Here is a 230686-nt window from a genome sequence, read left to right on the forward strand (position 1 = left end):
TGAAAAAAAACACTCGTGTTCATGTCATCTTATCTTTTAATTCTAAGCTACGCTAATACAAACAGGTTGGATTGCCAAACTAAACTTTTTTCCTCGATACAAGCTAACCGGGAAAAAAGAAGACCGTGATCGACACCTCTTACATCATCCGTTTTACCCATTCTTGAAGCCATGGAAGCGTCAGGCTTCGGCATAACAACAAGCGTCACTATTAATTTTGTATCAAAAGCAACAGTAGACGACCAATGGCCAAATTCATACACTCCGCTCTCTTCTAAAGTTACTCCAACGTAACAATACATTCCTATATCTGTACCGATATCCCAAGTCTCGTAAACATCCTCAAAAATATGATGTCTAATATAAATCATTTCATTTGATTTAAACTGAATACCTGTAAAACTGACAACCCAATTTTCTCCCTCGTAACAAAATTGAGTTCGCTCAACAGGATAAACCTGTGCCATACCCGTTGATATTCCCCCAACCAGGAGAACCAATGTTAATACTACTAGTTGAATCGTTTTTTTCATAATTCTTAATTTTAAAAGTTTAGTACGATAGTTATTTAAATGAATATTATCATAAAAGATAATATTTGTGTAAAATTAAGATAATTATTTTTCATATCAACATACTATGCACGTATAATGTTTATTATTATAATATAATTTATATTAATATAACAACAAAACACGAGTAATTCACAAAAAAAAACGTTTCGTATTCATACTCTTTTAATAGCATCTGTACTTGTTTATTTTACCCTTTCATCCGGGACGACGAGTGTACATTTCGTGATCTTTTTGTATATTCGCAAAAACGAATTCACGGGACATGCAAAAACTTTTCAAATTCACCAAACTGAAACTGATTGCCGGATATCTTATCCTGCTCTTTCTGGCAACTGTAGCCATTATCTTTATCTACAAAGAGACGCTGCAATTGACAGAAAAAGATCCCAAAGAAACCATCACGCAAACAAAACTATTCATCATCAGCAATACATTGGCCAAACTTTATGAAGCGGAGGGCATCGGTATCGCTTTCTCACAGACCAATTCCAAAACGAAATTCAATCGTTATATAAACTTGATGAAAGAGGTTCGGAGAAATATGGATACGCTAAAAAACCTGACTACCATAAAACTTCAGAAAAAAAGAATAGATACGATCAATTATCTTCTCAACCAAAAAATCGATAACCTCAAGGCTTTAATGGAGGTAAAGCAAATTTCCCTTCCGGAAGATTTCTACAATATCGCCATCGAACGGGTCGAAGCCATAAAAGACAGTACCGCCGTGGAACCGGAAGAGACAACACCCCAAACGATCACCACATATGATAGCGTGTACACCGTGAAGAAAAGAAAAGGCTTTATGGGACTTTTCTCCCGCCGGGACACCACGCTTCAAGTTACGATCAAGCATATCCCAGTCGATACGATCACACAGGAAAAACCCGTGGCAAAGACAGATTCATTAGTCACGGTAATCAAATCGGCCTGGGACGAATTTCAGCAACAGAACCAGGAGATGGCCAAAGAGGTCTACCGGAAAGAGATTGCCGTTATTCAAAGCGGACAAAATATCACGGAAAGAATAAAACGCATCCTCAGCGATCTGGAAAATGAGGAATTCGATCATACCATCACGAAGATGGAACAGCAACAACAGTTGACTCACAGTATTACACGCACGATAGCATGGATTGCCATCATATCCTGCGTATTGGTCATCGTATTTATTTCACTGATCATAAGCGACATATCCCAAAGCCAACGGTACCGAAAAGCTTTAGAGGAAGCCAAATCATTTACCGAAAAACTTTTACAAAGCAGGGAACAACTCATGCTGACGGTTACCCACGACATCAAAGCACCTCTTAGCTCCATCATGGGATATATTGAACTTCTGAACAACACATCTTTAGAAGAGCGTCAACGTTATTTTCTCCAAAACATGAAAAGTTCCTCCGAACACATTCTTCATTTAGCCAATAATCTGTTGGACTTCTCTAAACTGGAGTCCAACAAAATGGATATAGACCACGTTCCGTATAATCCGGCCCGTCTGCTACAGGAGACAAGCGACAGTTTACAACCTTTAGCAGCGAAAAAAGAGTTAATATTACAAAGCAACATAAGCTCGGCCTTGGATACTTCATATTCGGGAGATCCGATGAAAATCCGGCAAATAATCATTAATCTGTTATCGAATGCCATTAAATACACCCGGGAAGGAAGAATCGAGTTATCCGCCTTCGTGAGCCCCACGCAGGCAGAGACCTTAATTATCGTCATTAAAGACTCCGGACCGGGAATGACCCGGGAAGAGCAGGAGTTGATTTTCAAAGCATTCACGCGCTTAGATGCACAACACAATAACGGAGCCGAAGGAACGGGTCTCGGACTAACGATCACTCAACAGTTGGTTCAACTTTTGGGCGGAGAAATCAGCCTTGAAAGCGAGAAAGAGATCGGCAGTAGCTTTACGGTCAAACTTCCCCTACTGAAAGCTGTATCCCCGGTAGAAGTGCTGCCCGAAAAAGAGGAGACCAATCTTCCGGAGGTTCAACAATTGAAAGCCTTGTTAGTAGATGACGACCCATTACAACTCCACATGAGCACCGAACTGCTCAGACAAAAAGGGATTGTTTGTACATCTTGCAATGATCCGACAAAAGTATTGGAATATTTAGAGAAGGAAAGGTTCGATATTATTCTTTCCGATATTCAAATGCCCGGAATGGACGGATTCGAATTGATCGAGCAAATCCGGAGATTTCCGGACCCGGACATTCAAAAAATCCCGGCAATAGCCCTTTCCGCCAGAGGAGATATGAAAGAAAACCATTATAAAAAATCGGGTTTCTCGGCCTATCTGAATAAACCGTTTACACCGCAACAACTTTTCGAATGCATCGCCAAACTAACCGGATTTTCAGTAAAAATAAAAAACACGGAAGGAGAGTCCGTGACAAATAACCTTCCTTACGATTTAAACAGCATAAAAATATTTGCCGACCACGATCCTCAGGCTATAAAGGAAATCATCCGCTCCTTCATTAGGGACTGCGAAACCAATTTCTCGACATTAGCTCAACTTCTCGATAAGAAAGAGTTCCAACAAATCGGCAGGCTGTCCCATAAGATGCTGCCCATGTTCAGACAATTTGCCATAAAAGAGATTATACCGCTCCTGGCTTTTTTGGAGCAAACAGATTCTGCCCGGACCCCGGAAACCCGAATAAAAGAGCAAGTTGAAAAAATCATCCGGCAAGGAAAAACGATCTTGGAAGAATTGAAAAAAGAGTTATAAATCCTCCAACCCGAAATGTTTTAGTTTACTGTAAAGAGTCTTTCTATCGATTTGAAGGATGCGGGCCGCCTCGCTTTTGTTATTTTTACACCGAATCATTACGTCCCGAATCAACTCTTTTTCCATATCCTTACGACTTCCGACACTCTTCTCGGGAGAAGGGGCTTGTTGCTGCCATAATTCAGGCTGCAAACACTCTTTAACAATAAGTTTTCCGGGACACAAAAGGGTCGCTCTTTTCACCACGTTTCGCATCTCGCGAAGATTCCCCGGCCATCTGTAATTCCGGAAAATATCGGCAACACTCTCGTCAAAACCGACAACCTCTTTTCCTAAATCCTCATTGGCATTATCTAAAAAATGATTGGCAAAAACCATAATATCTTCCTTCCGCTCTCTTAAAGGTATCGCCTGAATAGAAAATTCATTCAACCGGTGAAACAGATCTTCCCGGAACTTTCCGGAAGCTACGGCTTCCTTTAAATTCTCGTTCGTGGCGGTAATGATACGGACATCGAAAGATATATCTTTCTGCCCCCCGATCGGATGAACCTTTCGTTCTTCCAACGCCCGTAGCAGTTGCACTTGTACATCATAGGAGAGATTTCCGATCTCATCCAGGAAAATAGTACCCCCCGACGCTAATACAAAGTAACCTTCCTTATCGGAAACAGCTCCTGTAAACGAACCTTTTATATGACCAAAAAACTCACTCGCGGCTAAATCTCTCGGAACCGCACCGCAATCCACAGCCACGAAAGGAGCATCCTTCCGGCTACTCATCGAATGAATCAAACGGGCGATATACTCCTTTCCCGTTCCGCTCTCTCCATTGATCAGTACACTCATGTTCGTGGGTCCTACCAAACGGATGTAGTCGTACAGTTGATCGGCCTTCTCGCTTATTCCTTTAATATAAGTGATTTCCGATGTTTTCGCGGTAGCGGTTTTTCCCTTTTCCTTGGGTTTTGTTTCCAATTTCAGGGCTTCCTGCAATTTTTTCAGAATCTCATCGGGGATAACCGGCTTGGATACATAATCGAAGGCTCCCAATTTAATAGCCGTTACGGCTGTCTGAATGTCGGCATAACCGGTCATTAAAATAACCTGTGCCTGAGGAGTTTTCTCTTTAATGATACGAAGCAGATCTATCCCATCTTTATCCGGCAAGCGCAAATCCGTGAGAACCACATCAAAAGCGGTTCCCTCCAATTTTTTTACAGCCTCTTTGCAGGTAAAAGCATTCTCTACTTCAAATTTACGCTTCCCCAACCAATTTTTCAACATGATACAGAAAGTCGTATCATCATCGACTACTAAAATTTTTGCCATAGATCGATTATTTATCTTACGAAAATAACCTTAAACGACTAAACAAAAAAAGATTTAACGCTATTTAATAAATAAAGAATCTTGAGGCGTTACGCCTCGGATCACCTCCACACATTCGGTGATACAGATCAGAAATTGATTATTATCTACATATACAATGAAAAGGAGGCTATCCCGGAATAGATCCGAACAGCCTCCTACAAATGCACGATTATGTACCTCACTTATTTCTCCCCTTCACTAATGAATTTCCCGTCTTTATCATATATGACCGTGATTGTTTGTTCATCTTTTTTCAAAATCAGTTTATATTGGTCGTTATCACCTTTATAAGCCTCTTCAATCGTATAGCCCTCGTATTTTTTCGCAACGGCATCCTTTACTGCTTGCGGCACATCGGCTACGTCAATTTTCGTCCAAACCACATCTGCCCGAGTGACCAGACTCAACATAACTTCCTGCTTGGTTGTATCCGGAATAACCGTATCTCTGGCAATAGTCTGGTGGGACGCTGCCACAACATAATTTGAAAAACCAAACACAACAACTGCTACGACTACGATACTTTTCAATACATTTTTCATAATTTCCCGTTTTAAAATTAAACTCATATATATTCAGTTCACTTATTAGATTCCAGCTTATGATCAGGTTCCGTTAAAAAGTGCGGCAATAACAACCCCGATACGGCTACAACGATAAAAAATCCAAAAACTACCATACTTTCAATTTTTAATTTTAACCTCTTTGCCTTTTCTATAAGAAATAGTATGCCAAAACATACAATTTCCGCCGCTTCCAAGATTTCATACTAATAATCAATACTATACAATATCGTTTATCGCCATACACCGTTTCCCGGATTGTAGAAAAACGGGGAACAACTGTGGCGATTTTCCACACCCATTCCGTGATTCCACACTTTACGAATTAATCCGTCGAAAAAACTTTTATTATTCTTCAAAAAATCGTAGTATTGTTGTTTATTTAAATATATGAAAACATTACTATATGGGTTCCTGTTCGCAGGACTACTCGTCGGCTGTCAGGACGACAAGATAGGGGATAAGAAGGATCTTTCGGAAAACTACAACATCAATCAATTTGTAGAGTCCCACATGAAAGAAGAGTATTTTTGGGCCAAAGAGGTCCAAACGAAAAACGTGGATAAAGAAACAGCTCCGTCCAGCTTTTTCAATGCCCTAAAATACGAAGGAGACAGGTGGTCTCGTTTAACCGACGAATCGGCTGACGGGACTCTCTCTGCCATTGAAGACGGAGATGATTACGGTTTCGGCATACGCGTAACCATTTGGAGCGATCAATCCGGCAATACCCTTTTTTCCAAAATCAATATGGTTTTTCCGGATTCCCCCGCGGGGAAAGCCGGACTGCGTAAAGGGGATATTATTACACGGGTAAACGGATTAACCCCGAATCTCTCTAATATACAAACGGCATTAAACGCCCGAGAGATAACGATTCAAGTGACCCATAAAAACGGTTCTTCCGAAAGTATCAGTCTGAATGCCCAAAAATATGAAGTCAATCCGATCCTAAAAAATACGGTAATCGAAGAGGGAGACAAAAAAATCGGTTACCTCGCCTATGCCAGCTTCGTTTATAAAAATCAAAGCTCTTTAGATGAACTAACCCGGATTTTCAACGAATTCAAAACACAGGAAATAGACGAATTAATATTAGACCTTCGTTACAACGGGGGAGGTTACAATCATGCGGCCGTTCATTTGGCCTCTCTTATCGCCCCGACATCCGCAGTTATGTCAAACAAGTTGTTGATTTATAAACAATGGAATGAAAAATACCAGGCGATATACCAAAATTCTTCTCTTATGACAGAAGAACATTTGAATGCCAAAGTTCCAGAGAATGCCCGGTTAGGTTTGGAAAAGGTATGGATTCTTACCAACAACTCCACCGCTTCGGCTTCCGAAGTTGTCATATCGGGCCTAAAACCTTATATGGATGTTATTACCGTAGGAGAAACCACTACCGGTAAAAATGCCGGAGGAATCGTTTATACTCCTTCCGATGCAAGCATCGACCAATGGAATGTCTATTTGATCGCATTCGAATATACCAACAGTAACCGTGAATCCGTAAGAAACGGGATTGTCCCCGATTACTACATAAAAGAAAGCGATAACGCTTATTTCCGGGATCAGAACGACTGGGGTGATAAAAACGAATATTTAATCGCTTACACGCTTGACCAAATAACCGGCCGAAGCTCATTCCGTTCGGCCCGCACGATATCGGGACAAGCAGTTCCCGAAACCTTGGAGCCAGAAGGACGTTATATTATCTCCTTTTAACTAAAGACCCTCCACTACTCAAATTACGAGTAATAACAGGGCTCCCGCCATACAAAAGCAAACCGGAAGAAGATATCTCCGCGTTTAATTTCTGACGCACGAAGATCTCTCCTTTAGCAGCATTGCTTATGTCAGCATTACACGTATCCGCTGATAATTCCCATGCCTTCAGGTAGGATGCCGTTGAAAGATTCAAATCCAATTGCTTTACTTCCCCTTTCAATTCCAAACGGGAGGCACCGGAAGCTTCCACCTGTAACTCGTTTCCCTTCACCTCCAATTTCATATTGGATGCACCGGAAGCGACCACCTCCAATTGATCGACCCGCAACAGCGCCGAGCCCTCAATCCGTGCCGCAGAAGCAGCCTCCAAACGAACAAGTCGCGGTAAGGTCACCAATACGTTCATTACCGTGTAGCGGCGAATGCTAATACCCGGTTCTATATATACATTCAACTGATTATTTTTTATCTCCGTCTTGATATATGGCAGAATATTATCATCCGACTCCACGGATATCGTTGCCGTCTTATCCAATGTCACATAGAGTGTAATCCCCTGTTGAACGGATATTTTTTCAAAATGGACCTCCGAAGGTCGTTGCGACATCAACACATAACCCGTTCCCGTTACTTTTTTGTCTTTTGCCCATCCGCTTACCGCAAAAAGCAAAAAACACAATCCCCATAATAGACCTTTCATCATTCGAATTATTTATATTCATATTCATTTTTTCCCTCCAACAAACCGATAGACTGCAGATACTCGGTTTCACTCAGTTTCAACTGCGTCTTGGCTTCGACCCAGTCGCTCCATGCTTGTTGCCATTGAGCTTGAGCCTCTAACAAATTGGTCAGATTTTCCATTCCTACCTCGTATTGGTTTGTCGTAATCTTTAAATTTTCTTCCGCCTGAACCAATGCCGTACGGGTTAATTGAATACGGGTTTGAGCATCTTTCAGTTTAAATCGGTTTCCGGCAATTTCCAATCTCATCAATTCCCCCATTTTCTCTTTGTTTAAACGGCTTATCTCCTCGTCTACCTTTGCAGAACGGACCTTGTTCCGACCTTCCCCCCAATTGAATACGGGAATCTGTACCGAAGCCAATGCATTAAACGAATGATCGTCGGCACCATCCCCGTTTAATTCCAAGCCCCCGCTAAAACCATACCCTACAGAGACTCCGACCTGAGGCAAGAAACCGGAACGAGCGATACGGATCTCTTTCTGTTTCATCTCGATCTCCTTTTCTAACATATTATAATCGGGACGTTGCTCCAGATGATCGGGTAAAGCCCATATTTGCGGACTTAATGTTGAAGATAACGAATCTGTCAATTCTATCCTCGTCTCCAAATCCAATCCGACCAAACGACAAAGATTCATCCGGGAAAGTTCCTGCCCGTGTTGGGCCTTCTGTAATTGCAAAACAGCCTCATTGAATTTCACCTGTGCTTTCAACACATTATTTAAAGAAGTCATTCCGGTTTGTTGAGCATCTTCCAGATTTTTCACCAACTCCCCCACGACCTCCTTGTATTTCCGGGCCACGAGAACCAACTCCCGAACCCGTATACATTGCCAATAAGCCTGTTCCAACTCAACAAGAACTTGCGAACGATTTAAGCGCACATTCTCCTTTGCCAATATTTCTCCCGCTTTGGCTGCCTGATGAGCGGCCCGGATCTTCCCTCCCAAAAAAAGGGGCTGTTGCAACTGCACGCCGGCCATATATACTCCTCTCATCGAAAGAGAAATCGGAATATCCGGTAAAAAAGCATACTCTTTAAACACGGGTTTTCCATCGGGACCGAAGATAGGTTTCCCGTCCGGACCGACAACTAAATTCGGTTCTAACTTTTGATTCTCTCCGGGCACGTAAGTCGGCAAATATCCCCCGTCCAAACTATACTTCTGTTTTTTCTGGTTATAAAAATAAATACCGGTAATCGAAAGTTTCGGATAGTAATTGGCTCTATACTCTTTTTTGGTCCAAACGGCCTTTTGTTCCTGTTGGCGGGCAATAGCCAATTGTTGGCTATACTCAAGTGCCATTTCCCGACAGCGCTCTAAGTTCAGCACGACCTGCGCCTTCACCGGACTCAGTCCTAACACCAGTAGGGTAATAAATAAAAATCGCATCTTCTTCTATTATTTAAATTCTATCGTTCAAAACTCATTCATTAACTTAATCCCATGTGAAAATCTTTCTTCTCCCGTTTCGGATGTTTGATTTTTAAAAAGAGAGAATAAAGAACCGGAAGAATAACCAACGTGATCACGGTCCCAATAAACAACCCACCCATTATGGTCACGGCCAAAGCCCCGAACATATCGTCGTTAACCAAAGGAATCATTCCCAATATGGTTGTCATCGCGGCTAAAAATACAGGACGCAACCGGGAAGAAGAGGCATCCAACAAAGCCTGGAAAGGATCTTTCCCCGATCGGATCTGGATATCGACCTCATCCACCAACACCACACCATTTTTAATCATCATCCCGACAAGCCCGAGTGCTCCCACGATAGCAACAAAACCGAACTCTTTTCCGGCCAACAACATTCCGAAAACGACTCCGGTAATCGCTAACGGCAAACACAATAAAATCATCGCCGGACGTTTGAAATCTTTAAAAAGTGCAATCAAAATAGCCAACACGAGAACAATAGCAACCGGCACATTCTTAAACAGGTATTGTTTGGACTGCGTACTGGCCAAATACTCCCCTTGCCACTCGGTCGTATACCCCGGAGGAAATTGAATCGTGTCGATTTTAGTAAGAAGGCTGTTCCGTACTTCATTGCTGGTGTATCCCGGAGCATTGTTACATTGGGCGGATATAGAACGCTGGCCGTTATAACGACGCACCACGGGAACCTCCCAAACGGCATTTATTCCATTGGTCGCTTGATTTAAAGGCGTTGACCCGATTGCAGCCGTCAATAACTCGTCTGCCGAAATCATTCCGCTTATCAGCTCTTTTATGGTCTCCATGTTCAACAGATTCGTGGAAGGAACCAAACTCCAAACCGGAACGTTTCCTAATTTACCCAAACGTTGATTATCCTGCCCCACACTTTTTACATAAATCGGCAAATCGTGTTGTCCCTCGTAATAGGATCCTACCGGCAAACCGTCTGTCGTCGCCAACAAGGCCATTCCGACATCCTCGCGGGAAAGATTGGCCACCCGTGCTATCGGTTGATAATACTCCACGTTCAAAGCCGGCGTCATGGGTCCCCAGTCATTGGTCACCAGCATCGTGGTCGAATCATCCCTCATGATCTCCTCCACTTGGGCACATAACCGCTTTAAGACGGCAGGGTCAGGCCCTGAAATCATAAACTGCACGGGATAGTCCATGTACATCAGATTGTATTGTTTCATGCGTACGTAAGCAGAGGGGTAATGTTCCGATAAATATTTCTGTAACTCGTTCAGATTCGCTTTCAATGTCTCCGGAGAAGTAAAATCCACGATCAACTCGCCGTAACTCAAAGCCGGCTCGGCCACGGTCCGGACCAAATTATACCGGGAAGGTGTTCCTCCCAAGCTCGTCGTTACCATCGTGATCTCGGGACGGGAAGAGAGATACCGTTCGATGGAAGCCAGATCTTCTTTTACCGTCTGCGGATTCGTCCCGTAAGGCATCTTATATTCTATATACAATTGATTGTAACTCAAATCGGGGAAGAACCCTTGTTTTATATACCGAAACATGTACACACTGACTAATAACAGAACGACTGTCGCAGCCAAAACACCGATCCGGTTATACACGGAAAATTGCAACACCCCCCTAAACATCCGGTATACCTTCGTGTCATACATCTCTTTTTCGCTAACCTGCTTGGCCGGGTTTACCTTCAATCCCCTATCCGCCTGAATCGGGACATAAGCCAACGCTAACACCCAACTCAACCACAAGGAGACCGCCAGTACGATAAAAAGATCCCGGACATACTCACCCGTCGTATCGGGAGAGAGATAAATCGGTAAAAAGGTTAAGATCCCGATCGTCGTTGCTCCCAACAAAGGCCATGCTGTTTTTTTGGTAATATTGACCAAAGCATCGGGTTTCTTCAGTCCCCGTTTCAAATCTACCAATATCCCATCCGTGATTACAATAGCATTATCCACCAGCATTCCCATGGCCACGATAAACGAAGCCAACGAAACCCGTTGTAACGTTCCATGCATCATATGAAGTATCACGAAAGACCCTAAAACCACGACAACCAAACCGATACCAATAATATAACCGCTTCTGAAACCCATGAATAACATCACGACCAAAATAACGATCAGGACGGATTCTATCAGATTCACCATAAATACGTTAATAGCACTCTGCACCCGGGTAGGTTGAAAAAATACTTTTTGAAAATCAATTCCAGCCGGAATAATTTCCCGTTTCAATTCTGCTAATTTCTCGTCCACCTTCTTACCCAATTGAATGATATTCCCTCCTTTTTCCATGGCAATAGAGATGGCGATAGCAGGAATCGTATCATAGATTAATCCCTCCCGCTGGGGTTCCACGTATCCTTTCGTGATAGTTGCCACATCCGAAAGCCGGATCTGATCTTGCTCATGCCCTTTTATCAGAAGGTTACGAATATCCTCTATGGCTTTATAAGCTCCGTCTACATTCACCCTTATCCGCTTTTCTCCGCTATCGAAATAGCCGGAATAAACCGTTTTATTTTGTCCGTTCAGCGTCATGATAATCTCCGCGGGGTGAACGCCGAGATTGGCCATCTTATCCTCCCGTATATCGATATTGATACAAGCCTGCCGCTCCCCGTATATATCCACACTGCTTACCCCGTCTATATCCAATACCGTACGACGGACCAATTCGGCATAATCGGACATCTCCTGATATCCGAATCCGTCCGAGGTCATGGCATAAAACATTCCGTATACGTCCCCGAAATCATCCATCACCAAAGAGGCATTGGCCCCTTCCGGTAATTGAGCTTGAACATTTGCCACCTTCCGTCGCAAAATGTCCCAGTTTTGTTGTAACTCCGCCAGCGGTACCGTACTGCTCAGTTCCACCGTAATCATCGACACATCGTCCATCGAAAGAGAAGAGACATGATCCAAATCTCCCATGGAACGTATGGATTTCTCCAGAACATCCGTTACCTCCAATTCGACTTGATAAGCCGAGGCTCCCGGAAAAGTGGTTATCACCAAAGCCTGCTTCACCGTAATAGCCGGATCCTCCAGTTTACTCATGGTAAAAAAAGAATAAACTCCTCCGACCACCAACACGAAGACGAAAAAATAAACTAAGGCTTTATTTTTTAATGCATATTCCGTAAAGTTCATATTATCAAAATTACAAGTTGCCTACCCGCCGGTTACCATCGTCTATAAATCGTAACCGACAAAGCATTATAAAAGTTTTCCGACATTAGAGGTTGATACGGGGGGAAGTTGACGAACTTTTTGTCCCTCTTTCAAATGATTGACCCCGGCTGTAACGATCCAAGATCCGGGTAGCAGTTCGGATTGAACCAAAACCATCCCGTCTTTCTGAATTTCAACGATCTCTACTAAAGATTTACTTATCTTCCCCTCCTTCTTTTCGTAAGACCACACATACGATTTCCCGTCTTTTTGAAAAAGAGCGGAAATAGGAATCAAGGCCAAATCGTCTTTCCCCGGCATAAAGTCGATGGTGACAGTAGCGCTCATCCCTGCAGCGATATCCAATTTTTGTTCCGGTTTCAGACGAAACCGGACTTTAAAGAGTTGATTGTAATTAGCCTGTTGTGCGATTTCCAATAGTTCCAACGGAATTTTCATTCCCGGATACACATCGGCAACGCAATAAGAACTCACGAAGTTCTCCCGGCGAATATAATCACTCGAGGGAATATCTATGTCTATCTCGAAGTAATTATCATTGATCATCGACAATACGGGTAATCCCTGATTAACGATTTCATGAGCATCAAAAAACTTTTTTTGGATATACCCGTCAAAAGGAGCCCTTAATTTCGTATCGTTCAAAGCATTTCGATGCGCCTCATAAAGAGCCTTAATCCGTTTCAATGCAGCAACCGCCTTATCATAATCATTTACCGGAACACTCTTCCGGCGATAAAGCTCCATCACTCGCTCCGACTCACCTTTGATCTGTTTATACTCGGCCGCCGTAGCATCAAATTGCAACTTATAATCCCGGGGATCGATTTCGGCTAATACTTGTCCCTTCTTCACGTATTCCCCCTCTTTTGCTCTAAACCTTATGATCGGACCCGCCACCCGAAAGGCCAATTTCACATCCGAAGCCGCTTTTATCTTCCCCGGATAACTCGTACTACTCTCTCCTTCATATTTTTGAATCTCTGCCGTTTTAACCAACTGCGGGATCTCTAATCCAGGCGCCGCTCTGCGACAGGATTCGACTACAAATAAAGCTCCTATCACCGGAGCCCATTTCAATACAGAAAAAAACATCATCTTCATAATATACAGTTAAAGATCATAACCATATACTCAAAAGACTAAACAAATGTTTCACTTTCTTTTCCGAAACTCGATAAAAACATCCAAACAAAAAACGAAAACAGCGAAAACAGGTATATTATTTCAATCGATCGTATCTGGACGAATCTTTACAATTGCCCTGTCGCTTTCAAATAACGGGTTTCACTTAAACGTAATTCAGCCTTGGCATCAATCCAGTCACTCCATGCTTTTTGCCACTGAGCCTGTGCTTCCATATAGTCGGTCAATGTTTCCATCCCGACTTCGTATTGATTTTTACTAACAATCAAATTTTCCTCCGCCTGAGATAACGATTGACGGGTCAATGTTACCCGGGTTACCGCATCTTCCACGTTAAAACGAGCCCGGGCAATCTCTAACTGCATCATTTGTGCCATGTCTTCCTGTCTCAAACGGCTCATCTCTTTTTCCGCCTTCACTGAACGAACCTTATTTCTGCCTTCTCCCCAATTGTAAATCGGAATTTTTAAGGAAGCCATTGCCGTAAAAGAAGATATACCAGAACCCTGTCCGTTCACGGTTATTCCATCGGAATACCCGTAAGAAGCCGAAACTCCCAGTTGAGGTAAAAAATCGGAACGGGTCAGTTCCACCTCTTTTATTTTTAACTCGACCTCCTTTTCTAACAAATTATATTCGGGCCGTCCCGTGATTCCCGCCTTCACCTCGAATAACCCCGGAGTAATCCCTTCTTGAAGAGTGTCACTAATCTGTACTTCCGAATAAAAATCGATCCCGACAATCCGACATAAATTCATACGGGCCAAAGACTTACCATTCATAGCCTTTTGCAACATAAGCTCTGCCTCATTCAGCTTTACCTGTGCTTTCAATAAATCATTACGGGAACTCATTCCGATTTCATAAGCATTTACCAGGTTAAGTACCAACTCTTTCACAACCGACTTATATTTCTCGGCAGAAGTTACCAATTCACACACTTTCAAATATTGCCAATACGCCTCGTCGGCCTCTAAAATTACCTCCTTTCGATTGTATTCCTGATTCAGATCCGCCATCTCTTTCCCTATCTTTGCCATCCTGAAAGCAGAACGCACCTTTCCACCCATAAAAAGAGGCTGCTCCAACAAAATCCCCGCCGTATAAATACCCCTCAAGCCCAAAGCCAAATTGATATCAGGCATAAAAGCATATTCATTAAAAAGAAACATACCGTCTTTTCCCATCACCGGCAAATGCGTTGTCGGATCAAGATATAAATTGGGAACTAAATTCCCTTGTCCGTCCTGAATATACGTGGGCAAATAACCGCCGTTAATCTTAAACTTCCACCTCTTTTGCATATAAGCATACACGCCAGTGGCCGAAAACTTCGGAAAGAAATTAGCCCTGTAACTTTTCACGTCATAAGCGGACTTCTCAACTTGTTGAGCCGCAATAGCTATTTTCTTGCTGTTCTCCAAGGCCATTTCCCGACATTTTTTTAAATCCAATGATACCTGAGCCTGTACCGGTATAAAACCCACCAACAATATAACTACAAATAAAAAGCGCATTTTTCCTTGATTTAAATTTATCATTCGCTAAACGTTATTCCTCTTTTTATCTTCAAAGAAGATTGCATATAAAACCGGAATAAATACCAACGTGATCACTGTTCCGACTAATAATCCTCCCATAATCGTTACTGCCATAGAGCCGAACATATCGTCCCCTAAAAGCGGAATCATTCCTAATATAGTCGTTAAAGAGGCCATCATTACCGGACGGAAACGGGAAGAAGAGGAATCTAACAACGCTTGCAATTGACTCTTTCCCGAGGCTATCTGCAAACCGATCTCATCTAACAATACCACTCCATTCTTAATCATCATCCCGATCAATCCGAGAGCTCCGACGATAGCCACGAACCCGAACTCTTTACCGCTTAATAACATTCCCGCCACAATACCGATCGTCGCCAAAGGTAAACACAAGAAAATGATTATCGGTTTTCTAAAATCTTTAAACAACATAATCAATATGGCAACCATCAAGATAATAGCCAACGGAATATTGGCGAAAAGATACTTCATCGATTCCCCGCTCGCTTTATGCTCCCCTAACCATTGCATCGTATAGCCTTCCGGTAGAGCAATCGTATCTATTCTCTCGGCCAAAAGAACCCTTGCACTTTCGGCAGTATAGCCCAAAGCGTTATTACATTGCGCCCGCATCGCCCGTTGCCCGTTATAGCGCCGTACGACCGGATCTTCCCACTTCATACTCACACCACGGGTAACCTGATTCAAAGGGGTCGAACCTATGGTTCGAGCCAACAACTCCTCTCCCGAGGTCGTTCCCATCAATAATCCTTTCAAAGATTCCTCGTTTAAAGCAGAAGCAGAAGGCATCACGCTCCACACGGGAATATTATCCAACGCTTCGACCTTTTCTCCCCGGCTATTCCGGCTCTTCATGTATAAAGGCAGAGAACGGGTTCCCTCGTAGTAAGCCCCTACCGGCAGTCCATCCGTTGCCGACAACATAGACAATCCCACGTCGGAACGGGAAAGTCCCGCAGAGCGGGCTATCGGTTGATAATAGTTCACCATCAACACGGGAACCATCGGGTCCCAATCCCTCGTGACAAGCATAACTGCCGGTTCATCGCGCATAATACGTTCGGCTTTAGCCGTCAACTCTTTTAAAACGGCAGGATCGGGACCGGAAAACATCAATTCGATCGGAAATTTTTTGTACATGAGATTATAACGCTTCATCCTCACGTAAGCATCCGGATAATGAGCCTCCAGATAATCCTGGATTTCCGATAATGAACTTTTTAATGCATCGGGGCTGGTATAATCCACAATTAATTCCCCATAACTCATGGAAGGTTCTGCTATGGAACGTACCAAATTATAGCGGGCAGGAGTTCCTCCCAAACTCGTTGTCACGTGGGTAATATCCGGACGATTCAATAAATAACGCTCGATTTCGGCCAAATCGGATTTTACTCGTTCTATCCTGGTTCCTTCAGGCATTTTAAATTCTACATATAACTGGGAATAACTCAGATCAGGGAAAAAACCCTGGGGGATATAACGGTAACAATAAGCCGTGATCGCCAATAAAACGACAACGACAGCAACAGCTAACTTCTTATGCCATAAAATATAAGTTAAAAAAGTCCGAAACAAACGGTAAATCCTACTATCAAAAAGTTTTTCACCACCCTCCTTCGGTTGTATTTTCAACGATCTATCCGCGTGGATAGGAATTTGAGTCAAGGCTAATATCCAACTCAGCAACAAAGAAACGGCCAACACGATAAATAGATCCCGAACATATTCGCCCGTCGTATCCGGAGAAATAAAAATCGGGAAGAATGCCAATATGGCTATCAAGGTGGCCCCCAATAAAGGCATAGCGGTCTTCTTCGTAATATTTGTCAAAGCCGCCGGACGTTTTATTCCCCGTTCCAGGTCGACCAAAATCCCGTCCACAATAACGATGGCATTATCCACCAACATTCCCATGGCTACAATTAACGATCCCAATGAAACTCGCTGCAATGTTCCGTCAAAAAGATAGAGCACCACAAAAGAACCCAACACAATAATCACCAAACCGGTTCCTATGATAACACCGCTCCGGAAGCCCATCGTCAACATCAGAATCAATATGACAATAACAACGGATTCCACTAAATTCACCATAAATACGCCGATAGCCTCACTTACCCGTTCCGGTTGAAAAAAGACCTTATGGAAATCAATACCTACCGGAATCCGGGAAGTTTTGAGATCTGTCAGTTTTTTATCGACAATACGCCCCAATGAAACAATATTTCCCCCTTTTTCCATAGAAACGGCTAATCCAAAAGCACGTTTTCCATCATAGCGCATCTCGTTACGAGAAGGGTCCTCGTATCCCTTGGTCACGGTAGCAATATCCCGTAATCGCAATTGATCTCCCTCGTGCCCCTGAATAATTAAATCTTGAATATCTTCAATAGAGCGATAGCTATCATTCACGGCCACCCGGATACGTTGGTCACCGCTATTAAAATAACCGGGATAAACCGTCTTATTCTGATTATTCAATGTAGCCAGAACCTCCATGGGATGTACACCCAGGTTCACCATTTGATCCTGAAGGATCTCGATATTGATACAAGGTTTCCGATCCCCGTACAGTTCGACCCGACGTACCCCCGCAACATCCTGTAACTCCCGTTTCACCAGTTGGGCATAATCCATCAACTCCTCATCTGATACGCCGTCGGTCGTTATCGCATAAAACATACCATACACGTCCCCAAAATCATCCATGACAACGGAAGGACGGGTCCCCGATGGTAAACTGGCCTGTGCATTTATCACCTTCCGTCGTAAAATATCCCATTTCTGTTCTAATTCATCTCCGCTGACCGTACTCTCCAACTCCACGGTTATCAAAGACATATCCGCTACCGATTTGGATTCGATAGTAGATATAGCTCCCATGGAACGAATCGATTTTTCCAATACATCGGTCACTTCCAACTCCACTTGATGAGCAGAAGCCCCGGGATAAACAGTAAGAATCATCGCCTGTTTTACCTTTATCTCCGGATCCTCCAATTTACTCATAGAGATAAAAGCAAAAACACCGCCAATCACGAGCACGGCAATAAAAAATTTCACCAACGCTCTATTATTCAAAGCGTATTCCGTCAAGTTCATAGCAATCCTCCCACGTTAGTCGATGACACTCCTTTCAAAAGTTCAACTTCCATACCTTCGTTCAACCCGTGGACTCCGGCTGAAATAACGATCTCTCCCACCTTCAACCCTTGTGCGACAATAACGGTCCCGTCTTTCAATATTTTACCAAGTTTTATCTCTCTCGTAGAAACGGTTCGAGTCGAAGGATTATACACCCAAACGGCAGCATCCCCCCTATTTTCAAAAACAGCGGATAACGGAATAATCGTTAACTCGCTAATTTGAGGATTATATTCGATGTTTACGTTTACACTCATCCCGGCAGCTATATCAAATCCTTTTTCCGGTCTCAGACGAAGACGCATCTTGTAGAGCTGGTTTAAATTAGCCTTTCGGGTAACTTCTATCAATTCCAAAGGGAATACCTTATCCGGAAAAACATCGATAGTACAAGAAAAAGATTTGAACAAAGCCTGACGAACATAGTCGCTCGAGGGGATATCGATCTCCACATCGAAATAAGCACTATTGATCATAGAAATTACCGGTATACCGGCATTTACCGTTTCATGAGGATTAAAAATCTTTTTTTGAATATACCCGTCGAACGGAGCCAGTAAACGGGTATCTTCCAACGCATTTCTATGAGCGTTGTATTTAGCTGTTATTTGTCTTAAACCGTATACGGCTTTTTCATAATCGTTCACGGGAACGCTTTTCCGATTATACAACTCAATCACTCGCTCGGCCTCTCCTTTTACCTGTCGGAATTCAGCCTCCGTGGCAGAAAACTGAATTTCATAATCCCGGGGATCTATTTCGGCAATTACAGTGCCTTTCTTTACGAAGGCTCCTACCTCCAACGGCATTCTCAAAATAGGACCGGCCACCCGAAAAGCCAGATTCACATCGGAAGCCGCCTTTATTTTTCCCGGATACACAATAGATAATTCCCCTTGATGGTCTTTTACCGTATCCGCTTTTACCACCATTTTTCCCTGAGTACGGCCCGTCTTTGACGTACGGCACGCCCCGAGCAATAACACCATACTCAATACCAGAAGAATAAACTTATTCGTCATACACGCTGTTTTTATATTCGTTTATTAACCACCACGCTAAAAAGTCGTTCTCTCTATCTTAGGGCTATCCCATTCATCCCCAGATTTTTTCCACCTCTTTTTTATACAAAAAATAAGCCAATCCGAAATAAATAAATGTCAAAATCCACAAGCTGTAAAACTCACAAGAGACTTGGGATAGAGTTGCTCCCATATTATTGATAGAGATAAAACCGTTTATTCCATGTGTAGAAGGGAATACATTGCTTATCCAAAGCCAATATTCCGGAATCGCCGTTTTAGGCCAAGAGATTCCGGAAATAAACATCAAAGGAACAGAGGTGAAAACAAATAAAAGATAAGGCATTTCCCGCTCCTTGGACAAAAAAGAGAGTATCATGGCAAAAAAGATACACGAGAGTAAAAAAGGCAAGAGAAACCACATCAGTTCCAACTTCGCCCCGATTTGAGTCATCCCGAATATACGGGGGACGATGAATAAAATCCAATAACCCATCACAAAATAGATCGGGAGATAAATCATGCCCTTTCCCAACACGACCCGCAAAGGGTAACGGTAATGCATATTCCGGGGGATCATTCGCTTTTTAATATTACGATCCCTCTCTGTTCCCGCAATAGTTCCCATTCCCAATAATAAAGACTGTTGTATTACTAAAATCAGAACAGCCGGGATTAGGAAAGAGGTAAATCCGCTCTGAGGATTATACATCTTCACCTCACGTACTTTAACAGGAGAAGCTGTTAGTTGTTGTTGGATTTTCGAGGCATATTCCATCCCGTCTACTTGTATCTTTTTCCCCATAGCCAAAGAGACGTCCGTAGCTGCCGTCAATAAAGTCTTATAATTCAACAAGGCACTCATATCACAAAAAAGCGAAACATGAGCCTGTTCTCCCCTGGCTATCCATCTGCTAAAATCAGAAGGGACCTCCAATATACCATAGATCTTTTTCCGGTACATTAACTTCTTCGCCTCCTCCATATTACTGCAATAAGCTACCACATCCACCCCTGCCGTGGCATTCCAATTCCGGATAAACTCCCGACTCTCCGACGATTTATCCTGATCCACTACGGCAACCGGGATCTCCCGAGCCACTTCGTTGCTATAAATATAAGCATAAGTTATCGGGTAAGCCAGGGTCAGAGCCACGAAAAAAGTTAACACGGCATGATCCCGGAAGATCATGTAAAATTCCCGTCTCAGCACATAATATATATCTTTCCAGAAATCAATCATCCATTTCACAAATTAATCATTCTACCGATCACGGCATATATTTAAATTTCAACAAATCCAATTTCAATTTTTTCAGGACCAACAACGGTAACAACATAAATACCAACAAGGCGGAATAAGACTGCCAGGAATAAATCATATCCAAGCCATTAAGAGCCTGATCGATATAAATCAAAAGATAATGCCTCATTTGAAAAAGATTACTCATCGCTTGAACTAAAAAAGGCATGGAACGGACAGGATAAGTAAAACCGCAAATGGAGAAAGCAAGCACTCCCCACAAAGCACAAGCACTCAAAGCAATTCGATTACGCCGAACCAGTCCCGTTAAAAACAAGGCCACTCCCTGAGATGCAAGCACCATCATTACCATTCCTAAAAACATCGGGAAAAAACCGCTGTTCAATGGGAAACGAGCGTAAACATAAAGTAGTGACAAATAAAACATCCCCATACAGATAAAGACAACAGCTTGTGGGATAAGCTTACCCATCAACGACAACACGATCGAGTTACGCCCCATTTCCAACCATTTCCGGGAAGTTCCCCGCTTTACCTCTTCCCCGATACTGTATGCAGTCATGAACATCACGAACATGCAAAGAAAAGCCGGTAAAAGAAAATTAGCCAAATATACGGAGTAACTCAGCCACGGATTATTCAACGGATGAGAGTCCAAAGCGACAGGCATCAACCGGGCCGACAACAAAGGACCTCCCTCTCCTTTTGCCAATAATAATGTTTGCTGAACTGCACCGTTGGCCAAAGAGGTTTGGGTTCTCATATCTTTATATACCAAAGAGGCCGGAAGAAAGTAGGTATCATTCGTGTAAAAAGAGATAACCGGCTCTTTTCCCGTGGAAATATCCCGCCGGAAATCTGCAGGAATATGGAAAATACCGTACACTTCGCTCTTTTGCATGGCCTCCCTTGCCTCCTTAAAAGAGGTAGTCTGCATCGCCACTTCCGATTGTGCAAAAGAATTCAGCGTGCGGACCAATTGACGGGACATAGCCGTATTGTCTTCATCGACAACGGCTATCGGTAAATTCGTCGGCAAGCCGTCTTTCAGTAAATCCATAAAAAAAAGGAAACAGAACATCGGGGCGACCACCATCACAAACCAATACAGCCAACGCCCCGAGAGAATCCTAAACTCTCTCTTCATCAAAACCCACAAAGCCCGTATATCCTTTTGCATCTCTATTTAAGATTTAAGATTTTTCCGACTAAGAACTCCGTTTTCCGGTAGCTTAACCCTTCACTTTTTTCAACACGCTCATCCCCGGACGCAAACCCTCTACCGGTTCTGTCGGAACAGCCTTTACTTCAAAAGTTTTAGCATCATACTGTCCGGTCGTCTTGGTCGCTCTCCAGGCCGCATAACTTCCCATGTCTTTCATCCGGGTCACTTTTAAAGTAATCTCCTTATTATCCAGAGCCGGAACGTAGGCTTTGAAAGTAACCCCCACCTGTAAATCTTTCAGTAAATCTTCCCGGACATTAAAAACGACCCACGTATCGGATAAATCCAATACATCCATGACCGGAGAACCCGTTCCGACCAACTCTCCCACGTGAGGATAGCGTTCGGATATCTCACCGTCTATCGGAGAAATTAAAAATGTCTCGTTCACGTACGAACTAACCTCGGCCACGGCTCCCTTAGCCCGGTTCACCTGAGCCTCCGCGGCCAATTTATCCTCTTTTTCAGCCCCGTTCATAGCCATTTCATATTGGGCTTGGGCGGCTTGCTCCGTAGCTGACATCGCTTTATAATTCGCTTCGGCCTCATCTCTTTTCTGAGCTGACATAACCCCGTTCTCGAACAATTTCTGCACGCGTTCATAAGATTTTTTGGCAACATCCGAGGCTGCCTGAGCCTTTTTCCAGGTTTGATACGCCATAGTGATTTTTTCTTCCCGAGCCCCTTTCTGAGCTTTATCACTCAATGCTTGCGCCGCCTCTTCCGCCGCACGGGCCTGAGAATATTTTGCTATCACCTCCGGACTATCCAGAATAGCGACAGTATCGCCTTTCCGAACCCGATCCCCTTCGTCCACTAAGAAAAGGGCAATTCTTCCGGGTACTTTCCCGGAAATCCTGACCTCATTCGCCTCCGCTTCTCCCTGTATGATCTCCGGAAGCGGTTTCCTAAAAATAAAACCGAAAACTCCTACCAAAAGGACGATCAAAACAATTCCGGCAAAAATTTTTACCTTACCGTTTTCCTTTTTTTCATTTTTCATCACCATATCGTAATTATAGTTATACCTTATTTATCAATCTCCAACAAGGTTCCGTATGCTTTTTGCAGATAAACTTCGCTCAATTTCGCCTCTATCCGCGTATCGATTAGCTCGGCGTTGGCCGACAACCAAGCCGTCTGTGCCTCCAATACGTTTAACACCGGAATTGTTCCTTCCTGAAATCCCAGGTTGGCAAATCGAAGATTCTCTTCCGCTTTTTCCATGTTTTTACGTGCCATCTCCAACTTTTTGGCTACTTCCTTAACCTTAAACTCGGATTGATTCACTTGCAACTCGATTTTTTCTTTCGCTTCCTGCAACTTATAATTCATAATGTTAGTCTGGGTCTTCGCGTGCCTCAGGCTTTTCCGGGAAGCTCCCCAATGAAAAATCGGAGCTTTTATCCCGATCCCGACGCTCCACATTCCATCGAACTTAGCACTTATCCCATCATAAAAAGAGGGAGTACTTGCAAACCAATTAACCATCAAAGCGATCGTCGGTAAATACTCCGACAACGCTATTTTTTCCTTTTTTTTATACATATCGGTTGCCAAGGTCAAACTGGCCACCTCGGGACGACGGTTAAAAACCTGCCGGATATCCACACCCGAGACCTCCTTTAACTTCATATCCATATGCTCCTCCCTTAAAGGGATCACCGTATCGATCGGTAACCCGCAAATCTGGTTCAACACCATACGCGACAAACTTAACCCGTCTTCCACCTTCGTTAACATCATCTCTCCCTGATTCAGTTTTACCTTTACGGAAAGGACATCCGCCTTTGTTGCCACTCCGGTCTCCTCCATCAACAATACATCGTGCTCAAATTTTTTCAAGGTCTCCACGTATTTTTCCGCCATCTGTTTCCGGTTCACCAAAGAGACGATCTGCCAATACGCCTCATCCGTGGCAACGATAATATTCTGTAACTCCTGAGACCGGTTACTTTCCGCCAATTTCTCGGACAATCCCGCCAACTGATTATAAGCCCGGATCTTTCCCCCCATATACAACGGCTGTGTCAAACCGATCTGCAATACGGCTAAATTACGTTCGTCTACCGTCATGGCACTCTTTGGCAATAAAGCATAATCTTTCGGAACATACTGACCATTCACTACGACCGGTTTTCCATCCGGCCCCGACATCAATTGATCCGGCCGAAAAGTAAACTTTCCATTCTCTATCGTACCTACAGGCAAATGAGCGTCTTCAGCTAAAAGATTGATCTCTTTTTGATTCCGCATATACGTACCCATCGCATCGATTCCGGGTAAATATTTCGTGAAAGCCTCTTTTTTCTGCTCCCGGCTTGCACGAATCTCTTCATCGGCTATCTTCAGGTTTTTATTATTCTCTATCGCCAAACGACGGAAATCTTCTAAGCTCATTTCCCGCTGGGCGCATAAATTCATAAATAGGAACATACAAACAATACTAAAAATAACCCTTCTCATATCTTTAAACATTAGTTATGCAAACATTAACAAAAACCGATTTCAATATTCAACGTAATCTCGTCTCTTTTTATTATACTTTTCGGTATGTGGTTTACCAAAAAAATTACCCTGCTTTTACCAAGGAATACAATTGTTCGTATTGCGATCGAACAGCCGATAACGCATAAGAAATATCCTGATGCATGATCAGATAATTGATCACCCCGACTCCTATATTCAGCAAATTCTTTGCCAAAATAGACGTATCCACGTCATCTCTCACTTCTCCCTCCCTCTTCGCCTGCAATATCAATTGTTCCAATTTAGATAACCAGGAAACTTTCGTATTCAACACGACTTCCCGAAACTCGGGATAAATGGAAATCACTTCTACCAATAACGAAAGACATAAAATTTCCGGAATATCGCTATCAAAACTTTTGGCGCTATAATTATCGATCTCCAGCAAATGGCGTATCGTCACATCTATAAACTCCCGTAACGAATGTATCTGTTCAAATTCCTCCGTCCTTTTCCGGTTCAATAAACGATAGTACTCGCTGATACCCTCTTTCAAAACCTCTTCCTTATTTGTAAAATGGTAGTAAAACGTACCCTTCGTCATCCCCACGGCCCGTTCCAAGTCCGATAAAGTCACCGCCTTATAGCCCCGCTTCAGAAAAAGCAAAAAGGCCGTTTCAATGATTGTTTCCCTGGTACCGCTCATCTTTTTATCAACAGATAATATTGTTCAAACTGCATCCGCATATCCGAAAAAACAAATTTCATATCGGCCTCTTCGAACTTCAAATTCAGCATACTGATCGACACGGACATTAAATTCTTCGCCAATACGGAAGTATCTAACGTTTCACGGATTTCACCTTTTTCCTTTGCCTTCAAAATAATATACTCCCAACAGGCTAATCGATTTTTGGAAATACCGTATATCCGCTCTCTAAATTCGGGAAACAGCGAAGACACTTCCAATACCAATTGAAAAAATAAAACCTCTATCACGTAGGTATTGAATAATTTTTTCGAAAGATCGGCACTCTCTTCCTTATATTGTAATACCAACCCGAAAAATTCCCGCAATGAAGAAATCTGAACCAATTCCTTATCCCCGATTTCACGCATAACGGTAAAATATTTCTCAATTCCTGCCTTCAGTATCTCTTTTTTATCCTTAAAGTAGTAATAAAAAGCCCCTTTGGTCAAACCGGTAGCCTGTTCCAAATCTTTTAGAGAACACGCTTTATACCCCCTCGTCAGGAATTGCACAAACGATTTGCTGATAATCTCCTCCCGTAATTCGGCCATTTTATACTTTTTGGTATGCTAAATAGTTCTGCAAATATAAAAAAAAATGGAATCTAACGGTTATAAACGATAAAAACTAAAAAATCAAACTCATCCGCCCGACCAATAGTTTACCTAATAAAAATCAAAAAGGTCGTTTCGTCCGAATGGTGAAGCGACCTTTTTCTCTAACATTAAAACACCTATTATGAAAACGAATCAAAATACGCTCTCAATTCTTTTATCTTACCCTTTTTTGATTTTATTGTCACCGTCACATCTTTCGAATACCAATCATAAATAAAAGAGGTCCCCGTGTAACGATTTACCTCTTGTTGAGGAACATCTATTTTCCATTCATTTTCTCCTTTACTAAAAATCAATTCGAGATCTCCTTCCACCTCTCCCTTCAATTTGACTGACATATTGAATACAAGCTCTCTATTTAGAGAAAACTGCTGACTCCATGCTTCCTGATTTTCTATCAAAAACTCTTTCTCGTAAGATCTAAAAAATTGAATTCCGCTATAACTATAAAGCATTAACAAGGCAAAACAAACAGTGCAATTAAAAAAATGGTTCTCTTTTTCATATTATAGTTTATTCAATTAATAATAATCAAAATATACTCTTAATTCTTTCATTTTACCCTTCTTAGATGCGATGGTCACGATTACCTCTTTCGAATACCAGTCCCTGGAAATAAATTCACCCTTGTAACGATTCACATCTTGCTGAGCGATATCTGTTTTCCATTCACGTTTCCCATCGCTAAGGGTCAATTTAAGATCTCCTTCCACCTCTCCTTTCAATTTGATAGAAATACTGGACATAGGCTCCTTTTTAAAAGAAAACTGTTGATGCCATGTTTCCTGATTTTCTATCAAAAACTCCTTTTCATAAGATCTAAATAATTCTATACCGCTATAATTGTAGATGATCAATAAAATGACACAAACAAACAATACAATAAAAAAAATTCTTTTCTTTTTCATCTTACTTATTTTTATTGATTCGTTGGAATAAGTTCTCCATTTTTCTCATATAATAAATCGCCATTATTTAAGGCATCCATTGCTTTATCACTGGCAGATCTTTTATCCAGACCCGAATATTTTTTAAATATATCATATCCGACTTTATTATTATGCAAATCCATTCTCTTTTCCAAAGCATTTTGGTCTGAACGCTCTTCATGCGCATTCCCAAAACGTCTTGCCAATACGACACCACAACTGATAGAATTTAAAATATTAAAATAACAATGCCGAAAAGCATCACTTTTATCATTCCATCCATTTTTCCCGAATAATGCTTCTGTCTCTCTTTCCGCAATTTCAGCATTTTTCCTAATTTCCAAAGCTTGCAAGGGAAACCTCGTAACTAAAATTATTTCTTCAAGCGTTAATTCAGGAATTTTATCATAAGGGTCTAACTGAAATGTCTCCAAATCTATCCCTAATTCCGCCAGCTCCGCTTCCGTGTGTTCATATTCACCTGAAGTACCGCCCGAACCACCACTTCCTCCCGAGCCACCACTACTCCCTCCCGAAGAAGATCCAGAACCAGAACCGTTCAACAATCGAATAGTAAAATAAACATCCACCACCCCTGCCTTGGTTTTGAAAGCATCTTTACAACGATACATATACGCTTTTAGTACATCACCATACTTTTTTTCTGTTAATGGGCCGTGAGTATTTAAAATTATCTTAACCCATTCCATTTCAACAACAATTTCCGGATTTTTTGTTGTTTGTACTCTCTGTTCAAGCAAGCGACCATTTCTCCAAAATATTTCGTTTCTCGTTTCATAGCTCACCCCATATATAACAGACTCTCCATCTATTATTCCATTTTCAATTTCTATATAATAATCAATATGGCTGAGATACGCAGGACCTAACGGATCAACAGCACGGGCCACGCTATTTTCAATAATCACATCCCCATTATTCACGGTTTTACTCTTCGCAAAACCTTGTTTCGGCATACATAAAGATGATTCAACAGTTAAACCTTCGTTCTGCCATTTTTGAAAAAAGACAGAACGCATAGCCTGAAATTCATAAGGTAAAGCATCATACCCTTTTTGATCTATTAAATGTAATTCTCCCGATGTTTTTATCGACTCTAAAGATCCTCTCTTATCATCTGTTATTTTATAAATCAAACACCCGTTAATTACACCTGTCTCTCGACTTTGTACGGGAACAAGATAATGTAATCCCTCCCGAAACCCCATACCAAAACAAGTGTTGTCCAATACCAAACGAATACACTTAAGATCAAGGACCTTTTCTAATTCTTCCTTTTGATTTTGTTCATCAAGTTTTTTAACAAGATTTAATCCGGCTTTATTATCACCATCATAATAAATACTTTCAACTTTACTTGTCTCTCCTAACTCGTGAACACATCCATACCATAAAATAGAGAGAATAAAAAAATAAATCACTCTTTTCATAATGCTTACTATTAAGTAGCAATATATCATCTAAACTCATTGCAATATTGTAAATTATTTTATCTATTGCAAATATTATAAAACATACATCAACAATAAACACTACTCTATTACGCCACAAGGCGCATATTTAATTGTTTAATAGAAAATTATCTGCAAAAAGAATCGAGAATCAAATCGAATCCAGAATCATCCTATATTACACGAAATACATAACAAAACATGCCGCTTAATAATTAGGCGGCATGTTTATCTATATCTGAAAAATAACCTACTCTACCGAAACAATCTCTTCCAGCTCTTCCCGGGTTCCCGGATGAGCTTTTAATTCGTATTTGCTGATGCGATTCATAATTACGGCGATTGCTCCGTCACCGGTCACGTTACAAGCCGTTCCGAAACTATCCATCGCAATATACAAGGCGATCATCAATCCCTGGGCCGTTTCGTCAAAACCCAACATGGATTGCAACAACCCCAAGGCCGCCATAATCGCCCCGCCGGGAACTCCCGGAGCCGCCACCATAGCAATACCCAACATCAAGATAAATCCGGCAAATTGCCCGAAGGAGATATCCATGCCGGACATCAGCATGATAGCCATCGCACAGGCAACAATCTTCATCGTACTGCCGGAAAGATGAATGGTCGCACAAAGCGGTATGACAAAGCTGGCAACTTCTCGATTGACCCCGTTCTTAATGGTCTGCTCCAACGTAACCGGAATAGTGGCTGCAGAAGATTGTGTCCCCAAGGCTGTCATATAGGCCGGAAGCATATTTTTGAAAAGCCGGAAAGGATTCGATTTGGAAACAAAACCGGCGATAAAGAATTGCATGAACAATAGAATGATCGTCATTATAAAAATTACGACAATAATTTTCACGAACACACCCATTACCCCGGATACCTGACCGGAACCGGTAATATTTAAAAAAATACCGAAAATATAAAGAGGCAATAAAGGAATAATAACCCCCGTGATTACCCTATTGATGATATCTTTAAAATCTTCCATGGCCCCTTTCAGCGTGCCCCCGTTAATAACAGACATTCCCAAACCCAAAGTAAAAGCCAGAAGCAAGGAGGTCATCACATCCATTAACGGCGGCATTGCCACGGTAAAGTAGGGAGTCAAAGTCTCCCCTTTTGCCGTTTCCAATGGATGCAATTGCTCCGCAGTATCGAGCAACCACGGGTAAGTCAAATCACAGGTAAAATAAGTAAAGAAGCCCGAAAAAATAGTAAACCCATAGGCTAAAAGAGCGGTAAACATTAACAGACGTCCCGCTCCTTTACCGACATCTGCAATACCGGGAGCCACTAATCCCAAAATCAATAAAGGAATAATAAAGCCCAAGAAGTTTCCGAATAATCCGTTTATCGTCAAAAAGATCCGAACCAACCAATCCGGAAAAAAGAAGCCACAAACTACCCCGAGTATTATAGCTATTGCCACCTTCGGTAACAAACCCAATCTCTTTTTTTTCATATTTTTTTATCATTTATTTTCCACGAATCAGCTACACCCTCATCCTTGTTTACTCGCAAAAATTCTACCACCCCAAATACGTTACCGCCAATTCGCATCACATTAATTTTTAACTCGCCCAAATTAATACCTCTTCACCTATTACGCAACCTCCTTGTTCATAAAAAGAAATAAGAAAAAATAAAGCCCTGCTTGTTAGGCCTTTTTCCTCCTATTTTTTTACCATTCATAAACAATCTGTTTAAAAAAGAGTACTTTCGCAATAAATTAAGAACGTAATCCATGACAAAAGATAAATGGCACGGGCATATCGCCATCTTCTCCGCAAACATTCTTTTCGGACTGAACATTCCGATCGCCAAAACACTGATGCCGGAATGGATTAGCCCCATGGGACTTACCTTCGCGCGTATGGCGTTCGGAGCCATCGCTTTCTGGTTCGCCTCCATCTTCTTTATAAACGAAAAAGTTACAAAAAAAGATTTATTAATCCTGTTTTTTTGTGCCGTACTCGGGACGACGGTCAACCAACTCTTTTTTATTATCGGATTAGGTATGACCTCCCCTATCGACGCCGGACTTATCGTCACGATGAATCCCGTGGTAGTCATGATCATTTCGGCCCTTATACTAAAAGAACCCATCACCTCTAAAAAAGCGGGAGGAGTATTTATCGGGGCCTGTGGGGCCTTATTGATTATCTGGCAATCGGCATCCGCATCCGCAGGACAAGGCAGTTCGCTTCTCGGTAACCTCTATTGCTTTCTGAGCGCTGTCAGCTACGCCACCTATCTGGTGATCTCCCGCCCCATCGCCCAACGCTACACTCCTGTCACCCTGATGAAATGGATGTTTCTCTTTTCTACTCTACTCACGATTCCATTTGGTATCACGGACATGCAGGAAGCCAAAATCTTTACTTACGAAACGAACTGGAACGCCATTCTAAGCCTATTTTATGTCGTATTCGGAGCTACCTTCCTCGCTTATTTCCTCATTCCGGTCGCATTGAAACGAATCCGGCCGACCACGATCAGCATGTATAATTACGCCCAACCCTTAATCGCTTCCGTCGTGGCAATCCTGATCGGACAAGACAACCTGTCCTGGGACAAGCCGATTGCGGCTATCTTGGTCTTTACGGGTGTTTATTTCGTTACCCAAAGCAAGTCTCGTGCAGACATCGAACAGGAAGAAAAACAATAAACCGTCATATCCCTTCTTTCCATAAAAAATACCGCATCCCATTTATCGGCATGCGGTATAAGGCATTTTATTGCACTTAATATCAATCTTCCGAATACTCCACTTCCCCGGAACGAAGTACCCGAAGTTCTTGTTTTAACCGATCCATCTCGTTCTGCATGTCTTTCATTCGTTCCAGCAGATGACGAATGGCATCTATTCCTTCGATATTAATAGATAAATCATAATACATCCGGGTATATCTTTCCAACTCTTGCAATTGAGAAAGCAACAAATAGTGTTCACCTCCAATGATCCGGACATCAATAAGCCCTCCGTCTTCCAGCAACACGATGAACGAGGGATCTATATGGCATTTCTGACAGTATTCACTAACAATTATCAAATCTGTTTCCATAACAATGTCTTTTAATTTAATCCCTGAATTTCTTTAAACAACTCTTTCTGCTTCTCCGTCAAATTCGTGGGAACCTCCACGGAATAGGTCACAATCAAATCTCCGTATTTTCCATCTTGCTTATAAACCGGAAAGCCCTTTCCCCGTAACCTGACCTTAGCGTTATTCTGTGTTCCGGGTTTTACTTTCAACTTTACTTTTCCGTCCAACGTTTCTACCGTTTGCTCTCCACCCAATACAGCCGTGTACAGGTTCAAGGGTGCCGTGACGTACAAATCGTCACCCAAACGTTTGAATACCGAATCTTCCGCAATCACGAAAGTAATATACAAATCTCCATCAGGCCCCCCGTTTACACCCGGACCTCCCTGTCCTTTCAACTTGATGATTTGTCCGTTTGCAACGCCTGCAGGAACGGTAATTCGGATATTTTTCCCGTTTACACTCAATACCTGTTTGTGGGTTTTAGCCGCATCTCGCAGTCTCAAATGCAACTCGGCATTGTAATCCTGCCCGCGGAAACCGGCATTTCCACCCCCTCTTCCCCGGCGAGAACCGAACAAAGATTCAAAGAAATCAGAAAACTCTCCGTCTCCTCCCATACCGGAAAAACCTCCCTCCGAAGACCACTGATAAGAACCTCCCCCGAAACCTCCCTGCTGTCCGTAGCGCTGTTTTTGCGCCTCAAACTCATCGGCATGCTTCCAATTCTCCCCGTATTGATCGTATTTTTTTCTCTTTTCAGGATCGCTCAACACCTCGTTTGCCTCGTTGATCTCTTGAAATCGTTGCTGCGCATTCGGATCATTCGGATTTAAATCGGGGTGATGCTTTCGCGCTAATTTTTTAAATGCTTTTTTAATATCTTCCTGAGAAGCCTTTTTATCTACCCCCAGAATTTTGTAATAATCTATATAGGCCATGCTTTGATTAATTTAGACTTTATATAAATAACAAATATCGTACCTAATAGTAATTATACGTACAAAATTCATTTTCTGTTCGGATAAAAACAGGCTGAAAACTTTTACACGTAAAAATTGACATATAAAAAAAGGGGCTCCGACAAAAAGTCAGTAGTCCCTCCGTTTTTTAATACATTGAACCTATCATTTCAAAATAATCTGTTCGAAATAGATTTTGAATTTATCTTTCAATAAAGATTGTATCTCCAATATTTTATTCAATTCCAACTTCCTCATCCCAGACTCACCCGCCACGTATTTACTAATAAATCCATCTTTTCCGAAATCATGAATTAAAGCTACTTTTCCGTCAATCTCTTTTTGATAAATTTGAGCCAATAGTTTAGCATCGGCTTTTTTCAACTTTAATATTTTAGCTTCCTCTTTTACCCGGCCATCGATCTCTCCCTTAATTTCGTTGCATCTGTTCAGCATCAGATCATAGACGGTAGCATCATCTCCTAACTCTTTTTTTAATCCTTCAACCCGCTTAGCTTGCTCTTCAGCCGATAAAGCCTTCTCCACAGCCAATGCTTCCTTCTCTTTAATTAAATTCTCTATGTATTGCTCATAGGTCAATTGCGGAACCTCTTCGGCTTGCAATTTAAACGTAATCGGATAAGTTATCATATAGCGTACCGGCTTCCCCTCCAACAACGCCGGAGACCATTTGGGCATCATGGACATTACCCGAATACCCTCTTTGTCCAATAGCGGATGTACCGAACGAGCAACCGTTACATTTGTAATCGACCCGTCCTTTTCCACGACGAAAGAGATATAAACCCGTCCTTCGATACCCTCTTTCTGGGCATCCTCCGGATAAACCACATTCTCCCCGATCCATTGATTTATATTTCCCTTAAACACCGGATTCTGGTCGACAACCACACATATCGTCGTATCCTCATCGACTAATCGTACCTCGGAAGCCCGCACTTCCGATACATGGCCGACAAACAGCATCATTCCTAAAACTATTCCCGTCTTAGCTAAATTGTAATACATTTTCAAATGATTCATAGTTGTTCGTTTATTTGAAATTCTTTTTATAAAAATCAGGTAAACTTACAATTTATATCACAAAATTGCTAATTGTCCCCTATAAATTTAGGTCTTTTATACATTTTTCCTCCCCTACAAAAAATAACCGCCCTATTTACATCGGGCGGTCATTACTCAAATTCAAAACTTAACTATTCATTTAAATATGCACGAAGCATCCATAAAGTCTTTTCTTGCTCGGAAATATAAGGATTGATCATATCCTGAGTCCCATCGTCTCCCGCCTCGGCAGCCAAAGCCATAATCTGGTGTTCTTTCTTCAGAAGAATCAACAAATTTTTAACGATATCCTCTATACAAACATTCGGATCACTCACCCCGACAACCTCCTTTATATCCGATTTTTTCATATAATCGGAATAAGCATGAAGCGGAGTTTCTCCCAAGGCAAGAATACGTTCTGCTATTTCATCCGCTTTATCCATCGCATCTCGATAATACTCTTCAAATTTCGCGTGTAAACCGAAAAACAACTTACCTTTGATATTCCAATGGAAACCTCTTAAATTTTGATAGAATATTTGGTAATTAGCCAAAAGGTCATTCAACTGATTTACGATTTCTTTTGATTTTTGTGCGTCCAATCCGATAAAATTCGTCTTCATATTCATTTATTTTTAATTTGTTTATACTCTTGTTATTTTTTCTGTTACAAATGTAAGTCGCTTATTAATATAAATCAAATCGATTATATTTACAATTATATATACATCATTTATAACAACTGTTGTTCAAATATTTATATTTACATTTTATAATAAATCGATCTGAATTTTTACCTTTCAATAGAAAATTAGTTATATATACATCCTATTAAACTTTATTTTTGACATCTTTTTTTCCATTTACCCGCAAATAATAAAAATCACATGTAAATGCACTTTCACTCGAAGCACTCTCTTCATTAAAAAAAAATCTCCAATCTTTTGGATTATTCGGAATTTGCTGTACATTTGTACCCGCAATCGCATAGATAGCACGGGCGCTTAGCTCAGTTGGTTCAGAGCATCTGGTTTACACCCAGAGGGTCGGGGGTTCGACTCCCTCAGCGCCCACAGAAAGAGGTTCAAAAGAGCCTCTTTTTTATTTCCACAAAAATTTCTCATAACATAAAAGGTTCGAACGAAGGGAAAGCGGGTTCGTAACGCGTTGACGACGAGCAAAGCGAGTCGTCATCCTTCAGCGCCGATAGTGTCCCAAAAGCGTGTATTTCTTTATAATCAACCAACCATAAATCATTTTAATCACAGAATCCCTTTATCTCCCCAATCACTAAATCTCCGCAATCATCCCATCTTTTAATCTAAAATCCGCAATTAAAAATAATCAACTTCACCCGTTCCTTCTGTGCTATTTCATACATATCACATAGCTATATTACTAAAGTTTTTTCCATTTCGCGGTATCTCCCGCTTCAGTTTTATTCACGACAGAATAGTGATTTAATTTGTTTCTAACAATTACTTTATCGCCTTTTTCCAGTAATTTATTCCAGTAATCCCATTTAGAAACAAAATGATTAAACAAGTTCTCGGAAACATTTAGTTCCCTTCCGTTCTTCATAGATGATTCAAAACGATTATTATTTATCAACACATTTTGTTCCATACGTTTTAATGCACGTGTATACACATCCTTATTTCCCCATAAAATTTTGGCATCATTCAAATTTCCTTCAATTTCGAGATAGGCTGAATCCGCATACCTTATAGCATACGATGATTCTTCCATTTGCTCGAAATTTTCATTTTGTTGGCAGGCCCTCATAAACACGGTTATACAACAAGAATATAGTATAGCTATAATTAGTAATGCTCTTGGAATCATAATTTTAAAAATTAGCACAATAATATTTTCGTCAAAAAGAATCATATTATATTGTAAATATATAAAAATATTTTTATATATACTTTGTATTAATTAATATTTTTAGAATTGTGACAAAAATAAAAGATACCAATGTTTAATCATCGACTATTATCATTCAATTCCAACTACATACATCAATAACACATTCATTCACTTGGAGACTTTAATCAGTCACCATTCATGCCATTCCACTAACTTTCTAAGAAAACTATAAAATATTTTTGACAAACATCTAAAATTAATACATAATTTGAATACCATGTCTCCGAAAACGTACTACCACTATACTTACATGAAAATGCGCATAAACCTCAACATGTCCATTATCATCAGTAAAAAAGAGATCCTCTCGAGAATATTAAAACAGAAAGAATAAAAACGGCATACTGAAAATCGAGAAGTCAATCACCCAATCGCAAGTTATTCTTTTTAAAAGGGAATCCATTTTTATCATTATTTAAATTTGCGATAAAATTTCCATTCGGATCTCATATTCTATTCATGAACCCTACAATCCGCACACAAACCTTTTAAAACATAATTCACGCTTCGCACGGAAAATCCGTCGGGAATTTCCACAACGGGCACATGGACGTTCTTAAAACAAAATGTGCGGTGGCATTTCTCACAATAAAAATGGGTATGCAGATCGTCCACTTCACAGGAACAATCGTTACTGCATACCGCGTATTTCAAAGAACCCGAACCATCGTCCACCGCGTGAATAAGATGATGAGCAAGAAACAAGGTAATCGCCCTGAATATTGTCGATTTATCGACCGTATCCAAAGCATTTTCGATATCGAGTAAAGAGACGGCCCGTTGAAACCGCATCATTGTTTTCAGTATCAATATCCGTATGGCAGTGGGCTTTATCCCCCTTTGAGCGAACTTATCCAAATAAATCTTGTCATCCATAACTCTTATTTTATTAATCTCTGTAGCCTTATGGCATTCAATATGGCTAACAAAGCGACTCCGACATCCGCAAATACGGCCTCCCATAAAGTAGCCAAGCCTCCGGCTCCCAGCAACAACACGATCATTTTCACGCTGAATGCCAAGGTCACGTTTTGCCAGATCACCCGATGCGTCTGTTTTCCTACTTGTATGGCCGTTACGATCTTACTCGGTTGATCCGTTTGAATAACCACGTCTGCCGTCTCTATTGCGGCATCACTACCTAACCCTCCCATGGCGATACCGACATCGCTTAAAGCTAAAACCGGCGCATCATTCAATCCGTCTCCCACGAAAGCAATCCGATTTTCCTTATCTTTCTTCAACTCCTCCATATGTTCTACCTTACCCTCGGGTAATAAATCCCCGTACGCTCTACCGATACCCAAACGTTTTGCTAATTTAGAAACAATTGCCTGTTTATCGCCGGACAGGATCTGAATATTATGAATTTTTAATTCTTCAAGTCCTTTAACGGCAATCAACGCATCTTCTTTTTCGGCATCAGCCAAAAGAAGATAACCGATATATCGCTTATCCGCCGCACAAATCACGATGGTTTCCGGAATCTGCCTAATGGCTGACGGAAAAGCGATCCCTTCTTTCACCAGCAAACGAGCGTTACCGACCAAAATCTCCTTCCCGGCTATCGACGCCTTTAACCCGTAACCGGCCATCTCCGTCACGTCTTTTACCGGAGAAAACTCCACCTTGCAGTTCCGTGCGTATTTCACAATAGCCTTGGCTATCGGATGATTGCTGCCTTCCTCCACAGAGGCGATCAAACGAAGCAACTCTCTATCCGAAACGATTCCGGCATTATCGATAGCTTGCACGTCGAAAACCCCTTGAGTCAACGTTCCCGTTTTATCGAATACTACCGTGTTGATCTTCGTAATGGCATCCAGATAATTACCCCCCTTAAAAAGTACTCCTAAACGGGAAGCTGCCCCGATTCCTCCGAAATATCCCAAAGGTATACTGACCACCAAAGCACAAGGACATGAAATCACCAAAAAGACCAATCCCCGGTATAACCAATCGTTAAACACATATTCGAATCCGGGACGCATCAAAGAGTAGAAAAACGGGATCAAGACAATCGACAATGCCAAGCCGGTCACGACAGGAGTATAAACACGGGCAAGCCGACGGATCAACAGCTCAGCCGGAGCTTTTCTTTCGGATGCCTCCTGCACCAAAGTCAATATTCGGGCCAACGCACTCTGGTCATACGCTCGGGTAACCCGTATTTCCACCGTTCTATCGGTGGATATCATTCCGGCCAATACGGTCTCCTCCCTGCGAAAAACCCGGGGAACGCTTTCTCCGGTTAAAGCCGCCGTGTTGAAAGTGCCTTTTTCGCTCAATAATTCGCCATCCAGGGGAACTCTCTCCCCCGCTCTGATCTCTACGATTTCTCCGACCTCCACCTCTTCGGGAGATACTTTCAACCGTTCACCTTCTCTTATTACGGATGCCGTATCGGGCCGGACATCCAATAATGCCTTTATATTATCCTGCGCTCTACCCACGGCATGATCCTGAAACCGTTCGCCAACAGCATAAAACAACATCACCGCTACTCCTTCCGGGTATTCTCCGATATAAAAGGCTCCGATCGCAGCCAATCCCATTAACATAAACTCGTTGAAAAAGTCTTTTTCACAAATACTCTTCCACGCTTCTCTTAAAACGGGAAACGTAACCGGAAGAGCCGCAACAAAGAACCATATAAACCGCACATAGGGTTGCCGAAACCACTCTCCACCGAATTCGTCCATTAAAATTCCACCTATCAAAAACAGGAAGGAAAACAATTCTGCTCTATATTTTTTCATCATCTTATTGTTTTTATGACAAAAATAAGATCAAACCCTTGCAACTAAGTTGCAAAATTGCAGAAAGCCATCGAAACAGGTATTTTTTATCTCAAAGAGAACGTTTCAACTTTCAATACTATATTTAATAATAATAAGGAGGAATTTTGGAAACCTGTTCTCAGGCCGACTCGTTTCTTTGGTACAAACGCTAACATCAAAATAAACTATCATGGAAAAAGAGAAAAAACAAACCAAAGGAAAAAAGGATCACGAAGAAGACAAACACGCTGTCAAGAACATTTCGTCAAAACAAGACAAACCTTGGGTAGGAACCTCGCAAATGGAACAAACCCAGTTCGATGAAGAGGAATTCAAGAAAAAGAAAAAAAAGCAATGAGATTTAAATCCATAACGATGGACCGAGAAGAACATGTAAAATACCCTGAAATAAATCTTTTCGGCCCATCTCATTAAAATTTTCTCGATTTTACAAATAACTATCATTTGTCGTTTTCGGTGTAACTTTTTTACACTGGAAAACGAATAATTCAACATAATATGAATTTTTATGAAAATATTCCGTCTAATTCTCCCGTTAATGATCACTTTATGGTATTCGACGTCCAAAGCCGAACCGACTCAAGATCAAATTATTATCATCACCAATGTAAATGTTTGGGATGGGATAGGCAACTCTTTAAAAAACAATTATCAGGTTTTAATTGTAGGAAACCATATCAAACAAGTAGCCCCGCGTGTTACCATACCTGCCGGCGCTAAAATCATTGACGGTAAAGGCAATACGCTAATTCCCGGATTATCGGATGCCCATCTTCACCTGATGTTTACCATGCCCATGGATAAAGCCTACAATAACGCCAATTGGGCCTATTTGGCTATCAGAGCGACCAAAATGGCAGAACAATTTCTAATGCAGGGATTCACGACGATCAGGGATATGGGTGGTCCCGTACAAGGTCTTAAACAAGCCATTGACGAAGGGTTAATTCCCGGACCTCGTATTTATCCGTCAGGAGCGATCATCAGCCAAACCGCCGGACACGGGGATATGCGAAACCCTAACGATATGAACCCGCATTGGACAGGAAACAACGCAAACTTTTTCCAACTACAGGGTTGGTCCTATATCGTAGACGGACGCAGTGAAATTCTAAATGCTGTTAGAGAAAACTTCCGGCACGGAGCCACTCAAGTCAAAATGATGGCAGGAGGAGGAATTACAAGTAAATCGGACCCCATACATACGATTCAATTCACGCAAGAAGAATTAGAAGCCGGAGTACAAGCGGCTTCCGATTGGGGTACTTATGTCGGAGTCCACGTCTATACCCCTGCCGCTATCATCCGGGCACTTAATGCCGGGGTAAAAAGTATCGAACACGGGCAGTTGATCAATGAAGAGGCTATGAAAATGATCAAAGAAAAGGATGCTTTTTTAGTTCCTCAAAGCTATTGGACAATGAGAGATCCGGCAACTTCTTCGAATCCACAAAAATTTCTCGAAGTACGAAAAGGAGCGGAAAACGAAATGAATCTGGCCAAAAAATACGGTGTTAAAGTTGCTTTCGGAAGCGATGTATTCGGGAATCTCGGTATCGCACCTCAAAGTATGGCAGAATTCACCAGTAGAGTAAGATGGTATACTCCGGTAGAAGTGTTGAAACAAGCTACCTCTCTGAATGCCGAACTATTCGCCTTGTCAGGAAAACTCAATCCTTACCCCGACGGAGAATTGGGAGTTATCAAAGAAGGTGCCTATGCCGATCTGTTGATATACGAAGGTAACCCCTTGCAAGATATTCAGGTGGTCGTCGATTTTCAAAAGAATCTGAAATTCATTATGAAAGACGGTAAAATCTACAAAAACGAATTATAATATTTTTTTCATACAACAAACATAATTTATCGGCCGGGCGGATAAAAATGAGAATAGCAACAGCAAATGACGCAACTACCTGCTGTATTTTCGATATTTGTTCATTCATCTCCTCTCGGCCGACTTTTTATTTGCACACTTTAAATAAGGGCCTCTCCCGGGGTAAACTAAAAACAAATTCATTACTTTTGTCTCGTTCACGAACCGATTACCCGCTTTATGAAGAAAGACAAACTCTTTTTTATTTTGATTTCATGCATGCTGATGGTTTATGCTTGCCGAACGTCAAACCCGAAACTACCGGCTCCTCCGAATTATGCCGACACCATCAGTTGGTTTCAACCCGGGAAAATGACTTTCGATAAAAAAACGGATGTTTTTTATATCGCTCCGACCTGTATATGGGATTGGAAAAACGATCAGGGAGATACCCTTCACCATATGGATATCAAAAATAAAAAGCAACGCCTCATGTTAACTCCCGCCATTTTGTTGGGGAAACGGGTTTTTGCCGACAGTTGTAACTTTTTCTCCCCCTATTATCGACAGATTACCATGGAATCGTGGATGAACGGAGAGAGAATTACGAGCCAACGTTATCCGATAGCTTTACAAGATATCGAACATGCTTTTGATTACTACCTCAAACACTATAATCAGGGACGTCCTTTTATTCTGGCCGGTCATAGTCAAGGGGCGAAATCGGTTATCGAGTTACTCAAACACAAATTAAACGCCGCCAATTACCGGCAACTTGTGGCCGCTTATCCGATCGGTTTTTTCATTACAAAAGAGGAACTGGACCACTATCCCCATCTACGCCCGGCCAAAGACTCCACGGATACGGGTGTAATCGTCTGTTTCAATAGTGTTACGGACACCAATGCTATCGCTCCATTATTCAAAGATAACAAGGTGTGTATTAATCCTCTCAACTGGAAAACCGATACGACCTATGCTAACCGGTCATTGAACCGGGGAACCGTATTTTTTGACAGAAAGGGAAATATCAAATCAGATTCAGCCTGCTTTACCGGAGCGCGTATAGACCCGGTTTATCATGTACTTATTGTTCCGGACATCGATCCCGATCCCTATTTCATTCCTTCCATTGCCCGCATTTTTCCCAAAGGAAATTTACATGTACAGGAATTAAATCTCTATTTCAAAAATCTTCGAAAAAACGTGATCGACAGAATCCACGCTTATCAAAAAACACCTATTCTATAATATGTCTCGCAATATTACCATTTATACAGACGGAGCAGCAAGCGGCAATCCCGGCCCCGGAGGCTATGGGGTAGTCCTGATCTCCGGTCCCCACCGGAAGGAGCTATCGGAAGGCTTTCGCCTTACCACCAATAACCGCATGGAATTACTTGCCGTTATCATCGGGCTGAATGCGCTAAGGTTCGATCATTGTAACGTGACTGTTTATTCGGATTCGAAATACGTAGTCGATGCGGTAGAAAAAGGATGGGTTTTCGGATGGGAAAAAAAAGGGTTTAAAAACAAGAAAAATCCGGATTTATGGAAAAAATTTTTATCTCTCTACCGAAAACACCAGGTGAAATTTATTTGGATAAAAGGTCATGCCAATGTCCCGGAAAACGAGAGATGCGACCAACTCGCCGTTGAAGCTTATAAAAGTACACACCTACAAATAGATGACTATTACGAAGCTATCGGTCGATCCGACGAAAATATTTTTAGTTGAAAGACAAAAAAAATTTCGTTTTGTTAATCCAACGATCACATTAAATAATTACTTTCGCGAGAACAAACAAAAGTAAATCGTTCATCAAAAAACAATTGGGATGAAAAAAATATTAATCGTCGGAGCAGGGGGACAAATCGGTTCAGAACTTGTTCCTCATTTAAGATCCATTTATGGAAACAACAATGTAGTGGCAGCCGATATCAGCGCTGATAAATGTAAAGCATTGGCAGAAGCCGGACCATTCGAAGCATTAAACGCTTTGGATGGAGAAGCTTACACCGCTATCGTTAAAAAATACGGTATCGATACCATTTTCAATCTGGTGGCCCTATTATCCGCTACCGGAGAAAAAAACCCGAAATTAGCCTGGGATATCAATATCGGAGCATTAACCAACTCCTTGTATATCGCTAAAGATAACAATTGCGCCGTGTTCACGCCGAGTTCTATCGGTGCCTTCGGTAACGATACCCCTAAAGATAAAACACCTCAAGACACCTTACAACGGTCCAACACGACCATTTACGGTGTTTGCAAGGTAACGGGAGAACTTTTAAGCGATTATTATTTCCATCGTTTCGGAGTCGACACGAGAAGCGTACGTTTCCCGGGGTTGATCTCTTACGTAACCCTACCCGGCGGAGGCACCACCGATTATGCCGTTGAAATTTATTACGATGCCATTCGCAAAGGTTCCTTTACCTGTAACGTTCAAGCAGGTACATACATGGATATGATGTATATGCCGGATGCATTGAATGCCGTGGTTCAATTGATGGAAGCCGATCCGACCAAGTTAAAACACCGGAACAGCTTCAATATCGCTTCCATGAGTTTCGAACCGGAGCAAATAGCCGCAGAAATCCGCAAACACATACCGGAATTTAAGATGGACTACCAAATCGACCCGGTAAAACAAGCCATCGCCAACAGCTGGCCTAATAGCATGGACGATACCTGTGCCCGCCAAGAGTGGGGTTGGGCTCCGAAATACGATTTAACCAGCATGACAAACGATATGCTCGTTAAGGTAAAAGAAAAATTCGATAAGGGATTGATCAAATAAGAACTTCCCTATTTACTCATAAATGGCTTTCGGGTGTAATAATCCGAAAGCCATTTTTTATTCTTCCGAATTTTATTTCGAATACCTCCGTCAGCCGTCTGAACGAGCAATTATAATAGCACTTTGGGACGGGGTCAAAGTGCTATTTAAAATAGACTGCCTCATCATAAAACAGATATCAAAAAATAATATTACTTTAGTGACATTAAACTTTAAAGGATTATATATCCTTCATAAATCAGTAGTGTATGTCAAAAAAAGAGAAAAAACCACATAAAAGTATCGGGAAAAAAGAACTTTACCAATCCTTATTCGATATCTTTACTCATAAGCCCAACGAATATTTCAATTACAAGCAATTAGCCTTGCAGCTGGGTATCAAAAACATGGAATTAAAGCGCCTGATCAACGAGGTACTTTACGAGATGAAGATCGACGGACTGCTATCCGAAGAATCGACAGGAAAATTCAAATTAAAAGCCGTCAGCACATATATTACCGGAATTATCGATTTAACTGCAAAAGGAACCGCTTACCTGGTTTCGGATGAAACCAAAGAGGATGTTTTCATTCCTCAGGTAAACCTAAATCACGCGTTAAACGGGGACAAGGTAAAAGTCATCGTCTATGCCCGAAGTAAAAGCAGGAGACCGGAAGGAGAGGTTGTCGAAATCCTTGAAAGAAAAAAAGAGACCTTCGTGGGAATCATACAATGTTCCCGGCAATATGCTTTTTTAGTTCCTTCCGGCAAACAACTTCCTTATGATATCTTCATTCCCCTCAACGAGTTAAACGGGGCAAAAGACGGGGATAAAGCCATAGTAAAAATCACAGAATGGCCTGAGAACCAAAAAAATCCGGTAGGAACCGTGTTGGAGGTCCTCGGAAGACCGGGAGACAACGATACGGAGATGAATGCCATCATGGCGGAATTCGAACTTCCCGTTAAATTTCCGGCAAACGTGGAAAAAGCGGCAGAAAAAATCCCGGATACGATCCCCGATGAGGAGTATAAAACACGAAAAGACTTCAGGGAAATAACAACGTTCACGATCGATCCCAAAGACGCCAAGGATTTTGACGACGCCCTTTCCATCCGAAAATTAAAAAACGGTCATTATGAAGTTGGCGTACACATCGCCGACGTGAGCTATTACGTCGAAGAGAACTCCGTATTGGATAAAGAAGCTGACGCAAGGGCCACTTCCGTATACTTGGTAGACCGTACGATTCCTATGTTGCCCGAACGGCTCTCCAATGGGGTCTGTTCCTTACGTCCGAATGAAGAAAAACTATGTTTCTCCGCCGTTTTCGAGTTAAATGATAATGCGGAAATAGCGGACCAATGGTTCGGCCGCACGGTTATAAAATCCAATCGCCGTTTCACTTACGAAGAAGCACAAGCAATGATCGAAGGAGGCGAAGGCGATTACAAGACGGAGATCCTGGAATTAAACGACCTGGCCCAAAAATTAAGAGCGGAAAGATTTAAAAGCGGAGCCATCGACTTCGACCGGGTGGAAGTAAGATTCGATATAGATGAAAAGGGAAAGCCTACCGGGGTTTACTTCAAACAATCCAAAGAAGCCAATAAATTGATAGAGGAATTTATGTTGCTTGCCAATAAAAAAGTAGCCGAACGAATCGGAAAGCTTAAGCCCGGACAAAAACCCAAAACTTTCGTCTACCGTGTACACGAACAGCCGAACCCGGATAAATTAGAAGAATTCGGACGATTCATCGCGAAATTCGGCTATCATCTACGTTCAAGCAACCCCAAAACCCTCTCCTCCTCCATGAACAAATTGATGAGCGATGTGAAGGATCGGCCGGAACAAAATATGATCGAGACACTTGCCGTACGTACCATGGCCAAAGCCGCCTACTCCACAGAGAATGTAGGACATTACGGTTTAGCTTTCGACTATTATTCCCATTTTACCTCTCCAATCCGGCGTTATCCGGATGTAATGACCCATCGTCTGCTGGCACGTTATATAGCAGGAGGACGTTCGGTCAATCAGGAAAAATACGAGGAAGAATGTAAACATTGTTCCGAAATGGAACAAGTGGCAGCCAACGCGGAGAGAGCTTCCATCAAATACAAACAAGTGGAATTTATGTCCGACAAACTGGATCAACCCTTTATGGGAACCATCTCCGGAGTGACCCAATGGGGTTTTTATGTCGAATTGAACGATACCAAATGCGAAGGATTGGTCTCTATGACCGAGTTAGAGGATGATTATTACGAATTCGACGAAGAGAACTACTGCATTGTCGGTCGTCGCCACCGAAAGGTATACCAATTGGGAGATCAGGTAATGGTCAAAGTGGCGAAAGCTAATTTAGTTGCCCGTCAATTGGACTTCACTTTGGTAGGTAACGAAAAAACGGAGACCTCTCCATCCGTTATTCGCTCCAAGGCTATAACGCCGCCCCGTTCTGTACGAAAATCACGTCGAGGAAGACGAGGAGATGAAAGCAATAAAAACAAAGGGAGGAATAAATCGAAAAAAAGGAATTAACTTTTTAAGTTCTTTCTTGAATGAAGAACAATAAAAAAACATTTTTTCTATCTTTGGGAGGTGTGAAAAACGACTAAACCAATGATTACTTTTATTATCTCCATCGCGTTGCTTATCGTCGCTTATTTTACTTACGGGAAATTTGTCGAACGATTTTTCGGTGCATCATCTGAAATAAAAACTCCGGTTAAACGACTGGCTGACGGTGTTGACTACCACGAACTAAAACCCTGGCGGATTTTCGTCATTCAATTTCTGAATATCGCGGGGTTAGGTCCCATTTTCGGGGCTATATTAGGAGCAGCCTACGGTCCCATGGCATATCTATGGATCGTAATCGGTTGTATCTTCATGGGTGCTGTACACGATTACTTTTCCGGAATGCTCTCCGTACGGAACGATGGTATGAGCCTTCCGGATATCGTGGGTAAATACATGGGCAACGGTATCCGGAAATTCATGACATTCTTTACCGGATTTCTTTTATTAGCGGTGGGAGTTTCCTTCGTGAACGGTCCCGCGGGACTCTTAGGCAATTTAACCGGAACAAGTATGGCCCCATGGCTGTACATTATTTTTGCCTATTACATACTGGCAACTTTATTGCCGATAGATAAAATCATCGGGCGTATTTACCCTTTTATGGGAGCAGCCTTGATTTTTATGGCACTCAGTGTAGGCGGCTATCTCCTGTACGGAGGATTCAGCGGGGAACTCCAATTAGAGGAACTCACTTTCGACACCATGCGTAACCTGCACGTTAATCCACAGGAAAACATTCTTTTCCCGATGCTGTTTATCGTCATCTCCTGTGGGGCTATATCCGGGTTCCATGCTACCCAATCCCCCATGATGGCCCGTTGTATGACCGATGAAAAATACGGAAGACCTATTTTCTACGGAGCCATGATATCCGAAGGTATTGTTGCCATGATCTGGGCCACAGCCGCCATGGCCTACTTCGGGGGAGCGGAAGGATTAAATGCGGCAGCAGGTTCCGGTAGCGATCCGGCTATAATCGTCAATGAGGTATGTCGTTCCTGGTTAGGACGTTTGGGAGCCGTTATTGCCATCATAGGAGTAGTCGCATGCCCTATTACTTCGGGAGACACAGCTTTCCGCAGCATGCGATTGATCATTGCCGATGCTCTTAAATTCACTCAAAAGCCTGTAAAGAATCGACTGATCGTTTCGATTCCTATCTTCATTCTGGCTTATTTCTTTTGCAGTTTTGATTTTTCCACCATATGGAAATATGTCGGCATAGGGAATCAGGTTTTAGCCACGGTAACCCTATGGACTGCTGCCACCTACTTGGCAAAAACAGGGAAACCCCATTGGATGCTCTCTATTCCGGCCACCTTTTTAAGTATCGTATGCGTTACCTACATCCTTGTAGCTCCATACAAGGCCGGGGGAATATTCATTCAACCGTCTGTCGGTTACCCGATCGGAATAGCTGCGGGCATCGGCTTATTGATTCTTTTCTTTCTGAGAACCAGCAAACTAAAAAAAGGGAAAAAGATTTAGTTTAAAATAATAAAAAACGGGTTGCAGTTTATAAGAGTTTACTCTAAATTGCAAACGGAAAAATCAACATACAAAACAAACAAAAAGGGACACATCTTATCCCGAAGGTAAGGTGTTATCTATGAATATATGAATATTTTGTAGAATGAAAAAAACAAAATGGATCTGGATTTGGGCAGCCGTAGGCGTTGTATTGGCTATCGTTATTTTTTGGCCTAAAGAGTACAAAGAAGCTGTATTGGAAGCCGAAGCAGTGGAAGAGGTAGTCGACACGACGGAGTTAAAACAAGAACATTACAAATACGGTATTCCTTCCGATAATTTCGAAGTAGAGGAAGGAGTCGTGGGACGCAACCAAAGCCTTTCGGCCATCTTGGCCAAATACGGAGTTTCTCCTAAAAAAATACACGAAATCTCTCAACGTTGTAAAGATATTTTCGATGTCCGGAAAATAAAAGCGGGACGAAAATACACTTTATTTCTCGCCAAAGACAGTTTGAAATCTCCGGAATTTTTCATTTATGAAAACAATGCATTAGAATTTGTTGTCATTGACTTCAAAGAGACCTCGCCTGTTTATATCGGGAAAAAAGAGGTCGAAGTAAGGGAGCTATCCGCAAAAGTCGGCATTCAATCCTCTTTATGGAATGCGATGGTAGAGGCACAAACAGACCCTACATTAGCCATTAGTTTAGCGGATATATACGCTTGGTCTATCGATTTCTACGGCATTGCCAAAGGAGATTCCATTCGGGTGATCTACGAGGAATCCTATGTCGAAGAACAACCTTTACGGGACTTCAAAATAAAGGGTGCTATCTTCACCCATGCCGGTAGGGATTTTTACGCTATCCCTTTCGTTCAAAACGAAAAATTCTCCTATTTCGATGAAGACGGGAATAGTTTGCAAAAAACTTTCTTAAAAGCTCCTCTTAAATATTCGCGGATTTCATCCGGATTTTCAAACAACCGTTTCCATCCGGTATTGAAGAAATATCGTTCCCATCACGGAATAGACTATGCCGCTCCCACGGGAACCCCTGTCTATACAATCGGAGACGGAGTCATTACCAAAAAGGCTTTCCAAAAAGGAGGAGGGGGAAATTATGTCACCGTCAAACACAACAGCGTCTACTCCACCACCTATATGCATCTCTCCCGGTTCGCCCAGGGAATTGCCCCGGGAAAACGGGTTAAACAGGGAGAAGTCATCGGTTACGTAGGCAGTACCGGATTAGCGACAGGTCCTCACCTGGATTTCAGGGTATATAAAAACGGAACTCCCATCAATCCCCTGAAAATGGTATCTCCTCCGAAAGAACCGATTTCAAAAGAGAACATGCCTCAATTCATTGTCGTGCGGGACTCTCTAACTCGACGATTAAAACAGTTATAACCGACCGGAATCAATAATCGGTTCTTTTTTCCCCGGTAATTCGGTAGTAATGCCATTTACCAACAGGATGACCTTTTTTATAACGTCCCTCACACAATAAATGACCGGTTTTGTAATAAAATCTTACCACACCGTGACGCATTCCTTTACGGTAAGGCATCTCTAATTTCAATGTCCCATCGGGAAAATATTCTTTATAGAATTGAATCTCTCCTTTACGGTAAACGACCTTCCCTTGTAACTTGCCATCCTTATAAAAAAAACGAGCTTCTCCGTTTATTTTACCCTCCTCATACGGGAAGAGTCCTATCATTTTTCCAAGCGGATCGTAAATACTCCAACACCCGTCCGGATCTCCATCTTTCAAAGCTCCTTTCACCGTGAAAAGAGAAGTTTTGTATACATAAAAATCTTTCACTCCTACAGCGATACTATCCGGAATGTTCGGATAATAAAAACCGGACTCGATCCGGTCTATTTGTTTTTCCAATTCCCGGTTAAGTTCCCGTATCTTATACTCTTCCGGAGCATTTTTATTAAAATTTGCAATTACATTGGTTTTAAAATCCTCACCTTGTGCCGACAACGCCAGTCCGATAACTTCAAAACTCAAAAATGCATCTTTATTATTTTCTAACTCCTGCCGGGCATCCGATTTTAAATCATGATACAAAAAGTCGTACGCGTTGGAAGTATTGATATAACCATAAATATTACTTCCGTTACCTAAATCTTGCATTAAACCGATGTATTCTTCATCATGAGCTAATGTCTTGCCTAACAAGTAATCCCTGATCATCTCCGCCAAAGAAAGAGGCGAATTACTAAATACGACATAATCCCCTATAAAAGTATAATAGGGACGATCCAATCGGTTGAACTTAGATTTCAGAAACAGTTTAAAAAATCCCTTCAAACTAAAATAATGAATCTTATACCCGTTAAATTCCATAGCTTTCTCACGGACCGGAGTCTTACGATCTATTTGTTCCATCAAATAGTTCAACTGATCTCGCGCATAAATAATATCGTTCGCCTGAATAGCCAAAATAATATTGTCCTGCCGATTCTCTTCATCGAGAGCCGGTTTGATCAGGGCAATTTCATGCCCGACCCAGGAAGTAAACAGATCTAAAATATCAAGATTCAAAAATCTATTTATTTTCCCGACCGAACGCTCTATCGCTTTATAGTCTTCTTCCCGTTCCGACCTATAATTCTCAATCAAGATTTTTTGTAACTCGGAAAAAGAAGAAAAACACCAAGAAACATAGGCCGCCGTGTGTTCTCCTGCAATCCGGTCAATTCCGGAAGCCTTCCCTTTGGTCCGGTTCAACAAATTAAGTATCGAAAATACATCGCGATTCGATTTGGTAATACCGGAGAAACGAAGATTTCGATCATTCAACTGCAATACTAAACGAGTAAAATCAAGCAAAGGCTCTTCTTCCGTTATAGACGCCGTTTCCAAAAAAGCATCGATTGCATTCCCTATCCGTTTATGGTCAACGTCGATTACGGCATCTCCACCAGGTAGGTCTTTTTTTATTTTTACCAGACCTTCGCATGCGGATAGAGAACGCTCAACTAATTCCCGGGAACAGGAGGTAATTAAAAGATTCCCTTTTATGGCGAAATACAATTTAAACCCTTTGCCCGTCAGTTCATGAAATTTTTCTCCCTCGCCTTTTAATTTCGTTATTTTCAAATCACCGTTATTCAACAATACCGAAACCATGCCTTCAAAAGTCCTGATCACGTTCAACTTACCCAAATCGCATACATATAAGAAATCATAATTAAAAGAAGTAACTTCATAACAGGAAATAGAAACAGGTCTATCCGTCAACATTCGCTTCAACGTCGGATAGACTTTACACAAAGAATCGGCCCGTTCAAAATAGTCGTGATACGCTTCAAAATAAGGATAAGTTTTAAGCGATTGCCATATTCTATTCCGACTTAGACTCTCGTGTATATGATTGAAAGAAGGTATTTCCACCGTAAAAACTGCATTCTCCGGTAAAGCTTGTGTTATTTTATAACGCCCGGCATCTTTATAAAAAGCCAACCAGATCAAAACGATCAAGGTCACTAATGGAATCGTTACAAGAATAAGTTTGCTTCTCATGATAAAGTCATCAACTTAAAACACCGTACAAAATACAAGTATACAATATTATACAACCATTCACGCCATATCACGTATTATTTTTTACAAAAAGCAAGAAAACGAGAAAACAAAGAATAAATATATATTTTAATTTTACGCCCCGAAAAAATAAATATGAAAAAAAGTTTCATCGCATTAGCTTTCGGAACATTAGGATTAGGTATTGCCGAGTTTGTGATCATGGGAATCTTACCGGACATTGCACGTGCTTTACACATCGACATCGCTACCGCCGGCCATCTGATCTCGGCCTATGCCTTAGGAGTCTGCTTCGGAGCTCCGGTACTGATTCTTGCCCGTAAATTTCCATTAAAGCACATCCTTTTGGGATTGGTTTCTGTAATAATGATCGGCAATATTTGTGCTTCCCTTGCCCCCAATTATTGGACCCTGGTGATTTCCCGTTTTATCTCGGGACTCCCGCATGGAGCCTATTTCGGAGTAGGTTCCATCGTTGCCGAAAAATTAGCTATCAAAGGGAAGGGTTCGGAAGCTGTTTCCATCATGGTTGCCGGCATGACAATCGCGAACCTCTTCGGAGTACCTTTAGGAACTTTCTTGAGTACGTTCCTTTCCTGGAGAGTCACATTCCTACTCGTCGGTCTATGGGGGATCGTCATTCTCTATTACATCTGGAAATGGATCCCTCCGGTAGAAAACCTACCCGATACCGGCTTTACAGGTCAATTCCGTTTTTTAAAATCCCCGGCTCCGTGGTTACTAATTTTTGCCACCCTATTGGGAAACGGAGGCATCTTTTGTTGGTATAGTTACATCAACCCGTTACTGACACAAATTTCCGGATTTCCAGTCGACAGTATTTCATTACTTATGATTTTAGCCGGAGCGGGAATGGTTGCCGGAAATTTGATCAGCGGTCGTTTATCAGATCGATACACTCCGGGACGGGTAGCCTTTTTCACCCAAGGTTGTGCATTCACGATTCTGTTGCTTATATTCTTTTTAGCGCGGGTATCCTGGATTTCGGCAACACTCATGTGCCTATGTACGGCTTGCCTTTTCGCCTTGTCCACGCCGCAACAAGTTTTACTCATTCGTTATTCCAAAGGAGGAGAAATGTTAGGAGCAGCAAGCGTTCAGATCGCCTTCAATTTAGGAAATGCTATCGGGGCATATTGCGGGGGGCTACCCTTACAAGCCGGATTAAGCTATCAATACTCGGCTCTCGCGGGAACTCCATTCGCGCTGACCGGTTTTATGTTACTGTTCGTTTTCACCCGGAAATACGAAACGATAAAAGCATAGATAAGCCCGGATTTTTACCTGTTTTTTTCACCTGTTTCTAATAAAAAGTAAATCTTATCATGTACATTTGTTCGATATAGAAAAACAACTATTATGGCATCTTATTGGCAAATTTTTTGGTCTTTCTTCAAAATCGGAACATTCACGTTAGGAGGTGGTTACGCCATGATTCCCCTCATACAGAAAGAGGTGGTTGATAAAAAAGGATGGCTTCAAGAGAAAGAGTTTATCGAAATGTTAGCGGTTGCCCAATCTGCCCCCGGCCCCATAGCCCTGAACACGGCCATATTCGTGGGTTATAAAGCCAGAAAAGGTAAAGGGGTGGTTTTTTCCAGCCTCGGCACCATCTTACCTTCTTTCATCATCATTCTGCTGATCGCCATTTTATTTACCGATTTTAAAGATAACCCGGTCGTCGAACGGGTATTTAAAGGCATACGTCCCGCCGTAGTAGCCCTGATTGCAGCCCCGTTGTGGCAAATGGGCAAAGCAGCCGGGGTGACACCGAAGACGGTGATCATACCTATCTTAGCTGCCCTATTGATATGGCAAGTTGGAATATCTCCCATTTACATCATCATTTTAGCCATACTGGGAGGTGTCGGTTACGGTTTATTCAGAAGCGGAAAAAACAAAATAACGCCTAAGGATAAAAATAAATAAGCAAATTCGAAACAACGTTCATGGAAGAATTCGATTTATATCTCAGTCTTTTCATTACTTTTTTTAAAATCGGCCTTTTCGGTTTCGGGGGCGGATATGCCATGCTCTCTTTGATACAACATGATGTGGTCGAGGTTCACCAATGGATCAGTGTTTCCGATTTCACGGATATCGTGGCTATTTCTCAAACAACCCCGGGACCTATTGCTTTTAACACGGCAACCTACATCGGCTACACGGCCACCAACAGCATATGGGGCTCTATCATATGTACCATTGCCGTCAGTCTTCCCTCCCTGATAATCATGATTACCATCTCCAAATTCTTTTTTGCCTTCCGGGAAAATCGTTACGTGGATATGGCCATGAATGGCTTGAAAGTTACCGTTACCGGGTTAATCGGGGCTGCAGCACTGCTTTTAATCAATAAAAACAACTTCATCGATTACAAAAGCTGGCTTATCTTTATCGGGGCTTTTTTACTAACCTTCAAATTCAAAATGGATCCGATACTCATGATCGTTATCGCGGGAATCGTCGGCTATATCCTCTATTAATCGTTTTTATTCAACAACCTCTTTCTGATCTCCGAGGGTGTTCCTCCTAAATTTTTAAGACAAAAATTATAAAAAGAGGTATGCCCCGAAAAATGATATTTATCTATAATGATCTGAATATCCTGAGTCAAATTAGCTAAATCGCTTTCAATTGCTTTCGCTTTTTTTATCTGTAACCACTTATAGGCGGAAGTATTGAACTCTTTTTTAAACCTCCGCTTAAAAGTAGACAAACTACACCCCGTTTTTTCGGCAAAATCTTTTAACGACGTAACGGATTGATAATGTTTAAACACAAGCAATTTAAAGGAATAATCATCACCCAATACCGGATAAAACAGTTTATATATCTCTTCTTTCGTGTAATATTGAGAAAAAATGGCCGCCATATTCAATTTATAGACATTCAAATAATAACGGCAAGGCATGACATTATGAATGGAATACAATAAGTAATTTAAATACAGCCGTAAAGGCTCATTCACTTTTAAAGAGCTATACTCCCACCGAAAATATTTCAACCCCGAAAGAATTTCCTGATGATCTTTCAGGCAGATCTGCTCTTCCATATTAGATCGGATACACAATAATTTACATGGATTATCCGACGTATTTATCTCCACTTCACAATTTTTGGGAACAAGAAACATCTCCTCCTTTCCACAAACAATCTGTCGTCCTTTAAAAGTTACAGAAATGTCTCCCTCCAATACGACCATCAGTTCATGACAGAACTTGCTTCCCTGGTAAACTTTTTGAGTATTTCTTTCTACCTCCTGTAAAACGAAGCCGTATTTATTTTTCGGATCATATTTTTCACACGTAGATTGCTCGCATATTCTCGTATTCATTTGCCCCTTTTCCTTTATAGTACAAACAAATATAAGCATTCCGTTTTTTTATTGCCTACAAATTACATTTTATAAGTTCTTTTATAAACTAAACAGGCTCTTTAAGATCATCTCCCCGGAGGAAAAAAATATTCCAACCATAAAATATTTCAACAAATACGATCTCTGTTTTATAAAAAAACTAATTTTGTAAATTATTTAAACCGTCGACACCATGATTTCACTTATTATTCTTATCGTTATTTTCGGTTACAGCATCATTGCGTACAATAATTTGACACGTAAACGCAACAACACCGAAAATGCATTCGGTTCGATCGATGCCATGTTGAAAAAAAGATTCGATTTGATTCCGAATTTGGTTGCAACCGTACAACAATACGCCAAACACGAAGAAAATACCTTTACCAGGATCACGGAATTACGTTCACGGAATTACGATTCACTGACCACGGAAGAAAAAAGCGAGTTCGACCGGACATTCAATACGGCCAAACGAAGTTTTTTTCTGGTCGCCGAAAATTATCCCCAATTACGGGCTTCGGAGAATTTTATGCAATTACAAAAAGCCCTAAATGAAACAGAAGAACAATTAGCGGCAGCCAGAAGAACTTACAATGCCTGTGTCACTGATTACAATAATGCTGTCACGACCGTTCCTTCGAATATCATTGCCAACCTTTTCAATTTTTACAAGAAAGAAGTACTGAGTATTCCGGAAGAGGAAAAAGCGGTACCCGATGTAAAAGATCTGTTCCAATCCTAAAGCGGTTGTATGGATAATAATTTCGACAGATTGTACGGACAATTGACCCCGGCCCTTAAACAACTGGAAGATAAAAGACTGGAATTAAAAAAGAAAGGGACTCAGAACGGTCTGATAGCCGGAGGTATATGTTTTATGGTCGGAACAGGCATAACCTTTGGGATCGAAGCCGGCTATACGGGAATCATAATTGCTACCCTCATCGGAATAATCGTCTTGTTCCTCTGTATCAATAGCCAATCTGCCGTACTATCCGGATATTATAAAAAGGATATCATTACCACGTTGTTAACGAGCCTATGCAAGGATTCCTCGTTCCAACCCGAGAAAGGCATCTCGAAAACCGCTTTTATGAGTAGCGGATTATTTTCCACCACGCCCGACCGCTATCATTCCGAAGACATGATAACCGGACAGCTCGAAAAAACAGCTTTCGTATGTTCGGAAGTCCACGCTGAAGAAAAGCACGTGACAGTAGATTCCAAAGGACACAGACATGAAAGTTGGGTGGATATTTTCCGGGGTTTTTTCTTTATTGCCGATTTCCACAAAGATTTCAAAGGACAAACCATCATTTATCGAAATGCTTGGATTAAGCTGAATTTCAACAACCGACGGGTTAAATTGGAAAATCCGGACTTCGAGAAAAGTTTCGACGTTTATTCTACCGATCAGGTAGAAGCCCGTTATCTATTGACTCCGGGAATGATGGAAAAACTTCTGATGCTCGACCGAAAATTCCCGGGAAAAATTACAGTCAGTTTCTATAACTCCAATATTATCATCGCTATTCCCGACCGAACCGATCATTTCGAAACCAGTATTTGGCGTTCTCAACTCCATAACAACAGTTTAAAACAGGAGTACGATACCCTCTCGGCCTTGACAGGTATTGTCAACGACCTGAATCTAAACCTACGGATTTGGAGCAAAGAATAACTTCTTCCTCCACCTCCCGAAAACAATATTAAACAAAAAATCCGCCTAACCTGAAGTTAGACGGATTATATATCATATTTCAACAATTTTAAAGCAGTGCATTGATTTTTGCAACCAAAGCCGTTTTAGGCACAGCACCGACCTGTTTGTCAACCACTTCTCCGTTTTTGAAGAAAAGAATCGTCGGGATATTACGGATTCCGAATTTTCCGGATGTCCCAGCACAATTGTCCACGTCTACTTTAGCAACAACAATCTTACCTTCGTATTCCTTAGACAATTCTTCTACAATCGGCAGCATCATTTTACATGGTCCACACCATTCCGCCCAGAAATCTACCAATACGGGAAGCTTTGAGTTCAAAACCACTTCCTCAAAACTTGAATCATTAACTGCAATAGCCATACTTTTTTATCTTTTAAGTTTACATTCTCTTATCTATATGAAAATCACTACAATTAAGAATAAAAATACCCTTATTTACCGTGCAATATTAATCAATTTTCATCTTAATCACATCATTATTTTCAAAATATTCATATAATTCTCTCGAACGTTTTATTTTACAGCTTCTTGAAAACATCTTAACTCTATGCCCTTCCCGGTCGTAAAGGATAAAATTCAACGGGATGTCTCCCGCTTCGTTTACCAATTGATTATGAATCTCCGTTACGATTTCGTGTGTCAGATTCTCTATATCGACCTGCAACGTGATGGAACGAATCAGGTTTTCTCCGATAACGCTGAGCAGATCCATACTGATTACGTTAAAGGCCAGTTCATTGTTCCACTTTTTCGTTTGTACCTTTCCCTTAATATATATTGCCGTTTCCAAAATAAAATAGTTCCTGAATTTTATATAATCCTCACCAAAGAAAGGCAACTCGTAGGTTCCGCTAAAATCCTCTATCGTCAAAATACCAAAATCATTTCCTTTTTTGGTCTTTCCCTGCCTCATGGCGATGATAATCCCGGCAATAGTAACATCCCGATTTTTAAAAGAGGCGAAATTACTATTCAACTCTTCCAAAGGAGTGCAAAGCGTTTTTATCTCCAATTTATAGGGATCCAAAGGATGAGAAGTGAGGTAAATACCGATTAATTCTTTCTCTTTTCGGGCCTTTTCCATATCCGTCCAAGGTTCACACAAAGGAATAGAGGGCTTTGTCACCTCGTATCCGTCCATCCCCCCAAATAAGGTCGCTTGCATTTTCAGCCCGTCGGCCTGTTTCTTCTGTCCGTAATTTACTAAATTCTCGAGCAAAGAAGTATGCCCGTCAACTTGGTAAAAAAACTGTCCCCTGTGCAAACCGAAACTATCCAATCCTCCGGCCGTAATTAAATTTTCCAACGTTTTTTTGTTTACGGTACGATAGTCGATACGTTCAAAAAAGTCAAACACATCTTTATAAGGGCCATTTTCCGTACGCTCTTTAATGATCGAATCTACTGCCGCCAACCCTACTCCTTTTATTGCCGCCATTCCGAAACGAATGTCACCTTTATGATTTACCGTAAAGTCATTATCCGACTCGTTCACGTCAGGAGCCAGCACCTTCAATCCCATTCGTTTACACTCATCCATAAAAGTGGTCACCTTCTCTATTTGGGATAAGTTACAACTCAAGTTGGCCGCCATAAATTCAGCCGGGTAATGAGCCTTCAAAAAACCGGTTTGGTAAGCGATATAAGCATAACAAACGGAATGAGATTTATTAAAAGCATACGAGGCAAAGGCTTCCCAATCTCCCCATATTTTTTCTACCAAAGGTTTGACCTCTTTCCCCATCTCTTTACATCCCTTTACGAACTCCGGATTTTTATTACACCCCTCTATAAATTGCGTCTTCAGGGCATTCATCGTATCGATCTGTTTTTTACCCATAGCTTTTCGAAGCGTATCGGACATACCACGGGTGAAACTCCCCAAAGCCCGTGATTGTAACATCACCTGCTCCTGATAGACAGTGATCCCGTAAGTATCCTTTAAAAAGGGTTCCATCATAGGATGATCGTACACGATGGGTTCCTCCCCGTGCTTACGTTTGATGAAATCAGGAATATACTCCATAGGTCCCGGACGATAAAGAGCATTCATCGCCACCAAATCCTCGAAGCGGTTAGGCTGTAAGGCCCGCAGGTGTTTTTTCATCCCCGGCGACTCGAACTGGAACAGGCCCGTCGTCTCTCCCCGGGAAAAAAGAGCAAAAGTCTCCTGGTCCTCCAGGGAAATCGCATCCACATCCAAAACCTCGTGGCGGGATTTTTTAATATTATCCAAACAAGTTTTTATAATAGAGAGAGTCCGCAACCCCAAGAAGTCCATTTTAATCAATCCGATAGGCTCTACAAAATGACCGTCATACTGCGTCGTCATCAAGCTCTCCCCCTCGGTCGGCATAATCGGAATATGTTCCGTGAGCGGATCCCGGCTAATCAATATTCCACAGGCATGGACACCCGTCTGTCGCACGGAACCCTCCAAAATCTCCGCCAACCGAATCGTTTTGCCCACTACCGGATTGGGTGATTCTTTCTCTTTCTTTAAATCGGGATTCTCTTCATATGCCCTTTTCAGTGTCATTTTCGGAGCCTCCGGAACCATTTTAGCCAATCGATTGGCTTCCGATAATTCCAACTTCAACACCCGGGCCACATCCTTAATAGCCATTTTAGCGGCCATACTTCCGAAAGTAACGATATGAGCCACTTTATCTGCTCCATACTTTTGAGTTACCCATTCCAATACGCGTTGCCGTCCGTCGTCATCAAAATCCACATCGATATCGGGTAAAGAGATACGGTCGGGATTTAAAAAACGCTCGAACAGCAAATCATATTTTATCGGGTCTATATTTGTAATACCTAAGCAATAAGCTACCGCACTCCCCGCCGCCGAACCCCGTCCGGGACCGACAATCACCCCCATATCGCGGGCTGCCCGAATAAAATCCTGTACAATAAGGAAATAGCCCGGGAAACCCATCGTCTTCATGATATGAAGTTCAAAAATCAAACGCTCCATGATATCGGGAGGGATATGCTCTCCGTAACGCTTCACCGCCCCCTTCATCGCTAACTCCTTTAAATAATCGGCCTCCAATTTAATACGATAAAGCCGATCATAACCTCCTAATTTCTTCACCTTCTTTTGAGCATCCTCTTCACTCATCACCACCTCACCCTTTTCATTTTGAGTAAATTCATCGAAAAGATCTCTTTCCGTGTATTTTTTTCGATACTCTTCTTCCGTTCCCAACTCAGGAGGAATCGGGAATACAGGCATCAACGGATCGGAATCCAATTTATAATCCTCTACCTTATCCACAATCTCTTGCGTATTCGCAATGACTTCCGGAACGTCACTGAACAAGGCTTCCATTTCCGCCGTTGTCTTAAACCACTCCTGTTGAGTATACCGCATCCGCTTGGGATCATCCAAATCCTTATTCGTCTGCAAACAGATTAGGATATCGTGAGCTTCGGCATCCTCTTCATTCAAAAAATGCACATCATTGGTGGCAATAACCTTTATACCCAATTTTTTCCCGATTCTCAGTATCTCGGCATTACACCTCACTTGCCTGTCGTATACATCCGCTCTCAAAAGAGGATTGGTCGTCGGATGTTTCATCACTTCCAAATAATAATCCTCCCCTACCAAATCCTTATACCATAGGGCAGCAGCCTCCGCTCCTTCTATATCCCCGGCCATGATTTTCTGACAGATTTCCCCTCCCAAGCAAGCGGAGGAAATAATCAATCCCTCTTTGTGTCTCTCCAAAAGGGCCTTATCGATACGAGGCCGATAATAAAATCCTTCCACCTGGGCTACAGAACACAATTTCACAAGATTTCTGTATCCCTGCAGATTCTTTGCCAAAAGAATCAAATGTTCTCCGGAACGATCCTGCGGATTTTTTTTATTATGCAATGACACCCGGGCGACATAAGCTTCAACACCCAAAATCGGTTTGATACCTTTCTTTCGACAAAGATCATAGAAAAGTTTGATACCAAACATACTTCCATGGTCCGTCAAGGAAATCGCCGGCATCCCGTCAGCGATGGCTTTATCAATCAAACCGGGAATACTCGCCGCTCCATCCAAAATAGAATACTGAGAATGTACATGAAAATGGGTAAAAGACATATATTATACGCTAAGAATTAAAACAAACACCTAATTGTCAATAGAATAGAAAAACGATTCCATTGATTTATACCTAAACAAAGGTAAGGAATAATCTCTTGAGAACGATCATCAACAACTGAAAAACAGTTCTAAAATTTTCCACATTCCTTATCCGGATCTATCCCTTTTTTCTCTTTCCCAAAGCTCCGGGCTCAGGTAAAGACATTCTGGAAAAACTCACGATAGCGGCAAGCGCTGCAAAAGCACCCCCCAAATAAAGCGCGGCATGCGTCCCGTTATGCGGAAACAAGGCAAACATCAAAGCGACCAAAGAGGCTCCGGAGGTCTGTCCCAAAAGACGCGAAGTCCCTAACATTCCGCTCGCTCCTCCGCTACGTTGCCGGGGGGCAGATAAAATCAAAATACTGTTATTCGGCGTTTGAAACAAGCCGAAACCGGCACCACACAAAGCCATTCGCCAAACAATACTCGCGTTTGTCGGCATTTCGGGTAAAGTAGCCAACAGAAATAAACCGCCAGCAAACAAGGTCAGCCCTATTCCACCCAACAAACCCGCATGAACGCGTTCGATCAACCGACCGGCAAGAGGAGCCGCCAACATGGTAGCCAAAGGCCAGGGAGTTAACAACAAACCCGTCACTACCTCATCCCTCCCCAACGCGTTTTGTAAGAAAAAAGGCAAAGAAACCATAGCCAACATCTGAGCGGTAAAAGAACATATCGATGTGCCGACGGAGAGAGCGAAAATAGGAATTCGCAACAAATCCACGGGCAACAGCGGATAAGTCTGATTCAGCTGACGACGAATAAAAAAGAAACCGACAACGAACATGACCGCTAAGCCCGAAACGATATATATGGAATCGATACCGTGGGCATAGCCTTCAATTGCCGATATCAACAATCCGAACGTCAAAGCGTTCATCCACCCGCTCATCCAGTCAAAACGCCGTCCCTCTACCCGCACCGTATTGGAAGGCAGAAATTTAAAACTCAACATCAAGGCCGCAATCCCTATCGGAACATTGATCGCAAACAACCAAGGCCAGGAAGCAACGGAAAGGATCCCGGCAGCGATAGTAGGTCCGGCGGCAGCAGATACCGCAACCACCAAAGCGTTTATTCCCATTCCCCGGCCTATGATACGCTGAGGATAAATAATACGAATGAGCGAAGTATTCACACTCGTAATCGCGGCAGCCCCGAATCCCTGAAGAACACGGGCAACCGTTAACGTCCACAAAGAATTGGAAAGCGCGCACGCCAACGAGGTAAAACTAAATAAGAACAATCCGCTTATATAAACTTTACGGTAGCCCCAAATATCCCCCAAAGAGGAAAGGGAGAGCAACGAGACAACGATAGCCAACTGATAAGCATTCACGATCCATATCGACATGGAGGGTGTCGCCTGCAGATCCTGCGCGATAGTAGGAAGAGCGACATTCGCTATCGTCCCGTCCAGAACGGAGACGGTTATACCCAATGCAATGGACAAAATGGCCCAATAACGTCTCGGCAATGGAAGCCCGTCCATCTTGACTTCTTCAGTTCCCATAAAAATCTTTTCCTTTTATCCTTACCTATCGAAACATTTGGAAAAAAGTTTCAACCTATCTCAGTTCTTTCCCGATTTATCCGGGAAAACAGGAATAGGCGGAACCGATCTCTTCGCCGTTTTTAATTGCTCTAAAATAATTTCTATCGCCTTCTCCAACTGTTGATCCCGCCCCGTATATTCTAAATAAGGATCGTTTTCCAAATCTATATGAGGAGTAACACCGGTCCCTTCGACGATAAATCCGCTTCCGTCAACAGCAAAAGGAGCGTAAGAAGGAGTCACGATCGCCCCTCCGTCCACAACAGGAATGGTTCCGCTATAACCGACCACTCCGCCCCAGGTACGTCTTCCGATAACCGTACCCAATTTATTGTATTTAAAACGATAAGGAAACAAATCTCCGTCAGAAGCCGAGTACTCGTTCACCAACAACACCTTGGGACCAATAAACGTACCGACCGGATTTACCGATCCCTCCTTTTGATTCGTATGCATCGTAAAATAAGTCGGCGTACGCATCAAACGTTCAATAATCATGGGTGAAACATTGCCACCCCCGTTTCCCCGGTCATCGATAATCAAAGCCTTTTTTTGCAATTGGGGATAATAGTGTTTCACAAATTCATTCAATCCTTCCGTTCCCATATCCGGTATATGGACATAACCCACCTCTCCGTTCGTCGCCTCCTCCACTTTCTTTATATTGTTCTGTACCCAATGATAATAATACAGTTTCGATTCATCTGCCAACGGTATTACTAAAACCCGGCGAGATCCGGTAACGGAAGGTTTTGAATTGACCTCCAATTCAACCGTCTTTCCGGCCATATCTATTAATTCGGTAAATAAATTATCGGTCTCTTGCAAAGATTTTCCATTGATAGCGATCAAATAATCTCCCTCCCGGACATCCACTCCCGGCATGGTCAAAGGCGAGCGGGTCGAAGTTTTCCAATTAGCCCCCTCGATGATTCTTTCTACCTGAAAATAACCGGATTTATCCCTTTTGAAAGTTGCTCCCAATAAGCCCATCTTAATTCGTTCCGGTTCAGGATGTTTACCGTTTATAGAATAGGCATGCCCCACGTTCAGCTCCCCGATCATCTCTCCTATCAGGTAAGTCAGATCCGTCCGATGGTTAACATAAGGCACGAGCACCTTATACTTTTCGTATACTTTATTCCAATCCACCCCATGCATATTTTCAGCATAAAAGAAATCCCTCATCTGACGCCAGGTCTCGTTATAAATTTGCATCCATTCTTCATGGTAATTAATCCGTTTCTTCACGCCATTTGTCGAAATTCCACTCCCCACGGAAAGAGAGGTCGTCGGCAAATCAATAATTTGAAAAACCTGCCCGACAACTCCTAACGCCTTATCATACCCCGGACTGAAAACAATTTGCCCGCCAAGGGAAGATTCGCTTTTACCCGCCAGGTCATACACCATTGTATGGCCTCCCCGATCGTAATAAACATAGTTACCTATCATATGCAAATTACCGTAATTATCGGCCGGTAAAATCGGTAATTCGATCAAACGACGGTTTACATCCGCAAAATCATAGCCACCTTCTTTTCCTTCGCCATCCGGCGTTTTCACCTTCGGCATTCCGTCGTTTTCAGGAGAAAAAGGAATCCAAGCTCCTTTCACCAAAGGCAAAATATAAACTTTATTCATCTCCCGATAGACATGGTTCCATTCCGTTCTGCCGTAAGAGGGGGAGAAAGAGCGGGCAGAAACGAACAAAAGATATTTTCCATCGCGACTGAAATTCGGAGAAGCCACCCCGTACCAATCGTCAGTTATCTGATGTTTCCGCTTATCGGACAACTCGTATATTATAATATGATCGACCGCTTTTCCCGGACGTACATAAGTAATGTATCTGCTGTCAGGAGACCAATTGAAATCCGTCATCGGGCGCACGGGAGAAGTTTCGATAATTTCCCTCTTTCCGGTAGCAACATCCGAAATATTTAAGGTATTTCCCTTATCGCTCCATAAAATAGACCGGGAATCAGGTGACCATTTGTAATTAAAGATGTATCCTTTAAAACCCTTTATCAACCTTTTTTCCCTGCCGGTCGCAACCTCCCGGATATAAATCGAAAACTCACCCTCCTTATCGGATATATAGCTTATGTAATTGCCGTCAGGAGACCAAGCCCCCATCCGATCATTGGCATGGGAAGAGTTGGTCAAATTATAAGTAATGCCCTCTTTCACCGGAAGTGAAAAAATATCTCCTCTTGCCGAAACCAAAACCCGTCGTCCGTCAGGAGAAGGAGCCCGGAAGTCGATCTGATCGCTTACCCGTCTCCATTCCGGACGCGAATAAACCTGATCATTATCGATATCAATTTTAATCCGTTCGTTTTTACCGTTCTTCAAATCGTAACGATAAATATATCCTCCATGCTCGTAAACAATCGACTTATCGCCTATGGCCGGAAATTTTATATCGTAATCTTTATAAAAAGTCAATTGGCGAGTCTCTTTTGTCTTTATATGATAAACGTAAAGATTCATGATGTCGTCCCGATCCGAAATATAATAGATATCCTCTCCGTCGGGAGACCACATGGGAATAATATCCTGCCTCACATCATGCGTTATTTTTTCGGATTTTTTGGTGGAGAAATCGAAAACCCGGATATCGTCGGCCATCCCGCCTTCGTATCTTTTCCATGTTCGAAATTCCCGGAAAATATAGTTATAAGCTAATCTTTTCCCATCGGGAGAAAAAGACGCAAACCCTCCATTCGCCAGCGGAATCTCCGTTGGCATTCCTCCCGATACGGGAACCGTGAACAATTGTCCGGTAAAATCATTAAAGGTATATTGCCTGGAACGATATAAAATAGATTTACTATCCGGAGTCCATCCGATCACGATGTTATTAGGCCCCATCCGATCCCCCAAATCGTCCCGCTTCAAGGTGGCGGAATAAGTCAGCCGTTTCGGTTCTCCCCCCTCGACGGGAATAACGAACACTTCCGTATTTCCGTCGTATTGTCCCGTGAAAGCGATATATTTACCATCCGGAGAAATTCGAGGAAACATCTCATACCCCACGTGAGAAGTCAGGCGACGGGCAACTCCTCCCGATACAGGTACCGTATAAAGATCGCCGGCATACGAAAAAACGACCTTCTCCCCAACACTATGAGGGAAACGCAATAAACGAGCCTCTTCTGCCTTCAAGCACAGACAGCCTAAAAAAAATCCCAATAATAAAACTATATTTTTTTTCATCATTCCCAATCAATAAGCCGTATAAATTCTTTTTATTCTTGCAGGAATAACCCTCATTTCTCCAATACCTGTTTTACCACTTTCGGGAAATACTCGTATTCCAAATCATGTATCTTGGCAGCTAACGAATCCGGCGTATCCTCGGGCGTAACCTCACATCTTGCCTGAAAAATTGCAGCCCCTTCATCGTAATGACGATTTACATAATGGATGGTGATTCCGCTCTCCTTTTCCCCGGCAGCGATTACAGCCTCATGGACATGCATACCGTACATGCCCTTTCCCCCGTAACGAGGCAAAAGAGCCGGATGTATATTGATGATCCGGTACTCATAGGCATCGATGATAGGCTCGGGTACCTTCCACAAGAAACCGGCCAGCACGATCAAGTCCACTCCCAACTCACTCATTTGTGACAAGATACGATCAGACCGATAAAAGTCTTCTTTATTAAAAACAAAGGCGGGTATATTCAAACGTCTTGCTCTCTCCAAAACAAAAGCATCCGGCTTATTACAAAACACGCCGATCACGCTATTTTGCGGATCATTTTTAAAAAATTTAATGATATTTTCAGCGTTAGACCCTGAACCAGAGGCAAATATTGCTATTTTCTTCATGATGTAATTAATTAAAAATCAAAGTCATAAAGATAATAAAACTTTATTCAAGCAAAAAAATTTTCTATGAAAAATAAATTCTCTAACTTTGCCCCCGAACTTTGAGAGTTATGTACACCCCAAGGGTGATTAAGTGTGAAATTAAAAAATGTCTAATTAAAATTTAAAGTTATGTCTGACATTACAAACAGAGTGAAAGCTATTATCGTTGATAAATTAGGAGTTGATGAATCAGAAGTTACACCGAGTGCAACATTTACAAATGATCTTGGAGCTGACTCTTTGGATACGGTAGAATTGATTATGGAATTGGAAAAAGAATTCAACATCACTATTCCGGACGATCAAGCAGAGAAAATTGCTACCGTAGGCGATGCTATTGCTTATGTTGAAGCTAACGCTCAGTAATTTAATATTGATTTTATGAACCTCAAACGAGTAGTAATTACAGGTCTTGGAACGATCAATCCTCTCGGTCACACGGTGTCCGAGTTTTGGGACAACTTGAAAAAAGGCGTTAGCGGCGCCGGTCCTATTACTCGTTTTGATGCATCTAAATTTCGCACGCAATTCGCGTGTGAAATAAAAAATTACGAGCCGACGGAACATTTCGACAAGAAAGAAGTCCGTAAAATGGATCTTTACACGCAATTCGGTCTCATTGCAGCCCGGGAAGCCATTAAGGATTCAGGACTCGATTTATCCGCAGAGGATAAGAGAAGAGTAGGTGTAATCTGGGGCGCAGGTATCGGAGGATTGGAAACATTCTACGAAGAGTGTAAAACATTTGCCATCGGAGATGGTACTCCCAGATTCAACCCTTTCTTTATCCCCAAGATGATTGCCAATATGGCAGGAGGAATGATCGCTATCGAACACGGCCTAAAGGGGCCTAACTATACGACGGTTTCTGCTTGTGCATCATCGGCTCATTCTTTAGTAGATGCATTAAACCTCATTCGATTAGGAAAAGCAAACGTGATTATTGCCGGCGGATCTGAAGCCGCGATAACCGTTCCCGGTGTTGGAGGTTTCAACGCCATGAAAGCCATATCCACCCGCAATGACGATCCGAAAAGCGCTTCTCGTCCGTTTGACGCAAACCGTGACGGATTCGTGTTGGGAGAAGGCGGAGCCGCACTAATCGTTGAAGAATACGAGCACGCCATGAAGAGAGGAGCTAAAATCTATGCAGAACTTGCAGGAGCAGGAATGAATTGTGATGCTTATCACATGACGGCTCCCGACCCGGAAGGAGAAGGTGCCGGAGACGTAATGAAATCTGCCCTCGAAGATGCAGGCCTGACTCCTAAAGATGTCGATTACATCAATGTACACGGGACATCTACGGGATTAGGAGATATAGCAGAACCTAAGGCTATTCTTAAAGCATTTGGAGAACACGCTTATCAGCTGAACATCAGTTCTACCAAATCAATGACCGGACATTTATTAGGCGCCGCCGGTGCCATCGAAGCAATCGCTTGTGTCTTGGCCGTGAAAAACGACATTGTTCCCCCGACTATTAATTTCCAGAGCTTGGATCCGGAACTGGATCCGAAATTAAATTTTACATTTAATAAGGCTCAAGAAAGAAAAATAAATGTTGCCATTAGTAACACCTTCGGGTTCGGTGGTCACAATGCCTGTGTTGTATTTAAAAAATAATCACTAACTAAAACGTTGGAAAGTGATTAGGCAAATAATTCAATCCATAAAACTATATCTGCATCGCAAAGATAAGTTTTATGGATTGTCTATTTACGAGTGGGGATTTATCCCTCAAAATAAAGGGTTATATAACCTTGCTTTACTGCACAAGTCTGCTTCCAGGTATACGAAAAGCGGAACGATCCTTAATTATGAACGCCTCGAGTTCCTGGGCGATGCCGTATTGGGTGCCATCGTGGCTGAAATTCTTTACAAATTTTTTCCGAACAAAGACGAAGGATTTTTAACCCGCCTACGTTCCAAGATCGTAAGCCGGGAGTCCTTGAACGAAATAGCCATAAAGATGGGGTTAAGTAAAGAGGTCATCGCCAAATCGGACATTTCAAAAAACAAACACATATACGGTGATGTGTTCGAAGCTTTTACCGGTGCTATCTATCTTGATCAGGGATACGCCAAGACAAAGGATTTTATCGAACAATACATCTTTCCTCACTACGTAAACTTAGAAGACCTGGTATACATCGATAAAAATTTCAAAAGTCGACTTATCGAGTGGGGACAAAAAAATAAAATAGAACTGAGCATACACACGGAAGAGCTCTTTAAAAATCGTCGCTCCAAATTCGTTTGTACGATTTCAGTCGGAGAAGAAGTCATCGGTAAAGGCGTGGGGTCTTCCAAAAAAGAAGCTGAACAACATTCCGCGGAAAAAGCCATTCAAAAACTTCAAAATGAGGGGCAAGGCAATATTATCATATAGCCCGAGCTTATCCGACCAAAAGCCAGTTCTCGCAATTTAGCAATTTTTTGATGGAATAACCTCATACAGATTGTCGAATCCGCCCTGTTTGCTCTTCGAGATGAACATAAAAGAGACTACCCTCAAAGCGGATAGTCTCTCCATAAATATCTTTTCTTCTTTTTACTCCCTCACGCGTTCCACGTAAGAACCGTCTTGCGTACTTATACGTATTTTTTCCCCGGTATTTACAAAAAGAGGTACCATCACTTTGGCTCCGGTCTCCACCTCGGCTGCCTTCAAAGCCGTTGAAGAAGCCGTATCTCCCTTCAAACCCGGTTCCGTATAAGTCACTTCCAATACGACGTTCGGCAATAACTCAACATACAACGGTGTTTCCGTATCGGCGTGCACAACCATCTCAACGGCATCTCCTTCTTTTAAAAATTGAGGGGCATTGATCAACTCTTTTGCAATATTCAATTGCTCGTAAGTCTCCGTATGCATCATAACATAATCCTCTCCCTCTTTATATAAAAACTGATAAGGACGTCTCTCGATACGAGCTACATCTATCTTTATTCCAGAGGTAAAAGTATTTTCCAAAATCCGCCCTGTTTTTACATTTCTTAATTTCGTTCTCACGAAAGCGGGACCTTTACCCGGTTTCACATGTTGGAATTGTACAATGGTATATAAATCGTCCTTAAAAACGATGCATAATCCATTCCTAAAATCAGCTGTCGTTGCCATTTATCTAATAAGTTTTAGTTTTAATAATTGAAATTAGGGTGCAAATATAAGAAAATCAGCCCAACTGACCAAAAGTCGAATCATTTTTCCACAGCCATGACCATTTTAGCATCATGACAAGTTTACTCTCTATAAAAAATCCGAGAAATGGAAAAAACATTCAAAGCACTTTTTTCTTGGGAACGGTAGCGATAAAATCTTTTAAGTAAAACGGTTCGAAATAAGCCAGATCTTCAAAAGTTTTCTCTTCCCACTTTTGTTCGGCCAAAGTTATCATATTGACAGCAGAAGTAACCACCCGGTCCACAAATCGCGCATGGGGATGAACTATGACCTCTTTTACTTTTCCACTACCGTTTCCAAAGAAATAGATTTTATGATCAACCAACCAATCGCTAAATGAAGACGGGTCTATGATTTCCGCCCGTACATCACGTATCATCTCCCCGTTCCGATTAAAAATAGCCGAATAAACCTCCATGCGACGAGCGTCTATCATCGGACAAAAAAGAGCCTCTTCGTCAACATTCCGGGCAACGGAAATAGCTAAAGCTTTCAACGTGCTTATAGCTATTAAAGGTTTCCCCGTTCCGAAACATATCCCTTTGGCCAACGAAACGCCAATACGTAACCCGGTATAGGAACCGGGCCCCATGCTAACGGCAACAGCATCCAACTCTTTGGCCCGTATTCCATTCTCTTTCAACAGTTCGTCTACATAAACACCCAATAAAACAGAGTGATTCAATCCCTCGTCATTCTCTTTCAAAGCCAATAACTTTCCATCCCGAGCTATAGCCACCGAACAAATCTCTGTTGACGTATCTATATTTAAAATCAATGCCATAAATTAAAATTTTATATCCTTTATTGACGAATAATCTGTATCTCTCCTCCCAAGCCTAATTTAACAATACTGGAAGGGGCCGGATTAGTCGTTTCCTCCTGTCGAAAATCGACCACGTAATCGACGGATTTTTTTACCTCATCGCTGATATCGGCAAAACATTTGGGCGAAGGATCTCCACTAATATTGGCAGATGTAGAAACAATCGGCTTGCGAAAGCGAGCAACCAACATTCGCGAAAAAATCTCTTTCGTGATACGGATTCCTATCGTGCCGTCCGCACTAACCAGTCCTTTGGCCAAATTCTTAGCACGCGGATAAATGACCGTCATCGGACGATCGGCAGCTTCCAACAAATCATAAGTAATATCCGGCACATCCACATAGGATGCCAACTTACCCAAATCATCCAAAAGAACCAACATCGCCTTACTGTCTTCCCGCTTTTTCAACTCATATACCCGTTTTACAGCCTCATCATTAGTCGCATCACATCCGATTCCCCAAATCGTATCCGTGGGGTAAAGGATTACCCCCCCGTTTTTCAATACCTCACAAGCCTTCTTTACTTCTTCTCTGCATTTTTCTACATTCATATCAGTATCATTGAAATTGATGATACAAAATTGTCAATTATTTTCCAGATTCAATTTTATTCATATAAATAATTTTTCTCTTGTGCCATTACGCATCCTATTTCCTTCGAATCCATATCCCAACGGTTCTAGTCGGATCATTTCGTATCAATTACGGCCTAATACAACACTACCTCCTGAAAAACGTTTCACAAGACATTATTTTACTATATTTGAACATGTAAATATGTACATTATAGTACCAAAAGGGATCATGATCAGTGAATTGTTTTCTTCCATTTCCTGGATGTATTTTTCGTACGTCCTCTCGTTTATCATACCTCTATTTTGTGGTTTAACGTTGTTATTAATTAAAGAACAAAGGACAAAAACTACACAGGAAAATTTAAATAACGCGAAAATTTCGATAAGTACGAACGGAACAAAATTCGACTTCGAGCCGGGCAATGAAGATTTTTGGCCCGTGGGTTCCCTCGATTTTACGCCTATTATCCTCAGGTTACCGGAGCCGATCTGAGCGAATCCGGCGAAACATTCGTCACCGATTACCTGGTATGGCCCGGTTCTGCCCCGGAATTTACCCTGACCCTAAATAATACAGATAAAACCGTAACGCCGAAAGACGGAGAAAACGAGCTGACGTTTATAGCTAATCAGAAACATACATTGACGTTTACGATAACAGCTACCGGAATTCAAGTTACAGCCAGTGTTACGGATTGGTCTACAGGAAGCAATGGAACAGGAAGCATTTAATCGAGTCTTCGCTTTTTTGAAAAGACCGGACGATGATAATGGTCCGGTCTTTTCCAGTAAAATATTCTCTATACCAAATGCTTTATCAGCTCCTTCCGGTCTCCGTACAGTAGATCGATAACCGGAATCTCTATCAAAGTATAACATCCCGGCCGCTGCAGCACGGAAGCCCTGGCCGTAGCCACCAAAATCTGACCCGTCAGGGCAGGATTATTGATCTTCATACCGAATTCGAACAATTGATTCTGTGTTTTTCCGGAAACTCCTTTCCGGATCAGGTTGACTCCGTGTCCCATATCTTTCAAAGCATCTACACTGTCCACCTGCATTACATGGGTTTCATCATGTTCGAAATAAGGATCCGTCTTAATAGCTTCCGCCACCCGTTTGAAATCATACCCCTCCTTTAATTCGATATAAACCATCCGGCGGTGAATGCCCGTACCAACAGGAATCGTCATAGATAATGCCGCTTTTACCCCTTCGATAGCTTTTACGGCTACCGTATGTCCCATACTCATGCCGGGGCCGAAATTCGTATAAGTAATTCCTTTCGGGGCACAAGCTTCCAACAGGGCCCGAACCATAGAATCACTCCCCGGATCCCAACCGGCAGAAATAATAGAAACACTATTGTATTTTTTAGCTATCTCTCCCAAACGCTCATGTAATCCGGAAATCTCCGTATGAATATCGAAACTGTCGACGGTATTTATCCCCATCTTCAAAATCTTAGAAGCATAAGTTTCCACACTTCGGGTCGGCGTACACAGGATAGCAACATCCACCTCTTTCAGACAGGCGATATCCGAAACAACCGGAAAACTTTTCAACTCATCAGGTATATCCGCGGCATCTCGGCGTACGATTCCCGCTACTTCAAAATCAGGTGCGACCTGAAGCGCATCAAGCACATAGCGTCCGATATTTCCATAGCCGACAATGGCAGCTCTTATCTTTTTCATCTGTTTCTTACTTTAAATTTAACGCTGCAAATTACAAAATAATCCTCTCCCGTAAAAAGGTATCTCTATTTTTCATCTCCCCAAATATCAAATTATTTCAACGAACTATTAAAAAACCATGATAATATGCCGAATAGCCGAAAATAAAAGGGATTTTCTTTTTTAAATTGTCGAAAAGGGTTAATTTTGCTTTTCGTTTTTAATAACAAACAGTTACAGAACAATTACATAAAAACTTATTATGGCAGAGAATGTACACACAAAGCTTTTCAGTGAATTTGCACCAAACACGACTCAAGAGTGGATGGACAAAGTAACTGCAGACCTAAAAGGGGCTGATTTCAATAAAAAGCTGGTTTGGAGAACAAACGAGGGCTTCAATGTCCAACCGATGTATCGTTTGGAGAATATGAAGGACCTCAAGTACTTGGATTGCTTCCCCGGAGAATTTCCTTACGTGAGAGGTAACAAAAAAGACAACAACTGGTTTATTCGTCAAGACATTAAGGTAGAGAATGTTGCAGAGGCGAATAAGAAAGCGTTGGACATTTTGAACAGAGGTGTTGATTCCTTAGGCTTCGTTATTTCTGATGGCAAGAACTTCACGAAAGCCGACATGGAGGCTCTTTTAAAAGATATTTGCCTCGACTGCATCGAAATCAACTTCGTTTTATGTTGCAATAAAGTTGCCATCCTTAATATGTTTAAAGAAGTGGTTGCGGAAAAAGGAGTGAATCCGGAATCCATCCACGGAGGTATCAATATAGATCCGATCACGAAATTGGTTCTGGAAGGCAAGTTCTGTGATCCTCATCCTTTCAATGTTGTAAAAACGACCACGGAAGGAACGGCCCAGATGAAAAATTTCAAAAGCATCGAAGTCGGAGGATTTGTTTTCAACAATTCCGGTGCTTCCATTGTACAGGAATTGGGATTTAGTCTGGCTGCCGGTGTTGAATACTTGGATAAACTGACAGATGCCGGCATGGATATCAAAGATATCGCCCCCAGAATGCGCTTCCGCTTTGCCACAGGCTCCAAATATTTCATGGAAATAGCCAAATTGAGAGCCGCTCGTTTCTTGTGGGCTCAAATCGTGAAAGCTTACAACCCGTGCTGCGACTCCATCTGTAAAATGAATATACATGCTGAAACTTCAGAATGGAACAAAACGGTTTATGACCCGAATGTAAACATGCTTCGTACTCAAACGGAAGCCATGTCCGCTATTTTAGGCGGTGTTGATTCTTTCACCGTACACCCGTACGACTATATCTACGAATGCCATCCCTCTGAATTGGGTGAACGGGTGGCTCGCAACCAACAATTACTGTTAAAAGAAGAGTCTCATTTCGGCAAGATTGCAGACGTAGCCGGAGGATCTTATTATATCGAAGAGCTGACCCAGTTCATTGCTGAAGCTGCCTGGAAGCTATTCCTCGAAGTTCAGGAACAAGGCGGCATGCAGAAAGCTTTAGAGTCAGGCTTCGTTCAAGCCGCAATAAAGGCTACCGCCCAAAAGAGAGACCAGGACATCGCAAACCGCAAAGAAAACTTCTTGGGAACAAACCAATTCCCGAATTTCAACGAAAAGATCGACAAAGCTCTTTGTTCTTGCATCTTGGAACCGGAAGACTTCACCGCCCCCGATGCTGTTGTAGAAACATTGAAACCTTACCGCGGAACCCAGGCTTTTGAGGCTATGCGTTTAAGAACCGACATGTTCGCCAAAGAAAACGGACACCGTCCGGTCGTTTACATGTTCCCCATGGGCAATCTGGCCATGCGTAAAGCAAGAGCCCAATTCGCATGCAATTTCTTTGCTTGTGCCGGATTCCAGGTAATGGATAATAACGGATTCAAAACCGTGGAAGAAGGAGCAAAAGCCTGCTTGGACAACAAAGCCGATATCGTGGTAATCTGTAGTTCGGACGACGAATACGCGACGATTGCTCCGGAGATTTACGCTGCATTAAAAGACAAAGCCATTGTCGTTGTTGCCGGAAACCCGGAATCCAGACCGGAATTGGAAGCAATCGGTATCACCAACTATGTTCATGTAAAATGTAACGTACTGGAAGACCTGAAGGGTTACCAACAAAAATTGGGAATTAAATAGTTGACGATTTTAGATTTCAGATTGAGAGCACAGCCTTAATCATAATTACAAATTACAAAGATGAAACCGAATTTTAAAGATATAAATATCAAGTCATCACAAAAGCCTGCTACGACCGCTTCCGAGTGGGAGAAAGCCAATCAGATTGAAAAATCGTGGATGACCCCTGAACTTATACCGGTAAAACCCGTGTATACCGAAGAAGATTTGAAAGGTATGGAACACCTGGACTATGTAGCCGGTATTCCTCCCTACCTCCGCGGACCCTATTCCGGAATGTATCCGATGCGCCCCTGGACGATCCGTCAATACGCCGGATTCTCCACGGCAGAAGAGTCTAACGCCTTTTATCGCCGTAACTTGGCCGCCGGACAAAAAGGTTTGTCAGTGGCATTCGACTTGGCCACTCACCGCGGGTACGACTCCGATCACCCGCGCGTAATCGGAGACGTGGGTAAGGCCGGTGTTGCCGTGGACTCTATTTTGGATATGAAGATCCTGTTCGACCAGATTCCGTTGGATAAAATGTCCGTCTCCATGACGATGAACGGTGCGGTTCTTCCGATCTTGGCTTTCTATATCGTTGCCGGATTAGAGCAAGGAGCCACCCTGGATCAATTGTCGGGAACCATTCAGAATGATATCCTGAAAGAGTTTATGGTGCGTAATACCTATATTTACCCGCCTAAATTCTCTATGAAGATTATCGCCGATATCTTCGAATATACTTCCAAAAATATGCCGAAGTTCAACTCCATCTCTATCTCCGGGTACCACATGCAGGAAGCAGGTGCCACCGCCGATATCGAGCTGGCTTATACATTGGCCGACGGTTTGGAATATTTGCGCGCAGGAGTGAACGCCGGAATGGATATCGATGCCTTCGCCCCGCGTTTATCATTCTTCTGGGCCATCGGTATGAACCACTTCATGGAGATCGCCAAAATGAGAGCCGGTCGTCTGTTGTGGGCAAAGATCGTAAAACAATTCAACCCGAAAAACCCGAAATCTTTGGCATTACGTACACACAGCCAGACTTCCGGTTGGTCCTTGACCGAACAAGATCCGTTCAACAACGTGGGACGCACCTGTATAGAAGCCATGGGCGCCGCTCTTGGACACACCCAGAGTTTGCATACCAACGCACTGGATGAAGCCATCGCTCTTCCGACCGACTTCTCCGCACGTATAGCCCGTAATACACAGATCTATATCCAGGATGAAACCACCGTTTGCAAATCCATCGACCCGTGGGGAGGTTCCTACTACGTGGAGAGCCTGACGCAAGAATTGGTAGACAAAGCATGGGCTCATATCGAGGAAATCGAAAAATTGGGCGGTATGGCCAAAGCCATCGAATCCGGCATACCTAAACTTCGGATCGAAGAGGCAGCCGCACGTACGCAAGCCCGCATCGATAGCGGAGTTCAAACTATCGTAGGAACAAATAAATACCGTTTGGAAAAAGAAGATCCGATCGATATTCTCGAAGTGGATAACACCGCCGTACGGGAAGCACAAATCCGCCGTTTGCAAGAATTAAAAGCAAACCGTAATCAAGCTGAAGTGGATGCAGCCTTGGAGGCCATCACCAAATGTGCGGAAACCGGAGAAGGCAATTTACTGGAATTGGCCGTAGATGCCGCCAAGAAAAGAGCCTCTTTGGGCGAAATATCATACGCGTGTGAAAAAGTTGTAGGACGTTATAAAGCAGTTATCAGAACCGTGAGCGGAGTATATTCAAGCGTAGCAAAAGAAGACGAAGATTTCCGGAAAGCAAAAGAGTTAGCAGACAAATTTGCAGAAATGACCGGACGTCGTCCTCGTATCATGATTGCCAAAATGGGTCAGGACGGACATGACCGCGGTGCTAAAGTAGTTGCCACGGGTTATGCAGATCTCGGTTTCGACGTGGACATGGGACCTTTGTTCCAAACCCCGGAAGAGACCGCCAAACAGGCCGTGGAAAACGACGTACACGTAGTCGGAGTTTCCTCTTTGGCTGCCGGACATAAAACATTGGTACCCGCCGTTATCAACGAATTGAAAAAATTAGGCCGCGAGGATATCCTCGTTTATGTAGGAGGAGTTATCCCTCATCAGGATTATCAATTCTTGTTCGATGCCGGTGCTATCGCCGTATTCGGTCCCGGGACCAAAGTATCCAAGAGCGCTATTCAGGTTCTCGAAATCCTGATCGATTTAGCTAAGAAATAATTTTCGAATGCTCTATAAAATAAAAAGAACTGTCTAAATTTATTAGACAGTTCTTTTTTGCCTTAAGAAAATGATAATAAATATATCCAAACCCAATCTCATTTTGTTTAATAAACAATTGTAAAAAACACGTATTTTCGATTAGGTTTAATTTGAAAGAAAAATCCCAAATAACTCTATATTATGATTATTCAGGATTTCTTTCTTGGTATCTTAATTAATATCGGATCAATCTTTAAATATGATAAATTCAGAAGCTTCCGACGGTTCACTCATTCCAAATTTATTTACGGCTCTAACACGAAATTGTGCCATCTTTCCTTCCCTCATATTAACAGCCGCAAAGGTAAACGTTGTCGTTGTTCCCGAGGTGTACCATATGAAATCATCTTTGTACATATGCTGAATAACATAGTATTGTATTGGCGCCCCTCCATTATCAATAGGCGTATAGAAACTTAATTGACATCCATTACCCCATACATTAACAAACCAAGGCTTGCTCGGAGAACTGGGAACATCACCATTTATCCTCGCACTGGCATACACTATCGTCGTAAGGGTTAAACCCAAGCAGACGAATAAAAATAATTTCAAAGCGTTTTTTCTAATTTTTTTCATAGTTTTATTAGTTATAAGATTAATATCTTAAATATATCACTTACAAAATTAATATTATTTTCAAATATAAAAATAAATATATTTATTTTATTAAATAAATTATATTATAACGAACGAAATCTACTTTTATTGCTTTACACCGGTATCTCTTTTTTAGCCGCAACCATGCAGTTAAAGATCCGATTATCCCTATCTCAAAAATAGATACGGATTTTCCCGTTTCCCGAATAATTGAAATTAAAACCTCTTCAATCCACTCTATACTGAGGCTTTCCTAAAGGTTGCGGATGCCGTTATAGCTTAAACACGATAGAAAATTATCGAAAAGAAGAACAGCCAATAAATTAAGAGATAAAAAATTTTCCAAGACAACCGCCCCGTATCGTATTTCAATGTTTGACCGGAATTTAAACCCGATCAAAAAATATAATCATTTGAATCAAATGATTATAAAACGGAGACAAAATCGTAAATGAAATGTCTCCATTTTTGTCAAATTACTTTTTACAAGATGCTATCCACAAACTTATGCACCGTATCTTGCATATTTTTGAATTACCTCATTGTTTGCACCACTCTTCCACGTGGTCTTTCGCGTACAAGAAATAGATAATCAAACCGATCCAGCTGGTCAATAAAAGAACAATGATAATCAGCAACTTGCAAGGCGTCGAAATGTTTTTCTTTACAAGATCAAGAATGGCATAAATCGTAGCCACGATCCCGATAATATAGATAATCAATCCCATAACATTTATTTATTTAAAATTAATACTGCAAAATAACCTGTTTTAGTCGAATTCATCAACTGAAAACAGAAATAAATACGACAAATTTTAAAATTTAACTTAAATAAAACCATAATTCCCATTTCTCATAAAATATACGCGTATCCTTTAGATCGCGTTCAGAAAAAATTCCCGTATATATACCCCTATTCTCGCTGCCCGACAGGAGTATCGACGGTGGATTAGCGCAACAGCATTCGGCCATAATAACATCGATACACGAATTCTTTCCCTTAAAAGTTTGCTTCAATATTGGAGTTCATTATATTTGTATACATAAATAATAGAAATGAATTCATCGGCAACCATACTACATTTGATCAAGAAAGACGAAAGCAATGCTTTCCAACTTCTTTTTGAACAGTATTATGACAATTTACTGTTGTATTCTTATCACATACTGGATGATCTGGAAGCCGCGGAAGACATCGTACAAGATTGTTTTATCGGCTTGTGGAACAGCAAAAAGCTCCACACGTTCACCGGAGATCTGGACCGGTATATTTATAAGATCGTCAAAAACCGCTCTCTACTTTTCCTGAAAGAACATAAAAAAAGATACGAAACCCAGCTCTCTTTTTCAAAAGAAAATGACATACATCACTACGACACGACGGAAGAGTACCAGGGAACAGCCGAAATTCTATATGAAACCGTAAACCTACTTCCCGAAAAATGCCGGAAAATATTTCTAATGGCCTGCTTGAACGACAAAGGGTATCAAGAGATCGCAGAGGAGATGAAAATCAGCATCAACACGGTAAAGACTCAAATGAAAACAGCTCTTAAATTCCTGCGTGAGAACCTTCAGGAAAAGATCTTCTTAACACTTTTATATTTATTAACAAAAAAAGATTGATTCTCTATCACCCTTTTTTCTTATTTTATAAATATATAAGAAAAGCGTGGTAAATGATGGAAAACAAGATCGATGAAATATTAGCAGACATACTGAACAACAATGCGTTGACAGACGATCAAAAACGATTGTTTAAAGAATGGGAATGTACTTCCGTTCAAAACGCAAAAATTGCAAGAATCATCCAGGAATTAACATTTCAGAAGAGGATACTGGATAAACACCAAAAAAGAGATACGGTTTTCGTTCAGATCAAACGAGAAATTTTCCGGAGAAAAAAACAGAGACGTATTTTCTGGTCATCCTGTGCCGCCGTATCCGTTTTGTTGGCAGGTCTTTACTTTGCCTTTAAATGGGAAAAACCAGCAGAAAAGAAATTTCACATGGATCAAATATACCTATCCGGCCTCTCTGTCACCAAACCTGCGGCGGAATTGATTTTACCGAACGGGAAAAAACAACTGCTCAGCCAAAACAAATCGACCGTCATCTTATCCGACGACAAGAAAAAGATTCGTACAGACAAACAAACCCTGATCTTCGAGTCCTACACAACCGAAGAACGGGTTCCCGAATTTTACACGATAAACGTCCCGTTCGGAGCGGAATACAACGTGATCCTCCCGGACGGGACCAAGACCTATCTTAACGCGGGGAGTTCCTTACGTTACCCCGATCAGTTTGCCGAAAAAAAACGAGAGGTTTTTCTAACCGGAGAAGGCTATTTTGAAGTTATCGCCGATTCTTTACACCCGTTTATCGTACACACGGCAAATGTTTCGGTTCGGGCATTAGGAACCTCCTTTAACGTAAAGGCCTATCCCGACGAAACATGGACAAAAACGACATTGGAACAAGGTCGCGTGGAAACCCGATGCGGAGATCATCACGTTATCATGGTCTCCGGAACGCAAGTCGTATATAATAAACAAACCAAGGAAACAGACTACTTTCCCGTAAACACGCGGCAATTTACCTCCTGGAAAGACGGCTATTACGATTTTGAAGACATGTCTTTAGAGGAACTAATGCAAATCTTCTCCCGGTGGTATAATATCAAAATCGAATTCTCCGATTCGGAATTGAAAAACATAAAATTCAGCGGACGTTTAAAAAGATACGATGACCTCGAACCTCTATTCGATAGGTTGGAATATACCAGAGATGTAAAATTTGTCGTGGAAAAAGACCACATAACGATACAAGGGAAATAAAACACAGCAGGTTGAAAACCTGATCAATCTTCAACCTGCTTCTCTTCATAAATACATCCGACATCCCTGCAAGAAACGGATGTATCAATGTCAAATTATAATACTACAAATTTATGAAAAAAAAACGAGACCATGCATTACCAAGAAGTTGGAATACACGACGAAGAATGTTAATCTTTAAGAATTTCTTTGTGTTTTTGTTTTTGGGCGTATCTCTTTCCGTACCCATAACCCTGCAGGCACAACAGAAAAACAAGGTTACACTGGACTTAAAAGAGGTCACTTTAAACGAAGTGATTGCGGAACTGAAAAAACAAACCGATTACGATTTTTTTTACAACAGCGAATTGGCAAAATCGAAAGGAAAAATTTCCGTAAAGGCCGAAAACAAGGAAGTCAAACTGATTCTTGATGAAATTCTTCCCGGCTTGGGGTTGGAATACTCCATTCAAGGAAATTTAATCACGATCCGTGAAAAAACAACGGTATCCCTGCTTAAAATAAGCGGTAAGATTACGGATGAAAAAGGGAATCCCATTCCCGGGGCTACAGTAATTATCCACGGAACAACCCGGGGTGTTGCCTCCGATACCAACGGACGGTACGTAATTCCTGCAAAACCGGATGATGTACTAAAAGTCTCTTTTATCGGATATAAAACAGAGATCGTACCGATTAAGGGAAAAACCAAAATCAATATACGACTAAATCCTACCGCTGAAAATATCGAGGAGGTAACCGTGGTGGCTTTCGGGGAACAAAAGAAAGAGAGCGTGGTAGCGGCCATCACTACCGTTAACCCGGGAAGCCTGAAATCATCGAGCAGCGACCTGACCACCCAATTCGCGGGAAAGATTGCCGGTATCATCGGGTGGCAAACGGGAGGGCTTCCGGGGGCTTTGACGGAAAGCGAAATGAACACCAAATTCTATATCCGGGGAATCACGTCATTTCAAACCCACGCCAATATAGACCCGTTGATTTTGATCGATGGCGTGGAATCCTCAAAACTGGACCTGGCACGCATGCCCGTGGAAGACATCGAGAGTTTCAGCGTGATGAAGGACGCCTCGGCGACGGCCATGTACGGGGCCCGCGGGGCCAACGGGGTAATCCTCGTCACGACCAAAAAAGGCGTAGAGGGTAGCGTGTATACCTCCGTGCGTTACGAGGCCATCACCTCCATGCCGACACGAAAGATCGAGGTGGTCGATCCCGTGACTTACATGAAAATGTATAATCAAGCCTTGTTAGCCCGAAACCCGATGGCCATGCCGCAATACAGCGTGGAACGTATCGAGCGTACCGGTTCCGGCAAGTACCCCTCCTGGGTATATCCCGCCAACGACTGGTACAAGATCCTGTTTCACGACTACTCCATCAACCACCACATGGGATTGAATCTACGCGGCGGCTCGCGGGTCGTACAGTATTACGCCTCCGTCAACTACAACCGGGACGAGGGCATGCTGAAAACCGACCGGTTAAACCAGTTCGATTGCAACATCAGTAATAACACCTTCACTTTTCGTACCAATTTAAACATCGACTTGAGCGCAGGGATTAAATTATTAATCAACTCGACGGCTTCACTCGACAAGTATCACGGCCCGTATAGCGACGTGACTCAGGCCTACGCCATGGCTTTTGCTGCCTCGCCCGTGGATTTCGCACCCATGTATCCCGCCGACGAAACTTACGCCTGGCCACATCTGAGATTCGGAGCCGTGAGCAAAGAGAGTATCAACCCCTACATGGCCATTCAAAGAGGATATAAAGAACGAAGCCGCTACTCGGCCACGACCCGGGCGGAATACATCCACAACCTCTCGTCCCTCGTCAAAGGATTGGAAGTGAGGGCCAGTATCTCGTTAAATAAAATGGGCTATTACGTTAACGCTTACACCACGGAACCGTTTATATACGCCTTGGACGATTACGATTTCGAAACGGGAAAACACACGTTATCTGCCCTGAATCCTGCCCAAGCTCGTAGAACTTTGGCAAAAGATGGACGTGGTAGCGGTAGTAGCCAAAGCACACAACTCGGCTATGAAGCGCATGCCTTGCACGTGGCAGCCTGGGGAGAGCATCAAACCAGCCTGACGGCGGTACTTAACGCCCAAGAAACCACTATATCGGAAACAAAATCCGTTTTAGACGGTATCCCCCGGCGTAACCTGGGATTATCCATGCGCGGGACATACGGGTACAAGGACCGTTATTTCGCAGAAGCCAGTTTCGGGTATAACGGTTCCGAGCGTTTCGCCAGAAATCACCAGTGGGGATTCTTCCCGGCAGTCGGGGCGGCGTGGATTGCCTCCAAAGAGAATTTTCTGGCTAACCATACCGCTCACTGGTTGTCTTTCCTGAAGTTCAGGTTTTCATGGGGAAAGGTCGGTAATGACGGGATTATCTCCTCTCCCCGTTTCACTCACCTTCCGTTGCTTGTAGGAAGATGGGAGACTGATCCTAGGCCTGGGGGAAAAACGATGAATTTTTATAAAATTGTTTCCTATCCTAACAATAAAATCAAATGGGAGATCGCCGAGCAGGTCAACCTCGGAGTCGAGACCAAATTGTTTAAAGGTTTTTTAGAGGTGACGGCCGATTTTTACCAGGAGATTCGTCACAATATCCTTGATTACCGCATCACGGTTCCGGCAAGTGTCGGTATCGAGGAATATCAATTAGCCAACGTCGGTAAAGCCCGTTCCCGGGGAGTCGACCTCTCGGGAAAAATCCAACACGCTTTCAGCGAAGACTTCTGGGTCATCCTCAACGGCACGTTTACTTACAACAAGGCCGTTTACCTCAACATAGAGGAAACCTCCGATAAACCCTCCTGGCAATTAAAAGAGGGACACGAGCTATCGCAATCTATCGGGTATATTGCCGAGGGACTATTTAGTGATCAGGCTGAAATCGATAACTCTCCCGTACAAGGAGGCGACATCATGCCAGGGGATATTCGCTACCGGGACCTGAACGGAGACGGGAAAATTGACGTTAACGACGCCACGCGTATCGGTTTCCCGACCACGCCACGAATCATCTACGGCTTCAGCGGGTTTATCAACTATAAAAACTGGGAGTTTAGTTTCGCTTTTCAGGGATCGGGTAAACGGACTTTCTTCATGGACCCCATGCAAATTAATCCTTTCGCGGGAAACCGGGCCATGTTAAAAGCCATACACGACGACCACTGGAGCGAGAGTAACATGAAAGAACGTCCTTTCTGGCCCCGTCTCTCCACCCAGCCGATCAGCGTCCACAACCCGCAGGAAGACTGGAAATCGGGGATAGAGGTTCGCAAGAGCACTTACTTCATGCGCGAATGTCGTTTTTTACGCTGCACGTCGATGGAATTGGCTTACAATTTACCCGCGAACCTGATGACTAAGTTAAAAATGCAAAACGTCAAGTTCTACGCTCGCGTAAATAACCCTTTCCTGATCAGTAACTTCAAAATATGGGATGTCGAACTTGGCGACAACGGCTTCAATTACCCGATACAGCGGACCTTCTCGCTCGGGCTGAACGTTAGTTTCTAATTTAAAAAAATTGAACGATGAAACATTTATTATACACTATTTTATCTTCTGCGCTCCTGTTATTCGCCTGTAGCGATTATTTAGATATGACTCCCGAGAAAGACATCGATACAATAGAGACCATTTTCGAGCAACGCACAAGTGCGAGTGATTGGTTAGTCGGGATATATGGATTAACGACCGGTTTAGTGGCAAGTATAGGTGAAAATGTTGCCTATTTGGGTACTGACGAATTCGTTACCTGTGACAGATTTCGAAATTTCTCCAATCTTCAAGGTAAATACTATTATCCGGGATTCAAAATTTCCGACGGGTTGCAAATGTCTCAAGATCCCTATGATAATTTATGGGAACAAGGTGGTATTGAAGATCGTTTTAACTCTTTTTATGAGCTGATCCGCTCTTGCAATATTTTTATCGGAAACATCGATAACGTCTACAACATGTTAGCAAGCGAGAAACGGCAATGGAAGGCGGAAGTTAAAGCCATAAAGGCCTTTATCTATTTCGAGCTGGTTCGCCGCTATGGCCCGATCGTTCTCGTGCCCAAGAATATAGGCGTAGACGAGAACATATCCAAGATGCAACAACCCCGAGTCCACGTGGATACCTGCTTTAACACGATCGTGCGTCTACTCGACGAGGCTGTCCCATTTTTGCCGACAAGTATAACGAGAGATTCTGATCGTGCAGCTTTCTTCTGTAAAGAATCGGCGCTTGCCCTTAAAGCCCGGGTATTACTTTACGCTGCCTCTCCCCTTTTTAACGGCAACGAGTATTACTCGGATTTTAAAAGTAAAAACGGCGAACCTCTTTTCAGCATCCAAAAAGATCCAGAGAAATGGAAACGGGCGGCAGAAGCGGCCGACGAGGCTGTTCGGGAGTGCGAGTATGGACATCGTTTATATAACGGGACAAGCAATAGAAGTTCCAATCTATTAAACACGATGGGAGATATAGAACTTTCCATGTATTCAACGTTTTCCAATCCCGAGTTTCTTTTAGAGTGGAAATACACGAGTGAAGGATTTTACAAGTTTTGCTTACCTCGATTTAAGTCCTCGGATTTGAAATATTTTAATGAGGCTCTATACGGCTGTCTCTCTCCGTCCATGAAAATGGTGGAAATGTATTACACGGAGCACGGTCTACCCATCGATGCCGACAACACCTGGAACTACAACAGTCGTTACCAGATGAGTAAAGAGGCCAGTTCGCTGTACAAGGACGTGGTGCCGCTTAACACGGACGTGCTTCAACTGCACTTGCGCCGGGAACCCCGTTTCTATGCCTGCATCGCGGCCGATCGCCTTTACTGGCAACTCGGCACGAATACTCCTTATGTTAATTATAACTTGCTCGTGAAAGCCTATAAAGGAGAGCAATTCGGTTCCCAGTACGATATCGTGACCAGCAATTCCTGGCAAAACATCAACGGCTACTGGCTGAAAAAACACTCGTATTCCAACTGGGCCATCAAAACATATCATGAAAATATTAAGCGGAACGAAACTTTACCGATCATTCGTCTGGCAGAGCTTTACCTGATTCAGGCCGAGGCCTGGAATGAATACCTGGAGAAACCGGACGACCGGGTATACACCCCGCTTAACAAGGTACGCAAACGGGCCGGTATCCCGGACGTGGTAACAGCCTGGAAATCCACCTATTCCAAAAACCCAGAGAAAGTAGACTCCCAGGAAGGAATGCGCGAGATTATCCGCCAGGAGATCAACATCGAGCTGGCTTTCGAGGGACATCGTTACTGGAATCTCCGTCGTTGGAAGATCGCACACGAGAAGTTAAACGAGAAACAATACGGGTGGAATATCCTCGGTGAGACGGAACGGGTATTCTATAACAACTTCGAGGGCCCCGTGGTGATTTGGAATAAATGCAAGTTTACGGCGCCACGGGATTACCTCAACCCGATCAGGGCGGAACAAGTACTGATCTCTGGTGTCGTTCAGAATCCGGGATGGTAACATGATTTACAAGAATAGATATTTAAAAATAGCTGATTATGAAACATATATTATTTTTACTGGCTATACTGTTGACTGTCTTCGCTTGCAAAGAAGATAGCCCTATTGCATTCGACGTGACCATGCCCAAGGAGGATATCCGGTTTAAAACTTTACCGGGTGGAGCGATGATGTATTATCGTTTACCCCCCGATCCCGAAATTTTCGCTATTAATATACGTTACGTCGATTGTAGAGGCTATGAAGTTTTGAAAGTTGGTGGTTACGGAAGCGATTCGCTTCTTATAGACGGTTTTAACGAGGCTCGTCAAAAGGTTTCTGCCCGTGTCTCCCTCGTGAATAACCGGAACGAGGAATCGGTTCCTTTCGAGGTAACTTTCGACACGAAAGATTCCGCTCCTTACGCTTTTTTTGAAACGGCCGAAGTCTCCTCTTACTGGGGTGGTTTCGAGGTCATATACGATGCTCCCGAACGGGTATCCGGGATGGCACATGTCTTTTACGTGGGAACCAATCCCCTGACTCAACAGGAAGATACTCTCCTGTTAAAAAGCTTCCCCATCAACAAGGGTGGAGATACTCTCAGGTTTCAATTGCAACAGGATCGAGCAATGAATACGGTAGTTATTCGTACCGAAGACTACCGGGGCTATCGCGTAAAACAAAAAGTATGGGAAGACGTGGAATCCTTCTATTTGGAGAAATGGACTCTTTCTATAGAGAATTTTTTTGCCGGAGACCTTTCCATTGAAAATGAAGAGGCTCAGGCGGGAATAACGTATTTGTTTAACGGCGATACGAAAGGAGAGCAACGCTTGAAAAACAAAAAAAATGAAAAAGTCTACACTTTTGTAGCAGGTCCGAATGCATTGGATAAACCTTTTGTCATCGATCTGAAAGAAGAAAAAATTCCGGCCAGTATTCGGATGTACGGGATATTGAACCTATCGGTCCGTTTTGTCGGTGTAGGATATGGACCTTTAGGGACAGTGTGGGAAGGATTATATACCAATAAATTGCCTTGTGAAGTAAGTGTTTATGCTGGAAATGAAAAAGAGGGAAACCTCTCTTCATGGACCAAAATCGGGTATTTCTATCAACATCCCGCAACAAAAGACGAAGATAGATGGACTTGGCCTTGTTCAGAATGGAATTGGGACGGAAGAATGGATAATCTGGAAAAACTAAAAGCGGCCAATCCAGCTTATTTAGAAGTATTATTTCCTGCCACTCCGGAAAGATATCGTTATTTGAAATTTATTGTTCACGATACATTCGATTATAGATACCCGGGAGTAAGTGAAAATATTGATAATTATTTCACGATGCAGGAATTGGAAGTTTACGTAAAAAAAGATTAAGTTATGAAAAGAATAAAATATTTGGTAAACTTACTGATAGTGACGGTGGTATCAGTAAGCTGCGGAGAAAGTCTGGAAGACACGTATAGCGACTATGCCGGTAACGGTAAGATCCGTTATCCGGCGAAATGTTCCGGCCTGGAGGTGACCGTCGGGTGGAAAAGGTTAGAATTAAAGTGGAATAACGGTATAGATGCCGTGACCGACAAAATAAAAGTATCCTGGTCTGCCTCGGACGTGCAACACGACTCGTTGTTAGATAGATCTGCGACATCGTGCGATCTTCGTAACCTGGAAGACGGAACTTATCGCCTGGACGTCCGTGCCGTGGATAAAAACGGTAACGAATCGCTAGTCATAACCGATTACGCCCGCCCTTACACGGAGGACCACGAGGCCGTGCGGACCTTCACGCGAGCGATCACGAAATTTTATAAAGTCAAAAATAACCTGATCTTTTTTATGGATCAATGGAACGACAATATTGTAGAAATAAAGCTCAATTACACCGACACGCAAGGCAAAAGTCAAATCTACCCGCTGACCGAAGAGAAGTTCAACGAAGAGTTTACGGTCTTGGAAGATGTGGATCATGACAAGCCTATCACGATCGATCGTTTGGGAAAATTAGAAGGATGTCCGGATATTATTCGTTTTGCCCCCGTGCTATTGGGTAACGAGCGGACTTTTTCCTCGGATTTCAAATCGGCCATACGGCAACGTTACGGTTATAACGATCAAAGCACGGCTGAAGAAGCGGCATTCAGACACTTTGTCGATACGGTCAGAATACTCGAATTCGATTATGACGCAACCACTTTCGAAGATGTTCTCTATTGCCCGAAGCTCGAAAAGTTGCTACTCGGTAAAAATCGTTACCTCTACCCCGATCCCGCCTACTCAACCCCGGAAGACAACAGCCTCCTTTATGAAAAAGAACGCAGTCTCTGCGTATTGGATGCGGCAAACGGATTAACGGGATTAAACGTCGAACGTTACCACAACCACTATTTCGGTAATATCCACCGGGACTACATCCGGGAGATGGGCTATCCCGACCGGAAAGAATTGGACAAACTCCATTATATCCCCCAAACAGAAGTAGAGGCCATTAAATGTTCTGTCCCCGATAGCGACAGCGATACCTATCTAACCGATCTATTGGACAACGACCCGAATACCTGGTGGGAATCTTCCGTATCTCCGATATCCCGTACTTACGAGCTAACCATCGTATTGAAAAAGCCCCAAAGAGTACGCGGGATCAAGATAACACAAATGCTGTTCGATCCCACCAAGGACAGGGATTCGCCACATTATTTGCCCCCTTCCGTTATCATCAAAACCTCGACCGACCAGATCGACTGGAAAAACGTCACTTACATGGAAGAGAACATTCTCGGCAAAGGTTCCGGCGAGGTTACCTTACTACCAATCGCCGAAGGTTCCAGAGAGATCCGATACATCAAAATCATTCTACACGACGAAGTAAACAAAGGCATATTCAGAATCAAATTAGCAGACATCGTAGCTTATCAGTAGTATCAGTCAAACCCGTCTAACAATAACACCCGTTAGACGGGTTATTTAACACTCCACACTATATCGTTCTTGTTGTTTTAACAGTTGTGTTTATGAGGTAAAAAGATCGAAAACGAATAATCCTTCAAAATAAAAACCGACCACTTACATCCACCTAATCCGGAAATGATTTGGCAGCTCCTCTTTTATTTCGGCAACGAGAATATATCGGTTTTTATTGTTTTAAAGTATATTTATTCCCTTTTGTACAGCCATTTAAAAATCTTATATCTGTCGGTGCATTTTAAATGACTGATAAAAAATAGATGAGAGAACAGATTGAAAAAATTGCAGAAGTTTATCTTGCGTTCCGAGAAAGATGCCAAATCTCAATTGCTCAATGGGAATAAAGCTGTCGGTACACGTGCCGGAAAAGCCTCTTTGGAATAAAGTATTGAAAGAGTTTCGAAAAGTCTCACTCAAGGCTTCTAAAGGATAAAGAAACGAGCCTGACACAAGAAGGAGATCTTTTGAGATCTTCTTCTTGTATTTTGCAATGTATTCATCTGAACGTCAATATATAATGGTGAGATTATAATCCAAATTTAAAAATAAATCAATAAATTTACAAGGTGAAGTATCTCATATTGTTTTATCGGTTTAGTTTTTACTTACTAAAAGCAAAAAAACTTCCTGCGGCAAACATAGACAAGACTTCTTGTTGGCAGTGTACGTATACCATAAAATACACGTATACGTCCTGATAATATTCATTGTCGTCTGCCGCAGGGATGAATAGAGGTGAGACGTGGTACGTATTCTTTTTAATATCAGGTTGGTAGTCGGTGGTTAATTCTCTCGATACGTGGCCTTGTTTATAAACACGGCCTTTAAAATCGTCTAAAAAAGAAAAGAGATCGGGTAATTATCTCCTTTCTCGTGGTTATCTTGAATGTTTCATTTATTTTTTTCCCTTTTCATGAATTCCTCGATTGGAATTAGAGAATCACCCTTGATCACGTGGCCTCCTGTCTTGTCAAAAAATTCCTTTAACCCTTTCGCATTCTCGTGAGCACTGACAATATAGTCAAACAATTCACTCTCGTAAGCCTCCGGTTGGCCTGTGAACCGGTAATAGGTAGTTTTATTGTCGTTGGTATAGGCAAAGTGCGGTAAACCATATATTGTTATTAATTTTAGATGAGAAGAATCCGGGTACTCTATCTTTTTAGGAATCCAAGATAAAGTTTCCTTGATAAAATTAGCATCGTCATAAAAGATTCCGATATACCATTTGTCCTTTTTCTTCGAGGCTTCAAATATAGAAACAATCTCCCCGCTCATTTTACCTATAAACATCATTTTATCCTCCGGGGGATAACAGCAAGTTATAATCCTTTCCGGCGTGGGATCTTTAAAAAAATCTTCCTCGTTAAACTCGTAATAAGGAATCCGGTACACCTCCATTCTTTCAACTACTTGAGGGGAAAGCAGAGATCCACTACTTTTGGATCTGGCGGTGTTGTCTTTTGCCCTATCCAGTATATCCCATTTAACGGCATTATAAACCTTTGTTTCGTTGGAAGCAAGAACCTGATTTGGGTTGAGTAAAGAATTATTCGTGGCCGAGGTTATCTTTTTCTCGGAACAACTCGTGAACAGGAAGAAGCATGACAAGAATAACGTGATCTGTTTCATAATCGTTCGGTTTATATTATACAAATTAGTTGAATACTGGTATCGTTTTCGTATACTCTCAGGTATTTAGAACTTCCGTCATAAGGGTCGATGTAATACACCTTCCATAATTTTTGAAGTCCTTCTATAGTAGCTTCAATTCCATATACTAAAACACAATGATGTAATGAATTAATAAATCCATAACAAGGGAGTGGATAGAAAAGTTGATGTTCCCCGTATTTAAAAGTAGAACTTATATTGGTAATAGATAAGGGCATAGCTTTATGATATATTCCTAAAAAGTGAGGACATTTGAGAAGATCCACGCCATGAAGACAGAATTTATTATACTCTTCGCTCGCATGATCATCTGGAAATTTCTCGCAGCAATCTATACTTGTTGAATGAAACTCGTGAACGTACATTGTTGCGGCATTGCATTGTTCATGACTCTTTTGTGTTTTCATCTCTATACAAGCGAACACGCACCATGTACTGTATTCTTGAACTGATTTTTGGCCAAAATAAAAATTTGCTCCCCAGCGTTGCCCGAAGCTGAAGTTTATTATTGTAACGAATAAAAAAGAAAATACAATCTTTTTCATACATGAGTGATTTTTAGATACCGTAACAATGAAATACATTATATTAACAAATATATAAAAAATATTTTAGAACAAGTTTATTCCCAAAATTAAAATTATTCTTTTGTGATAGTGTAAAGGCTTAGTTCTCCACGAGGGCAAGTCGTTTGTTGACCGTGTACATATTCTTTTTAATATCAGGTTGGTAGTTGATGGTTAATTCTCTCGAGATGTGGCCTTGTTTATAAACACAGCCTTCAAAATCGTCTAAAAAAGAAAGGAGATCGGGTATATCAAATTCATGAACGGGCCTTTAACAAGGATAAGGGAAATAAAATTTGAATAGTTAGGACAATTTGGAAACCGACCAAAAGTAAAACTCTCGGTCGGTTTCGTTTTTTATAACGCTATTTAATAATCCCTCGTTAAACCTGTTTCGCTATGTAATCAATCTATTCTCACGACCGCCACTTTAACGGTTTTACTTTGATTGAAATTTTTAATTCCATTGTTGTTATATTTCCCGGAAATTGTTATCGTGATCGTGTAATTTCCCGCTTTCTTACCTTCCCCCGTAACTTGATATTTAATCATATTATAGTCATTATCTGTGACTTTCTCGGAAACAGGAAAATTTTCTGGATCGCTACTAACCGACTTAACGTCTAATTCTCTAAACTCCCCGTAAGTTTTATAAATTGTTACTTCAAAGTCAGCTTTATCACCTTCAACAATAGCTTTTGTCATCGGGCTAACAATCCACGCCACGTCTCCCTCCGTCGCGGCAGGAGAAAACGAGGTCAAAAAACAAAAGATCCCGCTCAATACAAGTAAAATTCTTTTCATAATGTTTGTAATTTAAAGGTTTATAATAAGTTTAACGAGGGGCACGACCTGTAACTTGTTCATCTTTAGCGCCAAGATATTTCCACCTGACGGCATCCGCCCAAATGAGCTGACCGGGTATTCCTTTATCCAGGAGAGACACGCACATCGTTCCGGGCACGCAATAAAATTTCCCTATCGACGTCCAGCCCGGTTGACCGGAAATCTCGATACTGGTTTCTTTCAATTCACCGTTACACTCGATCGTGTAATATTGCGAGAACGACGGTTTAGTCGTGTTATCGCTCTTCACGTGAGAACCCGTGTATTTTATCAAGCCCGGCGGGATATAGACCGAGATCTCGTAATATCCTTCCCTGTCGATCCCTGCGCTCCAGCTCACCCCGTCACCGGAATTCGACACTGAACAGGCCATAGTCGTGCACGTGGGATACCCGTGAGCCGTTTGATCTATCCTTGTTTGCCAGTCCGGGTTTAATCTATCAAAATAAATTATATCCTTCTCGTGAACAGCTTCTTCCTGTCGCCCTCTTTTCCATCGTTTGATAAGCGATAACCCGCGGGTACCGCGAGAGAACCCGGCATCCATGTCATCAACGATAATCTCCCCGGGCGGGAATAAATCCCCTTTACCGATTTTTTCCTCTCGATTTAGCGTGTCCACTGAAGCGACGGATGAAAGGAACTCCTCGAGAGGGATATCGGGAGGGTAATTTCGGGAGAGGTTCAATTTCAAAACAGGCTCGGAACACTTGCCACGAGCCACGTGACTTATCCTTCTTCCCTCCCCCGCCGGGATCCGATAATGATAATTGGAAGGAAGCCTGGCATAAAGTTCCGAGAAGTAAGACAGGGTAACAAAACCGTCTGTCTGGCTGTCGTTGTAAACGGTGAAAACAAATCGCGTCACGTCGTTACCGCTATAATAGGGTCCATCCGCGCTAACCCGTCTCGCGTCAATATCCTTCACGATAAACGAGGGCAAGCGATTTTGTTGATACCAACCGGGTAAAATATCCAGCAAATTTATTCCCAGATCACGTCTCATGTCCCGGTCGAGGTCCTTTAAATCGACACGATTAAAATGCCTCCGGGAAACATACTCCCGTAGATAGCCGGCAAGCTTGCCCGTGGGGACACCGTGCAAGTCCAGGAGAGACAATAATTCATCCGTTTTAATATTCACGAGCCTACGCGTCAATTCCGGGCTCAAGCCGGGGTACCGGGACACGTCTTTCAACCCGCGGGTACTTAAAAAACGAATCCCCTCGCGATAATTTTCCAGGCTAATAAAGGAAAAAGCGGCCGCAGCCGGGTTAAAAGAGTTTTTTACCATCGTGTTGAACACGGTCTCGATGACCGGGTAATCGAGCGAGTGAAAAGAATAGACATGGTTATAAAAGAGAGGACCGGTAAAGAACAAGTTATTCACTCTCGCCGGTTTTGACGGTCGAAACGTCAATCGATCAATCGCACGTTTTAAACGAGGGTAATACACGGGCCTGATTTCTCTCTCCAAGTAATTGGTATAGATCGACTGAATCATATCGAGTTTCACCCCCTTCTCCCCTCCCGTGAAATACTCTGCAAATTGCTTGCTATGCCTGTTCAACGCCCACCTGTCCATCCAGGGCGTGGGCATGCGCTCCGGGAAAAAAATAATCTCAGGTTGCACGTACTCGCTTCCCCCTCTTTGATCCCGGTAATACGTGACAAAGGTACGGGGAGTCTCGATAAACAGCAATCGCTTGAACGGGTACTCTTTATTAAAATCACGTTCAATCGAAGGCTTCAAATTGCCGGAAAAATACCCCGGCAAATCGTTCAAAACATCTTCATACGCCTCCACGAAGATCCCGTGTCCTTTAAACAGGAAAAGCTCGTAATCGACAGAATCCAACCGGAGGTAACGCCTTTCATAATCCCCGACGCACAGGCTAATCCCGGTAAGAGGGTAATTATTCTCGAATACGACACCTTCCCCGGTATCCCGCCGCTCTCCTTGCGAGATGACTGTTTGGCCTTTCACGCCGTGAACGGTCAACCTGTAACCGGTAAAATTTTTTTCAATGACATACGGCGAAGCGGGGTTTACCGGGGGGACCGTGACGGGATACCACAAACCCTCCGGGTTTAACAACACCTGATGCTCGTCCAGGTAAGCGTACCGTTTGCCACGGGGGCACAAATCCCGCGGATGGCCCTCTACCCACGAGTCCTTTAGCTCTTCTTCCGGCACGTCGAGATAAAAAATGTTTTCATCGATACCTCCCTCGTACACCATCTCCACCCGGAGCGTGTCACCCGGCAAAACGGATTTCCCGACGACAATGACCTGATCCTTGCGACGGAACGAGACGGTATCATCCCCCACCGTCAACGATTTCACGCGTAACCCCGGGTTCAAGTAAAGTAAAAAATCGGGCAAGACCTTCCCCGTTTCGTTCAAGAGTTTCATCCGGCTAAGGCCCTTTAGCCGGCGGCCGGCGGGCGTGACATACAACTCCTGAGTCAGGAGGTATAACCTGTCATGATTCACGTGGCGATCATACACTTCGGCGTAACGAGCCCGGCGGGCGTACTTGCGAGAGTATATTCCCTGAACGGCTAACAAGCAGGCAAGTCCCAGCAACAATATTCCGCCGGCCTTTTTCCCTGTCGCCACCCGTTCCCCGGGACGGTTCTCCAGGCGTCGACAAAAAAGTATCGAGAAAAAAAACAACCCGACACCCGCCAACAACCACCCCAGGCGTTGTAAAAGATAAGGATAAACATCAGCGAAACCGGTTATCTCGGAATACTCGTTCGGTAACGTCAGCCCGGAGAAATTAAGAATACCGGAAAAAGATTCTCCAGACAAGGAGACGGTTCCCCAAACGCAAGCGAACAAGATTATCATGGAAACAAACGATTGACGTAAAAGACTTAAAATAAAAAAGGAGAGACCGAGCATGAAGACCGTGGCCGGGAACACCAGCGTCACCAGGTAATAGGGGTAAAGCCACGGGTTAAAAGGAGCCTTGCTGGCAAAGACATGAACAAGCATGCCCAGGGAAAAGAGGACGATCGCCCACGCCACGAATACCCGGACAAACCCGATACCGACTCCCGTGTAATACTCTGCGTTACTTGCGGGACGGGCTTTGATGGAATCGAGCGTATCAATTTTTTTCCGGGAAAAAAACGATGCGGAAAGAAAAATCAAAACCGGGTATTGCGACAAGGTGAATAAAAAAGCGATCGTATAGGGGAAAAGGGAAGCCATGTGGACTTCTCCCGATCCTTTGGCGGGATTAAGCGCGCTCAAGTTAAACCCGACGTGAAAAAGGATACAGGCCGAGATCAAGATAAAAAAGAACCTTCCCAGGCCGGATCGAAAAAGCAGTTTGGCCTGCACGCGAGCTATTAATCCACAACTTTTCATGTCAATCGAGAACTTTAGTGTAAAAAATACGCTTGTAAGTTATAAAAAATTATTTAAAAATAAAATAAGAAAATGATTTTCATGCTATTGTATTATTATGAACTACCGTCAGATTAAAAATTTATAAATCAAATTCTTGCAATGAAAATTTTCCTTCTGTCTTTTGATTCGTTTACCTCCATCTTGCTCGCGAGCGGTCAGTCGGGCCAATCTTTCCGCTTTCCGAGTACAATAAAAATAGGTTTAATAAAATTTACGATGATTGAAGGAAAGGCTATTTTTGATGCCTATTATGTATATTTCCTATCGTACGTAAGAAAGTCTGAACGCACACGCTATTATCTTTTAAAATTGTACGTTAGATCTCTTCCGTAACCATCTTCATTTATAACTTTCAGAGTGATATCCAACCCGCTTTTTAAAAGTTTACCCTGTTTTTATTGCCGTGAAAATTATTGCGTGATAACCATTTTGCAGATCTTCTATTCGTGCGGCTATCACAACATGGTTAATATCTGTTGTTTCTTGTTTTATAACGTCTACCTGAATATCGGCATCTTCGTAAACATTTATTTTATAAGGATGTATCCAATTGTTATATCTAACATAGCCTTCATACGTATCCCATACGCCTGTGTTCGTGTTGAATATTCATCAGTTTGATACAATCGATTGGTGAATAAACTTTTAGAGAAATACTTGAAATACAGAGGTACCGATTTGCCAACCATACGATTTTCAGTGATTTGCGACGCCGTGCTATCAAATACCTCTTTCGATTATAACGGAAGTCATAATCCCTGAGCATAAAGGTCCCTTTATCAAATATTTGGTTTCATTCTTGTACACGGTTCATTGAAAAGGATATAATCTCATAGATTATAGCTACTTTTATAGTTAAAATTCAACGGGTCAATAATAAATGGCAAAGATTACAATAAAGGACACAGGCGACACAATTATATCAGTCAATGAAAATGACTATATCAGTCTGCCAGACATAGCAAAATACAAAATGTGATGCCCCGACTGCAGTTATTGGGAGCTGGCCCATTTAATCGAAATACAATTGAATATCTTGGAATCTGGGAGAGTTTATATCGCACGAATATTAAAGGACTGTCTAACACGTTTCAGACCATCCCAATTATGAAAATTGGTTATGCTCGTTTCTCGACCGTTTCGGCATTACACTTGCCGCAGACATGGATATACCGAAGAACGCAGAGGGCATACTTACGACAATCGCCGTAAGCGGACTATTCGGAGCGGTGAAAGAACAATCGTCCGGCACTTACGCCCAGATGCTCGCCGAACGAGGTTTTATCACCCTTGCTTTCGACCCGTCTTTTACAGGCGAAAGTGGAGGAGAACGTCTCAGCATTGCCTCTCCCGACATCAATACGGAGGATTTCAGTGCGACAATGTACTTTCTTACCACATTCGACCGTCTAAATCCGGTGCGCATCGGCATACTCGGTATCTGTGGTTGGAAAGAAACACAAAAGAAACCCCTTCCTGTTTTATTCGCCTATTCGATAGATTTATCGTAACTTTGCCACCGCTAATAACAATAATATGTTCCATTTTTCAGATATCAATTTTACGACAATTATCGACTACATCGGAACCTTTGCTTTTGCAATCAGTGGTATCCGATTAGCATCAGCAAAGAATTTCGATTGGTTCGGGGCATACGTGGTCGGGGCAGCCACGGCTATCGGTGGCGGAACCACCCGGGATCTTTTGCTCGGAGTGACGCCTTTCTGGATGCACCAGCCCTCTTATTTAATCGTTACGGCACTTGCCTTAGGCTTTGTTATCCTTTTCGGAAAACACGTGATCAGATTGAATAACACCTTCTTTATCTTCGATGCCATCGGATTGGGACTATTCACCGTGGTCGGCATTGAAAAAAGTCTGTTAAGCGGATTTCCTGCCTGGGTGGCGATTATCATGGGAATGACGACCGGAGCCGTCGGGGGAGTTATCCGGGATATCTGTATCAACGAGGTTCCTCTGATTTTCCGAAAAGACATTTACGCGATAGCCTGCATCATAGGAGGATTCATCTATTTTTTCTGCGATTTTATACAAATCGGCCCGGTATCTACTCAAATCGTCACGGCAATTAGTGTCATCATCATTCGTGTCTTAGCCGTAAAATATCATATCAGTTTGCCCGTGTTAAAAGGAGAGCATCACAATAATCCATAAACTTATACACGATCCCGATCGGATCATAGAGAGGAACCACTCCGATCGCAGGAGATACGATAATCTAAAGTTTAAATCGTAAATTTCTCCTTAATCTCTAAAATCCCCCAATTATTTAATCGAACAATTTCAAAATCCCTTAATCTCAAGATCATTCAATAACTTAAATCTTTGAATCTAAAAGTTCTCCTCTGAGTTCTCTATGCCGACAGCAATTTCAGGGATAATGCCTTTTTCCACGTAAACAGGCCGGGTCAGGCGGCGGATCAACGGGCGATAATGCTCGAAAAGGCAAGCAGCCAATACGCAACCGATACCCGAACACATAATGATAGCGGGTAACCCGATATACTTTTCAATAGCTCCCAAAACCATGCTCCCGATCGGAGCCATCCCCGTAAAAGTCATGGCCATATATCCCATAACCCGCCCCCGCTTGTCCTCATCGGACAAAGTCTGCAACAACGTATTGACGGAAGCTACTGCCGCTATTATGAAAAAACCGATCGGTATGCATAAGATCGTTGCCACCCAGGGAACGGAGACAAAAGATATCAGAATAATCCCGATTCCAAGTAAGAGTGTGGATAACATCACCACCTTTCCCAACCCCAACACGCTTTTCCGGGCCGCCAGATAGAGGGCCGCCCCGAAAGAACCGATCCCGATACTGGAGAGCAATACGCCCAACATCTCGCTCTCTCCCCCGAGGATCGTCTTCACGTATGCCGGAATAAAAGTCATCAACGGGATACCGAAAAAGCTAACGCTACTCATTAATAACAATAAAGTCCGTATAGGAATATTTTCCCATACATACCGAAATCCGTCTTCTATATCCACCCATACCCGCTGAACAACCGGTTTCGGCCGGAAAGGGGTCAAACGCATCATCAATAAAGCAACAATAACACCCAAATAACTGATTCCATTCAATAAGAAACAATATCCCTCCCCGAATAATCCGATCAATACACCTCCTACAGCCGGACCTATTAACCGGGAACCGTTAATTACCGCTGAATTTAAAGCTATGGCATTCCCCAAATTCTCTTTCGGAACCAAACTCGGATAAAACGATTGCCGGGTAGGGTTATCCAGGGCATTGATCAAACCGATAAATACACTTAAAACTAAAATATGCCACACTTCGATCCAACCCGATAAGGTCAACCAAGCCATAATCAACGCTTGCAACATAGATAAACTTTGGGTAAAGATCAAAATATGACGACGGTTAAAACGATCGACAAAAACACTCATGAAAGGTGTCACGAGCAAGATCGGAATCTGAGCCATAAAAGTCACCGTGGCTAACAAAAAAACGGAACCCGTCAAACGGAATACCAACCAGCTCATGGCGATTTGCTGCATCCACGTTCCGATCAGAGAAACACATTGTCCGCCAAAATAAAGACGGAAATTATAATTTTTCAAAGAAGAAAAAATATAAAAAAAAGCACTCGAGTTATTGGGTAATAACTCTCGCCATCCTTTTCTTCCTCCCCAAAATTTCTTTCTATTTTTATCCTCATGCATTCCGATCAGAAATCTAACTTAGGCAAAAGTAGTCAGATTTTAAACAATGTAGACATCAACAGCAGAATTTTGGCTATTTTTGTAAGACAAATTCGTTTAATAAAGAATTTAGTACTATGTCGGAAACAAAAAGCAAACTTTCTATCGCGGAAGTGCAAGGAATCTGTCTGAGAAATAATATTCCTTTTTACACGTATCGTCTACCCGGTTCTCAGGAGATGGTTTTCGGAGCACAGCTTTCAAACGATATCAATATATTCAATGGTTTCGATAAACACCAGAAAGGCAAAGGATTTATCATTGCACCTTTTAGCCGGGCCTCCTGGAGTTTTCCTTTTTTTATCAAAGAAGACCTCGCTTTTACCGATTACCTGTGCGACCAGGAAGCGATCATAAATCTTCAAAACACGGTATTCAATACCCCCGAACGCAATTTTACCAAAAACGATTGCGATCATCTCGAATACCTGGATGAACTCCGGACTTTAATCGCGACTTTAAAAAGAGAATCCATGAAGAAGGTGGTCTTTTCACGAACAATTACCCTCCCTTGCGATTCACTCAAAATGGCTCCCATTCTTTTCGAGCAGATGAAACAATATCATCACGCTTTTCTCTTTTTCGTGGTCATTCCCGGCAAATGTGCCTGGATGGGAGCTACCCCGGAAACTTTTTTGAAATACGACAGGAACGGTTTCTTTACGATGTCTCTTGCCGGAACACAACCGGCCACAACACCTAAAGAAAAAATCGTGTGGAGTGAAAAGGATAGAATAGAACAACAGATCGTAACGGACTATATTACTCAGATTTTACAACCTATTTTTACTCGCAATTTAGAAATAACAGGACCGGAAACCGTACAAGCCGGAAACGTATACCACCTTTGTACCTTGTTTAAAAGCGACGAACAACTGCCTGCCGAAGAGATAGATCAATTGATTTCCCTATTGCATCCGACACCGGCGGTTTGCGGCATTCCTAAAAAGAGGGCCATGCAACTGATTTCAGAAATAGAAAAACAGGAACGGCGGTATTACGCAGGCTACTTAGGCCCCATACAACAAAACGGCGCCTTCAATCTTTTTGTAAACCTACGGAGCATGGAGCTTTTTAACGATGCATTAAAACTATACGTGGGCGGCGGAATTACTCCGGCCTCCGACCCGGAAAACGAATGGGAAGAAACTTGTACAAAAGCCGATACCCTGTTAAATTTAATACGACAGATCAATTATGGAAAAACTACATTCTGATATAGAGAGCGTACGTATACTCACGGAACTGTTGGTTCAAAAGGAGATTCACGATATCGTCCTCTCCCCGGGCTCCAGAAATGCCCCCCTACTGGTCTCCGTGGCCAAAGAAAAAAAGTTACGGCATTTCGTCATTCCCGATGAACGATCCGCCGCCTTTTTCGCTTTAGGCATAGCGCAACAAAGTCAACGAACAGTCGCCCTCATTTGCACATCCGGAACCGCACTCCTGAATTATGCTCCCGCGATAGCCGAAGCTTATTATCAAGGGATTCCCTTGCTTGTCATTTCGGCCGACCGTCCGCCGGAATGGATCGATCAGGACGATAGCCAAACCATCCGGCAAAACAACATCCTGACCCCTTTCGTCAAATACTCTTGCCAGTTACCGGTAAATATCGTTACGCCGGAAGACCGGTGGTATGCCAATCGTTTGATCAACGAGGCGATCAATGCCTCCCAGACAGCATATAAAGGTCCTGTACACGTAAACATACCCCTGCGGGAACCCCTGTACGGATTTCACTCACACGGGATATCGCCCCAGCGAATCATCCGGGTAAGTCCTACTCGAACCGAACTGCTGCCGGATGAAAAAGCAAAATTACAAGGATTATTCTTCCGGTATAACAGAATTTTACTGATCGTAGGTTTCCATACACCCGACAAAATTATTACCCAACAAATAGAACAACTCATCCTGCAACATAAAGTTGTCGTCTTAACCGAAAATATAGCAAATAAAAACACCCCGCAGGCCATTCCGACCATCGACCGGGTTTTGGCCACGATCCAAAACGAAGAGGAATCCCTCTTCGCTCCCGATTTATTGATTACTTTCGGAGGAGCCGTCGTTTCGCGAATGATCAAAACTTTTATTCGCCATCATCCGCCGCGGGAACACTGGCATATCGATTTAAGAGAAATTGCCCCGGATACTTATCAATCCCTGACTCTACCGATAAAAATGGAGGCCCGGGCTTTTTTTACTCAACTGACAAGCGGATTAGCGGAAAAATCGGAACCTTCGGATTATTTCCGGCTCTGGAAAGAAAAAGAGAACTTAGCGGAAAAACGGCATCATGAATACCTTAGCCGGATTCCATGGTGCGATTTGAAGGCTTTCTCGCTTCTTCTCCCCGCCTTGCCCGCGAATACGCGTTTACAATTGGGGAATAGCACCCCCGTAAGATATGCCCAACTTTTCCATTGTAACACGATAGCAAGAGCAGACGGAAACAGGGGGACAAGCGGAATCGACGGATGCTCCTCCACCGCTGTTGGGGCCTCCGTGACAACTCGCGATCCAACGATACTGATTACCGGAGACATCGGATTTCTATATGATTCGAACGCTTTATGGATAAAATACAAGTCTTCCAATTTAAAAATCGTTGTTATCCAAAACGGAGGAGGGGGCATCTTCAGATTTCTTCCCGGTCCCTCCGTATTGGATGAGGTAGAAGAGTTCTTTGAAACGCCGCATCAAGTCGATATCGTTCGATTAGGAGAGCTCCACGGATTTAAGGTATTTGAAGCAGACAACGAAATAACCCTGAAAGAATGCATCTCCTCTTTTTTTCAACCGGCAGAAAAACCTTATCTGTTAGTTGTAAAAACACCCCGGACTGTAAACGGCAATATATTGAAAGAATATTTTAAACACCTAAGTAAAAGAAACTGAATAATAATATGACAACAAGAAACTGGACCACAATTAAAGCATACGAAGATATCAAATTCGATTTCTTCGAAGGAATTGCAAAAATAACGATCGACCGGCAACAGGTGTACAATGCTTTCCGGCCGCAAACCAACGCGGAGATGCTGGATGCCATGGCCATATGCCGGGAACGAAACGATATTTATGTCGTCATCCTCACGGGTGCCGGGGATAAAGCATTTTGTTCAGGAGGCGATCAAAACGTAAAGGGGAGTGGTGGATATATAGACGAAAACGGAGTTCCCCGGTTAAATGTTTTAGACCTGCACAAAGCCATCCGTTCCATTCCTAAGCCCGTCATCGCCATGGTAAACGGCTATGCTATCGGGGGCGGCCATGTTCTGCATGTCGTATGCGACTTAACGATCGCTTCCGAAAATGCCCGTTTCGGTCAAACCGGTCCTAAAGTAGGAAGTTTCGACGGGGGATTCGGTTCTTCCTATTTGGCAAGACATGTCGGCCAGAAAAAAGCAAGGGAAATTTGGTTCTTATGCCGACAGTACACGGCCAGGGAAGCAGAAGAGATGGGAATGGTGAATAAAGTGGTGCCCTTCGAACGACTGGAGGACGAAACGGTAGAGTGGTGCAAAACCATCATGCAACGGAGCCCTATGGCCGTTCGGATGATCAAACGGGCGCTTAATGCCGAATTGGACGGACAGCACGGTTTAATGGAATTCGCCGGAGATGCCACTTTGATGTATTATCTTATGGAGGAAGCCCAAGAGGGCAAAAACGCCTTTTTGGAAAAAAGAGATCCGGATTTTAAAAAGTTCCCTAAATTCCCCTGATTCTATGCTAAAGGCATCCTATATCCCTTATCGTCTCGTCTTTAAACAACCGGCGGGAACTTCCAGAGGAATCCTGACGACAAAAGAGAGCTGGTTTATAAAAGTATGGGACACCGAGCGCCCCGAGGTCTTCGGGATAGGGGAATGCGCACTATTCCGGGGGTTAAGTGCCGACGATCGGCCCGACTACGAAAAACAACTGGAACAGGTATGCCTAAACATAGACCGATTACCGTTGGAGACATTGAATGATTGGAGTTCGATCCGTTTCGGCGTAGAAACCGCTTTGGCTGATTTGGGAAACGGGGGTAAACGTTGGATTTACCCTACCCCTTTCCTTGAAAATAGCCGGCCGATAGAGATTAACGGCCTTATTTGGATGGGAGACCGGAAAACGATGGAAGAGCGTCTGGTTGAAAAATTGAACGCCGGATTCCATTGCATAAAATTAAAAATAGGAGCAATCGATTTTCAATCGGAACTGGAACTATTGAAACTGATCCGTTCCCGTTTTAACCGTCACGATATAGAGTTACGGGTAGACGCGAACGGAGCCTTTACTCCCGATGAAGCCTTAGCAAAATTAGAACAATTAGCTCGTTACGATATCCACTCCATCGAACAACCCATTCGCCAGGGCCAATGGAAAGAGATGGCCCGGCTTTGTCGATTATCTCCCGTACCTATCGCCCTCGACGAGGAGTTAATCGGGATATCGGAAACAGAAAGAAAGAGAGAGTTGCTGATGACGATACAACCCCGGTACATCATATTAAAACCCGCCCTGACAGGAGGATTCTCCGGCGCGGAAGAGTGGATCGAAATAGCCGGTCGACTCCGTATCGGCTGGTGGGTTACTTCCGCCTTGGAATCGAACATAGGGCTAAACGCCATTGCCCAATGGACGGCAACACTACCTACCGCCATGCCCCAAGGGTTAGGAACCGGGCAATTATACATCAACAATATACCGTCTCCCTTAGAACAAAAAGGTTGTTTTATCAGTTATAATCCGACTAAAAAATGGGAATTGAATCCACTCTCTTTTTAATACCAACCGCATGAAACAAATTCGACTGAACGGCAAATCTTACACAAAACTTTCGGAAATCGATCCATCCGAAAATAAAGAAGTCGTCTCTTTTTTAAAAGAATGGTTCGACCCGAACGAATACGTTATTGGTCGTACATCCGGTTCAACAGGGAAGCCGAAAGAGATCCGACTTTTAAAAAAAGATATGCTGGCTTCCGCCCGGATCACCAATGCTTTTTTTGAAATAGGCCAGGAAACCAATATGCTGTTATGCCTCTCCCCCTCTTACATCGCCGGAAAGATGATGATCGTAAGAGCTTTGACGGCACAGGCAAATTTATGGGTTACTCCTCCTTCTTCCTCCCCTTTATCCCATTTCTCCGGAGCAATCGATTTTGCCGCAATGGTTCCCATGCAAGTAGATACAACATTATCAACCCCGGAGACAGCCAAACGACTTAACCGGATCCGGCACGTCATTATCGGAGGGGCAGCTACCTCTCCTTTACTCCATAAAAAGCTGCAATATATTTCTTCCCGTTGCTTCGGAACTTACGGAATGACGGAAACCGTCTCACACGTAGCTCTCCGTTATCTCAACGGTCCGCAGGCTTCCGATCCGTATTTTGCCATAGGCCAAGTCCGGTTTGCTACCGACGACAGGGATTGTTTGGTTATCCATACTCCGCATTTGCATACCGGAACATTCACAACCAACGATATCGTCCGGCTTATAGACGAGCGACACTTCGAATGGTTAGGGCGCCACGATAACGTTATCAATTCGGGGGGCATAAAGCTCTTCCCCGAAACATTGGAGCAAAAATTAGCCCCTTACATCGCTCAACGTTTTTTTATTACTTCCCAACCGGACGACTACTTGGGAGAAAAAGCCGTTTTAGTTATAGAAGACGCTCCTTGGGACAAGAAACGGTGTACAGCCCTGAAAAAACAAATAAAACAGTTACTTCCTCCCTACGAGGTACCTAAAAATATTCTATTCCAAAATCCGTTCCGGGAAACTTATTCCGGAAAAGTCATTCGAAAACTTTAAATCATGTCACGTACTTAACCCAAATAAAATCTTTCGTATATTTGGACCGATAAATTACGAACGAGATGGATTACAAAGAGGTCATCGAGAACATATACCAGGAAGTCAAACCCTTTTTCGGAAGAGGAAAAGTAGCTAACTATATTCCGGCTTTAGCCCACGTGGATCCGCACCAGTACGGTATTGCCATCGCTACTTTAGACGGTGAAATAATCGGTACCGGAGATTACCTCACCAAGTTTTCCATACAAAGCATATCCAAAGTTTTTACTCTGTCCATGGTTGTCCGTCACCTCGGAAGCGACTTATGGCAATACGTGGGACGAGAGCCCTCGGGTACTCCTTTTAACTCGTTAGTACAATTGGAACATGAGCAAGGTATTCCCAGAAATCCTTTTATCAACGCGGGAGCCCTTGTCGTTACCGATAAGTTAATGGACCTTTATCCGCGCCCCAAAGAAGCAATTTTACAATTTATTCGGGAGGTGGCAGGAAATGATGATATCTATTACGATAAAAACGTAGCCTCCTCCGAATTCGAACACGCCAGCAGAAACAAAGCTTTGGGGCATTTTATGAAAAGCTTCGGAAATATCCGGAATGACGTGGATTCACTGGTAGACGTTTACTGTCATCAATGCAGTATTGCCATGAATTGTGTCGATTTAGCCAAATCTTTTCTTTTTTTGGCAAATCACGGAACGAATCCTTATAATCAGGAAGAAATTCTTACCGTCAGTCGTTCCAAACGGCTTAGTGCCTTGATGCTGACCTGCGGATTTTACGACGAATCCGGAGATTTTGCATTCCGGGTAGGTATGCCCGGAAAAAGCGGCGTCGGAGGAGGAGTAGTAGCCATTATTCCCGGTAAACTCAGTATTGCCGTGTGGAGTCCCGAATTAAATCGCCATGGGAATTCATACATGGGCATAGAGACCTTGGAACGTTTTACCACCAATATTGGCATCTCTATTTTCTAACATTCCATTGGTTTCTCGTTTTTTTGTCATAATTTTGAAACACGGAGGCGTGTATTAAATCTCTTACCAAAATTATTTATCCGATGCTCCCTCCTTCTACTCGGGAAAAGAAGGAGTATATCCTCGTCTTATTACGTGATTTTATCACGGTACGTTAACATGCTGAAAAATAATAAATGTAGACCCCATGAAAAAATTAATTTTTCTACTCGTAATCGTATGCTTTTGCATAAGCTGCTTCATGGATGAAATCATTACAGGTCAGGAAACTCACGTTAGTTTTAGTACGACGCTTGCAGGTTCGCAGACGAAAGACGTAAACGCCGCGTTTTCCCGTTTACGCATTATTGCGTTCGATGAAACCAATCATGTCGCACGCCTATTTTCCTATTCGGAAGAAGATCTCGACGGAACCGACCTATCGATCAACCTCCCGATAGGCAATTATGACATTGCTTTTATTGCCAACGGAACGGATGAAAACGAAGTTAGTGCCAAAATAGGTGACCCGAAAGAGAAGATACTGTTGAAACTTTTAAAAACAGGTGAAAACTACCGGGAATCTTCTGAATTCCTCTCGGTCATACAACGCGTGAATATTACCGAAAACTCACCTCCGGCCCCCATTGCCGTTCACCTCCAACGACGGGTCGGAAAAGTAATTGTCGAACTCAACGACATCGATCCGGATATCGATTCGATCAAAGTGGAACTGAAAGGAGTTCCATACACCTCTACCGTCGACGGAAGCAAACTCGGAACAGCCAATACTATCCTTAAAAAGTTAGCCCACGTGAAAGGTATGCGAACGTGTACGGCTGAACTCTTAACCTTTCCCGTTGCGGCCAATAAAGCGGAAATCGGAATTCTGTATACAAAAAATCAGGTCACCTACCGGGGTGTCATGCCCATGGCTCCTGCCATCCGAGCAAATCAGATCGTAAGAATATCCGGAAGATTCATCCCGACGACAAGACAAACTTTCAACTTTATTATTCAAGATTGGGACGAGAACATCATCGACGCGGGTAGCCAATTCACGTTTGACGACAATAACCCCATTGTCGCCGACGACCGACCGATTACAGGCAATCCGACCGGCCCGAATCTCCTGACAAACGGAGATTTTGAAACCTGGGAAACAGCTCCGGTAACCCCTGTCGGTTGGCTGGTAACCGGAGGAGCTCATAACGTTGTTCATAAAAACACGGATGCGACTTTCTCTCTCTCGGGTAACTCCGCTCGACTGGAACATCAAACCTATATTTATCAAGATATTCCGGTCATGGAAGGAGAATGTTTTCAAATCAAATTAAACGTAAACTCGACAGCGACCTCTTACGCTTGGAAAATAACCAGTACATGGCGTAAAGCATCAACCGCCCTATCCGGTTTCAACGAAAAACTTCAGACCCAAGAAACAAAAGCGACCGATGGCTGGATCGAACCTTTAGGAGCCAATAATAAATTCAGGGCTCCGATGGGAGCTAAATTCCTGAGAATAGAGATCAGAACCTACTCTCCGGGATCAAAAATACCAGACCCCGCAGAGGCTGTCTACGTGGATAATTTCGAAGTCCGCAAATTAGAATAACGATTTCATACGGGTCATCCCAATAAATTCTTTTTATTTCCTTTTTAGTTTTAAGTTTTACCATTAAATTTGCAACCCTAATTCAGAGATAGAATAATAATCAAATAGATACAACTATGGGAAGAGCGTTTGAATATCGTAAAGCACGTAAACTGAAGAGGTGGGGTAACATGGCCCGTACTTTTACTCGGATAGGTAAAGAAATTGATATCGCCGTGAAGGCCGGAGGACCCGACCCCGCAAACAATACACGCCTCCGTATCTTAATCCAAAACGCTAAGGCTGAAAACATGCCGAAAGAAAACGTGGAACGAGCCATCAAAAGAGCCGTTTCAAAGGATACCTCGGATTACAAAGAAGTGGTATACGAAGGTTATGCTCCTTACGGAATAGCAATTGTCGTTGAAGCCGCCACGGACAATAATACGCGTACGGTAGCCAATGTACGCCATGCTTTCACCAAATACGGCGGCTCTCTCGGAACCACCGGTTCTTTGGATTTTCTCTTCGACCGGAAATGCGTGTTCAAAATACATAAACCGGAAAATTTCGATATGGAAGGATTCGAGCTGGAAATGATCGATTACGGAGCTGACGAAATCTTCGAAGACGAGAACGGCATTATCGTAATTTACGGCCCGTTCGAGGCTTATGGAAACATCCAAAAATTCTTGGAAGACAACAAATACGACATCGTTAGCGGAGAATTCGAACGGATACCGTTAGATACGAAAGAATTGACTGAAGAACAACGTGCCGAAGTCGACAAAATCCTGGATAAACTGGACGAAGACGACGATGTCACCAATGTTTATCACAACATTAAAGAATAAATTTCTTGCAGATTAAAAAATATAGTTGCATATTTGCACCCGCAAATCAGTCAACACTGTAAGCAAAGGATGACTTCGTAGCTCAGCTGGTAGAGCAATTGACTCTTAATCAATGGGCCGAGGGTTCGAGCCCCTCCGAGGTCACCAAAATGAACCACCTGCGCAAGTAGGTGGTTTTATTTTGAGAAAAACTTCAGTCCCCGAGTGCTACTAAAGAGAATACCCGGTTCCGTATGTTTTAGCAAGCCAAAGACCAAAAAAGCGGTCATAAATCTGGTAGCTATTCTCCTCTTTAGTTATAAACTCTTTTTCCAATAACTGTTTCACCGACGATTGTACCGAACTGGGAGAGTATAGGCCATGCTTCCTTATAAATTCAGCCGAAGTGATCCCTGAAGCTTTTCCTTCCTTAGCAATAGCAAACAAGATCTCTTTTTGCCGTTCGGACAACATCGAAACCATACTCTGGTAAACTGTCCGGTTCGACTCTACCGTCATATGCAAGACAAAATCAGCGATAGTAACAGACATCTCTTCCCCGCTATCCAACTGTTCGTACAGTCGGTTAAAAACCGCCTGTATATACCACGTATGCCCGTCCAACAGATTATAGACTCGTGTTATACATTCGTCGGAAATTTTCTTTCCCGCTTTATTGAAATGATTCTGCACGAATTTTCGATAAGGTTCAAGTCCGATCGGTTCGAGATTCATATACGATGCACTCTGGTAGAAGGGCCTCGATGCCGAGAAAAAGATATTCTGCATCATATGGTGTTGACTCCCGCAAAATACAAAAGTCGTGTTCTTGCATTGCTGTATGTATGTACGCAAAACAGCCTCCACATTCTTTTCCGGGTATTTGGCTATTTGCTGAAACTCGTCTATCGCCACAATACAACGTTTATCCGCCGACTCGAGGTATTTGAATATCTCTTCCAATGACAACAGAGGTTGCCGGATCTCACCTATTCCGATATCAAAAACAGGTTGACCGCTAACCGGGTCGAGTTTGAAGGCAGGACGTAAAGAACTGATCGCCGAGAAAAAATGTTCCGCAAATTTTCTCCCCTTGGATTTCAAGGTCGTAAAAATATGTTTGCCGAGAATAAAAACGAACTCTTTTAAACTACCGGTAGCATAAATATCGATAAAAAAAGTATAGTACCCCCTTTCAATTTCCTTTTGATGGAAACAATGCTCTATCAGGCCGGTCTTTCCCATACGCCGAGGCGATACAACTACCATATTACGCTCGTTACGTAAGGCTCCGGTCAACTCTGCCGTTTCACTCTCCCGGTCGCAGAAATACACCTCCGAAACATACCCGTTTACAACAAACGGATTTTTGATTTTAGCAATCATTCTTCTCTTAATATTTGATATACAATTATTGCAAATATAATAATTATAAATTAAATAACAATATCTTATACAGCGTTATCGTCGATACTCAATCATGATTCCTATCACAATACAAGCGTATCGAGACCGGATATATCTCCTATCGTCTCTAATAACAAGGCAAAAACACTGATAAAATTCAATGCATTCGCTTTTTTTTGACCGGAAGTTTGGGAAAAAGTTTTCTAAAACGAACCAAATAGACGGTAACATTACTTCCTGCAATAATAAGGGTTACGGCAGAAACAATCATGAGTATCCCGCAAGCCAATCTCATCGTAAAAGATTCTCCGAAGACGGTTACACCAAAAAAAACGGCAGTCAGGGGTTCCAAAGCCCCCAAAATGGCCGTCGGCGTCGAACCGATGTATTGGATGGCTTGAGTAGTACAAAGAAACGAAACAGCTGTCGGAAAAATAGCCAAGGCGATCAAATTACCCCACAAATACCAGGTATCGACAACCCGCAAACTCATCCCGAAATCAACCCGCACTAAAAATAAAGTCATTCCGAAAAGCAACACGTAGAACGTCAATTTTAGCGTCGCGATATCTTTTAGCAGGGGACGGTTTACAGCGACAATATAAATGGCATAGGAAAGAGCTGAAATAACGACTAAAATAACTCCTGTCAAATTAAGCGTCGTACCGTCATCACCTTTATAAAGCAACCCTATTCCACCCAAGGCCAATAAAATACATACGATGGTTTGCAATGTCAGTCTCTCTTTAAATACAAAAGCCATAATCAATGCCACCATAATCGGATAGACAAACAATAAGGTAGACGCAATACCGGCTTCCATGTAATTATAGCTTTGGAAAAGAGTAAGGGAAGAAAGAGAAATCAACAATCCCATGATAATCAGCGGGACGATCTCTTTCCGTTTTAACTTGAAATCACGTCCCCTCGCCTTAATCATGATTCCCAACACGGGGATAGCGAACAAATACCTTAGAAACAGAACCGAATCAGGATTCATTCCCGCCTTGTATAGAGGAAGTGCAAATAAGGGATTCATACCGTAAGTCGCCGCCGCAATAACCCCTAAAATATATCCTTTAGCCTTTAAATTCATCATTGGTAAGACATTTTTATATCCACTATAAGCCAGCAAATTAAAATGGTTGCAAAGATACCATTTTGTTTTCACAAAGAAGAAAGAATTCTGCGATTCCGTAATACTCATGCTGGACGGATCAGGGAAGCCGTCCTGTCCCGCTTTACTATTATTGAATCCTATTCAATATTATTTCACTTTAAAATAGCACTTTTGCCCCGTCCCCAAGTGCTACCCAAGTGCTATTACGTCACATAGAGATAAAAGTGACAAAAAAATGTTTGGCCGTTATCCAAAAATGAATACTTTTGCAGCACCTAACGAGAAACCTCCCTTACTTACTTTAGATTGTTAAGATAAAGTCAAAAAGAAAACCGGATTAATCCTTTTTGATCCGGAGAGTGTAATAATAGTAAAACCTTAATTTTTTAAAAACAAAAACATGAAAAACTTAATTTACTTTGGTTTAATTTTAATTTTTTGTGCCTGTAGCAGTAATCCTCAAAAAGAGATGGAAAAAAAACTCATCGGGGAGTGGTGTAACCCTTATACCTATCAGTCTACAGGAGAATTAAAAGGATTCAATTTCAAAAAAGACGGAGTATGCGAAGCCATCAACATTCCTTCATTGGATTTGAAAACCTGGGAAATCAAAGACGGTTACCTGATCATTAAGGGAACCAGCATTGAAGAAGACGGTTCAAAAGAGGCTTACGAAACAAAAGAAAAAATCGAACAGCTGACAGCCGATTCATTATCCTTAGTCGTACAAGAAGCCAATCCTCGCCTTGCTTTTTTGTATTTGAATACCAAAATCATTAAGGAAAAAGTTACTCCTCAGGCAAATACGACCGTAGAGCAAGATTCTACCGTAAATACCGATGTTCAATAATAACATTCTCCGGAGATACCTCAAGATTCTTTTTTAAAAGGATAAGACTTAAAAATTTTGAGGTATCTCCGCTCAAATTTTTATAATATATGCATTATCTACACTCACTCTTTCTTTTTCTGTTTCTCTCTCTCTCTTTTCATCTCTCCGGTATAGCCCCAAAAAAAGCATTGGACGAAGAAGCTTACAAGCAATGGAGATATGTTAATTCCTACGAATTATCCATGAACGGGAAATGGGTTAAATACCGTTACCTGTATCACGATAACGAGGATAAAAATAAAGATGCGCGCCAAACCTACTACCTATACGAAGTAAAAACCGGAAAAACCATTACACTGAATCAAATCGACTTCTATCAATTTTTCGCCTCGGGAGAATGGATTACTTACAGTCGAGCCACTTCCGAAAATAATTCAGAATCTCCCGTAATAGCCAGATCTTTAAAAAACCAAAAGGAGACCGTATGTCCCGAGGGGGCCGAATTTAGTCTTTATGCCCCTCAATTCTCCTATTTTCGGGAAAACGACCAAGCCTTAATAATAAAAAATATAGAAACCAACGACAGCATCATTTTGGAACACATCGGGAACTATCAATTGTACGACCGGGACTCCAAAATAATATACATCGAGCAAACTCCCTCCTGCAATATCATTCGTTACGGTAATGTATTTCATACACAACAACATAAAACATTATATCGAGATTCGACAAAATCCCTCTCTTTTTTCAGATTCGATGAACGGGAAAAGAAAGGAAGTTTTATCGTTATCGCCGATACCAATTATAAAACGGCAAAAAATCTCTATATTTTTTCCTTGCAAAATAATTCGGCAATTAAATTAGTAGATTACAGCGAGATCGACACCCTATCAATGGATATCGAGTCCGCAGAAATTTTAGGAGATAATAAATTTCTTCTATACGATCTGCCTACTCCCCGAAAACCACGTCCCTCCCGGGGAGAAAAAGACGAAAGTTTCCAATTGGAACTTTGGAGTTGGAATGACGAGATGATCCCGTCTCAACAGGCAAAAGGAGGTATCTTAAACCCTATGCCCTCTCCCTCGAAAGGGATCTTCGATCTGCAACGAAAGAAACATTACAAAATTTGTGATTCCGACTATTCCGCTTTATACATCCAAAACGGCAAAGATCCTAAATTCGCTTTTAAGACAGACAATATTCCTTACCGAAAGTTCAGAGATTGGCAACACGATACCAGATATGACCTTTATCTGGTAAATTTAGCTGACGGGGAGAGTAAAATGATCGCCCAGGCGTTAACCCGACCCGTTCAATGGACACCGAACGGAGATCACATCCTCTTTTTCGACAACACGAATTCATCCTGGATACTATTGAACCCGGAGACCTTTACCCGAAGAAAACTAACGGATGAAATTCCCTATCCTTTACAAAACGAATTGTATGACAGGCCGAACCCCGCACCCCCGTACGGTATTGCAGGGTGGAGTAATGACGGGAAAAAATTACTCGTTTACGACCGATACGATATCTGGGTGGTCGATTTGGAAGGCGAGGAAAAAACCCATTGCTGGACAAAGGGAGCCGGTCGCAAACACCATACTGTCTTCAGGTTTGTCAATCCCGAAAGAAACGAGTTGTTCATTGACCTGAACAAAACCCAGGAAATCTATTCCATGAATTGGGAAAACAAAGATCATGGAATATACCAACTTTCTCCCCATGGAAAATTAACACCCAAAATAGAGGGAGCATTCGATATCGAAATTCTTCAAGAGAGTGAAGACCGAAAAACAGTCGTATGTTTCAAACAAAGCTACGAAGAGGAACGGGATTTATGGATCTGTGACCGTTCTTTCAAACGAATGAAAAAGATAACCTCAGCGAACCCGCAACAAAAAGAGTATGCTTGGGGATCCGTTCAACAAGTTGAATGGACCAATTACGACGGAAAACGGAATCAAGGATTGCTCTATCTTCCGGACAACTACGATCCGAACAAAAGTTATCCTTCCATCGTCACGTTTTACGAGACACATACTCCGGAAATGCATATTCATCCTGTTCCGGGACTAAGCCATGCCATGATCGATATTCCGACTTACGTCAGCAAAGGCTACATCGTGTTCCAGCCGGATGTCTATTTTAAAATCGGTGAACCCGGCAAAAGCTCTTACAATGCCGTTGTCAGCGGTACAAAAGCTTTAATGGACCGGCAGATCCTGGATTCAAACCGTATCGGACTGCAAGGACACAGTTGGTCGGGCTTTCAAGTAGCTTATATCGTTACTCGAACCGATCTATTCAAATGCGTCAATATCGGGGCCGCGTTGATCAACATCACATCCGTATACACCGGGATAAGAGACGAGGGAGGAATAGCTTGCATGCTTATGTATGAAGATTGGCAATGTCGTATGGGTAAAACATTATGGGAGGATCTACCGGGATATATTGAAAATTCGCCTCTTTTATTTGCCGACAAAATTCATACTCCGGCCCTGATTTTTCATTGCGATAAAGACGAAGCCGTGGCATTTTACGACGGACGCAACCTGTTCCTGGCCCTGCGAAGACTACAACGGCCGGCATGGTTATTAAATTACATGGGAGAGGGACATTTCCTGAGATCCCGTCCCGCACAGGTCGATTGGACCATAAGGATGGAACAGTTTTTCGATCATTATTTAAAAGATACTCCTCTACCCCGGTGGATGAAAGAGGGAATCAATATCAAAGAGAGAGGTTATGATCAAAAATACGATTTAACAAAATAGCTTCTACAAAAAGGCAAAAGGCTGGTCATACGATCAGCCTTTTATCATTTAAAAAGTTCCCGACATATATCAGCAATTTTTGAAAAGGAACGGACATCAATTTTTTCGTTTTTTTTGGTCAAGGCCTTCTTGTTTCCGGTAGGAATAAAAATCCGCTTAAATCCTAATTTCTCCGCTTCGGCTATCCGCTGTTCGATACGACTAACGGCTCTGATCTCTCCGGATAAACCGACTTCTCCGGCAAACACCGTATCTTTGGGAAGAGCCGCATCCATATTAGAAGATAACACGGCCATAACGACCCCTAAATCAAGAGCGGGATCGCTCACCCGAATACCTCCGGCAATATTTAGAAAGACATCTTTCGCCGCCAAACGGAAACCGACTCGTTTTTCCAAAACCGCCAATAACATATTCAAACGTCTCGTATCAAAACCGGTAGCCGAACGCTGAGGCGTTCCATAAGCAGCCGTGCTTACCAACGCCTGTACTTCCAATAAGATAGGCCTTACACCCTCTACCGTAGCCGAAACGGCTATACCGCTCAACTCTTCCCCGTGATTCGACAACAACAACTCGGAAGGATTCGTCACCTGACGTAATCCCGATTGCAACATTTCATAAATTCCGATTTCGGAAGTCGATCCGAAGCGATTTTTCATGGAACGCAAAATCCGATACATGTATTGCTGGTCTCCTTCAAACTGCAAAACGGTATCCACCATATGTTCGAGTATCTTGGGACCGGCCAATTGGCCATCCTTGGTAATATGCCCGATCAATATGGTTGTAATCGTATTCTCCTTTGAAAATCGTAACAGCACGTTCGTACACTCTCGAATCTGAGAAAGGCTACCGGGAATAGCATCGACGCTTTCTGTTGCCAAAGTCTGGATAGAATCAATAATCAACAACTTAGGCTCTAAAACCTTGGCATGCTCCATCACCGCCTCCAAAGAATTACCGGAAAGAAACAGGCAATCGTCATTTTCCGCCCCTAAACGTTGTGCCCGCATCTTAATCTGGGAAACACTCTCCTCCCCCGAGACGTAAAGTACCTTACCGCAACGATTATGAAGGGCAAATTGAAGGACTAAAGTAGATTTACCGATCCCCGGTTCTCCTCCCAATAAAATCATGGAACCGGGGACTAAACCTCCCCCGAGAACCCGGTTCAACTCATCGTCCTTCGTGTCCATCCGTTCGTCAGCATTGGTCTTCACTTCCGACAATCTTAAAGGTCTTAATGAACTCCCTCCGAGTCCGGAGGCTGTCCGATTACCTTTCGTGATGACTTCAACCTCCTCGACAAAACTATTCCACTCCCCGCAAGTAGAACATTTTCCAACCCACTTGGACTCTTTGGCTCCACAGTTCTGACAAACAAAAACGCTCTTTGATTTTACCATACCCTCCGTATATTTAGTAATGTATCATACTGTAATAGAAAGTTTTCCGGACGCAAAGACCAAACAAGGAACCCTTTTTACAATCGTTAAATTCGGAATACAAATCCCAACTAAAAAAATTCCTCCTCCTCCGGCTGGACCGCTCTCCCGTCTTTTTCCTCATCACCACAATCCAACACGTTATTCATGCCCACAGGAGCTTCAAAATCCCGTTGAGGCATGGCAATAGATTTATCCGCATATACTTTTTGCATAAATAAAGCCCAAATCGGCAAAGCCATACTGGCTCCTTGTCCGTTCGCCAAATTTTGGAAATGGATCGAACGATCTTCAGCTCCTACCCAGACTCCTCCTGCCAAATCAGGAGTGATACCGATAAACCAACCGTCGGAATGATTTTGCGTCGTACCCGTCTTGCCTCCAATCGGATTCGTAAAATGATACCGGAAGCGGATACGCCTTCCCGTTCCTTCATCGACAACCGCTTTCAAAAGACTTGCCATCAGATAAGCCGTGTTTTCAGTAATAACCTCTCTCGATTCCGGTTCAAGACGGGCCAACACATTCCCGTATTTGTCTTCAATCTTCGTTACCATCATCGGAGAGTTATAGACTCCCTTATTAGAGTATATAGAAAAAGCGGACACCATCTCTTTTACGGAAATTTCGGAAGATCCTAAAAACAGGGCGGGCACGGGATCGATAAAACTGGTAATTCCCATTTTATGGGCCATTTGAGCCACCGCTTCTGGAGTAAACTGTTTCATTACCCATCCAGAAATATTATTTACGGAATTGGCTAATCCCCATTTCAACGTTACCCACTCGTTTTCCCTTTTATCCGTGGAGTTCCGCGGAGTCCAGGTTGTCCCGTCAGGCAACACAAACGTTTGGGCGACATTCAATACTTTCTGACAAGGAGCCAATCCTTCCTGCATGGCCAATGTATATAGAATCGGCTTAATCGTTGATCCTACCTGACGCTTTCCCACACTTACCATATCGTACATAAAATAACGGTAGTCCGGTCCTCCCACATAGGCTTTTATATTACCTGTCTTCGGATCCAGCGCCATAAAACCAGCACGGAAAAACGACTTATAATGTTTTATCGAATCCATCGGAGATAAAAGCGTATCCCGAACACCTTTCCAAGTAAAAACAGACATTTGGACCGGTTTCAAGAACTCTTTTTTTATCTCTCTATAAGTTTTACCTTCCGCCAGCATAGATTTATAACGATCGGACCGTTTGATAGCCTGATTCATAATATCTTCTATTTCCTCTTTTGTCATATCGTTCGAGAAAGGAGGATTTCTTTTTTGTACTCTTTCATTATGAAAGGTAGGCTGCAAAGTCTGTCCCAAATGTTCGGCAACGGCCTCTTCCGCGTATTTCTGCATACGCGAATCCAAGGTCGTATAAATCTTTAAACCGTCGGAATAGATATCGTAATGTGAGCCGTCAGATTTAATATTCTTATTACACCAACCATAAAGCGGATTCGTTTCCCAGGCGATGGAATCTAAAGCATATTGAGACTTATTCCATTTGTAATCCTCCCGTTTCGGTTTATTGGCCGTCATAAACTGCCTTAAATATTCTCTAAAATAAGTAGCAATTCCCTCTTTATGATCCTCTTTTCTAAAATCGATACCCAAAGGCAAAAGGACCAAAGAATCGTATTCCGCCTGAGTGATTTTACCGTATTTATACATTTGTCCCAATACCACGTTCCTGCGTCCCAAGGTCTTATCCGGACGACGGATAGGATTAAACAACGAAGGATTTTTAGCCATACCGATCAACATAGCAGCCTGTTCTACCCGTAAAGAATCAGGAGTTGTCGCAAAATAAATATTAGCTGCCGAGTTTATACCGACCGCCAGATTTAAAAAATCAAATTTATTAAGATACATGGTAATGATCTCCTCTTTCGTGTAACTCTTTTCCAACTTCACCGCGATGACCCATTCCCGAAATTTACGCAAAGCCAATTCCATAAAATTCTGATTGGCCGAGCGCGGAAATAACATCTTGGCCAATTGTTGTGTGATCGTACTTCCTCCCCCGGAAGAACTATTTCCCGTAACCATTCCTTTCGCCACCCGGAACAGACCCCGTATATCAATACCGCTATGCTCATAAAAACGTACATCCTCGGTGGCAATCAACGCATCTATCACACTCTGGGGAATATCGTGATAATCCGTGTAACGCCGGTTTTCACTTCCCCGAAAATATTTTCCGATAATTTTCCCATCTGCCGAATAAATCTCGCTGGCAAAACGATTATTCGGATTCTCCAGTTCTTCGAAAGTAGGCATAAAACCTAACTTCCCGTCAGATATCAAATAAAAAAAGAAAAAAATACCTGCCACGAAAAGAATAAACAGACTCCAAAAAATTGTAAAGCTTTTCCAATACCTTTTTAACATCCTAATCCGTATTAATTTTGAGACGCAAAGTTAGAAAATAAATCCGAATCTTTCCCTCATCATATATTCTTAACTCCCTGACCTTCCTCCATAAAACTCACGTATACAAACTATTCCAAAACCTCAAGAATAATTTTTAAATCATTTATCTCGCATTCGTTAGATCGGATCTGAAGCAATACACCGGGAGAAGTCCACGGACAATCCAAAACCTTCTCTTTTAAATCGCCTTTTTTAATCGGAAATGTTATTCTGGATTTTACCGATTGTCCCGTATTTTTTACTACAAGCAAAGCATCGCAATCCACTTTTCCCTCGAAACGGATTTTTAATCGTTCCGGCTTCTTGAATTTGGACTTAAAATCAAAAGAAGCCTCTTTTTGATGAATAACGGTAAAAACCTTCATCTCCGAACTTCCTACTTGCTGATACCATAAAATCACACCTATTACAAACAATACCAACAAAGCCCCTGTATAAACCAATCGATTTATTTTTCTCCTATCCATAATTTCAGATTATTATTCCGTAAAAATAAATGATTTTCTCCTATTTCCGGCACAGGTTTATTTTGTTTTTGAATAAAAAGCAAACAAACCACAGATTGGGCTATAACTCTGTCATGACATAGAAGCATTTACGCTATAACATTTTCAATTGATGAATGCCAGGCGATCAATATTCGTCCCAACTTTTAATCACGATCTCACCCGCCCCTACTTTACAAACCGCATAAATAAAAGCACTCGCCAAGCGGGCATTCGTTATCAACGGAATATTATAATCCACCGCCGCCCGGCGAATTTTATAACCATTATCAAGTTCTCTTTTCGTATGGTTTTTAGGTATATTGATCACCAAATCCACTTTTCTCTCTCTCAAAAATTCCATGACATTCGGCTTTTTGTCCTCATCCGGCCAATATAGAACAGTAACCTCTATTCCATTCTCTTCAAAGAATTTTGCCGTACCTTCCGTAGCATAGATGGCATATCCTTTTTCCCGTAACATCCGGGCAGAAGTTAGCAGCTCCACTTTCGAACGGGAAGGGCCTGAAGAGATTAAAATATTCTTACAAGGAATCCGGTGTCCGACAGAAAGCATACTTTTCAATACCGCTTCATAATAATTCTCCCCTATGCAACCGACCTCTCCGGTAGATGCCATATCAACCCCCAATACCGGATCTGCCTTTAATAACCGGGCAAAAGAAAATTGGGAAGCTTTGACTCCCACGTAATCCAAGTCAAAGACCGATTTATTCAAAAACTCCACTTTTTCTCCCAACATGATCCGGGTAGCCATATCTATAAAATTATATTTCAATACTTTTGAAACAAACGGAAAACTTCGCGATGCTCTTAAATTACATTCTATCACTTTAATATCATTATCTTTCGCCAAAAACTGCATATTGAAAGGACCGGAAATATTCAACTCCTTCGCAATCGACCGAGCTATTTTTTTTATCCTCCGTATAGTTTCTATATAAAGTTTTTGAGCCGGAAATACAATGGTCGCATCCCCCGAATGGACCCCTGCAAATTCGATATGTTCACTGATAGCGTAAGCTTTGATCTCACCGTCCTGAGCAACTGCATCGATCTCGATCTCTTTCGCCTGTTCTATAAATTCGGAAACCACCACCGGATGATCCTTAGAAACTTCAGCTGCCAGTTCAAGAAAATATATCAACTCCTCCTTATTCGATACCACGTTCATAGCAGCTCCGGAGAGCACGTAAGAGGGACGTATTAAAACAGGAAAACCGACCTTATCCACAAACTGATAGATATCCTCGATACTTGTCAATTCACTCCACCGCGGCTGGTCTATACCCAGTTCATCACACATAAAAGAAAATTTTTGCCGATCTTCCGCCCGGTCGATAGACTCCGGAGAAGTTCCCAGAATAGGTACCAGTTGCCCGTGCAAACGCATAGCAAGATTATTGGGAATCTGTCCTCCCGTAGAAACGATCACTCCTTTAGGCCTTTCGAATTCTACGATATCCATTACCCGCTCAAAAGAAAGTTCGTCAAAATAGAGTCGATCGCAAATATCGTAATCCGTACTCACCGTCTCCGGATTGTAATTAATCATTACCGAACGATAACCCGCTTTACGAATCGAATTCAAAGCACTAACCCCACACCAGTCAAATTCGACACTACTCCCGATACGATAAGCTCCAGACCCTAACACGATAACAGAACGGTGATCGTGCTCATATTCAATATCATTAGCTTCTCCGCCATAGGTTAGATAAAGATAATTGGTCAATGCCGGATACTCGCCGGCCAACGTGTCTATCTGTTTTACACAGGGCAAAACACCTAATTTCTTACGATAACTTCTGATTTTTAACATCTTCTCATGAGGTGAAAGAGAGGAGTCCCGAATCACCAAACGACCGATCTGGAAATCCGAAAAACCGTATCGTTTGACTTTTCTTAAAAATGATTTATCTATACTTGTCTCTTTCTCCAAAGATCCCAACTCTTCTTTCAGCAAATGGATATTTTCCAAACGCTGAAGGAACCATCTGTCAATACGCGTTTTTTCATGGATTTGTTCCACGCTATATCCTTTATCAAAAGCAGCCGCAATAGCAAAAATACGAGTATCCGTAGGATGAATGAGCTCTTCATCGATATCCTTTACCCTTACCCTATTACCGACAAAACCGTGCATCCCTTGACCGATCATTCGAATTCCTTTCTGAATCGCCTCCTCAAAAGACCTCCCTATGGCCATAATCTCCCCCACACTTTTCATAGAAGAGCCTATCAGCTTGGAAACACCTCCAAACTTATTTAAATCCCAACGCGGAATTTTACAAACCACATAATCTAAAGCAGGTTCAAAACAAGCCGTCGTTATTTTAGTCACCGAATTTTTTATTTCGTGTAATCCGTAACCCAATCCCAATTTTGCCGCAACAAAAGCCAAGGGATAACCGGTAGCTTTTGAAGCCAAGGCACTCGATCTGGACAATCTGGCATTTACCTCTATCACCCGGTAATTTTCCGAATTCGGATCCAATGCATATTGTACATTACACTCCCCGACGATACCTATATGCCGGATTATTTTGATAGCAATGGCTCTCAGTTTATGGTACTCACTATTACTCAGCGTTTGGGAAGGAGCGACTACGATACTTTCGCCGGTATGAATGCCTAACGGATCAAAATTCTCCATATTACAAACAGTAATGCAATTATCGTATCGGTCTCTGACAACCTCGTATTCGACCTCTTTCCATCCCTTCAACGACTCCTCCACCAGAACCTGAGGAGAATAAGAAAAAGCACTATCTAACAGCCGTTTAAACTCGTCCATAGAGGAACAAAAACCGGACCCTAATCCTCCCAACGTATAAGCAGCTCTGACAATCACCGGGAAACCTACCTTTTGAACCGCAGCGATAGCTTCTTCCATTGTACCTGCCGCAATACTTTTAGGAGTACACACCTGAATTTCAGATAATTTACGCGCAAAAATCTCTCGGTCTTCCGTATCAATAATCGCTTGCACGGGAGTTCCCAATACCTCTACATCATATTTTTTTAAAATTCCCATCCGATGTAAAGTAATCCCGCAATTTAAAGCCGTTTGTCCGCCGAAAGAGAGAAAAATACCATCAGGACGCTCCTTCTCTATTACTTTTTCTACAAATTCGGGAGTCACCGGCAAATAATAAATTTTATCCGCTACTCCTTCCGAGGTCTGTACCGTAGCAATATTAGGATTAATCAACACGGAATAGATTCCTTCTTCCCGTAAAGCTTTCAAAGCCTGTGAACCTGAATAATCAAATTCTCCCGCTTCCCCGATCTTTAAAGCTCCCGAACCTAAAAGTAATATTTTCTTTATCTCTCTCATCATCATCTATTTTACAATGTTCAAATTCTAATTATCTATCCGTTCTCTCCATGGCTCTTATAAAATCGTCAAATAAAAATTCCGTGTCTACAGGTCCACTCGAAGCCTCGGGATGAAATTGCGTCGAAAAAAAGGGTTTCGTTTTATGCCGGATTCCTTCATTCGATCCATCATTTACATTCACGAAAAGAGGTTCCCACTCTTTCGGCAAAGTTCTTTCATCTATAGCAAAACCGTGATTTTGCGATGTAATATAGCAACGTTGGCTACCCGGTTGCACGACCGGTTGATTATGGCCTCTATGCCCGTATTTCATCTTGTAGGTTTGTGCTCCCGCAGCCCGAGCCATCAATTGGTTTCCCAAACAAACACCCATTATAGGAATACTCTTTTCCAACATAATCTTTATGTTTTCTATGGTTTTACCACACATGGCCGGATCTCCCGGACCATTGGATAAAAACAAGCCATCGTATGTTTCCCGTGTAAAATCGTGATCCCAAGGAACTCGTTTTATCGCAACATCCCGTTTCAGCAAACAACGCAATATGTTATTTTTCACACCACAGTCCACAAGCAATACTTTATACTTTCCATCTCCATACTCCATAATTCCCTCCGTAGAAACCTGCGCGACAATATTATCCTTATTCGGATCATAGAAAGGAACCTCTTTCCCATCAAATACGATCTTCCCTAACATGGCTCCATTTTCCCGCAATTTTTGTGTTAATGAACGGGTATCTACACCGAAAATTCCGGGAACTTTTTGTTCTTTTAACCAATCTCCCAGATTTTTTCGCGAGTTCCAATGACTGTATTGAAAAGAGTAATCGGAAATCACCAAAGCGCTACAATGAATTCGGTCCGATTCAAAAAATTTGGAAATACCATCGCGTTCATCATCCACCGGAACCCCGTAATTCCCAATCATCGGATAAGTAGGTACTAAAATCTGACCCTTATAAGAAGGATCCGTCAAACTTTCGGGATAACCCGTCATTGCCGTATAAAAAACAACTTCCCCGGAAACCGATTTCTCGTAACCAAAGGAAGTTCCTTCATAAACAGTCCCGTCTTCCAAAACCAGACGAGCATTTTTTAAATCATGCATATTTATTCTATTTCAATACAGATTATGATTAATTTTCGGCAAAAATAGGGGTTATTTTTGAAGATTCAAAGCATATTTATGTATTATAACAAATAAATATGCAATTTATATTCTCTCTATTGAAAATCAAACTATTTTATTTACTTTTGTATAGTGCAATACACAGAATAATATGGGAAACAAAACAAAACGTTTGTTGATCATCCGTAAATTAATTGATAACGAACAGATCAGCTCGCAAGAAGAACTTCTATACAGATTAAAGCAGGAAGGAGTGGAAGCTACTCAAAGTACATTATCGCGCGATTTGAAATTTATGAGAGTAGCCAAGATACCGCATAAAGACAAAGGTTACATTTATATCATTCCTGATAATATGCAAAGCGAACCATCCGATGAAAAAGCATCTACCATCGTTACCGACGCTATTCTCAGCATTGATTTTTCCCAAAATATCGCCGTTATTAAAACTTTACCCGGATATGCCAAAGCCGTCACCGTCCTTATCGATAGCGGAAATTATTTTGAGGTGTTAGGCACCATTGGAGGAGACGACACGATCCTCGTCGTTATGCGGGAAGGAGTAAATCGAAACGAATTGCTGGATACTCTATCTTCCATTCATCCCAATATCCATTCATTGTATAAATAACATTAACAAACTAATAATATCTGTAAATATATCTATAATATTACCTTTATACAAAGCTATTTTCAATTTTCAATCGGCAATTTTGAATTATATCGAAAATAGTTTGTAAACTTGCATCCCGAATTTTCAAAAAAATAAGATGGAAACGATATATAAAAAATCACAATTGACCGCCTTAATTGAAAAATTGAAGAATGAGGGAAAAAAGGTGGGATTTGTACCTACGATGGGTGCGTTACACGAAGGACATATATCACTCGTCAAAACCTGTAAACGAGATAATGATATAACGGTCGTCAGTATATTTGTAAATCCGACACAGTTCAACGATAAAGAAGACTTGAAAAGATATCCGAGAACCGTTGAAAAAGATACCGTTCTTTTGGAAAAGAACGGTTGTGATTATGCATTCGTACCTGACGTAGAAGAAATTTATCCTGAAGAAGATACGCGTTTATTCGATTTCGGGTATGTTGAAACTGTTATGGAAGGAGCAAAGCGTCCGGGGCATTTTAACGGAGTAGGACAAGTTGTCAGTAAATTATTCGATATCGTTAAACCCCACCGGGCTTATTTCGGAATGAAGGATTTCCAACAAATCGCCGTTATAAAAAATATGGTAAAACAATTACATTATAACTTGGAAATCATACCATGCCCTATTGTCCGTGAAGCGGACGGCTTAGCCATGAGTTCAAGAAATACGCTTCTTAAACCTTTGTACAGGCAAAACGCACCTCACATTCATAAGGTACTTCAAAAAGCAACCGAATTAACCGGCAAGATGAATGTGGAGGAGTTGAAACAATGGGTGATAGACGAAATCAACAAAAATCCCTATTTGGAAGTGGAATATTTCGAAATCGTAGACGATACGGATCTGCGTCCTATCAAAGATTGGAACGAAAACAAAAACAAAGTCGGTTGTATTGCCGTGTATGCCGACAAAATCAGATTAATTGATAACATCGTATTTTAACCATTCATCACAAATACCACGAATATGTTCATAGAGGTCGTTAAATCCAAACTTCACAAGGTGACCGTAACCGAAGCAAATCTCCAGTACGTGGGAAGCATCACCATTGACGAAACTCTGATGGAAGCAGCCAATCTGATCGAAAACGAGAAAGTACAAATCGTAAATGTGAATAACGGAGAAAGATTGGATACTTATATTATAAAAGGAGAACGTAATTCAGGCATTGTCTGCTTGAACGGACCCGCCGCGCGAAAATGTGCAGTCGGAGATATAATCATAATTATATCTTACGCCATGATGGATTTCGAAGAAGCTAAAAAGCATAAACCTACTCTGGTCTTTCCTGAAACAACAACGAATAAATTGATATAGCATTATGGATTATTTGCCGTATATAAAAAATAAAATAGCAAGAACGCAGGAAGAAGCGTCACGTACTTTAAGTTTATGGAGATTCAAAGACGAAAAAATCGTCTTCACGAACGGTTGTTTCGACATTCTCCACAGAGGACATATCGAATACTTGGCACAAGCAGCCAACCTCGGCACCAAGTTAATTATCGGACTGAATTCGGACGCTTCCGTTAAACGCCTGAAAGGTGAAAACAGACCCGTAAACGATGAAAATGCCAGAGCTTTGGCTCTCGCTTCTCTCATCTTTGTCGATGAGGTTATTCTTTTCGACAGCGATACTCCCTATGATCTCATCGACTATGTTCAACCCGATGTGTTGGTAAAAGGCGGCGATTATAATCCGGAAGAGATAGTAGGTTATGACATAGTTAAAGCAAAAAACGGGAAAATCATCACCATTGACTTCGTTGAAGGTTATTCCACCACTTCCATTTTAAACAAGATATAACAAATACGATATTATTTCAAAGAGTTGACCAAAAGTAATTGGTCAACTCTTTTTTTATCCCCATACCTTGTGAAAAAAAAGTGTATTAAAATCGAAATAAAAAGAATAAAATCATTTTGATTTTTCATTCCGATACTCTTGTAATAATAAAACCCGAAAATACAACAATGTTTTCCATTTTTAATTTGATTTGTTTATACAAATTATTAACACGAACGTCTTACTCATTTACAAAAGATTTATTCAACGTAAACACAATTAACAACTGTGAATAACTAAGTAATTTCACTATAAATCAATATATTATTTATAAAAATCTTGTGAGTAAATTCACGACCTTTTTTTAATAACGAATAAAACAAGTGATACATATATATTTTACTACAAATACTCACACGCTATTATCATAATCAATTTACTTTTTAAATAAAGAGAAAATATAATAAGAATAAGAGAAGAGTAACTTCCTTTCCAAAGGTATTTTTCGCATAAATACTTTTGTAAATAAGATTTTTATTTGCAAAAGGATTTTTATCAGATTCTTTCGTAAAAATTCCCTATCTTAGCACGATTTATTATGATAGGGTAATACTGTATTATTTAAAGAGAAAAATGAGAGTAAATATAATCAACAAATCGAAACACGCTCTTCCGGAATATAAAACGAATTTTTCCGCCGGAATGGACATTCGTGCTAATTTAGAGCAATCCATCATGTTAAAACCTTTGGAGAGAAAGCTGATACCGACAGGACTTTTTATAGAGTTGCCAGAGGGATATGAAGCTCAAATCAGACCGAGAAGTGGTTTGGCTCTAAACGAAGGAATAACTGTTTTGAATGCGCCGGGAACTATCGATCCTGATTACAGAGGAGAAATAGGTGTTATTCTTGTTAATCTTTCTCACGAAATGGTTCAAATCAACGATGGAGACAGAATTTGTCAAATGGTCATACAAAAGTTCGAACAAGTGGAACTTGTTAAGGTAAAGGCTTTAAATGAAACGGAGAGAGGCGAAGGGGGTTTTGGTCATACAGGTAAATATTAAAACGACATAAAAATACAATGATCAAATCATTACTTACATTTCTATTTATTGGATGTACTGTTTTATCTTTTGCTGATAAAAAAAATAGTGTAAGTGTTACTTTGGACGACGATAAAAAAGTAGCGTTTGACTACGCTTTTATGGAGGGGATAAGGTACAAAGTATTAGGAGATTTTAAATCTGCCTTATCTTATTTTGATCAATGTATGAAAATTGATAATAAAAGTGCGGCAGTACGTTATGAATTGGCTTCCATTTTAGTATTGACGGATAATTTGGATATTCCTTTGAAATTGATGCGGGAAGCCGTAGAGTTAGAATCTTCTAATATTTGGTATAAAATTTTGTTGGCCAATATATTGGAAAAGAAATCGATGATAGATCAGGCTTGTGTCGTTTATGACGAGTTAATAAAGCAATATCCGGAACGGGAAGATTTTTACCTGATTGAAACTAATTTGTTAACCTCTGTGGAAAAATGGGAGGAAGCTATAGCTGTATTGGATCGGTACGAAAAACAGTTCGGTCCTTCGGAAATTTCTTCCGTGGAAAAGGTAAAGCTGTATGCCAAAGCTAAGAATATAAAAAAAGCTTCTTCAGAGATTTTGAAGTTGATCAAGAAATATCCCGGCAAGAGCGATTATTTAGGATTATTGGCAGAACTTTATTTGTCAAATGATCAAGAGAAGAAGGGATTACAGGTACTGAACAAATTAATGGAAAGAGATCCTTCCAATGGTTTTGTTCTTTTTTATCTGACGGATTATTATTTGCAAAAGAAGGATACGTTGCATGCTGATATTTATTTGAGAAAGGCCTTATTGAACGATAATAACGATAATAATTTTAAGGTACAGTATCTTTTGAAATTGCTCGTTAACTCTTCCGATTCGTTTATGTCGGATAGAAGGATACACGAATACATGGGGTTATTATTGGAGAAATACGATAACGATTTAACCGTTAGAACGCTTTATGCGGATTTATTGAGGAAAGACAACAAACTGAAGGAGAGTGCAAACGAGTTGGAATTTGTATTGTCTAAGGATAAAAATAACTATTTGATTTGGGAAGAGTTATTACTGTTGTATAGTCAGTTGGGCGATACTGTTTTGATGTATGACAGAGGAAAAGAGTGTATGGAGTATTTTCCGAATCAACCTTTGCCTTATGCAATGGTCAGTTTGCCTTTGATGATTCAAAAGAAATATGAAGATGCTTTGGTTTACTTGAATAAAGGTCTTGAATTATCTCCTGAGAATTCTCCTATGAAAGCTCAATTTTATGCTTATTTAGGCGAAAGTTTTTACGTTTTGGATAGTGTCGAACGCGCTTTCAAAATGTTCGACGAGGTCTTGAAGATCAATCCGAACGACATTATGACTTTAAATAATTACAGTTATTATCTCTCTATCCGGAACGAACGATTGAACGATGCCGAACGTATGAGTGCAAAAACGGTTTCTGCCGATCCGAATAACCCTACTTTTTTGGATACTTATGCCTGGGTGTTGTTTAAGCAGAAAAGTTATTCGTTGGCCAAATATTATATGAATATAGCGATTGAAAAAAGTCAATCGCCTTCAGCTGTTTTATATGAACATTATGGTGACATTTTATACATGAACGGGGAGAAGGAAGAGGCTGTGAAAATGTGGAAAAAAGCGTTAGAGTTGGGTGGTGAAGAGTTAAGTAGTGAATTAGAAAATAAAATTGAGCATGGATTATTGATTGAAAATGAGAAGTAAGTTATTTATTTTATCGTTGGTTGTTCTTTTTATTTCTTGTCATTCGACAAAAAAATTGCCAAAGCAAAGGGAACTTGAAAACATTTCAGAGGGAAGATTATTTAAAAATATTGTTGAAAATGAATTGGATTTCCAGTCTTTGTATTCGAAGAAAATGGATATTTCTTTGAGCACGAAGAAAAAATCGAATAGTCTGAAAGCCACGATGCAGATGAAAAAAGACAGTTTTATTTGTATCTCGATGTCGGCATCGCCTCTTGGTATTAATGTGGCTCGTTTACTGTTGACTCCCGACAGCATAAAGTTCGTTAACTTTCATGATAAAGAATATTTTATATCGGATTATAGTTATTTTTCCAATAGGTTCGATTTAAATTTAAGTTTCGATTGTTTTCAACGGATTCTTTCGAATTACTTTTTTAATTTTGAATCCTGTACATCTTTGAACGATAGAACTAAACGATATAAGTTCGATAAGTCGGGAAATAATTATTTACTTTATACCTTGGAAGAGAAAGCGTTGGGTAGAAAGTTGAAGAAATTATATAAAAAAAGGAGGAAAAACAAGGAATACTCTTTGATTTTGCAGGAGATTCAGATAGATCCGGATTATTTTAGACCTTGTTTCGTCTCCATCAAAGATATAGAAGAGCAGATAGGGTTGAATGTAAAGTATGATGATTTTAAAGACTTCGGCGGATATCTGTATCCTGGAAAGATTCTTTTCAATCTCTATATGGAATCGGATCCGGTTGAAGTTAAAATTGTTTTTGACAGATTGGAGTTTGATGTAAAAGTAGAATCGAATTTTAAGATATCCAGTAAGTATAAACGAATTTATTGATGGTGGTTGTGCGCTATATATTGATTTTTTTGTTTCTGCATGTTTCCGCTTTTTCCTTTTCTCAATCTATCGATGAGGTAAAGAAAAAGAAAGAACAGGCAGAAAAGGAAATCTCGTATTTGAATAAATTGTTGAATTCTACTCGGAATAATCGTTCGACTACTTTACAAAAGCTGACTATAATCAATCAAAAGATAGTGAAGGGAAAGGAGATCATTCAATCGCTGAATGATGAAGTCTCCTATCTTGAAAAACTGATTGCGGATAACGAAAGGATAAAGACTCATTTGGAATCGAACAGACAAAAAATGATGGATTTTTACGCGAAGATGGTTTACGAAACCTGGAAGAAAAAAAATCAGTCGGATAAATTGGTTTTTATTTTTTCTTCGACGACTCTTATGCAAGCCTATGCGCGTTATAAATACTTCGATCAGGTACAAGATTATTCCAAACGGCAAATAGAGCTTATAAAGGCAGCTAACGATTCCTTGACGACTGTCAATAATAAGCTGAATCTTTTGGTTTCGGAAAAGAACGGGAAACAAAATCTTATTGTTGCAAAGAATGCAGAATTAATACGAGAGCAGAATCAGGCTAACAGTTATGTAAACGAATTAAAGAAAAAGGAGAGGGAATTAGATAAAAAGTTGAAAGCCGAAATTAAAAAAAGGGAAGTTTTGGCCAATAAACTGAAGTCTTTGATAGCCGTACAGGCTAAAAAGTCCGGTAGTAAGAATTCTAACTATAAATTAACACCGGAAGAGAAACTTATTTCGGATGATTTCGCTAAAAATAAGGGAAAATTGCCTTGGCCCGTTGAGGAGGGATTCGTATCGGAAAAATTTGGAGTGAACGTTCATCCTCTTTTTAAACAGGTTAAGTTGACAAATGACGGAATAACCGTTACGACGTCAGCCGGTGCGGATGTCAGATCGGTTTTTACGGGAACGGTTGTCGAAATCATGTTTATACCGGGGTATAATAACGTAGTCATGATTAGGCACGGTAATTACTTGACACTTTATTCGAATATAATAAAAGTTTATATCAGAAAGGGAGATGTAATTAAACTGAAGCAAAAAATAGGTAAATTGGCCTCTGATAATGAAAGTAGTAGTACTTTGAATTTTCAGATATGGAGGGATAAGGAAAAACTGGATCCTCAGTTATGGTTGTCACCCTGGTAGCTTTGCAGAGACGGTTTTTAAAATTTTTATCTATTTGATGAATTGATATTTAAATTTTTTTTGTTTAAATTCGCTATACGTTAAGCTGTGTATATGCGGTTTTAATTGTGATTGAGATTTGAGTGGATATTGTTATTGTGTTGGTAAATTTAATATGAACTATTTCATTTTAGTTGGTGATGGACAAATTAGAATTTTCAATTACTTCAGAGATTGGAAACATCGTTAAAGTAGAAAATTTCATTGATTACTTTGTCGATGTGTATCATGTTGAACCTGAGGTATTCGGTAAAATCAGTCTGTGTGTTATTGAAGCGGTCAACAATGCTATTTTATATGGAAATAAGCTCGATCCTTCAAAGTATGTAAAGTTTTTTGTACGTGAAGACGACGGTAAGCTTTGCGTAACGGTAAAAGATGAAGGAGACGGATTCGATTACAATTATATTCCGGATCCGACCTTGCCGGATAATATCGAGAAAGATGCCGGACGCGGACTTTATTTAATGAAAACCTTGTCAGATGATTTGATTTTTGAAGATAACGGTTCTAAGGTGACATTGGTTTTCAATTTATAAATTGTAATGAGTGAAATTTTCTTTTTTAATGAGGGGTGTGAATTGCCGTTTTTTCTATTGCCGGAAAAGATAAGAAAATGGTTGGATTTAGTCGCTTCCGATTACTCTTGCCGTATAGGAACCATTTCTTTTGTTTTTTGTGATGATTCTTATATTTTGGATGTGAATAGAAAGTATCTGAATCATGACTATTATACGGACGTAATCACCTTTGATTATAGAGAAAATGATATCCTTTCAGGAGACGTTTTTATCAGTTTGGATACCGTACAATCCAATGCTTTGGAATTTAGTACGACTTTTGAAAACGAATTGAATCGTGTTATGGTACATTCGGTTCTTCATTTAATAGGTTTTAAGGATAAAACGGATGAAGATGCTAAATTGATGAGAAAGAACGAAGATCATTGTTTAGGATTGCTTAAAACGCTATAATATGTCGTCTTTATTTCCTCTATATGATGTCATAGTTGTTGGGGCAGGTCATGCCGGATGCGAGGCAGCTTGTGCTGCGGCTAATTTGGGTTCTAAGACGCTACTTATTACATTGGATATGAATAAGATAGCTCAGATGTCATGTAATCCTGCCATCGGAGGTATAGCCAAAGGACAGATTGTTAGGGAGATAGATGCGTTAGGAGGATATACGGGTATAGTAACGGACAGAAGTTCGATTCAATTCAGGATGCTTAATCTTTCGAAAGGTCCTGCCATGTGGAGTCCTCGTGCTCAATGCGATCGAATGTCTTTTTCTCAAAATTGGAGAAGTATAATTGAAAACACGGTTAATTTGGATATTTGGCAAGATCACGTAGAGGAGTTATTGCTGGATTCTAAAGGAAATGTAAATGGTGTAAAGACGGTTTTAGGAGTTTCCTTCTCCGCTGAAAAAGTTATTTTGACCAATGGAACTTTCCTTAACGGCTTGATGCACGTGGGAAGAGTGAATTTTCCCGGTGGAAGAATTTCGGAACAAGCCTCTTTCGGGTTATCCGAGCAATTGAAAAGTTTAGGTTTTACCGTGGGGAGGATGAAAACAGGAACTCCTGTAAGAATAGATGGCCGAAGTGTTGATTTCTCAAAGTTGACACGTCAGGATGGAGATAATGATTTTCATCGATTTTCTTTTCTTCATTTCGATTATGAAAACGAATTGAACAAGCGTCCTTGTTATATCGCTTACACGAATAAGGAAGTACATGATATTTTGCGTACGGGTTTTGACGATAGTCCCTTGTTTAACGGTACGATTAAGAGTATAGGTCCTCGTTATTGCCCTAGTATCGAAACGAAATTGGATACTTTTTTCGATAAAGAGAGTCATCATCTTTTTTTGGAGCCGGAAGGAGAAACGACTACTGAATACTATTTGAATGGTTTCTCTTCTTCTTTGCCTTTGGAGGTACAATTAAAAGCTTTGCGTTCCGTGAAAGGTTTTGAGCATGTGAAAATATTTCGTCCGGGATATGCCATAGAATATGATTATTTTCCGCCGACTCAACTCTTTTCTACCTTGGAGACGAAATTGGTTTCGGGACTCTATTTCGCGGGACAAATTAACGGAACTACCGGTTATGAGGAGGCTGCGGCCCAAGGTTTGATGGCCGGCATAAATGCTCATTTGTCACTTCATGAGAATAGAACTTTCGTGTTGAATCGCGATCAGGCTTATATTGGTGTTTTAATCGATGATTTAGTGACGAAGGGAGTGGATGAACCTTATCGTATGTTTACTTCCAGGGCTGAATATCGTATTCTATTGCGTCAGGACGATGCCGATGTAAGATTGACTCCTTTAGGGTACGACATAGGTTTGGTATCGGAAAAACGAAATCTTGTATTTCGGGACAAAGTAGTAAAAAGAGATCTCTTGTTAGATTTTATTCGAAATTATAGTGTTTCGCCTGATGAAATTAATGGAGTTCTCGATAGTTTGAACTCTTCTCCGATTAAACAAAAAATGAAGTTGATTGACTTGATTTCTCGACCTCAAATCAACTTAATGAAAATTATTGATTTTATACCTTCTTTAAAATCATTAATTTCCGAACAATTTATTAGAGAGGAGATTATTGAGGCTGCTGAAGTTTTAGTGAAGTATTCAGGTTATATAGAGAGAGAAAAATTGATGGCAGACAAATTGAATCGTTTGGAAAATTTGGTTATTGCCGATAAATTTAATTATATGGAGATTGCTGCACTTTCCATTGAAGCCCGTGAAAAGCTTACAAAAATTAAACCCAAAACAATTGGACAGGCTTCTCGTATTACTGGAGTATCTCCTTCCGATATTAATGTTTTACTCATTTTGATGGGAAGATAAAAGGATGTTTCACGTGGAACGTTCAAAATGATGCGAAGGGTTGATAAGGGCTAATCGTTTAAAAATGCATTATGAAAACAATAGAGGGGAATTTAGTAGATGTTGTCAATAGAGAAATTTATCCTTCTACTATAAAAATTTCGGAGCGAAAAATTGTATCCATTGAAAGAAATTCTAATTCCTATGATAGGTATATAATGCCTGGTTTTGTCGATGCCCATGTACATGTTGAAAGTTCTATGCTTTTACCTGTCGAGTTTTCAAATATAGTTACCAGACTCGGTACGGTTGCTATTGTCAATGATCCGCATGAAATAGCAAATGTGTTAGGGATGGAAGGAGTGAAAAAAATGATGGAGAATAGTGAAAAAGCTGCATTGAAATTTTATTACGGAATTCCTTCTTGTGTACCTGCTACACCCTTTGACCGGACTGCAGGAAAAATAGATGCTGAAGATGTTGAGGAGATGGCTGCTACCGGAAAATTTGTGGCATTATCGGAAATGATGAATATACCTGGTGTTTTGAATAATGAACCTGAAGTAATGGCTAAATTGGCTGTTGCGAAAAAATATAATTTAAGAATAGACGGTCATGCACCTGCATTGAGAGGGGACAAACTAAGTTTATATATAGGGCATGGGATAGAGACGGACCATGAGTGTGTGACTTTGGATGAAGCGGAGGAAAAAATCATGAAAGGGATGAAGGTTATTATTCGCGAAGGAAGTGCTGCAAAAAATTATGAAGCACTGAAATCTTTGATCGGAACACGTACGGATGATGTTATGTTTTGTACGGATGATGCCCATCCCGATGATCTTCTTCAGTTCGGGCATATCAATTATATGGTAAAAAAGGCTTTATCGGATGGATTTGGTATTTTTGATGTTTTGCAGGTCGCTTGTTTGAATCCGGTTCGTTTCTACCGTTTGGATGTGGGTACTTTGAATGTAGGAGATAAAGCAGATTTTATTATTACGGATGATTTAGAGAGAATGAATATTATTTCTACTTTTATCGATGGGGAAAATGTTTTTGAAAAGAGATCTTTTTACGGCTTAAAAGAGGAGTGGAATTCATGTAATCTTTTCCATCACGATAGATTAACTATTGCGGATATAGAAACGACATTATCGAATCAAGTGGCGTGTATTAAAATTATGCCGGATGAACTTGTGACTGGTAAAATGATTTTTTCACTTGATAAAATGAATGATAAATTTGAATCTGATCTATCGGCAGATGTTTTGAAGATTGTTTATTTGAATCGTTATTTGAACGGAAAGCCCCAGGTCGGATTCGTTTCAGGATTTGGTATAAAACGAGGTGCTTTTGCTTCTTGTATTTCTCATGATTCGCATAATATAATTGCAATCGGTTGTACGGATGAAGATTTAGTCGCTTCTATTAATGCCGTGATTGAACAAAAAGGAGGTTTATCGATTAAAAACGGCGATAAACTTTTACTTTTACCTTTACCCATAGGGGGAATTATCAGTAATTTATCCTGTGAAGAAGTCGCCGGGCAATACCTGAAATTGAATGACGAGATAAAAACGATGGGGTCTGTTTTGAAATCTCCGTTTATGACCCTTTCCTTTATGTCGTTGATCGTGATTCCTTATTTTAAGATAGGAGAAAAAGGAATGTTTGATTATAATAAGTTCGATTTTGTATAGGAATGATGGAAAACAATCCTCTGAAAGAAAAAGTGAGTAAGTTGCCTACTAACCCTGGGGTTTATCAATTTTTAGATGCCAATGGAATTATTATATATATTGGTAAAGCTAAAAATTTGAAGAACAGGGTTTCATCTTACTTTATCAAAACGAATCAATCATCTAAAACCATGGTTTTAGTGAGAAAGATCCGCGATCTGAGGTATGTAGTCGTTGATAGTGAACAAGATGCACTTCTATTAGAAAATAATTTGATCAAAAAATACAAACCCCGTTATAATATTTTATTGAAGGACGATAAAACTTATCCGTGGATTTGTATAACTAATGAGCCTTTTCCCCGGGTTTTTATTACTCGAAAATTCGTAAGGAACGGTTCGGAATATTTTGGTCCTTATACATCAGCGAAATTCGCTCATACCTTGATTACGCTTATCAAATCACTTTATAAATTGCGTACGTGCAATTTATCTATAAATAAATCAAATATTTACGATGGAAAATATAAAGTTTGTTTGGAGTATCATATAGGAAATTGTTTAGCTCCTTGCGTGGGAAAAGTGTCGGAGGAGGAGTATTTGGATTTCATAGCACAAATTCGTTCCATTCTGAAAGGAAATATCTCTACTGTTTTGGAGGCTATGAATGATAAAATGAAAGAATTTTCTATTTCCATGCAATTTGAAAAAGCCCAGGAGTTGAAAGAGGCAATAGAAGCGCTGAAGACTCATCAGGCGAAATCCACGATTGTGCGCACTTCTATCCATGACATGGATGTTTTTTCTTATATAGAGGAAGATAAATATGCCTATGTAAATTATTTGCGTATCGTACATGGAGCTGTTAATCAGGTTCATACTATTGAATTAGAACGTAAATTGGATGAATCGAAAGAATCTCTTCTTTCTTTTGCCATTCTGGAAATCAGACAGTTGGTCAATAGCCATTCAAAGGAAGTTTTAGTTCCTTTTTATCCTGATGTTTTGATGGATGGAATTACTTATTTTATTCCGCAACGGGGAGAGAAAAAGCAATTATTGGAACTATCGGAACGGAATGCCAAATTCTTTAAGACGGACAGGGAGAGGCAACGGGGGGTTTTTCGAAAGGAGGAGAGTAAATTTACCATACTGAACACGATTAAAACGGAATTGAGATTACCTCGTATTCCGCATCGGATGGAATGTTTCGATAATTCGAACATACAGGGAACCAATCCTGTGGCTTCCTGTGTCGTTTTTATAGACGGTAAACCCGCTAAAAGAGAGTATCGGCATTTTCACGTGAAAACGGTAGAAGGACCGGATGACTTTGCTTCTATGGAGGAGATTATTTATCGGCGATATCACAGGATTTTAGACGAAGGGAAGGAGCTACCGGATTTAATTGTGATCGATGGAGGTAAAGGACAATTGCACGCTGCTTTGAATAGTTTGGAAAAATTAGGTCTTCGGGGACAAATTCCTATTGTAGGGTTGGCAAAACGGATGGAAGAGATATATTATCCCGGGGATACGGACCCCTATCTGCTGGCTAAAAATTCACTTGCCTTAAAAACCTTAATGCATATTCGTGACGAGGCTCATCGTTTTGGTATCACGTTTCATCGAAGGTTAAGGGAAAAAGGGCAGATTAATAGTGTTCTAAGTGAAATTCAAGGTATTGGGGAAAAAACTGAAATTACTTTGTTTCAACATTTCAAAACGATAGATGCAATAGCGAAAGCTCCTTTGGAAAAACTCTCTGAAGTTATTGGGAAAGCAAAGGCTAAAATCGTACGAGATTATTTTAATTCTGTGGTATAAGATAGTGCTTTCATCTGTTTATCAATGATCTAAATAGAATCTATTTTTCGAGAAACTTTTTTGCGGTTAAAAACGAATACCATGAACAGGGTATGAAAATACCTTGTTTATGTGATTTTTATTTGTAAAATAAACATTTAGTTTTGATACGACTTAATTAGACAGGTAATATGGGAAAAATAGCAAAACAATTAACGGATTTGGTAGGACATACTCCTTTGTTGGAATTATCTAATTTCAATCGGGATAAAAAATTGAAAGCTATAATTATAGCTAAGTTGGAGTACTTTAATCCTGCCGGGAGCGTGAAAGATCGTATAGCTTTGGCAATGATCGAGGATGCGGAACGGTCAGGCCTATTGAAACCGGGTTCGGAAATTATTGAGCCTACGAGCGGAAATACCGGAGTCGGATTGGCCATGGTTGCCGCCTCCAGAGGTTATAGGCTTACTTTGACGATGCCGGAGACGATGAGTATGGAGCGGAGAAATTTACTGAAGGCTTTAGGGGCGAATTTGGTGTTGACTCCGGGTTCTGAAGGTATGCGGGGGGCTATTGCCAAGGCGGAGGAGTTACAGCAGGCAAATCCGAATTCTACCATATTGCAGCAGTTTGAAAATCCTGCAAATCCTGCCATTCATGAACGGACTACGGCAGAAGAGATTTGGGAAGATACGGATGGTAGCGTGGATATTTTTATTGCCGGAGTGGGAACCGGAGGTACTATCACGGGGGTCGGTCGTCGCTTGAAGCAATTGAAGCCCGGAATAAAAATTATTGCCGTGGAGCCGAGTGATTCCCCTGTGTTATCCGGAGGAGTAGCCGGTCCTCATCAAATCCAGGGAATCGGTGCCGGATTTATTCCCGGAGTTTTTTCAAATGAGATAGTGGATAGTATCGTACAGGTTGAAACGGAAAAGGCTTTTGAAACGGCTCGGGAATTGGCTAAAACGGAAGGCGTATTGACCGGAATCTCTTCCGGGGCGGCTTTGCATGCGGCTGTTATGGTTGCGAGACATCCCGATAATCAAGGAAAACATATAGTGGTATTATTACCGGATACCGGAGAAAGATATCTTTCGACGCCTTTGTATAATTATCAATAAATATGAAACGAGCCGATACTTTCGATATCTTGCAAAAAAGCGTGGAAAAACTTTCTCTTCCATCGGGAGAAGACGAATATATATTGCAACACGAGATGCCGCTTCCTTCTATCGAAAAATTGAAAGAGGTGGTCGATTTGCTGCGTTCTGTCATTTTCTACGGTTACTACGGTGAACCCTGTGTACATCCGGAGACTATTCGATATCATATAGGAGTGAAAATGGAGCGTTTATACCATTTGTTGTCCGAGCAAATTTTATATGGGAGTTGTTTTAATATTCAGGGGCATTGCAGTGCTTCGTCCGAGTGTGCCGAGGATTTGGCCTTGCTGTTCATTAATCGGATACCGGAGATAAAACGTGTATTGCACACGGATGTCCGGGCGATTTTAGAAGGAGATCCGGCAGCTAAAAGTTACGGAGAGGTTATCTTTTGTTATCCGGCTGTACGAGCCTTGCTAAATCATCGGGTGGCTCACGAATTATTACTGTTGGGAGTTCCGATATTGCCGCGTATTATTTCTGAGATGGCTCATTCCGAGACAGGTATAGATATACATCCCGGTGCGAAAATCGGAGAATCCTTTAGCATCGATCACGGAACCGGAGTTGTCATCGGAGAAACTTGTATTATCGGTGACCGGGTTCGTTTGTATCAGGGAGTTACTCTCGGTGCCAAACGTTTTGTATTGGACGAAAAAGGAAGTCCCATGAATGTTCCCCGTCATCCGATTCTGGAAGATAACGTGGTGGTTTATGCCAACACGAGTATTTTAGGGAGAGTGACGATTGGTAAAGATTCCGTTATAGGTGGTAACGTTTGGTTAACGGTTAGCGTTCCGCCCGGTTCTCATGTTTTACAGCAGAAAGCATTGTCCAATACTTTTTCCGATGGTCTCGGTATTTAACTTAAGTAGTCGTCGGGGTTAACAAGGCGAGTACGTATCGCGTATTTTGTAGCTTCATAGGCATTGCGTACTCCTATTTTTCTGAAGATATTTTTCCGATGAGTCAGGATCGTGTGAAAACTCAGTTTCCGTCCATGTGCAATCTCTTTCGTTGTCTTACCGGAAGCAATTTCTTTAAGAATGTCCTTTTCCGTGGGAGTAAGTTTATTTTGTATTTGGAGACCGGAGCTCTTTATCGTAAGTAATTTGTTGCATATACGATTGCATATGAAACGTTCTCCGCATGTTGAACATTTTAAAGCACAGGTAATCTCTTCATTGGAACAGCTTTTCAAAATAGCGCTGAAAGAGTGGGTGCTGAAAAGCAATTTATTCAAAATATCGTCGCTTAAATTTTCTGAAAATAGGATCCATTTGGCTTGTTGAAAACGTTCTTTTATTTTCAGCAGTTCATTTATATCGACGAAATCGAATAACATATAGTCTATAATTACGACGGCCTCTGGATCAGAGGTAAGCCGTTGAATCAATTCTTCTTTGTTTTTTACTTCTGAAATGGTTTTAAATCCTTTCAGCTTTTGTGATAAAAAGAGAAGTCCTGCTTTGGTAATATCTTGTAAGTCTGCTATGATTAATTCGCTCATGGAAAAAATTCAATCCGTTTATTCATTCATGATCTCAGTCTGTCTGTCTATGGATGCCTGATGGATGGCTTTAAATACTTTTTCAACCAACTCCCTGTTTAATCCGAGCTGTTTAGCTTCTGCCGTGACTCGGTTCAATATCTTTTCCCATCGGTCGGGTTGTAAGATCGTGATATTATTCTGTTTTTTGTACTGTCCGATATCTTCTATTATTTTCATTCGGTTGGCTAATGTCTCCAATACCATGTTATCTAAATTATCTATCTTTTCTCGAAGTTCTTCGATCATAAGTTGACAGTTGGAATCCAGGGATTGTTCCGTCCTGATAATTAGATTCGATAAAATGTGTTTAAGCGTTTGCGGTGTAACTTGTTGTTCTGAATCACTTAATGCTGAGGCGGGACAAATATGAGATTCGATAATTAAGCCGTCAAATCCGAGATCCATGGATTTTTGGGCTATTTCCTGGAGGTATTCGGAATGTCCGCCGATATGACTGGGATCACAAAATAGGGGTAGATTTTTAATTCTTCGTTTTAATTCGATCGGGATCTGCCATTGCGGAGGATTCCGGTAGATTAAATTATTATACGAGGAAAATCCCCGGTGGATAGCTCCCAATCGAGTTAAACCACATAGGTTCAGACGTTCGAAAGCCCCGATCCATAACTCGATATCCGGATTTATCGGATTTTTTATTAATACGGGAATATCCACTCCTTTTAATGCTTCTGCAATCTCCTGGACGGCAAAAGGGTTAGCCGTCGTCCGCGCTCCTATCCATAACAAATCGATACCGGCAGAGAGAGCCATCTCCACGTGGTGGCCATTGGCAACCTCCGTCGAGACCTTCATGTTCAACTCTTCCTGAACGCGTTTTAACCAGGAGAGCCCTTTGCTTCCGACTCCTTCGAAGGAATTGGGACGCGTACGCGGTTTCCAAAGGCCGGCCCGTAAAGTGTCGATGCCGTTATTTTTTAATTCTTGTGCCGTTTGGAATAGTTGAAATTCGCTTTCCGCGCTGCAAGGACCTGCGATAATCAATGGCCGACGGGTATCGGAGAAAAAATTCCATTCCGTGTATGGATATATATCCGGTTTGGACAACATACTATAATTATTTTGTAATCAATGTTTTGTATATCAGATGTATTTGATTTTATTCGTTAGAAAGAAATCTTTCAAAGATATTCTTTTCTTTTTTAATAGACGCCTAATTGCATATTATTTCTAACTTTGTGAAAACTAATTTGAAAAGGGAAAACGATGATAAATGAGGAAAAAAGGTTGTATTTGTTGGATGCTTACGCGTTGATTTACCGCTCGTATTATGCGTTTATCAATAATCCGAGGATTACAACGACGGGGATAAATACTTCGGCAACTTTTGGTTTTTTTAATTTTCTGCTGGAACTTTTGGAAGAAGAAAAACCGACTCATTTGGCTGTTGTTTTTGATCCGGAAGGACCCACATTTCGGCATGAAATGTATCCTCAATATAAGGCCCAGCGTCCTCCCATGCCGGAAGATTTGAAGAAATCCGTTCCCTATATAAAGAGAATAATTCAAGGATTAGGGATCAATTTGATTGCCGTGGACGGTTTTGAGGCGGATGATGTTATCGGAACCTTGGCTAAAATCGGAGAGAAAGAAAACTTTCAAGTCTACATGATCACTCCGGATAAAGATTATGCCCAGTTGGTGAGCGAGCGGGTGTTTATGTATAAGCCGGGACGGGCTGGAAATAAGTCGGAAGTGTGGGGGATTGCGGAAGTTCTGGATCATTTTGGAATAGAGCGGGTGGAACAAGTCATTGATATTTTGGGATTGATGGGTGATTCTGCCGATAACGTTCCGGGATGTTCCGGGGTAGGACCGAAAAGCGCTTCTTCTTTGATTTATAAATACGGGAGTATCGAAGGTATATACCAGCATATAGATGAGCTGAAAGGGAAACAAAAAGAAAATTTATTGGCTTGTCAGCCCACGGTATTTTTATCGAAAGAGTTGGTAACGATCAATAGCGAGGTTCCGGTAAATATCTCTATACAAGATTTAATTCGGACGGAGATAAAAGAAGAAGTGTTGGAACCGATATTTAAAGAGCTGGAGCTTTTTTCCTTGTCTAAACGGATATTTTCGATCGAGCACACTAAAGTTGCGGTTGAATCTTTGCACGAGGAAGAGGTTTCTTATCAGGAAATTCAAAGCGAAAGAGAGTTGAATGAAATGATCGGGATATTGGAAGAGTCCTCGGAATATGTTTTGCATTCAGTATTCGGGGATGGAACCCTCTATAACTCTTATCCGACTTATCTCGCTTTTTCTGTTCGGGCTAATCGGATGCGTTATCTGCGATTGCCCTTAGAAAAAGAAGCTGCCGAGAAAATGGTCGGAAGGTTGAGATCCGTCTTTGAAAATCCGGATAAGATGTTGATTTCTAATGATGTGAAAAATGATATCATCTGGTTACGTCGGGCAGGAATTGAAATTAAGAATCGGATTTTTGATATAAAGATCGCGCATTACGTGTTGCAGCCGGATAGCTCGCACGAGTTGGAACGCATCGCCCTGGAGTTACTGAATTATCGGTTGGTTAAGGGAGATGGCGGCGATAGTCAGCAGCTTACGTTGTCTTTTGAAGATGATTCCATTAAGAATAAGGATTTTGAAGAGAGGACCGATATTCTTTTCCGGTTGAAAGGGAGACTCAAAGAGGCCTTGGAACAGGTCGGCTTATATACTCTTTTCGAGCAGTTGGAGATGCCATTGGTTTTTGTTTTGGCGGACATGGAGTATGAAGGTGTTGCTATCGACAAGGAGGCATTGAAAGAGTTGTCCGAGGAGTTGAAATTAAAGATTGCAGAGTCCGAAAAGGTTATTTATAAAATGGCGGGAAAAGAGTTTAACATCAGTTCGCCTAAACAATTGGGTGAGGTGTTGTTCGACGATATGAATATCGGGGGGACGAATAAAAAGACCAAGACGGGTCAGTATAGCACTTCCGAACAGGTTTTATCCAAGTTGGAGGGTGAACATCCGATCATTGAACATATATTGATCTACCGTGGATTGAAGAAATTATTAACCACTTATGCAGAGGCTTTGCCTACCTATGTTGATCCGGGTACCGGTAAAATTCATACGCGTTTTAATCAGGCAGAAGCGGCTACCGGTCGCTTAAGTAGTTTGAATCCCAATTTGCAGAATATTCCCGTTCGGACAGAAGAGGGGAGGAATATCCGGAAAGCTTTTATTACCGGGGATCCTGATTATTGCTTCTTTTCTGCCGATTATTCACAGGTGGAGCTTCGATTAATGGCTCATTTGAGCGGAACGAAAGAGTTGATAGATGCTTTTTTGAACGGGGAAGATGTGCATGCAGAAACGGCCGCAAAGATTTATCATGTACCTTTGAACGAGGTTACGCCGGAAATGAGGCGTCGGGCTAAGACGGCGAATTTCGGAATTATTTACGGAATTTCGGCTTGGGGATTGGCCGAGCGATTGAAGATCCCGCGAAAAGAAGGGAAAGAGTTGATAGACGGTTATTTTAATCTTTATCCCGGAGTGAAACAGTATATGGAGAAATCCGTCGAAAAGGCCAGGAAACAAGGATATGTGGAAACCATCATGGGAAGGCGGCGTTATTTAAGGGATATCAATTCCAGGAATGCTGTCGTTCGCGGGGTAGCGGAACGGAACGCCGTAAATGCTCCGATTCAAGGATCTGCTGCCGATATCATTAAAAAAGCGATGATCTGTATCCATCAGGAGATCGCAAGGAGAGGGTTAAAGTCCAAAATGATATTGCAGGTACATGACGAATTGAATTTTAAATGTCATAGGGAAGAGTTGGAAGAGTTAAAAGGATTGGTCGTGGATTGTATGGAAAATGTGATTAAACTTGCCGTACCCTTGACCGTAAGTACCGGATACGGGAAAAACTGGTATGAAGCCCATTAATATTGTGTATAAATAATGTTATTCATGCGTGGAGAACAAGTTGATACGTTGCATTTGCCATTAACAGGAACATCGGCAGATTCTGTTATTCGGCCTGTTTCTCTTTTTGAAAAAAAGGTATCTGTAAGGGAAGAATTTCTGTTTGACACCATTGCATCCTCAACAGCTCCTATCGGTTCATGGAAGGATGTTCCCTTGAAAGGACAACAAGATGTGGATTTTATGTCCGGGGTATTGTTGTATACGATTATCTTTTTAGGACTGTTGGCGTTTATCCGATTGAGAGGGAAAGGGCTGTTCTCCGGTTTATTCGGTTTCTTTTTTAAACAGAAAAACCAGGAGAAAGTATACACGGAAGGACTTCGTCCCAATTATTTTTTTCTGTTTATAACGTTTTGTCTTTCTGCTTCCGTTCTTTCTATATTTTTGGTTTACCTGATCAATGGCGATTTTATTTTTGACGACTCTGTTCTTGTTTTTGCTTTCCTTGCGGGATATCATTTGCTCTTGATCGGTTTTATTCGTCTTTTGGGGTGGACGTTTAATGCTCGTTATTGTGCCAAAGAGATGGTTACAAACTTGTGGGTTTACAATACGGTGATTGGATTAATGATTTCTCCTTTTGTTATCGCGTTGTTTTATGTCCGTCCGACTTCCGTTCAGCCGTTGATTTATTTTATTTTTACCATATTTTCTATCTATTTGATTTTTAGATTTATAAGATTGATTAAAATATTATTTGAATATAGAGTTTCAATTTTATATATGATTTTGTACCTTTGTGCGCTCGAAATACTGCCATTTCTTGTAATATACAAGATGTTGGAAGAGATAATTGAAGCAAGTGTTAATTAAAAACATACAGCATTGAGGATCAAGAAAATATTAGTTTCGCAGCCTAAGCCAACAACAGAAAAATCTCCCTATTTTGATTTGGCTGAGGAGTATGGTTTGAAATTAGAGTTCAAATCTTTTATTAAAGTGGAGGGTGTCTCCGGGAAAGAATTTCGGCAACAACGAATCAATATACTTGACTATACGGCCATTGTTTTTACAAGTCGAACGGCTATTGATCATTTTTTTAGGATTTGTAACGAGTTGAGAGTTGTCGTACCGGACACGATGAAATATTTTTGTATTTCCGAGTCAGTGGCTTTCTACTTGCAGAAGTATATCGTATATCGGAAAAGAAAGATTTTCTATGGCGATAAAAAAGTAGAGGATATGACCAAGGTTTTGTTGAAGCATAAGACAGAGCATTTTTTTGTTCCTCTCTCCGATGTGCATAAAGAAAACGTGCCGGGATTGTTAGACGAATTGCATTTAAAATACACGAAGGCTGTTTTATATAAAACGGTAGCGAATGATCTCGTGGATGAAATTCCTGATTTGAAGGAGTTCGATATTATTGTATTTTACACTCCGGCGGGAATAAAATCTTTATTTCAAAACTACCCGAATTTCGAACAGGGTACGACAGTGATTGCCGCTTTCGGCCCGGCGACAGCAGAAGCAGTGGAAGAAGCGGGTTTGAGGTTGGATATTAAGGCGCCCACGGAAAAGGCGCCATCCATGACGATGGCTTTGGAACAGTTCATTAAGGCTTATAATAAAGAGAATAAGAAGTGATAAAATGGACATCGTCCGATGTCCATTTTTATTCTGTTTGTGATCATGAATCGAGAGACAATAGGATATACGTTTTGTAAGGCCGAGCGTTTGTGTAGTAGAAGTCGTTTTGAGCGTCTCCTATCGTCGGGTTTTAGCTTTATCTCTTATCCTTTGCGGGTGATTGTATACGTGTCGGAACGAGAGGAAGAGGAATTTCCTGCCCGGATGGCTATCAGTGTTTCTAAAAAACGTTTTAAGAGAGCGGTAAAGCGTAACCGGGTAAAACGTTTGGTACGGGAAGCCTATCGATTGAACAAGTTTCGTCTGTATGAAAATATTCCGGAAAACGAGACATGGAATATGCTGTTTATTTATCTGAATGATTCGATTGTAAAATACGATAAAATTGAAAAAGCAATAACAGGTGCCTTTAAGAAAATGGAAACTCATATTAAAAAGGATCGTGATAGGAATGTTGTTGATACCCCTTAGGTTTTATCAGCATTGTTTATCGCCTTTAAAGCCTCCCACTTGTCGTTACACGCCCACGTGTTCCCAATACGCGATAGAGGCCATACGAAAGCATGGCCCTGTAAAAGGACTGTGGTTGGCCGTCAAACGGATAGGTTCCTGCCATCCTTGGGGTGGTTCGGGATACGATCCTGTCCCGTGAATTTGTAATATTCCGGAATATGTATTATTTTCGTTCTTATGTAATAAACTAAGGTTATGAATAGAAGTACGCGTATCGTCCTGAGCATTCTCGGTGTTTTCATCTTGACATTGGGGATTTTAAGTTTAAAGGAAGATGAAAAACGTTTTGAAGTCAGTAAGGGTTTGAATATTTTTGCGACCCTTTTTCGGGATGTGAATCTTTTCTATGTCGATGAAATAGAACCGGAAAAATTAGTGCAGACGGGAATTGATGCTATGTTGAAGTCTCTGGATCCTTATACGGTCTATTATCCGGAATCGAAAATGGATGAGTTTAAGATGATGACGACAGGAGCTTATGCGGGTATCGGTTCGGTTATCAGTATGAAAGACGACTATGTGGTGATTCGGGAGCCTTATCGGAATTCCCCGGCCGATAGGGCCGGGTTATTACCGGGAGATTTGATTCTTTCCATAGACGGGATGGATATGAAGGGAAAGAATACGGAATTTGTCAGTCAGCACTTGAAAGGACAGCCGGGGAAAGAGGTTACGATAAAGATCAAACGTTTGGGAGTAGAAAAGCCCATGGAGTTAAAGGTGGTCCGGGAGAATGTTCAGTTACCGAGTGTTCCTTATTACGGTATGTTTAACGATAAGATCGGTTATATCTATTTTACCGGCTTTACGGACAAGTCGGCAGAAGATGTACGCCGGGCTATTATGGATTTGAAGCAAAAGGGAGCCGAATCTTTGGTCTTGGATCTCCGCGGAAATGGAGGAGGTTTATTGGATCAGGCCGTTGAAATTGCTAACTATTTCTTGCCTCGCAACACGTTGGTAGTAAACACGAAAGGGAAGATCAAACAATGGGATAAGGAGTATTTTACTTCCAATAATCCGATCGTTCCCGATATGAAACTGGCCGTTTTGATCGACCGTTCTTCTGCTTCTGCCTCCGAGATCCTTTCGGGTTCTTTACAGGATTACGACCGGGCCGTGATTATTGGAGAACGTTCTTTCGGTAAAGGATTGGTTCAGACGACGCGAGATCTGGTGTATAATACGAAATTAAAGGTAACCACGGCGAAATATTATATCCCGAGCGGCCGTTGCATACAGGCCGTGGATTACGCTCACCGGAATCCGGACGGGAGCGTGGGAACCATACCCGATTCTTTGATTACGGCTTTTAAAACGAAGGCGGGACGAACCGTATATGACGGGGGAGGAATTACTCCGGATGTAAAAATAGAACCGGAAAAATACGCTAAAATTACGCAGGAGCTGGTCATTAAGGATATGATTTTCGATTTTGTCAATGAGTATGCGTTGACACATCCCTCTATTCCTGCTCCGGCTACCTTTGAGTTGACGGATGATATCTATAATGACTTTAAAAAGTACCTGAAGGAACATCAATTCGAGTATGAGACCGCTTCTCAAGCCGTTTTGGAGAAGTTAGCGGAGACGGCCAAAGCCGAGAAATATTATGACCAGGTAAAAGATCAGATCGATCGCTTAAAATTGGAATTGGGTCATTCGGTAGACCGGGATCTGGATTTGTTCCGGAAAGAGATCGGCGAAATCCTTTCCGACCAGTTGATGAGCCGTTATTACATGCAGGATGGAGTGGTTGAATACCGGATGAGACATGACCGGGATGTGGCCAAAGCGGTCGAAGTGCTTTCCAATGAGGAGGAGTACCGGAAAATTTTAAAATAAAAGTAGGCAGTAGTTTTTGATTTTTCAAAAAACTACTATATTTGCAGCGCAATTGCCCTATGGTGTAATGGTAGCACTCCAGATTCTGGTTCTGTCTGTCTGGGTTCGAGTCCTAGTGGGGCAACAAGCTGAAAAATATCCCTTGTAACGTTTAAGTTAGAAGGGATATTTTTTTAATCGGATGGGGGAGCGTTTTTATAAATAGTTTAATCGATACGTCTCTTTTGAATAACATCGAACCCTTCACTCGCTTGTCCGTAACCGAATATAAGTCTGATCCTTCTATTTTTGATCGTACTGTTTTTTTCTGTGTTAATATGAATATTGTTATCTTTTATAAAGACGCTAAACCAATCTCCCGTTATTGTATCATTATTATGCCTAACTTCATAGATTGTAATAGAATCAGCTATAGGATAATCACAAAGACGATGAAAAATACAGCTTCATTGTGTTGTATCGATTCGGCGGTGATAAAACAAAAAAGAGGGTATAAAAATAAAAGCGCTATCCCGACGGACAGCGCTTTATAAGTTAAGTAGCCTTAGAGCGACTGTTATTCCAACCCCAAAACGGTTTTACCTTGTTTGAAGAAGATATCTTTCGGTATTCCGGCTCCGGCGATTTTATCCAAATCTTTTTGGAGGGATGGAGGGATAACTCCTTTGGCTGCAATCAAGGCTTGTGCTCCGGCGATGTCTCCGTTACCTTGCAAGGTAATGTATTCCCCGGCGATAACGCCGATGTCTTTTTTCATTTTTTCAAAATCGATGGTATAGTATCCGGTCGTTTCGTCTTTCGTGATGGCTCCGCTTTCCATGAAATGGTTAAATTGAAGCATGTTGGCTTTCCCGTGTGCGCTGGCTGCACCGAACCGCACGGATCTGAAAATGCCGGCCACAAAAGTAACGTAGTTGTCCATCAAATCTTTGTCTTTCAGAATGCCCCAATCGGCTAACTGAGTGAGGCAATACAACCCGAGGATATCGGCTTTGGCCTCTTCGATTGAAGTATAAGTGTTTTGTAAAGCGGAGCGAACCTCCTGCTTGTCCTTGATCGTGTAATTGACGCCGAGACCGTGTGCCACTTCATGGAACATGGTGTTTTCAAAGAAGGCATCTCCTTTCACGTGTTTTTGTTGCTCCGGAGTGATCACTAATTTGGAAATAGGAACCACCATCGTCTGGAATTTGGCATCCATCGAGTTCTTGAGCTGCAATTTGCGACTTCCTTTGGCAGCGTGTACTCTTGGATCGTTCGGAAGGTTGATGGCTATATTTTTACTGCCGGCATTGCAATCTCCGGCATAATAGATTACGTCGTAAGCGTTTAAATCGGCGTTGGCATTGGCCTTCTCCTGTTTATAAGCGGACGGTACCGGAAGATTTTCTTGTAATTTGGGTAAATATTGGGCGTATAAGGAGAGCTTTTTACTCCACTCTTTGTCTTTGACTAAAATCTGACCGGAATGTGAAGCCTTGTAACCGAAAAGTTGGTCTTCATAGGTTTCGATCGGACCTGCTACAAAATCTAAGGTGTTGTTTTGCATATCCATCCACGCTAAATCGCTGGCGAGATAATCGTCTGTCAAAAGGGCCTGGGAGCGTAGTTCCAAATACTTTTTCAATCCCGGATCTTCTGCTAATTCCGCAGCTTGTTTTAGTAATTTTGCGGCTTTAGCCGTCTCTTCGGGATAAGCCTTGTGGAACGGCACGACAATCAGCTGGCCGGAAGTATCCCGTCTGATAACGCTGTACCAATCGGTTTTCCGTGGATCTTTCAATGCCTGGAACTCCTCTTTGGTCATGTCGGCCGGGTAGAAATTGGCTCCTAAAGGTTTAGGGCCTACACCTTCGATAAAAGGTTTATTGTCGTTTAATCGATCCCATGGTCCGTAGTTGATTTTGATATATTTCTGTGCATAGGGATCCGGGTTTTGAGCGAGTAATTCTTCTTTATCTCCATAAGCATTTTGCCAGAAAATCTCTTCCATGATGTCCGCGACCTCGATAAGGATGGGGAGCATTTTTTTCTCGTTTTCGGTTAGCTTACTCATGTCTGTCGTGAGTGTAAACTCGGCGTATTGGTCGGCAAGCGGCTTATAAGGGCTTTCTTTGGTCTCCTTTTTGGCCTCTTTACAAGAGAACGCAAAAGAACCTAAAAGTAAAAATAGGAATAGTTTTCTCATTTTGGGTAGTGTTTTTAAGTTATGCCGGCGAATTTATAAAAAGGAGGGGATTATTTGTTATAAAACGAGAAAAAATTGCTGTTTGCAAAAGAACAATAAAGGATTATCGAAAAGGCTCCTTTTCAATTTGTCCTCTTTTTCATCCGCATTCGGGCTTGAATAGAATCTCACGCGGGAGTTCTACCGAACTGAGTGGGAAAACAGAGTTGTTTCCAGTCGTTGCCGATTACCGGATAGAATAACAGGTCAGAATGTGATGCCTATCCCTATGCTATATGGATGTAGTTCCGGTCCTTTATTGGTTTTAAACATCCGGTTCAGGGAATAATTTCCCCATACGGCCAGATGTCCGTATCCGGCACGAAGAGTGGCATCGACCTTGACCGGGGTCATACTGAAATTCCCGGAATCTTTTAGACGGCGTTTTTTTCCGTCCTCTTTTTTATAGACGACCTTTGTTTTCGTGTGTAACCTCAGACCTCCCGTAAATCCTCCCGATACAAAGGCTTTGATTCTACTCTTACCGGGAAATTGGACTTCGACCAGCAAAGGAATGGTAAGATATAGGTTTTTGAAAGAGCTTTTTTTCACATGCAAATCGGTTAACGGATCGTCATGAATTACTCCGTGTTCATCCTTTACGATCGTATTTTTATGTTTGAAACGAAAACGTTGATACTCCAGGCCGAGTCCGGTTACCAACCCGATGGTGTTGGACGGATTCAGGCGTATGCCTTTCTGGATTAAATTGAATTGCATGACCCATGAATTCCCCTTGTCCAATTCCATGTAAGCGGTTCCTCCGAGTTGGATGTAGTTTGTATTGTCGAAATTGATGAAGCCGAAGAAGAAACCGCTCCAATGACCTTTAAAATAAAGGAAATTGTTGTTTTGATAAGAGTGACGGTGTAACGGATCGCTTAATATTTCCGTCGGGTTGGCTCTTCTTTTTTCTCTTTTTTCCTGTAAATAGATTTGTTTGAATTCCCCTTTCGTCGTATCTGATTTTGTTTTTTGAGCCCATACGGGACAAGCGATTAGGAGAATCGTAAAAAGAAGTATTGTTTTCATGGTGATGAAGATAGTTTATATTGCTGTATTTTTCGTTTTATCTTATATAAAGGTTACGGTTTCGGATTGAAGGAGACAGAATGGAAAAATTTTTCTTTTTGTATGAGAATTTCATTCAAAAGTTTCGATTTTCCCCCGATGACGATTTGGTACATGCAATTATTTCTGAATATAAACCGTTTATAATAGATCATGTTATCTTTGTCTTTCGTTATAGTATAACAGATTTCTTTTATCTCCATATCTTTATGCGGAATGTTTTTTTCTTCTTTGAGGACGGCCGATTCCACTGTCAGGGTCTCTTTTTTCATTTGTTGGTACAATTGCGCTACGGTAAGGTCTTTGAATGTCCCTTTTTCCGTATTCAATTTCGTACATACGACGCCGAATACACAGGTTAGATTTTTGGTTTGGAAAATCCATGATTGAGCACCTTCGATCTCTTTTTTTAAACGTTGGGCATGATTGGGAAATAGAAACGAGAGGTGATCCGGACCTTTGACCCGTATCCATTCGTCACTTGGTGAACTAAAAGTGAGCAGGCCTGCCAAAACAAGGTGAAGTATATGCATATGAATCATTTTATTTTGAAAGTTAAAGATATTAATTATTATTTTTGTGGCCAAACTTATAAATAAGAGATCTCTAAAATTACCTATATCTTATGATTATTGGAGGAAAAAACGTGGGAGAAAGGCCATTGATATTGGCACCGATGGAGGAGGTTACTAATCCTCCCTTCCGTAAATTTTGTAAGCGTTATGGTGCAGACTGGCTGTATTCCGAGTTCGTTTCTGCGGATGCTTTAGTACGTTCCGTGAATAAGACCGTGAAAAAGTTGACGATAGAGGATAGTGAACGACCGGTAACCATACAGATTTACGGACGCTTTATCGAATCGATGGTAGAAGCGGCTAAGATCGTAGAGACCGTGCGACCGGATTTCATCGATATTAATTTTGGGTGTCCGGTGAAACGGGTAGCTGCAAAGGGTGCGGGAGCAGGTATGCTCAGGGATATCCCCTTAATGGTTGAAATGACGCGGCAGATCGTTCGGGCTGTAAATATTCCGGTGACGGTAAAAACCCGTTTGGGATGGGATTGCGATCATATTATGATCGATGAGGTGGCAGAGCGGTTGCAGGATGTCGGAATCAGTGCTTTGGCCATTCACGGAAGAACCCGTTCCCAGATGTACAAGGGAGAGGCTGACTGGGAACCTATCGCCCGGGTTAAAAGTAATCCCCGGATAAGAATTCCCGTTATTGGAAATGGGGATATAGATTCTCCTCGGAAGGTAAAGGAGGCCTTTGAGCGATATGGTGTCGATGGCGTGATGATTGGTCGGGCTGCGATCGGAAAACCTTGGATCTTCAAACAGATAAAACATTATCTCTCCACTGGTGAAGTGCTGCCCGAACTGACGGTAGCAGAACAGATCGATATCATTAAAGAGCAGATACTCTTATCTATGGAGTGGCTGGATGAGGTTCGCGGATTGTTTCACATGCGCCGTCACATGGCTTGTATGTTTAAGGGCTTGTCTCATTTCAGAGATTTAAGGATAGAGATGCTACAAGCCCCTAATATAAAAGTTTTGTGGGAGGTTTTTGACCGGATCAAGGAGAGATATGGCTCCGGAGTATTAAATGGAGAGAATTCCGTAAACGAGGGCGGCGATTCCACACCCGATTAAAGGTCCGAAAACGGGAATCCACGCGTAGTCCCAATGGCTGCTGCCTTTTCCGGAAATGGGCAGGACGGCATGCATGATTCTGGGAGCGAGATCCCGTGCCGGATTGATTGCATACCCGGTGACTCCTCCTAACGAAAGGCCGATAGCCCATACGATGAAAGCCACGGGGATGGCACCGATAGAGCCTAAGCCGATGGGTGCGGTCGTATCCACGTCGGCAATGAGTTCTGCCCCGGTGATATAAAAGACGGAAAACATCAGGACGAAAGTTCCGATTATTTCACAAGAAAGATTGATGATGTTATGCCGTATTTCCGGAGCCGTACAGAATACGCCTAATTTTGTACCCGGGTTATCCGTCGCATTAAAGTGATCGTAATAGATAATCCAGACAAGCAGGGCTCCCAGGGCGGCTCCGATCATTTGGGCGATGATGTAGAACGGTACGTCGCTCCAGGGAAATTTTTCCGTGATGGCGAAACCGATTGTGATGGCCGGATTCAGATGAGCCCCGCTATACGGCCCTGCAATTACTACTCCGGCAAATACGGCTAATGCCCAAGCCGTGGTAATCGTGATCCATCCCGCACCGAATCCTTTGGTTTTATTCAATACCACGTTGGCAACCACTCCATCCCCGAGGAGAATCATGACCATTGTTCCGATAAGTTCAGCTGTAAAAGGAGACATGATGATATAATTTTAAATTGAAAATAACGGTTGTAAGTGTTGGATGTAAAGGATATCGAAAGAATTCAGTGATTCAAATGAATCGCCCAATCGTGAAATCACGTAATCACCTCGGATCGGATTTTATGTTACTCTTCCCAGTCGCGTACCCGTTCCACGGCTTTATGCCACATGTGTAAAAGTTGTTTCACATGTTCGTCGGTATCCTGAGGTTCGAAAACCCGGTCGATGCTCCATTGTTCCTGAAGCTCTTCCGTACTTTCCCAGTACCCGGTTGCCAATCCTGCTAAATAGGCGGCTCCGAGGGCTGTCGTTTCCAATACCTTCGGGCGTACGACTTTAGCTTTGCAGATATTACTTTGGAATTGCATAAGAAAGTTGTTGGCTACGGCTCCTCCGTCGACTCTTAATTCCGGAGAGGCTTGTTTCATGTCGTGTTCCATGGCCTGGATCACGTCATATACTTCGAAAGCAATTCCTTCCAAGGCAGCTCTTGCGATATGTTCCGGCGTGGTTCCCCGGGTAATGCCTATAATACCCCCTCGGGCATATTGGTCCCAGTAAGGAGCTCCCAAGCCTGTCAGGGCCGGAACGAAATATACGCCTCCGTTATCGGATAGTGAACTTGCCATAGGCTCGCTGACAGAGGCCGTGGAGATGAGCTTAACTCCGTCTCTCAGCCATTGGATGACTGCACCTCCCACGAAAACACTGCCTTCAAGGGCATAGGTAACTTCTCCTTTAATTTTCCAGGCGATCGTGTTCAATAGGTTATTTTTTGATTTGACCACTTTGTTCCCTGTGTTCATTACCATAAAGCATCCCGTTCCGTATGTCGTTTTCGTCATTCCCGGGGAGAGACAAAGTTGGCCGAAAAGAGCAGCCTGTTGATCTCCGGCAATTCCGGCAATCGGTATTTTGGTGGAGAACAAGGTCGTTGCCGTTTCGGAATAGATCTCGCTGCTGGCTTTTACTTCCGGTAACAGGGATTCGGGAATATGAAACAGCTCCAATAGCTCTTTATCCCATTGTAGCGTGTGAATATTGAATAACATGGTCCGGGAAGCATTACTGACATCGGTAACATGGACTTTCCCTTGGGTAAATTTCCAGACAAGCCAGCTGTCGACCGTGCCGAAACAAAGTTTCCCTTTCTCTGCGCGTTCCCGTGCTCCTTCGACATTGTCTAATATCCATTTGATTTTTGTAGCGGAAAAATAAGCGTCTATGATTAAACCTGTTTTTTCCCGGATCATATCGCCGTATCCGTTTTCCTGCAATTCCTTGCAAATATCGGCCGTCCGCCGGTCTTGCCATACGATGGCCCGGTAAACGGGAATGGAGGTCTCGCGATCCCATATGATCGTGGTTTCCCGTTGGTTGGTGATCCCGATACAGGCAATATCCAAGCCTGTCAGGTTACCTTTGGCGATCACCTCGGCCGCAACCGAAGATTGGGAGTACCAGATCTCCGAGGGATCGTGTTCCACCCATCCGGGACGGGGGAAATGTTGTTCTATCGGTTTTTGCGACATGGCAACCACGTTGCCGTTATGATTGAAAAGCATTGCTCGGGAAGAAGTCGTTCCCTGATCCAAGGCCAGTACGTATTTTTCGGTTTTCATGATTCTGTTTGTTTTATCGTTAGGGCTTATCTTTTCTACGGGATTTAGGATTTTTTGTTACTAATTTTGTTCTGAAAAGCGTATTTAACAAAAGCATAAGCCATACGGGAGGAAAAATGTCCTATCTTAGAATCGGTTTTAAAAGAATATAGAGATGAATAAACGAAGTGCTTTTTATGTTTTATTAGCGGCAGTATTACTTATTGTTATATTAAAGACGTCAGTTATGGGAGAGAGAAACGAAAAGAAGTCGGCTCTTTTGGAGAAGGGTGCGATAGAAACGATTATGGGACGCAAAAGTGTCCGGAAGTATTTGAATAAACCGGTAGAGGAAGAGAAGATTACGACTTTGTTGAAAGCGGGGATGGCTGCACCTTCGGGAAAGGATACCCGTCCTTGGGCATTTGTGGTTGTGACGAAACGGGCTGCGTTGGATTCGATGGCCGCGGGATTGCCTTATGCGAAAATGTTGATTCAAGCTCCTTTGGCTATCGTAGTTTGCGGGGATCCCTCGGTATCCTCCTATTGGTATTTGGATTGTTCGGCAGCCACCCAAAATATACTATTGGCAGCCGAAGCATTGGAATTGGGGGCTGTCTGGACAGCAGCCTATCCGTACGAAGACCGGATGGATGTGGTACGCAGATATAGCCAATTGCCTGAAAATTTGGTCCCGCTCTGTGTTATTCCGATCGGCTATCCCGACGGTCCGCAAAAAGTAAAAGACAAATATGACCCGAATAAAATATCGAGAGTAGAATAAGATAGTGAGATTGGGTGATCCGGCGATTAAAATAATCACTGAATCGCCCAATTTTTATAGGGTTGCTAATGCTTTTCTCAACCGTTTTAGGGTCTCTTCCTTGCCCAATATTTCTATAATGTCGAACATATGAGGCCCGTCCGCAGCCCCGATGATGGCTAAACGGAAAGGATTCATGACTTTACCGAACCCTATCTCTTTTCCGGAAACCCATGTTTTTACGGCTTCTTCGGTATTGGCAGAAGTGAATTCGGATACTCCTTCCAGAATATCGATCAACTCCTGAACAAGGCCCGGCGTCTCCTCTTTCCAACATTTTTTCACCCCTTTTTCGTCGTAAGTTTCGGGCGCTTTGTAGAAGTATCCTGATGAATGATAGATATCGGATACGAAATTAGCTCTCTCCTTTAATAAATGACAGATCTTTTCCAGTTTCTCCCTTTCATAGGATATCCCGTTTTGGATGAGTATTTCATTCAAATCGCGGGCAAGCTCTTTATCGCTTTTCCTGGTCAGGTATTTGTGATTGAACCATTTCGCCTTATCGGGGTTAAACCGGGCACCTGATTTATTAACCCGTTCCAAGGAGAATTGATCGCAGAGTTCTTGTAGGGAGAAAAGCTCTTGATCCGTTCCCGGGTTCCAGCCCAATAGGGCTAACATATTGATGAAAGCCTCCGGGAGGTAGCCGTCCTCCTTGTAGCCATGCCATTTTTCTCCCGTTTCCGGATCGTTAAATTCCATAGGGAATACGGGGAATCCCATTTTGTTTCCGTCTCGTTTACTTAATTTACCGTTTCCTACCGGTTTCAGGATTAGGGGAAGATGGGCGAATTCCGGCATGGTGTTTTCCCAACCGAAAGCCCGGTATAAAAGTACGTGTAGAGGCAGGGAAGGCAACCACTCTTCTCCCCGGATCACGTGCGATATTTTCATTAAATGATCGTCGACGATATTGGCTAAATGATACGTCGGCATACCGTCGGATTTGAATAAAACCTTATCATCCAAAAGCGAAGTATTGAAATGTACCTCTCCCCGGATGATATCGTGTAAATGCAGGTCTTCATTTTCAGGCATTTTAAAACGAATCACGTAGTGGATACCGCTTTCCAACAAATTCTTAACCTCGTCGTCCTGCATATTCAACGAATTTTTGAGATTTTTTCGGGTAGCGGCGTTATACATGAATGTCTCTCCTTTAGCCTCGCTTGCTGTCCGTTGTGCGTTTAGTTCTTCGGCACTATCGAAAGAGTAGTATGCATTTCCGGATTCTACTAATTGTAACGCGTACTGCTTATACAGGGATTTGCGTTCACTTTGACGGTAGGGACCGTATTCTCCTCCGACACCGACACCTTCGTCCACGGTCAATCCGCACCATTTTAATGATTCTATGATATATTCTTCGGCTCCGGGTACATACCGGTTTTGATCCGTATCTTCTATTCTTAAAAGGAAATCACCACCGTGGTGGCGAGCGAATAAATAATTGAATAGGGCCGTTCTGACACCTCCTAAATGGAGTGCACCCGTGGGGCTGGGAGCAAATCTTACTCTAACTTTTCTGTCCATTTTTCAGTTTATTTATTGTAATTGATTATTATCGTCTTTTTCTTCGGTCTCCTTTTCCCGGTCCAATAGATTTCGAAAAAGATCTTTGGCGTATTGAATGGCAAAACGTTCGGCGTCGGCTTTCGCGTGGAATCCGCTTCCGATTTGTTCCGCGTAACTAAACGGGGAATCCGGGCTCTCCGTTAAAAGAAACAAGGTGTAATTTGAATGATGATCCCGGCTTTTACTGGTTAATCCAAACCAGAACTCCATGCTTTTCCCTCCGGCATAGATTCGACGTCTGAATTTGTACATTACAGGTTACGTTTATTAGGGTTTTTAAAACTGGTGATCGAAACGGCAATAGCGATAGATGCCATTGCGGCGATGTTAACGTAAACGGCGGTACGGTCTCCTCCATGAAACAACGAGAGAACACTTGAGATCATAATTAGAAATGCTGCAAGTATCAGTAGGTATCGAGATATACGCATAAGATCGAAGTTATTGTTTGTTTCCTGTCGTGGCGTTTTTTACCGGATTGGCGTAAATTTCCAGAAAAATATTATTTAAAACAGAGCGGTTTCCGTTAAGACGTTCCATCTTTTCTGTCATCACCTGAATAAATTTCTCTTTTTCTTCCTTCGAATATTTCGAGGAAAAACGGGTTGTCCCGTGGAGTAAATCGTAAGCTATATAATTATTCGGCCATAACTTGAATCCGGAATGAATTTTAGAATCGATATAGGTCGCTAATTCCGCTATCCGATCTCCATTATTCGATTGGGCATCGAGTTCGTCGAGTTCATGTTGAATGGGAGAAGAGATCGTAAAATGTACTCTTCCTTTGTAACCCGAAAGTCCCTGTTGCATGCTTCGCATATCTGCCGCCGGGGTCTTCACGTAATCACCGATACTTTTTTGATAAAGCTCATCGGTTTTTAAATCATCACAGGGTTCCCATTCATACGAGATCGCAATCGGAACAATACGTAGTTCTTTAAAATTGTCGACAAACTCTTTGGGACCGCTCATCTTAAACATTTTGAGCAGACTGTGTTGCGTCCGGTCGTCTCCGTTCTTTGTTCTTCCCTCTTTTTGGGCAATCCACACGGAGTATTCATTTTCGTGAATAATATCCCGGATATAATGTGAACGTAAAGAAGCACTTGAAATCATATCTCTGACCGGTAATCCCCGTTCAATAATGAAACAGGCATTCAACTTTACCAGGTCCGTAACCCATTTATTTATTAACAGGTTACTTCCGATGGCTGCTTCACAGTAATGATCCCCCCGTTTCCTCAATAGCACATTGAGGATGGCAGAGTCGAGGATGATGTCCCTGTGATTCGTCACGAATAAATAGGATTTATCTTTTTCTATGTGTTCCAAACCTACCGCTGTGACGCCGTCTGTTGTTCCGGCGATGAGTCTTTCCATTACCGGTCCGAAGAAGCGGGCTTGGAATTCGTCTCTGGTTGTGATGCCTTCAAGTTTTTTCGCGATAAGGTTTTTATCGATTTTGGTCATATGAGAAAAAAGTTGCAAAAATTCTTCTGCCTGACTGAGACGCTCAACGGCTTCCGGAATCTCTGATCCTATATATGGCCTGATACTATCAAATTGGGGATCTGAAGTCATGTCTTGATCTTAAATTTAGAAATCTTTGGACAAAGATAGATAAAATGTTTGATAAACGAGTATTTGGTTTGCGATATTAAACGAAATGAACGTTCGTTTTACCGGATTTCTAAAAAAAGACAATAAAAAATAATCCTGAAAGACTTCTGTCTTCCAGGATTATATCAAGTAGAAAAATACTATTTTACTCTTCCTGGGTATACTTCCAATGCCTTGGCTAATGTTTCCATCGCTCCTTTCAATTCGGAGATTTTTAAGACATAAGCTATTCTTACCTCGTCTTTACCTAATCCGGGAGTAGAATAGAAGCCGCTGGCAGGAGCAACCATTACGGTTTGCTTGTTGTACTCGAAGTCTTCCAGCAACCATTGAGCAAACTTGTCCGCATCGTCTACAGGAAGTTTAACTACCGCGTAAAAGGCTCCTTTCGGTTTGGGACAAACAACTCCGGGCATCTTATTTAAAGCTTCTACCATGAAATCCCTTCTCTCGATATATTCGTTGTAAACATCCTTAAAATACTCTTCCGGGGTATCCAAAGAGGCTTCCGCCAGGATCTGACCGATAGCGGGGGCGCACAAACGAGCCATGCCGAATTTAAGTGCAGCTGTCAGAACTTCTTTGTTCCGGGTGATTAAAGCCCCTACGCGCAATCCGCATTCGCTGTATCTTTTGGAAACAGAGTCCAGCAATATGACATTTTGCTCTATTCCTTTCAATTGCATCGTGGAGAAATGTTTGTGTCCGTCGTAACAGAATTCCCTGTATACTTCGTCCGAATAAAGGTAGAGGTCGTATTTCTTCACGATGGAAGCCAATTGTTCCAACTCTTCCTGTGAGTATAAGTAACCGGTAGGGTTATTCGGATTCACGATAACGATCCCTTTCGTACGGGGAGTGATCAGCTTCTCAAATTCACTGACGGGAGGCAAGGCGAAGTTGGTCTCTATGCTGGATGTGATGGCTTTTACTTTTACACCGCACATAAGGGCGAAAGCCGTGTAGTTAGCATAGAATGGTTCCGGAATGATAATTTCATCTCCGGGATTTAAGGTAGACATAAAAGCGATGGTGATCGCTTCCGAACCTCCTGTTGTAATCATGATATTGGTTTCATCGATTTGGATACCAATATTTTGATAATATTTAGCTAATTTTTTCCGGTAAGAGAGATTTCCGGCGGAATTCGTATAAGCGATGACTTTTTCCGTGCAATGTTTTAATGCTTCTAACGCGACATCCGGGGTTTGAATATCCGGTTGTCCGATGTTCAGGTGATATACTTTGATTCCTTTTTCTTTAGCTTTATCCGCAAAGGGAACTAATTTTCGGATAGGCGAAGAGGGCATCGCCATCCCTTTTTCTGATATTTGTGGCATAGATTCGTGTTTAAGATGTTAAGTTTTGTGCACAAATATAATGCTTAATAATTAGAATTATCCTAAAAAACGGAGATTTTAAATGAAGTGATTGGGGGTGATTGAATGATGATGTGATACGGAGATTAAATTCAATTACCGGCTCTTTTATTCTGTAATTCGAACCGTCTGTCTGCAATGATAGCATATTGTACGCCTCCTTGTCAACTGTTCGTGACGAGTTATTCCGCTAATTTTTTTAGCTTGTTGATGTCCAGTAGTTTGATTTTCCGTCCCTTGGATTCGAGAAGGCCTTCGTTTTTCAGGTCGGACAGCAGCCGGATAAGGGTTTCTGTTGCCGTTCCTACAAAGTTGCTCAAATCTTCCCGGGTAACGCTTAATTTTAATGTTCCGTCCTCCTCCAAGCCGAAATCCCCGGCAATTAGTAGTAAGATTTCTGACAGTCTTGATTTGACGGATTTCTGTGCAATATCTTTGATGTAGCGATTGGCATCTCCTAATTCTTTGCAGGCGATTTGCATCATTTCGTAGGCAAAGTTAGGGCTATTGGTGATCATATGCATCAGGGAGGCGTCCGGTATATAACATAAAATGCAGTCCGATAATGTTTCTACGGAAGTACAGGCAGACTCTTTACGGATAACGGAACGAAAACCGAAGATATCACCTTCTTTCCCGAACCGAATAATCTGATCCTTTCCTTCGTTACCTGTCTGGAAAATCTTTACGATCCCGGAATACAGGAAATAACACCCCTTTATTCGAGAGCCTTCTTTGTAGATAAATTCTCCTTTTTTATAATGTTTGATCACGTTATCTGCAAGTAACTTTTCGATTTCCTGATCGGGCACATTCTTAAATGTCTTCTTGAATCTGGCGATGCATTCGATGTTTTCCGGTAATAAGATTTCTGCTTTCATGGCCTGGTTGAATAAACGCTATATCGAACAAATATAATTATAAATTGCTTCCGCATCAAATCCGCATTCTCGATATAATTGCTGTTGACTACCGTGTTCTATAAAATGATCGGGGATGCCCAATCGAATGACTTTGGCCGAATACCCGTGGTCGGCCATGAATTCGAGAACGGCACTACCCAAGCCGCCGATGGTTGTCCCATCTTCCAACGTAATGATTTTGGAGAATTTTTTAAAGACCGTGTGCAGTAACTCCGTATCTAAGGGTTTAAGAAAACGCATATCATAAATTGCAACAGAGCGGGGGGGATTTTTTTCAATTGCCTTTATGGCCTCTCGCCCGATGGCACCGATAGATAATACGGCGACCTCGTCTCCTTCGATAAGGCATCTTCCTTTTCCGATTTCGAGTTCTTTGAACGGAGTTCTCCAATGGAGCGCGGAACCGTTACCGCGCGGATAACGGATTGAAAAGGGACCTTTATCGGGAAGCTGAGCCGTATACATCATATTACGCAATTCTTCTTCGTCGAACGGAGCGGCAATCGTCATATTCGGTATGCAACGGAAGTACGCCAAATCGTAGGCCCCGTGATGTGTAGCTCCGTCTGCCCCGACCAAGCCACCCCTATCAAGGCAAAAAATCACCTGTAATTTTTGCAGTGCCACGTCGTGAATAACCTGGTCGTACGCTCTTTGCATAAAAGAGGAGTAAATATTGCAAAACGGGATATATCCCTGTGCGGCGAGTCCGGCGGAAAAAGTTACGGCATGTTGCTCGGCAATACCTACATCGAAACAACGGTCCGGCATCTCTTTCATCATAATGTTGAGGGAACAACCCGTAGGCATGGCTGGTGTAATGCCTACTATTTTTTCATTATTCCGAGCCAGTTCTAAAATAGTATGTCCGAATACATCCTGAAATTTAGGGGGAGTATCGGGCTTGTTTTCTTTGATCAGTTCACCTGTTTCCTTGTTGAATTTTCCGGGGGCGTGCCAGGTGGTCTGGTCCAATTCGGCTTGCTTGAACCCTTTGCCTTTAACGGTAATGCAATGTAGTAATTTGGGACCCTGGATCGCTTTCAGATCCCGGAGTACCTTGATCAGGTGATTTACATCGTGACCGTCCACCGGACCGAAGTATCTGAACCCCAAAGCTTCAAACAGATTACTTTGTTTAAGCAGGAGTGATTTGACACTATTGTCTACTTTTTGAATGAAATTTCGCGCTCCCGGGCTGATCTTATTCAATCGTCCTAAGATTCGCCAAACGTCTTCTTTTAGTTTATTGTAAGTTTTGGAAGTGGAGATATCCAATAAATATTCATTCATGCCGCCGACATTCGGGTCGATGGCCATGTTATTGTCGTTTAAGATAACTAAGAGGTTGGCATTATTTATTCCCGCGTTATTCAATCCTTCGAAAGCCATTCCGCCGGTCATGGCTCCGTCGCCGATCACGGCCACGGAAAGTCTGTCTTTTTCTCCGTTTAATTTGGCAGCTACGGCCATGCCTAATGCCGCGGAAATAGAAGTTGAAGAGTGGCCGGTTCCGAAAGAGTCGTATTCGCTTTCACTTCGTTTAGGGAATCCGCTAATTCCTTTGTATTGACGATTCGTATCGAAATTTTCTCTTCGTCCGGTTAATATTTTATGTGGATAAGCTTGGTGTCCGACGTCCCATATCAGATTGTCGTAAGGGGTGTCGAAAACATAATGCAAAGCTACCGTAAGTTCAACGACTCCTAACCCTGCACCGAAATGGCCGGGATGTTCGGAACATTCGTCTATGATTTTTTGACGGAGTTCCTGACACAGTTGAATTAAATCGTCTTCTGGGACTTTCTTTAAGTCGGCAGGAGAGTTGATAGTTTCTAATATATTTTTATTCACGATCAATAGTCTCTAAAGCGGGAAAAGAGATGCTTTCTTTTCCGTTTAACTCCTTAAATTTAGTAAACGATGGTCCCGATGTTTTCACCCGTCATGACCTTTTTGAGGTTACCGGGGACATCCATGTTGAAAACGATAATAGGAAGGTGATTCTCTTTGCACATGGTCGTTGCCGTTAAATCCATCACCTTCAATCCTCGGGAATAAATTTCGTCGTATGAGATTTTATCGAATTTTACGGCAGTCGGATCTTTCTCCGGGTCGGCAGTATAGATACCATCCACCCGCGTTCCTTTCAACATGACCTCGGCCTCGATTTCTATGGCCCTGAGACTGCTTGCCGTATCCGTGGTAAAATATGGATTGCCCGTGCCGCCGCTGATAATCGTTACATAACCTTCTTGCAGGTATTCCACGGCTTTTGCTTTTGAATAATACTCTCCGATAGGCTCCATGCGTATAGCCGTAAGTACTTTATTCTTACAACCTTCGTTTTCTAAGGCGGAACTTAGGGCAAGGCTGTTGATAACGGTGGCTAACATTCCCATGCTGTCTCCTTTTACCCTGTCAAAACCTTTGTTTGTACCGCTTAACCCCCGAAAAATATTTCCTCCTCCGATGACAATCCCGATCTGAATACCCAAGTTTGCTATTTCGTGAATCTGGCGTGCATAACTCTCCAAACAAGCGGTGTCTATACCGTATTTTTGTTCTCCCATTAAAGATTCTCCACTGAGTTTTAATAAAATTCGGTTATATTGCATATCTTTGTCCGTTTAGTTTTGAAAACAAAATAATCTGAATTATAGTAATAAATTACGATATTGCATGACCGTAAAACGAACAACAAAGCTAAACAATTTTGTCGTAACTATAATTTAATTTATGCATTTAAATTTTTTTGACTTATGAATAGGACCGCAAACTATCAGTTTACCATTATCGTTCCGGTATATAATGAAGAGGGAAATATTTTGCGATTGGAAAAAGAGTTGGGTGATTTTTTGAAATCGGCGGAAGTCTCTTCTTGCGTTTTATTTGTTAATGACGGTTCGAAGGATGATAGCGAGCGGCTGATTCGTGAAGTATGTTCCAGGAACGAAAAATTCTTTTTTATGAATTTGGCCCGTAACGGAGGATTAAGTGCGGCGATGAAAGCGGGAATCGATCACTCCTTTTCACCGTGGGTCGGTTATATCGATGCCGATCTGCAAACGACGCCGGCTGATTTCAATCGTTTATTGGAATACGTGGACGAATACGAGATGGTCATGGGGATTCGGACCGGAAGAAAAGATAGCTTGGTAAAGAATATGTCTTCTAAAATAGCGAATGGTTTCCGTCGTATGATGACTCATGACGGAGTGGAAGATACCGGATGTCCCCTGAAGATTTTACGTACGGATTATGCCAAACGGATTCCTTTTTTCACGGGAATGCACCGTTTCCTTCCGGCTTTGATTCAGCTTCAGAACGGAAAAGTAAAACAGGTTCCTGTAAAACACTTTCCCCGGATTGCAGGTAAATCTAAATACAATTTGACGAATCGGTTGGTAGGTCCTTTTAAAGATTGTTTTGCTTACCGTTGGATGAAAAAGCGTTATATCAATTACCAAATAGCGGAAAATAACTTACAATAGGGAGTAATCAAAGGTTTAATTTAAAGTTCAGCGGCATGGTATATGTCATCGGTTTTTTGGCTCAGCTATTTTTTTCGGCCCGAATATTACTGCAATGGATTTTATCAGAGAGGGCAAAACGGGTTATTTCTCCGACTATTTTTTGGCAGCTTAGTCTGGCAGGCTCCTATCTTTTGTTTATTTACGGATGGATCAGGGATGATTTCGCCATTATATTCGGGCAGTTTATTGCCTATTACATCTATATCTGGAATTTAGATAAAAAGGATCAATGGAAGAAATGGCCCAGAATAGTCCGGATTCTTTTGTTGGTAACGCCCGTCGTGGTCGTTCTTTATTTGTTAAAAGACGCCCGGGCGTTTGCAGAACAGTTTTTCAGAAATGATTCTATCCCGTTATGGTTGTTGATTTTCGGATCGTTAGGGCAAATCGTTTTTACCCTACGGTTTGTTTATCAATGGTTTTATTCCAGACACAAAGACGAATCTCTGCTCCCGTTGGGTTTTTGGGTGATTAGTTTGGTAGGTTCGTTTATCATTGTTGCTTATGCTATTTATCGGCGTGATCCCGTGTTGATTTTGGGACAATCAACAGGTTTTATCGCTTATAGCCGAAATATTTATCTCTCTTTTTCCTGCAAGGGGAATTGATTCCTCAGTTCGGTTTTTCGATGATGTAAAATTTTCCGATGACTGTATAGCGCGTTCGGGACAGCCACGCTCTTAATTCCGGTGATTTTTGAACATCCCATACTTTAATAAAAATGAGGTTTCCCCCTTTCTCGTATAGGCGGAGCATCTCCTCTTTTTCTTTTATTTTAAAAAGGGGACGGTGAAGATAAACGTCCATATTTTCTCCGCTTCGAAAACGGTAAAAGTAGAGGTTTTCAATCGTACTGTTATCGATAATTTCTAAGGCTTTTTGAGATAAAGCGGAAAAGCCGAGATTCGGGTTCAGTTTCGGAAGAGCAAAGGAACTGACAAAGATAGAGATTAATAATCCTAAGGCTGTCGTTTGAATTGCCTGGTGAAGGTTATGCCGGCGTAGGCTGACGAAGGCAAACAAGGCGCTGACGAAAAGAATTCCGATGCCTGTACGGATACAGTAGAGTCTGATGAATTCGATTCGGTCGGCCAAGAAAAAGGAGATCGGAAAAGCAAGAATAAATACGACAATAGGGATGTACAGGGTAAAACGGATCCATTTCTCTTTAATTTTTGGCAGGAGCAGTATGGAAAGATAGGCGACAAAAGGATATATAGGCAGTAAATAGATATCTAATTTCGAGCTGAATAACGATAATAGAATGAATGTTGTGGCGATGACTGAAAAGAAAAGTTTTTCCTTATCCGTTGTAATAAGTCTTTTCCAAATACCTATGACCAGAATCAGGATATAGAAAAGAGACCAGGGAGCCAAAGCGTACCAAATGGTTGTTCCGTAGTACCAGAAAGGTTCTTTATGTTGGAAAGAATCTACTGCCCGGTTTATGGTTTGGTGAAACAGCAAGTCGTATAAGTAATCATACCCTCCTTCCCAGAATACGCATCCGAACCATATGACGCATAGTGTCAATAATATGGTAAATTCTTTCCATCCGAGGAATTTTCCGAATTTCCGGATCTCTTTTTTCAAGATTAAAAAAACGGCAATGGAACATACAGGGACAATAATGCCTATGGGACCTTTTGAAAAGAGGGCCATAAATATGCAGAAGGGTAACCAAAAGTGATCGGGTTTCCGGTCTTGTTCCGTGTACCGCTTGTAAAAAATATAGAGGGATAACGTGATAAACATACACATCATCATGTCCATTCTCAATACAAGGGCAGAGCCGAGAAAAAGTCCGCTGGTAAACAGTAGTAATGCTACGCTCCGGCGGGAAGACAGGGAACACTCACGGATCCAACGATCCATTATCCCTATGGTAATAAAAGCGGGAATGACCGAGAACAGGGAGAGAAGGAACATGGAATGACTGCCCCATACGATCTTGCAAAGCATAATGATCCAGAAATATAAGGGTGGCTTATCCGCGTAGATCGTTCCGTGATTATAGAATGTAAACCAATCTCCATTGCGAATGGCTTCGTCCGCAATGCTTAAATATTTTAATTCATTATTTGGTGTGAAATCTCGTAATATTAAGGCCGGTAAAACCAAAATGAATAGAAGAAAATACCGTTCTATTTTCATATTTTCCCTTTTTAGTCAGATTTAAACGACGTACAAATTTATATACTAAAATGTTTCTTTTTTGTTACGCGAATTGATTTTTTTTGCCAAAAAATATTTACGTTCATTTCTTCCTCCATTCTATCGCTTCTCTATTAATTTATTTTAAATTTGCGCTCTGACTCAAACAAATAATTATTTGGTGTTATGCAAAAAAGAGATTGGATTCATATATTGTTTATCCTTGTTGTTTGTTGGTTTGCTTTTTTCGTGAACAACGATGCGATATTTGTTGATATTATGGAGTCGCGCAACCTCGTAACAGCCCATGAGATGGAGACTTACGATAATTGGTTGGTGCCTACCATGAACGGGGAACTTCGTTTGGAGAAGCCTCCTTTACCGACGTGGATAGCGGCAGGTATTGATATGATAAGCCCGGATAATATCGCGTTACAGCGAGGGGCAGCCGGGCTTATGGCGACGATAATGGTATTTTTCCTTTATTTTTTTGCATCTGCGTTGACTCAAAATAAATTATTCGGATTATTGTCGGCGTTGGTACTTGCGACGTCGTTTAATGTGATCATGCAGGGGAGGGTAGCAACATGGGATATCTATTGTCATAGTTTTATGCTGGGTGCCATATTCTTTTTTTACCGTGGGATGGCGGCGATGCGGACGAGGTGGTGGGATTTTTGCGTGGCCGGAATATTATTAGGACTATCTTTTTTAGGAAAAGGGCCGGTTTCGTTTTATGCTCTTCTTTTACCCTTTCTGATGTCCTATTTCTTTATTTATCGTCCGAAATTCGGACATAAATTATGGCCTGTGTTACTGATGGTTTTGATTTTTATTCTGATCAGTTTCTGGTGGCCGCTCTATTTGTATGTTTTCCATAAAGACATGGCTTTATTTGTGATGGCTAAAGAGTCCACGGCCTGGATAGAGCGGAATGTTCGTCCATGGTATTATTATTGGAAATTTTTTACGGAGTCGGGTATTTGGTCTTTGTTTTTGTTAACGGGACTATGTTGGCCCTGGTTAAAACATAAAATAACCTTAAAGAAAGAGTATAGGCTGGCGATTGTTTGGACATTGCTTTCCTTGGTTTTACTTTCTTGCTTTCCGGAAAAGAAAACGCGTTATTTGTTACCGTTGCTGATACCTTCCGCTATGGTGGTTGCTCATTATGTATTATACATCTTTATAGCCGTCAAAGAAAAGAGTTTGACGAAGGGCGATAAGATCGTATTCCGGATAAATGCTTTTCTGCCCGCGATCATTGCCTTGGGAATGCCTGTTGCGTTGTATGTATTGTTTTTTCAAACCCGACAAATCGGTTGGGTCTACTATATCGTAGTCTCTTTCCTTTTTTGGTTAGTCTCTTATTCTATTTTTGTAGGAGGCATAAGGCTAAAACCTCTGAAAGTTTTTACGGGAATGGTTATTTTGTTGATTCTCGTGGAGACCTTGTTAATGAATTCGGTGGCGACGATGTTTAATAATGAGGAGATAAAAAGTATACGGGCGGTCAGGGAGATTGAAAGTATCAATAAGTTGCCTTTTTATTATCCTCAAGAGGAAGAGTTGCGGATGGAGTTGGTATATGAAGCCGGTCGCCGGATTTTGCCGTGGGATACGGGTAAAGATACGGCTATACTGGATTCGCTGCCTATCGTGCTTGTTTCCGGTCGACCGGCCGAAGATGTATTGCCCGAATCCGTACGGGAACGGGTGAAGCTTCGTTTGGTTGACGTATATGATAATAACGCCAGGAAAAAAAACACGAAGTGGCACTCTCCGAAATTTGTACGTTATGTTACGGTCATCGAAAAGAGATAAAGCTACTTATTGAATAGGAACCGAAAATCTTCGTGTGGTTGTACCGTATAGGTTTTAAGCCCGAAGGATTTACCGGTCTCTATATTTCGTGGGGAATCGTCCAGATAGAAGGTGGTTTCGGGATGAATTCCGGAGCGGCGGATTACCTCTTTGAAAATAGCGGGATCCGGCTTGGTCATTTTTAATTCGTAAGAAAGAAACAGTTCGTCGAAATAGTTTTTCCAGCTTACTCCTTCGTCCATAAAGTAGGTCTTCCGGATGTAATCCATCATGATCGGATTCGTGTTACTTAACAATAATATTTGATAATGCTCTTTTAATTGTCTCAGCATTTCCAGTTTGTACCCTGGAATACCGGCCAACATCTCCCGGTAAGTATCATCTATACTTTCGTCCGTTACAGACCTTCCGATAAGTTTTCGGACACCCTCGTGAAACTCATCGGTGCCGATTTGCCCTTGTTCTAATTGTTTGAAAACTCCTTCTTTAGGGAGGTAAATATCTAAATATTCATCAATATCTTTAAAGCCGATGGCTTGAAATGCCCGTATGCAGGCATTTTTGTCCAAATCCATCAATACCCCTCCCAGGTCGAAAATTATCGTTGTAATCCCTTTCATCATTTTTTCCCTTTTAGTATGAATGAAAGTTATACGAAGGAATATTCTTTTCAGATACGAAGAGAGAATATTTTTCTTCCGGGAATAGTCTATCTTGTGTTTAACAGAAAGTGAGCAAGTTCTTCGACATCCCGTACGATGTAGTTGGCTCCGGCTAAACTCAGTTCTTTTTGATCGCCGTATCCGTAAAGTACTCCTATGGAGTCTATTCCCGTTTTTCGAGCGCCCTCGATGTCATATTTGCGGTCTCCGATCATTACGACGTCTTCTTTATTTTCAATCGAGTTTTGCTCCATTACGAGACGAATGACTTCATCTTTATGCGAAATAGAACCGTCTAAACTACTTCCTCCTATATAAGAAAAATAGGGGGTAAGATGATAGTGATCGATTATCTGACGTGCGTAGATTGTTGGTTTGGAAGTGGCCAACATCACTTTCTTTTTTGCTTTGTTCAACTCCTTCAATAAAGATTCAATTCCCGGATACAGGTTATTTTCGTAAATTCCGATTTTTTCAAATCGTTTTCTGTAAGCCTCGATAGCCTCCATTGCCATTTTTTCATCGAATTGATAGTATTCCATGAACGATTCTTTCAGAGGTGGACCTACGAATTTTTGTAACGTATTGATATCCGTTACTTGAATGTCGAAACAGGATAAGGCATATTGTACGGATCTGGTGATGCCTGGCATGGAATCCGTGACGGTTCCGTCTAAATCCAATAATATGCAAGTGTAATTTTTCTGAGGCACGGTTATCGTTTTAGGCAAAAAAAACAGGCTGTAAAGCCTGTTTTTATATGAATTGATTCCACCAATTAAGCGTTCAGAGTGAAGCGTAAAAATCCGGTGGCGGTTAAATCTTTGTCAATACTCTTCAAGTATTCTCTTACGGACATTTTTCCGTCCTGTTCGTAAACTTGATTTAATAGAGTCGATTCTTGGAAGAATTTATTCAGACGTCCTTGTGCGATTTTATCTAACATGGCTTCTGGTTTGCCTTCTTCCCGTGCTTTTTCACGACCGATTTCCACTTCGTGATCGATGACACTCTGAGGAATATCTTCTTTATCCAATGCGACAGGAGCCATTGCAGCTACCTGCATGGCGATGTTTTTCATTGCCTGCATGTCGGCCTCTTTGTTGAATCCTACGACGGTAGCCAGTTTGTTTCCCGGGTGAATATATACAACGGAAGCTTCAGCTTCTAATTTTCCGTAATAACTTAACTCTAATTTTTCTCCGATAACACCTGTTTGTTCGGCAATCTGTTCCGCAATAGTTCTTCCATCCAATTGGAGGTTTAACAAAGCTTCTATGTTTTCCGGCATATTAGCAAGAGCTGCTTCCAGAATACGGGTAGTGAATGCGATGAAGCCTTCGTTCTTAGCCACGAAATCTGTTTCACAATTCAGTGAAACGATTACGGCTTTTTTTCCGTCGGTTTTAGCTAATACACATCCTTCTTTAGCATCTCTGTCAGCACGTTTGCTGGCAATAACCAGACCTTTTTTACGGATGATGTCTACGGCTTTGTCGAAATCACCTTCAGCTTCCTGAAGAGCGTGTTTACAATCCATCATTCCGGCGTTTGTTGCTTTACGCAACTTCATTACGTCTGCTGCTTTTATTTCCATGTTCTCTTTTTTTAATTTGTAAATGATCATTTACAGTGGCAGACTTACGATTGATATCGTAAGTCTGTAAGATCGTAAATTATTTTTCTTCTTCTGAAGCTGATTCCTCTACCTCTACTTCCTCCTGATCTTCCACTTTCTCTGCTTTTTCTACTACGGCTTTTTTGTCTCCGCCCTCTTTTTCCCGTTCCACTTTTCTTTCGGTTAGCCCTTCTTTAATAGCAGAAGCCACTTTTTCAATGATCAATGAGATGGAAGTCGAAGCATCGTCATTACAAGGTATTACGAAGTCGATACCGTCCGGATTAGAGTTCGTGTCAACCATTGCAAATACGGGGATCCCGAGGGTATTTGCCTCTTTAACAGCGATGTATTCTTTCATAACATCGACAACAAAAAGAGCAGCCGGGAGCCGGGTCAAATCGGCGATACTACCCAAGTTTTTCTCCAATTTGGCTCTTTGACGGGAGATTTGGAGTTTCTCTCTTTTTGAAAGATGATCGAAAGTTCCGTCTTTCTCCATTTTGTCGATGGTCGTCATTTTCTTCACGGCTTTCCGGATAGTGGGGAAGTTGGTTAACATACCACCCGGCCATCTTTCCGTTACATACGGCATGTTGATATTAGAAATTTTTTCGGCAACAATGTCCTTAGCCTGTTTTTTTGTTGCTACAAACAGAATTTTTCTACCTGATTTAGCGATTTGTCTTAAAGCGGCACTTGCTTTGTCCAACATAATAGCTGTTTTGTTCAGGTCGATGATGTGGATATCATTACGCTCCATAAAGATATAAGGAGCCATTTTGGGATTCCATTTACGGGTAAGGTGTCCAAAGTGACAACCTGCATTTAATAATTCGTCGAAACTTGTATTTGACATTTTTGTTTTTTTATAAAGTTTACATTCTTACATTTAATCAATTGCCGGGTAGTTCTCATTAGAAGTCCCGTCAATTTAGATACTAAACCTCCATTAACGTTTAGAGAACTGGAATCTCTTACGAGCACCCGGACGACCCGGTTTTTTACGTTCCACTTCACGCGGATCTCTGGTCATGAATCCTGCTGCTCTTAATTTTGGTTTGTCTTCGGCATTGATTTTTACCAATGCTCTGGCAATTCCTAAACGTAATGCTTCTGCCTGACCGTTGAAGCCACCTCCTCCAAGATTTACTTTGATATCGTATTGTCCGGTTACTCCTAACAATTCAAGCGGTTGTTTTACAATATATTGAAGGGTCGGCAAGGTAAAATACTCTTCCAAATTCCTTTTGTTGATCGTAATATTGCCTTTTCCCTCGCTGAGATAAACACGTGCTACTGCCGTTTTTCTTCTACCGATTGCATTAATTACTTCCATACCTTGTTATTTAAGTGAGTTTAAATCAATTACTTTTGGCTGTTGAGCCTCTTGCTTGTGCTCCGTGCCGGCGTACAAGTAAAGATTTTTCATGACAGCTCTGCCAAGGCGATTTTTCGGAAGCATTCCTTTAACAGCGTGCTCGATAATTCTTTCCGGGTGTTTTGCCAACAACTGTTGCGGTGTTGAAATTCTTTGTCCACCGGGATACTGGGTGTGTCTGATGTACTGTTTGTCGGTCAATTTCTTACCGGTTAACTGTACTTTTTCCACGTTAATGATAATTACGTTGTCTCCGCAATCAACATGAGGTGTGTAGCTGGGTTTATATTTGCCTCTTAAGAGTTTCGCAACTTTTGAAGCAAGACGTCCCAAAACCTCGTTTTCTGCGTCAATTAAAACCCACTCTTTTTTGGCGGTGGCTTTATTGACGGAAATTGTTTTGTAACTAATTTGATCCACTTCTTTTTTAATTTAAAAAATTATACTTCTGTTTGTCTTTTTTCGTGGTTTACTTTAGCATCCCTTTTCGGTGAAAACAAACGAGGTTAGTCGGGCGACTGTTGAACGTTTTCATCCTCGGGTCTGCGATGCAAGGTAAATGGCTAAGGTTCACTCCTGCATTTTTTCGAATAAACCACTCCAAAATGAGGGGCAAAATTACATAAAATTTCGGGTATACAAAAAGTTTGCGGTAAAAAGTTTGAATATGAAGCGTTTGTTTATTTGAGGGTGATGCTTTTCGTGTCTTCCGTGTAACAAGTGAAGATTCCCAAAGCTCCCTCGATATTTCCCTCTAAAGGTACCGGAGTCGTGATACTTCCCTGATTCGCGCTATTGGCTTCATTTAAGGATATCTGATAGTTATAACAATCTTTTGTGATGCGCATCAGGCTGATAAAGGCTATATCTGCCTCTGCGATTTGCGAACAGACGATACGACGTGTTATGGCAGAAGCTGATTTGTAATGACTGAGATTCAGGTAGGAAACCTCTTTTCTGAATATCGAATCGTTGGCTGAGAGCTGAAGCGTGTAAATATAGTAATTTTGAGTCGGATCTTCCGAAGTGGAAAAATGGATGCTGGCAACGTTATTTTTGATTTGATATGAATCTATTTTGATCGCTTCCGGGACGGCTGTTTGTGCTGTTATCTGATTTTTTTCGGGCGTTATTATTTTTAGATAGAGCGTGTCGTTGCCGGGTGCCAGTTTTTTTTCGCTCCCGTAATTGTAAATGAAATCCGAACCGGGGAGAGTGAAGATGACGTGTTCCATTTTGATCAGTTCGTTTGCTCGGATCGAGATATCGAATTCCGTCGAAAAGTCCGGAGCCAAATTGCCCGAGATGGGCAAAACGGGAATAGCACTCAAGGAGAAAGTTTCTTCCGGTTTGCAATAGCACTCGATAAAGTAGCCGGAAACGGTTCCCATGTTTTTTATGGGAAGATCTTCTTCCGGAATGCAGGCGTAAACGGAGAGCAAAATACCTAACAATACACTTTTTTTCTTCATGTCACCATCTTAAACGTAGCGAAATATACGGAATAAACGGCAGCATTACCTTGGATTTGGGTACGAATTTCGTCCCCGTTTGTCCCGTACGTTCCGGTCTGAAATAAATAAATGAGGGATTGGACTGGTTGTATATGTTGTACGCACCTATTGTCAATTTGAAAAAGAGATTCCGGAAATTGAACTTATAGTTGATATCTGCGTCTAATCGATGATTGTTAGGGAGTTTGTAATTGTAACGGTCTGTATAGACCGGGATAAGAACAGGATGATCCAGAATATCCGTAATGTTATGTGCGATAACCGCTCCGACGGGGAAAGTAGTGTAAACTCCCGAGGAGAACGACCAGAGTGCGTTCCATGTAAGGCGTGAAGAGAGGTTATAGGAAAAGTTGATGATGATATTGTGCTTGACGTCGTAAGGGGGATAAAAGGACTTGCCGTTATTGATCTCCTTGAATTGTCTTTTGGATTCCGATAGGGTATAGTTCGCGTGAGCGTAAAAGGCTCGGTTATTCAAGGTGAAATCTATTTCGAATCCTTTTGCGTGGCCTTTTCCTTCGATTTGGTTCTCGGTTAATGCCGTGTATTCCGTTTTTATATCGGATGCAAAATCTTTGACGTGACGCATGTCTTTATAGAAAACTCCCGCGTAGACGGATAAAATTTGACTGACGGCCTGATTTATTCCGATGGAATATTGATGGCAGATAGCCGGTTTCGAATTTTTTTCTAACGGATACCAGATGTCGATGGGGGTCTTTACCGTAAAATAGGGATAAAGACTCAGGTATTGGGCGGTCTTGGCATAGTCCATCCAAAGGGTAAAGCCTCCTCGGGTGTAGCTGATTTTAAAGCGGGGAGAGAATGTGTGTCGGAGGGTTGCTCCTTGATAAAATTGATAATTGACCCCTCCGTTAATATTAAAGTAAGGGTTTATTTGATAGATTATATCTGCATATATCTCAGATAGATTAAATGATTTATCTGAACTTTTTATTAAAAAGTTGTGGTAATCGTCCATTTTGTTTGCCGTTTCAAAGCGGGCATACTCGAATTTACCTCCGGTATTGAATTGTATCCGTTCCGAAAAGGAACGGGAGTAGGAGAGTTTTGCAAGAACCGAGTAGTGTTGGTTGCCCCCGCCCATCGGAATGCTGCCTGTGGCATCTCCTTTGCTGTAAGCAGTGTTCATTCCGACCTGTAAACTCCAGAACCGATCGGAAGATGGAGCGTAAGTGGTATTTACGATACCGGATAACGTGTGCCAATTGAATTTGTATTGGATATGGTCGCTTAGCTTCATCTTTAAATTGTCGATGGTGAATAATCCGAAAGCGTTCATGCGCCATTTGCCGGAGATTTTGGAATCTAAGCTAACCGTAACGTCGCTGAAACCATATTCCGGCATGTAGTTCGGTTCTTGTTGATCCTTGATGGTTTGGTTATATATTCTTGCGATATGTTCGAGATAAGAGGTCCTGAGAGATACGGCAAAGGAGGTCTTATTTTTTATAATCGGTCCTTGTGTCTTTATCGATGAGGAGACTAACCCTAACGTAATCTCTCCCTCGTAATTTTGTTTGTTCCCTTGTTCGGGGCGCATGTTGATATAAGACGAAAGGAAACTGTTGTATCGGGCCGGAAATCCGCTTTTGTACAAGGTCGAATTGCTGATGATGTAAGGATCGAAGGTGGAAAGAATACCGGTCAGGTGATCTGGATTGGCGATAGGCATGTCATTGATTAGAAATCCGTTTTCATTGCTGTTGCCTCCCCGTACGTATATTCCTGAATTCAAGGCATTGGTGGTAATAATTCCCGGCAGAGTAGCCAAGTATTTCATAATATCCTGTTCCCCGAGGATGGCCGGAATCCGTTCGATATTGTTCGAAGAGGCGAAGATCTTGCCGCTGGCCGGAAAACCGGTCACGATAACCTCTTTCAAGTTATTGTGTTTATTTCGTAAGACAATCACGAAGGAGGTTCGATTATTCAATAGCTTATAGGTCTCCTTTTGGTAATTCACGTGCGATAATTCGAGGGTACACGGAAGTTCGCATTCCAGCCGGAAGTGTCCGGTCGAATCTGTTGTCGTTCCTGTTTTTCCTTCCACGTAATAGATATTTACCCCTTGTACGGCTTCTCCCGCGTTGGATATCACTCTTCCCAGGATTACGGTTTGCGCCTGAAGGCAGATAGGCCCGAATAAAAATAAGAAGGTGATGAACTTAAACATGGTTTTAATTTTAACTTGCACTTCCCGCTGAATTTTACAAATGTAGCAAACAATTCATAATTCAATGTGAGAGATACGCGATAATTGTTGTTAAATTTGTCGCTTAATAAAGTTTCGTTCATGGGAATATACGTGCATATACCTTTTTGCCGAAGTAAATGTTTTTATTGTGGTTTCTACTCCGTGGCTTCCCTGCAACGGAAAGAGGAGTATGTCCGGGCATTGTGCCGGGAGGTTGAATTACGAAGGGAGTATTTGCCGTCTCGGCAGGCGGATACGCTTTACTTCGGTGGGGGTACTCCCTCTTATTTAGAGGTGAATGAATTGGAGAGAATCGTGAGGGAGGTAGAGTCCTGTTGGACGTTTTCTCCCGATTCCGAGCGTACATTGGAGGCTAATCCCGAAGATGTTACTGTTGAAAAGCTGAGGTTTTGGAAAGAGGTGGGGTTTAATCGTCTAAGTATAGGTGTACAGTCTTTCGACGATAAGGTTCTGAAACAGATCAACCGGACTCACTCGGCTCGCCGGGCGGAAGAGGCGGTGTGCCGGGCTGCTGATTGCGGATTTGAAAATATCGGAATTGATTTGATTATCGGTCTGCCCGGAAGTACCTCTTCGGATGTGGAGCATCATCTGAAAATACTTGAAAATCTGCCGGTTTCCCATGTTTCGGTTTACCTGTTGAGTATCGACTCCAATACCGTTTTCGAACGCTTGGCGGCCCGCGGAAAATTTGTTCCTTTGGATGATGACTGCTTGGCCGAACAGTATCTTTTGGTTTCCGATTACTTGAAGCATATCGGTTTCGAGCATTACGAAATATCTAATTTTGCTAAAGAACGTAGATATTCGAAACACAATACTTCTTACTGGATGCAACGTCCTTACCTCGGATTGGGGGCGGCGGCCCACTCTTATGACGGGGATTCCAGGCAATGGAATGTGGCTCATTTGAAAAAATATATGGATGCTTTGCAGGAAAATCGGTTATATTTCGAGCGGGAAGAGTTAAGCGATAGGGACAAGTATAATGAATGTATAATGACGCGTTTGCGTACGATGTGGGGGTTGGACATAAAGCGGCTTGAACGAGAGTACGCCGTTTATTGGAACCGGGTAAAACACAAGTTACCTGTTTGGAGGGAAAGCGGACTTTTAGAGATAGAGAATAATATAATTCGGTTGTCTCCCCGGGGATGGCTGGTCTCTGACGGAATTTTTAGCGAGCTGTTTATTTGAAACGAGAAAAATTCCTTCTTTTCGTGGAGAATATTATAAACTTATAACGGGTTTGGAGACGGAACTTTTTAGGATATGAATCTAAGAGGTATCTATTTGTGAATTGATGCTTAATTTATTATTTTTGCCCATCCGTGTTTCGGGTGGAACATGGTGTAGATAAAATGATAATGGTGTAAATGTAAGATGATGGACACAAAAAAACGATTAATCAAAGAGCTGTTACAGTCTGAAGATTGTGACAAAGAAGTCGAGGTAAGTGGTTGGGTTAGAACCAAACGCGGTAATAAACAGGTTAATTTTATAGCCTTGAATGACGGCTCTACGATAAATAATATACAGATTGTCGTGGAAATGAATAATTTCCCGGAGGAGTTAGTGAAAAAAGTGACAACGGGAGCCGCTATTCATGTAAAAGGAATGCTGGTAGAGAGTACCGGAAGCGGTCAATCTTACGAAATACAGGCAAAGGAGATAGTTGTTTTGGGAGAAGCGGATCCGGATAAATTTCCGATTCAACCCAAAAAGCATTCGTTGGAGTTTTTGCGAGAGGTTGCTCATTTGCGCTTCCGGACCAATATTTTCGGTGCTGTTTTTCGCATTCGCCATGCTATGGCTTTTGCGATACATCAATATTTTAATAATCATGGCTTTTATTATTTACATACGCCTTTGATTACCGCATCAGATTGTGAAGGTGCTGGTGAAATGTTCCGGGTAACGACCCTCGATCCGAAGAACCCGCCTTTGACCGAAGGGGGCGAGGTCGATTTTAAACAGGATTTTTTCGGTAAATCGACAAATTTAACCGTAAGTGGGCAGTTAGAGGGAGAATTGGGAGCTATGGCTTTGGGGAAAATATACACGTTCGGACCGACGTTTCGTGCTGAAAACTCCAATACGACTCGTCATCTGGCAGAGTTCTGGATGGTCGAGCCGGAGGCTGCTTTCTATGATTTGAAAGATAACATGGATCTGGCGGAAGATTTCTTAAAATATTTGATTCGTTACGCTTTGGAACATTGTATGGATGATCTTCGGTTCTTGAGTAAGCGTCTTCAGGACGAGGAGAAAGACAAGAAAGCGGAGGATCGTTCCATGGAGTTGATTGAAAAATTGCAATTCGTACTGAATCATGATTTCGAACGGGTTACTTATACGGAAGCCATTGATATTTTGAAAAATAGCAAGCAAAACAAGAGTGGTAAATTCCAATACCCGATAACGGGGTGGGGAGTGGATCTACAAAGCGAACACGAACGTTATTTGGTTGAGAAGCACTTCAAACGTCCGGTTATTTTGACAGGCTACCCGAAGGAGATAAAGGCTTTTTATATGAAGCAGAACCCGGATGGAAAAACCGTGGCGGCAATGGATGTGCTTTTCCCGCAGATCGGAGAGATTATTGGTGGGTCCCAACGGGAAGAAGATTACGATAAATTGGTGACAAGAATGAAAGAGGTGGGGATTCCCGTGGAAAGTATGAGCTGGTATCTGGATACCCGTCGCTTTGGTTCTGCCGTTCATAGCGGATTTGGCTTGGGATTCGAACGTCTATTACTTTTTGTGACCGGAATGGGAAATATTCGTGACGTGATACCCTTCCCGCGGACACCGAAAAGTGCAGAATTTTAATACAGGAAGAGATTCAATCGTTATTTGAATCTCTTTCATTACAACAACGATGAAGAGAGATGCTAAAGCAGAATTTACAACAAAAATTGGGATTGAAAATAAATCCGTTGCAGATTCAGTTGATAAAACTGCTGGAGCTTCCCACTTACCAATTGGAGCAAAGAATAAAGGAGGAATTGGAATCGAATCCCTTGTTGGATCTGGGGGAAGAAGAGCAACAGGAGCACGAGGAGGAGTATAGGGAAGAGAGCGAAGAGGAGTATGATCAGGCTTCCGAGGAGGAGGAAGATCACGATACGGTCGAGGATGAATTTTCTTTGGATGATTACCTGAGTGACGATGATGACATTCCCGATTATAAGCTGTCTGCTTCCAATGTTTCCAAAGACGATGACGGACGGGATTTTGTGTTGTCCGGAGGAATCTCTTTTCGAGAGAACTTAATCGCTCAACTGGGGGTAAAGCCATTGAGCGAGATGGATCGTAAGATTGCGGAATACATCATCGGCAATATGGATGAGGATGGTTATTTGCGACGGGATATTGAAAATATCGTGGATGATTTGGCCTTTGGTGCCGGGATAGAGATTGATGAAGAAAAAGTGCTACGTCTATTGCATATCGTGCAGGAGTTTGAACCGGCAGGAGTAGGGGCACGAGATTTACGGGAGTGTTTATTGCTGCAAATAAAACGACGTTTGGCAGGGAATCCGACTCCCTCGTTACGTCATGCACAGATGATTTTGGAAAATTTCTTTGAGGAGTTTTCCAAAAAACATTATGAAAAGATTACCAAACGTATGCGGCTTTCGGATAAAGAGTTGAGAGAGGCTATCGATGAGATTTTAAAGTTGAATCCTAAGCCGGGAGGACAGGTGTCGGATTCGGTTAATTCCGGTTCTGAAAAAATTATTCCGGATTTTAATTTGGATATTGTAGATGGTGAGTTGCAGCTGAGCCTTAATTCTGGAGATGTTCCGGAATTGAGATTAAACAAGTCTTATCTGAATCTATTGGAGAAATATCAGAAAAGTGCTACTTCGAAAGAAAAAAAAGATGTGGTTTCTTTTGTGAAGTATAAATTGAATTCGGCTCGTTCGTTTATCGATGCCGTAGAGCAGCGTAATAATACCCTCATGCTAACAATGACTGCTATTGTTCAATTTCAGAAACAATTCTTTTTGACCGGTGATGAAAGTCGCTTGAAACCTATGATTTTGCGGGATATTGCAGATATTACGGGATTAGATGTTTCGACCATTTCCAGGGTTTCCAATTCGAAGTATGTACAAACATGGTTTGGAATATATTCGTTAAAACAATTCTTTTCGGGGAGTATGCCTACCAATAGCGGGGAAGAGGTGAGTACCGGAGAGATTAAAAACGTATTGAAGGAGATTGTAGACCAGGAAAACAAACGTAAACCGTTTACGGATGACGAGTTGGTTGAATTAATGAATAAGAAGGGATATCAAATAGCCAGGCGTACGGTTGCCAAGTACAGGCAGCTATTGGATATTCCGGTTGCACGTTTAAGACGGGAAGTATAACTTAACAGTGTGTGTGTTATGAAGAATGTCGCTTTTCTTGTGTCTTTATTGGTACATCCCGTTGTAATCCCTTTGTATGCCTTGTTTATTATCTTCCATTCGGGAACTATTTTTTCTTTTATTCCTTTGCAGACTCAATATACGGCCTATTTGCTAACGATTACCGGTCCTGTTTTTATTCCTCTGGCGTGTTTGCCTTTGTTAAAATATTTGCGATTAATAGATAGCTATGCCATGTGGAACAAGCAGGAACGTATTTTCCCGATTCTAATAACGATCGTCTGTTTTTTTGTCGTCGTCTATTTGCTTCGGGAGTTCCCTTATGCCCATATCGTACGTCAGTTTTACCTGCTTATCATCATTTTATTGTCCGGTTTCCTGTTTGTCACGATCTGTTGGAAAATGAGTATACATATGATGGCGATAGGGGCTCTATGCGGTTTCGTTTTTATCTTGGGAACAAAATATTTTGGGGATGTAATGTATACGCTATCCTTCCTGATCCTGTTATCTGGAGTTCTCGGTAGTTGCAGGCTGTATTTGAAATGTCATACACCCGCCCAAGTGTACTTCGGATTTTTATACGGAGCTACCTTTATCGTTGTCGTGCTTTATTAATACCGGATCACCCAAAGATCATCCCGGTCGAGACGTTTTTTCCAATCATTTGTTTCACGAATAGCCTCTTCTTTATCTCTATACCGGGCGACACTCACGCGGAAGCGATTATTTTTGGTAATAATCCGTGATTCCGTGTATCCTTGTTCTACCAGACGATTCAATCTTTTTTCGGCGGATGATAGTTCTGGATAACTGGCTACGATAACGTAATAGCTTTCCGTAGGAGAAGTGACAATGCGATCTTTTCGCGATGGGCTTTCCGTTTGTAAGGGTTCGGTTTTTTGCTCTTGCCGTATGGCCGTCGTGTCCTCTTTCGGCGTAACTATACTGTCTTTTAAAACGGCAGTCAGATCTCTCGTGACACTTGCCGTCGTCAATTTTTTGGAGTCTAATTTATTATGCTGGCAATGACCGAATAGAAAGAGTATTGCCAGAAATAATAAGATTTTCATCATTCTTCTTTACTTATTTGGCGTGGTACAACCAGGTTTTTTGCTTACTGGCCTCTTTTTGTATATTCTTCAAGGCTACGAGCGCATCCGTTTTTTGAGCATACCCCTCGTAAACGACTAAATAGAGATTCTCAAAATAGTTCAGTACTTCCGCTTCGGAGAAACCTTCTTTTTGGAGTCTTTGACACAGTTTATCCGCGTTGCTTTTATATTCAAAACAGCCGGCAACCAGGAAGTAGTTTTTTTTCTCTTTTACTACCGGTTTTACCTCTTTCGTTTTTTCTGCCTCAACCTCGGGCGGAGTCGTGTTTTCCGTTTTAACGACTTGTACGGGAGTCTCTTTTTTCGGAGCTTGTTTTTCTTTGCAAGCTGAAAAGAAAACAAATATTAAAGCGGTTGTAAAAATTAAAACAGTTTTCATGATCGTCTTTTTTTATAAGTTAGCCAAGATGAACACAAAAATATTGTAAATAAAACAAATTCCTCTATTTTTGTCGATGAAATTATTCGTTTTAATTTTAAAATCAGGTTTATGAATAAATTTTTTTTATTGATACTCTTATTCTGCAGCGGTATCTCTTGTAGTAATCAGAAAGAACAAATAGTGAGTATGTCTACGACGATGGGAGATATAAAAGTTAAGTTATATAACGAGACGCCTAAGCATCGGGATAATTTTTTGAAGTTAGTGAAGGAACAATTTTATGATAGCGTTTTATTTCATCGTGTTATTCAAAATTTTATGATACAGGCTGGAGACCCGGAATCGAAAACAGCGGCATCGGGAACTTTATTGGGAGAAGGTGATAATGGGTACACCATCGATGCGGAGTTTCAACCTCGTTACTTTCATAAAAGAGGTGTACTTGCGGCAGCCCGGGAGGGAGATGAGGTGAATCCTCAGCGAAAGTCCAGCGGCTCGCATTTCTATATGGTGCAGGGTGTCGTTTATTCGCCGGAGAAGCTGGATAACACGGTTAAGCGGATTAATGAACGCCGGAAGATCGCTTTGTATAACCGTATCAAATCGGGTTATGAAGCCGAATATGCTCGCTTGCAAAAAGCCGAAGATCAGGAGGGAATGGATCGGTTGACGGAAGAGATAGCTCATGCCTGTGACAGCCTTTTTGTTCAAGAAGAGTTGGTGTTAACTCCGGAGCAGAAAAAGATTTATACGACGGTGGGAGGAACTCCTCATTTGGATGGTCAATATACCGTATTCGGGGAGATAGTCGAAGGGATGGAGGTTATGGATAAAATAGCAGCCGTACAAACCGATGCCAACGATCGTCCTTTGGAAAACGTCGTAATCCTGCACATGGAAATTATTAAATGACCGTTTGAATTGACGATTGCAGAGGCCAATCGTCAATTTGTAACTTAAACGGTTTTAGATTCCGGTGATCTTTTTAATCTCGTTTAGCTTATTCAAAGCCTCAAGTGGGGTTAGACCGTTGATGTCCAACCCGGCGATTTCGTCTCTAATTTGGAGAAGAACGGGATCTTCCAATTGGAAAAAGCTGAGCTGGACCCCTTCCCTTTCATTGGCAATCCGACTCACGTTTTTTTGTAAGGTCCCGCTTTTGTTCTTGTCGTTTTCCAGCTGTTTCAGAATCTCAGAAGCCCGTAATATGACGGATTGCGGCAATCCTGCCATTTTAGCGACTTGGATTCCGAAAGAGTGATTTGAACCTCCTTTTACCAATTTACGCAAAAAGACAATTTTATTATTCACTTCCTTTACCGAAACATTGTAGTTTTTGATTTTCGGGAACGAACGTTCCATTTCGTTCAATTCGTGATAATGGGTGGCAAACAGAGTCTTCGTACGGTATTTGACATGCTCGTGTAAAAATTCCACGATGGCCCAGGCAATGGAGATTCCGTCGTAAGTAGAGGTCCCTCTTCCCAACTCGTCGAACAAAACGAGGCTCCGATCGGATATATTGTTTAATATATTGGCGGCTTCGTTCATTTCTACCATGAAAGTAGATTCTCCCAAGGAGATGTTGTCTGAGGCCCCGACTCTTGTGAAAACCTTATCGACATACCCGATTGATGCGGAGGTTGCCGGAACGAAACAACCGGCTTGTGCCATAATGACGATAAGTGCTGTCTGACGTAATAAAGCCGATTTTCCGGCCATGTTAGGTCCCGTGATAATAATGATTTGTTGTTTTTCGTTATCTAAAAACAAATCGTTGTGGATATAGCTTTCTCCGGGAGGAAGCTGCTTTTCGATGACCGGATGACGCCCGGCTTTTATATCGATGGAATAGGATTCATTGATTTCAGGACGGTGGTATTGGTTCGTGATGGATACGTTAGAAAACGAAATTAAAGCATCGATCCGGGAAATGATATGGGCATTAGTTTGTATGGCTTTGATATAGGATGAGGCAACGAGTAACAATTCGTTGTAAATCGTACTCTCCAACTCCTGAATACGATCTTCTGCTCCTAAGATCTTTTCTTCATACTCCTTTAATTCGGGTGTGATGTAGCGTTCTGCATTCACTAATGTCTGCTTCCTGATCCATGTATCGGGGGCTTTACTGTTGTGAGTTTTAGTCACCTCGATGTAATAGCCGTATACATTATTAAAACCTATTTTTAATGAAGGGATACCGGTTTTTTCTATTTCCCGTTGTTGCATTTGAAGCAGGAGTTCTTTTCCATGGGAGGAAATTTCTCTCAACTCGTCTAACTCCGCGTTAACCCCGGGGGCAATGACATTTCCCTTGTTCAGCTGAGCGGGTGCTTCTTCCTGTATTTGTTGCGCTATCTTTTGATGAAGAGCCTCGCATTCGTTTAATTGCTCGATCCATTGGGTTAATTGGGGATTGTTGATGTTCCGGCAATGTTTTTTTAGCGGAATCAACGTTTGCAAAGCTACTTTCAATTGTACCATCTCTCGCGGCGAGATCCGGCATACGGCAATTTTAGAAGCTAACCGTTCCAAATCCCCGATGATCCGTAATAGTTGTTCCAGCTCGAGACGTTCGGTTTCGTGTTGAATGAAACTTTCTACGATATCCAACCGTTGGTTGATCTCTTCCGGAGATTTCAACGGCATGCAAATCCAACGGCGAAGCATCCGGCTGCCCATGGGAGTAATTGTTCTGTCAATAATATCGGTTAACGAACAACCTCCTTCGTGGAGCGATTCCAATATTTCCAGGTTTCGTAGCGTGAAGCGGTCTAATAATACACAAGTGGATTCATCGATTCGTCCAATAGAGGTGATATGCCCTACCAGCTCGTGCTTGGTCATGTCTAAATAATAGAGAATGGCCCCGGAAGCGGCGATACCGCATTCTAACTTATCAATTCCAAAACCTTTCAGAGAAGAGACGTCGAAATGTTTCTTCAGCCGATCTTCCGAAGAGTCCGGTTCGAAAAACCAGGCTTCTACCGGGTAAGTATAGTATTTATTTCCGAAAAGTTCATGGAATAAGGCTTCAGAGCCTTTAGGATATAACACCTCCTTGGGTTGAAAACTATTCAATAATTTGTCTACCGTGGAAGGAGTTCCTTCCGTCGTTAAAAATTCGCCCGTGGAAAGATCCAATAACGAGATTCCGGCTTTGCTTTTGGTAAAATAGACGGAGGCCAGAAATACGTTATTTTTATTGTCAATGGTATTTTCGTTGTACGAAACACCGGGAGTTACTAATTCTATGACTCCCCGTTTGACTAACTTCTTGGTTTTCTTGGGATCTTCCAATTGTTCACAGATGGCTACTCTCTGACCGGCACGGACTAATTTAGGAAGATAGGTATCTATGGCATGATAGGGGAAACCGGCAAGCTCTACGTCTCCGGGGGAGCCGTGAGATCGCTTTGTGAGGGTAATCCCTAAAATCTTTGAGGTAGTGATGGCATCTTCCCCGAAGGTCTCATAGAAATCTCCCATTCTGTAAAGAAGTAGTGCATCAGGATATTGAGCCTTAGCTGCATAGTATTGTTGCATCAAAGGTGTTTGTATTTCTGATTTTGTAGCCATTTAGTTTTGCTTATGAATTTATAGCTCGTGCGAGTGTTTACGCATCCCAAAAATAAATATTTTGCATGATATTTGTTTAAAAATCTCGGAAGTATTATGTAATTTTGTCGAACTGAAAACAAGCAAGCATAAGTTTGTTAATAAAAATTAGGGAAGAATAAACTTGACACGAGGAAATTGCGTATAGATATTTCCAGTTGCTTTATGGAGGAAATAAATTGAATGTTTATGGAAAATATATCGGGAATATTAGCTACTTATAATTTTTCGAATTTAGAAGATCGGATAGAGTTCGAGTTGGATGGAGTTATCGAGAAAGAGATTGCTTTGGCCTACTGTCCGGAGAACTTCGAGCTATGTATAACCTGTATGGATTATACGACATTGAAGGTGACAGATACGGATAGGTCCGTGACGGAATTTGTTGCGGAACTGCTTAAGAAAATCAAGAAGAATGCCTTGCCTGAGGTCGCTTCGGTATGTGTATTCCCGAAATATGCTTCGATTGTAAAAAACGGATTGAGTGAAACATCCATTAAAACGACTGTCGTGGGAGCTTGTTTTCCCTCTTCTCAATCTTTTATGGAAGTAAAAATTGCAGAATGTAAAGCGGCCGTTGCCGCCGGGGCGGATGAAATCGATGTGGTTATCTCCGTGGGGGATATCCTGGAGAGAAATTACGAGAGGGTATACGAGGAGCTTGCAGCTATCCGGGAAGCTTGTAAAGGCGTTTTATTGAAAGTGATATTGGAAACCGGGGAGCTGAAGGATATCGAGAGCATATTTAATGCCGCGTTGATCAGTGCATACGCGGGAGCGGATTTTGTGAAAACATCCACGGGAAAAGTGCCTGTGAATGCTACTCCCGAATCTGTTTATGTGATGTGTGAAGCCGTCCGTCAGTATCATGCCCAAACGGGTAAAATGGTGGGAATAAAAGTGGCAGGAGGTGTTTCCAAAGTACAAAATGCCATTCGTTACCTAACCATCGTCAACCATGTTTTGGGAAAAGAATGGGTGACTCCTCGCTATTTTCGAATCGGGACATCCCAGTTAATGGATGATATCTTGAAAGAGATGAAGAAATAATGAAAGACCGGCATAAGCCGGTTTTTTTATTAAAAATCCGTTAGGGATAACGGTTGTTGAGATAAGGGACCACGAATATATTTATCTGTGTTTCTCCCTTTCGTCTTCTTCATCGAAAATTTGAATGACCGGTTCTTTAAAAGTCTTGTTTGTCGTATGCTTATCCAAGGTTAACAAAAGCGAGGGTAATATAATGAGGTTGGAAAGCATCGCTGCCAATAGGGTAATGGAAACGAGGATGCCTAAAGCAACGGTTCCGCCGAAGTCCGACAATGCAAAGATTCCGAAACCGAAGAAAAGGATAATGGCATTGTAAATCATGCTTTGCCCTGTCTCTTTCAACGCCAGAACGGCAGACGACCGAATACTCCAGTTTGTCCCTTGTAACTCTTGCCTGTATTTTGCTAAATAGTGAATGGTCCCGTCGACTGAAATGCCAAAAGCAATACTGAATACTAATATGGTCGATGCTTTGATCGGGATTCCACAGTATCCCATAATGGCGGCTGTAATAATTTGCGGGATGAGGTTTGGCAGGAGGGCAACGATAACCATGCGTTTACTCCGGAACATCCATGCCATGAAAATGGCGATAAGGATAATGGCTAATAGCAGGGACGTGAATAGATTGGTGACTAAATACTGGGTCCCTTTAAAAAAGATGATACTTGATCCGGTTACCTTTACAACATTTCGGTCTCCGGGGAAATATTTTCCGATGATCCCGTATAATTTATTCTCTTTTTCCTGCATTTTTTTAGTACCGATATCCTTTATACGGTAGCTCATCCGGACATTTCTTAGGGTGGAGTCAACAAATGAATTTGCTTTTCCCCCGATACTTCCTGCGGATTGGGAAGCGTATTTTAAAATAAAATTTTTCGTTTGATTGCTCGGCAATTTGTAATAGGCCGGTTTCCCGTTGTAAAAAGCCTGATTGGCAAATTTAATCACCTCAACGATGGAAATGGGTTTTGAAATGTCTTCGTCTTGGGAGAGTTCTTGGGCTAATAAATCTAATTTCTCCAAGTTGGATAACTTGATGACTTGATTCGGTTTTTTGAAATCAATCGTGATTTCCAAAGGCATTAAACCGTCGAAATTATCCTCGAAAAACATGAGATCCTGTCGGATCGGGTCGCTCTCTTTCAGATCGTCAACCATGTACCCTGTAGATTTCATCAAAGAGATACCGATAAACCCTAAAACGACTATAATGGAAGCAGTAATATAAACTTTATTCCGGTGATTAATAATAATTTCAATAACCTTATTTAAGGTGTCGTTTACAAATTTATTATGTAGATGCTTGATTTGCTTGCTGTCCGGAGACGGCAGAAAGCTAAATACGCAGGGAATCATGATTAGGCAAACCAAATAGACAAAGCTGATGCCGATGGAAGCGGTGATACCGAATTCAACGAGAATCTGACTGGAGGTAACGATAAATGTGGCAAAACCGGCAGCTGTAGTCAGGTTACTAAGGAAAGAGGCGTTTCCTATCTTTTGAATCATTCTCTGTAAAGCCTTGATCTTGTTCCCGTGGCGATCGTATTCGGCGTGAAATTTATTAATCATGAAGACCATGTTGGGAATACAGATCACGATTAATAATGGGGGTAACATAGCCGTTAAAAGCGTGATTTTAATTCCGAGCATAGCCATGACACCTACGGTCCAGCAAACGCATGTAAGAACGATTAATAAACAAAACCCGATGATTCGGAAAGAGCGGAAGAAGAGGTAAAGGATAAAAGTCGAGATCAGCAGGGAGAGAATAATGAACATATACATCTCTCCCTTGATATTTTCGGCATTTACGACCCGAATGTAGGGTAAGCCGGAATAATGCATTTTAAGCTCGTGTTTGGCAGAAAATGCTTCCGTGATTTTTAAGATATCCTTGACCAGTCCTACGCGTGCCGGAGAGTTCATGACATCAGCCGAAACGGAAACCATCATGCCGTAAATCGCTTTTTTCTTGTTAAAAAGTGTTCCGTCGTAAAAAGGGAGGTTCTCCACGATTTGAGACAAACTATCGGCTTCCCGCTGGTTTTTGATGTGATGTGGAAATATGGGTTTTATGTCGAATCTGCGATTGGCCGTATCTTTACAGAGATTGAAAGAGTGAGTGATGTCCACTAAGGCGATAACTCCGCGTAAAGTTTTTAAGCTATCGCACATTTGTATCCAATCGTTGAGTTTGTTCACTTCGTAAAAGGAGGTGTCCTGAATGGCAAAAACCATGACATTCCCCTCTTGACCGAATTTTTCATGGAAATCGATGTAATCGAGAAAAGCACTGTCTGTTGATGGGAGAAGATTGGCGTATTCATATGACATTTCTACCTTTCTGATTTGAGAGGCCAGAAAGAGGGTAATAATCGAAATGGCAATAATAAAACCTATCCGGTTTCTAAGAAGAATTCCGGCAATCTTAATCCACATATTTCACATGTTAATTTTATATATTGTCGCAAAAGTAGGATAAATGCATTTAATCTTTAAACAGTTTCGGATTTTTTTTATGTCGATTCACATCTCTTGCTGTTTTTTTTGCAAAATTATTACTTATGGCGGAATTTAAATCTACCCCCGTTTGATTGGCTAAACATACTAAAACCCAGAGAACGTCGGCCATTTCATCGGCTAAATTATCTTTTTCTCCTTCTTTGAAAGATTGGTCCCCGTATTTCCTGGCCATGACTCTTGCCAATTCTCCTACTTCTTCTGTCAGAATGGCCATATTGGTGAGTTCTCCGAAATATTTTACCCCGTAAGTTTTGATCCAGGCATCAACAGCCGTTTGTAATTCTGTCAAGTCCATACTATAATAATTAAAATTCGTCGTCGTCCTTTTGTTGCTCTTAAAAAGCCATGTTATTCATTCGTTGAAATCTCCTGTTGGAGTAATCAGCGTTTAAGGATCGGCTATTTTATAACTTGTTCTTACTGTCCATGAGGATGGTTACCGGTCCGTCGTTGAGGAGTTCTACTTCCATTTCTGCACCGAATTGTCCGGTTTTAATCTCATTTTTAATCTCTTTTTGCAATGTGGAGACAAATTGTTCGTAAAGGGGAATGGAAATGGAAGGTGGTGCCGCATCGATATAGGAAGGGCGATTTCCTTTTTTGGTACGGGCCATTAAGGTGAATTGACTCACGGCTAAAATCTCTCCTCCGGTTTCTAATATGGATTTATTCATTACTCCGTTTTCGTCGTCGAAGATGCGGAGATGGATGATTTTTGATACTAACCAATTGATATCCTCTTCCGAGTCGTCCGATTGTATCCCGACAAGTACCAACATGCCTTTATTTATGCTTGAAAAGAGGTGTCGGTTTATAGTGACGCTGGCGCGGGAAACTCGTTGAATGACTACTTTCATGATGAATAAGGTTTAAAATCACGCAAGGGATTTGTTATAAAAACTAAAAGTCGGAGTTTCCCCCAACTTTTAGCTTAAAGTTCATCGTGTATCGTTTTATTTTTTTGCATACAACTCTTTGATCGCTTCGGCCAATCTCTTCACTCCCTCGATATTTTGTTCCTCGCTCATGTAAGAGAAGTTGATACGCATGGTGTTTTTACCTTTTCCGTTACAGAAGAAAACGGTACCTAATACGAATGCCACGTTTTTTTCGATTGCAATTTTGAAAAGATCTTCTGCATCGTATTGCTCCGGTAAGGTTAAGAACAAGAAAAGACCTCCTTCCGGGTGAGTCCAGCTAACACCTTCCGGCATGTACTTTTCAAATGCTCCTATCATTGCATTCAATTTACCGCGATAGAGTTCGACAATCTTTTTCACGTTGGCGTCGAAATAGTTCTTTTGGAAGAATTTCACGGTAATCTTCTGTAAAAATGCAGAGGTGCAAAGGTCCGTGCTTTGTTTTGCCTTTACGAAGTTGTCGATGATCGTCGGGTGTGCCAATACCCATCCCATACGGAATCCCGGCATGAATATTTTAGAGAAAGTTCCCAGCGTGATGACATTGCCTTCGCCGTTATCTAATTCGTATAACATATGTTGTGGCTTGCCGGAAAAGCGTAATTCCCGGTAAGGACTGTCTTCAATAATTAAGATCTCGTATTTTTTAGCGATAGCCAAGATCTCTTTTCTTCTGGCATCCGGCATGGTCATTCCGGCAGGATTCTGGAAGTCGGGGATCAAATAGATAAATTTGGGTTTTTCGCCTTTGGCTTTCATGTCGGCCAATGTTTTCTCCAGTTCGATGGCGCTCATTCCCTGTTCGTCCTGAGGAATTCCGACAGCGACCCCGCCATAAGAGTTAAAAGCACCGAGAGCCCCTAAGTAGGAGGGTAATTCGCAAATATATTTGTCACCCCGATTAAGGAAAATTTTACCTACAGTATCCAGCCCTTGTTGAGAAGAGGTGATGATGGTGATGTTCTCTTTTGTAACATAACTTAATCCTTGCTCCCGGTAGCGTTGGGCCAGAATCTCCAATAATTCGGGAACTCCTTCGGTAGAACCGTATTGGCAAGCCGCTGCTCCGTCAGTGGCGATTACCTCTGCGCATATTTCTTGCAATTGTTCTAATGGGAAGGATTCTTTCGCGGGAAGACCTCCGGCAAATGAAATGATTTCCGGTTTCTGAGTCAATTTCAATAACTCTCTGATTGCAGAGCGCTTCATCCCTTTGGCGCTGTCTGATAAAATTTCTTTGTAGTCGCTAACCATGTTTATCTTAATTAAATGAATAGACGCTTAATGCTATTTGTGTTGCGAAGTTAATAATAACTTTTTGAAATAAAATTTTTCGTATCAATTTTTTATTAATGCTGGTATTCCCGCTTTCATTTTTTATGTTTAAAGACTTTTTTAGTAATAATTTTGTTTCCGTGATCATGATAGATGACGCGTACACCGTGTTTTTTAAGGATTTAAAAGCCTGTCGAAAGAAAATACAAGATGATTAAAAAGGGATCGTATTCCCTTGCCGATGTTACCAATGAAATAATAGTGAATTTTCTTTTCCGTTTGTTGCCGTTTAAATAATATTTGGAACTGCCATTTTTTTCAATTACTTTTGCAAACCGTAAAGGTCCCATAGTTCAACGGATAGAACGGAAGTTTCCTAAACTTTAAATCCAAGTTCGATTCTTGGTGGGATCACAACTTCTTATTGATGGTGAATTTTAAATTGTAGGTTGTAAATTAGCAGGATGGGGTATTTTTAATGATTCTCTGATTTAATGACGCCCTCCAATCTCTTAATCACCTAATCTTTTAATCCTTGTAATCTCTCAATTCTTTTAGTCGTCAATTGCCAATATATATGGTTTTTTTTATACTTTAGCCGAATTATAATGTGTAAAATTTGGGACTATGTATACGATAGACGAACTTCGTGAAATTGTAAAGAAAGAAATGGCGAAACAGGAGTATATAGAAAAGCCTTACTCGCTGTTCGAACCGATTAAATATATTTTGGAAGACGGAGGAAAACGGTTGAGACCGATTTTAACCTTGTTGGCCTATAACTTATACCGGGAAGATATAGAAAGGGTTTTGAAATCTGCCATCGGCATAGAAATCTTTCATAACTATACGTTGTTGCACGATGATGTGATGGATGATGCGGAGTTGAGACGGGGGAGGCAAACCGTACATAAAAAATGGAATAACAATGTGGCTATTTTGAGCGGTGATGCTGCTGCTATCACGGCTTATAAATATATTGAGCATTGTGAAGACCGCTACCTGAGGCGGGCTATCGACGGTTTTAATCAGGTGGCGATGGATGTTTGCAAGGGACAACAGTATGACATGGAGTTTGAGACCAGAAATGATGTAACGGAGGAAGAGTACCTTCATATGATTTATTTGAAAACTTCTGTTCTTATTGCGGGAAGTTTGCGACATGGAGCCTTGATAGCAGGAGCTCCGGAACATGAGTATAAAGCTTTGTATGATTTCGGCGGATTCTTGGGATTGGCTTTTCAACTTCAAGACGATTACCTGGATGTTTACGGGGATGTTTCGGAATTCGGGAAGAACATAGGAGGGGATATTGTTTCCAATAAAAAGACTTATATGTTGATCCGGGCTTTCGAGTTGGCTGATGAGGCGACTAAAAAAGAGTTGACGAGCTGGATTGAGATGAAGGATTTCTGTCCGGAAGAAAAGATTAAAGCCATAACGGAAATATACAACCGATTAGGAATCAAACAGGTCACATTGGATGCCATTAACAAATATTTGAAGAAAAGTCGGGAGATACTGTCTCAAATAGAAGTTCCGGAAGAGCGCAAACAGGTGCTTTATGAGGAAATAGATGCGTTGTGTGACCGTAAGAAGTAATACGATGGAAAAAACTAAACAGCGATTATTGGATGAACGTTACCTGAGGATGGCCCGCATTTGGGCGGAAAATTCTTATTGTGTACGTCGTCAGGTCGGAGCATTGATCGTGAGAGGGAATGCTATTATTTCTGATGGATATAACGGGACTCCGTCCGGGTTTGAAAACATCTGTGAAGATGATAGGAATAAGACGAAGCCTTATGTTTTGCATGCAGAGGCGAATGCTATTACAAAAGTTGCAAAGTCGAATAACAGTAGCTTGGGGGCCACGTTATACGTGACCGCATCTCCTTGCATCGAGTGTGCTAAATTGATCATACAGGCAGGAATTAAGCGTGTGGTGTATTCTGAAGATTACCGTTCGGCGGATGGAGTGGAATTGCTGCGGAAAGCCGATATCGAGGTGGAATTGATAGAGATAGAGTAAATAAAACAGATGAAAATGAACAGAGAAAATTTAAGGGCCGTTTTAACACCGATCGTGCTGGCGTTGGCGGTTGTATTTGGGATGATGATTAATCATTTTATACCGACAAAAAGGAACAATGCGGCCGCTTCTAAAATATTTCTGCCGGTTAATGGTAGTAAATTGGACGTTATTATCAACATGATCCAGCATTCGTATGTGGATACGGTTAACTCGAATGAATTGGTGGAAAAAACCATTTCGATATTGTTGAAAGATTTGGATCCCCATACGGTCTATATCCCGGCTGAGGATATGCAAAGAGCCAATGAAAGTATCGTGGGAAATTTCGGAGGTATCGGAGTACAGTTTTATAATTATTTAGATACGGCATTAGTGGTTAAGGTCGTTCCGGGGGGTCCTTCGGAGAAGGCCGGAGTACAGGACGGGGATCGCATCATTCGGGTAAATGATTCGCTCATTGCCGGGAAAAATATGGATTCGAAACAGATCATGAGTATGTTGAGGGGGGAGATGGGAACGGATGTGAAATTGACTATTCTTCGTAAAGGAGAGCCTCAATTGTTGATCAAAAACGTTACGCGGGGAAGTATTCCAATAAAAAGTATAGATATCGCTTATATGCTGAATGACACAACGGGATATGTAAAGATAAGAACATTCGGGATGCATACTTACGGGGAGTTTATGCGGGCATTGGCAGAACTGACTCAAAAAGGAATGAAGAAGGTGGTAGTGGATTTGAGGGATAATGAAGGAGGGGTTCTTCCGATAGCCATCCAGATGATTAATGAATTTTTGGAGGAGGGTCAATTGATTTTATATACCCAGGGGCAAGCTTCTCCTCGTAGCGATTTTAATGCGAATGGAAAGGGAAATTACAAGGATTTGAAATTGGATGTGTTGATTAACGAATTCAGCGCATCGGCGAGTGAGATTTTTGCGGGGGCGATCCAGGATAATGACCGGGGAACAATCATCGGTCGCCGGTCTTTTGGAAAAGGATTGGTGCAGGAACAACGGATGTTGCCGGATGGTTCGGCCCTTCGTTTGACGGTGGCCCGTTACTACATTCCTTCCGGCAGGTCGATACAAAAGCCCTATAATGAGGGGAAAGAAAAATATTATAATGATATATACAACCGATTGAAGCACGGTGAATTTTCTCAGAAAGACAGTATTGTATTCGATGAGAAATTGAAATTCCAGACGGTTGGCGGGCGTACGGTTTACGGGGGAGGAGGCGTAATGCCGGATATTTTCGTACCCGCGGATACGACGGGAGCTTCGAGATATTTAGTCGCGTTGTCTGAATCTCAATTGTTGTATGATTATACGTTTGATTTTATGGAACATCACCGGGCCGAAATGAAAGATCTCAAGGATTATAAATCGATCCAGAAGTATTTGAAGCGCTTCGATTTGGTAGGCGATATGGCTGATTACGCGGCAAAGCGAGGATTGAAAAAGGATAAAAGGGGAATAAAAGATTCGTATGAAATACTTCGGGTGCGTTTGGAAGCGTTTATAGCCCGCCACCTGATCGACGATGAGGGTTTTTATCCTATTCTGGGTGAAAAAGATATAACGATACAGAAGGCAATAGAGGAATAATATGTTTTTAATGAAATTAGGATACGGGAGGCTGTTATGCCTCCTATTTCTATTTTTGACCGGTACGGGGCATATCCGTTCGCAAGAATATACTCCTTCCGGGGCAGGGATAAAAGTGAAACACGCATTTTATTCCTTGGGTTTCGATACGATTCACAGGCAGGCCAACTGGGTGTATTACGAACTAAAAAGCAGAGGGAATAGAGCCGTTGGCCGCGAGAATGATTTTCGGGTAGACCCCCAATTGAACTTGTTTTCGGCAACTCCCGATGACTACAAACGCAGCGGTTACGACCGGGGGCATTTATGTCCGGCAGCCGATATGGCTTTTGATAAAAAAGCGATGAGTGAAACGTTTTATATGTCGAATATGTCTCCGCAAGTTCCTGCTTTTAACCGCGGAATCTGGAAACGATTGGAAGATTTGCTGCGAAAACGGGGAAGGAAAGAGTTACTTTACGTGGTTACCGGTCCTGTTTTTAAAGAAAACAAAGGTCATATAGGCAAAAATAAGGTTACGGTTCCGGGGTATTACTATAAATTGTTTTATGCTCCCGCCTCACAACAGATGATCGCCTATCTGCTTCCCAACGCGGGGAGTGATCAGCCTTTAAAAGATTTTGCCGTATCGGTGGACCGGATAGAAGCCTTAACGGGGATTGATTTTTTTCCGCAACTACCGGATGAGATAGAAAAGCTGCTGGAGGCTGATACCGCTGCACATCCCGAACTGGTGTCCGGTTTGAAAAGGGGGGGTAAACCGGGAAAACGGGAACAGGCTGTCTTGGTGGTTGTGACCGTTGTTCTTTTTGTCGCCTTGCAGTTTTTTATCCGAAAAAAGGGCCGGAAAAGAAAAGGCAGAGGAAAGAAGAAAAAGAGGTAGTTCTCGAGTTTTTTCGTTTGCGATGGTACAAAGGGTATGGAAAAGACTAATTCACTCCCGTTTCATTTACGGGGGTGTCGATGTTTTTCGTGGGAGTATATTTCCCGTACAGAGGAGGGTTTAAAATGAGGCCGGCGGTAGATGGACGCCTTTTCTGTCGTTCGGTTATCGATCTTTTGTCGTGTCCGTCTGCTTCTTTTTTAGCAATTGGTTGATAACCTTTACCATTTCATCGAATTCTTTTTTGTCATAAAGGCGGGTCATAAAAACGATCTTTCCGTTATCGTCGATAATGACATTCCGGGTAACGCCTGCTCCTTGGGCGGCAAAAGCATAAAACGCTTTACCTTCCGGATCGAGTAAAAGAGGATAGGTGATTTTTGTTTCTTTGGCGAATTTTTCAACAGTCTCTTTGGACTCTTTCAAGTCGATTCCGAAAAGGATGAACTTAGAGTTACCCTTCAGCTTTAGCCATATATCTTTTTCTATAAAAGGCATTTCCTTGCGACATACTCCGCACCAGCTGGCGGTGAACTGTAACATAACGATCTTCCCCCGTAAATCTTTCAATTGTTTTTTGGTCCCGTCGGGGAAAAGAAGTTCTATATCGGGAGCTTCGTCCCCTACTTTAACAATATAACCTCTATCCTCTGACTGCGCTTGAGTAAAAGAGCAAGCGAGTATAACAAGTAATAACCCTATACACTTTTTCATTTTATCTTTTTATCTGTTTCTGACTAATATTTTTTCAGACGTTTGACGCTCCCGCTCCAGGAGCAGCCTAAGCAATAAACAATTTCCGTGTTGAAACCTTCCAATGAATCTCCTTCATTCACGGGTACAACTTCGTATGTTGCGGTAACCTGAACAAGACATTGATTGCCGTCGCTGTCTTTCACGTAAAAACGCCGGATTCCGCACTGCGGGCAAAGTAAAAATCTCATCTATCTTCGTTTTTGTTTTCAAAGATAAGAAACTTTCAGTTGAAAACAGAAGCCTATTCGGGGTAAAATCATACTTTTGCAACAGTAATGGGATTAATTATGGAATTGAAAGATTACAAAATACATTTTGCTCCGGTACAGGGCCATACCGATTGGATTTACCGCAATTTGCACGAAAAACATTTTGGAGGCATAGATGCTTATTATACGCCTTTTATCCGTGTTGAAAAGGGAAATGGGTTCCGGACGAAAGATTTGAGAGATATTACGCCGGAAATAAATCGAGTCGGGGAATTGATACCTCAGGTACTCGGGGGAGATCCCGACGAGTTGCGGGTAATGCTTGCCATGCTGGCGGATAAGGGATACGGTCGGGTCGATTTGAACTTGGGATGTCCTTTTTCAATGATCGCACGAAAAGGGAGGGGTGCGGGAATTTTATCCTATCCGGAGAAGGTTGCGGCTCTTATGGACGTAATCGGCGCTTTTCCCGTTTTGCACTGCTCCGTGAAAATGCGATTGGGATGGGAGAGTCCGGAAGAGGGAATGAAACTCTTACCCGTGTTAAACGAGGCCCCGTTGAAGGCTGTTATTTTACATGCGAGGGTGGGAGTTCAGGAGTATGGAGGAGAGGTGAACAGGGAGGCCTTTCGGGCTTTTTACGAAGGCTCTCGTCATCCGCTTTATTATAATGGCGATATTCGTACCCTTGAAGATATACGGGAAGTCGTAACATGCTTTCCTCTATTGGAGGGAGTAATGATAGGGAGAGGACTATTGGCGAATCCGGCTTTGGCGATGGAATATCGGGAAAACCGGGAACTGTGCCGGGAAAATCGTTTGAGAAAGTTCAGGGAATTTCATGATGAGTTGTTTGAACAAAACGGGGAGCGTTTACAGGGAGATCATCAGCTGTTGATGAAGATGAAAACTTTTTGGGAATACTTTTTACCCGAAACCGATCGGAAGGTTTTGAAAAAGATCAAAAAAGCCAATAAGGTGACTCAATATAACGATGCCGTGGCAGAGGCTTTTAAAGAGTAGATATGGGACAGATCCGAAAAGCTATATATATTCTGGTGGGTTGTATTTCCATTGTCTTAGGGGTTATCGGCATTTTTGTCCCGGGGTTGCCCACGACTCCGTTCCTATTATTAAGTTCCTGGCTTTTTTATAAAAGTTCCAAACGAATGCACGATGCGTTGCATCGTTCCCGATGGCTCGGCCCCTACCTGAGGCGTTTTCAAGAGCGTCGAGGCGTCAGTTGGAAAACGAAATGGTTTTCTATTGCTTGCATGTGGACGATGATCTCCATTTCGGCTTTTGGCTTTATAGAGCATATGCACCTTCGCTTGTTATTACTGGGATTAGGGGTGATCGGAACTTGTAGCGTTTTATTCATCGTCCCGAATGAGAAAAAATAGCACTTTGGGACGGGGTAAAAGTGCTATCGCCATAGAGTAAAAAATTCTGTGATTAGAAAATTTATAATTGAATCCGTTTCCTAATCACAGAATACCAAAATGAAATGAATTTATCTTGTTGCGGATAATGGCATTTAAATATTTTACCCCAAGACGACGTTGATAATCTTTTTGGGTACGATAATTAATTTTTTTATCTCTTTTCCGTCTGCCCATTTGGCAAATTCCGGAGTGGCTTTTACGGCAGCCTCTATCTCCGGATGGCTGGCAGATAAGGGCATGGATAATTTGAATCTTACTTTTCCGTTAAAAGATACGGGATATTCGAATTCGTTTTCCACTAAATACTTCTCTTCCCATTGCGGGAATCTTTCCTCGGTTACGCTGTCCGTATGCCCCAGTAAGTGCCATAACTCTTCAGCTATATGCGGGGCGTAGGGAGCGATAGTAATAACCAGGGGTTCCAGAATCTCTCTTTTATTGCATTTTAGGGCTGTCAACTCGTTCACGCATATCATAAAAGCCGGGATAGAAGTATTGAATGAAAAATTCTCTACGTCGAACTCGATTTTTTTTATGGTTTTGTGTAGGATCTTTAATTCTTCGGGAGAAGGTTTGTCCTCACTGACCTGAAATGCCTCTCCGTTTTGGAACAGACGCCAGAATTTACGCAAGAATTTGTATACCCCGTCGATTCCTTGGGTATCCCAAGGTTTACTGGCTTCAAGCGGTCCGAGGAACATTTCGTACAAACGCAATGTATCCGCACCGTATTCTTCGATTATCGTGTCAGGATTTACCACGTTGAACATGGATTTCGACATCTTTTCGATGGCCCAGCCGCAGACATATTTCCCGTTCTCGAGAATAAATTCGGCACTGGCATACTCCGGCATCCATCGTTTGAAAGCTTCGATATCCAAAATGTCGTTTTTCACGATATTGACATCCACGTGGATTTCAGTCGTTTCATACCGGTCTTTCAGTCCGACAGAGACGAACGTGTTTGTTCCCTGAATGCGATACACGAAATTGGATCGTCCTTGTATCATTCCCTGATTGATCAGTTTCTTAAAGGGTTCCGGCTCGCATACCACTCCCAAATCGTATAGGAACATATTCCAGAAACGGGAATAGATGAGGTGTCCGGTAGCATGTTCGGAACCTCCCAAGTACAGGTCTACGTTACGCCAATACTTGTCCGCCTCTTCGCTTACTAAAGCCTGATCGTTGCGGGGATCCATATAGCGAAGGTAATAAGCCGATGATCCAGCGAATCCGGGCATCGTGTTCAGTTCCAACGGATATCCCTCCTCGGTTTTCCAATTCCGAGCTCGTCCGAGAGGAGGCTCTCCCGTTTCCGTCGGGAGGTATTTGTCTATTTCCGGTAATTCCAAGGGCAGTTTAGATTCGTCCAACATATAAGGCATACCTTCTTTGTAATATACCGGGAACGGTTCTCCCCAATAACGTTGGCGACTGAAAATGGCATCTCTCAAACGGTAGTTTATTTTGCTTTTGCCGATACCCCGTTTTTCAATCTCTTCGGCAATGTAACGGATGGCGTCTTTAACTTCCATCCCGTTGATAATACCGCTATTGATCATTTTTCCGGCTTTGGCATCGTATGAACCTTCGCTCATGTCGTGGCCTTCTCCGTCGTCGACTACTGGAATAACAGGCAGATTGAAATGTTTTGCAAAGGCATAGTCCCGGCTATCGTGGCCCGGAACAGCCATAATCGCTCCAGTTCCATAGCCGGATAAAACGTATTCGCTGATCCAAACAGGAATGGCATTGTTCGTGAACGGATTGATGGCGTAGGAGCCCGTGAATACTCCCGTTACTTTTTTGATTTCCGTCTGGCGTTCCCGTTCCGTCCTTTTGGCAACATAATCCAGATACTCTTTAACGGCCTGAGCCTGTTCGGGAGTCGTCAGTTGTTGGACGTAATCCGATTCCGGAGCCAGCACCATAAAGCTGACGCCGAATATCGTATCGGGACGGGTGGTGAAAATCTCTAATTTTATATCGGAATCTTTCACGTCGAACCGCACGTCCGCACCCTGTGAACGTCCGATCCAGTTACGTTGTATGTCTTTTAAAGAATCGGACCATGCGATCGTGTCCAATCCGTCCAATAATCTTTGTGCGTAAGCGGATACCCTTAAGGACCATTGTCTCATTTTTTTCTGTACGACAGGGTAACCTCCCCGGAGGGATAGACCTTCTTTAACCTCGTCGTTTGCCAAAACCGTTCCGAGTTGAGGACACCAGTTGACCATCGTATCCGCGAGATAGGCAAGGCGGTAATTCAACAAAATCTCCTGTTGTTCTCTTTCCGGTTTCCTTTTCCACTCTTCTGCCGAAAAGTGTAAATCCTCGCTGCATGCCACGTTCAGTCCTTCCGTCCCGGAGGTCTCGAATGCTTTCACCAATTCACCGATCGGCATGGCTTTTTGTTCGTCATAGCAATAAAAGCTATTGAACATCTGAATGAAGGTCCATTGAGTCCATTTATAATATCCTGGATCACAGGTACGTATTTCCCGGTCCCAATCATAAGAAAAACCGATTTTATCCATTTGTTCCCGGTAACGGTTGATGTTTTTTTCCGTTGTGATTGCCGGGTGCTGTCCTGTTTGGATAGCGTATTGTTCCGCCGGAAGTCCGTAAGCATCATATCCCATAGGATGCAGGACATTGAATCCTTTCAAGTGTTTGTAACGGGAAAAGATATCGGATGCAATATAACCAAGAGGATGTCCCACATGCAAACCTGCCCCGGAAGGGTAAGGAAACATATCCAACACGTAGTATTTGGGCTTGGAGTGATCCACTTCGACCCGATATGTCTTATGCTCTCGCCAATAGTTTTGCCACTTTTTTTCTACCTCTTTAAAATTATATTCCATATCTGTATGAATGATTTAAGATTTACGATTTTTGATTAGTAGGCAAAGATATAAAACTTACAAGAATAAATTTTCAATTTTCAACTTTCAATTTTTAATTATTTCGTAGTTTTGTCCAAATACAAATTTATTTCAAATGACGTCGGGTGTGGTATTGACAATTCTCTTGTCCTATTTCGTTTTGTTGATCATTGTCGGTTTTTTTACGACTCGTAAACTGAATAGCGAATCTTTTTTTACGGCAAACCGGAATTCTCCCTGGTACTTGGTCGCTTTCGGTATGATCGGAACCTCTTTATCCGGTGTCACGTTTATTTCCATTCCGGGAGAGGTGGGTAGTAGCGATTGGACTTATTTGACCTTAGTGATGGGTAATTGTGTGGGGTATATCATTATCGGCATCGTGCTTTTACCTCTGTTTTATCGGTTAAACCTGATCTCTATTTATTCTTGGTTAGGAGATCGTTTCGGGGAGAAAGCCCGGTTGACGGGATCTTTTTTCTTTATCGTGTCCCAGCTTTTGGGGTCTTCCTTTCGTTTGTTCCTTGTGGTTGGGGTATTGCAGTTGGCACTTTTTAACGCGATGGGAATTCCCTTTTGGGTGACGGTATTCATTACGGTCGGATTGGTGTGGATATACACGGTGCGTGGGGGGATAAAGACGATTGTCTGGACGGATACGTTACAGACTGTTTTTATGCTGGTGTCCGTGGTGTTGACCATTTGTGTCATAAACCGGGCGTTGGACTTTAGCTTTTTGACTGCTATTGAAAAAGTGAAGGAGAGTTCTTTTTCCCGGGTTTTCGACTGGGATTGGAGGTCGGGCCATAATGTCTGGAAACAGTTCTTGGCAGGAGTCGCTATTACCGTATCAATTAACGGGTTGGATCAGAATATGATGCAAAAGAGTTTGACGTGCAAAACATTAAGGGACTGTAAGATAAATATGTTTTCTTTTTCCTTTTTGTTTTTGGTCACGAATCTTCTTTTTCTCTTTTTGGGAGCTTTGCTTTACTTGTACGCGGGAGCTAACGGAATCGACCTTCCCGAAAAATCGGATGATCTTTTCCCGTTTTTGTCCTTGAATTATTTCGGGGCTGTTGCCTCTTTGTTTTTTTTGCTGGGAATCACGGCTGCTGCCTACTCCTCTGTCGATTCTTCATTAACGGCGCTGACCACTTCTTTTTGTATCGATTTTTTAAAACTGACACCTCGGGATGTAACTCAACGGCGTAAACGGATGATGGTACACGTGTTTTTTTCCTTGCTGATGTGTTTGGTCGTGATCCTTTTCAGGGAGTTGAATAACAGCAGCGTGGTTTCGGCGGTATTGAAAGCCGTGGGATATACTTACGGTCCTATACTGGGACTTTTTACATTCGGATTAACAACGAAATATGCTGTAAAAGAGACCTATTTGCCCTGGGTATGCCTGCTCTCTCCGCTGCTCTCTTTTGGAATCAATTGTTATTCGGAACAGCTTCTTTTCGGGTATCGTTTCGGGTTTGAAATACTTTTGCTTAACGGTTTGTTGTGCTTTGGCGGGTTGTGGCTGATTCGAAAGAGAAGATCCGGAGTCTATAGTTCGATGCCTGTAAATATTCGTAAGGCGTAACCGATTCCAAAGCTGACGGCAGCTATTCCAAGACTGATGATTGCCATTTCTGCAAATCGATGTCCAAATCTTTCGGAGCGAACAATAGAGTAATAATAATTGAAAATGGCAATGATTGATAGGGCGCTGAGCAAACAGATGCCTAATGCCCAGTAGACATTCTGCATAAGTACGAAAGGAAGGATCAACGCAATGACTGTAATGAGGTAAGCGATGCCGGTATAAACGGAAGCTTTAACTGCGTTTTTCCCGTCGTTGTCGGCCCGGGTAGAGAGATACTCCGAGGCAGCCATGGAGAGAGCCGCGGCAATACCCGTGATCCCTCCGGTGAGGGCGACTAATTTGGGATGTTGTAAGGCAAAGGTGTAACCGGCTAATGCTCCCGTGAATTCCACCAGGGCGTCATTTAAACCTAAAACAACGGCACTCATGTAATTTAATCCCTCTTCATCGATTAAGGAAATCAGTTTGTTTTCATGTTCTTCTTCCTCTTTTGCCATAACTTGTAATTCTTCGGTCTCTTCCCATTGGCGATAAGTAAGTCGGGTGCGGATTTCTCCTTTTTCCATTAACTTGATACCGAAAATTAAACCAAACAGGCGAGCAATGGTAACGTACCAGAAAATTCGCCAACGATTGGGTCCGGGAGTTTTTCCGGTGAACTTTTGGAGGGTGTGGTAATGCCTTAACTCCTCTCGAGAAAGGCCTTCCAGTACATGCCGGTTATGTTCTTTCTTCTGTATTTTTGCTAAACGCCGGTAGATGATATTTTCAGTCGCTTCATTGACCTGAAAGGCGATTAATTGTTTTATTTCTTTCGTAGTCATGCCGGATAACTTTATATGTTCAATTGGGAAAGCAGGATGTTTAGTTTAAAAATGAAGGTAATGATCCGGTTCTTTTTTGAATCGCAATGGTCTTGTGCGGCACAAGAATTTTTTGATTCTGTGATTAAGATCAATCGCTTAATCACAGAATCCGAGGCTTAATCGTCGATCTAAAATAAATTTACAATTTGTAGCTTGTTTAGCTGTATGGTGGAACTTCGATGAGTAGGATTTTGGTATATTCGTTTGCTTTGATTTCAAAACTTTCTGTATCGTATATACCTAATCCGTCCCGTTTTTCCAGCTCTTTTCCGGCGACCGTGGCTTTCCCTTCGATGAGGAAGGCGTAAACGCCTAAACTGTTGGGCGATTTTAATTTATAGCCCTGTAATGTGTTTTTTTCCAACTCTCCGATAGAGAACCAGGCTTGTTGGTATATCCATAATCCTTTGCCGTCTCCGGGATAAGGAGAAACGATTTCCGTAATCTCGTTTTTCTTGAGTAAATCGGCAATAACGGCATTTTCATATCTTGGAGATACATTCATACGATCGGGTATAACCCATATTTGTAAAAATTCAGCAGGGGTATTATTGTTTTTATTGTATTCGCTATGGCGGATACCGGTTCCGGCACTCATCGCTTGTATCTCCCCTTCCTTTATAACGGAGGCGTGTCCTAAACTGTCTTTGTGTTCCAAGGCTCCTTTCAAAGGAATGGAGACAACTTCCATATTCTGGTGTGGATGTAGACCGAAACCGGTCCCTCCCGCGATTTTATCGTCATTCAATACCCGCAGAGCTCCGAAATTAATTCTTTCCGGATCGTAGTAATCTGCAAAACTGAATGTATGATGAGTTTTCAACCAACCATGGTCGAAAAAACCTCTTGTTGCTGCTTTGTGTAATATTGTTTTCATAATTTATAATTATTATTGTTTATACGGAAAAAGAAGAATATTAGTTTTATGAACCTTTGTTTCGTGAAAATATATATTTAATTTTGGTCGGAATATACCGATTCTTGTTTCTAAACTCTGTATCATGAACTGGATGAAACGATTGGGATTTTGTTTTTTGATATTGCTGTTGATGATTACGGGAATTATTCTTGCGTGTAATTGGATCATCGAAAAGTCGGCGGAAGGTCGGGTATACGGGAATGTCATAGAGATTCCGGCGAATCGAGTGGGGCTGTTATTGGGGACTTCCCCGAAACTTAAGGGAGGAAAGGCAAACCGGTATTTTGATTATCGTATCGAAGCGGCCGTTTTTTTGTATCGTAGCGGGAAGATCGAACGTATTTTGGTGAGCGGAGACAATAGGCAACGGAATTACAATGAACCGGTAGAGATGCGGAAAGCCTTGTTGGCAAAAGGAGTTCCGGACAGTGTCATCGTGATGGATTTTGCGGGGATACGTACGTTGGACTCCGTCGTAAGGGCTAAAAAAGTATTCGGACAAGATCGTTTTACAATTATTTCCCAACGTTTTCATAACGAGCGGGCTCTGTATATAGCCAAATATAACGGTATAGAGGCTGTCGGGTTTAACGCTACGGACGTGGATGCCTATAGCGGATTAAAAACCAATACGCGTGAACTTTTAGCCCGGGTAAAAGTGTTTGTCGACCTTTTGTTCGGTAAAGGACCCCGCCATTTGGGAGAACCTATAACGATTTCCTGATACTTCAAAATTAATATAATCATATTAGATTATATATTGATCCACGATATATTAATATTTTAATTAATATAATATCATTGCATATATTGTAATAATATTATACTATATTTGCATTGTGGGTATTGTTAAATAATATAAAAGCCGTTTTTATAGGAAAGGAGAAAAATGCAAACGGTAGGATTTCATTATTAACTTATAAAATTAACAAGTTATGAAAATATTAAAAGAGTGATTCTTATTTGCTTCTATAGTATCTTATTTTGTATTTTATCTTGTTCGGACAATATTAATGAAATAAAGCCACAAGATAATAAGGCTCAAAACGAAGTACAATTAAAAAACGGAATGTTGATTATTTCTAACTATAAAGTTTTAGAGGCAATTATAAATGGAAAGCAATCAATTAACTACGATCCATTTATTATGACGTTTAGATCTCAGCGTGATGTCATGGATGAAATTATTGAAGCGGAAAGTGGTCAAATTGATTATTTAAGAACTCTTAATGAGGTAGATTTGGAAAAAGCTATTAAGCATAGTAAGCTTTATTATAAGTATTTAAAAGAAGATTTTATCAAAGAAGTATTTTATAATGACGGCTCAACCTCTTATGATCTTAATTTAGCTACTCCTTACTACGCTAAAGTTTTGAATGAAAAAGGGTATTTTGCTGTTGGAGATACGATCTATCAAGTAACTCCTAAATATTTGAAAATATGGATTGGTGGTGACATAAATAGATATACCGAGTTGAATAATTATACGAGTTCAGACGAATCTCGCAGAATTTTTGTTACAGATTATAGTCAAAAAGATACGTCTATTGAAGAGCCATTAACTCGTACTACTTATCCGATAACTTTTTATAATATAACTAAAGGTGTTTATGGGATTAGTCCTTATAATGAGAGGGTTGTTGTGATCTTTTATGATAAAACAAATCTTTTAATAGCTCAACATGGATATACAAGAGAAACATATTGTCGTGCAATAGGGCAAGAACCAATACCAGGAACAAATTCATATAGTTTTAAGGTAATAAATTATAGTTATAATTTTATGTTTGGTACTCAAACAGCAGGAGTTAATGATTCTTTTCAACAAAGGGGAGATGCATTGGGCTATGATGATTATTATACGGTTTATTTACCCTATAAAATGGTTGTTGCCGGTAAAACAATATTGGAATCAACAGATGAATTTCCTTATTTATCTTGGTTTGAGTGTATTATATATAGAATAACACGAGTAGACGAATCTTCTACTTTTCAACTTCGAGTTGCATTTAGAGGAGAACGACAAACACCAACAAGTGGACCGTTTTTTTACACGTTTGTTAACGGAAGTTCGGTTCCTCCTGTGGATGGTGGGATATTGGAAGAGCTTATTCCATGATATTTTAATATGATGAAAATCTATTCTTTTTTCATATTTATCGGTATTTTGTTGTTCGCTCAAATTTCTTGTAATAAAGATATTGATGCGGGTGTGGTGCCTAAAGGAGTATGGCAACAGAAATTTATGGATCCCCAGTTTCCAATTTGTTTTAAAGAAGGGGTCTCTTTTACAGTTAAGGATACGCTTTATGTTGGATTCGGAATGGCTAATTGGGATAAAACGACAAGTCCTTATTTTTTGCGCTATACTCTTAACGGCGAGGAAGAGGAATGGAGATTAGTCGCTGTTTTTCCTGGAAAGCCGCGGAAAGGAGCAGTTGCTTTTGTCCTTGGATCAAAAGCTTATGTAGGGTTGGGCTATGCGGAAAATGAAAAAAAGGAAGAGGTTTATTATGATGATTTTTGGGTATTCGACATAAAGACAGAACGTTGGGAACCGGAGCCTTTGGTGTTTAAATTTCCTGGGATCGCTCGTAGAGGTGCTGTGGCATTTACTTTAGACGGAAAGGGATATGTAGGTACCGGAGATAACGGGAAAAATATTTTTTTTGATGTGTATACGTTTGAATCAGGCGTGGGGTGGAAACCATTTGAGTCTTTAAAAACTCCTATGACTGGAGCTGTAGCTTTTGTTGCGGATGGGAATGCCTATATTTGTACAGGAGGAAGGGCTGGAGAATGGGCTCCTTGGCTGTTTCGAGGTATATATAAATTTTCTTCTGGTGCGAAAAAGTGGTCCTTTATGAGTCCTTTAGAGGGGGAAGCGGCGGAAGTTTCCCGGAAATATGCTTCGGCTTTTGTATTAAACGTGAAAGGTAAAGATTATGCCTACCTCGTGTCGGGTGTCGATGTGTTTGGAAAAGAACTTTTTTCTTGTTGGGGATATGATCCAAGAAAGGATACTTGGCAAAAGATAACGGATTTGCCAGAATCTATTGCAAATGGAATTGGAGTTTCTCTTGGAGGGAGAGGATATATATTAGGAGAAGTAATCTATATTTTTAATCCACAATAGGAAATAAGGCATTGTAAAATAACGAGACAGCCCGGTAGAAACCGGGCTGTCTCTATTTTTGTTACGGACAGCTTACATGATAAAACTGTCGCTGATGGATTTATGTTCGTAAATGTTACGGATCGTGTCGGCAAACATCGGGGCAATCGGTAAAACCTTGATTTTGGAGCAGGGTTGTTTCTGCGGAATGGAATCCGTGAAGATGATCTCCGTCAATTTGGATTTTTCAATATTTTCGTATGCTTTACCGGAAAGTACGGCGTGGGTTGCGACAGCGCGTACGCTGGCAGCACCTTTGTCAACCAACATGTCGGCGGCCTTGCAAATAGTACCTGCCGTATCGATCATGTCGTCGACCACGATAATATTTTTACCTTCCACGTCTCCTATCACCTTCATATCGGCCACTTCGTTGGCTCTGATCCGGGTTTTGTGGCAGATGATCAGCCCCGAATCAAAATGTTTTGCCCAGGAGTTGGCTCTTTTGGCTCCCCCGATATCAGGAGAAGCAATGGATAGATCTTTCAGTCCCAATGATTTGATATATGGAACCAAAACAGTGGAACCGTAGAGGTGATCTACCGGAATGTCGAAAAAACCTTGAATCTGATCCGCGTGGAGATCCATCGTGATGATTCGATCTACACCGGCTGCCTGAAGCATGTTGGCAACCAATTTAGCTCCGATCGCCACGCGCGGTTTGTCTTTCCGGTCTTGGCGGGCAAAACCGAAGTAAGGAATTACCGCGATAACCTTATAAGCTGATGCTCTCTTGGCCGCATCGATCATTAAAAGTAACTCCATGAGATTATCACTTGGCGGGAAGGTAGATTGAACAAGATAGACATGCTCTCCTCTCACCGTTTCATCGAAAGAAGTGACGAATTCTCCGTCACTGAATTTCGTAAAACTCTTTTTACCAAGTTCAAGCCCTAAAGAATGAGCGATGCTATCGGCGAGATAGGTACTCTGTTCTCCGGCGAAAACTTTGATTTCGGGAAAATTTGGCATAGATTTTAATTCTTAGTTGAAACACTTGGCAAAAGTAGGAAATTAATCGAAAACTAAGTATTGATTTTGGAAATTATTCATTCCTTTCTTTTCATTTGTTTTTGTTATATTTACCACCGTAAAGTGATAAATCAATCAATTATTAATATAATATGTAAATTAAATGGAAGCTGTCAAAAATTACATCGAGGAAAACAAAGAGCGCTTTTTAAATGAACTTTTTGAATTGATTCGTATCCCGTCGATCTCTTCGTTGGCGGAACACAAACCGGATATGTACCGTTGTGCCGAACAATGGACAAAACTGATGCTGGCAGCCGGGGCGGACCGGGCGGAAGTTTATGAAACCGAAGGAAATCCGGTAGCGTACGGCGAAAAGATCATAGATCCCTCTCTTCCTACTGTATTGGTGTACGGACATATGGACGTGATGCCGGTAGATCCTGTGGATTTATGGCATACGAAACCTTTTGAACCGGTGATTAAGGACGGGAAGATTTGGGCCCGCGGATCGGATGACGACAAAGGGCAATCCTTTATGCATGCCAAGGCATTCGAATATATGGTGAAGACCGGAAAGTTAAAATGTAACGTGAAGTTTATGATCGAGGGAGAAGAGGAGATCGGTTCCCCGAGTTTGCCTAAATTCTGCCGGGATCATAAGGAGATGCTGAAAGCCGATGTTATTTTGGTTTCCGATACCAGTATGATTGCCCGGGATATCCCTTCTATCACGACCGGGTTGCGGGGATTGGCTTATTGGCAGGTGGAAGTTACCGGACCGAATGCCGATTTGCATTCCGGAATTTTCGGCGGAGCCGTGGCCAATCCGATTAACGTGCTTTGTAAGATGATAGCCGATATGCAAGATGAGAAAGGGCATATTACGATTCCGGGATTCTATGACGACGTGTTGGAGGTGAGTGCCGAGGAGAGAGCCAAGATGGCGAAAGCTCCGTTCGATCTCGAAAAATATAAAGAGTCCTTGGGAATCAGAGAGGTGAAAGGCGAAGAGGGATTCACGACCAACGAACGTACGGGTATCCGTCCTACTTTCGACGTGTGCGGAATCTGGGGCGGTTACACGGGAGAGGGAGCCAAAACGGTTTTGCCTTCCAAAGCTTATGCTAAAATCAGTTGTCGTTTGGTTCCCAATCAAAAACATGAAAAGATCGCCGAACTTTTCAAAGAGTATTTCGAATCGATCGCTCCGGATTATGTAACGGTGAAGGTGGAATACCTGCACGGAGGACCTTCTTACGTATGTCCGATAGACCTTCCGGCTTATAAAGCTGCCGAAAAAGCCTATGAGCAGGTGTACGGTAAAATGCCGGTTCCGGTACGTTCAGGCGGTAGTATTCCGATCATTGCTACTTTTGAAGAGGTATTGGGCATCAAGTCCGTTTTGATGGGATTCGGATTGGGTTCTGATGCGATTCACTCTCCGAATGAAAACTATCCTTTGGAGCAGTTCTTCAACGGTATCACCACGATTCCTTTGTTCTACGACTATTTTGTAGAGATTATGAAAAAATAATTTCTCGATTTCATATAAAAACGGGGTAAAGCCAATTTTCGCTTTACCCCGTTTTTATATAAATAATAATCGAATGTTGTGCATTATTAATATAAATTGTACTTATATTTGTTGCAATGATTGATTTGTGCTATAAATTAATGCTGTTTAAATTCGTCATATACCGTTTTATTATTCGGTGCCGGGGTGATTTAAACAGGTTGTTCAGAGATAAATGAATGTATCGAAATTCGACAACGTTTTATAAAGAACGGCACTATTTCCGTGGTATGGGTAGAGTTAAAAACTCTACGGTGGACAATAATTATTTTAAAACTATTTATTCCGGTAATGAGTTCTGACAGAAATGACATATTAGACAGAATCTGGGTTAGAGACTTAAAGGAGAATTCACATGAAGTTTTTGAACAAATATTTCGGATAATGAATCCCCGATTATTTCGGTTTGCTTTAAATTATACGATGAATGCCGGGGTGGCGGAAGATATCGTGTCCGAGGCTTTTCTATGTTTGTGGAGGATGGCAGGTTCTCTTCCAGATCATACCAATATCACGAGTTATCTTTACTCTTCTGTCAAAAATGCTTGTTTGAATTACTATAAGCATCTTCAGGTGGAGGATTCTAATCGTACGAAATTGACGGAATCCCTGATTTATATGGGAACTTTGGAATACGAAGATGATGGCGTCCTGTTCGAGAAGGTACGGGAATGTTTACAAAAACTGCCCGAACAACAGCGCAGAGTGTTGGAGTTGAAGATTTTTCAAAACATGAGTTACAAGCAGATCGCTCTGGAACTCAACGTTTCGGAAGTTACCGTCCATACTCACGTTAAACGGGCTTATAAATTTATCAGGGAGTCCGTTCCTCTCCTTTACCTGTTCATGCTTATAAAAGGAATCATTTGATTTTAAATTGAAGGTTGTTTGCCTGTTGATTTTCGCGATGAGGGTCTGTCGATCAATCGTATCTTTTTTGGGACTTGAAATTATCAATATGTTTTGTCCCCCATTTTCCTACATGGTTGTCATATATATAAAGGTGAAACATACAATCATGGAAATAGATAAAATAAAGCGGGTGATTTTAGGCTGTGCTTCTGAGGATGAAAAAGAGGAGGTAAAGAGTTGGACGGAAGGCGGGGAGGAGAGGAGTTGTTTTTTCAAAGATGCGGAAGTGTTTTATAAAGGCCGGAGGCCGGGAGTCCGGGAAGAGAGGAAACGACCGGAGAAGATATGGCAGAGGAGGCAATGGTCTCGGAAGAGACGATACCGGAGGGATTGGCGACCTTGGATAACAGCCGCGGCATGTATTGCCATCGCGATAGTGGGTATTCATTGGATACAATCCGAGAGGAAACCGAGAGAGAGGAAGACCTTGCCCCCGGTAACGGCTCTTTCCAGCCGGATACAATTGATTTTACCGGACGGGAAAACTCATGAAATTACAACTATGGCGACTTCAGCTGTCAAGATACCGGGTTTCGAGGTAAACGAAAAAGTTGCGGTACAGAGGGAGTTGGAATGGGAAGATGCCGCTATCGCGGAATATATGGAGGTGGTTGTTCCGAAGGGGGGAGAATACTCCTTGATACTCGCCGACGGAACGAGCGTGATCTTGAATTCCGAGACACGCCTGCGATTCCCCTCTTTTTTTACGGGAAATGAGCGGAAAATCTTTCTGAGTGGTGAAGCATACTTTACGGTTGCACGGGATGAGGATCGACCGTTTTACGTGGAGATTCTCGGGGGGAAGATTCGGGTATTGGGAACGCGTTTTAACGTGAAAGCGCGCGTGGGACAAAACGCTTATGCTACTTTGATATCCGGCAAGGTGGAGATACTGTCGGGGAGCGATTCGGTGATTTTATCTCCCGGCGAGTTGTGTGAGATTGCTGCAGACGATCAGATCCTTACGGTACGGGAAGCGGATATCGTAAGTGTTTTAGCGTGGAAAAATGGAGAGTTCGTCTTTAAAAATGCTTCGTTGGAGCAGGTAATGAACGAGTTGGCCCGTTGGTATGATGTCGAGATCGCGTATGATTCATCCGAATGGCAGGATATTAGGTTGCATGTTTATATGGATCGGGCTAAAACATTGGAGGAAGCTCTCGAAGTAATTTCTAAGATGGGAAATATAATGTACGAGATCGAGGGAAGAAAAATTACTATCAAAAAGCGGTAAAAATGACGAGAGATGTTGGTCCATCTCTCGCCGTATAAAGTCGCTGTATATTTCAACAGTCACATTAATACTACAAAGCTATGAAAAAAATCCGACAAAACATCAAAGAAGAAACATGAAAAGGTGTGGTAAAACACCAGTGAGCATAAAGGCAACTTGCTTTTTCTAAACCTATTAAAACGATGGGTAAAGCAGCAATAGGGCAGGCGGGATGTTGGTCCGTCTCGTTGTCCGGGAGTTGCTGTGTATAAATGTCACATTAATAACATAAATTTTATGAAAAAAAATCAACGAAAACTTCTTGGGAATATTCCTGTTATCGGGAAGAGCCTATCCCGGTGGAGTCTCTGTATGTGGTTCGTTTGCTTTTCGGGGATCATGCATCTCCAAGCACAAACGGATACGACGGCGAGGGTAAGTTTAAACGTTCAAAACACGTCTTTAATTAAAATCATTGAAAGTTTGCGTGTGCAAAGCCGTTATAATTTTTTATTTAATTCGAGCGAATTGAGCGGTTACACCGGTATTACGATGAATATGCAATCCGTGACGCTAAAACAGGCTCTCGATTCTTTATTGATCGGTAACGAGACCGGATTGGAGTATAAGATAGAGGGAAAGACGGTTATTATCAAAAAAAGCTACAAGACGGTCAAAGTATATCGTTTTACCGGGGTCGTTTTGGATGAAAATAAACAATCCATGCCGGGAGTTACGGTAAGAGTTGCGGGCTCTACCTTCGGCACGGCAACGGACAAAGATGGAAAATTCGCGCTTAATATACCGGAACAAAAGGGAACGTTGGAGTTTTCTTTTGTGGGATATAAAACGAAGAGAGTACCTGTCATTCCGGGAAAAGAGGTTATTGTAATCTTGGAAGAGGAGGTTTCCGATTTGAATGAGGTGACCGTTATCGGTTACGGGGAACGAAACAAAAGAGAACTGGTAAGTTCCATCTCCTCGGTAAAGGGGGAAGATATCAAAGAAATTCCGACCAGTAGCTTCACCAATCTCTTGCAAGGGCGTATGGCGGGGGTTGAAATTACCAATCGTTCCGGGGCTCCTGGAAGCGGAGGAACTTACGTGGCCGTACGCGGATACAATTCCTTGATGATACCTGAAGCCAGTGACGGACAACCGCTGTACGTGATCGACGGGGTGCCGATGCATTCCTTCACTTCTCCGGTTACGGGGACAAACGCGTTAGCGGAGCTGGACCCCAATACGATAGAGTCGGTAGAGGTTCTGAAAGATGCCGCGGCTGCAGCCATTTACGGTTCGCGTGCCGGAAGTGGTGTGATCTTGATTACCACTAAAAAAGGAAAGATCGGGAAAGCCAATTTTGCGGTTAATGTTTCCTACACGGCTTCCATTATGCCGGAATTTCCGCTACAGCTCGGGGGGAAAGCGGAACGTTGGTGGAAAATTTTATACCAACGGAACTATCGATTAGCCGGTTATGATTGGTTTACAAGGACGGCTTCTTATCCCCAATCTTATCGGGAGGCTTACGAGGGGGGAGGACAATACGATAAATTTTGGAATGCGGGACAACCGGCTCCGTCGGATTTGAAATTGCAGGATAGTTTGAATCCTTTTTTCAATAACCAGACGAATTGGTGGAAACGGGTGTTCCGCACGGGGAAAGTATTGAATGCCAACATTCAGGCTTCCGGAGGGAAACCCGGTATACGTTATATGGTAGGGATGGGGTATTACAAGGAAAAAGGTATCATGAACAACAGTGAATTTAAGCGGGTTAATTTTATCGCCAATTTATCGTTGCAGCCGACCAAGCGGATCGCCTTTGATTCCCGTTTTTATTTGGCATACACGGATAAGAGCCGTAACGTGAATAGTGGTGCGGCCAGTATAGAAGTATTGACAGCCAATCCGATGCAAACGGAAACCATCCTGCCTGCCGGGGGGGAGGTAGAGAAAAAAATTCTGGAAAAATTGAATGGTACTGTTGCCCGAAACGATAACTATCGTATGATGCTGAATGCCCAGTTGGGCTTTGATATTATCAAGGGATTGAAGTTTACCGCTTCCCTGGGATTGGATTACGCGCAGGGGAATAGCAACGTATTCACACCCTCTTATCTCGATTATCAAATGGAAAACCGTTCCAAAGGGGAGGTGAGTCGTAATATCGGGATCTCTCAAGAGAATTTGTTGAAATATACGCGAAATATTGATGATGTGCATCGATTCGAGTTGTTGCTCGGGTTGACGTATACAGAGAATCAAGTCCACGCGATCGGAGGGTCGGCGAGAAGGGGGGCCAGCGATTATGTTCATTATGTAGATAAGAATCATCCTTCGACTCATACTTACGGGACATATGTGCAGGCTTTAAAACATTACGAATCTTCTTTTGTCCAACAGGTGATGGTGAGTTACCTCGGGCGGGTTGCTTACAATTATAAGTTGAGGTACCTGATGGAGTTCACGTATCGTCGGGACGGGTCGTCGGCTTTCGGGGAGGACGTGCGTTATGCCGATTTTCCGGCTATTGCCGTCGGCTGGAGCTTTGGCGAGGAGCCTTTTATCAAAGGCTGGGCGCATTGGTTGGATATGGGTAAGTTCCGGGCGAGCTGGGGAACCTCCGGTAGGACTTTGAACGATCCCTATTTAGCCCATGGAATCGTTAAGCCGGGGGGTAATTTTATGGGAAATCCGGGAAAATTCGCACCGATGATTAACAGAAGTTTGAAATGGGAGAAATCGGATCAGTACGATTTCGGTCTCGATCTCGAGTTTTTAAATTACAGATTAAAATTAAAGCTGGATTATTATTACAAGTATACTAAATCTTTGCTTTACGAAGTCAAGCTGCCTTCGGATGTTTTGGGAAATACGAATCAATGGCAAAATGCCATGGAGGTGTCGAACGAGGGTATTGAAGTGGAGTTAGTGGGAGATATAATTAGAAGAAAAGAGCTGAGCTGGCGGACCCGTTTTAATATTTCCCGGAACTGGAACCGTTTTGTAAAAAGTTACACGGGAATGGACGAGGGAGTATGGGTGATCGGCAGACCTCTTCAGGGGTTGTACGTGTATGATGACATCGGTTTTGTCCAAAACCAAAAAGAGGTTCCCCAATACAGTCTTCCGAACGGTACTCTCCAGTATTTACAAACACCTTCGTTGGCAGGAGTAGGACAATATTATATTCCGGGCATGCGGGCGCTTAAAGATATCAATGGTGACGGTCGAGTAAGTACGGGGGATAAATATTACGCGGGCTCTGTACTACCCGTCGCTCACGGGGGATGGGTGCATGAATTGCGTTGGAAAAATATAGACTTGAATTTGCTTTTGTCTTACAACCTGGGGAGAAAACTAATCAATCAGTATGTACGGACCTCTCTGTATGGAGGGACGCCCGTCTTAACGGACTACCGGAAATTGGATTTTTGGCAAAAAGAAGGGGATTTTCCCGATATGGCGGCTTTGGGCCTTTCGGATGAAGAGAGTGTACGTTCGTGGATTGAACGGGTGAATTTTTTACGATTGAAAACGTTGAGTTTAGGATATAACGTTCCGTCCAAAGTATTGAAACGTATCGGTTTATCCGGCATTCGGGTGTTTTTTACCGGGGAGAATCTTTTCTTGTGGACCAATTATTCAGGTATAGATCCGGAGGTCGTGAATGACGGAAAGGATAACATGTTCAGTTATCCCTTGGATCGGAAGTTTACATTAGGATTAACGGTTAATTTTTAAATGGGATGAAACGAATTGTAATATATTTAATGGCGGTAATCCAATTGATCGCATGCGATTCCTTATTGGATGTTGAACCCGAGACGATGTTGACTTACACGAATTCTTTTAAGACGGAGAAAGATGTGGCCGCTCTGCTGTACGATATAAACGCGAAATTGTACAGGAGTTTGTGTTACGACGATAGAGCACATCAAATGGTAGGATTGATTGCGGATAAGATAAATGATCAACCCATCGGAAATACACGCAATCTCGTTCCGAGCGAATACCAATACATTAGTTGGAATGGGTATTATACCCTGATTTATTCGGCAAACGTGATTTTGGATAATGCCTACCGTTTCAAGGAGGTTGAGGCGGAGCGATTGGAGTACTATAAACGTCAGGCTTGTTTCGTGAAAGCGTTTTGTTATTTTCAAATCGCGCGGCAATGGGGAGATGCCCCGATCGTTTCTAATAGTACAACGGTAGCGGTATATCCCCGCGAGAAGGTCATAAAGGTACTGGACGAGGCTATCCGGAATGCCGAGATTGCCTTGGAGTTGCCTAAATTCGAAGATTTAGTCGATGAGACTGGGGCGAAAATCACGTCAAAACAGTATGGAAGCAAAGGAGCTGCAACGGCGTTGCTGGCCCATATCTATGCCTGGCGGGCGGGACTGCTGGGAGAAGCTACATCCTGGGAGATGGCGGAGAAGTATTGTTCGGATATTATCGAGGGAAAGGTAGGGTACTACGAATTGGCAAAAGATCCGAAAGAGGTGTGCGTCAGCGTGATGAAAGGCAATAGTCCGGAGGGTATATTCGAAGCGGAGTATTATATGCCGGACGATCCCTTTTTTATGCATAAACCTTACCTCGCGGTTTACACTTATTTAACTTACCCGATCATCAAGGGACAGCTGCCAACGGCCAGAACTTATCTGGAGATCCATAAACGGACGGTGAAAGAGATGTACGACAGGGAACATGATCGGCGTATAGATGCTTACTTCCGGGAGATAGATAGTAATGTCTATCATATAAAGGATCCATATAATCCGGCCATAACGCATGAAGTAGCGATAGAGAAAGCCTTTTTGGGTAAATGGGATTATCCTGTGTATGAATATAATGCCTATCTCGATAGAGAGCTTTATAAAACCCAGGACGTGAATCGCATCGTGTGGCGATTGGCGGATATCATGTTGCTTAGGGCGGAGTGCCGGATAAGATTGAATAGAGGCAATGCGGCCGATGATTTAAACGAAATCCGGGGCCGGGCTTACGGTAACCGGGGACATGATTACACGGCTGCCGAGGGTGATCTGCGTTACATGATTTTTAAGGAACGGGAAAAAGAGTTACTCTTTGAAGGGCATCGTTATTATGATGTAATACGGAACGGTTACTGGAAAACGGAATTGACAGATGCGTTCTCGATAATGAGCGAAGAAGAGTTTGAAACGGGAGCTCAGTATTATCCTGTCGCTCCGAATTCTTTCTATCGAAACGATCTGATGCAACAAAATCAATATTGGCAATCTAAAGGTTTAAAATGAGAATTATGAAAAGAGTATACTGGATAATAGGGATCGTCTTCTTGTTTTTCGAGGTGTCCTGCACGAAAGACGGGTTTATGAAGACGGGAATCAGCATCGGTCGTTTTGACGGGAGTATGCTGGAGTACATGCAAGCGAATCATTACGACTGGGATTCCACCGTGGTTATGATTAAACATGCCGGTTTGGAGAGCCTTTTCGATGGCGACGAGGAGATCACTTTTTTCGGTCCGACCAATTTTTCCATTCTCCGTTACATGTATAGGAATGGTATCGAGCATATACAAGACATGGATGTCGATTTCTGCCGTAACACCATACTCCGGCACGTGATGAAAGGAAAGATGATGCGTGTGGAGTTTAAAGAAGGGAAAGCCGCTGAAGGGGCGGAGGCAATCGGGGAAGGAGGGGATACTTACACGATGATGGGGGGAAACCGGATTTGGGCCTATACTTTTAAAAGCGATTACCAGGGTGTTGCCGGGATGGGCCCTCTTTTGCTTTATATAACTTCGCTCGATGCACATCGGAAGATCAATATCGCGTCGGGAGATATCGAACCGGATAACGGGGTGGTTCACTCTTTGGGATATGATTTCACGCTGGGAGAAATGTAAACTTGAAAATAGGAAACGTATGAAACAATTCATTATTATCATAGGAATATGTGTCGTGGGATTGTACGGGTGTCACGATATGAAAATCGGTTATTTGAAAACGGATAAAGCCGAGTATTCGCCTGCCTCGATGGAGGTACGGCGGGAGTTAAATCCGTATAGGGAACCGGATAGGACAATTCTGAAAACGGGTGCGGATTGGGCTTCAGCCGAGATCGGCGGGGTATTGGGTACGAACCCTATAATGTATAGCCTTGAAGGGGTAAGGGCCACGGACGGCGGAGATGCCGAATTATTCAAGGAGCAGGTACGGGTGATCGGCGGGGGCCGGGTTTATTTTCCAAGTAAGGATATAAAAGCCCCCAACGGGACATACGTGCTTACTATACGGGTTTCGAATGACAGTTATACGGCTGTTTTAAAAGATGTATTTACTGTAGTTATAAAAGAGAAATAGTATGAGCAAGAGAAAATGTATCGGTTTATTCCTAATGTTGTTTTCTCTGGGCAGTCTGAATGGGGTTGCTCAGGAAATCGCTTTTTCGGATGAAAGTTATGAACAGGCATTAAAGCAGGCGAAACAAGAGAAAAAGCCGGTGTTTATTGATTTTTATGCCACCTGGTGCGGGCCGTGTAAACGTTTCTCCGAAACGGTGTTCACGGATCCTGAGGTAAAAGCGTATTACGATAAACATTTCGTCTGTGTACGCGTTGATGTAGATAAAGAACGGATACTTGCCCGGAAATATCAGATCCAAAGCATGCCGACCCTCGTGTTTCTCGATGAAAACGGGAAAGAGCAAAAGCGGATTTCCGGCCTCCTCAGTAAAACGCGTTTCCTCCATATCGGGCAAGAGCTTACCGGGGAACGTCGGACCTACCCGGAATTGTATAAAGAGTTCCGGAACGGGAAAAAAGATCTCGCTGTCATGCAAACCCTATTGACAGAGGCCCCCGATTTCATAAGAGAGTTGGATGGTCAGGAAAGGATAAAGTGGAGAGAACGGGCCAATGAAATCTTTAAGACCTATGTTCCTCTCAAAAAATTGGATCATATGATCAATAACTTGGATTTTCAGATTATCATGCTTTATCATGAAAAAGTGGGACGTGATGACTCGGTGTTAAACTTTGTGAATAAGCATCGCGAGGAGTTCGAAAAAATAATAGAGCCTCACGTCGTTTGGGAATTTATACTCTCCCGGCAAAACGGGTTGATCAATGCGCTTGCCAAAGCCGGTGATAGGGCTTATCTGGAAGAATTAAAACGGATCGACGGGGATATGAGAGAGGTGTATGCCAAGATAAAATACCCGCATTTGTCTGTTTACAATGTTATGAAAAGCCAGTCGGACGGTATATATGCTCTGTATGCCGAGAAAAACGAAGGTAAGTTCATCGATTTGAAAGAGGATTATTTCAATCAAGTTGGGGAGTTCCTTACTTTTACGGATTATCGGGAAGCAATACAGGAGTTGGTAATAGCCCGTAAGGGCGTATTAAGTTCCCAATCTTACGAACGTCTGTTGGTTTGGTTGGAGAGGGCCTCGAAGCTCAAATTGCAACCTCAGGAACAGTTGGATATGAGTTGTCTGATGGGAAACTGTTTTCGAGGATTGGAGAATTATAAAAAGGCAAAAAGCTGTTTCAATCAGGCTTATATCTTGGCAATGCAATTAGGTGACGCCCGTATGCAAGCCCAGATTAAGAGGGTATTGGAACAAATGCCTGACGAATAGTAATCGGTTTAGTATGTATTCGTGCTTTTGTAGGCATATAGAGGGCCGGAGAGGATTTTCTGTGCGTGGAGAATCATCTCTCCGGCCATTTTGTGCTAAAATATAATCGTTCGATCGATGGCGACAGGAGTTTTAATGATTGTTCTGAATATCCATGGTTTGGAATACGCGGAAATGGGTTTTACGGGAGTGGCTTTCGACGGTTATCGGCTGGATAAGGGGAGCTGCTTTGTCGGAGGAGAAGCGGAGATCGATCCGGTTTTCTCCCGAAGAGAGAGGGAGGCGGGCGTAATATACGGAGTAGGGAAGGGTTTGCCAGTTCCGGGTGTCTGCTTTCTCCGTGATCGCATTGGCTAATCCGACGGCGAAGCCTAACCACTCGTTTTGTTTCCGGGCCGCGTATTCGATTCCTTTTTTGGTCGCTACCCGCAACAGGGAGTTGGAGAGTTCCCGCACCATACGATCGTGTAAAGTTTTAAAAGCGATTTCATTGATGTCTTCTGCTAACTCAAAGGGGTAAACTTGTCCCGACAGGGTAATCGAACCTTTGGAGTAGAGCGGATTGCGCTTCATGTATTTGGGAAATACGACCCGCAAAACTTGAAGGTCGGCTAAAGATTGTTTTTCGTTGTCGTTCAGGTTGCCGATAAAAAAGGGAAATGCAAGTCCGAGTTCCTGGTTGTAAAAGACAATGGCTCCGTCGCCTCGTTTTTGCTTGGCAAAATTAAGACTCCATTCGGATTTTACCGGACCGAATCCGTTTAACCAGAAAAAGACCAACTCTCCGTGAGTAGGGTCTGCCGAAGGCGCGTAGGTTATACCGAATACCTTTTCGTATTTCCGCAGTTCGTCCGTAAAGCCGCATTTGTAAGCTGTCCTGAGCAGATCCTTTTTCAACTGTTCGGGAGGATATACCCCGAAATTTTTCACGTAATCGGTTTGATATACTTCATAAGCATTCCGGTAAGCGATAAAGGCATTGTTGATATCTCCCGCGGCATCGTAAATCAGTCCCATCAACAGGTGGGCAAAAGCGTCTTGTTGGTAGCGATTTTTATTGTCCGGGTATTTGTCGTTTAATTGATTGAGTTTGATATTGATTTTCCGGACTTCCACCAAAGCTCCCTCCATATCGTTCATCTCGAGGTAATTCAACGCTTTGTAATAGTTGATCATGATTACTTCGAAATCTTCGGGATGATAAGGCCTGGCTTCCGGATTGGTGACTAAAACGGCCGCTTCGTTCAATAGATTTTTAGTTTGTTCGTCGGTAAGGATCTCTGCGGTTTCGAAAGCTTGATTGCTGGCTTCGTGGTTTCCCAGCATAAATTCCGTATAGCCTTTGTTCAGGTAATAGAGTATGCGGTTTTTACCGTTGGCTTGCTTTTTGTCTTTTGCCAACAGTTTGTTCGCTTTTTCAAAATTACCGCTTGTAACGGCAGATTGAAATTCGGCCGTCCGCTGGTACCAGGTCGCACAACCTGCGGGTAGCAAAGAGAGGAAGATACACGTATAAAAGCCAAGTTGGCGTAACAAGTACCCCAACTTTCGCTTTTTAATCTCTTTCGCGTATTCTGCTGTCTTTTGCATGAATAAACCCTAACGAGTATAATTTCAGTCTTTAAAGTACCCGGTCTTTGATCTGCTTCTTTATTTTCTTATCACCCATCCAAACCACTTCATTGGTTTCGATATTGGTCAGTTGCAGGTCTATTTGATACATCACTACCTTTTGTTTTTTATAGGAATCAACGATGCTGTTGATGGTTCCCTGAAGAATAAAGTCGGCTCCTAATTCGCGACCCCATTTTTTGATGGTCTCGGGAGCTGAATAATCTTGTTGTTCGGCCCGTTCTTTCCGGAGTTCGTTTCGTTTCTCTCCGGCAACCACAAGACGGATGTTCCCGTCCCGGATAACGGCTTTTTCAATGTCTTTGATAAATGTTTCGGAATTGATGTGTTCGTGACTCTTGTTTTCGATCAATCCGACAACAATAACAGGGCGTTTTCCCGTATCTTTCGTGTATTTGGCAGGCCAGGGGGCGGTAAGTAGATCGGCAACCATTTCTTCCGATACTAACCGGGAATCCGTGTCATTCCATCTTCCGCTTAAATCGATGGTTTCGTTTGAATTTACACGGGTAATGTTTCTGCTTCCGCATCCGCTTAAGAAAGCAAACGTTATTAAAAGAAATGTTCCGATAATTAGTTTTTTCATATTTTCTCTTTTTAGGTTATACATGTTGGGAGAACCTCTCGGTTTTAGTAATATGGGATAATTACGTGAAAACCGATCATTTGGTTGACTCTTTGAGAATTTTATTACAAAAATTTGACCAAATATAGAATTTGTTCGGGCGTATCGGTGTTAATTTAAGTTAACATTTAAAGGACGAGCGATCATAATGCCCGTATGAGAAGGAATCTGACTTAAATAGTGGGAGAGGGGAATATCGGAAAGGATTACTTTCCGGGAGGTAAGAGAGGCGTGTAAAAGATAGATATTTCCGTCCTTTTCAACGGCGATTCCCACGTGTGAAGTATCAAGTCCTTTTTTATTCGTCGTGATCAGTATAATATCTCCGTTTTGAATTTGTCCGGCTTTTTCATTTACTTGATTTTTAGGGATATAAAAATAGTTTCTTGCATTGATATTTTTTTCGATTCGTGAAATTTCGGGGAGTAAGACGGTGTCTTTCGTCAATGCCGGATATTTCCGGTAATTCAGGGAGATAAAGCCGACTTTGTTCGGAAACGGAATCCCCCCGTTTGATTTCGTTACGTCCGAGACGAGTCCGATCCGTTGCATTTCGTAAAGCCAGTCCGTAGAATAGTGTAACCGGGAGGTATAATTCGATATTTTACAGTTTCTGTATCTGATCTTTTGCAGATTGGATAAAAATTCCTTACAAGCTTCTGCATCGTATTGTTTTAACAGGGCGAGGGCCATGACGTTGTCTACGAAGGTGACGCAGTCCAACTGCCGCAGATTCACCACCAATTGCTCTTTTTCTTTTCCTTCGAGAGTGCCTCCCCGGTAAGGGGTATTCAAAAAAAATTCACCTGTTTTTACGATTCGTTCCTGAAGTGAGAGACGCGAGAGTTGATGTTTTCCCGCGTATTCAAAGAAACGATCCAGTACGGCCTGATCCTCCGGTTGCAACGGATTACATGGCTGACAGCAAAAGAAAAAAATGATACAAAAAAGTATGTTCATATATTTTACGATTAAAGAATTAAGCGATTCGGCGATTGTAGAAGTTTCAATCACAGAATCCCTTAATCACAACATCATGGAATCGAGTTAGATTCCCGCGGCGGAAAATTGTTCTAAAAACCGGATATCGTTTTCAAAGAAAAGACGCAGGTCTTTGATACCGTACTTTAACATGGAGATGCGTTCGATACCCATTCCTAAAGCGAATCCGGTATATTTGTCTTTATCTATCCCGTTTAATTCCAATACATTGGGATCGACCATCCCGCAGCCTAATATTTCTAACCATCCTGTTCCTTTACACACGTTACATCCTTTTCCGTGACATAGGGTACAAGATACATCCATCTCGGCCGAGGGTTCCGTGAAAGGGAAGTAGGAGGGCCTCAGACGGATTTGGGTCTCCGGTCCGAACAACTCCTTTGCGAAATAGGTTAGAGTCTGTTTCAGATCGGCAAACGATACGTTTTCATCGATATAAAGGGCCTCGATCTGGTGAAAGATGCAGTGAGCCCGCGCGGAGATCGCTTCGTTACGGAACACGCGACCCGGCGTCACCAAACGAATCGGTAATTCATGGGTTTCCATGTCCCGTACCTGAACGGACGAGGTATGGGTATGCAATACCAAATCCGGATTCTTCTGGATGAAAAAGGTATCCTGCATATCGCGGGCCGGATGTTCTTCCGGGAAGTTCAGGGCTGAAAAATTGTGCCAATCGTCTTCGATCTCCGGTCCTTCGGATATGGTAAAACCTAATCTATTAAAGATAGACAGAATCTCGTTTTTTACGATAGAGAGCGGATGGCGGGTTCCTAATTTAAGAGGATCTCCCGGCATGGTCAGATCGATGTCGCTTTTGCCCTCCTGAACGTTGGAGAGCGTCTCCTTCAACTCGTTCACCTTGGCTATGGCGGTCGTTTTTAGCTCATTCAAAGCCTGTCCTATCTCTTTCTTCTGCTCTACAGGTACATTTTTGAAGTCATCAAAAAGAGCGGCAATCGTTCCCTTCTTGCTTAAATGTTTAATCCTGAATTGTTCCACTTCTTCAAGGTGGCTTGCTCTAAAACTGCCGATTTCGGCGCAGAGTTGTTTAATCTTGTCTAACATCTTCTCTAATTTTGAAATCCTTGGAGGACAAAGTTAAAAAAAAAGAGTTTTCTATTTTCCACTATCGCGGGTTATTTTTATGAGGGATCTCCGCTTTTAACGTGTTTGCGTTTTATCCTCGTCGTTTTCACCGAGTTGCCGGATGATCCTGCAAGGATTACCTGCGGCAATTACATTTGCCGGAATATTTTTAGTGACGATACTGCCTGATCCGATGATGCTGTTGTCCCCGATCGTAATACCCGGATTGATAATGGTTCCTCCTCCGATCCATACGTTATTACCGATCGTGATGGGATAAGCGTATTCCAGACCTTTGCTTCTTTCGGTTGCTTCTAACGGGTGTCCGGCTGTAAAAAGGGATACGTTGGGGCCCAAAAGGACATGATCTCCTATTTTAACCTCGGCGCAATCCAAAATAGTACAGTTATAATTGGCATAAAAGTTTTCTCCGATGGTAATGTTGTAGCCGTAGTCGCACCGGAAGGGAGGTTCTATGTAATATTGCGTTCCGGTCTTTCCTAATAATCGCTTCAGGATAACGCTCCGTTTTTCCAGTTCGCGGGGAGGCGTAGTATTGAATTCGAGCAAAAGTTCTCTCGCGTGTAATCGTTCGGCCGTCAACTCTTTCCCGGAGGCGATATACATCTTTCCGGTCAGCATTTTTTCTTTTTCTGTCATGGTTCGTGTTCTTAAAATAATCTCCAAAGATGTCTTTTTAAATCGACACATCCGTTCGATTTGAAGGTGATATTTTCCGATAGAAGCAATTTCCTTTGTTCCGTCCATCCCGGAACTGTGCGCCCTTGGCTGTTTACAACCCGGTGACAGGGTAAATTTAAGTAGGCAGGGGCATGAGACATTGCCCGTCCTACCAGTCTGGAATATTGCGGTTGTCCGGCCAGGCGGGCAATCTGTCCGTAAGTACTTACAAAGCCAGGAGGTATCTCTTTTACGGTTTGATATACATCCGAATAAAACTCTTCTTTTGTTCCGGTCTTTTTCACGGGTATAAATTCAAAACAAGGAACAAATTTATTCGAATGGGGGGAGAATTCCAAATGCTCTATTGTCGAGGGGTACAATCAGAACTTGTTTTTGATTCGGGATAATAATTTGTCTTTTTGTCTTTTAACCGCGGGATAAAGCAAACAACCGGCAACAGCACCCAATACGTCTGCCAGCAGATCGCCCCACTCTCCTCCGCGTTGGAAATAAGTCATCTGTAAAATCTCGATCAGTCCGCCGTAGATAAAACTGAATATCACGGTTATCCAAAAGATAGTATGGGTACGTATTCTGGTTTGATAATGCAGTTCACTGCATAAAAAAATGGCCATGATAAAAAACATACCGAAATGTACGACCTTGTCTAAATGCGGGATGTTTAAATGCGGATCGGGAACCGACTCGGAGGGCATGGCACATAGAATAAATATGACGAGAGCCCAAATGATATTTCTAAATAGCAGGGTTTGTTTACGTGGTATCATTACTCGATGATTTTTACGCGGATGATTTTTACATCTGTAAGCGGACGGTCTTGCTTGTCCGTCTTTAAGGCGGCAATACGGTCGATGACATCCAAGCCTTCGATAACCTCTCCGAATACCGTATACTCTTTATCCAAATGATGGACACCGCCCAAGGTCGTGTATGCCTCGATCTTATCTTCCGGCATGTGGATTTTGTCGGTATTCAGATTCCACTCGAAAGCAATGTCCGTTTTTATTTTTTCAGCGATTTCCCGAAATTCCGCCACTTTTTTCTGTGCGCGCAACGTGTCTAAAATAGCTTTTTTTTCTTTCGTGAAATATTTCTGTTGGATGGCTTTTTTAATCGGAACGTTCGCGGCGTTTTCTATTTTCTTTAACTCCTCGGGAGTATATTTTTTCCCTTGTACGATATAAAATTGGGAGATATCCGATTCTTTGAAGAAATTGACCCGGTCCGGTTGACGGGGTGCTGCTAAAGCCCCTTTTTTATGGTAATGGTTCGGTTTTATCTCCGCGTCGATAATAACTCCTTTTCCGAATCCGATAACTTGTCCGGGAACGGCATTCCTGCTGTCGGAAGAACCTCCTTGAATGATAAAGTTTTTGATCGTTCTGTAAAAAAGGGTCCCGTCATAATGCCCGGCTTTAGCCAGTCTGATAAAATGATCCCGGTGAATGGGCGTGTCGTTGTATAATTTGGCTTTCATCGTCCCCATATTGGTTTCGATCAGGACAAGAGTCTCTTTTGTTTGTCCTAAACCGCGGACGGAAGCTGTGGTGAATAGGAAACAGAGCAAACCGATAAAGAAATAAGGTCTCATGGAATTAGTTTTTAACGATTTTACGAATAAGGTATTTTACGGGAAAATGTGATGCCAGGTAACCGATAGCAATAACCGAGATCAGGATAATCAATATATCGTGACCTATCAGTTTAACGGGATAGGCATCGATCATGTAATTTCCTTCACCCAAAGTAATCCATCCGAAATATTCCTGCCCCAAACAGAGTAAGGAACCAACGATAAGTCCGAAAAGGGCTCCGATACCGGTAATCAGGTTTCCTTCCAATTTGAATATGGAGATGATTTTTTCCCTGCTCATTCCAAGGGCTTGATATATGCCGATATCCTCTTTTTTGTCGATGATCAGCATGGATACGGACCCGATGATATTGAAAGAGGCGATTAAAAGAATAAAGAGCAGGATCAGGAAGATGGCTAACTTTTCCGATTTCATCATGGCGTAGAAAGAACGGTTGGTATCGTATTTGTCTTCGACCTTGTATTGTTGTTGGTTAATGGCGTTCTTGAGTTCGGCTTTGATGTTAGAGATCCGGTCCGGATCGTTTAGTTTGATTTCGATTTGAGAGATCTCTCCCGGTACCATGAAAAGTCTACGGGCGAAATCGATGTCCGTGATGACGTATTTGCCGTCAATGTCCTGTTGAGCGGAGAACAGGGCTATCGGAAAAATATTCTCGCTGTTCAGGGCCGATGCCGCCGAAGAGGAGTTTTTGTCCGGATAATAAAAGGTCATGGGTGTCGTTAGCCCGATTCTGAGCTTGAGTGTTGCGGCAATCGAATATCCGAGGACGGCCGTGTATTTGTCTCCTTCTTTTAAGGAGTATTTCCCGGTAGAGATCGTGTGGTCTATCCCGGTGTGCTCGTTGTAATTTTTATCGACTCCTTTCACCGTTACGGGCATAAGTTTTTTCCCGTACTTTACCAAAGCCTTTTCTTCTACGACGGGATCGTAGGACCGAATTCCTTCCGTGTGTTTCAACGTCTCTATCAGTAAAGAGTCCGTTTTGAAAAATTTTCCTTTTACCGGGGACAAGGTGATGTCAGGGGTAAAACTATCGGTAGCGTCGGTCAGAAGCAAGTCGATCCCGTTGAAAACGGAGAGGACGACAATCAGGGCGGCCGTACCGATAGCTACCCCGATCATGCTGATAATCGAGATAATATTGATGGCATTCTGCTTCTTTTTTGAAAACAGGTATCGCCGTGCGATGAATACCGATAAATTCATGAAAAAGAGCTTTGGGTTTCAGCCTCGCCGACTGTTTGATTTGACTCGACTCGAAGGTATCGAAATTATTTTAAAAGTTCGTCGATTTTTTCGATATAATCGAGACTGTCATCCACGAAAAATCTCAGTTCGGGAATGATGCGGATCTGTTTACCGATTTTTTTTCCGAGGATAAAACGGATGTTCTTATTTTTTTCCGTTAAGCTGTTCAGAACCTTTTCCGTCAATTCGGAAGGGAAGATGCTTAGGTATACCCTCGCGTAGGATAAATCCGGACTGACTCTTACGGCTGTAACGGATAAAATAGCTCCCACGGTATACTCCTTACACTCCTTCTGAAACATTTCGCTTAAGTCTTTTTGAATTAAACGTCCTACTTTATTTTGTCTGATTGAGTCCATTATAAGAAAAATTGATGATTCGGTAAAAATTTCTACAAAGATAGTGATTTTAATTTAGACTTTTATTATCTTTGCCCTCGCAAAACGAAAACGGGATGTAGCGCAGTTGGTAGCGCGCCACGTTCGGGACGTGGAGGCCGCTGGTTCGAGTCCAGTCATCCCGACTGTTAGAAATGAACACGCTGACTTACAGCGTGTTTTTCTTTTGGGTGGCTGTCGTGTCGTCCCCGATTGTTGTAAAAACGGATCGTCGTATTTTACTACTATTTTATTCTTGCTGCTGATGGCTTAAATTGTAATTTTAAATATACGATCTGCAATTTAAAATTTGTAACTAATATTCTGCTGACAATCTGCCTGAAAAGTATATTAATATTGAAAATATATTGTAGATTTGCGCAAACAATCAATCTTAAAACGGTCTTGCATAGAAATGAGAAAATGGAGTATTGACGATTCGGCCGAACTGTACAATATCAACGGTTGGGGGCTGAACTATTTTTCAATCAACGAGAAAGGACATGTTACGGTGACACCTAAAACGGGAGGGCCCCGTATTGATTTGAAAGAACTGATGGAAGAACTTCAGGTTCGTGACGTGTCGGCTCCTGTATTATTAAGATTTCCGGATATTTTGGATAACCGGATCGAGAAAATTTCGAATTGTTTCGAGGCTGCGGCGAAAGAGTACGGTTATACGGGAAAGAATTTTATTATCTACCCGATAAAGGTGAATCAGATGCGTCCGGTGGTGGAGGAGATTGTAAGTCACGGGACCAAGTATAATATCGGATTGGAGGCCGGTTCGAAACCGGAATTACACGCGGTATTGTCTATTGATATCGATGATGACGCCATGATCATTTGTAATGGCTATAAGGATGAGAATTATATCGAATTGGCTCTTTTGGCCCAAAAGATGGGACGGAATATATTCCTGGTGGTCGAAAAGTTAAACGAACTTCGGAATATTGCCTCTATTGCCAAACGATTGAAGATACGTCCCAATATCGGGATCCGGATTAAATTGGCAAGTTCTGGAAGTGGAAAATGGGAAGAGTCCGGGGGCGATGTCAGCAAGTTCGGCGTAAATTCGAGTGAATTGCTCGAAGCCCTGGATATCTTGGAAAAGAACAAACTGATGGATTGTCTTAAGCTGATCCATTTCCATATCGGTAGTCAGGTAACCAATATCCGCCGGATAAAGACAGCTTTAAAGGAGGCTTCTCAGTTTTACGTGCAATTGCAGTCCATGGGATACGATATCGATTTCGTGGATATCGGCGGAGGTTTGGGAGTGGACTATGACGGGACGCGTTCGGCTACGAGTGGGAATAGTATGAACTATTCGATTCAAGAGTATGTAAACGATGCGGTTTCAGCGATTGTAGATGCCTGCGAGAAGAATGAATTGAAACAACCCAATGTTATTACGGAATCGGGGCGTTCTTTAACGGCTCATCATTCGGTGTTGGTCTTTGAAGCATTGGCCAGTACCAGCTTGCCCGAATTTGACGAAAACGAGGAGATAACAGAGGATGCCCATGAATTGGTAAAAGAACTTTACGACTTGTGGGAAAACCTGAATCAGCCGCGTTTGATTGAAACCTGGCACGATGCCATGCAGATCCGGGAGGATGCCTTGGGACTCTTTAATTTAGGACTGATAGATTTGCGGACGAGAGCACAGGTGGAGCGTCTTTTCTGGTCGGTAGCCCGTGACGTGTATGACATGGCCGTCAATACGAAACATGCTCCGGATGAATTGAAGAAGATTTCCAAACTTTTGCCGGATAAGTATTTTTGTAACTTTTCACTGTTCCAGTCTTTACCGGACTCTTGGGCCATCGATCAGATATTCCCGATCATTCCGATTACCCGGTTGAACGAGCAACCGACCAAATCGGCTACGATACAGGATATTACTTGTGATTCGGATGGCAAGATAGATAATTTTATCTCTACCCGTAATTTCTCCTATCATTTACCCGTGCACGAGTTGAACGGGAAAGAACCCTATTATTTTGGCGTCTTCCTCGTGGGAGCTTATCAGGAGATATTGGGAGACCTGCATAATCTTTTCGGGGACACCAATGCCGTGCATATTAAAGTGAAGGGAGACGAATACGTGATCGATAAGATCATCGAGGGAGAGACGGTAGCCGACGTGCTTGAATATGTACAATTTATGCCGAAACGAATGGCGCGGACTGTAGAGGTTTGGGTTACCAGTTCCGTAAAAAAAGGAATTATATCGGCGGAAGAAGGACGGGAATTTTTATCTAATTACCGTTCCGGCCTGTATGGATATACTTATTTGGAATAATTTAGGCGAATAGAAAAAGGTCCGTGCTGTCGCAGCAGGGACCTTACAGTATCAATAACAAATTTATGAAAAAAAACGTCTAAGTTCAGTTTGAAATCCACTACAAGTGTAGTGGATTCTGTTTTTATAAATAAGACAACTCTATTACATTTCGGTTAATGAGTAGTTGTTTCTCGTGTTCTTTTACGGAGATTCGCTCTAAATGTTTTCGTAATTATTTAAAATTAAAGCTAAGTTGTGTAGGTTGGTGAGGGGATGAACCGTCAAAAGGATTGGAAACGGATAAACCTAACAGGCGGATGCGGTAGTCCTCCAATTTCAACTCGTTCAATAAATTCTTCGCCAAAGGGAGAATCTCTTGTAAAGTAGTCAATTCGTTGCTTAAACTGATGCTGCGGGTTTTCTGTGTAAAATCGGGAAATTTCACTTTTAAGGTTAGTGTATGCCCTTTGAAGTTATTTTTTTCCAATCGGCGGATGAGCTCTTTCGTGATGTGATAGAGCTCTATGATAAGAGCGGTATGGGTTGTCAGGTCTTTATCGTAAGTTTGTTCGCATCCTACCGATTTACGGATTCTAAACGGTTCCACGGGACGGGGATCGATGCCGTGAGCGAAATCGTAGTAGAGCGTTCCCGCTTTTCCGAAATTGCGTGTCAGAAATTCCGGGGAACAGTATTGTAAATCCTGTCCCGTATGTACTCCGAGCTCATGCATTTTTCGGGCTGTGACTTTTCCGATACCCCAGAAAGCTTCAATAGGGAGCTTTGCGATAAACGAGAGTGCCCTGTCCGGATGGATCGTGTAGAGACCGTCCGGTTTCCGGTAATCGGAGGCGATTTTTGCCAAAAATTTATTGTAAGAGATTCCGGCCGATGCGATCAATCCTAATTTTTCTTTGATCTCTTTTTTGATTGCTTTGGCAACGTCGACTGCCAGAAAGATACCTTTTTTATTTTCGGTTACATCTAAAAAAGCTTCATCAATGGAAAGCGATTCGATCAGGTCCGTGTATTTTCTGAAAATCTGATGGATTTCCCGGGAAACGGCCTTATATACCTCCATGCGGGAGGAAATAAAGATCAAGTCCGGACAAAGCTTTAGGGCCTTCATGGAGGACATGGCCGAATGGATACCGTACCGACGTGCTTCGTAGCTGGCGGCAGCGATGACTCCCCGGGCTTCCGGACGTCCTACCACAACGGGTTTTCCCCGGTATTCCGGATGGTCGCGTTGTTCGATGGATGCATAAAAGGCGTCCATATCGATATGGATAATTTTTCGGTTGTACATGTTGGTCGTTACGAAGGTAACCGATTATATGTTATTCCGGAAGAAGAGACGGGTATTTCTTTTTTTATTCAATTCTTTTTAATAATAGCAGCACAAAAATAATGCGGAAGTGAGGAAGATAAATGAAAGTGATGTCACTCTTTTTTGTTGTTAACCATCGATTCTTCTTAAAAAGGAAAATACTTGATGAAATAAAAACTGTCCCGAA

190 protein-coding genes, 5 tRNA genes and 2 pseudogenes are annotated in these 230686 nt (G+C 42.0%); 97 read left to right on the forward strand and 100 right to left on the reverse strand.

Annotated elements, in window-relative coordinates; translation table 11 throughout:
- Positions 1-47: 47 nt before the first annotated feature.
- Positions 48-533, reverse strand: a complete 486-nt coding sequence (locus DMB45_RS02985; protein ID WP_041503101.1) for a hypothetical protein — start codon at positions 531-533, stop codon at positions 48-50.
- Between the two features lie 304 nt (positions 534-837).
- On the opposite strand from DMB45_RS02985, the gene DMB45_RS02990 reads away from it, so the two are divergent.
- The gene (locus DMB45_RS02990; protein WP_110688433.1) at positions 838-3321 is read left to right on the forward strand and encodes a hybrid sensor histidine kinase/response regulator; all 2484 of its coding nucleotides are present in this window, start codon (positions 838-840) and stop codon (positions 3319-3321) included.
- Here the strand turns inward: DMB45_RS02990 and DMB45_RS02995 are convergent.
- Together DMB45_RS02995 and DMB45_RS03000 are read right to left on the reverse strand one after the other, a co-directional pair.
- The gene (locus DMB45_RS02995) at positions 3316-4653 is read right to left on the reverse strand and encodes a sigma-54-dependent transcriptional regulator (RefSeq protein ID WP_059026755.1); all 1338 of its coding nucleotides are present in this window, start codon (positions 4651-4653) and stop codon (positions 3316-3318) included. The two genes, DMB45_RS02990 and DMB45_RS02995, sit on opposite strands and share 6 nt — an antisense overlap.
- Positions 4654-4877: 224 nt before the next feature.
- The gene (locus tag DMB45_RS03000) at positions 4878-5237 is read right to left on the reverse strand and encodes a hypothetical protein (protein ID WP_146216411.1); all 360 of its coding nucleotides are present in this window, start codon (positions 5235-5237) and stop codon (positions 4878-4880) included.
- A 411-nt stretch (positions 5238-5648) separates the two neighbouring features.
- On the opposite strand from DMB45_RS03000, the gene DMB45_RS03010 reads away from it, so the two are divergent.
- Positions 5649-6989, forward strand: coding sequence for a S41 family peptidase (locus DMB45_RS03010; RefSeq protein ID WP_110688436.1), 1341 nt, complete (start codon positions 5649-5651; stop codon positions 6987-6989).
- Here DMB45_RS03010 and DMB45_RS03015 read toward each other — a convergent pair.
- The 17 genes from DMB45_RS03015 to DMB45_RS03095 all read right to left on the reverse strand — a co-directional run bounded on the left by DMB45_RS03015 (position 6976) and on the right by DMB45_RS03095 (position 29454).
- Positions 6976-7695: a head GIN domain-containing protein gene (locus DMB45_RS03015; RefSeq protein ID WP_110688437.1), complete on the reverse strand. Its 720-nt coding sequence runs from the start codon at positions 7693-7695 to the stop codon at positions 6976-6978. The two genes, DMB45_RS03010 and DMB45_RS03015, sit on opposite strands and share 14 nt — an antisense overlap.
- Positions 7696-7700: 5 nt before the next feature.
- Positions 7701-9134, reverse strand: a complete 1434-nt coding sequence (locus tag DMB45_RS03020; protein ID WP_110688438.1) for a TolC family protein — start codon at positions 9132-9134, stop codon at positions 7701-7703.
- 41 nt (positions 9135-9175) lie between these two features.
- Positions 9176-12334, reverse strand: a complete 3159-nt coding sequence (locus DMB45_RS03025) for an efflux RND transporter permease subunit (RefSeq protein ID WP_041503108.1) — start codon at positions 12332-12334, stop codon at positions 9176-9178.
- A gap of 66 nt (positions 12335-12400) precedes the next feature.
- On the reverse strand, positions 12401-13480 hold the full coding sequence (locus DMB45_RS03030; RefSeq protein WP_237143271.1) for an efflux RND transporter periplasmic adaptor subunit: 1080 nt from the start codon (positions 13478-13480) through the stop codon (positions 12401-12403).
- Positions 13481-13629: 149 nt separating this feature from the next.
- Positions 13630-15039 carry a TolC family protein gene (locus DMB45_RS03035; RefSeq protein WP_059026761.1) on the reverse strand — a complete coding sequence of 470 codons (1410 nt, stop codon included), beginning with the start codon at positions 15037-15039 and terminating at the stop codon, positions 13630-13632.
- A 27-nt stretch (positions 15040-15066) separates the two neighbouring features.
- Positions 15067-18192 carry an efflux RND transporter permease subunit gene (locus DMB45_RS03040; RefSeq protein ID WP_110688439.1) on the reverse strand — a complete coding sequence of 1042 codons (3126 nt, stop codon included), beginning with the start codon at positions 18190-18192 and terminating at the stop codon, positions 15067-15069.
- Positions 18189-19256, reverse strand: a complete 1068-nt coding sequence (locus DMB45_RS03045; protein WP_041505309.1) for an efflux RND transporter periplasmic adaptor subunit — start codon at positions 19254-19256, stop codon at positions 18189-18191. The genes DMB45_RS03040 and DMB45_RS03045 overlap by 4 nt, the downstream gene beginning before the upstream one ends.
- A gap of 73 nt (positions 19257-19329) precedes the next feature.
- Positions 19330-20499 (reverse strand): ABC transporter permease, encoded by a 1170-nt coding sequence (locus DMB45_RS03050; protein WP_041503111.1) that lies wholly within the window; start codon positions 20497-20499, stop codon positions 19330-19332.
- A 28-nt stretch (positions 20500-20527) separates the two neighbouring features.
- A complete protein-coding gene (locus DMB45_RS03055; protein ID WP_059026763.1) occupies positions 20528-21700 on the reverse strand; it encodes an ABC transporter permease in 1173 nt (390 codons plus the stop codon).
- A gap of 52 nt (positions 21701-21752) precedes the next feature.
- The gene (locus DMB45_RS03060) at positions 21753-22748 is read right to left on the reverse strand and encodes an HlyD family secretion protein (protein ID WP_110688524.1); all 996 of its coding nucleotides are present in this window, start codon (positions 22746-22748) and stop codon (positions 21753-21755) included.
- A gap of 26 nt (positions 22749-22774) precedes the next feature.
- Positions 22775-24211, reverse strand: coding sequence for a TolC family protein (locus DMB45_RS03065; RefSeq protein ID WP_110688525.1), 1437 nt, complete (start codon positions 24209-24211; stop codon positions 22775-22777).
- A 106-nt stretch (positions 24212-24317) separates the two neighbouring features.
- Positions 24318-24920: a TetR/AcrR family transcriptional regulator gene (locus DMB45_RS03070; protein WP_041503113.1), complete on the reverse strand. Its 603-nt coding sequence runs from the start codon at positions 24918-24920 to the stop codon at positions 24318-24320.
- Positions 24917-25516 (reverse strand): TetR/AcrR family transcriptional regulator, encoded by a 600-nt coding sequence (locus tag DMB45_RS03075; RefSeq protein ID WP_041503114.1) that lies wholly within the window; start codon positions 25514-25516, stop codon positions 24917-24919. Before DMB45_RS03075 ends, DMB45_RS03070 begins: the two co-directional genes overlap by 4 nt.
- Positions 25517-25701: 185 nt before the next feature.
- Positions 25702-26037: a hypothetical protein gene (locus tag DMB45_RS03080; RefSeq protein ID WP_041503115.1), complete on the reverse strand. Its 336-nt coding sequence runs from the start codon at positions 26035-26037 to the stop codon at positions 25702-25704.
- A gap of 66 nt (positions 26038-26103) precedes the next feature.
- Positions 26104-26490: a hypothetical protein gene (locus DMB45_RS03085; protein ID WP_041503116.1), complete on the reverse strand. Its 387-nt coding sequence runs from the start codon at positions 26488-26490 to the stop codon at positions 26104-26106.
- 11 nt (positions 26491-26501) lie between these two features.
- On the reverse strand, positions 26502-27962 hold the full coding sequence (locus DMB45_RS14680) for a DUF6973 domain-containing protein (RefSeq protein WP_181416484.1): 1461 nt from the start codon (positions 27960-27962) through the stop codon (positions 26502-26504).
- A gap of 271 nt (positions 27963-28233) precedes the next feature.
- Positions 28234-29454, reverse strand: a complete 1221-nt coding sequence (locus DMB45_RS03095; protein ID WP_110688440.1) for a dicarboxylate/amino acid:cation symporter — start codon at positions 29452-29454, stop codon at positions 28234-28236.
- Positions 29455-29736: 282 nt separating this feature from the next.
- On the opposite strand from DMB45_RS03095, the gene DMB45_RS03100 reads away from it, so the two are divergent.
- Entirely contained in the window at positions 29737-30660 is a 924-nt protein-coding gene (locus DMB45_RS03100; RefSeq protein WP_110688441.1) for a DMT family transporter, read from the forward strand.
- Between the two features lie 82 nt (positions 30661-30742).
- Here the strand turns inward: DMB45_RS03100 and DMB45_RS03105 are convergent, their stop codons facing one another.
- The 4 genes from DMB45_RS03105 to DMB45_RS03120 form a co-directional block, all read right to left on the reverse strand.
- Positions 30743-31057: a chaperone modulator CbpM gene (locus DMB45_RS03105; RefSeq protein WP_041503119.1), complete on the reverse strand. Its 315-nt coding sequence runs from the start codon at positions 31055-31057 to the stop codon at positions 30743-30745.
- Between the two features lie 11 nt (positions 31058-31068).
- Positions 31069-31980: a DnaJ C-terminal domain-containing protein gene (locus DMB45_RS03110; protein ID WP_041503120.1), complete on the reverse strand. Its 912-nt coding sequence runs from the start codon at positions 31978-31980 to the stop codon at positions 31069-31071.
- Positions 31981-32166: 186 nt separating this feature from the next.
- On the reverse strand, positions 32167-33045 hold the full coding sequence (locus tag DMB45_RS03115) for a TonB family protein (protein WP_110688442.1): 879 nt from the start codon (positions 33043-33045) through the stop codon (positions 32167-32169).
- Between the two features lie 173 nt (positions 33046-33218).
- Positions 33219-33692, reverse strand: coding sequence for a Dps family protein (locus tag DMB45_RS03120; protein ID WP_041503468.1), 474 nt, complete (start codon positions 33690-33692; stop codon positions 33219-33221).
- A 375-nt stretch (positions 33693-34067) separates the two neighbouring features.
- On the opposite strand from DMB45_RS03120, the gene DMB45_RS03125 reads away from it, so the two are divergent.
- Positions 34068-34142, forward strand: a tRNA-Val gene (locus DMB45_RS03125).
- Positions 34143-34467: 325 nt separating this feature from the next.
- Here the strand turns inward: DMB45_RS03125 and DMB45_RS03130 are convergent.
- From DMB45_RS03130 to DMB45_RS03140, 3 genes are all read right to left on the reverse strand, one after another.
- Positions 34468-34914, reverse strand: coding sequence for a hypothetical protein (locus tag DMB45_RS03130; RefSeq protein ID WP_146216412.1), 447 nt, complete (start codon positions 34912-34914; stop codon positions 34468-34470).
- A 537-nt stretch (positions 34915-35451) separates the two neighbouring features.
- The gene (locus DMB45_RS03135; RefSeq protein WP_059026772.1) at positions 35452-35874 is read right to left on the reverse strand and encodes a Fur family transcriptional regulator; all 423 of its coding nucleotides are present in this window, start codon (positions 35872-35874) and stop codon (positions 35452-35454) included.
- Between the two features lie 5 nt (positions 35875-35879).
- On the reverse strand, positions 35880-37760 hold the full coding sequence (locus tag DMB45_RS03140) for a heavy metal translocating P-type ATPase (RefSeq protein ID WP_110688444.1): 1881 nt from the start codon (positions 37758-37760) through the stop codon (positions 35880-35882).
- Between the two features lie 208 nt (positions 37761-37968).
- Between DMB45_RS03140 and DMB45_RS14685 the strand changes: the two genes are divergently transcribed.
- The 8 genes from DMB45_RS14685 to DMB45_RS03180 all read left to right on the forward strand — a co-directional run bounded on the left by DMB45_RS14685 (position 37969) and on the right by DMB45_RS03180 (position 47876).
- Positions 37969-38136: a hypothetical protein gene (locus tag DMB45_RS14685; protein ID WP_154665530.1), complete on the forward strand. Its 168-nt coding sequence runs from the start codon at positions 37969-37971 to the stop codon at positions 38134-38136.
- Positions 38137-38307: 171 nt separating this feature from the next.
- On the forward strand, positions 38308-39636 hold the full coding sequence (locus DMB45_RS03145) for a metal-dependent hydrolase family protein (RefSeq protein ID WP_041505299.1): 1329 nt from the start codon (positions 38308-38310) through the stop codon (positions 39634-39636).
- Positions 39637-39855: 219 nt separating this feature from the next.
- Positions 39856-40866, forward strand: a complete 1011-nt coding sequence (locus DMB45_RS03150; RefSeq protein WP_041503127.1) for a DUF3089 domain-containing protein — start codon at positions 39856-39858, stop codon at positions 40864-40866.
- A 1-nt stretch (position 40867) separates the two neighbouring features.
- Positions 40868-41353 (forward strand): ribonuclease HI, encoded by a 486-nt coding sequence (gene rnhA / locus DMB45_RS03155; RefSeq protein ID WP_110688445.1) that lies wholly within the window; start codon positions 40868-40870, stop codon positions 41351-41353.
- A 100-nt stretch (positions 41354-41453) separates the two neighbouring features.
- A complete protein-coding gene (locus DMB45_RS03160; protein ID WP_041503129.1) occupies positions 41454-42422 on the forward strand; it encodes an NAD-dependent epimerase/dehydratase family protein in 969 nt (322 codons plus the stop codon).
- Positions 42423-42670: 248 nt separating this feature from the next.
- On the forward strand, positions 42671-44950 hold the full coding sequence (gene rnr / locus DMB45_RS03170) for a ribonuclease R (RefSeq protein WP_110688446.1): 2280 nt from the start codon (positions 42671-42673) through the stop codon (positions 44948-44950).
- Between the two features lie 81 nt (positions 44951-45031).
- Positions 45032-46480 carry a carbon starvation CstA family protein gene (locus DMB45_RS03175; RefSeq protein WP_041503132.1) on the forward strand — a complete coding sequence of 483 codons (1449 nt, stop codon included), beginning with the start codon at positions 45032-45034 and terminating at the stop codon, positions 46478-46480.
- 145 nt (positions 46481-46625) lie between these two features.
- Positions 46626-47876 carry a peptidoglycan DD-metalloendopeptidase family protein gene (locus tag DMB45_RS03180; RefSeq protein ID WP_041503133.1) on the forward strand — a complete coding sequence of 417 codons (1251 nt, stop codon included), beginning with the start codon at positions 46626-46628 and terminating at the stop codon, positions 47874-47876.
- 10 nt (positions 47877-47886) lie between these two features.
- On the opposite strand, the gene DMB45_RS03185 is transcribed toward DMB45_RS03180, so the two are convergent.
- Positions 47887-50007 carry a DUF3352 domain-containing protein gene (locus DMB45_RS03185; protein WP_041503134.1) on the reverse strand — a complete coding sequence of 707 codons (2121 nt, stop codon included), beginning with the start codon at positions 50005-50007 and terminating at the stop codon, positions 47887-47889.
- A gap of 156 nt (positions 50008-50163) precedes the next feature.
- Between DMB45_RS03185 and araJ the strand changes: the two genes are divergently transcribed.
- The 3 genes from araJ to DMB45_RS03200 all read left to right on the forward strand — a co-directional run bounded on the left by araJ (position 50164) and on the right by DMB45_RS03200 (position 52535).
- The gene (gene araJ / locus DMB45_RS03190) at positions 50164-51315 is read left to right on the forward strand and encodes an MFS transporter AraJ (protein WP_041503135.1); all 1152 of its coding nucleotides are present in this window, start codon (positions 50164-50166) and stop codon (positions 51313-51315) included.
- A gap of 93 nt (positions 51316-51408) precedes the next feature.
- On the forward strand, positions 51409-51978 hold the full coding sequence (locus DMB45_RS03195) for a chromate transporter (protein WP_041503136.1): 570 nt from the start codon (positions 51409-51411) through the stop codon (positions 51976-51978).
- 20 nt (positions 51979-51998) lie between these two features.
- Positions 51999-52535, forward strand: coding sequence for a chromate transporter (locus tag DMB45_RS03200; RefSeq protein ID WP_041503137.1), 537 nt, complete (start codon positions 51999-52001; stop codon positions 52533-52535).
- Here the strand turns inward: DMB45_RS03200 and DMB45_RS03205 are convergent.
- A complete protein-coding gene (locus DMB45_RS03205) occupies positions 52532-53386 on the reverse strand; it encodes an AraC family transcriptional regulator (RefSeq protein ID WP_181416485.1) in 855 nt (284 codons plus the stop codon). The two genes, DMB45_RS03200 and DMB45_RS03205, sit on opposite strands and share 4 nt — an antisense overlap.
- A gap of 214 nt (positions 53387-53600) precedes the next feature.
- Here DMB45_RS03205 and DMB45_RS03210 point away from each other — a divergent pair, with 214 nt between their 5' ends.
- Positions 53601-54152 (forward strand): LemA family protein, encoded by a 552-nt coding sequence (locus DMB45_RS03210; RefSeq protein ID WP_041503139.1) that lies wholly within the window; start codon positions 53601-53603, stop codon positions 54150-54152.
- 9 nt (positions 54153-54161) lie between these two features.
- Complete coding sequence (locus DMB45_RS03215) at positions 54162-55091, forward strand: DUF3137 domain-containing protein (RefSeq protein ID WP_041503140.1); 930 nt, start codon at positions 54162-54164, stop codon at positions 55089-55091.
- Between the two features lie 88 nt (positions 55092-55179).
- Here the strand turns inward: DMB45_RS03215 and trxA are convergent, their stop codons facing one another.
- The 5 genes from trxA to purN form a co-directional block, all read right to left on the reverse strand.
- Positions 55180-55497, reverse strand: coding sequence for a thioredoxin (trxA, locus tag DMB45_RS03220; protein ID WP_041503141.1), 318 nt, complete (start codon positions 55495-55497; stop codon positions 55180-55182).
- A gap of 88 nt (positions 55498-55585) precedes the next feature.
- Positions 55586-59245: a DNA polymerase III subunit alpha gene (gene dnaE, locus DMB45_RS03225; protein WP_041505294.1), complete on the reverse strand. Its 3660-nt coding sequence runs from the start codon at positions 59243-59245 to the stop codon at positions 55586-55588.
- 160 nt (positions 59246-59405) lie between these two features.
- Complete coding sequence (locus DMB45_RS03230) at positions 59406-60806, reverse strand: MFS transporter (RefSeq protein ID WP_041505293.1); 1401 nt, start codon at positions 60804-60806, stop codon at positions 59406-59408.
- A 60-nt stretch (positions 60807-60866) separates the two neighbouring features.
- Positions 60867-64070 carry a S41 family peptidase gene (locus tag DMB45_RS03235; RefSeq protein ID WP_110688526.1) on the reverse strand — a complete coding sequence of 1068 codons (3204 nt, stop codon included), beginning with the start codon at positions 64068-64070 and terminating at the stop codon, positions 60867-60869.
- Between the two features lie 53 nt (positions 64071-64123).
- Positions 64124-64690, reverse strand: coding sequence for a phosphoribosylglycinamide formyltransferase (gene purN, locus DMB45_RS03240; RefSeq protein WP_041503144.1), 567 nt, complete (start codon positions 64688-64690; stop codon positions 64124-64126).
- A 171-nt stretch (positions 64691-64861) separates the two neighbouring features.
- Between purN and DMB45_RS03245 the strand changes: the two genes are divergently transcribed.
- Genes DMB45_RS03245 through rnc form a run of 3 tightly spaced genes read left to right on the forward strand, consistent with a single transcriptional unit; the run spans position 64862 to position 67124 of the window.
- A complete protein-coding gene (locus DMB45_RS03245; RefSeq protein WP_041503145.1) occupies positions 64862-65098 on the forward strand; it encodes an acyl carrier protein in 237 nt (78 codons plus the stop codon).
- Between the two features lie 15 nt (positions 65099-65113).
- Positions 65114-66358, forward strand: a complete 1245-nt coding sequence (fabF, locus tag DMB45_RS03250) for a beta-ketoacyl-ACP synthase II (RefSeq protein ID WP_041503146.1) — start codon at positions 65114-65116, stop codon at positions 66356-66358.
- Positions 66359-66380: 22 nt separating this feature from the next.
- The gene (rnc, locus tag DMB45_RS03255; RefSeq protein WP_041503147.1) at positions 66381-67124 is read left to right on the forward strand and encodes a ribonuclease III; all 744 of its coding nucleotides are present in this window, start codon (positions 66381-66383) and stop codon (positions 67122-67124) included.
- Positions 67125-67286: 162 nt separating this feature from the next.
- Here rnc and efp read toward each other — a convergent pair whose 3' ends face one another.
- From efp to DMB45_RS03270, 3 genes are all read right to left on the reverse strand, one after another.
- Positions 67287-67856, reverse strand: a complete 570-nt coding sequence (efp, locus tag DMB45_RS03260) for an elongation factor P (protein ID WP_041503148.1) — start codon at positions 67854-67856, stop codon at positions 67287-67289.
- A gap of 160 nt (positions 67857-68016) precedes the next feature.
- The gene (tsaB, locus tag DMB45_RS03265; protein WP_041503149.1) at positions 68017-68703 is read right to left on the reverse strand and encodes a tRNA (adenosine(37)-N6)-threonylcarbamoyltransferase complex dimerization subunit type 1 TsaB; all 687 of its coding nucleotides are present in this window, start codon (positions 68701-68703) and stop codon (positions 68017-68019) included.
- A 20-nt stretch (positions 68704-68723) separates the two neighbouring features.
- Positions 68724-69299, reverse strand: coding sequence for an L-threonylcarbamoyladenylate synthase (locus tag DMB45_RS03270; RefSeq protein ID WP_110688448.1), 576 nt, complete (start codon positions 69297-69299; stop codon positions 68724-68726).
- A 456-nt stretch (positions 69300-69755) separates the two neighbouring features.
- Here DMB45_RS03270 and DMB45_RS03275 point away from each other — a divergent pair, with 456 nt between their 5' ends.
- Positions 69756-70055: a hypothetical protein gene (locus DMB45_RS03275; RefSeq protein WP_041505289.1), complete on the forward strand. Its 300-nt coding sequence runs from the start codon at positions 69756-69758 to the stop codon at positions 70053-70055.
- Between the two features lie 68 nt (positions 70056-70123).
- On the opposite strand, the gene DMB45_RS03280 is transcribed toward DMB45_RS03275, so the two are convergent.
- Positions 70124-71020 (reverse strand): diaminopimelate dehydrogenase, encoded by an 897-nt coding sequence (locus DMB45_RS03280; RefSeq protein ID WP_041503152.1) that lies wholly within the window; start codon positions 71018-71020, stop codon positions 70124-70126.
- Positions 71021-71261: 241 nt separating this feature from the next.
- On the opposite strand from DMB45_RS03280, the gene DMB45_RS03285 reads away from it, so the two are divergent.
- Positions 71262-73139, forward strand: coding sequence for a methylmalonyl-CoA mutase family protein (locus tag DMB45_RS03285; RefSeq protein ID WP_041503153.1), 1878 nt, complete (start codon positions 71262-71264; stop codon positions 73137-73139).
- Positions 73140-73199: 60 nt separating this feature from the next.
- Positions 73200-75356: a methylmalonyl-CoA mutase gene (scpA, locus tag DMB45_RS03290; RefSeq protein ID WP_041503154.1), complete on the forward strand. Its 2157-nt coding sequence runs from the start codon at positions 73200-73202 to the stop codon at positions 75354-75356.
- A 228-nt stretch (positions 75357-75584) separates the two neighbouring features.
- On the opposite strand, the gene DMB45_RS03295 is transcribed toward scpA, so the two are convergent.
- Together DMB45_RS03295 and DMB45_RS03300 are read right to left on the reverse strand one after the other, a co-directional pair.
- Positions 75585-75977, reverse strand: coding sequence for a fibronectin type III domain-containing protein (locus DMB45_RS03295; RefSeq protein WP_041503155.1), 393 nt, complete (start codon positions 75975-75977; stop codon positions 75585-75587).
- A 560-nt stretch (positions 75978-76537) separates the two neighbouring features.
- The gene (locus tag DMB45_RS03300) at positions 76538-76726 is read right to left on the reverse strand and encodes a PLDc N-terminal domain-containing protein (RefSeq protein ID WP_041505285.1); all 189 of its coding nucleotides are present in this window, start codon (positions 76724-76726) and stop codon (positions 76538-76540) included.
- Between the two features lie 328 nt (positions 76727-77054).
- Here DMB45_RS03300 and DMB45_RS03305 point away from each other — a divergent pair, with 328 nt between their 5' ends.
- From DMB45_RS03305 to DMB45_RS03335, 7 genes and pseudogenes are all read left to right on the forward strand, one after another.
- Positions 77055-77624: an RNA polymerase sigma-70 factor gene (locus tag DMB45_RS03305; protein WP_041505284.1), complete on the forward strand. Its 570-nt coding sequence runs from the start codon at positions 77055-77057 to the stop codon at positions 77622-77624.
- A gap of 53 nt (positions 77625-77677) precedes the next feature.
- Complete coding sequence (locus DMB45_RS03310) at positions 77678-78838, forward strand: FecR family protein (protein WP_110688449.1); 1161 nt, start codon at positions 77678-77680, stop codon at positions 78836-78838.
- 113 nt (positions 78839-78951) lie between these two features.
- Positions 78952-82392 carry a TonB-dependent receptor gene (locus DMB45_RS03315; RefSeq protein WP_110688450.1) on the forward strand — a complete coding sequence of 1147 codons (3441 nt, stop codon included), beginning with the start codon at positions 78952-78954 and terminating at the stop codon, positions 82390-82392.
- A 17-nt stretch (positions 82393-82409) separates the two neighbouring features.
- Positions 82410-84377: a RagB/SusD family nutrient uptake outer membrane protein gene (locus DMB45_RS03320; protein ID WP_110688451.1), complete on the forward strand. Its 1968-nt coding sequence runs from the start codon at positions 82410-82412 to the stop codon at positions 84375-84377.
- A gap of 38 nt (positions 84378-84415) precedes the next feature.
- Positions 84416-85738 carry a DUF4959 domain-containing protein gene (locus DMB45_RS03325; RefSeq protein ID WP_110688452.1) on the forward strand — a complete coding sequence of 441 codons (1323 nt, stop codon included), beginning with the start codon at positions 84416-84418 and terminating at the stop codon, positions 85736-85738.
- A 3-nt stretch (positions 85739-85741) separates the two neighbouring features.
- Positions 85742-87280: a DUF4998 domain-containing protein gene (locus DMB45_RS03330; RefSeq protein WP_110688453.1), complete on the forward strand. Its 1539-nt coding sequence runs from the start codon at positions 85742-85744 to the stop codon at positions 87278-87280.
- Positions 87281-87585: 305 nt separating this feature from the next.
- Positions 87586-87758, forward strand: a pseudogene (locus DMB45_RS03335) (histone H1).
- A 458-nt stretch (positions 87759-88216) separates the two neighbouring features.
- Here DMB45_RS03335 and DMB45_RS03340 read toward each other — a convergent pair.
- The 4 genes from DMB45_RS03340 to DMB45_RS03355 all read right to left on the reverse strand — a co-directional run bounded on the left by DMB45_RS03340 (position 88217) and on the right by DMB45_RS03355 (position 93793).
- On the reverse strand, positions 88217-88957 hold the full coding sequence (locus DMB45_RS03340) for a hypothetical protein (protein ID WP_041505278.1): 741 nt from the start codon (positions 88955-88957) through the stop codon (positions 88217-88219).
- An 11-nt stretch (positions 88958-88968) separates the two neighbouring features.
- Entirely contained in the window at positions 88969-89544 is a 576-nt protein-coding gene (locus DMB45_RS03345; protein ID WP_041503163.1) for a hypothetical protein, read from the reverse strand.
- 426 nt (positions 89545-89970) lie between these two features.
- Positions 89971-90369: a hypothetical protein gene (locus DMB45_RS03350; protein ID WP_041503164.1), complete on the reverse strand. Its 399-nt coding sequence runs from the start codon at positions 90367-90369 to the stop codon at positions 89971-89973.
- Positions 90370-90400: 31 nt separating this feature from the next.
- Positions 90401-93793, reverse strand: coding sequence for a M1 aminopeptidase family protein (locus DMB45_RS03355; RefSeq protein ID WP_110688454.1), 3393 nt, complete (start codon positions 93791-93793; stop codon positions 90401-90403).
- Between the two features lie 1166 nt (positions 93794-94959).
- Between DMB45_RS03355 and DMB45_RS03365 the strand changes: the two are divergent.
- Both DMB45_RS03365 and DMB45_RS03370 read left to right on the forward strand, forming a co-directional pair.
- Positions 94960-95286: pseudogene (locus DMB45_RS03365) on the forward strand (alpha/beta hydrolase); the annotation flags it as partial.
- A gap of 85 nt (positions 95287-95371) precedes the next feature.
- A complete protein-coding gene (locus DMB45_RS03370) occupies positions 95372-96010 on the forward strand; it encodes a trimeric intracellular cation channel family protein (protein WP_041503167.1) in 639 nt (212 codons plus the stop codon).
- 177 nt (positions 96011-96187) lie between these two features.
- On the opposite strand, the gene DMB45_RS03375 is transcribed toward DMB45_RS03370, so the two are convergent.
- Complete coding sequence (locus DMB45_RS03375; RefSeq protein ID WP_110688455.1) at positions 96188-97549, reverse strand: MFS transporter; 1362 nt, start codon at positions 97547-97549, stop codon at positions 96188-96190.
- A 116-nt stretch (positions 97550-97665) separates the two neighbouring features.
- On the opposite strand from DMB45_RS03375, the gene DMB45_RS03380 reads away from it, so the two are divergent.
- The 9 genes from DMB45_RS03380 (at position 97666) to DMB45_RS03420 (ending at position 106960) form a co-directional block, all read left to right on the forward strand.
- Positions 97666-98805 carry an isochorismate synthase gene (locus DMB45_RS03380; protein ID WP_041505272.1) on the forward strand — a complete coding sequence of 380 codons (1140 nt, stop codon included), beginning with the start codon at positions 97666-97668 and terminating at the stop codon, positions 98803-98805.
- On the forward strand, positions 98786-100489 hold the full coding sequence (gene menD / locus DMB45_RS03385) for a 2-succinyl-5-enolpyruvyl-6-hydroxy-3-cyclohexene-1-carboxylic-acid synthase (protein WP_110688456.1): 1704 nt from the start codon (positions 98786-98788) through the stop codon (positions 100487-100489). Before DMB45_RS03380 ends, menD begins: the two co-directional genes overlap by 20 nt.
- 8 nt (positions 100490-100497) lie before the next feature.
- Positions 100498-101319, forward strand: a complete 822-nt coding sequence (gene menB, locus DMB45_RS03390) for a 1,4-dihydroxy-2-naphthoyl-CoA synthase (protein WP_041503173.1) — start codon at positions 100498-100500, stop codon at positions 101317-101319.
- 4 nt (positions 101320-101323) lie between these two features.
- The gene (locus DMB45_RS03395; RefSeq protein WP_041503174.1) at positions 101324-102370 is read left to right on the forward strand and encodes an o-succinylbenzoate synthase; all 1047 of its coding nucleotides are present in this window, start codon (positions 101324-101326) and stop codon (positions 102368-102370) included.
- A 10-nt stretch (positions 102371-102380) separates the two neighbouring features.
- Positions 102381-103406: an AMP-binding protein gene (locus tag DMB45_RS03400; RefSeq protein WP_041503175.1), complete on the forward strand. Its 1026-nt coding sequence runs from the start codon at positions 102381-102383 to the stop codon at positions 103404-103406.
- A gap of 65 nt (positions 103407-103471) precedes the next feature.
- Positions 103472-104386 carry a glutaminase gene (locus tag DMB45_RS03405; RefSeq protein ID WP_041503176.1) on the forward strand — a complete coding sequence of 305 codons (915 nt, stop codon included), beginning with the start codon at positions 103472-103474 and terminating at the stop codon, positions 104384-104386.
- 187 nt (positions 104387-104573) lie between these two features.
- Positions 104574-105980, forward strand: coding sequence for a FimB/Mfa2 family fimbrial subunit (locus DMB45_RS03410; protein ID WP_082032896.1), 1407 nt, complete (start codon positions 104574-104576; stop codon positions 105978-105980).
- Positions 105981-106096: 116 nt separating this feature from the next.
- On the forward strand, positions 106097-106813 hold the full coding sequence (locus DMB45_RS03415) for a YebC/PmpR family DNA-binding transcriptional regulator (protein ID WP_110688457.1): 717 nt from the start codon (positions 106097-106099) through the stop codon (positions 106811-106813).
- Between the two features lie 71 nt (positions 106814-106884).
- Positions 106885-106960: transfer RNA gene (locus DMB45_RS03420), tRNA-Lys, on the forward strand.
- Positions 106961-107023: 63 nt separating this feature from the next.
- Here the strand turns inward: DMB45_RS03420 and DMB45_RS03425 are convergent.
- Positions 107024-108178 (reverse strand): AAA family ATPase, encoded by a 1155-nt coding sequence (locus tag DMB45_RS03425; protein WP_041503179.1) that lies wholly within the window; start codon positions 108176-108178, stop codon positions 107024-107026.
- Between the two features lie 178 nt (positions 108179-108356).
- Positions 108357-109295: a DMT family transporter gene (locus tag DMB45_RS03430; protein WP_041503472.1), complete on the reverse strand. Its 939-nt coding sequence runs from the start codon at positions 109293-109295 to the stop codon at positions 108357-108359.
- Between the two features lie 424 nt (positions 109296-109719).
- Here DMB45_RS03430 and DMB45_RS03435 point away from each other — a divergent pair, with 424 nt between their 5' ends.
- Both DMB45_RS03435 and DMB45_RS03440 read left to right on the forward strand, forming a co-directional pair.
- Positions 109720-110169, forward strand: coding sequence for a lipocalin family protein (locus DMB45_RS03435; protein WP_052634540.1), 450 nt, complete (start codon positions 109720-109722; stop codon positions 110167-110169).
- An 89-nt stretch (positions 110170-110258) separates the two neighbouring features.
- The gene (locus DMB45_RS03440; protein ID WP_110688458.1) at positions 110259-112937 is read left to right on the forward strand and encodes a S9 family peptidase; all 2679 of its coding nucleotides are present in this window, start codon (positions 110259-110261) and stop codon (positions 112935-112937) included.
- Positions 112938-112981: 44 nt separating this feature from the next.
- Here DMB45_RS03440 and radA read toward each other — a convergent pair whose 3' ends face one another.
- The 5 genes from radA to carA all read right to left on the reverse strand — a co-directional run bounded on the left by radA (position 112982) and on the right by carA (position 121786).
- Positions 112982-114346, reverse strand: a complete 1365-nt coding sequence (gene radA / locus DMB45_RS03445) for a DNA repair protein RadA (protein WP_041503180.1) — start codon at positions 114344-114346, stop codon at positions 112982-112984.
- Positions 114347-114456: 110 nt separating this feature from the next.
- Positions 114457-116784 (reverse strand): transglycosylase domain-containing protein, encoded by a 2328-nt coding sequence (locus tag DMB45_RS03450; RefSeq protein WP_041503181.1) that lies wholly within the window; start codon positions 116782-116784, stop codon positions 114457-114459.
- Between the two features lie 110 nt (positions 116785-116894).
- The gene (locus DMB45_RS03455) at positions 116895-117293 is read right to left on the reverse strand and encodes a hypothetical protein (protein WP_041503182.1); all 399 of its coding nucleotides are present in this window, start codon (positions 117291-117293) and stop codon (positions 116895-116897) included.
- A 166-nt stretch (positions 117294-117459) separates the two neighbouring features.
- Positions 117460-120675, reverse strand: coding sequence for a carbamoyl-phosphate synthase (glutamine-hydrolyzing) large subunit (gene carB, locus DMB45_RS03460; protein ID WP_110688527.1), 3216 nt, complete (start codon positions 120673-120675; stop codon positions 117460-117462).
- Between the two features lie 28 nt (positions 120676-120703).
- Positions 120704-121786 carry a glutamine-hydrolyzing carbamoyl-phosphate synthase small subunit gene (gene carA, locus DMB45_RS03465; protein WP_110688459.1) on the reverse strand — a complete coding sequence of 361 codons (1083 nt, stop codon included), beginning with the start codon at positions 121784-121786 and terminating at the stop codon, positions 120704-120706.
- Between the two features lie 172 nt (positions 121787-121958).
- On the opposite strand from carA, the gene argR reads away from it, so the two are divergent.
- The 15 genes from argR to DMB45_RS03540 all read left to right on the forward strand — a co-directional run bounded on the left by argR (position 121959) and on the right by DMB45_RS03540 (position 137513).
- Positions 121959-122438, forward strand: a complete 480-nt coding sequence (gene argR / locus DMB45_RS03470; RefSeq protein WP_041503184.1) for an arginine repressor — start codon at positions 121959-121961, stop codon at positions 122436-122438.
- Between the two features lie 139 nt (positions 122439-122577).
- Positions 122578-123417, forward strand: coding sequence for a pantoate--beta-alanine ligase (gene panC, locus DMB45_RS03475; RefSeq protein WP_041503185.1), 840 nt, complete (start codon positions 122578-122580; stop codon positions 123415-123417).
- 24 nt (positions 123418-123441) lie between these two features.
- Positions 123442-123792 carry an aspartate 1-decarboxylase gene (panD, locus tag DMB45_RS03480; RefSeq protein ID WP_041503186.1) on the forward strand — a complete coding sequence of 117 codons (351 nt, stop codon included), beginning with the start codon at positions 123442-123444 and terminating at the stop codon, positions 123790-123792.
- Positions 123793-123796: 4 nt separating this feature from the next.
- Positions 123797-124282, forward strand: coding sequence for a D-glycero-beta-D-manno-heptose 1-phosphate adenylyltransferase (gene rfaE2, locus DMB45_RS03485; protein ID WP_041503187.1), 486 nt, complete (start codon positions 123797-123799; stop codon positions 124280-124282).
- Between the two features lie 612 nt (positions 124283-124894).
- Entirely contained in the window at positions 124895-125329 is a 435-nt protein-coding gene (gene dut / locus DMB45_RS03490; RefSeq protein WP_041503188.1) for a dUTP diphosphatase, read from the forward strand.
- 206 nt (positions 125330-125535) lie between these two features.
- Positions 125536-127077 carry a tetratricopeptide repeat protein gene (locus DMB45_RS03495; protein WP_236684992.1) on the forward strand — a complete coding sequence of 514 codons (1542 nt, stop codon included), beginning with the start codon at positions 125536-125538 and terminating at the stop codon, positions 127075-127077.
- 154 nt (positions 127078-127231) lie between these two features.
- The gene (locus tag DMB45_RS03500; protein ID WP_237143273.1) at positions 127232-127921 is read left to right on the forward strand and encodes a DUF4292 domain-containing protein; all 690 of its coding nucleotides are present in this window, start codon (positions 127232-127234) and stop codon (positions 127919-127921) included.
- On the forward strand, positions 127921-129111 hold the full coding sequence (locus DMB45_RS03505; RefSeq protein WP_110688461.1) for a murein hydrolase activator EnvC family protein: 1191 nt from the start codon (positions 127921-127923) through the stop codon (positions 129109-129111). The genes DMB45_RS03500 and DMB45_RS03505 overlap by 1 nt, the downstream gene beginning before the upstream one ends.
- A 179-nt stretch (positions 129112-129290) precedes the next feature.
- Positions 129291-129689, forward strand: a complete 399-nt coding sequence (locus DMB45_RS03510; RefSeq protein ID WP_041503192.1) for an ATP-binding protein — start codon at positions 129291-129293, stop codon at positions 129687-129689.
- A 6-nt stretch (positions 129690-129695) separates the two neighbouring features.
- On the forward strand, positions 129696-130124 hold the full coding sequence (ybeY, locus tag DMB45_RS03515; RefSeq protein ID WP_041503193.1) for an rRNA maturation RNase YbeY: 429 nt from the start codon (positions 129696-129698) through the stop codon (positions 130122-130124).
- A gap of 1 nt (position 130125) precedes the next feature.
- Positions 130126-132012 (forward strand): tRNA uridine-5-carboxymethylaminomethyl(34) synthesis enzyme MnmG, encoded by a 1887-nt coding sequence (gene mnmG, locus DMB45_RS03520; RefSeq protein ID WP_041503194.1) that lies wholly within the window; start codon positions 130126-130128, stop codon positions 132010-132012.
- A 71-nt stretch (positions 132013-132083) separates the two neighbouring features.
- Complete coding sequence (ade, locus tag DMB45_RS03525; protein WP_041503195.1) at positions 132084-133694, forward strand: adenine deaminase; 1611 nt, start codon at positions 132084-132086, stop codon at positions 133692-133694.
- 5 nt (positions 133695-133699) lie between these two features.
- The gene (gene uvrC, locus DMB45_RS03530) at positions 133700-135499 is read left to right on the forward strand and encodes an excinuclease ABC subunit UvrC (protein ID WP_200889851.1); all 1800 of its coding nucleotides are present in this window, start codon (positions 133700-133702) and stop codon (positions 135497-135499) included.
- A 170-nt stretch (positions 135500-135669) separates the two neighbouring features.
- Complete coding sequence (gene cysK, locus DMB45_RS03535; protein WP_041503197.1) at positions 135670-136605, forward strand: cysteine synthase A; 936 nt, start codon at positions 135670-135672, stop codon at positions 136603-136605.
- A gap of 2 nt (positions 136606-136607) precedes the next feature.
- On the forward strand, positions 136608-137513 hold the full coding sequence (locus DMB45_RS03540; RefSeq protein ID WP_041503198.1) for a serine O-acetyltransferase: 906 nt from the start codon (positions 136608-136610) through the stop codon (positions 137511-137513).
- On the opposite strand, the gene DMB45_RS03545 is transcribed toward DMB45_RS03540, so the two are convergent.
- Both DMB45_RS03545 and DMB45_RS03550 read right to left on the reverse strand, forming a co-directional pair.
- Complete coding sequence (locus DMB45_RS03545) at positions 137510-138157, reverse strand: response regulator transcription factor (protein WP_041503199.1); 648 nt, start codon at positions 138155-138157, stop codon at positions 137510-137512. The two genes, DMB45_RS03540 and DMB45_RS03545, sit on opposite strands and share 4 nt — an antisense overlap.
- Positions 138158-138175: 18 nt before the next feature.
- Complete coding sequence (locus tag DMB45_RS03550) at positions 138176-139267, reverse strand: bifunctional 3-deoxy-7-phosphoheptulonate synthase/chorismate mutase type II (RefSeq protein ID WP_052634544.1); 1092 nt, start codon at positions 139265-139267, stop codon at positions 138176-138178.
- 156 nt (positions 139268-139423) lie between these two features.
- Here DMB45_RS03550 and polA point away from each other — a divergent pair, with 156 nt between their 5' ends.
- The 7 genes from polA to DMB45_RS03585 all read left to right on the forward strand — a co-directional run bounded on the left by polA (position 139424) and on the right by DMB45_RS03585 (position 146237).
- Entirely contained in the window at positions 139424-142123 is a 2700-nt protein-coding gene (gene polA, locus DMB45_RS03555) for a DNA polymerase I (protein ID WP_110688462.1), read from the forward strand.
- A gap of 24 nt (positions 142124-142147) precedes the next feature.
- Positions 142148-142978, forward strand: a complete 831-nt coding sequence (locus DMB45_RS03560; protein WP_052649405.1) for a DUF4271 domain-containing protein — start codon at positions 142148-142150, stop codon at positions 142976-142978.
- A gap of 12 nt (positions 142979-142990) precedes the next feature.
- The gene (locus DMB45_RS03565) at positions 142991-143752 is read left to right on the forward strand and encodes a uroporphyrinogen-III synthase (RefSeq protein ID WP_041503201.1); all 762 of its coding nucleotides are present in this window, start codon (positions 142991-142993) and stop codon (positions 143750-143752) included.
- A gap of 18 nt (positions 143753-143770) precedes the next feature.
- Positions 143771-144226, forward strand: coding sequence for a ribonuclease P protein component (gene rnpA, locus DMB45_RS03570; RefSeq protein ID WP_052634547.1), 456 nt, complete (start codon positions 143771-143773; stop codon positions 144224-144226).
- Complete coding sequence (gene yidD / locus DMB45_RS03575; RefSeq protein ID WP_235375055.1) at positions 144207-144407, forward strand: membrane protein insertion efficiency factor YidD; 201 nt, start codon at positions 144207-144209, stop codon at positions 144405-144407. Before rnpA ends, yidD begins: the two co-directional genes overlap by 20 nt.
- 56 nt (positions 144408-144463) lie before the next feature.
- The gene (locus DMB45_RS03580) at positions 144464-146113 is read left to right on the forward strand and encodes a S41 family peptidase (RefSeq protein ID WP_041503202.1); all 1650 of its coding nucleotides are present in this window, start codon (positions 144464-144466) and stop codon (positions 146111-146113) included.
- 53 nt (positions 146114-146166) lie between these two features.
- Positions 146167-146237: transfer RNA gene (locus DMB45_RS03585), tRNA-Gln, on the forward strand.
- A 432-nt stretch (positions 146238-146669) separates the two neighbouring features.
- Here DMB45_RS03585 and DMB45_RS03590 read toward each other — a convergent pair.
- From DMB45_RS03590 to DMB45_RS03600, 3 genes are all read right to left on the reverse strand, one after another.
- On the reverse strand, positions 146670-148301 hold the full coding sequence (locus DMB45_RS03590; RefSeq protein WP_041503203.1) for a dipeptidyl-peptidase 3 family protein: 1632 nt from the start codon (positions 148299-148301) through the stop codon (positions 146670-146672).
- A gap of 246 nt (positions 148302-148547) precedes the next feature.
- Positions 148548-149372, reverse strand: a complete 825-nt coding sequence (locus DMB45_RS03595) for an outer membrane beta-barrel protein (RefSeq protein WP_052634549.1) — start codon at positions 149370-149372, stop codon at positions 148548-148550.
- A gap of 53 nt (positions 149373-149425) precedes the next feature.
- Positions 149426-149944: a hypothetical protein gene (locus tag DMB45_RS03600; RefSeq protein WP_041503204.1), complete on the reverse strand. Its 519-nt coding sequence runs from the start codon at positions 149942-149944 to the stop codon at positions 149426-149428.
- A 92-nt stretch (positions 149945-150036) separates the two neighbouring features.
- Between DMB45_RS03600 and dusB the strand changes: the two genes are divergently transcribed.
- Positions 150037-151068 (forward strand): tRNA dihydrouridine synthase DusB, encoded by a 1032-nt coding sequence (dusB, locus tag DMB45_RS03605; protein ID WP_041503205.1) that lies wholly within the window; start codon positions 150037-150039, stop codon positions 151066-151068.
- On the opposite strand, the gene DMB45_RS03610 is transcribed toward dusB, so the two are convergent.
- Positions 151018-151758, reverse strand: coding sequence for an MIP/aquaporin family protein (locus DMB45_RS03610; RefSeq protein ID WP_041503206.1), 741 nt, complete (start codon positions 151756-151758; stop codon positions 151018-151020). The genes dusB and DMB45_RS03610 overlap by 51 nt on opposite strands.
- 128 nt (positions 151759-151886) lie before the next feature.
- Positions 151887-153383 (reverse strand): glycerol kinase GlpK, encoded by a 1497-nt coding sequence (glpK, locus tag DMB45_RS03615; RefSeq protein ID WP_041503207.1) that lies wholly within the window; start codon positions 153381-153383, stop codon positions 151887-151889.
- Between the two features lie 154 nt (positions 153384-153537).
- On the opposite strand from glpK, the gene DMB45_RS03620 reads away from it, so the two are divergent.
- Positions 153538-154146 (forward strand): nitroreductase family protein, encoded by a 609-nt coding sequence (locus DMB45_RS03620; protein ID WP_041503208.1) that lies wholly within the window; start codon positions 153538-153540, stop codon positions 154144-154146.
- A gap of 54 nt (positions 154147-154200) precedes the next feature.
- On the opposite strand, the gene gltX is transcribed toward DMB45_RS03620, so the two are convergent.
- From gltX to pyrH, 8 genes are all read right to left on the reverse strand, one after another.
- Positions 154201-155721 carry a glutamate--tRNA ligase gene (gene gltX / locus DMB45_RS03625; RefSeq protein WP_041503209.1) on the reverse strand — a complete coding sequence of 507 codons (1521 nt, stop codon included), beginning with the start codon at positions 155719-155721 and terminating at the stop codon, positions 154201-154203.
- Between the two features lie 12 nt (positions 155722-155733).
- The gene (locus DMB45_RS03630; RefSeq protein ID WP_041503210.1) at positions 155734-156015 is read right to left on the reverse strand and encodes a hypothetical protein; all 282 of its coding nucleotides are present in this window, start codon (positions 156013-156015) and stop codon (positions 155734-155736) included.
- Positions 156015-156149, reverse strand: coding sequence for a hypothetical protein (locus DMB45_RS14990; protein WP_262509239.1), 135 nt, complete (start codon positions 156147-156149; stop codon positions 156015-156017). The genes DMB45_RS03630 and DMB45_RS14990 overlap by 1 nt, the downstream gene beginning before the upstream one ends.
- A gap of 55 nt (positions 156150-156204) precedes the next feature.
- Complete coding sequence (locus DMB45_RS03640; protein WP_041503212.1) at positions 156205-157344, reverse strand: 1-acyl-sn-glycerol-3-phosphate acyltransferase; 1140 nt, start codon at positions 157342-157344, stop codon at positions 156205-156207.
- A gap of 179 nt (positions 157345-157523) precedes the next feature.
- Positions 157524-158723: a pyridoxal phosphate-dependent aminotransferase gene (locus DMB45_RS03645; RefSeq protein ID WP_041503213.1), complete on the reverse strand. Its 1200-nt coding sequence runs from the start codon at positions 158721-158723 to the stop codon at positions 157524-157526.
- 221 nt (positions 158724-158944) lie between these two features.
- The gene (locus DMB45_RS03650; RefSeq protein ID WP_041503214.1) at positions 158945-159643 is read right to left on the reverse strand and encodes a Crp/Fnr family transcriptional regulator; all 699 of its coding nucleotides are present in this window, start codon (positions 159641-159643) and stop codon (positions 158945-158947) included.
- Between the two features lie 18 nt (positions 159644-159661).
- Entirely contained in the window at positions 159662-161539 is a 1878-nt protein-coding gene (gene dxs, locus DMB45_RS03655; RefSeq protein WP_394341849.1) for a 1-deoxy-D-xylulose-5-phosphate synthase, read from the reverse strand.
- Between the two features lie 59 nt (positions 161540-161598).
- A complete protein-coding gene (pyrH, locus tag DMB45_RS03660) occupies positions 161599-162303 on the reverse strand; it encodes a UMP kinase (protein WP_041503216.1) in 705 nt (234 codons plus the stop codon).
- Between the two features lie 144 nt (positions 162304-162447).
- Here pyrH and DMB45_RS03665 point away from each other — a divergent pair, with 144 nt between their 5' ends.
- Together DMB45_RS03665 and DMB45_RS03670 are read left to right on the forward strand one after the other, a co-directional pair.
- Entirely contained in the window at positions 162448-163179 is a 732-nt protein-coding gene (locus tag DMB45_RS03665; RefSeq protein ID WP_041503217.1) for a glycosyltransferase, read from the forward strand.
- Positions 163180-163214: 35 nt separating this feature from the next.
- A complete protein-coding gene (locus DMB45_RS03670) occupies positions 163215-163829 on the forward strand; it encodes a lipid-A-disaccharide synthase N-terminal domain-containing protein (RefSeq protein WP_041503218.1) in 615 nt (204 codons plus the stop codon).
- A gap of 4 nt (positions 163830-163833) precedes the next feature.
- Here the strand turns inward: DMB45_RS03670 and DMB45_RS03675 are convergent, their stop codons facing one another.
- Positions 163834-165375, reverse strand: a complete 1542-nt coding sequence (locus DMB45_RS03675) for an ArnT family glycosyltransferase (RefSeq protein WP_041505262.1) — start codon at positions 165373-165375, stop codon at positions 163834-163836.
- Positions 165376-165561: 186 nt separating this feature from the next.
- On the opposite strand from DMB45_RS03675, the gene DMB45_RS03680 reads away from it, so the two are divergent.
- Positions 165562-167199, forward strand: a complete 1638-nt coding sequence (locus DMB45_RS03680) for an ArnT family glycosyltransferase (RefSeq protein WP_041505261.1) — start codon at positions 165562-165564, stop codon at positions 167197-167199.
- A 2-nt stretch (positions 167200-167201) separates the two neighbouring features.
- Here DMB45_RS03680 and DMB45_RS03685 read toward each other — a convergent pair whose 3' ends face one another.
- From DMB45_RS03685 to DMB45_RS03720, 8 genes are all read right to left on the reverse strand, one after another.
- Positions 167202-167822 (reverse strand): HAD family hydrolase, encoded by a 621-nt coding sequence (locus tag DMB45_RS03685; protein WP_110688463.1) that lies wholly within the window; start codon positions 167820-167822, stop codon positions 167202-167204.
- Between the two features lie 86 nt (positions 167823-167908).
- Complete coding sequence (locus DMB45_RS03690) at positions 167909-168574, reverse strand: HAD family hydrolase (RefSeq protein ID WP_262509255.1); 666 nt, start codon at positions 168572-168574, stop codon at positions 167909-167911.
- Between the two features lie 65 nt (positions 168575-168639).
- Positions 168640-169458 carry a translation elongation factor Ts gene (gene tsf / locus DMB45_RS03695; protein WP_041503481.1) on the reverse strand — a complete coding sequence of 273 codons (819 nt, stop codon included), beginning with the start codon at positions 169456-169458 and terminating at the stop codon, positions 168640-168642.
- A gap of 79 nt (positions 169459-169537) precedes the next feature.
- Complete coding sequence (gene rpsB, locus DMB45_RS03700; RefSeq protein ID WP_041503222.1) at positions 169538-170338, reverse strand: 30S ribosomal protein S2; 801 nt, start codon at positions 170336-170338, stop codon at positions 169538-169540.
- A gap of 93 nt (positions 170339-170431) precedes the next feature.
- Positions 170432-170818 (reverse strand): 30S ribosomal protein S9, encoded by a 387-nt coding sequence (rpsI, locus tag DMB45_RS03705; RefSeq protein ID WP_041503223.1) that lies wholly within the window; start codon positions 170816-170818, stop codon positions 170432-170434.
- A 6-nt stretch (positions 170819-170824) separates the two neighbouring features.
- Positions 170825-171280 carry a 50S ribosomal protein L13 gene (gene rplM / locus DMB45_RS03710; protein WP_041503224.1) on the reverse strand — a complete coding sequence of 152 codons (456 nt, stop codon included), beginning with the start codon at positions 171278-171280 and terminating at the stop codon, positions 170825-170827.
- A gap of 260 nt (positions 171281-171540) precedes the next feature.
- Positions 171541-172332: a DUF4249 family protein gene (locus DMB45_RS03715; protein WP_041503225.1), complete on the reverse strand. Its 792-nt coding sequence runs from the start codon at positions 172330-172332 to the stop codon at positions 171541-171543.
- 1 nt (position 172333) lies between these two features.
- Positions 172334-174571 (reverse strand): TonB-dependent receptor, encoded by a 2238-nt coding sequence (locus tag DMB45_RS03720; protein WP_041503226.1) that lies wholly within the window; start codon positions 174569-174571, stop codon positions 172334-172336.
- A 120-nt stretch (positions 174572-174691) separates the two neighbouring features.
- Between DMB45_RS03720 and hemW the strand changes: the two genes are divergently transcribed.
- From hemW to DMB45_RS03740, 4 genes are all read left to right on the forward strand, one after another.
- On the forward strand, positions 174692-175810 hold the full coding sequence (gene hemW / locus DMB45_RS03725; protein WP_041503227.1) for a radical SAM family heme chaperone HemW: 1119 nt from the start codon (positions 174692-174694) through the stop codon (positions 175808-175810).
- Between the two features lie 186 nt (positions 175811-175996).
- Positions 175997-177445 (forward strand): asparagine--tRNA ligase, encoded by a 1449-nt coding sequence (gene asnS, locus DMB45_RS03730; RefSeq protein ID WP_041503228.1) that lies wholly within the window; start codon positions 175997-175999, stop codon positions 177443-177445.
- A 59-nt stretch (positions 177446-177504) separates the two neighbouring features.
- Positions 177505-178995, forward strand: coding sequence for an RNA polymerase factor sigma-54 (gene rpoN / locus DMB45_RS03735; RefSeq protein ID WP_041503229.1), 1491 nt, complete (start codon positions 177505-177507; stop codon positions 178993-178995).
- Between the two features lie 18 nt (positions 178996-179013).
- Positions 179014-179613, forward strand: coding sequence for a hypothetical protein (locus DMB45_RS03740; protein WP_041503230.1), 600 nt, complete (start codon positions 179014-179016; stop codon positions 179611-179613).
- Here the strand turns inward: DMB45_RS03740 and DMB45_RS03745 are convergent.
- Together DMB45_RS03745 and DMB45_RS03750 are read right to left on the reverse strand one after the other, a co-directional pair.
- Positions 179610-180071: an SPOR domain-containing protein gene (locus tag DMB45_RS03745; RefSeq protein ID WP_041503231.1), complete on the reverse strand. Its 462-nt coding sequence runs from the start codon at positions 180069-180071 to the stop codon at positions 179610-179612. The genes DMB45_RS03740 and DMB45_RS03745 overlap by 4 nt on opposite strands.
- Positions 180072-180081: 10 nt before the next feature.
- Positions 180082-180489 (reverse strand): SPOR domain-containing protein, encoded by a 408-nt coding sequence (locus DMB45_RS03750; RefSeq protein WP_041503232.1) that lies wholly within the window; start codon positions 180487-180489, stop codon positions 180082-180084.
- Positions 180490-180600: 111 nt separating this feature from the next.
- Here DMB45_RS03750 and DMB45_RS03755 point away from each other — a divergent pair, with 111 nt between their 5' ends.
- Positions 180601-181404: a peptidylprolyl isomerase gene (locus DMB45_RS03755; protein WP_041503233.1), complete on the forward strand. Its 804-nt coding sequence runs from the start codon at positions 180601-180603 to the stop codon at positions 181402-181404.
- A gap of 54 nt (positions 181405-181458) precedes the next feature.
- Here the strand turns inward: DMB45_RS03755 and mutS are convergent, their stop codons facing one another.
- On the reverse strand, positions 181459-184074 hold the full coding sequence (mutS, locus tag DMB45_RS03760; protein ID WP_041503234.1) for a DNA mismatch repair protein MutS: 2616 nt from the start codon (positions 184072-184074) through the stop codon (positions 181459-181461).
- 228 nt (positions 184075-184302) lie between these two features.
- Between mutS and deoC the strand changes: the two genes are divergently transcribed.
- Positions 184303-185163, forward strand: a complete 861-nt coding sequence (gene deoC / locus DMB45_RS03765) for a deoxyribose-phosphate aldolase (protein ID WP_052634612.1) — start codon at positions 184303-184305, stop codon at positions 185161-185163.
- Positions 185164-185244: 81 nt separating this feature from the next.
- Here deoC and DMB45_RS03770 read toward each other — a convergent pair whose 3' ends face one another.
- The 4 genes from DMB45_RS03770 to DMB45_RS03785 all read right to left on the reverse strand — a co-directional run bounded on the left by DMB45_RS03770 (position 185245) and on the right by DMB45_RS03785 (position 189869).
- Positions 185245-187611: an efflux RND transporter permease subunit gene (locus DMB45_RS03770; RefSeq protein ID WP_041503236.1), complete on the reverse strand. Its 2367-nt coding sequence runs from the start codon at positions 187609-187611 to the stop codon at positions 185245-185247.
- A 49-nt stretch (positions 187612-187660) separates the two neighbouring features.
- Complete coding sequence (locus tag DMB45_RS03775) at positions 187661-187990, reverse strand: nucleotide pyrophosphohydrolase (RefSeq protein WP_041503237.1); 330 nt, start codon at positions 187988-187990, stop codon at positions 187661-187663.
- 109 nt (positions 187991-188099) lie between these two features.
- A complete protein-coding gene (gene dtd / locus DMB45_RS03780; RefSeq protein ID WP_041503238.1) occupies positions 188100-188552 on the reverse strand; it encodes a D-aminoacyl-tRNA deacylase in 453 nt (150 codons plus the stop codon).
- 96 nt (positions 188553-188648) lie between these two features.
- A complete protein-coding gene (locus DMB45_RS03785; RefSeq protein WP_041503239.1) occupies positions 188649-189869 on the reverse strand; it encodes an aminotransferase-like domain-containing protein in 1221 nt (406 codons plus the stop codon).
- Positions 189870-190232: 363 nt separating this feature from the next.
- On the opposite strand from DMB45_RS03785, the gene DMB45_RS03790 reads away from it, so the two are divergent.
- From DMB45_RS03790 to DMB45_RS03810, 5 genes are all read left to right on the forward strand, one after another.
- Positions 190233-190304: transfer RNA gene (locus DMB45_RS03790), tRNA-Arg, on the forward strand.
- Positions 190305-190517: 213 nt separating this feature from the next.
- On the forward strand, positions 190518-191492 hold the full coding sequence (locus DMB45_RS03795) for a polyprenyl synthetase family protein (RefSeq protein ID WP_041503240.1): 975 nt from the start codon (positions 190518-190520) through the stop codon (positions 191490-191492).
- Between the two features lie 4 nt (positions 191493-191496).
- Positions 191497-191922 (forward strand): deoxycytidylate deaminase, encoded by a 426-nt coding sequence (locus DMB45_RS03800; protein WP_041503241.1) that lies wholly within the window; start codon positions 191497-191499, stop codon positions 191920-191922.
- Positions 191923-191937: 15 nt separating this feature from the next.
- On the forward strand, positions 191938-193536 hold the full coding sequence (locus tag DMB45_RS03805; RefSeq protein ID WP_041503242.1) for a S41 family peptidase: 1599 nt from the start codon (positions 191938-191940) through the stop codon (positions 193534-193536).
- A gap of 10 nt (positions 193537-193546) precedes the next feature.
- On the forward strand, positions 193547-194419 hold the full coding sequence (locus DMB45_RS03810) for a DNA/RNA non-specific endonuclease (protein WP_160289141.1): 873 nt from the start codon (positions 193547-193549) through the stop codon (positions 194417-194419).
- Positions 194420-194584: 165 nt separating this feature from the next.
- Here the strand turns inward: DMB45_RS03810 and DMB45_RS03815 are convergent, their stop codons facing one another.
- The gene (locus DMB45_RS03815) at positions 194585-195133 is read right to left on the reverse strand and encodes a TlpA family protein disulfide reductase (protein WP_041503243.1); all 549 of its coding nucleotides are present in this window, start codon (positions 195131-195133) and stop codon (positions 194585-194587) included.
- Positions 195134-195156: 23 nt separating this feature from the next.
- A complete protein-coding gene (locus tag DMB45_RS03820; RefSeq protein WP_041503244.1) occupies positions 195157-195363 on the reverse strand; it encodes a hypothetical protein in 207 nt (68 codons plus the stop codon).
- Between the two features lie 99 nt (positions 195364-195462).
- Here DMB45_RS03820 and DMB45_RS03825 point away from each other — a divergent pair, with 99 nt between their 5' ends.
- Together DMB45_RS03825 and DMB45_RS03830 are read left to right on the forward strand one after the other, a co-directional pair.
- Complete coding sequence (locus DMB45_RS03825; RefSeq protein WP_237143275.1) at positions 195463-196407, forward strand: tRNA-dihydrouridine synthase family protein; 945 nt, start codon at positions 195463-195465, stop codon at positions 196405-196407.
- Positions 196408-196409: 2 nt separating this feature from the next.
- A complete protein-coding gene (locus tag DMB45_RS03830) occupies positions 196410-196787 on the forward strand; it encodes a YbaN family protein (protein WP_070807480.1) in 378 nt (125 codons plus the stop codon).
- A gap of 143 nt (positions 196788-196930) precedes the next feature.
- On the opposite strand, the gene leuS is transcribed toward DMB45_RS03830, so the two are convergent.
- Positions 196931-199702, reverse strand: coding sequence for a leucine--tRNA ligase (leuS, locus tag DMB45_RS03835; protein ID WP_041503245.1), 2772 nt, complete (start codon positions 199700-199702; stop codon positions 196931-196933).
- Positions 199703-199850: 148 nt separating this feature from the next.
- On the opposite strand from leuS, the gene DMB45_RS03840 reads away from it, so the two are divergent.
- Entirely contained in the window at positions 199851-201317 is a 1467-nt protein-coding gene (locus tag DMB45_RS03840; RefSeq protein ID WP_237143276.1) for a sodium:solute symporter, read from the forward strand.
- Here DMB45_RS03840 and DMB45_RS03845 read toward each other — a convergent pair.
- Together DMB45_RS03845 and DMB45_RS03850 are read right to left on the reverse strand one after the other, a co-directional pair.
- Positions 201281-202144, reverse strand: coding sequence for a VIT1/CCC1 transporter family protein (locus tag DMB45_RS03845; protein ID WP_041503247.1), 864 nt, complete (start codon positions 202142-202144; stop codon positions 201281-201283). The two genes, DMB45_RS03840 and DMB45_RS03845, sit on opposite strands and share 37 nt — an antisense overlap.
- Before the next feature lie 199 nt (positions 202145-202343).
- Positions 202344-203063: a pirin family protein gene (locus DMB45_RS03850; RefSeq protein WP_041503248.1), complete on the reverse strand. Its 720-nt coding sequence runs from the start codon at positions 203061-203063 to the stop codon at positions 202344-202346.
- 124 nt (positions 203064-203187) lie between these two features.
- Between DMB45_RS03850 and DMB45_RS03855 the strand changes: the two genes are divergently transcribed.
- The 3 genes from DMB45_RS03855 to DMB45_RS03865 all read left to right on the forward strand — a co-directional run bounded on the left by DMB45_RS03855 (position 203188) and on the right by DMB45_RS03865 (position 206241).
- Positions 203188-203829, forward strand: coding sequence for a SanA/YdcF family protein (locus DMB45_RS03855; RefSeq protein WP_394341850.1), 642 nt, complete (start codon positions 203188-203190; stop codon positions 203827-203829).
- A gap of 228 nt (positions 203830-204057) precedes the next feature.
- Complete coding sequence (locus tag DMB45_RS03860; protein WP_041503249.1) at positions 204058-205224, forward strand: hypothetical protein; 1167 nt, start codon at positions 204058-204060, stop codon at positions 205222-205224.
- A gap of 9 nt (positions 205225-205233) precedes the next feature.
- Complete coding sequence (locus tag DMB45_RS03865) at positions 205234-206241, forward strand: Kelch repeat-containing protein (RefSeq protein ID WP_110688466.1); 1008 nt, start codon at positions 205234-205236, stop codon at positions 206239-206241.
- A gap of 72 nt (positions 206242-206313) precedes the next feature.
- Here the strand turns inward: DMB45_RS03865 and DMB45_RS03870 are convergent, their stop codons facing one another.
- Positions 206314-207252 (reverse strand): ribose-phosphate pyrophosphokinase, encoded by a 939-nt coding sequence (locus DMB45_RS03870; protein WP_041503250.1) that lies wholly within the window; start codon positions 207250-207252, stop codon positions 206314-206316.
- A gap of 163 nt (positions 207253-207415) precedes the next feature.
- Here DMB45_RS03870 and DMB45_RS03875 point away from each other — a divergent pair, with 163 nt between their 5' ends.
- From DMB45_RS03875 to DMB45_RS03910, 8 genes are all read left to right on the forward strand, one after another.
- On the forward strand, positions 207416-208789 hold the full coding sequence (locus DMB45_RS03875) for a dipeptidase (protein WP_041503251.1): 1374 nt from the start codon (positions 207416-207418) through the stop codon (positions 208787-208789).
- 330 nt (positions 208790-209119) lie between these two features.
- On the forward strand, positions 209120-209698 hold the full coding sequence (locus tag DMB45_RS03880) for an RNA polymerase sigma-70 factor (protein WP_041503252.1): 579 nt from the start codon (positions 209120-209122) through the stop codon (positions 209696-209698).
- A gap of 148 nt (positions 209699-209846) precedes the next feature.
- Positions 209847-210974, forward strand: a complete 1128-nt coding sequence (locus DMB45_RS03885; protein WP_041503253.1) for a FecR family protein — start codon at positions 209847-209849, stop codon at positions 210972-210974.
- A gap of 276 nt (positions 210975-211250) precedes the next feature.
- Entirely contained in the window at positions 211251-214703 is a 3453-nt protein-coding gene (locus tag DMB45_RS03890; protein WP_110688467.1) for a SusC/RagA family TonB-linked outer membrane protein, read from the forward strand.
- Positions 214704-214708: 5 nt separating this feature from the next.
- The gene (locus tag DMB45_RS03895) at positions 214709-216247 is read left to right on the forward strand and encodes a RagB/SusD family nutrient uptake outer membrane protein (protein ID WP_041505247.1); all 1539 of its coding nucleotides are present in this window, start codon (positions 214709-214711) and stop codon (positions 216245-216247) included.
- A 5-nt stretch (positions 216248-216252) separates the two neighbouring features.
- Positions 216253-216864, forward strand: coding sequence for a fasciclin domain-containing protein (locus DMB45_RS03900; protein ID WP_041505246.1), 612 nt, complete (start codon positions 216253-216255; stop codon positions 216862-216864).
- A 19-nt stretch (positions 216865-216883) separates the two neighbouring features.
- Positions 216884-217321, forward strand: coding sequence for a hypothetical protein (locus DMB45_RS03905; protein WP_041503256.1), 438 nt, complete (start codon positions 216884-216886; stop codon positions 217319-217321).
- Position 217322: 1 nt separating this feature from the next.
- Positions 217323-218603: a thioredoxin family protein gene (locus tag DMB45_RS03910; protein ID WP_041503257.1), complete on the forward strand. Its 1281-nt coding sequence runs from the start codon at positions 217323-217325 to the stop codon at positions 218601-218603.
- 132 nt (positions 218604-218735) lie between these two features.
- On the opposite strand, the gene DMB45_RS03915 is transcribed toward DMB45_RS03910, so the two are convergent.
- The 10 genes from DMB45_RS03915 to rbfA all read right to left on the reverse strand — a co-directional run bounded on the left by DMB45_RS03915 (position 218736) and on the right by rbfA (position 226861).
- The gene (locus DMB45_RS03915; RefSeq protein ID WP_235375058.1) at positions 218736-220193 is read right to left on the reverse strand and encodes a COG3014 family protein; all 1458 of its coding nucleotides are present in this window, start codon (positions 220191-220193) and stop codon (positions 218736-218738) included.
- Positions 220194-220224: 31 nt separating this feature from the next.
- Positions 220225-220821, reverse strand: a complete 597-nt coding sequence (locus tag DMB45_RS03920; RefSeq protein ID WP_041503258.1) for a penicillin-binding protein activator LpoB — start codon at positions 220819-220821, stop codon at positions 220225-220227.
- Between the two features lie 150 nt (positions 220822-220971).
- Positions 220972-221820, reverse strand: a complete 849-nt coding sequence (locus tag DMB45_RS03925; protein WP_041505245.1) for an N-acetylmuramoyl-L-alanine amidase-like domain-containing protein — start codon at positions 221818-221820, stop codon at positions 220972-220974.
- 87 nt (positions 221821-221907) lie between these two features.
- Positions 221908-222930, reverse strand: coding sequence for a phenylalanine--tRNA ligase subunit alpha (pheS, locus tag DMB45_RS03930; protein ID WP_041503260.1), 1023 nt, complete (start codon positions 222928-222930; stop codon positions 221908-221910).
- Positions 222931-223026: 96 nt separating this feature from the next.
- Positions 223027-223611 (reverse strand): sugar O-acetyltransferase, encoded by a 585-nt coding sequence (locus DMB45_RS03935; protein ID WP_041505325.1) that lies wholly within the window; start codon positions 223609-223611, stop codon positions 223027-223029.
- 11 nt (positions 223612-223622) lie between these two features.
- The gene (locus DMB45_RS03940) at positions 223623-223937 is read right to left on the reverse strand and encodes an MGMT family protein (protein ID WP_041503489.1); all 315 of its coding nucleotides are present in this window, start codon (positions 223935-223937) and stop codon (positions 223623-223625) included.
- 78 nt (positions 223938-224015) lie between these two features.
- Positions 224016-224423, reverse strand: coding sequence for a VanZ family protein (locus DMB45_RS03945; protein ID WP_041503262.1), 408 nt, complete (start codon positions 224421-224423; stop codon positions 224016-224018).
- Positions 224423-225247 carry a peptidylprolyl isomerase gene (locus DMB45_RS03950; RefSeq protein WP_052649402.1) on the reverse strand — a complete coding sequence of 275 codons (825 nt, stop codon included), beginning with the start codon at positions 225245-225247 and terminating at the stop codon, positions 224423-224425. Before DMB45_RS03950 ends, DMB45_RS03945 begins: the two co-directional genes overlap by 1 nt.
- A gap of 4 nt (positions 225248-225251) precedes the next feature.
- Positions 225252-226460 carry an ABC transporter permease gene (locus DMB45_RS03955; protein WP_041505244.1) on the reverse strand — a complete coding sequence of 403 codons (1209 nt, stop codon included), beginning with the start codon at positions 226458-226460 and terminating at the stop codon, positions 225252-225254.
- Positions 226461-226525: 65 nt separating this feature from the next.
- A complete protein-coding gene (gene rbfA / locus DMB45_RS03960; protein ID WP_041503264.1) occupies positions 226526-226861 on the reverse strand; it encodes a 30S ribosome-binding factor RbfA in 336 nt (111 codons plus the stop codon).
- A gap of 91 nt (positions 226862-226952) precedes the next feature.
- Between rbfA and DMB45_RS03965 the strand changes: the two genes are divergently transcribed.
- Positions 226953-227025, forward strand: a tRNA-Pro gene (locus tag DMB45_RS03965).
- 269 nt (positions 227026-227294) lie between these two features.
- Complete coding sequence (gene speA, locus DMB45_RS03970) at positions 227295-229187, forward strand: biosynthetic arginine decarboxylase (RefSeq protein ID WP_041503265.1); 1893 nt, start codon at positions 227295-227297, stop codon at positions 229185-229187.
- 214 nt (positions 229188-229401) lie between these two features.
- Here speA and dinB read toward each other — a convergent pair whose 3' ends face one another.
- Positions 229402-230478 carry a DNA polymerase IV gene (gene dinB, locus DMB45_RS03975; RefSeq protein WP_082027540.1) on the reverse strand — a complete coding sequence of 359 codons (1077 nt, stop codon included), beginning with the start codon at positions 230476-230478 and terminating at the stop codon, positions 229402-229404.
- Positions 230479-230686 lie beyond the last annotated feature (208 nt).

It is taken from the genome of Sanguibacteroides justesenii (assembly GCF_003204205.1).
Classification (GTDB): Bacteria; Bacteroidota; Bacteroidia; order Bacteroidales; family Marinifilaceae; genus Gabonibacter; species Gabonibacter massiliensis.

Bases quoted from the DNA above. Each gene is read 5' to 3' on its own strand.
- DMB45_RS02985 (WP_041503101.1), bottom strand. From the start codon at position 533: ATGAAAAAAACGATTCAACTAGTAGTATTAACATTGGTTCTCCTGGTT.
- DMB45_RS02990 (WP_110688433.1), top strand. From the start codon at position 838: ATGCAAAAACTTTTCAAATTCACCAAACTGAAACTGATTGCCGGATAT.
- DMB45_RS02995 (WP_059026755.1), bottom strand. From the start codon at position 4,653: ATGGCAAAAATTTTAGTAGTCGATGATGATACGACTTTCTGTATCATG.
- DMB45_RS03000 (WP_146216411.1), bottom strand. From the start codon at position 5,237: ATGAAAAATGTATTGAAAAGTATCGTAGTCGTAGCAGTTGTTGTGTTT.
- DMB45_RS03010 (WP_110688436.1), top strand. From the start codon at position 5,649: ATGAAAACATTACTATATGGGTTCCTGTTCGCAGGACTACTCGTCGGC.
- DMB45_RS03015 (WP_110688437.1), bottom strand. From the start codon at position 7,695: ATGATGAAAGGTCTATTATGGGGATTGTGTTTTTTGCTTTTTGCGGTA.
- DMB45_RS03020 (WP_110688438.1), bottom strand. From the start codon at position 9,134: ATGCGATTTTTATTTATTACCCTACTGGTGTTAGGACTGAGTCCGGTG.
- DMB45_RS03025 (WP_041503108.1), bottom strand. From the start codon at position 12,334: ATGAACTTTACGGAATATGCATTAAAAAATAAAGCCTTAGTTTATTTT.
- DMB45_RS03030 (WP_237143271.1), bottom strand. From the start codon at position 13,480: ATGAAGATGATGTTTTTTTCTGTATTGAAATGGGCTCCGGTGATAGGA.
- DMB45_RS03035 (WP_059026761.1), bottom strand. From the start codon at position 15,039: ATGCGCTTTTTATTTGTAGTTATATTGTTGGTGGGTTTTATACCGGTA.
- DMB45_RS03040 (WP_110688439.1), bottom strand. From the start codon at position 18,192: ATGAACTTGACGGAATACGCTTTGAATAATAGAGCGTTGGTGAAATTT.
- DMB45_RS03045 (WP_041505309.1), bottom strand. From the start codon at position 19,256: ATGACGAATAAGTTTATTCTTCTGGTATTGAGTATGGTGTTATTGCTC.
- DMB45_RS03050 (WP_041503111.1), bottom strand. From the start codon at position 20,499: ATGATTGATTTCTGGAAAGATATATATTATGTGCTGAGACGGGAATTT.
- DMB45_RS03055 (WP_059026763.1), bottom strand. From the start codon at position 21,700: ATGCAAAAGGATATACGGGCTTTGTGGGTTTTGATGAAGAGAGAGTTT.
- DMB45_RS03060 (WP_110688524.1), bottom strand. From the start codon at position 22,748: ATGAAAAATGAAAAAAAGGAAAACGGTAAGGTAAAAATTTTTGCCGGA.
- DMB45_RS03065 (WP_110688525.1), bottom strand. From the start codon at position 24,211: ATGAGAAGGGTTATTTTTAGTATTGTTTGTATGTTCCTATTTATGAAT.
- DMB45_RS03070 (WP_041503113.1), bottom strand. From the start codon at position 24,920: ATGAGCGGTACCAGGGAAACAATCATTGAAACGGCCTTTTTGCTTTTT.
- DMB45_RS03075 (WP_041503114.1), bottom strand. From the start codon at position 25,516: ATGGCCGAATTACGGGAGGAGATTATCAGCAAATCGTTTGTGCAATTC.
- DMB45_RS03080 (WP_041503115.1), bottom strand. From the start codon at position 26,037: ATGCTTTATAGTTATAGCGGAATTCAATTTTTTAGATCTTACGAGAAA.
- DMB45_RS03085 (WP_041503116.1), bottom strand. From the start codon at position 26,490: ATGAAAAAGAAAAGAATTTTTTTTATTGTATTGTTTGTTTGTGTCATT.
- DMB45_RS14680 (WP_181416484.1), bottom strand. From the start codon at position 27,962: ATGAAAAGAGTGATTTATTTTTTTATTCTCTCTATTTTATGGTATGGA.
- DMB45_RS03095 (WP_110688440.1), bottom strand. From the start codon at position 29,454: ATGAAAAAAAAGAGATTGGGTTTGTTACCGAAGGTGGCAATAGCTATA.
- DMB45_RS03100 (WP_110688441.1), top strand. From the start codon at position 29,737: ATGACAAAAGATAAATGGCACGGGCATATCGCCATCTTCTCCGCAAAC.
- DMB45_RS03105 (WP_041503119.1), bottom strand. From the start codon at position 31,057: ATGGAAACAGATTTGATAATTGTTAGTGAATACTGTCAGAAATGCCAT.
- DMB45_RS03110 (WP_041503120.1), bottom strand. From the start codon at position 31,980: ATGGCCTATATAGATTATTACAAAATTCTGGGGGTAGATAAAAAGGCT.
- DMB45_RS03115 (WP_110688442.1), bottom strand. From the start codon at position 33,045: ATGAATCATTTGAAAATGTATTACAATTTAGCTAAGACGGGAATAGTT.
- DMB45_RS03120 (WP_041503468.1), bottom strand. From the start codon at position 33,692: ATGAAGACGAATTTTATCGGATTGGACGCACAAAAATCAAAAGAAATC.
- DMB45_RS03130 (WP_146216412.1), bottom strand. From the start codon at position 34,914: ATGATTCCAAGAGCATTACTAATTATAGCTATACTATATTCTTGTTGT.
- DMB45_RS03135 (WP_059026772.1), bottom strand. From the start codon at position 35,874: ATGGATGACAAGATTTATTTGGATAAGTTCGCTCAAAGGGGGATAAAG.
- DMB45_RS03140 (WP_110688444.1), bottom strand. From the start codon at position 37,760: ATGATGAAAAAATATAGAGCAGAATTGTTTTCCTTCCTGTTTTTGATA.
- DMB45_RS14685 (WP_154665530.1), top strand. From the start codon at position 37,969: ATGGAAAAAGAGAAAAAACAAACCAAAGGAAAAAAGGATCACGAAGAA.
- DMB45_RS03145 (WP_041505299.1), top strand. From the start codon at position 38,308: ATGAAAATATTCCGTCTAATTCTCCCGTTAATGATCACTTTATGGTAT.
- DMB45_RS03150 (WP_041503127.1), top strand. From the start codon at position 39,856: ATGAAGAAAGACAAACTCTTTTTTATTTTGATTTCATGCATGCTGATG.
- rnhA (WP_110688445.1), top strand. From the start codon at position 40,868: ATGTCTCGCAATATTACCATTTATACAGACGGAGCAGCAAGCGGCAAT.
- DMB45_RS03160 (WP_041503129.1), top strand. From the start codon at position 41,454: ATGAAAAAAATATTAATCGTCGGAGCAGGGGGACAAATCGGTTCAGAA.
- rnr (WP_110688446.1), top strand. From the start codon at position 42,671: ATGTCAAAAAAAGAGAAAAAACCACATAAAAGTATCGGGAAAAAAGAA.
- DMB45_RS03175 (WP_041503132.1), top strand. From the start codon at position 45,032: ATGATTACTTTTATTATCTCCATCGCGTTGCTTATCGTCGCTTATTTT.
- DMB45_RS03180 (WP_041503133.1), top strand. From the start codon at position 46,626: ATGAAAAAAACAAAATGGATCTGGATTTGGGCAGCCGTAGGCGTTGTA.
- DMB45_RS03185 (WP_041503134.1), bottom strand. From the start codon at position 50,007: ATGAGAAGCAAACTTATTCTTGTAACGATTCCATTAGTGACCTTGATC.
- araJ (WP_041503135.1), top strand. From the start codon at position 50,164: ATGAAAAAAAGTTTCATCGCATTAGCTTTCGGAACATTAGGATTAGGT.
- DMB45_RS03195 (WP_041503136.1), top strand. From the start codon at position 51,409: ATGGCATCTTATTGGCAAATTTTTTGGTCTTTCTTCAAAATCGGAACA.
- DMB45_RS03200 (WP_041503137.1), top strand. From the start codon at position 51,999: ATGGAAGAATTCGATTTATATCTCAGTCTTTTCATTACTTTTTTTAAA.
- DMB45_RS03205 (WP_181416485.1), bottom strand. From the start codon at position 53,386: ATGAATACGAGAATATGCGAGCAATCTACGTGTGAAAAATATGATCCG.
- DMB45_RS03210 (WP_041503139.1), top strand. From the start codon at position 53,601: ATGATTTCACTTATTATTCTTATCGTTATTTTCGGTTACAGCATCATT.
- DMB45_RS03215 (WP_041503140.1), top strand. From the start codon at position 54,162: ATGGATAATAATTTCGACAGATTGTACGGACAATTGACCCCGGCCCTT.
- trxA (WP_041503141.1), bottom strand. From the start codon at position 55,497: ATGGCTATTGCAGTTAATGATTCAAGTTTTGAGGAAGTGGTTTTGAAC.
- dnaE (WP_041505294.1), bottom strand. From the start codon at position 59,245: ATGTCTTTTACCCATTTTCATGTACATTCTCAGTATTCTATTTTGGAT.
- DMB45_RS03230 (WP_041505293.1), bottom strand. From the start codon at position 60,806: ATGGGAACTGAAGAAGTCAAGATGGACGGGCTTCCATTGCCGAGACGT.
- DMB45_RS03235 (WP_110688526.1), bottom strand. From the start codon at position 64,070: ATGAAAAAAAATATAGTTTTATTATTGGGATTTTTTTTAGGCTGTCTG.
- purN (WP_041503144.1), bottom strand. From the start codon at position 64,690: ATGAAGAAAATAGCAATATTTGCCTCTGGTTCAGGGTCTAACGCTGAA.
- DMB45_RS03245 (WP_041503145.1), top strand. From the start codon at position 64,862: ATGTCTGACATTACAAACAGAGTGAAAGCTATTATCGTTGATAAATTA.
- fabF (WP_041503146.1), top strand. From the start codon at position 65,114: ATGAACCTCAAACGAGTAGTAATTACAGGTCTTGGAACGATCAATCCT.
- efp (WP_041503148.1), bottom strand. From the start codon at position 67,856: ATGGCAACGACAGCTGATTTTAGGAATGGATTATGCATCGTTTTTAAG.
- tsaB (WP_041503149.1), bottom strand. From the start codon at position 68,703: ATGGCATTGATTTTAAATATAGATACGTCAACAGAGATTTGTTCGGTG.
- DMB45_RS03270 (WP_110688448.1), bottom strand. From the start codon at position 69,299: ATGAATGTAGAAAAATGCAGAGAAGAAGTAAAGAAGGCTTGTGAGGTA.
- DMB45_RS03280 (WP_041503152.1), bottom strand. From the start codon at position 71,020: ATGAAAAAGATAAGAGCTGCCATTGTCGGCTATGGAAATATCGGACGC.
- DMB45_RS03285 (WP_041503153.1), top strand. From the start codon at position 71,262: ATGGCAGAGAATGTACACACAAAGCTTTTCAGTGAATTTGCACCAAAC.
- scpA (WP_041503154.1), top strand. From the start codon at position 73,200: ATGAAACCGAATTTTAAAGATATAAATATCAAGTCATCACAAAAGCCT.
- DMB45_RS03295 (WP_041503155.1), bottom strand. From the start codon at position 75,977: ATGAAAAAAATTAGAAAAAACGCTTTGAAATTATTTTTATTCGTCTGC.
- DMB45_RS03300 (WP_041505285.1), bottom strand. From the start codon at position 76,726: ATGGGATTGATTATCTATATTATCGGGATCGTGGCTACGATTTATGCC.
- DMB45_RS03305 (WP_041505284.1), top strand. From the start codon at position 77,055: ATGAATTCATCGGCAACCATACTACATTTGATCAAGAAAGACGAAAGC.
- DMB45_RS03310 (WP_110688449.1), top strand. From the start codon at position 77,678: ATGATGGAAAACAAGATCGATGAAATATTAGCAGACATACTGAACAAC.
- DMB45_RS03315 (WP_110688450.1), top strand. From the start codon at position 78,952: ATGAAAAAAAAACGAGACCATGCATTACCAAGAAGTTGGAATACACGA.
- DMB45_RS03320 (WP_110688451.1), top strand. From the start codon at position 82,410: ATGAAACATTTATTATACACTATTTTATCTTCTGCGCTCCTGTTATTC.
- DMB45_RS03325 (WP_110688452.1), top strand. From the start codon at position 84,416: ATGAAACATATATTATTTTTACTGGCTATACTGTTGACTGTCTTCGCT.
- DMB45_RS03330 (WP_110688453.1), top strand. From the start codon at position 85,742: ATGAAAAGAATAAAATATTTGGTAAACTTACTGATAGTGACGGTGGTA.
- DMB45_RS03340 (WP_041505278.1), bottom strand. From the start codon at position 88,957: ATGAAACAGATCACGTTATTCTTGTCATGCTTCTTCCTGTTCACGAGT.
- DMB45_RS03345 (WP_041503163.1), bottom strand. From the start codon at position 89,544: ATGAAAAAGATTGTATTTTCTTTTTTATTCGTTACAATAATAAACTTC.
- DMB45_RS03350 (WP_041503164.1), bottom strand. From the start codon at position 90,369: ATGAAAAGAATTTTACTTGTATTGAGCGGGATCTTTTGTTTTTTGACC.
- DMB45_RS03355 (WP_110688454.1), bottom strand. From the start codon at position 93,793: ATGAAAAGTTGTGGATTAATAGCTCGCGTGCAGGCCAAACTGCTTTTT.
- DMB45_RS03370 (WP_041503167.1), top strand. From the start codon at position 95,372: ATGTTCCATTTTTCAGATATCAATTTTACGACAATTATCGACTACATC.
- DMB45_RS03375 (WP_110688455.1), bottom strand. From the start codon at position 97,549: ATGCATGAGGATAAAAATAGAAAGAAATTTTGGGGAGGAAGAAAAGGA.
- DMB45_RS03380 (WP_041505272.1), top strand. From the start codon at position 97,666: ATGTCGGAAACAAAAAGCAAACTTTCTATCGCGGAAGTGCAAGGAATC.
- menD (WP_110688456.1), top strand. From the start codon at position 98,786: ATGGAAAAACTACATTCTGATATAGAGAGCGTACGTATACTCACGGAA.
- menB (WP_041503173.1), top strand. From the start codon at position 100,498: ATGACAACAAGAAACTGGACCACAATTAAAGCATACGAAGATATCAAA.
- DMB45_RS03395 (WP_041503174.1), top strand. From the start codon at position 101,324: ATGCTAAAGGCATCCTATATCCCTTATCGTCTCGTCTTTAAACAACCG.
- DMB45_RS03400 (WP_041503175.1), top strand. From the start codon at position 102,381: ATGAAACAAATTCGACTGAACGGCAAATCTTACACAAAACTTTCGGAA.
- DMB45_RS03405 (WP_041503176.1), top strand. From the start codon at position 103,472: ATGGATTACAAAGAGGTCATCGAGAACATATACCAGGAAGTCAAACCC.
- DMB45_RS03410 (WP_082032896.1), top strand. From the start codon at position 104,574: ATGAAAAAATTAATTTTTCTACTCGTAATCGTATGCTTTTGCATAAGC.
- DMB45_RS03415 (WP_110688457.1), top strand. From the start codon at position 106,097: ATGGGAAGAGCGTTTGAATATCGTAAAGCACGTAAACTGAAGAGGTGG.
- DMB45_RS03425 (WP_041503179.1), bottom strand. From the start codon at position 108,178: ATGATTGCTAAAATCAAAAATCCGTTTGTTGTAAACGGGTATGTTTCG.
- DMB45_RS03430 (WP_041503472.1), bottom strand. From the start codon at position 109,295: ATGAATTTAAAGGCTAAAGGATATATTTTAGGGGTTATTGCGGCGGCG.
- DMB45_RS03435 (WP_052634540.1), top strand. From the start codon at position 109,720: ATGAAAAACTTAATTTACTTTGGTTTAATTTTAATTTTTTGTGCCTGT.
- DMB45_RS03440 (WP_110688458.1), top strand. From the start codon at position 110,259: ATGCATTATCTACACTCACTCTTTCTTTTTCTGTTTCTCTCTCTCTCT.
- radA (WP_041503180.1), bottom strand. From the start codon at position 114,346: ATGGTAAAATCAAAGAGCGTTTTTGTTTGTCAGAACTGTGGAGCCAAA.
- DMB45_RS03450 (WP_041503181.1), bottom strand. From the start codon at position 116,784: ATGTTAAAAAGGTATTGGAAAAGCTTTACAATTTTTTGGAGTCTGTTT.
- DMB45_RS03455 (WP_041503182.1), bottom strand. From the start codon at position 117,293: ATGGATAGGAGAAAAATAAATCGATTGGTTTATACAGGGGCTTTGTTG.
- carB (WP_110688527.1), bottom strand. From the start codon at position 120,675: ATGATGAGAGAGATAAAGAAAATATTACTTTTAGGTTCGGGAGCTTTA.
- carA (WP_110688459.1), bottom strand. From the start codon at position 121,786: ATGCATGATTTAAAAAATGCTCGTCTGGTTTTGGAAGACGGGACTGTT.
- argR (WP_041503184.1), top strand. From the start codon at position 121,959: ATGGGAAACAAAACAAAACGTTTGTTGATCATCCGTAAATTAATTGAT.
- panC (WP_041503185.1), top strand. From the start codon at position 122,578: ATGGAAACGATATATAAAAAATCACAATTGACCGCCTTAATTGAAAAA.
- panD (WP_041503186.1), top strand. From the start codon at position 123,442: ATGTTCATAGAGGTCGTTAAATCCAAACTTCACAAGGTGACCGTAACC.
- rfaE2 (WP_041503187.1), top strand. From the start codon at position 123,797: ATGGATTATTTGCCGTATATAAAAAATAAAATAGCAAGAACGCAGGAA.
- dut (WP_041503188.1), top strand. From the start codon at position 124,895: ATGAGAGTAAATATAATCAACAAATCGAAACACGCTCTTCCGGAATAT.
- DMB45_RS03495 (WP_236684992.1), top strand. From the start codon at position 125,536: ATGAAAATTGATAATAAAAGTGCGGCAGTACGTTATGAATTGGCTTCC.
- DMB45_RS03500 (WP_237143273.1), top strand. From the start codon at position 127,232: ATGGATATTTCTTTGAGCACGAAGAAAAAATCGAATAGTCTGAAAGCC.
- DMB45_RS03505 (WP_110688461.1), top strand. From the start codon at position 127,921: ATGGTGGTTGTGCGCTATATATTGATTTTTTTGTTTCTGCATGTTTCC.
- DMB45_RS03510 (WP_041503192.1), top strand. From the start codon at position 129,291: ATGGACAAATTAGAATTTTCAATTACTTCAGAGATTGGAAACATCGTT.
- ybeY (WP_041503193.1), top strand. From the start codon at position 129,696: ATGAGTGAAATTTTCTTTTTTAATGAGGGGTGTGAATTGCCGTTTTTT.
- mnmG (WP_041503194.1), top strand. From the start codon at position 130,126: ATGTCGTCTTTATTTCCTCTATATGATGTCATAGTTGTTGGGGCAGGT.
- ade (WP_041503195.1), top strand. From the start codon at position 132,084: ATGAAAACAATAGAGGGGAATTTAGTAGATGTTGTCAATAGAGAAATT.
- uvrC (WP_200889851.1), top strand. From the start codon at position 133,700: ATGGAAAACAATCCTCTGAAAGAAAAAGTGAGTAAGTTGCCTACTAAC.
- cysK (WP_041503197.1), top strand. From the start codon at position 135,670: ATGGGAAAAATAGCAAAACAATTAACGGATTTGGTAGGACATACTCCT.
- DMB45_RS03540 (WP_041503198.1), top strand. From the start codon at position 136,608: ATGAAACGAGCCGATACTTTCGATATCTTGCAAAAAAGCGTGGAAAAA.
- DMB45_RS03545 (WP_041503199.1), bottom strand. From the start codon at position 138,157: ATGAGCGAATTAATCATAGCAGACTTACAAGATATTACCAAAGCAGGA.
- DMB45_RS03550 (WP_052634544.1), bottom strand. From the start codon at position 139,267: ATGTTGTCCAAACCGGATATATATCCATACACGGAATGGAATTTTTTC.
- polA (WP_110688462.1), top strand. From the start codon at position 139,424: ATGATAAATGAGGAAAAAAGGTTGTATTTGTTGGATGCTTACGCGTTG.
- DMB45_RS03560 (WP_052649405.1), top strand. From the start codon at position 142,148: ATGCGTGGAGAACAAGTTGATACGTTGCATTTGCCATTAACAGGAACA.
- rnpA (WP_052634547.1), top strand. From the start codon at position 143,771: ATGTCCATTTTTATTCTGTTTGTGATCATGAATCGAGAGACAATAGGA.
- yidD (WP_235375055.1), top strand. From the start codon at position 144,207: ATGTTGTTGATACCCCTTAGGTTTTATCAGCATTGTTTATCGCCTTTA.
- DMB45_RS03580 (WP_041503202.1), top strand. From the start codon at position 144,464: ATGAATAGAAGTACGCGTATCGTCCTGAGCATTCTCGGTGTTTTCATC.
- DMB45_RS03590 (WP_041503203.1), bottom strand. From the start codon at position 148,301: ATGAGAAAACTATTCCTATTTTTACTTTTAGGTTCTTTTGCGTTCTCT.
- DMB45_RS03595 (WP_052634549.1), bottom strand. From the start codon at position 149,372: ATGAAAACAATACTTCTTTTTACGATTCTCCTAATCGCTTGTCCCGTA.
- DMB45_RS03600 (WP_041503204.1), bottom strand. From the start codon at position 149,944: ATGCATATACTTCACCTTGTTTTGGCAGGCCTGCTCACTTTTAGTTCA.
- dusB (WP_041503205.1), top strand. From the start codon at position 150,037: ATGATTATTGGAGGAAAAAACGTGGGAGAAAGGCCATTGATATTGGCA.
- DMB45_RS03610 (WP_041503206.1), bottom strand. From the start codon at position 151,758: ATGTCTCCTTTTACAGCTGAACTTATCGGAACAATGGTCATGATTCTC.
- glpK (WP_041503207.1), bottom strand. From the start codon at position 153,383: ATGAAAACCGAAAAATACGTACTGGCCTTGGATCAGGGAACGACTTCT.
- DMB45_RS03620 (WP_041503208.1), top strand. From the start codon at position 153,538: ATGAATAAACGAAGTGCTTTTTATGTTTTATTAGCGGCAGTATTACTT.
- gltX (WP_041503209.1), bottom strand. From the start codon at position 155,721: ATGGACAGAAAAGTTAGAGTAAGATTTGCTCCCAGCCCCACGGGTGCA.
- DMB45_RS03630 (WP_041503210.1), bottom strand. From the start codon at position 156,015: ATGTACAAATTCAGACGTCGAATCTATGCCGGAGGGAAAAGCATGGAG.
- DMB45_RS14990 (WP_262509239.1), bottom strand. From the start codon at position 156,149: ATGATCTCAAGTGTTCTCTCGTTGTTTCATGGAGGAGACCGTACCGCC.
- DMB45_RS03640 (WP_041503212.1), bottom strand. From the start codon at position 157,344: ATGACTTCAGATCCCCAATTTGATAGTATCAGGCCATATATAGGATCA.
- DMB45_RS03645 (WP_041503213.1), bottom strand. From the start codon at position 158,723: ATGCCACAAATATCAGAAAAAGGGATGGCGATGCCCTCTTCGCCTATC.
- DMB45_RS03650 (WP_041503214.1), bottom strand. From the start codon at position 159,643: ATGAAAGCAGAAATCTTATTACCGGAAAACATCGAATGCATCGCCAGA.
- pyrH (WP_041503216.1), bottom strand. From the start codon at position 162,303: ATGCAATATAACCGAATTTTATTAAAACTCAGTGGAGAATCTTTAATG.
- DMB45_RS03665 (WP_041503217.1), top strand. From the start codon at position 162,448: ATGAATAGGACCGCAAACTATCAGTTTACCATTATCGTTCCGGTATAT.
- DMB45_RS03670 (WP_041503218.1), top strand. From the start codon at position 163,215: ATGGTATATGTCATCGGTTTTTTGGCTCAGCTATTTTTTTCGGCCCGA.
- DMB45_RS03675 (WP_041505262.1), bottom strand. From the start codon at position 165,375: ATGAAAATAGAACGGTATTTTCTTCTATTCATTTTGGTTTTACCGGCC.
- DMB45_RS03680 (WP_041505261.1), top strand. From the start codon at position 165,562: ATGCAAAAAAGAGATTGGATTCATATATTGTTTATCCTTGTTGTTTGT.
- DMB45_RS03685 (WP_110688463.1), bottom strand. From the start codon at position 167,822: ATGATGAAAGGGATTACAACGATAATTTTCGACCTGGGAGGGGTATTG.
- tsf (WP_041503481.1), bottom strand. From the start codon at position 169,458: ATGGAAATAAAAGCAGCAGACGTAATGAAGTTGCGTAAAGCAACAAAC.
- rpsB (WP_041503222.1), bottom strand. From the start codon at position 170,338: ATGTCAAATACAAGTTTCGACGAATTATTAAATGCAGGTTGTCACTTT.
- rpsI (WP_041503223.1), bottom strand. From the start codon at position 170,818: ATGGAAGTAATTAATGCAATCGGTAGAAGAAAAACGGCAGTAGCACGT.
- DMB45_RS03715 (WP_041503225.1), bottom strand. From the start codon at position 172,332: ATGAAGAAAAAAAGTGTATTGTTAGGTATTTTGCTCTCCGTTTACGCC.
- DMB45_RS03720 (WP_041503226.1), bottom strand. From the start codon at position 174,571: ATGTTTAAGTTCATCACCTTCTTATTTTTATTCGGGCCTATCTGCCTT.
- hemW (WP_041503227.1), top strand. From the start codon at position 174,692: ATGGGAATATACGTGCATATACCTTTTTGCCGAAGTAAATGTTTTTAT.
- asnS (WP_041503228.1), top strand. From the start codon at position 175,997: ATGATGGACACAAAAAAACGATTAATCAAAGAGCTGTTACAGTCTGAA.
- rpoN (WP_041503229.1), top strand. From the start codon at position 177,505: ATGCTAAAGCAGAATTTACAACAAAAATTGGGATTGAAAATAAATCCG.
- DMB45_RS03740 (WP_041503230.1), top strand. From the start codon at position 179,014: ATGAAGAATGTCGCTTTTCTTGTGTCTTTATTGGTACATCCCGTTGTA.
- DMB45_RS03745 (WP_041503231.1), bottom strand. From the start codon at position 180,071: ATGATGAAAATCTTATTATTTCTGGCAATACTCTTTCTATTCGGTCAT.
- DMB45_RS03750 (WP_041503232.1), bottom strand. From the start codon at position 180,489: ATGAAAACTGTTTTAATTTTTACAACCGCTTTAATATTTGTTTTCTTT.
- DMB45_RS03755 (WP_041503233.1), top strand. From the start codon at position 180,601: ATGAATAAATTTTTTTTATTGATACTCTTATTCTGCAGCGGTATCTCT.
- mutS (WP_041503234.1), bottom strand. From the start codon at position 184,074: ATGGCTACAAAATCAGAAATACAAACACCTTTGATGCAACAATACTAT.
- deoC (WP_052634612.1), top strand. From the start codon at position 184,303: ATGGAAAATATATCGGGAATATTAGCTACTTATAATTTTTCGAATTTA.
- DMB45_RS03770 (WP_041503236.1), bottom strand. From the start codon at position 187,611: ATGTGGATTAAGATTGCCGGAATTCTTCTTAGAAACCGGATAGGTTTT.
- DMB45_RS03775 (WP_041503237.1), bottom strand. From the start codon at position 187,990: ATGGACTTGACAGAATTACAAACGGCTGTTGATGCCTGGATCAAAACT.
- dtd (WP_041503238.1), bottom strand. From the start codon at position 188,552: ATGAAAGTAGTCATTCAACGAGTTTCCCGCGCCAGCGTCACTATAAAC.
- DMB45_RS03785 (WP_041503239.1), bottom strand. From the start codon at position 189,869: ATGGTTAGCGACTACAAAGAAATTTTATCAGACAGCGCCAAAGGGATG.
- DMB45_RS03795 (WP_041503240.1), top strand. From the start codon at position 190,518: ATGTATACGATAGACGAACTTCGTGAAATTGTAAAGAAAGAAATGGCG.
- DMB45_RS03800 (WP_041503241.1), top strand. From the start codon at position 191,497: ATGGAAAAAACTAAACAGCGATTATTGGATGAACGTTACCTGAGGATG.
- DMB45_RS03805 (WP_041503242.1), top strand. From the start codon at position 191,938: ATGAACAGAGAAAATTTAAGGGCCGTTTTAACACCGATCGTGCTGGCG.
- DMB45_RS03810 (WP_160289141.1), top strand. From the start codon at position 193,547: ATGAAATTAGGATACGGGAGGCTGTTATGCCTCCTATTTCTATTTTTG.
- DMB45_RS03815 (WP_041503243.1), bottom strand. From the start codon at position 195,133: ATGAAAAAGTGTATAGGGTTATTACTTGTTATACTCGCTTGCTCTTTT.
- DMB45_RS03820 (WP_041503244.1), bottom strand. From the start codon at position 195,363: ATGAGATTTTTACTTTGCCCGCAGTGCGGAATCCGGCGTTTTTACGTG.
- DMB45_RS03825 (WP_237143275.1), top strand. From the start codon at position 195,463: ATGGAATTGAAAGATTACAAAATACATTTTGCTCCGGTACAGGGCCAT.
- DMB45_RS03830 (WP_070807480.1), top strand. From the start codon at position 196,410: ATGGGACAGATCCGAAAAGCTATATATATTCTGGTGGGTTGTATTTCC.
- leuS (WP_041503245.1), bottom strand. From the start codon at position 199,702: ATGGAATATAATTTTAAAGAGGTAGAAAAAAAGTGGCAAAACTATTGG.
- DMB45_RS03845 (WP_041503247.1), bottom strand. From the start codon at position 202,144: ATGACTACGAAAGAAATAAAACAATTAATCGCCTTTCAGGTCAATGAA.
- DMB45_RS03850 (WP_041503248.1), bottom strand. From the start codon at position 203,063: ATGAAAACAATATTACACAAAGCAGCAACAAGAGGTTTTTTCGACCAT.
- DMB45_RS03855 (WP_394341850.1), top strand. From the start codon at position 203,188: ATGAACTGGATGAAACGATTGGGATTTTGTTTTTTGATATTGCTGTTG.
- DMB45_RS03865 (WP_110688466.1), top strand. From the start codon at position 205,234: ATGATGAAAATCTATTCTTTTTTCATATTTATCGGTATTTTGTTGTTC.
- DMB45_RS03870 (WP_041503250.1), bottom strand. From the start codon at position 207,252: ATGCCAAATTTTCCCGAAATCAAAGTTTTCGCCGGAGAACAGAGTACC.
- DMB45_RS03875 (WP_041503251.1), top strand. From the start codon at position 207,416: ATGGAAGCTGTCAAAAATTACATCGAGGAAAACAAAGAGCGCTTTTTA.
- DMB45_RS03880 (WP_041503252.1), top strand. From the start codon at position 209,120: ATGAGTTCTGACAGAAATGACATATTAGACAGAATCTGGGTTAGAGAC.
- DMB45_RS03885 (WP_041503253.1), top strand. From the start codon at position 209,847: ATGGAAATAGATAAAATAAAGCGGGTGATTTTAGGCTGTGCTTCTGAG.
- DMB45_RS03890 (WP_110688467.1), top strand. From the start codon at position 211,251: ATGAAAAAAAATCAACGAAAACTTCTTGGGAATATTCCTGTTATCGGG.
- DMB45_RS03895 (WP_041505247.1), top strand. From the start codon at position 214,709: ATGAAACGAATTGTAATATATTTAATGGCGGTAATCCAATTGATCGCA.
- DMB45_RS03900 (WP_041505246.1), top strand. From the start codon at position 216,253: ATGAAAAGAGTATACTGGATAATAGGGATCGTCTTCTTGTTTTTCGAG.
- DMB45_RS03905 (WP_041503256.1), top strand. From the start codon at position 216,884: ATGAAACAATTCATTATTATCATAGGAATATGTGTCGTGGGATTGTAC.
- DMB45_RS03910 (WP_041503257.1), top strand. From the start codon at position 217,323: ATGAGCAAGAGAAAATGTATCGGTTTATTCCTAATGTTGTTTTCTCTG.
- DMB45_RS03915 (WP_235375058.1), bottom strand. From the start codon at position 220,193: ATGCAAAAGACAGCAGAATACGCGAAAGAGATTAAAAAGCGAAAGTTG.
- DMB45_RS03920 (WP_041503258.1), bottom strand. From the start codon at position 220,821: ATGAAAAAACTAATTATCGGAACATTTCTTTTAATAACGTTTGCTTTC.
- DMB45_RS03925 (WP_041505245.1), bottom strand. From the start codon at position 221,820: ATGAACATACTTTTTTGTATCATTTTTTTCTTTTGCTGTCAGCCATGT.
- pheS (WP_041503260.1), bottom strand. From the start codon at position 222,930: ATGTTAGACAAGATTAAACAACTCTGCGCCGAAATCGGCAGTTTTAGA.
- DMB45_RS03935 (WP_041505325.1), bottom strand. From the start codon at position 223,611: ATGACAGAAAAAGAAAAAATGCTGACCGGAAAGATGTATATCGCCTCC.
- DMB45_RS03945 (WP_041503262.1), bottom strand. From the start codon at position 224,423: ATGATACCACGTAAACAAACCCTGCTATTTAGAAATATCATTTGGGCT.
- DMB45_RS03950 (WP_052649402.1), bottom strand. From the start codon at position 225,247: ATGAGACCTTATTTCTTTATCGGTTTGCTCTGTTTCCTATTCACCACA.
- DMB45_RS03955 (WP_041505244.1), bottom strand. From the start codon at position 226,460: ATGAATTTATCGGTATTCATCGCACGGCGATACCTGTTTTCAAAAAAG.
- rbfA (WP_041503264.1), bottom strand. From the start codon at position 226,861: ATGGACTCAATCAGACAAAATAAAGTAGGACGTTTAATTCAAAAAGAC.
- speA (WP_041503265.1), top strand. From the start codon at position 227,295: ATGAGAAAATGGAGTATTGACGATTCGGCCGAACTGTACAATATCAAC.
- dinB (WP_082027540.1), bottom strand. From the start codon at position 230,478: ATGTACAACCGAAAAATTATCCATATCGATATGGACGCCTTTTATGCA.